Consider the following 222,719-nt stretch of genomic DNA (forward strand, 5'->3'; position numbering starts at 1 on the left):
CGTTCAGCACGAGGACGTCGCCGTCGAAGCCCTCGGGCAGCGCCTCGAGGGCCACCTCGACCGCACGCCCGGTGCCGGGCACCTCGTCCTGGTCGACGATGATCGCGTCGGGCAGCGCGGCGGACACCGCGTCGGCCACCCGGTCGCGCTCGTGGCGGACGACGGCGAGCACGTGCGCGGCGGACAGCTCACGCGCCGTGGCGAGCACGTGCGCGACGATCGGCAGGCCCGCCAGCTTGTGCAGCACCTTCGGAGTCGCCGACTTCATGCGCGTGCCCTGACCTGCGGCGAGGATGACGACGGCGAGACGGGGGTCGGTCACAGGGCTCCCTTGCTTGGTGATGCCGGTAGGGCCGTCCGGCTCGCGCGGCATCCGCACGAGGTCGGCCCCGTTCGAGCGTACTGGGAGCCGGTCGGGGCGGGGCGGGCGGTTTCGGTCAGCCGCCGAGCTCGTGCAGGACGAAGGCGGTGAGGAACCCGACCGTCGCGAACAGCCCGGTGAGCACCTTGTCGCGCTGGAAGGCCTCGGGGATCATCGTGTTCGACACCATCGCCAGGATGCCGCCCGCCGCCACGGTCGTCACGAACGCGATCAGCACGTCCCCCGCGCCCTGCAGCAGGGTGTAGCCGAGCAGGGCCGCGATCGTCGACGCCGCCGCGATCCCGCCCCAGACTCCGAACACGTAGCCGGCGCGGTGGCCGTCGGCCTTCATGCCGGACGTGCTGGACAGCCCCTCGGGAATGTTCGAGATGGCGATCGCGGCGATGATCGGGATGCTGAGGCCGCCGCCGCCCGCCACGCTGAGGCCGAGCACGATCGACTCCGGGATCCCGTCGATGAGCGCCCCGACGGCGATCACGGCGCCGCTCCCGCCGCCCCCGGCCCCCTCCGCGCGCTTCCGATGCCTCCCGCCGGCGCGCGAGAGCAGCCAGTCGGCGGCCACGAAGAGGATCGCGCCCGCCAGGAAGCCGCTGACCGTCGGCACCAGTCCGCCCGCGGTGTTCGCCTCGGCGACCAACTCGTATGCGAGGGCAGAGATGAGCACCCCGGCGCCGAACGCCATGACGGCCGCCACCACGGGCTGCGGGACCCGGACGAGGTATGCGATGCCGGCGCCCAGCAGGAGGGTGCTCGCGGCGATCAGCCCGCTGAGTCCCGCGAGCAGGCCGTCGTCCACGCGCTGCACGCTACCCAGTCCTCCGCGCCCCCGCCGATCGGAACGACGGGGTTGACGGCCGGGGCCGTCGGACCCGCTAGCCTGGCGATCCTGCAAGGGAGCGGAGGACCATGACGAAGTTCGTGCTGCACGTCAGCGCCGCCCTGGCTCTGGTGAGCGACGGGATCGACGTCCCCGCAAGGCACGAGCTGTTCGCCCCTTCGCTGCTCCGCTCGCAGCTGCTCTCCCGCCTCTACGAGGCCGTTCGGAGCGGCGACCTCTCGGCCGACGACGCGCAGAACCGGATGGCGCGGTTCCGGCGACTGCCGATCCGCCTCCTCGGCGACTCGGTGCTGCAGCGCACCGCCTGGCGCATCGCCGACCGACTCGACCTGGATTCCACCTACGACGCCGAGTACCTCGCGCTGACCCAGCTGCAGGGGGACGCTCTCGTCACCCTCGACGCACGGCTCGCCGCGGCGGCCGAGGGGCTGGTCCGGATCGCCGGGATCGACGAGCTGCGCGGCTAGGGACCGCGGCGGCTCGCTGAGCGCGGACCGCCGCTCAGGACCTCTCGTCGTTCCCGCTCGTGCGGGCGATGCGCACGACCGCGACGAGCGAGGCGATGAGGATCAGCGCGCAGAGCACGATGAGCCCGATGACGAGGGGCGACCGGTCCGGAGCCAGCAGCGCGAGCACGAGACCGGCGGCGCTGTAGGCGGCGAACATCCCGGTAACCCAAGCGCGGGCCCAGCCGCGTCTCGGCTCCGTGACGTCGTGATGCCGATCGAGGGCACGTCCCGCCGGCGAGCGGCGGGACAGCCAGAAGCCGAACGCGCCGGCCGGCAGGAGGATCACGCCGGCGACCAGGAAGATGCCGGCGCCGTCCCTCTCCCGGATCAGGGTCGTGAGACTGAGCGTCAGGGCGAGCAGGCCCGCCGTCATGGCGGCCTCCGAAATCCGCCGCAGCGCTCTCATGGGCCGACGCCGACCGACCGGGACCCCGGCCGGCTCACCATGCGATGAACGGCACGCTGAACGTCATCCCCAGCGAGACGGCGTAGATGACCATCGCGGCGCCGATGAGGATCAGCTGCACGCGCAGCTGCCGCGCGACGGCCGCGACGCCGAGCAGGAACAGCGAGATCGCCATCAGCACGGTCGTGAGGGTCAGGGCGTCACCGTGCTTGTCCGCGCGGTCCCCCGCCTGGAACGCGGCCTCGGACTTGTCGTCCTCCGCGGCCCACGCGCCGTAGAGCGTGTTCTGGTACTGCTCCGATTCGAAGGGGCTGACGAACCCGGACGGGTCCGCCGCGTTCTGCTCGGCCGACCAGAGAATCGCGGCGTTGAGGGTCTCCGAGACGGAGGTGAAGAGCAGGGTGTCGTACTTCAGCTGTGACGCGGCGGCCTGCTCCGGGATGTTGTCGATCTCGATCTGCAGCTCCGTCATGCGGTCCCACAGCTGCACGTCGCGGATGTACTGCTGGTTCGCCTCGAGGTAGAGCGACTCCGCCTCCGTCTGCGCGTTCTGGCCCGCGCTGAACTGCTTGGCCGTCTCGCCGTCGTAGAGCGACGCCTGGAAGGAGGCGTAGGCGGTGGTGACCGAGACGACGCCGAGCAGGATCGCGGTGAGGAGCTCCACGTTGCTGAGGAGCCGGCCGAGCCGGGGCTGGTTGCGGCTGCGGCGCGGACGGGCCGGGTCGGGGGCTGCTGCCGGGGCGGGGGTGGTCGTGGCGTCGATCGTCACGGCGGGAACTCCAGGGCTCGGAAGTGGTTGCGGCTCCCTGGCAGCGCGCGCTCCGGGGTCGCGCCAGCGTAGCGACGGACGGCGTGGCGGCACCGGAGGCGGCGCACGGGAGCGCTCCGTGTCGCGCGCCTTGGCCCGGCGCGCTGCTGGATGCGCGAGGGCACCGGCCTCCCCGCCCTACCGCTGGCGCGTCTGCGCCCCTCCGCGGCGACGCGTCAGCTGTCGCACTCGCAGATGAGGTTGTAGGACACGACCCGGTCGCCCTCCTCCGGGCGAGCCCACGCCTCCGCGGCGGCGCGATCGGTGAAGGCGCGCGGCGCTAGGCGGCCGTCCGCCATCAGGACGCCGTACTCGATCTCGTCGCGGGGGTCGGTCCACACCGCCGCTTCCGGCTGTGCCATGCGGCCACTGTACGCGCGCGGGTGCCCGCCCGGGAGGGGCGGACGCGCCTCCTCAGCGGACCGGGACGCGGCCGACGGCGAAGCGGAACGCGTTGACGAGCCGGTACCCGCCGCCCGCGGTGCGGAACGGCTCGGCGGCCGCGACGACCACCGGTGCCGCGGCCGCGAGTCCCGCGTCGTCCTCGCCGAGGAGGATCCCGCGGACGAGGGCGTCCTCGTCGGCGGCCTCCCAGACGGCCGGCACCGTCCCTGATGCGACCACGTCGAGCCCCGCGGCCGTGAGCAGACGCTCGAGCCCGCCGGGCAGCCGCAGCGGGCCATCCGGGGAGGGCTCCTCCTCGTAGGCCTCCGCGACCGCCGCCTCGATGGCGTCCACGTCGTTGCGAGCACCCTCCGCCCAGTTGGCAACAGCGACGACGCCTCCCGGCACGGTCACCCGCATCGCCTCGGCGAGGGCCAGCTCGGGGTCGCCGGTGAGCTCGAGCGCGTTGACCGCCACCACGGCGTCGAAGGAGTCGTACGGCCACGGCAGGTCGAGCGCATCCCCGACGCGCACCTCCGCTGACGGGACGGCGGACCTGGCGATCTCGACCATGCCGGGCGCATCGTCGATGCCGGTCGCGCGGGCGCCCCGCTCCTGCAGCAGCCGCAGGAACTCGCCGCTGCCGCAGCCGACGTCGAGCACCCGTGTGCCGGGTCCGATCGCCGCGGCGGCGACCAGCGCCTCCCGCGCCGGGCCGGCGAATCGGCCCCAGAGCCTCGCCCAGTCGGCGGCGACAGCGGACCAGCGGTCGTCGTCCATGCCGCCCACCCTGCCAGAGGCGGCCGTCGCGAACCCCGTTCGCCGACCGCACGGTGGGACCGGCGGAACTCGATCTCGTGCTCCGCCTCCAGGATTCGAACCTGGTCCTCACAGCTCCAAAGGCTGTCGTGCTGCCGTTACACCAAGGCGGACCGCTCCACGGAGCCCTGCCAGTCTGCCAGACCGCTCCAGCGTCAGGTCCGGCGCCCGGCCTGCTCCTGCCGTCGCTCAACAGGCGGAATCGCCGCCAACAGGCTCCGACGGCCACGGTGAGCCTGTCGACGGGTTTTCTGCCTGTTGAGGGACAGGTCTTGGCCCGAGGGAAGGGGCTGGGATCGCCATAATGGGGGCATGGCGAGCCACGACGAGGTCGACCTCATCGTCGAGGCCTGGGAGCGGGAGAGGCCGGAGCTCGACTTCACGCCCCTCCAGGTGCTCTCGCGCGTCACGCGCCTCGCCCGGCGACTCGAGCGGGCGCGCAAGGCGGCGTTCGCGACGGCCGGGCTCGAGCCGTGGGAGTTCGACGTGCTCTCGCCTCTGCGGCGATCCGGCGCACCCCACCAGCTGAGCCCCAAGACGCTGCTGCAGCTGACCGGCGTCTCGTCCGGCACGATGACCAACCGCATCGACCGCCTCGTCGAGCGCTCCCTCGTCGAGCGGCGGATCGACCCGAAGGACGGCCGCGGCGTGCTCGTCGTCATCACCGCCGAGGGACTCGCCCGCGTCGACAGCGCCATCGAGCGGCTCCTCGCCGCGGAGGTCGAGCTGCTCGAGGGGCTCTCCCGCGGCGATCAGGAGCGCGTGGCCGCCCTGCTGCGGAAGCTCAGCCACTCCTTCGACTCGGCCTGATCGCGGACCTGCAACCATTCGACCGTTCTGCAACGGCACGCGGTTGCGAAACGGTCGTTCGGTTGCAACGGACCGGAGGTCGGCAGCGGCAGGCTCAGCCGAGGAGCTCGCCGAGCTCCAGCCACCGCGTCTCGAGCTCCGACTCGCGATCGTCGAGCTCCTGCAGGCGCGCCTGAAGACGCTGCAGGCCCGCGTAGTCGGACTGGTCGTGCTCGGCGAACGCGGCGTGCACCTCGGTGCGCTCGGCGGAGATCCGCTCCAGCCGGCGGTCGATGGACGCGACCTCCTTCTCGGCGGCACGACGGTCGGAGCCGCTCAGCGCGGAGGCGGCTGCCGCCGCAGGAAGGGGTGAGCCGGTCGCAGCGGCGCGAAGCGCGTTCGCCGCGGCCCGCTCCTGCGCCCGGCGCAGCTCGAGGTACTCCTCGACGCCGCGGGGCAGGTGACGGAGGCGCCCGTCGAGCACCGCGTACTGCTGGTCGGTGACGCGCTCGAGCAGGTACCGGTCGTGCGAGACGACGAGAAGGGTGCCGGGCCACGAGTCGAGCAGGTCCTCCATCGCGGCGAGCATGTCGGTGTCGAGGTCGTTCGTCGGCTCGTCGAGGATGAGCACGTTCGGCTCCTCCATCAGGATCAGCAGCAGCTGCAGCCGCCGCTTCTGGCCGCCCGACAGGTCGCGGACGGGCGTCGAGAGCTGCGCGCTCGTGAAGCCGAGCCGCTCCAGCAGCTGCCCGGGCGTGAGCTCGACGGCCGACGATCCCGAGCCGCTCACGTAGCTCGTCCGCAGCCGGCCGACCACGTCGCTGACGCGGTCGTCGGCGACAGCGTCCAGCTCGTCGAGCTGCTGGGTGAGCTCCGCGATCTTCACCGTCTTGCCGCGCTTGACGCGACCGGCGGTCGGCGTGAGGCTGCCGTCGATGAGGCGGAGCAGGGTGCTCTTGCCGGCGCCGTTCTGGCCCAGGATGCCCGTGCGCTCGCCCGGCGCGATGCGCCACTCGATGTCGCGCAGCACCTCGCGGCCGCCGTCGTCGCCGTCGTAGCGGTAGGCGACCCGCTCGAGGTCGACGACGTCCTTGCCGAGCCGGGCGGTCGCGAGGCGGGAGAGCGACACAGAGTCGCGCACCGGCGGCTCGTTCTCGATCAGCTGGTTGGCGGCGTCGATCCGGAACTTCGGCTTCGAGGTCCGCGCGGGCGCGCCGCGGCGCAGCCAGGCGAGCTCCTTGCGCATCAGGTTCTGCCGCTTCGCCTCGGAGGCGGCGGCCATCCGGTCGCGCTCCACGCGCTGCAGCACGTAGGCCGCGTAGCCGCCCTCGAACGGCTCGACGATGCGGTCGTGCACCTCCCACGTCGCCGTGCACACCTCGTCGAGGAACCACCGGTCGTGGGTGACGACCGCGAGGGCGCCGCTCGACGCCGGCCAGCGGACCTTGAGGTGCTCGGCCAGCCAGGCGACCCCCTCGACGTCGAGGTGGTTGGTGGGCTCGTCGAGGAGCAGGACGTCCCAGTCGCCGACGAGGAGCGCGGCGAGCGAGACGCGACGGCGCTGGCCACCGCTCAGCTCGCCGAGCGCGGCCTCCCAGTCGAGGTCGGCGACGAGGCCCGCGATGACGTCGCGGATGCGCGGGTCGCCCGCCCACTCGTGCTCCGCGGTGTCGCCGACGATCGCCTCGCCGACCGTGCGCGAGGCGCCGAAGTCGTCGCGCTGGGTGAGGACGCCGACACGGAGCCCGCTGCGGCGGGTGACGCGGCCCGAGTCGGGCTCCTGCTCACCGGACAGCATCCGCAGGAGGGAGGACTTGCCGTCGCCGTTGCGGCCGACGATGCCGATGCGGTCCCCGTCGGCGAGCCCGAGGGTGATCTCGTCGAACACGACCCGCGTCGGGAACTCGAGGTGCAGCCGTTCGGCGCCGAGGAGATGTGCCACGTGGCTCAACGGTAGCCGCCCGCGGCCGCCCCTCCTTCCGGTCCCGCTGAGGGCGAACTCGCAACCGTACGACCGTTCTGCAACGGCACGCGGTTGCAAGACGGTCATCCGGTTGCAAAAGCGGGCGCCGCGCCCGCGGACGCGCTAGTCGGCGAGGAGGCGGGCGCCCGAGACCGGGCCCGTGACGCGGGCGACCGTCAGCCGCGCGGCGGAGAGGGCGATCTGCAGGGAGATCGCGGAGTCGAGGTCGGCGGCGAGGAACGCGATCGTCGGGCCCGAGCCGGAGACGATGCCCGCGAGGGCGCCGTTCTGCTCCCCCAGCTCGAGGACCTTCGCGAGATCCGGCGCGAGGTGCAGGGAGGGGGCCTGCAGGTCGTTGTGCAGGCACTCGGCGAGCATGTGCGGGTCGCCCGCCCGGAGTGCCTGCAGGACGCCCGCGTCGACGAACGGCTGCGGGCTCGCCGGGAAGATGTCGAGGGCGTGCCGGTCGCGGTGCCGGTCGAGCTCCTGGTAGACGGCCGGGGTGCTCATCCCGAAGTCGGCGAACGCGAGCACCCAGTGGAAGGTGCCCTTCGCGAGCGCGGGGCTCAGCCGGTCGCCCCGTCCGGTGCCGATCGCGGTGCCGCCCATCAGCGCGAACGGCACGTCGGCGCCGAGGCGTGCCGCGAGCGCGTGCAGCTCCTCGCGGCCGACGTCGGTTCCCCAGAGCGCGTCGCAGGCGAGCAGGGCACCCGCCGCGTCCGCGGAGCCGCCGCCCATGCCGCCGGCGATGGGCACGCGCTTCGTGATCTCAAGCCGGACGCCGCCCCGGAAACCCGTGCGGCGGGCGAGCGCGCGGGCCGCCTTGATTGCGATGTTGGACGCGTCGGTCGCGAGCCCCGAGCTGTCGATGGGCCCGTCGAAGGACACCGAGAAGTCGGACGCGGGGAACGCCCGCACCTCCTCGCACAGCGACACCGCCTGGTACGCGGTGGCCACGTCGTGGTAGCCGTCCTCCTGCAGAGTGCCCACGCGCATGAAGACGTTGATCTTGCCCGGCGCCCGCACGTGCACTGCGGCGGCGGGCGTGGTCATGCCTCCAACCTAACGTCCCGGATCCGACAGCCGCGGGCCCCGGCGAAACGCTGCGACTCGGTTCAGGCGGCCGCGACGCGGGCGATGCGCAGGAAGTCCTCCACGGTCAGGCGTTCTCCCCGGGCCGACGGGTCGACGCCCGCCGCCGCGAGCGCGCCGCCCGCGGCGTCGGCGCCGCCGAGTACGCCCGACAGGGACTGTCGCAGCGTCTTGCGGCGCTGTCCGAAGGCGGCGTCGACGAGCCGGAAGGTCGCGCGGCGCTCCTCGGCCGTGCCCGGCTCCTCGTCGTGCCGGGTGAACCCGACGAGCACCGAGTCGACGTTCGGCACCGGCCAGAACACCTGCCGGCTCACCTGTCCGGCGACGCGGAAGGCTCCGTACCAGGCCGACTTCACGCTCGGCGAGCCGTACACCTTCGAGCCGGGCCGGGCGGCGATCCGCTCCCCCACCTCGGCCTGCACCATCACGACCCCGGACCGGATGCTGTCGAAGTGCTCGAGGAAGTGCAGGAGCACCGGCACCGACACGTTGTAGGGCAGGTTGGCGACGAACCGGACGGGGTCCGGCAGTTCGGTGACGCGGAGCGCGTCGGCGTGCACCACGTCGAGTCGCGCGGCGGCGTCCAAGCCGCCCACCTCCGCCACCGTCAGCGGCAGCTGCTCGGCCAGGCGCCCGTCGATCTCGACCGCGGCCACGCGGGCGCCCGCCTCGAGCAGCCCGAGGGTCAGGGAGCCGAGGCCGGGCCCCACCTCGACGACCGTCTCCCCCGCCTCGACGCCCGCGGTGCGGACGATCCGCCGCACCGTGTTCGGATCGAGAACGAAGTTCTGGCCGAGCTTCTTGGTCGGGTTCACGCCGAGCCGGGCGGCGAGCTCCCGGATCTCGGCGGGCCCGAGCAGCGCCGGCCGCGGATCACTCATGCGAGGGCGGCGGGCGTGACGGCGTCCTCGTCCGGCACGGGCGGGTCGTCCGTCCACAGGCCGTAGACGAGCTCGGTGTTCGAGGAGATCTGCGCCGCCAGCATCGACACGTCGGTGCCGAGGCGCGCCGCCATCGCGCGCAGCGTGTGCGGCAGCAGGTACGGCGCGTTGGGCCGGCCGCGCAGCGGGGTCGGCGTGAGGAACGGCGCGTCGGTCTCGACGAGGAGCAGGGCGCGCGGCATCACGTCGAGCGCCTCGCGGAGGTCCTCGGCGTTCTTGAACGTCACATTGCCGGAGAAAGACGTGTACCAGCCGTTCTCCGCGCACTGCCGGGCGAGCACGACGTCGCCCGAGAAGCAGTGGAACACCGTCTTCTCCGGGGCGCCGACCCGCTTGAGCGTGCGGACGACCTCGTCGTGCGCGTCCCGGTCGTGGATCTGCAGCGCGATCCCCTCGCGCTTCGCGATCTCGATGTGCGCCTCGAAGCTCTCGTACTGGGCGGCGCGGCCCTCCTCGCCGGTGCGGAAGAAGTCGAGGCCTGTCTCGCCGACGGCACGGACGCGGGGCCGCTTCGCGAGCTCGGCGATCTCCGCGATGGCGCTCTGCAGCTGCCCGGCCTCGGCGTAGCGCGGCGCCTCGTTCGGGTGGATCGCGACCGCCGCGAGCATTCGCGGCTCGTTCGCCGCGACCTCCGCCGACCAGCGGCTCGTCTCCAGGTCGCCGCCGACCTGGATGACGCCGCGCACGCCCACGCTCGACGCGCGGTCGAGGTGCTCGAGGTAGCCGATCGGCTCGATGCCGTCCGCGATCTCGAGGTGCGTGTGGTTGTCGTAGACGGGGACGGTGAGCGCCTCCGGCAGCGGCGGATACGTCAGGTCGCGGCTCGTCCCGTTGATCTCCGTCGTGTTCCGCTGGCGGACGTAGTTGGACGGCTCGGCGTTCGACGCGTCGCTCATCGGGCGGCCCCCACCCCGGCCTCCTGCTCGATGCGCGGGAATAGGGCCTCGAGCGGGGACACGGCCGATCCGGCGGGCAGCTGGCCCCAGTCGCCGGCGGTGCGGATGGGCTGGTCGGCGAGCGCGCCGGGTGCGCCGAGCGAGGTCCACAGCTTCGCGGTGGACTTCGGGATAACCGGCGACAGCAGCACGGCGAGCGCGCGGAGCCCCTCGGCCGCCGTGTACAGCACGGTCCCGAGCCGCTCGCGGTTCTCCGGCTGCTTGGCGAGCACCCACGGCTCCTGCTCGGTGATGTAGCCGTTGAGCTCCTCGACGACCGTCCAGATCGCGCCGATCGCCTCGTGGATCGCGAAGCGCTCGATCGCGGCGTCGGCGTCCCGGGCCGCCGCGGCGACCGTCGCGCGGATCGCCTCGTCCGCGGGCTGGAGCGCGCCGGACTGCGGCACGACGCCGTCGAAGTAGCGGGTGATCATCGCGACCACGCGGGAGGCGAGGTTGCCGAAGCCGTTCGCGAGCTCCGCCTGGTAGCGGGCGGAGAGGTCCTCCCAGCTGAACGACCCGTCCTGCCCGAACGTGATGGCGCGCATGAAGTAGTAGCGGAACGCGTCGGAGCCGAAGACGTCGGTGATCTGGTTCGGCGCGATGCCGGTGAGCTTCGACTTCGACATCTTCTCGCCGCCGACGAGCAGCCAGCCGTGCGCGAACACGTGCTTCGGCACGTCGAGGCCGGCGGCCATCAGCATGGCCGGCCAGATCACCGCGTGGAAGCGGAGGATGTCCTTGCCGACGAGCTGGATGCCCGGCCAGCGGCGCTCGAAGTTGGCCTCGTCCTGCCCGTACCCGATCGCGGTGATGTAGTTGAGCAGCGCGTCGAACCACACGTAGACGACGTGCTGCGGGTCCCACGGGATCTGGATGCCCCAGTCGAAGCTGGAGCGCGAGATCGACAGGTCGGCGAGCCCCTGCTTGACGAAGGAGACGACCTCGTTGCGGGCGCTCTCGGGCTGCACGAAGTCGGGCCGCTCCTCGTAGAGGGCGAGGAGCCGCTCCTGGAACTCGCTCATCCGGAAGAAGTAGTTGCGCTCGTGCAGCAGCTCGACCGGCTTCGAGTGGATGGCGCAGACGCGCTCCCCCTCGAACGGACCGACGCCCGCCACCAGCTCGCTCGGCTGCTTGTACTCCTCGCAGCCGACGCAGTAGAAGCCCTCGTAGTCGCCGGTGTAGATGAACCCGGTGTCGTACAGCTTCTGCAGGAACGCCGCGGCGCTCGTCTCGTGCCGCTCCTGGGTGGTGCGGATGAAGTCGTCGTTGGCGATGTCGAGGGTGTCGAGCAGCGGCAGCCAGGAGCTCTCGACGAGGCGGTCCGCCCACTCGCGTGGCGTCATGTCGTTCGCGGACGCGGTGCGCAGCATCTTCTGGCCGTGCTCGTCGGTGCCGGTCAGCAGCCAGGTGTCGTCGCCGGCCTGGCGGTGCCAGCGGGCGAGCACGTCGGCGGCGACCTCCGTGTAGCCGTGGCCGATGTGCGGGACGTCGCTGGGGTAGAAGATCGGCGTGGTGATGTAGAAGGACGCGCCGGAAGACATGCCGACCATCCTATTCGGCGGCCTTCCGCCCCCTCGGCGGCGTTACTTCCGTCGGCGGCGCCTGCAACCGTACGACCGTTTTGCAACGGCACGCGATTGCGAAACGGTCGTTCTGTTGCACGGGCGCGGGCGGTGCTTCAGCGGCGGCGCAGCGCCGCCTCGTACAGCTCGCGGCGGGACAGGCCGGTCGCCTCGGCGACCTCGGCCGAGGCCTCCTTGAGGCGGGTGCCCGATGCGACGAGGGCCAGCACCTGCGCGATGGCGTCCTCCGCCGACACCTCGACAGGGGCGGCGCCCTCGACCACGACCACGATCTCGCCGCGGACCCCGTCTGCCGCCCACGCCGCGAGCTCCGCCGCGGTGCCGCGGACGACCTCCTCGTGCAGCTTGGTCAGCTCGCGGCAGACCGCCACGCGGCGCTCGGCTCCGAACGCGCCCGCGAGGTCGGCGAGGAGGTCGCCGAGCCGCTGCGGGGACTCGAAGAAGACGAGGGTCCGCGGCTCGCGGGCGAGCTCGGCCAGCAGCGCGCGGCGTTCGGCGGGCCGACGGGGCGGGAAGCCTTCGAACGCGAACCGGTCGGTGGGGAGACCGGAGACGGCGAGCGCGGTGGGCACGGCGGACGCGCCCGGGAGCACGGTGACGCGGACGTCCGCCTCGACGGCGGCGGTGACGAGGCGGTAGCCGGGATCGGAGACGGTCGGCATCCCGGCGTCGCTCAGGACGAGCACGTCGGTGTCGGCGGCGATGGCGAGGAGCTCGGCGATCCGCTCCCGCTCGTTGTGCTCGTTGAGGGACACGAGCCGCGGGCGGTTCTCCACCTTGAGGCCGGCGAGCAGACGCTGCGTGACGCGGGTGTCCTCGGCCGCGACGACGGTGGCCGTGCGGAGGGCGTCGACGAGGCGGACGGTCGCGTCGCCCAGGTTCCCGATCGGGGTCGCGGCGAGGACCAGCATGGCTCCAGTCTCCCCCCTCGCGTCCGCGGAGGCGTGCGGAGGGGGCCGGAGGCACGGCGGCCCCACCGGGACAGCCAGCGGGGCGCGGAGGTCGCCCCGCCTATCATGGGGCGGTGCCGAGCCCGATCGCCCTCTCCCGGCGCGCGCTCCGCGACCTGCCCGTCCTCGCCGCCGTGCCCCGTACGCCGCTCGCCCGGGCCCTCGACGATCGGGTGTGGCGATGGCTCGGCCCGCTGATCGTGACGCTGCTCGCGGCCGTCCTCCGCTTCTGGAACCTCGGGCATCCGCCGACGCTCATGTTCGACGAGACGTACTACGTGAAGGACGCGTGGACGATCCTCAACCTGGGCTACGAGGCCACATGGCCGGAGGGCTCGGACGAGCAGTTCAACGCCGGCATCGTGGACGGCTACACCACGACCGGCTCGTACGTCGCGCATCCACCGCTCGGCAAGTGGCTGATCGCCATCGGCCTCGCGATCTTCGGCCCGGAGAGCACGTTCGGCTGGCGGTTCTCGACGGCCCTCGCCGGCACCCTGGCGGTGCTGCTGCTCGTCCTGATCGCGACGACCCTGTTCCGGAGCACCCTCCTCGGCGTGCTCACCGGCGCGCTCTTCGCGGTGGACGGGCAGGCGATCGTGCTCTCGCGCATCTCGCTGCTCGACAACTTCGTGATGCTGTTCGCGCTGCTCGGGTTCGGGGCGGTCCTGTTGGATCGGCGCTCCCGCGACCGGCGGCTCGAGGCGTGGCGGGCCGCGCGGGGGCACGAGCTCGCCGTCGGGTGGGGTCCCGCGCTGGCGATGCGGCCCTGGCTGCTCGCGGCGGGCGTCGCGTTCGGCCTCACCTGCGCGGTGAAGTGGTCGGGCGTGTACTTCCTCGCCGCGTTCGGCATCTACGTCGTCGTGTCGGAGGCGCTCGCACGGCGAAGGGCCGGCGTCGACGGCTGGCTCCTCGCGAGCGTGGTGCGCCAGGCGCCGCTCGCGGCCCTGTGGATGCTGCCCGCCGCCCTCGCCGCCTACCTGGCGAGCTTCACGGGCTGGTTCCTCTCCTCGGGCGGGTGGGGCCGCTCGTGGATCGAGACCGGCGGCGGGGAGCGCTGGACAGGTGCGCTCGCCTGGGTGCCGGACGCCGTGCAGAACCTCTGGCATTGGCACGCCGACATCTACGCGTTCCACACGGGCCTCAGCACGAGCCACCCGTATGCGACGCCCGCGATCCTGTGGCCGCTGCTCGCGCGTCCGACCCAGATCCACTACATCGGCAGCGGGATGGGGGAGAACGGCTGCACGGCGTCGTACTGCTCGGAGATCGTGTGGTCGGTCGCGAACCCGCTGCTCTGGTGGACCGCGATCGCGGCGACGCTCTACCTCGTCTACCGCTTCGTCCGGTATCGGCACGGCCGGGATGCGCTCATCCTCACCGCGGTCGCGGCCGGCTACCTGCCGTGGCTGCTGTACCCGACGCGGACGATGTTCCAGTTCTACACGATCGCCTTCGAGCCCTACCTGCTGCTCGCTCTCGTCGCGGTCCTCGGCGGACTCACCGGACTGATCGGCGATCCGGTGTCGAAGAACCAGCGCATCCTCGCCACGAGGCTGGCCGGCGTTTTCCTCGTCCTGGTCGCCCTGCTCAGCGCGTTCTTCTACCCGCTGTGGGCGGGGATCCAGACGCCGTTCTGGTTCTGGCAGATCCACGTGTGGCTGCCGAGCTGGGTCTGAGCCGCGGCAGCCGGCGGGACGGGGCGATCCGTCACGCGGCCGTCGTCAGCGCCTGGCGCACCTGCTCCGCCTCGTGGGTCGGCAGGCGGCACACGAACCCCTCGCAGAGGTAGGCGGTCGCCCGCCCGTCGTGTGCGGCGCGATCCGCGAAGAGGCCGAAGCCGGCGTCGGCGAAGGCGCGCGCCTGCTCCTCCGTCACCGACACCGCGACGTCGAGCTCGGCCGACTGCACGACGGCCGCGAGGTCCGGGTCCTCGGGGCCGACGACGATCAGCGCGGTCCCGATCTCCTGCAGCCGCGCGAGCGCCTCCAGCGCGCCGCCAAGCGAGATGGGGCGGGACGCGGCGATGGCGGCGAGCGGAGCGAGTGCCAGCTCGGCGGCCTCCCGGTACTCGTCTTCGCCGGTCAGCTCGTTCAGCAGCATCGCCGCGACGGCCATCTCGCTCGTGCCCGACGGGTAGGCGCCCTCGCCCGTGTCGGCGGCGAGCGCCAGTCCCCGCCGAGCCAGCGTCGAGTCGGGGCCACCGGGCGCCGCGAACGCCTGCCCGGGCCCGGCCGCCGAGCGGCAGTCGTCGACGAGCTCCCGGGCCACCTTCGCGTAGTGCACTTCCCCGGACGCGAGAGCCAGCTCGAGCAGCCCGCGGGCCAGCATCCCGTAGTCCTCGAGCGTTGCGGGCGCGGGCGACTGGCGGCCGTCCAGGGTTGCGCGGAGGAGGGACCGGCCGGTGCGCGCGGAGGCGAGCACCGCGTCGGCGGCCTCCTCGGCGAGACGCGTCCACTCGGGCCGGCCGAGACGGCGGGCGGCGGTGGCGAGCGCGCCGATCGCGAGGCCGTTCCAGCCGGTGAGCACCTTGCCGTCGACGGCCGGCGGCGGCTGGTCCGCGCGCCCGGCCGCGTCGAGCGCGTAGTACCCGCCCTCGGTGCGCTCGCCGTTCACGAAGCTCTCCGAGTCCTGGGCGGAGCCGAAGGCGCCGGACGGGCGCCTCAGCACCTCGGTGAGGAAGGACACGATGCCCGCCGCCGTGTCCGCGTCGCCGACCTCGGCGTACGCCCGCAGCAGCTGCGCGTTGTCGTAGAGCATCCGCTCGTAGTGGGGCTCCGTCCAGTCGCGCTTCGTGGCGTACCGGAAGAAGCCGCCCTCGACCGGGTCCCGCAGCCCGGATGCGGCCATCGCGGCGAGGGTGCGGCGGGCGAGGGCGCCGACCTCCGCGGCGCGAGGCTGCGGCAGCACGGGCGAGCGCCCGAGACGCAGCGCGAGGAGCAGGACCGGCGCGACCGGGAACTTCGGCGCCCCGCCGAACCCGCCGTGCTCGTGGTCCTCGTAGGCCAGCAGCTGCTCGGCCACCTCGCCGAAGTCGACCGAGGCCCCCGACTCCGAAGGCATCACCGGCGCCACGAGCGCCTCCGCGAGGGCGCCCGAGACCCGGTCGACCTCCTCGCGCTTGGTGCGCCAGGCCTCGTCGACGGCCTCCAGCACCTGCCGGAAGGACGGATGGCCCGCCATGGGCCGGGGCGGCGAGTACGTGCCGGCGTAGAAGGCGCGCCCGTCCGGCGTCGCGAACACGTTGAGGGGCCAGCCGAGGTTCGGCGTGAACGCGGAGGCGGCCGCCATGTACGTCGAGTCGACGTCCGGATGCTCCTCACGGTCCACCTTGATCGCGACGAAGTGCTCGTTGAGGTAAGCCGCGATCCCCGGATCGGAGAAGCTCTCGCGCGCCATCACGTGACACCAGTGGCAGGTGGCGTAGCCGATCGAGACGAGCACCGGCACATCCCGGCGCTCGGCCTCGTCGAAGGCGTCCTCGCCCCACGGGCGCCAATCGACGGGGTTGTCCGCGTGACTGCGGAGGTAGGGACTGACGGCGCTGTCGAGTCGGTTCATTCCTCCACGCTAGGACGGCGGCGACGGGGCCGTCTGCCCCCTTGACCGCGCAGGGCCCGCACCGCGAGCTGCAGCGCGCTGACCACGAGGAGCACCGCGAACGCGATGGCGGAGACGCGCGCCGGGAGGAGGAACGCTGCCGCGACCCCCGCGAGCGACGTGATCGCCGCGGCTCCGCCGACCAGAAGGCCCGCCCTCAGGTCGACGAGGCGGGCGCGCACGTTCGACACGGTGCCGACCGCACTCGACGCGACGATCACCGTGAGGGAGGTCCCCTTCGCGAGCAGGTCGCCGACGCCGAAGCCGGCGACCAGCACGGGCACGATGATGATGCCGCCGCCCACCCCGAAGAGCCCGGACGCGATTCCGACCAGGAAGCCGATCCCGGCGAGGAGGAGCAGCAGCCACCCGTCGAGCACGCTCTCCGCGCCCCGCGCGGGCACGACGAGCACGAGCCGGAGGGCCACCGCCAGAAGCAGCGCGATGAAGAGCCAGCGGAGCAGGGCGACATGGAGCTTTCGCAGCAGGCGCGTGCCGACGAGGGTGCCGGGGATCGCGCCGACCGCCAGGGCGATGGCCGCGTCGAGCTCCACCTGGCCCTGCACGAGGTAGCCGATCGCCCCGACGATGGAGGCGGGCACGATCGCGGCGAGCGAGAGAGCCGATGCGCGGCGCTGGTCGAACCGGGCGAGTGCGACGAGCAGCGGCACCATCACGACGCCGCCGCCGACCCCGAACAGGCCGGAGAGGAACCCGCCGATCGCGCCGACGGCGAGCAGCGCGAACCAGGGCAGTCGCTCAGCGGTGGTGCCGCTCATGCGTCCGCCAGCCGGCGACCCGGCGGGATCAGCAGGATCGCCGCGGAGACCACCCACACGACGCCGACGAGCACGGTGAGCGTGACGCCGCCGAGCACGCCCAGTGCGCCGAAGACCGCGGCGCCGAGCGCGCCGGCCGTGCCGCGCAGTCCGGCGCCGACCGTGAACACCTGGGAGCGGACCTCGGCCGGGCTCTCGGAGTGCCGGATCAGCTGCATCGCGGAGACGCCCGGCGCCGTGAACAGGCCGGCGACCGCCATCGCGACGAGGGTGAGCGGCAGGCCGGGGAGAAGGCCGGCGGCGATGGTCGCGATTCCGGTGCCGCCGAAGGTGACGAGCATCACGCGGTGCGGCGTCCACCGGCGCACCGGCCGCCACGCGGTCCACAGCGCGCCGATGAGCCCGCCGACGGAGAACGCGGTCACGATCCAGCCGGCGTCGGCCTCCGAGGACGCCCGCTCGGCGGCGAGCGCGACCGCCGCGATCGGCAGGCCGCCGCCGCCGAGCTGGGTGAGCGTGCCGGACAGCGTGGACAGCGCGAGCGGGCGGTGGCCGACCATGTGCCGGGTGCCGCGAGCGACCTCGGTGAGGACGGCCGCCCGCTCCTCCCGCACCGGTCGTGGCGGCAGTGCGAGCAGCAGCACCGCGGCGGCCCCGACGAGCGCGACGGCGGCGAGCAGCTGCAGCGCCACTCGCCCGGAGGCCGACGCCAGGGCGAGGGCGGCGATCGCCGGCCCCGCCACCCCGGCGATGTTGTAGGAGAGGGTGTCGCTCGCGAAGGCCTTCTCGTGGCCGGGGATGACATCCGCGGCGAAGCTGCTGAGACCCCCGCCGAACGCGGGCGTGCAGCAGCCGGCGAGCAGGAGGGCGACCACGACCGCGGCCGTCGGCAGGATCCCGAGCAGGCTGCCGATCGCGAGCGCCGCGGCGACGACGAGCGCGGAGCCGAGCACGAGCGCACGCGGACGCCTCGCGCGGTCGAGGGCGACGCCGGCGAACGGCGCGACGATCACGCTCGGCGCGAGCAGGGCGGCGATGAGCAGGCCGCCGAGCGCGACGCTGCCCGCCTCCTGCACCGCGACGACCGCGAGCGCGACGCGGGCGCCGTCGAGCGCCAGCCGCAGCGGCACCGCGGCGAGCAGGTAGGCCGCGATGCGGCCGCCCGCCGCGGTGCCGGTTGCCGTGGTCAGCGGAAGCTGGCGGTCGCGGGGTCCGCCCCCACCCGCCGGCCCGCGTCGAGGCTGTCGAAGACGGCGAGCTCGTCCGGCGTCAGCGAGAAGTCGAGGATGTCGAAGTTCTCGCGCTGCCGGTCCGGGTTGTTCGACTTCGGGAACACGATCCGCCCCTCGTCGAGGTGCCAGCGCAGCGTGACCTGTGCCGCCGTCTTGCCGTACTTCTCGGCGATCGCGGCGACGTCCTCGCGGTCGACGATCTGTCCGGACGCGAGCGGCGACCACGCCTCGATGGCGATTCCGTGCTGCTTGCAGAACTCGGTCACGTCGCGCTGCTGGAGCTCGGGGTGCAGCTCGATCTGGTTGACCGCCGGCACGATGTCGCTCGCGGCGAACAGGTCCTGCAGGTGGTCGGGCAGGAAGTTGGAGACGCCGATAGTCTTCGCGCGGCCGCTCGCGAGGATCTCCTCCAGCGCCTTCCACGCCTCGACGTACTCCCCGTACATCGGGACCGGCCAGTGGATGAGGTAGAGGTCGACGAAGTCCAGGCCGAGGCGCTCGAGGCTCTGGTCGAACGCGGCGAGCGCCTTGTCGCGCTTGTGGTTCGAGTTCCACAGCTTGGTGGTCACGTAGAGGTCGTCGCGCGCGATGCCGGAGGCGGCGATCGCGGCGCCGACGCCCTCCTCGTTGCCGTAGATCGCGGCCGTGTCGATGTGGCGGTAGCCGACGCCGAGCGCGCTCTCGACCACCTCCTGGGTCTTCTCGGGCTCCACCTGGAATACCCCGAAGCCGAGCTGCGGGATCTCGGTGCCGTTGTTGAGGGTGACCGTTGGGACAGCGGTGTTCGTCGTCATGGCTACCACTCTTCCATCGCATCCCGACTCGGCGGAAAACGCCGGTCGGGGCCTTGACGGCGAGGATCGCGTCGTCCCCTCGCCAGGAGCCTGTCCCTCGAGCAGGAGCACGGACCCCCGGCTGCTGCGAGAGGGACGCCGTGCTGCCGAAGGGACGGGGTCGCTGCCGTCCTTCCGCTGATCGGCGGCGACTTACGATGGAGGGCTCATGTCCCTCGACGCCCCTGCCATCGTCTACCCCGCCGAGCTGCCGGTCTCGGCGGCGAAGGACGAGATCGCGGCCGCCATCCGGGACCACCAGGTCATCGTGCTCGCGGGTGCCACCGGCTCCGGCAAGACCACGCAGCTGCCGAAGATCTGCCTCGAGCTCGGCCGGCAGTCGATCGGGCACACACAGCCCCGGCGCATCGCGGCCCGCACCATCGCGGAGCGCATCGCCGAGGAGCTCGGTGTCGAGCTGGGCGGGCTCGTCGGCTACCAGGTGCGCTTCACGGACAGAGCGAGCGCCGACACGCGCATCAAGCTGATGACGGACGGCATCCTGCTGAACGAGCTCAGCCACGACGGGATGCTCAGCCGCTACGACACGATCATCATCGACGAGGCCCACGAGCGAAGCCTCACGATCGACTTCCTGCTCGGCTACCTCACCCGGCTGCTGCCCCAGCGCCCCGACCTCAAGGTGATCGTCACCTCGGCGACCATCGATCCGGAGAGCTTCGCGCGCCACTTCGCCGCGGCCGACGGCGAGCCCGCGCCGGTGCTCGAGGTGTCCGGCCGCACCTACCCCGTCGAGATCCGCTACCGCCCGCTCGTGGCGGACGACGCGGAGGACGGCGGCTCGCGCGAGGACCGCGACCTCTTCGACGGCATCGTCGCCGCCCTCGACGAGCTGGCCGGCGAGCCGCCCGGCGACGTGCTCGTGTTCCTCTCCGGCGAGAACGAGATCCGCGACGCCGAGGACGCCATCCGGGCGCGCAACCTTCCCGGCACCGAGGTGCTGCCGCTCTACGGCCGCCTCTCCGCCACTGAACAGCACCGCGTGTTCGACACCCGGCGCGCCCCCGGCATCCGGCGCCGCATCGTGCTCGCGACGAACGTCGCCGAGACGAGCATCACCGTGCCGGGCATCAAGTACGTCGTCGACGGCGGCACCGCCCGCATCTCCCGCTACGGCGCGCGCTCGAAGGTGCAGCGCCTGCCAATCGAGCCGATCTCGCAGGCGTCCGCGAACCAGCGCTCGGGCCGCGCGGGCCGCACCAGCGAGGGCATCGCCATCCGGCTCTACTCGGAGGAGGACTTCGAGAAGCGCCCCGAGTTCACCGATCCCGAGATCCTCCGCACCGGCCTGTCCGCGGTCATCCTGCAGATGCTCGACCTCGACCTCGGGGAGATCGAGGACTTCCCGTTCCTCCAGCCGCCCGACAAGCGGGGCGTGCGCGACGGGTTCGAGCTGCTGCGCGAGCTCGGCGCCCTCACCGGGGACGGGCGGCTCAGCCGCACCGGCCGCGACCTCGCGCGGCTGCCCATCGACCCGCGATTCGGCCGCATGGTGCTCGAGTCGAAGCGCAACGGCGTCGTCCGCGAGGTGCTCGCCATCGTCGCGGGGCTGAGCATCCAGGATCCGCGGGAGCGGCCGCTCGAGAAGCGCGAGCAGGCGGACCAGTCGCACGCCCGGTTCGCCGACCCGACGAGCGACTTCCTCTCGATCCTGAACCTCTGGAACCACCTCGAGGAGCGGCAGCGGGAGCTCTCCTCGAGCGCGTTCCGCCGCCTGTGCAAGGCCGAGTTCCTCAACTATCTCCGCGTCCGCGAATGGCAGGACGTCTACCGCCAGCTCGACCGCCTCGCCCGCCGCATCGGCATCCGTGCCGGCGAGCCGAAGGTCGATCCGGACGGCATCGCCCGCTCCCTGCTCTCCGGCCTGCTGTCCCAGATCGGGGTTCTGGATCAGCGCAGCGCGGCCAAGGGCGGCGGCGTCGGCAAGGAGAAGGATCGGGACAAGCGCCGCCGCAGCGCGGAGTTCCTCGGCGCGCGAGGCGTGAAGTTCGCGATCTTCCCGGGGAGTCCGCTCGCCAAGAAGCCCCCGGCAGCCGTGATGGCCGCGGAGCTCGTCGAGACCTCGCGGCTCTTCGCCCGCACCGTCGCCGCGATCGACCCCGCCTGGGCCGAGCGCCTCGCCGGCGACCTCGCCAAGCGGAACCACGCGGAGCCGCACTGGGAGGCGCGGCAGGGCGCCGCCGTGGGCTTCGAGACGGTGACCCTGTTCGGGGTCCCGCTGGTGGTCCGCCGCAAGGTGCAGTGGGCGCGGGTGGATCCGGTCGCCGCGCGCGAGCTCTTCCTCCGGCACGCGCTCGTCGAGCAGGAGTGGCCGCCCCACCTCGACCGGTCGAAGGACCCCGGGTTCGAGTTCGAGCGGCGCAACGCCAAGCTGCTGCGGGAGCTCGGCGAGGTCGAGGAGCGCACCCGCCGCCGCGATATCCTCTCCGGCGACGAGGCGATCTACGAGTTCTACGACGCCCGCGTTCCCGCCGACGTCGCGACCGTGCGTGCCTTCACGGCCTGGTGGGCGGACGCTCGGAAAGAGGCGCCTGCGCTGCTCACGATGACCCGCGCCGACCTCCTCGAGGAGGACGAGGAGAAGCCCGACGCGCAGGGGTTCCCCACCACCTGGCGCACCGGCGACCAGCGCCTCTCGCTCCGCTACCGCTTCGAGCCCGGCGCGGTCGACGACGGCGTCACGGTCGAGGTGCCGCTGCCGCTCCTGCCGCGGCTCGAGCCGGCGGGCTTCGACTGGCAGGTGCCGGGGCTCCGCGAGGAGCTCGTCACCGCGCTGATCCGCACCCTGCCGAAGGCGATCCGGCGCACCGTGGTGCCCGCGGCGGAGTGGGCGGCGCGGCTTGTCGCCGACCTGCCGTCGTCGCCTGACGGCGATCCGCTGACGGCCGCACTCGCGACCGCCATCCGCCGCGCGAACGGCACCGCGGTCGGCGCCGACGACTTCGACGTCGAGCGCCTTCCGCCCCACCTGCGGATGTCGTTCGCGGTCGTCGATGACCGGGGCCGCCGGCTGGGGCTGTCGAAGGACCTCGCCGAGCTGCAGCGGCGGCACGCGGACCGGGCGCGGGAGTCGGTGTCGAAGCTGTTCGACGCCAAGGCCCGCCGCGACGACTCCCCCGCGCCGAGCATCGAGCGGACCGGCCTCACCTCCTGGGACCTCGATGGGCTGCCGCGCGAGCTCGACCTGCGCCGCGGCGGCAGCCGCGTTCACGCCTATCCGGCGCTCGTCGACCGGGGCGAGACGGTCGACATCCGGCTGTTCGGCACGGCGGCGGAGCAGGCGGTCGCCCACCGGCGCGGCGTGCTCCGGCTGCTGCAGCTCGCGACCCCGTCGCCCGTCTCCTACCTCAACGAGCACCTCACCGGGGCCGAGAAGGTGGCACTCGCGACCAGTCCCTACGCGAACGCCCGCGCCCTGTTCGACGATGCGCTCCTCGCGGTGATCGAGGGACGCCTCCGGTCGAGAGCATCCGAGGGACTCCTCTGGACGCGCGCCGAGTTCGAGGCGGTCCGCGCGGACGTCTCCGCCCATGTGGTCGACGACCTCTTCGCCACGGTCGCCCTCGCGGCCCGCACCCTCACGGCCGCACGTGCGGCGGACGCGGCGATCCGGTCGGCGACGAGCCTCGCGCTGCTGCCCGCGCTCACCGACGCGCGCGCACAGCTCGACGCGCTCGTGCACCCCGGCTTCGTCGCGGTGACGGGCGTCGAGCGGCTGCGCCGGGTTCCCGTGTACCTCGACGGCATCCCGGCCCGGATCGCGAAGCTCCGCGAGAACCCGGGGCGCGACCGGGTCTGGCTCAACGAGGTGCAGACGGCCACCGAGCGCTACCTGGCGGCGGGCGGCACCCTGCCCCTGCGCCCGGACGCGGAGCCGAAGCTCGCCGAGGTCCGCTGGATGCTGGAAGAGCTGCGCCTCAGCCTCTTCGCCCAGCAGCTCGGCGCCTCCGGCCCGGTGTCCCTGCAGCGCATCACGAAGGCCCTCGCCGGCTGAGCGGGCGGCTCGCCGAGCCGACGGGCCGGTCCGGCTGATCCGGGCCGCCTAGGTGGCCCGGATCTGCCGAATCGGCCCAGGCTTGGATCGCGCGCGTCGGCCCGCGAGGAGCCGGTCAGCGGCGGAAGCGGATGAGGTAGGCGACCGCGAGGAGCGTGACCAGGGCCGCGCAGCCGAGCGCCAGCAGGAATCCGGCGGTGGGACCGCCCGCCTCGACCGCGGCTCCCGCACCGGCGATGACGAGCGCCTGGCCGACGGTCAGGGCGCTCTGGAGCATCGTGACCACCATCGTGGTTCGCCCGTGCGGCGCCGCAGCGGTACCGAGGCTGAAGAGGGTGACGAGGACGGCGCCGACCCCGCAGCCCGCGAGGAACAGGGAGAGCACCGCCGTACCCACCCCACCGGCGAGGGTGAGCGCGGAGAGCCCGGCGATGGCGACACCGCCGAACGCGAGCCAGCGCCCGGGCAGCGCGAAACGCTGCGGCAGGGCGGCGACGCCGAATGCGACGAGGATCGAGCCGACGCTCATCGCCCCGTAGACGGTGCCCGTCTGCGACTCAGCCCCGCGATCCCCCAGGAAGCCCGTCAAGCCGGTCAGAGTTGCGCCGAACACCCCGCCCACGAGCGCCATCGCCGGGACCAGTAGGAGGACCCGCACCGACAGCACCGAGCCGCGTGGGGCGGCGCCGGGCATCGCCGCGTGCGGCTCGAAGGCACCCGACGGATGGAGGGCGAACGCGACCGGGAAGATCGCGGCGAGCACGGCCGCCACCGCGAAGGGCGCCCACGCCCCACCCAGGGTGGCGAGCACCCCCACGAGAACGGGGCCGAGGACGAACGACGCCTCGTCGGCGATGGACTCGTAGCTCATGACGAGCGACATGGCTCGCCGGCTCTCGCCGCCCGGCACGATCGAGGCATACCGCGCCATCCGTGATCGGGAGAAGGGGCCGACCTGCGGCACCGCGCCGCCGAGCAGCAGTGCGGCGAGCGCGACGGCGCCCACCGGCGCGGAACTGTAGACGAGGGCCAGCAGCAGCACGAGAGCCACTACCGTGACCGCGCTGCAGGCGAGGAGGACGCCGCGCTGGCCCCGCCGGTCCGCCTCGCGGCCGAGCAGGGGACCGGAGACCGCCGTGGCAACGCCCGCCGCCGCAGACGCGAGCCCGGCCTCCGCCACGGAGCCGCGGACCCCCACCACGAGTGCGAGCACGCCGACGGTCGTCATCGCGAAGGGAAGACGGCCGAGGAACGCGATCGGGTAGTAGTCCCAGCGGGCGAGACCCGCGAAGAGACGGAACGGCGTGATCCGAGCGGGCATCGGGACTGCCGGCACGTCGCCTGTCATGGCTTCTCCTTCTGCACGACGAAGGACCGGCCCCGCGGACGACGTCCGCCGGGCCGGTCCTGATGTGCTGCTACTGCTGAGGCGCCGAGGGTGAGTCGACGGTGATCTCCCCCGCGACGATGTCGGCGGTGAGCGCCTCGAGCTCCTCGACGAGTTCGGGAGCGACCTTCGACTCCCAGTCGTGCAGCGGGGCGATGCCGACGCCGTCGTTCTCGAGGGTGCCCACGTAGGGCTCGTTGTCGAACTCCCCGTTCGCGGCCGCCATCGTCACCTCCTTGGTCGCGCTGGTGAGGTTCTTCAGCACGGACGTGAGGTAAAACGCTTTGTACTCCGGCGCGCTCACGTAGGCGTCGTCGTTCACGCCGATGATGGCACCGTCGAGCCCGCGCTCCTTGACCGCCTCGGCCGACGCCTTGAACAGCGTGCCGGCGACGGGCATCAGCACGTCGACACCCTGGTCCAGCAGTCCCTCACTCAGCACCTTGGCCTGCCCCTGGTCGTCGAAGCTGCCGACGAACAGCCCGTCCTGCTTGGCCTTGTCCCAGCCGATCACCCTCACCTCGGTGTCGTGCACCGAGTTGTAGTGCGCGACGCCGTCCACGAACCCGTCCATGAAGATCGTGACGGACGGGAAGGGCATGCCGCCGTAGGTGCCGACCACGCCGGTCTTCGAGGCGCCCGCTGCCGCATAGCCGGCGAGGAACGCCGCCTGCGCGGTGTCGAAGAGGACCGGCTTCACATTGTCGGCCTCGATCGGGTTGAAGTCATCGTCCGTGAGGGTCGAGTCGATGAGGGCGAAGTCGACGTCGGGGTTGTTGGCCGCGGCGTCGCGGGTCGCGGTGGCGAGCGCGAAGCCGACCGTCACGATCAGGTTGCAGCCCTGGTCGACCATCCCGTCGATGTTCCCGGCGTACTGATCCTCGGAGTTGGACTCCGCCGACTTCGGCTCCAGGCCGAGCTCGTCGGCCGCCTCGGTGAGGCCGGCGAAGGTGAGCTCATTGAAGGACTTGTCCTTGAAGCCGGTCAGATCGGAGACCGCACAGGGGATGTAGTCACCTCCGGCCGCTGCCCCGCCCCCCTCGGTCTCCTCGGGCGCAGAGGCGCACGCGCTGATCGCGATGACGGTGGCTGCGATCGCGAGGCCGGCCAGCGACCGCGCGGTGGTGCTTCGTCTCATGTCGTTCTCCGTGATATTCGAGGGATGACCAGCACCCGCGTTGGTGGTATGAAGTTATACCTCCTTCTGAGGCGGAGCAAGCAGGCGGCGCGGGCGCGTCCGGCAGTCGCCGTAGGATGATCGCGCCCGACGATCGAAGGGGTTCCGTGAGCACCACCACCGCGTCCGACTACCTGACGACGCCGCTCCTCACGTCCCCCGGAGTCCCCCTCCGCGTCGCGGTCTACTCGCGCATCGCCGACGGCATCCGGGAAGGGGTCTTCCCCTCGAGCACCGCCCTCCCCCGCGAGACCGAGCTCGGTGTCGCCCTCGGCGTGAGCAGAACCGTCGTCCGCGAGGCGCTCATGCTCCTCCAGGAGGACGGGCTCATCGTGACCAAGCGCGGAGTCGGCCGGTTCGTCGCGGACGCGATCCCCCGGGTCGGACTTGAGGAGCTCCGCGCACTCGACGACGTCCTCGCCGATCCGACCGCCGACATCCGCGTGCGCGGCGGCGGCCTCGAGCGGCAGCCCGGCACCGACTTCGCCACCACCCACCTCGCCCTGGATGCGGACGCCGAGATCTGGTTCCGCGAGTCCATCGTCCTGCGGGACGGCGACCCCGTGGCGATCGTGCAGGAGTATCTGCCGGCCGGCCCAGCTCTGCCCGCGGTGAGCGAGACGCTCGACCGGCTCCTGCCCTCCGCGGCCGGCGAGGACTCGACCCTCCTCAGCGCCCTGACCCGCCGTGCCGGGCAGATCTTCTCGGCGGGCGTGTGCGAGATCGCGGCGAGCGTCGCTGGACCGACGCGGGCCGAGCTCCTCGAGATCGAGGCCGACGCGCCCCTGCTGCTGCTCACGCAGACCGCGCTCATCGACGGCAGGCCCGCCTATCTCGCCAAGTGCGCCGTCTCCTCGACCGTCGGCCACCTGTCGGTGCGCCAGTCGATCCCGAGCTAGGTCCGCTCCAGGGCGCGCGTGAGAGCTTCCCGCGTGCCGGGCTCGAGGAACGCGGCCGCGATGCTGACGCGGTCGAGCTCCGCGAGGTCCGCCTCGGTCCAGCCGAGCGTGCCGGTGAGGACCTCCCGTTCACCACGAAGGTCCGACCCGGTCTGCATCGGGTTGTCGTCACCGAGCACCAGCCGCACACCGGCATCCCGGAAGTCGGGAGCGGGGTGGTCGCGGACGTCCGCGATCGCACCGGTGTACCAGTTCGACGTCGGGCACACCTCGACGACGATCCCCGATTCGGCCGCCCACGCGAGCACCTGCGGATCGTCGAGGATGTGCGCACCGTGCCCGATCCGCGTGGCGCCGAGCAGCTCCGCCGCCTGGCGCGCCGCGAGGGCAGGCCCGGCCTCCGCCGCATGGCAGGTGATGCCGAGCCCCGCCGCGCGCGCGATCGCGAAGGCGGGCTGATGCGGCTCCAGCGCCGGATAGAGCAGCTCGTCGCCAGCGAGGTCGAAGCCGACGACCCCGCGCCCCGCGAACGAGGCGGCGCTGCGCGCCAGCGCCACGTTCACATCCGCGTCGTGGTGTCGCAGGGCGGCGACCACCGCCCCGGAGGGCATGCCGGTGGCCCTCGAGCCGTCGGTCATCCCCTCCGCCACGGCCGCGATCACGTCCTCGACGCGCAGCCCCGCCCGCGCATGCGTGACCGGGCCGAACCGCAGCTCCAGGTAGTCCAACCCCGCTGCTGCGGCGTCCTCGACGGCCTCCCGGGCGATGCGGGCGATGGCGTCGCGGGAGTGGAACAGGGGGTAGGTGGAGGCCACCTTGCGGAGGTAGACCGTCAGGTCCGCGGGCGCGTCGAGTCGGATCGCCTGCCCCCATCCGCCGGCCGGATCCGCGATGCCCGCTGCCCGTGCGAGCTCGGCCGCCGTCTCCGGGCGAACCCGCCCCTCGAGATGGCTGTGCAGATCGACGAGCACGCTAGAGCTCCAGGCGGACGGCGGTCTCGAGCGCCGCTTCGATGCTCATCCGCCACCCGGCCGCCAGTCGCTCCTTGACTCCCGAGTAGAGGCTCGTGCCGTCGAAGAGGTTGCTCGACGCGGCGCAGATCATTCCGGCTCGCACGCCGCGCAGCCGGGAGACCACGTACAGGGCCGAGCTCTCCATCTCGACGTTGAGGATGCCGAGCCTGTTGAGCTGCGCGATCCACTCCGGTCCCTCCGCGTAGAAGGCGTCGTCGCTCACGTTGAGCCCCGAGTGCACCGCGGTGTCGGTGCCTGCGGCGAGCTCTCGTGCGGTCTCCGCCAGCGACATCGCGATGGCGAGATCCGGCACTGCCGGGTAGCCGGGGTGCGCGTAGGCCGCGGTGGTGCCGTCGTTGCGGAGGGTGCCCTCGCTGACGAGGAGGTCACCCGGCTTCACGCCGGCCTGGAGCCCAGCGGACGACCCGACGCGGATGAAGGAGGTGACACCGACGCGGATGAGCTCTTCGACCGCGATGGCCGTGGACGGGCATCCCATCCCGGTCGAGGTGGCTGTGATCCGCCTGCCCTTGTACAGGCCGGTCATGGTCATGTGCTCGCGCTGGTGTGCGACCGTCTTCACGTCGGTGAGGTATTCGGCGATGAGGGGCACCCGGAAGGGATCCCCGGGCAGCAGGGCGACGGTGGACACCTCGCCGGGCGCGATGCCGATGTGGTACTGCCTCTCGCCGATCCCCACGGCATCCTTGTCGACGGCTGCAGTGCTCATCCAGGCCTCCTCGCTTGTGGTCCGATGTTATACCGCAGGCCCGACGATTGGATCAGACGAGCAGGTCGACGAGGTGGGGACCAAGGGGGCGATCGATCTCGAGCACCACGCGGACGGTCGCGCCCTCTTGGTCGAGCGCTCCCCTGCGCTGGCCACGGAGGTCCGCGATCGTCTGCCCTCGGCCGGGGCCATCCGTCGTGTCGACCTCGACGGCCACGGCCGGGGCCCGAGTCGGCACGACCCCACGCGCCGCGACCGCAGCCGCCATCGGGTCGTGCAGCGGGCAGCTGCGCACGCCGTAGAGCGGGAGGTAGAACTCGAAGTAGTGGTCGAGCATCTGCCCGAGAGCGCGCGCGAGCGGCACGGGAGAAGCGAGGAGCCGAGCCCGGTCGCCCTCGTCGAGCGTGTTCTCGAGCGTGATGTCCAGCGGGACGAGCGTCACCTTCCAGCCGGCCTCGATCACGATCTGAGCCGCCTCGGGATCGTTCCAGATGTTCGCCTCGGCCACCGCCGTGACGTTGCCGGGTGCGAGCGCAGCGCCGCCCATGGCCGTGACGGCCGCCACTCGGCCCGCCAGGGCCGGGTCGAGAGCGAGGGCGCGTGCGAGGTTCGTCTGCGGCCCGACCGCGACGACCTCCAGCGCCCCCTCGTACTCGCGGGACAGCCGGAGGAGCAGCTCGGCCGCTGTGCCCTCCTCGGGACGGCGGGAGGCTTCCGGCACCTCGACGCCGCCGATGCCGTTGTGCCCGTGGATGTGGGGCACTCCTCCGTCGAAGCGCCCGCGCAGCGGGTCGTGCGCTCCAACCGCCACGGGCACGTCGCTGCGGCCGGCCAGTTCGAGCAGTGCCAGCGAGTTGCGGGCGGCCTGCGCAGCGCTCGTGTTGCCGCTCACGGTCCCCACGCCCACGAGCTCGACGTCGGGCGACGCGAGGAGATAGGCCAGCGCGAGCGAGTCGTCGATTCCGGTGTCGCAATCCAGGTAGATCGGACGCTTCTCGGCCGCGGCGGTCATGAGGTGCCTTTCCTCGACGAGCCTCCCGAGGCCGTCGTATGACGTCATACCTCTCCACCTTACGACCGCTCCCCGGCCGACCAACCTCCAGCGCCGCCGAGCCGGCGGGCCAGTTCGGCAGATCCGGGCCGCCTAGGTGGCCCGGATCTGCCGAACTGGCCCGGATCCGGAATTGCGGCGGCGGTCAGCCGGCGGCGAGGATCTTCGCGAGGGTGCGGAGGTTGCGCGTGGTCGTGAACTCGGCGCGACGCTTGCCGAGGAGCTTGCCGAAGGGGCTGTCCAGGGTGCTGCCCTTGGCGACCGACCAGTAGAGGACGGCGCCGTCCGCGCGCACCTCGTCCCCGGGCGGCAGGTCGGCGGCCGCGGAGGCGAGAGCGGAAGCGGTCCGGGGCCCGTCGGTGAACACGACATAGGCGTGCTGGTCGTCGAAGCGGTCGAACGGATACGCGGCCGCCACCCGCTCGACCTCCGCGAGCGGCAGCACCAGGATGCGCGCCGAGTAGCCGAACCGCTCCCCGACCAGCTGCTCGAGCCGCGGAGCGACCGACGCCGGATCGTCGTCGGTGTCGAACAGCACGTTGCCGCTCGCGAGGACGGTCGCCACGGCGCCGAACTCCGCGCCCTCGAGGAGGGCACGGAGCTCGGCCATGGGGACCTTGACGCCCCCGACGTTCACGCCGCGCAGCAGCGCCACGCATCTCACGTCGCTGCCCTTCCGCCGTCGCCGAACTCAGTGACCGGCGAAGCTCCCGCGCGGCGCGTCGGCGGGCTTCTTCACGAACAGGACCGCCACGATCAGGCCGAGGGACATGAAGCCCGCCACGGTGAACGCGGCGCGCACGCCGGCGACGGTGGCCGACGGGTCGCTCGACACGTCGCCACCGGCCGCCGCCGCGCCGACCGCCATGACGGTGACGAACAGGGCCGTTCCGGCGGCCGCGGCCACCTGCTGGAAGGTGCTGAGCACGGCGCTGCCGTGTGAGTACAGGTGCGGGCGCACCGACCCGAGGCCGGAGGTCATCAGCGGGGTGAACGTCGCCGCGAGGCCGACGCTCATCGCGATGTTGACGACGACGAGGATCCAGAACGGGGTGTCGAGGCTCACCGTGGTGAGCAGCCACATCGCGCCGCTGATGAGGATGGCGCCGGGGATGAGGAGCAGCTTGGGGCCGCTGCGGTCGTAGATGCGGCCGATGAACGGGCTCGCGATGCCCTGCAGCAGGCCGCCGGGCAGGGTGATCAGACCCGTCTCCAGCGGACCCAATCCGAGCGCGCGCTGGGCGAAGAAGGGCAGCAGGATGAACGCGCCGAACATCGTCATGGTCGCGATCAGCATCGACACCATCGAGACGGAGAAGATCGGCGACGCGAACACGCGCAGGTCGAGCAGCGCGCGCTCCTTCCGCTGCAGCTGAAGCTGCCGGGCGAGGAACAGCGCGAGGAACACCCCGCCGACGGTGAAGAGGACCCAGACCGGGATCGCGGCGCCGCCCTCCGCGGACTCGCCGATGCTGGCGAGGCCGTAGACCAGGCCGCCGAAGCCGAGGGCGGCGAGCGGCACGGAGATCACGTCCATGCGGGTGCGGGAGGTCTCGGACACGCTGACCATCCACTTCGCGCCGAGCGCGAGCGTGACGAGCGCGATCGGGAGCACGACCCCGAAGATCCAGCGCCAGCCCCAGTGCTCGAGGATGAAGCCGGACACGGTGGGCCCGAGTGCCGGCGCGACCGAGATGACGATCGAGATGTTGCCCATCATCATGCCGCGACGCGCCACCGGCACGAGCGTCATGACGGTGGTCATGAGCAGCGGCATCATGATCGCCGTGCCGGACGCCTGGATCACGCGTCCCGCCAGCAGCACCACGAAGGACGGCGCCAGTGCGGCCGCCAGCGTGCCGATCGCGAAGAGGCTCATCGCCGTGACGAACAGCGTGCGCGTGCGGACGCGCTGGATGAGGTACCCCGTGATCGGGATGACGACGGCCATCGTCAGCATGAAGACGGTCGTGAGCCACTGGCCGACGCTCGGCGTGACGTTGAAGTCCTCCTGCAGCACCGGGATCGCGACGCTCATCACCGTCTCGTTGAGGATGACGGTGAACGCGGACACCATGAGCACCGCGATGACCTTGCGGTGGTGTCGCGGCAGCTTGGACGAGCCGTCGGAGGAGCCCGCCTCGGCAGCGGCGGGACGGCCCGCCGCGACGGGAGACGCCTCCGCTACCTCGGGGGTGGAGGGCGGAGTGCCCTCGCTGATGTCGGCGCGTGTCATAGGAGACCTCCCGGAAGGGGTGAGCTGGGATGGCGCCTACGGCAGTGGAAGCGCGAACGAAGTGGACAGCGTCCACATGCGAGAGGACTCTATCGGGTACCTCGGACAACGCACGCGGTTCGCACGTTATGCCCAGGTCGGCCCGGGCGATGCGATTTCAGCCCGGGCCGACGGGCGGTTCAGGAGCGCGCGGTCGCCTGCGCGTTGACCTCGTACGAGGTGTTCGTGGACTCGAAGAAGTTGACGAGCTGCAGCGTGTCGTTCGCCGTCGCCATCCACTTCGCCGGGTTCGAGACGTTGTACTCGGGCTCGAAGCCGAGCTCTTCGAGGCGCCGGTCCGCGAGGTACTTCACGTACTGGTTGATGTAGTTGGCGTTGAGGCCGAGGATGCCGTTCGGGAGCAGGTCGTGGTTGTACTGCTCCTCCATCTCGACGGCGTCGGTGATCATCTTCTTGATCTCCGCCGCGAACTCGGCCGTCTGCAGGTCCGGGTTCTCGTCGAGCACCGTGAGGATCAGGTTGATGCCGAACTTGAGGTGCAGGCTCTCGTCGCGGACGATCCAGTCGACGAGCGAGCCGAAGTTGCGCAGCAGGTTCCGCTGGCGGAACGACAGCGCCACCATGAAGCCCGAGTAGAACCAGATGCCCTCGAGGATGATGTTGTACGCGACCAGGTTGCGGACGAAGTCCTTCTTGCCGGCCGTCGTCGTGATGTCGAGCTGCTGCTCCGTCATGCGGCGGATGAAGCCGACCTCGAACTCCTCCTTGCGAGCCATCGAGGGCACCTCGACGTGGGAGTTGTAGGCCTCGTCACGGTCGATCGGGAACGTCTCGAGGACGTACTCGAACGACATGCAGTGGTTCGCCTCCTCCCACATCTGCTTCGCGAGGTAGAGGTGCGCCTCCGGAGCGTTGATGTAGGGGTAGACGCCGAACGCGAGCGCCTTGTTGACGAGCAGCTCGCTCGGGTTGAAGTAGGACATGAGGAACGTGATCGCGTGGCGCTCCTCGTCCGTCATCCGCTTGAAGTCGGCGATGTCCTCGCCGAGCTGGATCTCGTTCGGGAACCACGTGTTCGCCACGGCCTGCTCGTACAGGTCCATCGCCCACTTGTACCGGACGGGCTTCAGCAGGAGGCCTTCCTGAATGCCTGTGCCGAGGATGCTCATGTCGTGTCCTTGTCTGTATCGGTTGGAATCGGGCGGGGCAGGTGCCGCACCGCCCGATTCCGCAGCCGAAGGAGTTAACGCGTTCCGTCGGCGATTTAGTTCTGCTGAGGGAGGTTTCGTGCGCCTACTGGCAGGAGTCGCACATGAGGAGGTCCATCGGGTCCATCGGGACGAAGTAGGTCTCGCCCGCGGCCGTGAAGACGGTGTCGGTGCCGAACTCGCTCATCAGCTGTCCGCCTTCGGGGCGAGGCCGCCGAAGCCGAAGCCGCGGCGGGCCGGGGCCGGGACGGCCGGCTCGGCGTCCGGGACGGCCGACACGGCGGTCGCCTTCTCCGGGCTGACCGGCTGCGCGGCGCCGAAGCCGCGCTTCTGGCCCTCGCCGATGCCCTCCGACTTGTTGACGCGCACCGTCGACTGCTCGGCGGTGTGCCGCGGCTTCATGTGCAGGTAGTACGTCGTCTTCACGCCGCGCTCCCAGGCCGCGTAGTAGATGTCCATCATCTCGCCGACGTCGCGCGTCTCGAGGTACATGTTGCGGCTGATGGCCTGGTCGATCCACTTCTGGGCACGCGCCGCGACCTCGAGGAAGGCGTACGGCGAGAGCTGGAAGCTCGTCTTGTAGGTCGCCTTCACCTCGTCCGGGATCTCGGCGATGTTCTGGATGTCGCCCTGGCTGCGCAGGATCGACACGCGCACCTTCTCCCAGAGGCCGCGCTTCTGCAGGTCGGCGACCAGGTTGCGGTTCACCTCGAGGAACTTGCCCGAGGACGTCGCGCGGCTGAAGATCTGCGAGAACTGCGGGTCGAGGCCGGGCGTGGTGCCCGCGACGAGGCCGATCGACGCGGTCGGCGCGATGGCCATGAGCGTCGCGTTGCGCATGCCGCCCTTGACCTTCTCGCGGAGCGCGTCCCAGTCGAGGCGGGTCTTGCGGTTCACCTTGATCGGCACGCCGCGGTCGGCCTCGGTGAGGGCGATCGAGTCGAGCGGCACGAGGCCCTGCGACCAGCGCGAGCCGGCGAAGTTGGTGTAGGCGCCGCGGCTCTGGGCCAGGTCGGCCGACTCGTCGATCGCCGCGTAGGAGACGTGCTCCATGATCTCGTCGATCAGGTCGTAGGCCTCCTCGCTCTCGTACGAGAAGCCGAGCTTCTCGACGACGTCGGTGAAGCCCATGACGCCGAGGCCGATCGCGCGGTTCTGCTGGTTCGAGAAGTCGGCCTCGTCGACGCTCGAGAGCGTGATGTCGATGAGGTTGTCGAGCTGGCGCACCGCGAGGCGGGCGCTCTCCTCGACCTGGGCCCAGTCGAAGCCGAGCGTGCCGTCGCCCTGGTCGTGCAGGTGGCGGGACAGGTTGATCGACGCCAGGTTGCAGACGGACACGTTGTCACGGTCCTGCGGGAGGCAGATCTCGGTGCAGAGGTTCGACAGGTGGATCGTGCCCGTGTTGTTGTTGAGGGCGCGGTTGTTGATCGTGTCCTTCCAGGTCAGCCAGGGGTGGCTGGTGGTCTGGAGGGCGATGAGGATCGCCTTGAACTGCTCGCGCGCCTTGATGCGCTTGAACATGCGCAGCCGGCCGGCGTCCGCCTCGGCGACGTAGTGCGCGTAGCGGGCGGAGAACTCCTTCCCGTACAGCTCGTTGAGGTCGGCGACCTCCAGCGGGTCGAAGAGGTACCAGTCCTCGTCGTTCTGCACGCGCTTCATGAACTCGTCGGAGATCCAGACGGCGGTGTTCGCGGTGCGGGTGCGGCGGTACGGGTCGCCGGAGTTCTGGCGCAGGTCGAGGAACTCGGGGAAGTCGAGGTGCCAGTTCTCCATGTAGAAGCAGAGGGCGCCGAACTTCTTGCCGCCGCGGCTGACCGCGCGGAGGATCGAGTCGATCGTGTGCATGAACGGGATCGGGCCGGTCGAGGTCGTGTTGTTCGACCGGATCGGCGAGCCCTGCGCCCGGAGCTTCGTGACCGAGAGGCCGATGCCGCCGGTGCCCTTGGTGAGCCACATGACGTCGCGCGTGGTCTTCGCGATGTGCTCGATGTCGTCCTGCATCTCCATGACGAAGCAGTTGGAGAGCTGCGGGTACTTGGTGCCCGCGTTGACGAGCGTGGAACCGGCCGCGAGGTAGTCGAGCGTCGACATCTTGCGGTAGAAGGCGATGGCGGTCGACGTGGCGTCCTGCTCGTTCAGCGAGAGACCCATCGCGATGCGCATCCAGAAGTACTGGGGGACCTCGAGCGGATCGTTGTTGCGGGCCTTGATGCCGTAGCGGTTGTTCAGCGTCACGACGCCGATGTACTTGAGCTGCTCGTCGCCGGCCGGGTCGATGGCCGCGGCGAGGCGGTCGAGGTCGAAGTGCGTGGCGAGGCGGTCGTCGAGGAGGTCCTCGGCGACGCCGCGCTCGATGTAGGGACGGAAGCCGGAGGCGTGCAGCGACTTCAGCTCCTCGGCGGTCGTGTAGTCGCCGAGCACGCGCTTGTAGATGGTCTTCAGCAGCAGGCGGGCGGCGACGGTGTCGAACGCCGGGTCGTCCTTGACGTTCTGGAGCGCGACCTGGATGACCGCCTCGTCCAGCTGCTGGGTGGTGATCCCGTCGAACAGGGTGAGCTCGAGCTCGGACGCGATCTGGGTGACCCACGTGATGTTCTCGTCGAGACCGGCACTGGCGTGCTCGATCGCGAGGTTGATCTTGTTCGCGTCGTAGGGCTCCCGCTCCCCATTGCGCTTGACGACGGTTATCGACACGATGCCTCCCACAGTCCGGTCGCGCTGCGACCACGAGCGGCTCCTGTACGGAGTCGCGATTCCCCCCAAGCGTCCCGCCGGTTCGGCGGGACGAGAACTGGCTCGTCTCCGGACCCCGGGCCACCCGAAGGCCGGGGTCCGGAGAACGATTCCGAACAGCCGTCCGCCTGGGATTCCAGAGCCACCCGAAGACCTGGAATCCGTGCGGCGAGCCGGCCGGGAATCACTATATATGGGGCGTGGAGCATGGCGGCAACCCTAGATATTGCGGCGTGTCGTGCACACGTTGTGCACAACGAGGGCGAACTTATCCACACGCTAGGCCCGACCCCTGACAGTTGCTGGGCTCTAGGATGTAAGCCCTGTGAGTAGTTACGCCGATCTGTTGCGCACCAGGGGCGTCGCCCGCATCATGTCGGCCCAGCTGCTGGCCAGATTCCCGAGCGGAATGCTCTCGCTCGGCTTCCTGCTGCACATCGAGCGCACCACCGGCTCGTACACCGCGGCGGGCCTCGTGCTCGCCGCGCTCAGCGCGGGGCAGGCCGTGTCCGGACCGCTCACCAGCCGCCTGATGGGGCGGCTCGGGATGCGCCCGGTCCTCATCGTGACCACGGTGCTCTGCGCCCTCGCGATCACGGAGATCGCGCTCGTGCCGCAGGCCGTGCCGTTGTCGATGGCGGTCGCTCTTCTCGCCGGGCTGACGTATCCGCCGATCCAGCCGGCCGTGCGCACCATCTACCCGAAGATCGTCAACTCGCGGCAGCTCACTCCGCTGTTCTCGCTCGACGCGTCCGCCCAGGAGCTGATCTGGGTCGGCGGTCCCGTGATCGTCACCTTCGTCTCGACTCAGATCGGCACCGTCGAGGGCATCCTGCTCTCCGTCGCGATGACGGTGGTCGGCGGCGCCTGGTTCATCTCCTCCCCCGAGCTCGGCCGTGTCCGCATCCCGCGCAGCAAGCGCCGCTTCGGAGCGGTCCTCCGTCGGCCCACTGTGCTGCTCGCCACTGTCGTCGGCTTCCTGCTCGTCGGCTCGTGCGCCGCGGTGGAGGCGGGCGTCGTCGCCGTCTTCGGCGACCACGGCCCGGAGGCGGGCGTCATCCTCGCCATCTGGTCGATAGGGTCGCTCGTCGGCGGCCTGCTGTTCGGTCACGTGCCGATCGGACCGTGGGCGCTCGCGCGGCGCATGCTGCTCGTCACCGCCGGCCTGGGCCTGGCGCTCGCGATGCTCGACTTCTGGTGGCTCGCGATCACGCTCGTGATCTCGGGGCTGGGCCTCGCCCCCGCCCTGGCAGTGCTCTTCGCGATCACCTCGTCGAGCGTCAAATTCAGCGACACCGCGGAGGCGTACGGCTGGATCGGCACAGGCCAGCTGATCGGCGCCGCTCTCGGCTCGGCCGCCGCCGGCTTCTACATCGACACGGCGGGGCCGGCGGGCGCCTTCTGGATCGCCGTCGCCCTGGCCGCGGCCGGCACGATCGCGGCCGTGGCGGGCAAGCGCTGGCACCCGGATCTCCGGCATCGCGACGCGAGCCCGATCCCGGACACCGAGCCGGTCGCGATCCAGCCCAGCTGACCGCGGCGTGCTCGCAACCGAACGACCGTCTCGCAACCGCGTGCCGTTGCAGAACGGTCGTTCCGTTGCAGGCCCGTCGCGGATTCCGGGCCGGGATACTGGCGGCGTGACCTCCGACCGCGTTCCCTCGCTCGAGCTCAACGACGGCCGCACGATCCCGCAGCTCGGGCTCGGCGTCTACAAGGTGCCGGAGAGCGAGGTGGAGTCGGTGATCCGCTCGGCCCTCGAGGTCGGCTACCGGCACATCGACACGGCGACGCTGTACCGCAACGAGCGGGGCGTCGGTCGCGCGGTGCGGGATGCGCCGGTCGCCCGCGAGGACCTCTTCGTCACCACGAAGGTCTGGAACGACGACCACGGCTACGACCGGACGCTGCGCGCGTTCGACGAGAGCATGGCCCGCCTCGGCCTCGACTACGTCGACCTCTACCTCATCCACTGGCCGGTGCCGAGTCGCGACCTCTACGTCGACACCTGGCGGGCGCTGGAGCGCCTCCGGGCCGACGGGCGCGCCCGCTCGATCGGCGTCTCCAACTTCTCGCCCCAGCACCTCGAACGCGTCCTCGCCGAGGGCGAGGTGCCGCCGGCCGTCAACCAGGTGGAGCTGCACCCGTGGCTGCCGCAGGATGAGGTGCGCGCCTTCGACCAGGCGCACGGCATCGTCACGGAGGCGTGGTCGCCGCTCGCACGCGGCCGCGTGCTCGGCAACCCGGTGCTCGACAGGATTGCCGAGAAGCACGGGCGGACGGCCGCGCAGGTCGTGCTGCGCTGGCATGTGCAGCAGGGCACGGTGGTGATCCCCAAGTCGGTGACGCCGGCCCGCATCCGGGAGAACTTCGAGGTGTTCGACTTCGAGCTCGACGCCGACGACATGAGCGCCATCGCGCGCCTCTCGACGGGCGAGCGCACCGGCCGCAATCCGGACCTCGACTGACGTGCGGCTCCCCCGATACACCGACGGCCCGGTCGACGGGCCGTCGACACTGCTCGTGCACGGGCTCTCGAGCATCGCGTCGAGCTGGTGGCGGGTCGCCGCGCACCTCGCCGAGCGGGGCCGACGCGTGACCGCCGTCGACCTCCGCGGACACGGCGAGGCCGACCGTGCCGACTCCTACCGGATCACCGACTACGCGGCCGACCTCCTCGGCGTGCAGCCGGACCGCGGCGGCCCGTGGGACCTCGTGGTCGCCCACTCGTTGGGCGGCACCTCGTCGCTCCGCGCGGCGGCCGAGGACACCTCCTGGACGTCCCGGCTCGTCCTCGTCGATCCGGTGCTCGCTCCCGACGCCCGGGGACTCGCGCGCATCCGCGCGGGCATCCTGCGCGACGTGGAGCACGCGACCGCCGAGAGCGTCCGGGCCGGCCATCCGCGGTGGCACGAGCGCGACGTCGCCGCGAAGATGGCGGCGATGGAGCACGTCGAGGCGGCGACCGTCGTCGCGAGCACCGATGACCTGTCGGAGTGGCAGGTCGCCGACCGGCTCCGCTCGCTACCGCTGCCCACCCTGCTCATCGCCGCCGACCCCGAGCTGGGCGGACTCCTCCCGCCGCAGCTGGCCGAATCCCTCGCGGCGGTGAACCCGCGCGTGGAGGCGGTCACGGTTCCCGGCTCCGGGCACAACATCCACCGCGACGACCCGGAGGCCTTCCTCCGGATCCTCGACGGCTTCCTCCAGACGCCGAACCCACCGGTCGGGCCAGCGACGGGGAGCGGGCCCGACCGAACAGCGGCCGCCGCTCAGCCGACGGGCACGGGCCCGCCCACAACACTCCGCAGCGCACCGAAGTACCCGTCCCGATAGCCCTCGGCTGTCGGATGCAGGAAACCAAGCGTCCCGAAGGCGTGACTGATCCAGGTCGGGTGCGCGTCGAACGCCTCGGTCACGCTCGCGTACCGCACTCCGGTCTTGCCGGCGGAGTTCCGGATGATGCTGTTCAGATCATCGACCGCCTTGTGCAGTCGGTTGGTGAAGTCCGTTCCCGCCGGGAAGAGGTGCGGGTAGCCGAGGGCCACCACTCTCGCGAACGGGAAGGCGCCCCTCACCGCCAGGTAGGTCCCGGTGAGCCGGACGGTGAGGTCCGCGGTTTCCCAGCGGTTGATGTCGAGCAGCTGAGCGCATCCCGGGCTCACCGGCGGGGGAACGACACGAGGGTCGGCCAGCGCCGTCAGCTCCGCCTGGCACTTGACCCCGAGCAGGGGGAAGCCGGCGTCGTTCCCGCCCACCGTGAGGGACACGAGGCCGACCTGCCAGTAAGGCGTGCCGGAGAGCTGACTTCTGAGGAGACCGAGGGTGGTCGTTCCCTGGCAGGCCCGATTCTCGACTTTGTAGCCGAGCTGCGAGACGTGGGACGGGTAGCCGTTCGGGCTGCGGAAGCAGGTCGGGTCCTCGCCCCCCGCGCCCTGCCCGGCGGTGTACGAGTCGCCGAGCGCGACGTACTCGTCCGGAGTGTGGGCGGCGGCGGGCTGAGCGGCCCCTACCAGGAGACCCAGCGAGAGTGGAATGGCCGCGGCGATACCGGCCAGGCGGCCCTTCCGGCCGCGGAGGTTCTGGAACATGGCGCGCACGGTAACGTCCGGTCCTCGACGCCGGACAGGGCGTTTGGACCCAGGGGCGTCACGGGGACGACCACACACGTCAGCCCCCGCGACGGCGCGCTCACCAGCGGGCGTGCACGGCCTCCCGGAAGCGGCGGTCGTAGATGTCGCGGACGCCGCGGCGGAAGTCGTCGCCGAGGTCGGGCACGGAGCCCGCCGCCGCGTTCGCCCGCGCCTGCTCGGGGTTGCGGGCGCCCGGGATGACGGTGCTCACCTCAGGCAGCTGCGCGATCCAGGCGAGCGCCGCCTGGGCGGAGGTGAGGCCGTCCGGCACGAGCTCCGCGAACTCGCGGGCGGCGGTGACGCCGGTCGCGAAGTCGACGCCCGAGAACGTCTCGCCGACGTCGAACGCCTCGCCGCGCCGGTTGTAGGTGCGGTGGTCGTTCTCCGCGAACGTCGTGCTCTCGGTGTACTTGGCGCTGAGCAGGCCGGACGCGAGAGGCACGCGCGCGATGATGCCGACACCGGCGGCCGCCGCGGCGGGCAGCACCTCGTCGAGCGGCTTGAGGCGGAACGCGTTGAGGATGATCTGGACGGTCGCCACGCCAGGCCGCGCGATGGCGGTGAGCGCCTGCGCGGTCTCCTCGACGCTGACGCCGTAGGCGGCGATGGCCTGCTCCTCGACGAGGGTGTCGAGCGCGTCGAAGACCTCCTCGGACTCGTAGACGGCCGTGGGCGGGCAGTGCAGCTGCACCAGGTCGAGGGTCTCGACGCCGAGGTTCTCCCGGGACCGGTCGGTCCACGCGCGGAAGTTGTCGAGGACGTAGTTCTCCGGCACCTGGTCGACGCGGCGCCCCATCTTGGTGCCGACGGTGATGCCCGCGTCCGGGTTCGCGCGGAGGAACTCGCCGAGGAAGCGCTCGCTCCGGCCGTCGCCGTACACGTCGGCGGTGTCGTAGAAGGTGACGCCCTCCGCGAGGGAGGTGTCGAGGACCGCGCGGGCGTCCGCCGGGTCGACGTCGCCCCAGTCGGCCCCGAGCTGCCAGGTCCCGAGTCCGATCACCGAGACCGTCCGTCCGGTCCGTCCGAGCGTGCGCGTCTGCATCCTGTCCTCCGTCCGGGCCGGGTTCCCGGCGACCTCCCTTTTCTACCCGCTCAGGCCTCGAATGCCGAACCGGCGACGGATCCATAACGATCCTCGCCGCCCCCGTCCGACCAGGGACGGCGGAACTAGCGTGTGCGACATGAGGGTCCCTCTGCGAATCGCCGCGGTGGCGGCGCTGGTTCTCACCCTCGCCGGATGCACGGGCACGGCGGGCGGCTCGAGCTCGAGCGGCGGGGACTCCCCCGGAGTCGTCGCACCGGACCAGCCGGTGCGCGAGCCCGCCGTCGGGGAGCCGGCCGTCGGCGAGGATGCCGCCGGTGAGGACGGCGACGCGAGCGACGGCCGGGACGTCGTGGTCACCGGCTACCTCACGCTCGTCTCCCCCCGACCCGCTGGAGGCCGCGGACGAGGCCCGCCGGGTCGTCGAGGCGGCCGGCGGCCGTCTCGACGGCGTCACCAAGGAGCCGCCGAGCGACCGGCAGAAGGCGAGCGCTCAGCTGGTCGCACGCATTCCCGCCGACCGGCTGGATGCGACGCTCGCCGACCTCGAGGAGCTCGGCACGGTGCAATCGCTGTCGACGAGCTCCAACGACGTGACCCAGCAGACCACCGACCTCGACGCGCGGATCGCGAGCCTGCAGGCCTCCGTCGACCGGCTGCGCCAGCTGCTGACGAGCGCGGCGAGCACGGCGGACCTCGTCGCCATCGAGACGGCGCTGAGCGAACGCGAGGCGGAGCTCGAGAGCCTCACCGCGCAGCGCACCTACCTCGCGGACCAGGTCGACTACGCGACCATCACGATCGCGATCAGCACTCCGGCGGCGCTGCCGACCCCGACGCCGACCGACTTCCCGGGCGCCGTGGCGGCGGGATTCGCGGCGCTCGTCGCCGCCCTCGGCTGGACCCTCGTCGCGGTCGGCGCCGCACTGCCGTGGATCGTGTTCCTCGGCCTGGTCGGGCTCATCGTCTTCGCCCTGTTGCGGCTGCGCCGCCGGCGCTCCCGGGGAAGGGGTCCGGAAGCGCCGGAGGCACCGCCCGCCGCCTAGGAGCGACCGGCCTTCGCGAGGTGGCGGGGACGGGCGCGCTTCCGCAGCACGACCGCGGCGACGGCGCAGCCGGCGCTCGCGACGCCCATCGCGACGATGAGGGCGAGCAGGCCGGAGTCGTCCGGCGACGGCATCAGCGACCCCTTCGACGACGTGTTGCCGGCCAGGAGGCGGGTGTTCGGCTCCACCGTGGTGGGCAGCGTCTCGCGGGCCTCCTCGAGCGCGCGCGTCGCGGCCTGCGACTCCACCTGGGTCAGCACGGGGCCCTGCGGCGCCACAGGAACGGCCGGCGCCGCCGTCGTGGTGTCCGGCACGTCCGAGACGGCGGATCCGCTCTTCGCCGCGGACCCGGAGTTCGACGCCGACCCGGACGAGGGGGCCGGGGCTGATCCCGAGGAGCCGGCGGCGGGGGCGGGTGCCGGCGCGGCCGGCGCGGGTGCCGGCCCAGCAGGAGCGGGCACGGCGGGCGCGGGGGCGGCGGGCGCGGGCGCGGGCTGGGTGCCGGCGTTCCCGGGAGCGGTCTGGTTGCCGCCCGTGTTCGCTCCGCCCGAGCCTGCTCCGGCGTCCCCGCCGGTGGAGCCGCTGTCGTCCGGCGGAGGCGTGGACTGATCCGGCTCCGGCTCGGGGTCCTCCTCGACCGGGAGGTCGGGGATGCACGCCTCTGCCATGGGCAGGCTCATGCAGACCTCGGAGTCGGTCTCGTTCGCGAACGCCGCCGTCGCTCCCGCGGCGGTCAGACCGGTGACGAGAGCGAGTGCGGCGGCGACGCGGAACGCGATCGTCGTGCGCATCTGCTTCCCCCCGAGCGTGTCTTGTCCCTCCCCCGAGGGACAAGAACTATCCTGCGCAATCCGAAAGCGACGCGCCAGAGCCTCGGCGAATTCCGAGTCAGAACTCGGCGGAGGCCGTCACGAGCGTCAGCAGAGCCTCCGCGTACGCGTCCGCTGCGCTCTCGGCGCGGTAGGCGCTCTCCTCGCCGCGGAACACGATCCGCACCTCGAAGCCACCCTCGACCGCCGAGAGGGAGCGGAACGTGCCGCCGAGGAGCTCCCGCAGCTGGTCCTCGCGCGGCAGCCACAGCGCGTCCTCGATGGCGACCGAGTCGAGGGCCCACTCCGTGGTGCCGTTGAAGCCGAGGATCGTGCCCGTCGGATAGCTGTGCGCCTCGACGGTCATCTCGCTGACCGTGAAGACGTCCCCCAGCACCTCCGCCCGGTCGATGCTGAACCGGTCGCCCGAGGCGGGCTTCCAACGGAGGCCGGCGGTGTGCAGGGCACGGGCGAGGGGCAGCGAGATCACGCGGCCATTATGCGCGCCCCCGCCCGAGAGCAGGCCGGGGGCGTTCCCAGGGCAGAATCGTCAGCGTGACCCCTCTCTCCGGAACCCAGTTCTCGCTCGCCTCCGGCGAGTACCGTGCCGAGATCGCCAGCGTCGGCGCCACCCTCCGCACGCTCCGCCGCGGCGAGCGCGACCTCATCCTCCCCTTCGACGCGGACGAGCTGCGCCCCCGCTACCTCGGTGCCGCCGCCCTCTTCCCATGGCCCAACCGGGTGGTCGACGGCCGCTACACGTTCGAGGGCGAGGAGCGGCAGCTCGCGATCACCGAGCCGGAGCGCGGTCACGCCCTGCACGGGCTCGCCTCCTGGCTCGACTACACCGCCACCGAGCAGTCGGCGGACGCGGTGACGCTCGAGGCGACCGTCGAGCCGCAGCAGGGCTACCCGCACCGGATCACGACCTTGGTCCGCTTCGCGCTCGGACCGGACGGCCTCACCTGCACCGTGTCCGCGACCAACGCCGGCCCGAGCCGGGCGCCGTTCGGCACGGCGACGCACACCTATCTGGTCGGCGGACCGGGCACGGCCGACGACTGGACGCTGACCCTGCCCACGTCCCGCGTCCTCGAGGTGGACGAGCGCCTCTCCCCGATCCGCGAGGTGGATGTGCCGGCCGAGCTCGACTTCCGGCAGGCCCGCAGCGTCGGCGGCACGCAGATGGACCACGCCTTCACCGGCCTGGCGCGGGGCGGCGACGGGCTCGCGGAGGTGCGTCTCCTCGCCGGCGACGGGCACGGCGTCTCCCTCACCTGGGGCGAGGAGTACCCGTGGGTGCAGGCGTTCACCGCCGACGTGCCCGATCTCGCCCGCGGCGGCATCGCCGTCGAGCCGATGACGTGCGCACCCGACGCCTTCAACACGGGCACCGGGCTGATCGTCCTCGAGCCCGGCGAGAGCTTCTCGGGCTCCTGGACGCTCACCGCCGTCTGACCGCCTCGTCAACACCTTCCGGCCGGGCCCGGGCAGGGCTAGCGTCGCGGGCGAGAGGAAGGAGACGTCCATGGTGAGTCCCATCGAGATCCAGAAGGCGCTCGGCGGCATGGAGTACCCGGCCGACAAGGACGCGATCGTGAAGCACGCCGAGTCGTCCGGTGCGGGCGACGACGTGATGGAGGCGCTGCGCGGCCTGCCGGAGCGCAGCTACGAGCGCCCGACCGACGTCAACGAGGCGATCAGCAACAGCTGACCCGTTCCCGGTGACTGCGGCCCCAGGCCCCACCCCGGTGATCGAGGAGCGGGCCGCAGGCCCGCGTCTCGAGATCGCGTGACCTGCTCCAGACCCGACCGACGCCGCTGGGTTCGAGGACGAGGTCGCCTGATCTCGAGACGGCCGCTGCGCGGCCTCCTCGGTCACCGGGTGGGGAGGCTCCCGAGACGCGTCAACCCGGTTGAGGGGCCGCTGGGGCGGACCTAGCGTGACCCCATGGAGTGGCTGGCGGCGAACGACTCCGAGATCGCCCGGCAGGTGCTGCAGCGCGGCATCGGGGCGGTCTACCTGATCGCCTTCCTCTCCACCCTCGCGCAGTTCCCCGCCCTCCTCGGCGAGCGCGGACTCCTGCCCGTCCCCCGCCTGATCGCCCGGGCCGGAGGCGCGATCGGTCCCACGCTCTTCCGCTGGCGGTACTCCGACGGCCTCCTGCGGGCCGTCGCGATCGTCGGAGCGGTGCTGGCGGCCCTGGTGGTGGTGGGCCTGCCCCAGACCGGGCCGCCGTGGGTGCCGATGCTCGTGTTCCTCGTGATGTGGGCTCTCTACCTGTCGATCGTCAACGTCGGCCAGACCTTCTACGGCTTCGGCTGGGAGTCGCTGCTGCTCGAGGCCGGATTCACGGCCGCGTTCCTCGGCTCGAACGAGGTCGCGCCGCCGACGACGATCATGATCCTGTTCGTCTGGCTCGTCTTCCGGCTCGAGTTCGGAGCCGGGATGATCAAGATGCGCGGCGGCGAGGAGTGGCGCAACCTGACCGCCCTCTACTACCACCACGAGACCCAGCCGATGCCGAACCCGGTCAGCCGCTTCGCACACCTGCTGCCGAAGCCGATCCACCGGCTCGAGGTCATCGGCAACCACATCGCACAGCTCGTCGTCCCGTTCCTGCTGTTCCTTCCGCAGCCGATCGCGACGATCGCCGCGGCGCTCGTCATCGTCACCCAGGGCTGGCTCGTGCTGAGCGGCAACTTCGCCTGGCTGAACTGGATCACCATCGTGCTCGCGTTCGCGGCGGTCGGCGACTCGGCCGTGCACTGGCTGGTCCCGGCGATCCCCGCCGACCTCGGCCAGGACGCCCCGCTCCCTCTCTACTGGACGGCGATCACCCTCGGCGCCACGGTCCTCCTCGTGGTGCTGAGCTTCTGGCCCGCCCGCAACCTGCTCTCCCGCAACCAGCTGATGAATGCGAGCTTCAACCGGCTGCATCTCGTCAACGCGTACGGGGCGTTCGGCAGCGTCACGCGCCGGCGGTACGAGATCGCGGTCGAGGGCACGCTCGACTCCCAGCCGACGGCGGATGCGGACTGGCGGGAGTACCTGTTCAAGGGCAAGCCCACCGAGCCGGGGCGGATGCCGCGGCAGTTCGCGCCGTACCACCTGCGCCTCGACTGGCTGATGTGGTTCCTGCCGCTCGGCGGCGACGACCGCTGGTTCGTCGCGTTCCTCGGGAAGCTCCTCGACGCGGACAAGCAGACGCTGCGGCTCCTGCGGAAGGACCCGTTCGGCGGCGAGCGCCCCCGCTGGGTGCGCGCCCGCCTCTACCTGTACCGGTTCACGACGCGGCAGGAGAAGAAGGAGACGGGCGACTGGTGGGTCCGCGACCCCATCCGCCTCGCCGTGCGCCCCGTGAACCGGGACGACTTCCGCTGACCGGCGCAACGGGTGCCGCACGGCGGCTCCCCTCTATAGCGTCGAGGCACCAGGACGAAGGAGGACGCGTGGCGGAGACGGCACCGACCGAGACCGCGCCGATCGAGGACTACGCGATGATCGGCGACCTGCACACGGCAGCGCTCATCTCGCGGACGGGCAGCATCGACTGGCTCTGCATGCCGCGCTTCGACTCCCCCGCCATGTTCGCGGCGCTCCTCGACACGGACAACGCCGGTCACTGGAGCGTGCGGCCCGCCGGCGAGGTGCTCGAGACCATCCGCGAGTACCTGCCCGGCACCTTCGTGCTGCGCACCCTATGGCGCACGGCGGAGGGCGAGGCGGAGGTCCTCGAGTTCATGCCGCTGCACGACAGACGGGCGAACATCGTCCGGCGGGTGACCGGCCGCTCCGGCAGAGTCCGCTTCGACGAGCACCTGCGCATCCGCTTCGACTACGGCGAGGCCGTGCCGTGGGTCCGGCAGATCCCGGACGAGGGCGGCAACGCGATGCTCGCGACCGCCGGTCCGGACGCCGTCATCCATCGCGGCCCCAAGCTGCGGCCGTCCGGCGGGCTGCGCCACGTCGCCGAGTTCGAGGTGGCCGAAGGCGAGACGGTCGACCTGGTGCTCACCTGGTACCCCTCCTTCCGAGAGCCCCCGTCGCCCATCAACGTGGACCTCGAGCTGCGCCGCACGACCGAGTGGTGGAAGGACTGGGCGGCGCGCAGCAATCCGCCGTCCCCGTTCGACGAGCAGGTGCAGCGGTCGCTGCTCGTGCTGCGCGCCCTCACGCACGAGGACACCGGCGGGATCGTCGCGGCCGCGACGACGAGCCTGCCCGAGGAGCTCGGCGGCATCCGCAACTGGGACTACCGGTACGTGTGGCTGCGCGACGCGGCGCTCACCATCGGTGTGCTGATCACCCACGGCTACCGCGAGGAGGCGCAGGAGTGGCGCGGCTGGCTGCTGCGCGCGATCGCCGGCGACCCCGCCGACGTGCAGATCATGTACGGGATCGGCGGCGAGCGGCGCCTGCCCGAGTACGAACTGCCCCACCTCTCCGGCTACGGCGGCGCGGCCCCGGTGCGGATCGGCAACGCGGCCTACACGCAGCGGCAGTGGGACATCTTCGGCGAGGTGATGGTCGCGCTGCACGGCGCCCGCAAGCTCGGCCTGAAGGAGACGCGTGCGTCCTGGCCCCTGCAGGTGGCGCTGCTGCGCTTCCTCGAGGAGAACTGGCAGCAGCCGGACCGCGGCATCTGGGAGATCCGCGGCGAGGAGAAGCACTTCACCCACTCCCGCGCCATGGTGTGGGCCGCGTTCGACCGCGGCGCACAGGGCATCCGGGAGTTCGGGCTGCCGGGTGACGCGGAGCACTGGGAGGCGCTGCGCGATCGGGTGCGCGACGAGATCCTCGAGCGCGGCTACGACCCGGAGCGGAACACGTTCACCCAGTACTACGGCGGCACCGGCGTCGACGCGGCCCTGCTGCAGCTGCCGCAGATCGGCTTCGTCGCCGCCGACGACCCGCGGATGCTCGGCACGGTAGCCGCCATCGAGGAGGACCTGATGGAGGACGGCCTGCTCCTCCGCTACCGCACCGAGACGGGCGTCGACGGGCTCGCCGGAACCGAGCACCCCTTCCTCGCCTGCTCTTTCTGGCTTGTCGAGCAGTACGCCGCGTCGGGTCGGACCGCGGACGCGCGGAAGCTGATGGAGCGGCTGACCGGACTCGTCAACGACGTCGGACTGCTGAGCGAGGAGTACGACCCCGCCAGCGGCCGGCACATCGGCAACACCCCGCAGGCGCTCTCCCACCTCACCCTCGTGCGGGCGGCGGACGCGATCGCGGCGGCGGAGCGGGGCCGCGAGGACGAGCTGCCGTTCGTCCGCGGCGAGGGCGAGGTGGAGCAGGAGTCGACGGCCCGCCAGGCGAGCTGAGCCGCGGCGCATCGCACCCCCGGTGATCAAGGAGCATCCGCACCCCCGGTGATTGAGGAGCGGGCCGCAGGCCCGCGTCTCGAAATCACGCGACGTGTCTTCGGACTCAGCCACGCGTGGTCGGGCTCTCGAGGCACGTCGGGTGATTTCGAGACGGCCCGCTCCGCGGGCCTCCTCAATCACCGGAGGGTAGACGGCCCGCTCCGCGGGCCTCCTCAATCACCGGAGGGTAGACGGCCCGCTCCGCGTGTCTCCTCAATCACCGGGGGGGGGCGAGACCGCCCGCCGCGCGGGCCTCCTCGAGCACCGGTGGGCGGGACGGCCCTACGCGCTGGTCGGCGCGGTCCAGCCCTCCGGGCCCTGGGACCCCGCCGGGTACTCCTCGAGGGGGACGCGGTCCTCGCGCCACGCCTTGAGGACCGGCTCCACGATTCGCCAGCTCTGCTCCGCGATGTCGCCGCGGACCGACAGGAGCGGGTCGCCGTCGAGGATGCCGCGCAGCACCTGGCCGTAGGGCAGCATCTCCCCCGGGTCCTTCTTCACGCGCAGCACGGTCTGCTCCAGCTCGAAGGGGTCGTCGCTGCCGTTCATGCTGAGGCGGAACTCCACCTCTCCGGTCTTGAGGTCGAGCACGATGCGGTCCGGTTCGGGCGCGCCGGCCATCCCGGGCATGGTCTCCACCGGCTTCATCGTCACGCGGACCTCGGTGACGTACTTGCCGATCGCCTTGCCGGAGCGGAGGGTGAACGGAACACCGCGCCAGCGGGCCGTGTCGACGCCGAAGGTGACCTGCGCGAGCGTCTCCGTCTTCCGTGCGGCGTCGACGCCGGGCTCGTCCGCGTAGGACGGCAGTTGCCTGTCGCCGACTCTGCCGGCCGAGTACCGGGCGCGCTTGCTGGCGGTGACCGGGTCGCCCTGCCACACGCGGGTGCTGCGGAGCACCTGGGCGATGTTCGAGCGGAGCTCCGTCTCGTCGAGGCGCGGGGGCTCCTCCATGGCGATGAGCGCGAGCACCTCGAGGAGGTGGCTCTGCAGCATGTCGACAAGGGCGCCCGCCTTGTCGTAGTAGCCGCCGCGGCCCTCGAGGCCGAGGGTCTCGTCGTAGATGATCTCGACCTTGTCGACCGTGCCCGAGTGCCACACCGGCTCGAGGAACTGGTTCGCGAAGCGCAGGCCCAGGATGTTCAGCACCATCGACATGCCGAGGAAGTGGTCGATCCGGAACACCTGCTCCTCGGGCACCAGGCGCCCGATGAGCCGGTTGAGCTTCCGCGCGCTCGCCTCGTCGACGCCGAACGGCTTCTCCAGGGCCAGGCGAGTGCCCTCGGGCAGATCGATCCGCCGGAGGGCCGCGCACACCTTCGCGGTCACGGCGGGCGGCAGCGCGAAGTAGATGACGGGAGTGCCGTCGCACGCGTCGAGGAGCTTCTGCAGGTCGGCCTCCTGCGTGGCGTCAGCGGTGAGGAAGCGGGCGTCGCGGAGGTACTGCTCGGCGATCGAGGGGTCCTCGACCTTGGCGAAGCTGTCGCGGATCAGCTGCTGCCAGTCCGCGTCGCTGCGCTCGTCGATGCCGGAGCCGATCACCTGCACGTCGTAGGGATGCTTCGCGAGCAGGCTCGCGAGTCCCGGCAGCAGGAGCCTCTTCGTGAGGTCGCCGCCGGCGCCGAGGATGAGCACGCTGACCCGTGGAGTCGCCATGCGTCCGAGGTTAGGCGCGCCCCCGCGGCGCGGGCCAGGGCGGCCCCGGGGCTTGGCGCCGGCCGCTCCGGAGTGCTAGCGGTGTCAACCCCTTACCCGCCCTCGGGGCCGGTGGAACCGTGGAGCCGGAGGTGCCGGATGGCGAGCAGGACGGTGTCGGACGTGATCGTGGAGCGCCTCACGGAGTGGGGCGTCGACCGCGTCTTCGGCTACAGCGGCGACGGGATCAACGGGTTCCTCGCGGCGCTGCAGCGGGCGGGCGAGGGCGGACCGCGTTTCGTGCAGGCGCGGCACGAGGAGACCGCGGCGTTCATGGCGGTGGGGCACGCGAAGTACGGGGGCGGGGTCGGCGTCGTCACCTCCACGCAGGGCCCCGGGGCCATCCACCTGCTCAACGGGCTCTACGACGCGAAGCTCGACGGCGTGCCCGTGGTCGCGATCGTCGGCCAGCAGAGCCGCACCGTGCTGGGATCCGCCTATATGCAGGAGGTGAACCTGCAGACGCTGTTCGCCGACGTGGGCGCCCAGTTCACGCAGCTGGTGTCGGCGCCCGAGCAGGTTCCGCTCGTGATCGACCGGGCGTTCCGCACGGCGCTCGCCACCCGCTCCCCCGCCGTCGTCATCGTCCCTCACGACGTGCAGAAGGCGGAGGCCCCCGAGCTCGAGGCCGAGCACGGCATCGTCGTGACCGCCGCCGAGTACACGCGGCCCATCGTCCGCCCCGCTGACGACGACCTCGACCGGGCGGCCGCGGTGCTGTCCGCCGGGAGCAAGGTGGCGCTGCTCGTGGGTCAGGGCGCCCGGTCGGCGGCGGCCGAGGTCGTCGAGATCGCGGAGCGGCTCGGCGCGGGGATCGCCACGAGCCTCCTCGGCAAGCCTTACGTCGACGAGACGCTGCCCTTCGCGGTCGGCACGATGGGGCACCTCGGCACGACGGCGAGCGCCGCGCTGCTCGGCGAGTGCGACACCCTGCTCCTCGTCGGCACCAACGACCCCTGGACCGAGTTCTACCCGCCGCCCGGCCAGGCGCGGGCGGTGCAGATCGACCTCGATGGCCGCGTCATCGGCAACCGCTACCCGATCGAGGTGGGGCTCGTCGGGGACGCCGCGGAAACCCTCGCCGCCCTCCTCGACCGGTTGGAGCCGGCCGCGGACCGCAGCTGGCGGACGCACATCGAGGAGGAGGTGCGCCGCTGGGAGGGGATCGCGGAGACCCGGTCGCAGGTGCCGGCACGGCCGGTGAATCCGGAGCTGGCCGTCCGCGAGCTCGGCTCGCGGCTGCCGGCGGACGCGTCGATCGCGCTCGACGTCGGCAGCGTCGTCTACTGGTACGCGCGGCAGCTGCGTCTCCCGCCGGGCGTGCCCGCGCACGTGTCCGGCACGCTCGCGTCCATGGGGTGCGGCGTCCCGTACGGCATCGCCGCCAAGCTCGTGGCGCCGGACCGGCCCGTGATCGTGCTCGCCGGTGACGGCGGCATGCAGATGACGGGCGTCGCCGAGCTGATCACCGTCTCCCGCATGTGGCCGGCGTGGGCCGATCCGCGGTTCGTCGTGCTCGTCCTCAACAACGGCGACCTCGCCGAGGTCTCGTGGGAGCAGCGCGAGATGGAGGGGGCGCCGCGGTTCGAGGAGACCCAGGCGCTGCCCGCCTTCCCGTTCGCCGCGTACGCCGACCTGCTCGGCCTCACCGGCATCCGCGTCGACGACCCGGCGCAGATCGGACCCGCCTGGGATGCCGCGCTCGCCGCCGACCGTCCGGTCGTGATCGAGGTGATCGCCGACCCGTCCGTCCCGCTGCTGCCGCCCTTCCCGGCCGGCGAGGCGAAGCTCGAGCAGATGCGCAGCAGCATCGACGCGGAGGGCGAGGGTTCCGAACACACCCGCACCCTCCTCGACACCTACGCCTCGCACGAGGAGGAGTGACGTTCGCCTGCTTTCCCTCAACAGGCGGAAATCCCGGAAACAGGCAGAATCAGCCGTTCTCTGCCTGTTGAAGGGGTTTCCGCCTGTTGAGGGACAGGTGAGGGCGGCGAGCGTCAGACGACGCCGGCCGCCTCGGCGGGTTCCCGGTAGGCGGCGGCGAGCGAGGCAAGGGTCGCGTGGGCGTTGAGGCCGCTCGGGTTCGGCACCACCCACAGCTGCGCCCCGGCCAGGTCCTCCGGCTGCCGTCCTGAGGCGGCGCGAGGGCGGCCGAAGCCGAGCCGGTAGGCGGTGATCCCGGCGACCGCGACGACGGCCGGTCGCCAGGCGGCCACGTTCCGCTCGAGCCGCATCGCCCCCGCGCGGAACTCCTCGGCGCTCAGCTCGTCGGCGCGGTTGGTGGCCCTGGCCACCAGGTTCGTGATGCCGACGCCGCGCTCGACCAGGTGCGCGCGGTCCCCCTCCGTCATGCCGGCGGACGCGTCCACGAGGTGCTCGGTGATGCCGGCTTCGGCGAGCGCCGGCCAGAAGCGGTTGCCGGGCCGGGCGAACGGCGCGCCCGTCGCCGCCGTCCAGAGCCCCGGGTTGATGCCGACGAACAGCAGCCGAACACCGGGCCCGACGAGGTCGGGGATGCTCTTCCCGCGGAAGGACTCGAGGTGCTCGCGCGTCATGGCCACCGCTCCATCCTCCCCGGGTGAAGTGGCAGGCTGAACCCATGTGGATCGGCTGGATCGAGTTCGACCTGCTCCTCGGCGACGTCCACTCCCTCAAGGAGAAGCGCGGCTACGTCCGCCCGCTCGTCGCGGAGCTGGGCCGCCGGTTCTCGGTGTCCGCCGCCGAGGTCGGCGACCAGGACCTGCACCGCCGCGCCCGGATCGGCGCGTCCGTGGTGTCCGCCGACCCGGGACACGTGAACGAGGTGCTCGACGCCATGGATCGCTTCGTCGCCGAGCGCCCCGAGATCGAGCTGCTCGCCAGCCGCCAGCGGCTCGCCAGCTCGGACGACTGACGTCGATTCATCAGGGGGCGGGGAGGGCGCATGGCGACGCTGCTGATCGGCTGCGACGTGGAGCACGTCGTGCCGGACGGGAGGAGCAGCGTCCGCGGAGACCCCGACCTCGTGCGCGTCGACGGCATCCTCGGCCATGCCCGCGCGCTCGGCATGGAGATCGCCACCGACGAGACGGTGCACCCGCGGCTCGCGGACGCCCGCCCGTGACGGCGGCGCGCCTCCTGCCCGGCGCAGCGCTCGCGGCGGCCGCGGCGCTCGCGGCGTGGGCGGCGAGCGCCGCGCTGCCGGCTCTCCCGCTGCTCACCGCCGCCGTCCTGCTCGGCATCGTCGTGGGCCAGTTCCGGCTCCCCGACCGTCTCGCGCCGGGCCTCGCCCTCGCCTCCCGCCGGCTCATGCGCATCGGCGTCGTGCTGCTCGGCCTCAAGCTCAGCCTCGGCGACATCGCCCGCCTCGGCGGCGGCGCGATCGCGACGACCGTCGCCATCACGATCGTCACCTTCGGTGCCACCCTGCTCCTCGGCCGCCTCCTCCGGCTCCCGGGCCGGGAGCCGCTGCTCGTGGCCGCCGGGTTCTCGATCTGCGGCGCGTCCGCGATCGGGGCGGTGAGCGGCGCGGTCCGCGCGAAGGACACCGAGGCCGCCACCCCGGTCGCCCTCGTCACCCTGTGCGGGTCGCTCGCGATCTTCGTGCTGCCCGCGCTGCGTGGACCGCTCGGCCTCGACGAACAGGAGTTCGGCCACTGGGTCGGCGCCGGAGTGCACGACGTCGGCCAGGTCGTCGCGACCGCCTCCACCGCCGGATCCGCCGCGCTCGCCATCGCGCTGGTCGTCAAGCTCACGCGCGTGCTGATGCTCGCGCCCATGGTTGCGGTGACCGCCGCGGTCGAGCGCCGGCGGGATTCGACGGCGTCGACCCGTCCTCCCCTGGTGCCGCTGTTCGTCGCCGGGTTCCTGGCGGCGATCGTCGCCCGGACGCTGCTGCCCATCCCCGACGCCGCGCTCCACGCCGCCGACCTCGCACAGACCGCGCTGCTCGCGATGGCCCTGTTCGCGCTCGGCACCGGCGTCAGGGTGCGCAGCCTCGTCACGACCGGCTGGCGGGCGCTCGTCGTCGGGCTCGCGTCGTGGGCGCTCATCGCCGCGCTCGCGCTTCTCGCGGTGCGGCTGGCCTGACCGGCCGCCCGCCGCCGTACAATCCCGGCATGGAGCGGGCGAACAGCACCACTCTCGTGGTGGTCGGCGGGTCGGCCTCACTGCTCGAGGACCTCGACCGGCTCCCCAACGTGCGCGCCGCGAGCCTCGCCGGCAGGCCCGAGACGGCAGTGAAGTCGTTCGTCGAGGGGGCGCGCACCGCCTACGTCGCGCACGACCGTGACCCGCTCGAGCACGTCGCGGCCGCCTGGGTGGAATTCTTCGACGACCAGGGCACCCTCGGCACGCTCGACGTCGAGGTCGAGGCCACCTCGGGGGCGCTCCGCCGCGGCGAGGCATCCCTGCCCGACTACTACCTCGTGCTCGACCCGGAGGACCTGCCGGTCACCTGGAAGCACTGGTGGCTCGGAGTGCTGCCCGGGGTGGCGCCGATGCGGGTGCTGCCCACCGAGTCCGACTACTACGCCGTCCGGCGGCTGCTGAGGAGGCTTCCGTCGGGGCGCACCTGGCCGGAGTCGGTCGACTGGCTGCGCGGCCTCACGAAGCACGCCCCCGACCGGGTGGGGCTGGAGGACTGACGGCCGCGCCGCCCGCTACCGGCGGGCGGCCGCCCACTGCAGCGCATGGTGCGCCTGCTGCTCGGTGAGGGCCGTCGTGCCGCCGCAGTTGGAGCATTCGACGAAGTGCCGCCGCGACACCGTGAACAGCGGGATGAAGAAGAGCGTGAAGCGGTTGACGCGGCGGTACACCTGCTGGGGCACCGACAGTCCGCAGAATGCGCAGACGAAGGTCACCGTGACGATCGGCTCGAGGAAGGCGCGGGTGCCGAACAGGAGGATCATCCGGTCGAGCGTAGGGGCCCCCGGCGGCGCCCGCTCCGCCTTGACGCGCCCCCGCCTGGTCTGCAAGCCCGCCCCCGCGCGCACGGCCGCTCGCGCGTGCCGGGGTAGTGTGTCGAGGTCTGCGGAACGGGGAGGAACGGCACACTGAGGATCGTCAGCTACAACCTGCGCAAGCACTCGGCGGTCGGCGAGCTCATGGCTCTGTCGGAGGAGAACGACGTCGACGTGCTGTGCCTCCAGGAGGCGGACACCACGGACCTCCCGCCCGGCGTCGGTCATCTCGCGCTCGCGGACGCGACGCGGAGCAACCGCCTGGGCCTCGCGGTCTACACGCGCAGCGACAAGTACATCGTGAAGGCGACGAAGCTCGTCTCGGTGCACAAGTCGCTGCACGACCGTGTGCTCGCCCCGGCGCACGAGCGGCTGCTCGCGGTGCACCTGCTCGACCGGGAGACCGGCCGCGAGGTGCTCGTGGGCGACTTCCACGCCGCGCCGCTGACGGCGTCGAACAAGCTGCGCCGCAAGCAGATCGCGGCCGCGCACGACGGGATGCGCTCGCTCGCGATGCACCTGCCCGCCCTCATGGTGGGCGACTTCAACTACCCGTGGTTCATCAACGGACTCGAGCGGCGCCTCCTCACCTCCGGGTACACGCTGACGCGCACCACCGAGCCGACGTACGTCCGCTACAAGTTCTTCTCGGGCTACTTCGACTTCGTGACCTCCACGGGCTTCACCATCGACCGCGTCGACGTGCTCCCGGCGGGCGCCTCCGACCACCGCCCCATCAGCCTGAAGGCGCACATCACGGAGGAGTGACGCGCCCGCCCTGCGCCGCCCGCTGAGCGCGGCTCCGGATGCCGGGCCCGGGCCGTACGGGGGAGCCATGCTCGGCGGCTCAGCCCGCGCTCGGGGTCAGCGGCCGCGTGCCACTACTGCGGCGGGTTGCCCTCCTCGGCGCCCTGGCCGCCGGCGATGTTGACGAGCCAGCGCACGCCGAAGCGGTCGTTGAGCATGCCGAAGCTGTCGCCCCATGGCGCCTTCTCCAGCGGCTCGACGATGGTCGCGCCCTCCGAGAGCCGGTCCCAGAAGCCGCGCAGCTGCGTCTCGTCCTCGCCGCTGAGGGAGACGGAGATGTCGGTGCCCCGGCTGAACTCCATGCCGTTAGGGGTGTCGGCGCCCATCAGCACCAGGCCGTCCGGGGCCTCGAGCTGGGCGTGCATGATCTTGTCCTGCTCGGCCGGGTCCTCCGACATCCCGAACTCGCCGAAGCTGCTCATGTTGAGCTCGCCGCCGAACACGGACTGGTAGAAGGTCATGGCCTCCCGCGCCTCGTCGCGGAAGTTCAGGTACGGGTTGAGTCGGGTGGGCATCGTCGCTCTCCTTCGTTCGGGTTCGGGTTCCGCCTCGCATTATTCAGGCGGCACCGGGCGCGCCGCCAGAGCCGATCCGGATGCCGCGCCGAGTGCGGGCGGGAACACCGAATGCGCCCCGGGCCCGAGGTGCACTCGGTGCCGCGGGGCGCATTCGGTGCGGTGCTACGAGTCGAGCGAGACCGACTCGAGCACGATGTCGACTCCGGCGAGCGCCTTCGACACCGGGCAGTTCGCCTTCGCGTCCTCGGCGAGCTCCTGGAACTTGCCGGCGTCGAGGCCGGACACCCGGCCGACGACCGTCAGGGCGCTCTTCGTGACGCCGGTGCCGGGCACGAAGCTCACGACCGCGGACACGTCGAGCCGCTCCGGCGGGGTGCCGTTCTGGGCGAGCCCGTTCGAGAACGCCATCGAGAAGCAGGCGGCGTGGGCGGCGGCGAGGAGCTCCTCGGGCGTCGTGGTGCCCCCACCGCCACCGCTCTCAGCGCGTGCCTTCCAGTTGACGTCGAACTCGCCGGCGGACGAGCTGTCGAGCTTGGCCCTGCCGCTGCCCGAGAAGAGGTCCCCCTGCCAGACGGCGGAGGCTTTGCTGTCGACCATGGTGCGGATTCCTTCCCATCGGTACGCAGCGCATCGCTGCACTGCTCATACAAGCACGCGCGCCGGGCGCGGGGGTCAGCCCTGGAAGGGCCGGACCGCGGCACCGCCGACGCCGACCTCGGCGACGAACAGCGCGCCCGCGCCCGGCTCCTGCTCGACGTCGACGCCCTGCTGCGAGGTCGTGATGTAGAGCGTGCGGCTGCCCTCCCCTGCGAAGGCGCACGCGGTCACGTTGGTTGCCCCCACCTCGATGCGCTCGCTGAGGGATCCGTCGGGCGCGTACCGCTGCACCGCGCCGCCGCCCCAGAGGGCCACCCAGAGGCCGCCCTCCTCGTCGATCGCGACCCCGTCGGGCGCTCCGGTCTCGGGGTCGAGCTCGGCGAACGTGCGCCGGTTCTCGAGCGTGCCGCGGTCCGCATCGAAGTCGTAGGCCGAGATGAGCGCGGGCCCCGTGTCGGCGTGGAACACCGTGGCGCCGTCCGGCGACCAGACCAGGCCGTTCGGGATGGTCACCTCGGGCAGCACGACGTGCACGCTGAGGTCCGGGTCCAGGCGGTACAGGGCGCCCGCGCCTTCCGCGGTGTCGTAGCCCATCGACCCGCAGTAGAACCGTCCCTGCGGGTCGCAGCCGCCCTCGTTCATCCGGACGGTGGGGCTGTCGAACACCGGCACCGAGCCGACCTGCCGCCAGTCCTCGTCGAGCAGGGCGAAGCCGCGCTCGACGGCGACGACGTATCCGCCCTCCTCACGCCGGCGCAGGACGGCGGCCACGTCGCCGATGTGCCGCCTCGTGACCGTCCCGGTGGGCAGCAGGGTCACCACGTCGCCGGCGAGCATGTCGACGAAGCGGAGCCGCTGCTCCCCCTCGTCCCAGAAAGGGCCCTCTCCGTGGTACGCAACACTCGCGGTCGCCTGCTCGGCCTTCATCGGCACTCCTCATCGGATCCGGGCTGTAACTTTCGCTTCGCCCCTGGCAATATTTCCTACATCGCGGCGCGGCGCACGGTCGAGCGGCGCAGCCATCCCCCAGCCTGGCGCACGACGGGGACGACGAGGGAGTTCTTGTGGTCGAGCATGCATCCGCCTACCGTCCCGCCGACATCTCGGCAGTGCTGCCCGAGGACCGCGCCGACGCGGTGCTCGTCGGCCGGGTGTGGGATCCCGCCGCCGGCGGCCCGCTCGTCGTCGCGGTGCGCGGGGACGAGTACGTGGACCTCAGCGCGTCGGCCGCCACGATGTCGGAGCTCCTCGAGCGGCCGGATGCCGTCGACGTCGCGGCAGGCGCCACGGCGCCGGTCCGCGGCAGCGTCGCCGACCTCGTCCGCGCCTCCCTCGAGCAGGACGCGGACTCGCCGCGGCTGCTCGCACCGGTGGACCTGCAGGTCGTGAAGGCGTGCGGCGTCACCTTCGCCGAGAGCCTCCTGGAGCGGGTCATCGAGGAGCGCGCCGGCGGCGACCGGGCCGCCGCCGCCCCGGTGCGCGAGCGGGTGCTCGCCGCGCTCGGCGGCCCCATCCACTCTCTGCGCCCGGGCTCCCCCGCAGCCGCCGAGCTGAAGCGAACCCTCATCGAGGAGGGCCTCTGGTCGCAGTACCTCGAGGTGGGCATCGGGCCGGACCCCGAGGTCTTCACCAAGGCGCCCGTGCTCGCCTCCGTCGGCTTCGGCTCCGGCATCGGCGTCCCGTCGACCTCGGAGTGGAACAACCCGGAGCCCGAGCTCGTGCTCGTCGCCGATTCGGCGGGCCGGCTGGTCGGCGCGACGCTCGGCAACGATGTGAACCTGCGCGACGTCGAGGGACGCAGCGCCCTGCTCCTCGGCAAGGCGAAGGACAACAACGCGTCGAGCTCGATCGGCCCCTTCATCCGCCTCTTCGACGGCCGCTTCACGCCGGAGACCGTGCGGCAGGAGGAGATCCTCCTCACCGTCGAGGGGACGGACGGCTACGTGCTGGAGGGGCGCAACAGCGTCGCCCGGATGAGCCGGACCTTCGAGGACCTCGTGCACGCGACGCACGGCCGCCACCACCAGTACCCGGACGGTTTCGCGCTCTACACCGGGACCCTCTTCGCGCCGGTGCAGGACCGGGACGTTCCCGGCGAGGGCTTCACGCACAAGCCGGGCGACGTCGTCTCGATCCGGAGCCGGCACCTGGGCGCGCTCGTCAACACGGTCGGCCGCAGCGAGGAACTGCCCGAGTGGACGTTCGGCATTGCGGCGCTGTTCCGCTACCTGGCAGGACGGCGCGGAAACATTTCGCATTCCCATTGAAAAGTTGTGAGCCCGGGAAGCGGAAAGATAGCCTGACAACTCCGCAAGGGCGGTTTCTCGGACAACGGAAAGCCGGCCCCGCGATGCCGCGGGGACCTCGGCAGAGACGAAAGATGCAATGACCGAACAGCGCAGTTCGCAGTGGTACGCCGGCTCCGATCGGAACGCCTACCTCCATCGGGCGTGGATGCGCCGGGGAGTGCCCAGCAGCGCCTTCGAGGGGCGGCCGCAGATCGCGATCGCCAACACGGCGTCCGACCTCACCCCGTGCAACGCGCACCTGAACGAGGTCGCCGAATCGGTCAAGCACGGCATCTACGAGGCGGGCGGAATCCCGCTCAACCTCCCCGTCGTCTCCCTGGGTGAGACGAATGTGCGCCCCACCGCCATGCTCTGGCGCAACATGGCGGCCATGGCGACGGAGGAGATGCTCCGGGCCAACCCGATCGACGGCGTCGTGCTGCTCGGCGGGTGCGACAAGACGATCCCTTCCCTGCTGATGGCGGCGGCGTCCGTCGACATCCCGGCCCTCGTGGTCCCGGGCGGTCCGATGCTCAACGGCACCTTCCGCGGCGTCCCGCTCGGCTGCGGCACCGACGTGTGGAAGCTCAGCGAGGAGGTGCGGGCCGGCACCCTCTCCGAGAAGCTGTTCCTCAAGTCCGAGTCGTCGATGATCCGCAGCAAGGGCCACTGCAACACCATGGGCACCGCCTCGACCATGGGCCTGCTCGCCGAGGCGCTCGGCACCGTGATCCCCGGCCTCGCCGGCACCCCGGCCCCCGACGCCCGGCTCCTAGAGGCCGCGCACGAGTCGGGCCGGCTCGCGGTCGAGATGGTCGCCGCGGGCCGCACGCCGAGCCAGGTGATCACCAAGGAGTCGTTCCACAACGCGATCGTGGCGCTCGCCGCGATCGGCGGGTCGACGAACGCCGTCGTCCACCTGCTGGCCATCGCGGGCCGGCTCGGCATCGACCTGACCCTCGACGACTTCGATCGCATCGGCGCGGACGTGCCGCTGCTCGTCAACCTGCAGCCCGCCGGCAAGTACCTCATGGAGGACCTGCACCGGGCAGGCGGCTTCCTCGCCGTGCTCCAGCAGGTGAAGGACCTGCTGAACCCGACGGCGATCACCGTGACCGGCGAGCCGCTCGTCTCCTACCTCGAGGACGAGCAGATCTGGGACAGGGACGTCATCCGCGAGCGCGAGCAGCCGCTCATCGACGAGGCCGGCATCGCGGTCCTCTACGGCAATCTCGCCCCGACCGGCGCGATCATCAAGCCGGCCGCCGCGAGCCCGGAGCTGCTCTCGCACCGAGGCAAGGCGGTCGTCTTCGAGTCCGTCGAGGACCTCCACGAGCGCATCGACGACCCGGATCTCGAGGTGGACGCCACCTCGGTGCTGGTCCTCCGCGGCTGCGGACCGAAGGGCTACCCGGGCATGCCCGAGGTCTCCAACATGCCGCTGCCGAAGAAGCTGCTCGAGCAGGGCGTGCGCGACATGGTCCGGGTCTGCGACGGTCGCATGAGCGGCACCGCCTACGGCACGGTGGTCCTGCACGTCACCCCCGAGGCCGCGGCCGGCGGCCTGCTCGGCCTCGTGGAGAACGGCGACGAGATCGTCCTCGACGTCGAGGGCCGCCGCCTCGAGCTGAATGTGCCGGAGGAGGAGCTGCAGCAGCGCCGGGTGCCGGCCTCCACGGCGGACGCCTTCGCGGCGCCGACGCGCGGCTGGGAGAAGCTCTACGTCGAGCACGTGCAGCAGGCGAACAGCGGCGCGGACCTCGACTTCCTCATCGGCGCGTCGGGTCCGGACGTCGCGCGCGAGTCGCACTGAGCGGCAGCCGCGTGACCACCACTCCCCCGCGTCCCCTGCGCACGCAGGGCACGACCATCGTCGACGGCTTCGGCGAGGAGATCCGCCTCCGCGGCGTGTGCGTCGGCGGCTGGCTCAACATGGAGAACTTCATCACGGGGTACTCCGCCAACGAGTCGCTGATGCGCCGCCACGTCCGCGACGCGATCGGCGAGGAGAGGTACGAGCGCTTCTTCGACCGCCTGCTCTCGGTGTTCTTCGCCGAGGACGACGCGCGGTTCCTCGGGGAGGCCGGCCTCAACTCGGTCCGGATCCCCGTCAACTACCGGCACCTCGAGAGCGACGCGAAGCCGTTCGAGATCCGCGAGGAGGGCTTCCGCCACCTCGACCGGGCCATCGAGGAGTGCGGGCGGCACGGCGTCTACACGATGATCGACCTGCACGCCCTGCCCGGGTACCAGAACCACGACTGGCACGCCGACAACCCCACGCACGTCGCCTCGTTCTGGGATCACCCGCACTTCCAGGACCGGGTGGTGAACATCTGGGAGGCGATCGCGACCCGCTACCGGGACAACCCGTGGGTCGGCGGCTACAACCTGATCAACGAGCCGGCGGACGAGTCCCGCCGGGTGGTGGGCCCCTTCTACGAGCGGCTCGTCGCGGCGATCCGCGCCATCGACCCCGACCACATCGTCTTCCTCGACGGCAACACCTACGCGACCCAGTTCGACGTCTTCCCCGACGAGCCCGCCGAGAACGCCGTGTACACCCTGCACGACTACGTCTCCGCCGGCCTCGGCCGCGGCGGCCCGTACCCGGGCACGACGATGGACGGCGTCTGGTTCGACAAGGCGAAGGTCGAGGAGAAGTTCCTCGCCCGCTCCGAGTACGCCCGGCGCACCGGCACGCCGATCTTCGTCGGGGAGTTCAGCCCCATCTACACCGGCGACCCGGAGCTCGACGTGCAGCGCCGGCAGATCCTCGACGACCAGCTCGAGATCTACCGCCGCTACAACGCCGGCTGGGCGTCGTGGATGTACAAGGACCTCGGCCGGCAGGGCCTCGTCAGCGTCCGCCCCGACTCCGCCTACGGGCGGCGGTTCGGCGACTTCCTCGCGAAGAAGGACCGGCTCGGCGCCGACCACTGGGGCAGCACCGGGGAGGGGGTCCGCGAGGTCACCCAGCCCGTGCAGGACCTCATCGCCCGCGAGTTCCCGGACTTCGACCCGTATCCGTGGGGACGCTTCGACTACGTTCGGCGCCTGCTGCTCAACATCCTGGTCGCGCAGCCGCTCTCGCTCGAGTACGCGGACCTGTTCCGCGGGCTCGACGACAGCGAGCTCGACGCCCTCGCCGACTCGTTCGCTTTCGCCAACTGCACCGTCCGGGAGACGCTGCTCGAGCAGATGAAGGAGGGCTGATGCGCGCCGCCGTCCTGCGCACGCCGGGAGAGCCGCTGAGCATCGAGGAGGTCACCCTCGCGCCGCCGAAGCGCGGCGAGATCGTGGTGCGCGTCGAGGCCGCCGGCATCTGCCATAGCGACTACCACTACATGACCGGCGACATCACCTGCCCGCTCCCCGCGGTCCTCGGCCACGAGGGCGCGGGCATCGTGGAGGAGGTCGGGCCGGACAGCTCCGGCCGCGTCTCTGTCGGCGATCGGGTCGCCCTCATGTGGCGGCCCCGCTGCGGCGAATGTCCCGCGTGCATCGCCGGCAACCCGGTGCTCTGCCGCTTCGGTCCGCTGCAGGCGACGACCGGCGGGCTGCCCGACGGCACCTCCCGGCTGAGCGCCGGCGACGAGAAGGTGCACCACTTCCTCGGCGTCTCCTGCTTCGCGGACCGCGTCGTCGTCTCCGAGCGCTCCGTCGTGCCGGTGCCGGACGGTGTGCCCCCGCAGATCGCGGCGATCGCCGGCTGCGCGGTGATCACCGGCGTCGGCGCCGTCTTCAACGCGGTCGGCGAGTGCGCCGGGCGCTCCCTCCTCATCCTCGGCGCCGGCGGCGTCGGGCTCTCCGCCGTCATGGGCGCACGGCTCTCCGGGGCGGATCCCATCGTCGTCGTCGACATCGACCCGGAGAAGCTCGAGCTCGCGCGCCGACTGGGCGCCACGCACACCATCGACGGCCGGAACGGCGACGTGGTCGAGCAGGTGCTCGCCGCGGTCCCCGACGGCGTCGAGTACGCGATCGAGGCGATCGGCCGGCCGCAGACCCTGCAGCAGGCGTTCGAGGCGCTGAAGCCGGCCGGCACGCTCGTCGCAGTCGGGCTCGGCCGGGTCGGCGAGACCTTCTCCGTACCCGTCAACCTGCTCGTGCAGCGCCAGAAGCGGATCATCGGCTCCCTCTACGGATCCGCGAACCCGCTCCTCGACCTGCCGCGCATCTTCCAGCTCTACCTGTCCGGGCGCCTGCCGCTCGACGAGCTGATGGGGGCCACCTATCCGCTCGAATCGGTGAACCAGGCCTACGACGACCTGCGCGGCGCCGTGGGAAGAGGAGTGATCGTCCCGTGACCGACGTCCAGCCGCAGTACGCCATCTACCCGAGCCTCCGCGGTCAGGTCGCCTTCGTGAGCGGCGGCGCGACCGGGCTCGGCGAGGAGTTCGTGAGCTCCCTCGCCGCGCAGGGCGCCCGGGTCGCGTTCGTCGACGTCAACGAGCAGGCGGGCGCCGCGCTGGCGCAGCGGATCGCGGAGCGAGGCGATCCGGAGCCGCTGTTCCTCCCGTGCGATGTCCGCGACATCCCCGCCGTCCAGCAGGCGATCGCGACCGCGGCCGAGCGCCTCGGGCCGATCACCGTCCTCGTCAACAACGCCGCCCGCGACGACCGCCACAAGGTGATGGAGATGGACCTCGCTCGGTGGGACGAGGAGATGGCGGTCAACCTGCGCCACCACTTCTTCACCGCGCAGGCCGTGGTCCCCATGATGCGCGAGGCGGGCCGCGGCTCGATCATCAACCTCGGCTCGATCAGCGCGCACATCGATCTCGTCGACCTGCCCGGTTACATCACCGCGAAGGCCGGCATCGAGGGCCTCACCCGCACGCTCGCCCGCGAGCTCGGCCCCTGGGGCATCCGGGTGAACTGCATCATCCCGGGCTGGATCATGACCGAGAAGCAGCTGCGGGAGTGGGTGACGCCGGAGGCCGAGGAGTCGATCGAGCGCAACCAGTGCCTGCCCCAGAAGCTCTACCCCGACGACGTGGCGCGGATGCTCCTCTGGCTCGCCGCCGACGACTCCCGGTCCTGCACCGCGCAGAACTGGGTCGTCGACGGCGGCTGGATGTGACGACCGCACCCCTTCCTCCTCACCGAACGGAGCACCCATGACGACGACACTCGACGAGCTGCGCCGCCTCACCGCCGCCGCGGCGAAGGCCGCACCGATCGCCGCGGCCGCCTCGGACGCCGAGCGGGCGGGCTGGCTGCGGGCGGTCGCCGACCGCCTCGACGAGCACGCGGACGAGCTGATCGAGATCGCCGACTCGGAGACGCGCCTCGGCTCGACCCGCCTGAAGGGCGAGGTGGCGCGCACCACCGGACAGCTGCGCCTGTTCGCTGACGTCATCACCGAAGGCTCGTACCTCGAGGCGATCATCGACCACGCCGACCCCTCCGCGACGCCGCCGAAGCCCGACCTGCGCCGCGTGCTGCACCCGCTCGGTCCGGTCGCCGTCTTCTCCGCCTCGAACTTCCCGTTCGCGTTCTCGGTGGCGGGCGGCGACACCGCGTCGGCCCTCGCCGTCGGCTGCCCCGTGATCGTCAAGGCGCACTCCGGGCACCTCGCCCTGTCGCTGCGGATGGCCGAGCTCGTCGGCGCCGCCCTCGAGGAGGCCGGCGCGCCTGCGGGCATGTTCGGCCTCGTGACCGGCCGGGAGGCGGGCAACGCCCTCGTCGGCGACCCCGACATCACCGCGGTCGGCTTCACGGGCTCGGTGGCGGGCGGCCGCGCGCTCTTCGACATCGCCGCGTCGCGCCTCGACCCCATCCCGTTCTACGGCGAGCTCGGCAGCATCAACCCCGTCGTCCTCACCGCGGGCGCCGTTGAGCGCCGGTCCGATGAGCTGGCGAAGGGCCTCGTCGGATCCTTCACCCTCGGCGTCGGCCAGTTCTGCACCAAGCCCGGCGTCGTCTTCGTGCCCTCGGGCGCCGGCTTCGAGGACGCCGTGGCGCAGTCCGTGGACGGCGCGGCCGGCGGCCCGCTGCTCACCGACCGGATCGCCGAGGCGTTCCCGGGCGGGATCCGCCGGCTGCTCGACGACGAGGCGGTGCGTCTGGTGTCGGGCGCGGCCGAGCAGGACGCGGTGAACGACGGCGCCACCCCGGTGGTGCTCGCGACGACCGCGGCCGCCGTCCGTGAGCGCCCCGAGACGCTGCTGGAGGAGGTCTTCGGGCCGACGACTCTCCTCATCTCCTACGACTCCGAGGACGAGCTCCTCGCCTCCCTCGCCGTCGTGCCCGGCAGCCTCACCGCGACGGTGCACGCCGAGGACGACGAGGAGGTCGAGGGGATCGTCGACGCGCTGCGGCGCCGCGCGGGCCGCGTGCTCTTCGCGGGCTGGCCGACCGGCGTCGCGGTGAACTGGGCCCAGCACCACGGCGGCCCCTACCCGGCGACGACGTCGCTGTACACGTCGGTCGGCGCCACCGCCGCGCGGCGCTTCCAGCGCCCCGTCGCCTACCAGAGCGCACCCGAGCGGCTGCTGCCCCCGGCGCTCCGCGAGGACAACCCCCTCGGCATCCCGCGCCGCGTGGATGGAATCCTGGTCCTCCCCTGACCGGCGCCCGCCTCTCCCTCTCCTCGACCGAACGGATCGCGATGACCGCTCTTCCCCGCCACCGCCTCGGCCGCACCGGCCTCGAGGTGACCGAGCTCTGCTTCGGCACGAGCCCCCTCGCCAGCATGGCGGGGCTCTACGGCTACGAGGTCGACGACGAGCGGGCGGTCGCCACCGTGCTCGCGGCGTTCGAGAGTCCGGTCCGGTTCCTCGACACCTCGAACGGATACGGCGCCCAGGGCGAGAGCGAGCGCCGGATCGGCGAGGCCATCCGGCGCAACGGCGGCCTGCCCGAGGACTACGTGCTCGCGACCAAGGTCGACCCGGCCCACGGCAGCAGCGACTTCTCCGGCGCCCGCGTGCGCGCCTCCTTCGAGGAGAGCCTCGAGCGCCTCGGCCTGGAGCGGATCCAGCTGCTGCACCTGCACGACCCCGAGCGCATCACCTTCGACGAGGCGATGGCGGAGGACGGCCCCGTCGCGGCCCTCGTGCAGCTCAAGGAGGAGGGCCGCGTCGACCACATCGGCGTCGCCGGCGGACCCGTGCCGCTGCTGCGGCGATTCGTCGACACCGACCTCTTCGACGTCGTGCTGAGCCACAACCGGTACACGCTGCTCGACCGCTCCTTCGAGCCGCTCATCGAGGAGGCGGGACGCCGCGACGTCGGCGTGCTCAACGCCGCGCCCTATGGCGGCGGGATGCTGTCGAAGGGCCCGTCCACCTTCACCAAGTACGCGTACGGGGAGCGCGAGTCCGTTCGCCAGGCCGCGCTCGCGATGGAGGACGCCTGCCGCCGGCACGACGTGCCCCTCGCCGCGGCGGCCCTCCAGTTCTCGACCCGCGACCCCCGCATCGCCTCGACGGTGCTCGGCTTCTCGACGCCGGAGCGGATCGAGCAGTCGCTCGCGCTGCTCGCGCACCAGATCCCGGACGCCCTGTGGGATGAGCTCGACGCCCTGGTCCCGCCGTCCGACACCTGGCTCGACGCCTGAGCGCGCCGGGGGCCGCCACCGCTGCGGTTCAGCAGGTGCCCAGCGCCTTCAGCAGCCACGCCGTGCCTTCAGCAGGCAGAAACAGGGCAGTTCTTCCTGCTGAGGGGGATCGGCACCTGCTGAGGGGGATCGGCACCTGCTGAGGGGGATCGGCACCTGCTCAGGGCGGGTCTGTCCCTGCCGGGCGACACCCGCCGGTCCAGCAGGAGCGCAACCGCTACAGCAGGCAGAACTGCCGCGGATCTTCCTGCTGAAGGGGTTCTGTACCTGCTGGGTCAGTTGCCCGGGTATCACCGCCGGCCCACCAGATGCCAAGCGCCTCCAACGGGCAGAACCAGGGACGGATCTGCTGCTGAAGGCCGACCGCAACCCGCTGAAGCGCCTGGCCGGTCGCACCGGCCGCGCTCAGCAGTTGGCCCAGCGCCCCAGCAGGCACCCAGTGCCTTCAGCAGGCAGAAGCCGGCCTGTTCTGCCTGCTGAGGCCGCTCCGCTCCTGCTGGAGAGACCGAACCGCAACCCCAGAACGCGGAAGGGGCGGCGGTGCGCTCGCACCGCCGCCCCTTCGCGCAGAAGCCCCTACTTCGCGTCGGGCGCGAGGGCCGCGAAGGCCTTGCGCGCCTCGTGGTACCCCTGCGCCAGGCGGTCGATGAAGGCGTCCGTCTCCGGGTTCGGCTTCGTCTCCTCCGGGTGCTCGGCGCGCCACTGCACCATGCCGAGGGCGGCGCGGTGGAACGTCAGCCGCGGCGAGAAGCTCGGCACGTACCGGCGGATCTTGCTGTTGTCGAAGATCGCGCTGTGCGCGAGGTCGCCGAGGATCAGGTCGGACCAGAACCAGTCGGGCGCGGCCACGGGATAGAACTCGGACGGCACGTGCACGAGCTTGGCCTCCACGCCGAGGGCGTCGGCGAGGATCGTGTAGATCTGGTCCCAGGTGTAGACGTCGTCGGACGTGATGTGGAACGCCTCGCCGATCGCCCTCGGGTTGCCGAGCAGGCCGACGAGGCCCTGCGCGAGGTCGTCCGAGTGCGTGAGCGTCCAGAGCGACGTGCCGTCGCCGTGCACGACGATCTCGTCGCCGCGCACGAGCCGGTCGACGATCGTCCAGTCGCCCGGGAGCGGCGGGTTCGCCTCGTCGTACGTGTGCGAGGGCCGCACGATCGTGACGGGGAAGCCGTCCTGCATGTAGCGCTGCATCAGCAGGTCTTCGGCGGCGAGCTTGTCGCGGGCGTACGCCAGGTACGGGTTCTCGCGCAGCGTCGACTCGACGATCGGGGCCTGGAGGATCGGCTTGTGGTAGATCGACGCCGAGCTGATGTAGACGTACTGCTTGGTGCGCGAGCCGAAGATCTCGACCATCTGCTGCGCGTCCTCCGGCCCGTAGGACAGGAAGTTGACGACCGAATCGAAGGTGCGGTCGCCGAGCGCCTCCTCTGTGGAGGCGCGGTCGGTGATGTCCCCGGTCAGCCAGGTGACGCTGTCCGGGAGGTCCCGGCTCTTGGAGTTGTTGCCGCGGTTGAGGACGTACACGTCCATGCCCTCCGCGACGGAGCGGCGGACGCACGAGGCGCTGATCGTGCCGGTGCCTCCGATGTAGAGGACGCTGATGGGGGCGGACCCGGGAGTCATTGGTGCCTTTCGCGAGCGAGCGGAGGGGGTGGTCGGGATCAGAGGGTGCCGGCGTACCAGTCCTCGAAGCCGTTCTCGGCGACGGCGATGAGGATGTCCTCACGGCGGATGCCGAGCGCCTCGAGGCGCGTCACGATCGCGCGGAACAGCTTGCGCTTGGTGTCCACGCTGTACATGTGGACCATGAGGATCTGGATGAGCAGGAGGCTCTGGCGGTCGACCCCGCCGAAGCCGCCGAACTTCAGCTCGCCGGGCTCGTGCGGCCGGAAGACGTGGAAGAGGTCGTCCGGCACGATGCCGAGGGCGTCCACCTGCGCCTGCTGGATCTCGCGGCTGATCGCGTCGCCGTGCGCTTCGTAGACCTCGCGCTCGAGGTCGATCTGGATGAGCGGCATGTTCCTCCTCGTCGAGGCGCCCGAAGGGTTCGACCGCAGCCGCGCCTCTGCGCTGACGGCCGGAGTCAGCCTACGGAGGGCGAAAACCTCCCGCAACTTTCAGGCCTCGGGAGGAAAAACTTTCCACGGTGTGACCGATCCTCCACAGCCGGCTGACCGATAGCACCCATCGGAAGCGTTTCGGCGGGTGTCCTGGCGCTCAACGAACGCGCCCCTCGATCTCAGGTCTCGGAGCGATAACGAAACCTTTCGGGATTCGCCCCAAAATGTTGACGCCCTTTCGGGGGCCGCGTACGTTGTCCCCGACTGCGATGGATTCGAGCCGAAAGCTCGGGTTGGAGACAAAGATGTTGTTCGCCTGACGAACGGTCGGCTGTGCCGGCTCTCCATCGCGGCGACCCCGCCCGGAGACCGGCTCATCCTCCGGACGATGGCGTCCCGTCCTCCCCCATCGCACTCCGCGGCGCAGCAGCGTCGCGGGATGCGGTACCGGTCACGAAGCTGTGCCGGCGACAAGTCAAGGAGAAGGATGTTCACAGCACATCGAGGACGCCGCGGGCTGCGCACCGTCGCCGCCGTCGGCACGACGCTGATGGCGGCCGCCGCGCTCACCGCGTGCGCCGGCGGAGGCAGCGGCGGCAGCGAGGGCTCCGCCGACTCGGGCACGATCGACTGGTGGGGCTGGACCCCCGACGTCAACGTCGCCACGTCCTACATCGAGGCCTTCAACGAGGAATACCCCGACATCAAGGTCAACTACAAGCAGGTCCCGATCGAGGACTGGGAGGCCGCGCTTCGGCCCGCGCTGCAGACCTCGAGCGGCCCCGACATCTTCGGCGTGCAGCCCGGCTCGCGCGTCGACGCGTTCAAGACCTTCGCCGAGGACCTCACCCCGCTCGCCGAGGAGGCTCTCGGCGCGGACTGGCAGGAGAAGGTGTCGCAGATCGGCATCGACGGCCTCACCGCCGACGGCAAGCTCGTCGCGATGTCGGTCGGCGCCGTCTACGCCGGCTCGATGTGGGTGAACCAGGCCCTGTTCGACCAGGTCGGCCTCGAGCACCCCACGACCCTCGACGAGTGGATCGACGCCTGCAACACGTTCCGCGAGAACAACATCGGCTGCTTCGTGCAGGGCGCCTCGCAGGAGGGCTTCGACCAGGACACGCTGCAGGCGATCGCCGAGCGCGTGGAGCCGGGCGCGTGGACCGAGGCCTCGAAGGGCGAGCGGCCGTGGAACGACCCCGCCATCGTCGAGACGTTCGAGATCTGGAAGCGCCTCTTCACCGACGGGATCATGCAGGAGGGCGCGATCGGCTACGCCCAGTACCCCGACGCGAACAACGACTTCATGGCGGGCGAGTACGCGATGATCATGATGGGCTCCTGGTACACCCAGTACGCCCCCGAGGAGGGCATGCTCGCCGCCATCGGCGCGGCCGGCGTCTCCAACCCGGAGCCGTTCCCGCTCGTGCCGATCGAGTTCCCGGACGTCGCGGGCAAGGGCAACCCCGCCGGCTACTTCGGTGACGCGGACTACGGCCTCGCGCTCAGCAACAAGTCCGACAACAAGGCGGCAGCCCGCACGTTCATCACGTGGCTGACCACCAACGAGGACGCGCAGCAGCTCGTCGCGGACAAGCTGAACAACATCCCGGCCCTCAACGGCGCCGTGCCGAACTGGGAGAACATCAAGCTGCCGTTCCCGGACGTGCAGCTCGAGGCGCTCCAGAGCTACACGGAGACCGTCTCGGACACGGAGCTGGCCCGCTTCCTGCACCTCAACACGGACGAGCAGGATGCGATCCTGGCGGCCGCGGTCTCGATCGCGGAAGGCACGGCGACGCCCCAGGAGGCGGCGGACACCATGCAGTCCACCGTCGAGGCGCTCGGCTGATCCCTTCGCACCATCCCCGCCGGTGATCCGGCACCGGGTCGGCCGGCCGCTCGCGGCCGGCCGACCCCCACGACATCCTCCGGCGGAGCCGCCGGAACCCAACGCAAAGGAGCGGGTGTGGTCACCACCGAACCCTTGACCGATGTCGACCCGGCCACGGCGACCGGCGGCACCGTCGCCGCCGCACGTCGAGGCCGGAAGGGACGCCGCGCCCTGCAGCCGCACGGCCTCCCGTGGATCCTGCCGGGCCTCGTGCTCTCGGTGGGCGTCCTCTACTACTGCATCGGCTACACGGCCGTCATCTCCACCTGGGACTGGGACGGCATCAGCCCGAACCCGGAGCAGGTCGGGCTGCGCAACTACACGCAGATGTTCGCGGACCCCATCTTCTGGGGCGCCATCCGCAACACCGTGCTCTTCTTCGTCATCACCTTCACGGTGCAGACCGTGCTCGGGATGCTCTTCGCGGTGCTGCTGCACTCGCGGGTGAAGCTCGCGGTGCTCTACAAGGTGATCATCTTCATCCCGGTCGTGCTCGCGCCGGCGATCATGGCGCCCGTCTTCCGCCAGTTCTTCGGCGCCGACGGCCAGTTCAACTGGATCCTCGAGCACATCGGCCTCGGCGCGATCACGCAGCCGTGGCTCGGCCAGTCGAGCACCGCTCTGTGGGTGCTCATGGCGATCACCGTCTGGCAGTGGACGGGCCTCACCTTCGTGCTCTACTACGCCGCGATGGGCCAGATCGACCAGTCCATCCTCGAGGCCGCGCGCATCGACGGCGCCGGCAACCTCCGGGTCATCTGGAGCATCATCTGGCCCGGCGTCCGCGGCACCACCGTGGCGCTCGCCATGCTGGGGGCGATCGGCGCACTCAAGACCTTCGACTGGCCATGGCTCGTCACCGTGGCGGGCCCCAACCACGCCACCGAGTTCCTCGGCACGATCATCTACCGCCAGACGATCCCCAACTACCACGTCGGCTACGGCGCGGCGGTCTCGATCCTGCTGCTGGTGCTCGCCCTCATCATGGCGATCTTCCTGCAGGTCCGCGGTCGCGAGAAGAACGAGAAGGCGAGCTAGGCATGTTCGAAGTGCGTTCGCTGCCCGGCAAGATCGGGCTCCAGCTGCTCGTCACCCTGCTGACGATCCCGTTCCTTCTCCCCCTGATCGCGATGGTGCAGGGCTCGCTGGCGGGTGCCGGCTTCGCCAACTACGCCGCGGTGCTCAGCGTGGGGAGCATCTGGAACTTCTTCATCAGCTCGACGATCATCGCCGCGGGCGTGATCGTCCTGGTCTACGTGGTGACGATGCTCACCGCGTACGGGTTCGCGAAGTTCCGCATCCCCGGCAAGGAGGTCTACTTCTGGCTGCTCCTCGCCTGCCTGACGCTGCCGGAGGTGGTGCTCCTGGCACCGCTGTTCGCCACCGCGGTGCAGACCGGCCTGTACGACACGTACTGGGCGGTCATCCTGCCCCTCGCCGCGCTGCAGGTGCCGTTCGCGGTGCTCCTGGTCCGCAACTTCATCAACGGGATCCCGGACGAGCTGTTCGAGGCCGCCCGCGTGGACGGCGCGAACTCGTTCCGCGGCTTCCTCTACCTCGTGATCCCGCTGACCCGGCCGATCGCCGCCGCGGTGCTGATCTTCACGCTGATCGGCGCCTGGAACAACTACCTGCTCCCGCTCGTGTTCCTGCAGGACCCGGCGAAGCAGACCATCACCCTGCTGCCCTCCTACTTCATCGGGCAGTTCAGCAACGACCAGACGAAGGTGCTCGCCTCCGCGGTGCTCACCGCGCTCCCGGAGGTCATCGCGTACCTGTCGCTCCAGCGCCTCTTCGAGCGCGGTCTGGCCGCCGGTGCCATCAAGTAGCGCCGTCCCGTCCGCCCTTCTGCTGACGGGCGGACGGGACCCGTTCGTCGACCCCTGGCACCCGTTCGCGGAGACGGCGCCCCGCATCGCGGCGGTGCTCGAGAGCGCGGGGCTCGCCGTCGAGGTCAGCGATCGGGTGGCGGAGCGGCTCGCCGACCTCTCCGGGGTCGACCTGCTCGTCGTCTCGGCGCCCGAGCCGGCCGCACTCGTGCCGGACGGTGTGCGGCAGGCGGCGCGGCGGGGCCTGCAGGCGCACCTCGCGCGCGGCGGGGCCGTGGCGGGCGTGCACATCGGCGCCGTCGGGCTGCTCGGCCTGCCCGAGTGGCGCTCGGCGATCGGCGCCCGCTGGGGCGAGCACACGATGCACCCGCCCCTCGGCCCGGCCGACCTCGACGTGGTGCCCGGTCCGGCGACGGAGGGTATCGAGAGCTGCTCGGTCATCGACGAGCGCTACACGCGGCTCGAGATGGATCCGGGCGCCGAGGTGCTGATCTCGCACCGCCACGACGGCAGGGAGCACCCGCTGCTGTGGCGCCGGGAGCGCGACGGTGTGCGCTCGGTCGGCGACGCCCTCGGACACGACACCCGGTCCTTCGACTCTGGCGAGCACGTCGAGCTGCTGCGCCGCTCGTTCGCATGGGCGGCTCAGGCCGCGGGGGCCTCCGCCGGCTGAAGCGCGGTGGTGCTGTCGCGCACGACGAGGCTCGTCGCGAGGTCGACGCGCAGGGTCTCCGTCTCCTGCCCGTTCCGCAGCTGCAGCGCGAGCCGGGTGGCCTGCTCCGCCATCTCGGTGAGCGGCTGCCGGACGGTCGTGAGCGGCGGGCCCACCCACTGGGCGACCTGGAGGTCGTCGTAGCCGACGACGGAGAGGTCCTCCGGCACCCGGAGGCCCAGCTCCCGCGCGGCCTCGTAGACGCCGAACGCCTGCAGGTCGCTGCCGGCGAAGATCGCGGTGGGCCGGTCCGGGCGGCTGAGCAGGCGCTGGCCGTGCTCGATGCCGTCCTCCCGATGGAAGTCGCCGAATACGACGAGGTCGTCGTCCACCTCGACGCCGGCCTCCTCCATGGCGGAGCGGAAGCCGGAGACCCGTGCGCGCGAGCACATCAGGTCGTCGGGGCCGGAGATCATCGCGATGCGGCGGTGCCCGAGCGAGAGCAGGTGGCGGGTGGCGAGAAGCCCGCCCGACCAGTTGGCCGAGCCCACCGACGGCACGTCGGGCGCGGGGTCGCCGGCGGGGTCGAGGATGACGAACGGGATGTTGCGCGACCGCAGCTGCAGCTTGTGCTGAGGCGACAGGTCCGAGAAGACCAGGATCACTCCCGCCGGCCGCCGCTGCAGCACGCCGTCGATCCACTCCGGGCCCGGCGAGTGCCGGTCCCCGGACTCCGTGACGACGACGCTCATGCCGTTCTCGCGGGCGATGTGCTCGACCCCGCGGAGGATCTCGATCACCCACACACTGACGAGGTCGTTGACCACGAGCTCGATGAGCGGGTTGGGCTGAGCGGCGCCGCGCCGGTTGTAGCCGCTGGCCTGCAGCAGCTCCTCGACGCGAGCGCGCGTCTCAGGGGCTACGCCGGGGCGGCCGTTGAGGACCTTCGACACCGTCGACATCGACACGGACGCCTCGCCGGCGATCCGGGCGAGGGTCGCCCGCGATGCCCGCGTTCCGGGGTAGATCTCGTCGGTCATCTGCTCACCTTAACTTCGAGGCGGCGCCTCGCCGCTCACCAGCTCTCGGGGCGCGCGTCGAGCGGCACGTCGGCGGGGCGGGCGGGCGCGCTCGTCAGCTCGACGACGCGGTGCTCGCGGCCGGCGCGGAGGATCGCGTCCATGATCTCGAGCACGTGGAAGGCGAGCTCGCCGGAGGCGCGGTGGGGCCGGTCCGTCTCGATCGCCCGCGCCATGTCGGCGAGGCCGACACCGCGACCCGCATCGGCGTAGCCGCCGGCAACCGGGGCGACGGTCCACTCCGGCTCGCTGCGGGTCCAGATCTCGACCGGGTCGGAGAACCGGTTCGGGTCGGGCACCGCGATCGTGCCCTCGGTGCCGTACAGCTCGAACAGCGGCGTGCGGGAGGCCCACACCTCGAAGCTGACCGTGATGGTGGAGTAGGTGCCGCCGGCGTGCTCGAGGATCGCCGACACGTGCGTGTCGACGTCCACGGTCAGCGCGGTGCCCTGCAGCGGACCGGTCGCCACCGAGCGCTCCCGCTCCGACCGCACCGCCGCGCCCGAGACGCGGACCACGGGTCCGAGCAGGCTCACGAGCGTCGTCAGGTAGTAGGGACCCATGTCGAAGAGGGGTCCGCCGCCGTCCTGGTAGTAGAACGCCGGCGCCGGGTGCCACAGCTCGTGCCCGGGCGCCGTCCACTGCGCGCTCGCCGACACGGGCGTGCCGATCCGGCCCTCGTCGAGCAGGCGGCGCGCCGTCTGCACGCCCGTGCCGAGCACGGTGTCCGGAGCGGAGCCGACGCGCAGGCCGCGCTCCTCCGCGAGAGCGAGCATCGGGGCCGCCTCGTCGGGGGCGAGGGCGAGCGGCTTCTCGGCGAAGACGTGCTTGCCGTTCTGCAGGGCGCGGGTGCCGACCTCGACGTGCGCGGCGGGGATGGTGAGGTTGAGCACGACGTCGACGTCGGGGCTCGCGAGGAGCTCGTCCACCGTGAGGGCCCGGACGCCCTGCTCCGCGGCGACCTCGCGGGCCCGCTCCTCGTTGAGGTCGGCGACGGCGGTCAGCTCGAGGTTCGGCAGGGTCGGCAGCTGCGCGAAGTACTGCTCGCTGATCTTGCCGACGCCGACGACCCCGACCCTCAGCGGGCCGCCCACAGCAGGCCCCTCTCGATGATGGTGCGGACGTTGGAGTCGCGGACGATCTCGACGCGGTGGCCGGGCGTCGACACGAAGATGCGGCCCTTGCCCCACTGGCGGGTCCAGATCGCCGGCGAGGTGATCGGCCGGTTCCAGGCATCCCAGGGCCGCACCTCCTGGGTCGTCGTCGCGAGCACGTCGAGGTAGTCGTCGTGCAGCACCCAGTACTGCTCGGTCGTGAGCTCGAAGTCGTCGATGCCCTCGGTGATCGGGTGGCTCCGCCCGAGCTCGGTGATCTCGTACCGGTGGGGCAGGTAGTTGTCGGACTGCTCGCCCGTCCGCTCGTCGGGGTGCTTGCCCGGGTGCGCCGCGAACTGGCCGCCCATCATCTGGAGGTAGTCGGAGTTGTTGCGGTACGAGTCAGCGATGCCGCCGTGCCAGCCCGCGTAGCCGGCACCGTTCTCGATCGCGCGGCGCAGGCCCTGGAACTGCTCGTTCTCGATGGTCGACATCGTGTTGGTCTGCACGATCAGGTCGACGGTCGCCATGTACTCGTCGTCGGCGTAGACGGCGGGCGACTCCTCGACCCGCACCTCGAAGCCGCTCTGCTCGAGGAAGGGGATGAACTCCTCCGTGGTCTCGACGGGCTGGTGCCCGTCCCATCCCCCGCGCACCACCAGGGCGCGCTTGGCTCCCGTCTGCTCGACCGTCATCGGCTCATCCTCACCGGCCGCGCACGGCGGCTCCCCGAAGCAGCGGAGGCGGGCGCACGGCTTCCTCGCCCTGCCCGTCTCCGTTGACGCTTTTCCATCTCGCGCCGGAAACATTCCTATCACTTCGGCCGCCGGAAGGGCAGGGGGAAGCGCGCGTCGAGCGGGATGACCGAGCGCTTCTGCGCCGCTCAGGGGCAGTAGAGCGGGCACCCGCCGGGCTCGGCGTGGGAAACATTTCTCCACGTCCGTCCCCGCCGCGGTCGCCGAGGCTGGTGGGGGTCCGTCCGGCGTGGAAGCATCCGGTCATGACGCTGCCCGTCGACAGCCACGTGCACGGCGAGTGGTCGTGGGACGCGCGGCGCGGCTCCCTGGAGCGGACGTGCGCGCGGGCGCTCGAGCTCGGGATGCCCGCGGTCGTGTTCACCGAGCACGTCGACGCGTCCCCCACTGTGCTCGACCCGGAGGAGCTGGACGAGCCGCTCCGTCCGCTGATCGGCGGCGACGGGCTCCTGCGGCCGCCGCCGCTCGATCGGGACGGCTACCTGGCGGCCGTCGAGGGCTGCCGCGGACGGTTCCCAGGACTGACGATCGTCGCCGGCATCGAGCTCGGCGACGGGCACCGCGCCGACTCCGCCGCCACCGCCCAGGCGGAAGGGTTCGGGCGGGTGCTCGGCTCCCTGCACTCGGTTCCGGTCGACGGGCGATTCCTCGAGCCGCCGGAGCTGCTCCGCACTCGCGGACCGGAGCAGATGCTGCGCGACTACCTCACGGAGCTCTGCCGGATGGTCGAGGGCTGCGACCTGTTCGAGGTGCTCGCGCACATCGACTTCCCGCTCCGCTTCTGGCCGGCGGACGCCGCCCCCTTCGACGCCGCCGCCTTCGAGGACGACTTCCGTCCGCCTCTCCGCCTGCTCGCGGGCAGCGGCAGAGCTCTGGAGGTCAACTCGAGCGTCCCGCTGCCCGAGCCGGTGCTGCGCTGGTGGCGCGAGGAGGGCGGACGGGCGGTCACGTTCGGCAGCGACGCCCACGAGCCGGAGAGCCTCGGCCGCGAGCTGGAGGCGGCCGCCGCTCTCGCGCACGAGCAGGGCTTCCGCCCTGCCTCGCGCCCGCAGGATCCCTGGAGGCTTCCGGCCTGACGCAGCCCGCACCCCGCCTCCTGCCCCGGCTCGGGCCGGAACGGAAATCGCGTGACGCAGCGCTACGGACTGTGACGGCGGGGTCGCAACATTCCCGCCGCCCTCCGCGGCCGACGCGAGCATGGAAGTGCGGCGCTCCGCGCGCCGCGAGATTCCAGCAGCACGGAGGCACTCATGTCCGAATCCCCGAACCTCGTCGCGCCGCCGAAGCGGCGCGGCCGCCTGATCGGCATCCTCGTCGCGGTGGTCGCCGTGATCGCCCTCGCGGTCGTCGCCATCGTCGCGACCGTCGGCGCCAACAGCTCGCCCGCGGACGAGGCCGGCAGCGGAGGCGGGGACGGCGCCGCGAGCGGCGCCATCGCCGAGGGCAAGGGCTCCGAGGCGGACCCGGTGAAGATCGGCGTCGTCGGCGCGAGCGACCCCTACTGGGCCGAATATGAGAAGGCCGCGGCCGACGAGGGCATCGCCATCGAGCTCGTCGACTTCACCGACTACGCCCAGCCGAACCCGGCGCTGACCGAGGGCGACCTGGACCTCAACCAGTTCCAGCACATCATCTACCTCGCGCAGTACAACACCTCGGCCGGCGAGGACCTGACCCCGATCGGCTCGACCGCGACGTACCCGCTGTCCCTCTACTCGACCGAGTACGGAAGCGTCGAGGACATCCCGGACGGCGAGACCGTCGCCGTGCCGAACGACGCGAGCAACCTCGCCCGCAGCCTCCTCGTGCTGCAGTCCGTCGGACTCGTCGAGCTCCAGGACGGCGGCAGCCCGTTCTCGACCCTCGACGACGTGCTCCCGTCCTCGCGGGTCGAGGTGACCTCGCTCGAGGCCGCCCTCACGCCCACCTCGCTGCCGGATGTCGCCGCCGCGATCATCAACAACGACTTCGTCGACGACGCCGGCCTCAGCTTCGACGAGGCGATCGCCTCCGACGACCCCGCCGACCCGAGCGCACAGCCCTACATCAACATCTTCGCCGCGCGCGCCGAGGACAAGGACGACGAGCTGTACCAGCGCCTCGTCGAGATCTTCCAGAACACGAAGGCCGTCACCGACGGGCTGCTGGAGGTCTCCGGCGACACCGCCGTGCTGGTGCAGACGCCGGTCGAGGAGCTCGAGGAGTCCCTGGCCGACGTGGAGTCGCAGATCGGGCAGTAGCCGCTTCCATCTCTCTCCGGGGGTCGACGTCGTCGTGACGTCGGCCCCCGGATTCTTCAGTTCCCCGAGGAGTCCCATGCCGCTCATCGCCCTCAGCAACGTGACGAAGGCCTATCCCCCGCGCTCGAAGGGCGCCCCGCCGACCGTGGCCGTCGACGACGTCTCACTCGAGATCGAGGAGGGCGACGTCCACGCGATCATCGGCTACTCGGGAGCGGGCAAGAGCACGCTCGTCCGTCTCATCAACGCGCTCGAGCGGCCGACCGGCGGCCGGGTCACGGTCGCCGGCCGTGATCTCGTCGGGCTCGACGAGCGCGCTCTGCGGCAGGTGCGCCGGGGCATCGGCATGATCTTCCAGCAGTTCAACCTGTTCGAGTCGAAGACGGTGTGGGGCAACGTCGAGTTCCCGCTCAAGGTGGCGGGGATCCCCCGCGCCGAGCACCAGAAGCGCATCTCGGATCTCCTCCACTTCGTCGGCCTCGTCGACCAGGCGCACGCCTACGTCGACCAGCTCTCGGGCGGCCAGAAGCAGCGGGTGGGCATCGCGCGCGCACTCGCCACCAGTCCGCAGATCCTGCTCGCCGACGAGGCGACGAGCGCGCTCGACCCGGAGACGACCCGCGACGTGCTCGGCCTGCTCCGGCGCGTGAACACCGAGTTCGGCGTCACCGTCGTCGTCATCACGCATGAAATGGATGTCGTGCGCTCGATCGCGAACCGAGTGAGCGTCATGGAAGGCGGCCGCATCGTCGAGCAGGGCGAGGTGTTCGACGTGTTCTCGGCGCCGCGCACCGAGGCCGCCCGCCGGTTCGTCGCGGGCGTGGTGCCGACCGTGCCGGATGCGGACACGCTCGCGACGCTGCGATCGCGGCACCCGGGCCGGATCGTGTCGTTCTCGTTCGCGGACGGCGGCACCGATCAGTCCGCCATCTTCCTGGAGCTCAACCGGCGGGGCGTCGGCTTCGAGCTGATCCACGGCGGCATCGAGGACATCCGGGGCCGCACCTTCGGCACGATCACCCTCGCGCTGACGGGCGACGACGCGTCGATCGACGAAGCGCTCGACCGCCTCACCGCGGTCGCCACGATCGTGAAGGCGGCGTGACATGGACCGGCTGATCGAACTCCTGCCCAAGCTCTGGCTGTCCGCCTGGGAGACCGTCTACATGGTGGGCATCGCCATGATCGTCGGCGGCATCCTCGGACTCGTCCTCGGCCTCGCGCTCTACCTGACCCGCCCGGGCAACCTGCTCGAGAACAAGGCGGTGTTCACGGTGCTCAACGTGATCGTGAACACGTTCCGGCCGATCCCGTTCATCATCCTGCTCGCCGCCGTCCAGCCGCTCGCTCGGGTGGTCATCGGGACGGGCATCGGCAACAACGCGGCCATCTTCGGGCTCGTCGTCGGCTCGTTCTTCGCGATCAGCAGGATCGTCGAGCAGAACCTCCTGACCGTGCGCCCCGGCGTCATCGAGGCGGCGCGCTCGGTGGGCGCGAGTCCGCTGCGGATCATCTTCACGGTGCTGATCCCCGAGGCGCTCGGCCCGCTGATCCTCGGCTACACGTTCATTTTCATCGCGGTCACCGACATGTCGGCGGTGGCCGGCCTGATCGGCGGCGGCGGGCTCGGCAACTTCGCAATCCAGTACGGCTACCGGCTCTTCGAGCCCGCCGTCACGTGGGCCGCGGTGATCCTCATCATCGTGCTCGTCCAGTTCGTGCAGTTCATCGGCAACTCCCTGGCCCGCACGGTGCTGCGGCGCTGACTCGAAGTTCACCCCGACCCACGCCGCCGATCCGGCCCGTCATGCGAAGGCGGGCCGGTTCGGCACATCCGGGCCGCCTAGGTGGCCCGTTTCACCCGAACCGGCCCGCATCCCCGGAAACAGAAGAAGGCGCCCCTGGCGGGACGCCTTCTTCTGTCTTCGGTGGACCTGAGGGGATTCGAACCCCTGACCTTCTCATTGCGAACGAGACGCGCTACCAACTGCGCCACAGGCCCCTGAGTGCCCGTCCACACTACCAGGTCGCCGGACCCGCTCGTGACGCGCACGGCTTGAACGGCGACTCCCGATCGTCGAGGTGCGAGCGACGCGAGCCTCGCCGGCACCACCGAGGCGTGCCGTCGAGTGCGCCCTGGAACGCCGAGCGCACCCTGTGCACGGGGCGCTCTCGGTGCTTCGAGGCGCACTCGGTGTTCGCAGGCGCTCGGCGTGTGCCCGTCGTGTCAGACGGCGCGGCGGCGGCGCAGGACGTCGTTGAGGTCCGTGATCCCGGGCGTCGCGTCCTCGAGCACGCCCATGGCGGCGTAGCCGCTCCGCTCGGCGGCGGCGGTGCGCTTGGGCAGCGGAGTGACCTCGGGAGCGGACTGCGCCGCACGGAGGGCCGCCTCGGCCTTCGCGGCGGCCTGGCGCAGCGACTCGTCCACCGTGACCTCGATGCGCCGCGGGGCCACCACCGGCTCCGCCACCTCGCGGCGGGAGAGGTACAGCGGCTTCGGCAGCGGCACCGGCGTCCACGTGGGGCGGGCCGGCTCGGCGCGCTCCCAGTCGACGAAGCTCTGGACGGGCGGCGCGACCGTCACTGTGCGGTCGACCGCCTCCGTCGCCCGGCTGGCGGCGGCGACGGTCGCGATGCGCTGCAGCAGGGCGAGGGCGCCCATCCCGGCGACCGCGCTGACGGCGAGCAGCAGCCAGGCGCCGGAGGCGAAGAACTGGGAGACGCCGACGACGACGCCGAGCCCGGATGCCGCGAGCAGCAGCGTCGAGAGCAGGCGGCCGCGGCGCAGCCGGGACGCGGCGAGCGCAGACACGGCGGCCGCCTTCTGCTTCGGCTCACGGGGCGCGTGCGCGGTCCTCGCGAGCGCCCGCGCGGCGGCGGCCTCGCGGGCGCGAGCGACCGCCTCCGCCTTCTGCGCCGCCTCGCGAAGGGCTCGGTGCTGTTCCGCGACGCTCCGCGCGTGCACCTCGGCGCGGACCTCCGCGGGGACCTCGGCCGTCTCGGCGAGGATGCGCAGCGTCTGCTGGAGCCGGACGGCGTTGCGCTCGGTGGCGAGGTACTGGCGCCGGCGCAGCCAGCTCGGCATCAGATACACGAGCCAGAGCACCGCCGCGAGAGCGACGACGATGCCGCCGCCTGCGCTCTCTCCACCCATGTCGCTCACGGTAGAGCCGTGTGCCGGGTCAGGACCGGATTGCCGGGGCGTGTCCCGCCGTTCTTCCGGGCGTCACCAGGCCGGGAACGAGCGTGCCGCGGCCTCCCGATCCGCGTCCGGGATGAGGGCGGCGTCGACCGGGACGCGGTCCTCCTTCCAGCGGCGCAGGACCCCGTCACGGAGCTCCTCGGCGACGAGGGCGAAGCAGAAGTGGTCGCGCCAGTCGCCGTTGATGTGGATGTACCGGCGGCGCAGCCCCTCGTACCGGAAGCCGAGCTTCTCGACGACCCGCAGCGACTTGGCGTTCTCGGGCCGGATGCAGATCTCCATGCGGTGCAGGCCGAGCTGCTGGAAGCAGTAGTCCGTCGTCAGCGCCACCGCGGTGGGGGTCGCGCCCGCACCGGCGAAGCGCTCCCCGATCCAGTACCCGGTCGAGGCGGACGACGTCGACCCGTAGGCGATGCCGGACACGTTCAGCTGCCCGGCGAGCTCGCCGTCGACCTCGACGATGAAGGGCAGCCCCTGCCCCGACCGGGCGTTGGCCTGCAGGGCCCGGATGCTCGCGCGGGTGTCGAAGCTCATCGGGCCCCGCGGATTGGTGGCCTCCCACTCCCGCAGCCACCCGCGGTTGTCGAGCAGCTCCCGCTCCAGCGGCCGCGCGTCACGGAGCCGGATCGGGCGGACGGTGATCCGCCCGTCGCGCAGGGTCGGGATGATGGCCACGTCAGTTGCGGACTGAGCCGACGAACTCCTGCAGCCACGGCCGCAGGTCGTTGCCGAGATCCTCGCGCTCGCACGCGAGCTGGACGATCGCCTTGATGTAGTCGATCTTGTCGCCGGTGTCGTAGCGGCGGCCGCGGAACACGACGCCGTACACGCCGCCGGCCGAGTCGTCGCTCGCGAGCGTCTGGAGGGCGTCGGTCAGCTGGATCTCGCCACCCTTGCCCGGCTCGGTCTTCTCGAGCACGTCGAACACCTCGGGACGCAGCACGTAGCGGCCGATGATCGCGAGGTTGGACGGCGCCGAGTCGGCCGGGGGCTTCTCGACGAGGCCCGTGATGCGCACCACGTCGTCGTCGTCGGTCTTCTCGACCGCGGCGGCGCCGTAGAGGTGGATCTGGGACGGGTCGACCTCGAGCAGCGCGACGACGGTCGCGTTGCGCTTCGCCTGCTCCTCGATCATGCGGGAGAGCAGGGGGTCGCGCTCGTCGATGAGGTCGTCGCCGAGAAGCACCGCGAACGGCTCGTCGCCGACGTGCATGCGGGCACGGAGCACCGCGTGGCCGAGCCCCTTCGGGTCGCCCTGGCGCACGTAGTGGATGTCGGCGAGGTCCGTGGACTCGTTGACGCGCTGCAGCTTGGCGAGGTCGCCCTTCTTCTCGAGGGTGGCCTCGAGCTCGGCGACGCGGTCGAAGTGGTTCTCGAGAGCGTTCTTGTTGCGCCCGGTGATCATCAGCACATCGCTGAGCCCGGCCGCCACCGCCTCCTCCACGACGTACTGGATGGCGGGCTTGTCCACCACTGGCAGCATCTCCTTCGGCATCGCTTTGGTGGCGGGAAGGAAGCGCGTACCGAGGCCGGCGGCAGGGATGACCGCCTTCGTGATGGGGTTGGGCATACTCAAAGCCTATTGGGCCCGGCCCCCTAAGATCAGAGCATGCCGGGCGACCCAGGGCACCAAAAGAGGGCACTTCGGGCCGAATTGCGGGAGCGCAGGCGCACTCAGACGTCCTCGGAGCGCTCCGCGGCCGCCGAAGGCATCACCCGCAACCTCATCGAGCTGACCCGCTCGACGGGCGCTCGCAGCGTCTCCTGCTACCTCTCCGCCCCCGACGAGCCGGAGACGCGCGACTACCTCAAGTGGACCGTGGAGAACGGGATCAGGGCCCTCCTGCCCATCAGCCGCGACGACGGCCTGCTCGACTGGACCGTCTGGGACGGGTCGGAGGAGGACATCGGACTGTTCGGCCTGCCGGAGCCGGTCGGCGACCTGCTGCCGCCCTACGCCATCAACGACGTGGACCTGATCCTCGTCCCCGCCGCCGCCGTCGACGAGCGGGGCGTGCGGATGGGCTGGGGGCGCGGCTACTTCGACAAGACGCTCGGGTCGATGGAGAACTGCCCTCCGGTGTACGCGGTAGTCTTCGACTCCGAGGTGATCGACGAGGTGCCCCGCGAGCGGCACGATCAGCCGGTGAACGGCGCGGTGACGCCCACGCGGGTCCTCCGCTTCGCCTCCTCGTCCCGATCCTGATCGATCCCGGAGCGCTTCCATGCCCACCTATGCCTACAAGTGCACTGCCTGCGGCACATCCTTCGACGTCGTGCAGTCGTTCAGCGACCCGGCCCTGACCGTCCACGAGGAGTGCGGCGGCGCGCTGCGCAAGCTGTTCAGCCCCGTCGGCGTGACCTTCAACGGTTCCGGCTTCTACCGCACCGACTCGCGCAGCAAGCCGACGTCCGGCTCGTCCGACTCCAGCTCGTCGTCGGGCTCCGGCGGCGGGTCCTCGTCGTCCGGCTCGTCCACCTCCAGCTCGTCGGGCTCGTCGTCGTCCGGCTCGTCGTCGTCCAGCTCCTCGGCACCGGCCTCCACGGGCGCCGCCTCGTGAGCGAGAAGAAGGAGAGCGTCTTCGCGGGCTTCAAGGAGTTCGTGCTGCGCGGCAACGTGCTCGACCTCGCGGTCGCGGTGGTCGTCGGCGCCGCCTTCACCGCGATCGTCAACTCGATCGTCGCGAACCTCTTCAACCCGGCCATCGGCGCGCTCTTCAACGCCGAGAGCCTCAGCGACACCCTGATCTGGCGCATCCCGACGACGAGCGGCGGCACCGCCGACCTCGCCTTCGGAGCGGTGCTCGCCGCGATCCTGCAGTTCCTCATCGTCGCGGCCGTCGTGTACTTCGTGCTCGTCATGCCGCTCAACCGCCTGAAGCGGATCGCGTTCGCGAAGGAGCAGAACGAGGCGACGGAGGAGGACAAGGCTCCCCTGCCGCCGTCGGAGGCGGAGCTGCTCCTGCAGATCCGCGACCTCCTCGCCGCTCAGGCGGACAAGGACGTCGTTCCGACGACGACCGGCAAGCACGCGATCATCCCGCCGGCGAACGGCCAGCACCCCGCCTCCTGACGCGGCCCCCGACCCGGGCTCCCTCCTGCCCTCGACAGGCAGAAATCCCTTCAACAGGCAGAATCGGCCGTTTTCCGCCTGTTGGGGGGATTCCTGCCTGTTGAGGGACAGGTTCTGCGGTTGAGGCACACGGCGGGCCCCGGCCGGGCGCAGAGCGGAAGTGCTCGCTCAGCCCCAGTGGGGCGGGACGTCGGCGCGGAGACGGTCGTCGTTCCCGCTGCTGCGGTCGCCCCACGACTCCTCGGAGTCCTCCCCCGCGCGTACGGCATCGTCGGACGCCTGCGGCGCCGGATCCGACCCGGGCACGGGAGCAGTGGTCACCCGTCGGTGTCTGCGGGGTTCGGGCACGCCGGAACCCTACTCCGCGATGACCGGGATCGCCTCGGTCTGCGGAGCGAGGTGCTTGGCGCCGAGCGCGATGGCGATCCGCAGCGCGACGGCACCCGGGTCGGCGAACAGCTCGAAGCTGTGCACGCGCAGGTAGTGCCAGCCGAGCCGCTTCAGCACCTCGGGCCGGAGGCGCAGCGCCTCGCGGAGGCTCACCCCGGTGACGGTCGCGTCGGTCTCGATCGCGATCGCCCGGCCCTTGTAGCTTGCGACCAGCCCGAGACGTCCCCGGTACCCGAGAGCGGTCTTCAGCCCGAGGGCCTCGAGCCGGCGGGACAGGTCGACCAGCATGGCGTCGCTGTCGTCCGGCAGATGCTGCTCGGCGACGCGGGCTTCCGCCTCGGCGAGCAGCTCGCCGAGTGCGACGACGCCGTGCGACATCCGGTCGGAGGAGATGTCGTCCGGGCGGAAGCAGGACACGATGACGAGCGATCGGCGAGCCCGCGTGACGGCGGAGGCGAGCAGCCGGTCGCCGCCGGGGCGGCCGAGCGGACCGAAGCCGGACAGCATGCGCCCGTGCGGGGTGCGGCCGAAGCCGATCGACAGGATGACCCGGTCCCGGCTGAGCGCGACGGCCTGCTCGAGCGTCACCACCATGAACGGCTCGGCCTGCTCCTTGAGGAAGAAGTCGGTGACCTCGGTCCGCTTGGCGACGGCGCGCAGCACCGCGGCCTGCACGCGCACGGCGTGCTTCTGGCTCGCGGTGACGACGAGGAGCGACTCCTTGGGCCGGTGGATGGCGTGGTCGAGCACCAGCTCGACGACGCGGTTCACCTCGGCGTCGACGCTCTCCACCGAGCCGCTGTCGGCATCCGGCATGCCGAAGCCGTCTTCGACGTAGTCGAGCACGAGACTCGGCCGGCCGAGGAACGTGCCCGCCCACGGCATCGACTGGATCTTGCCGCCGTAGAAGCGGCGGTTGACGAGCTCCGCGAGGTCCTGGCCGCCCGCGCGGTAGCTGCGGGTCAGCTCGAGGGTCGGCAGCAGCTCGCCGAGGCGCGAGAGGGCGGAGTCGGCGTGCCGCGCGTCGAGCTCCTCCTGCGTGTGCTCGACGCCCGGCGCCTCGTTCGTGAGGTCCTGCACGGCGATGCGGAAGTCGGCGGGCGTCTGAGTGACCGGGTCGCCGAAGACGACGACCTGCTTCGCGCGGCGGATGGCGCCGAGGCTCTCGGCGACGCTGACCGATCCGGCGTCGAGCAGGAAGACGGCGTCGAACGGGATCTGGTCGGAGATGCCCCACACGTCGTAGGGCGAGGCGAGCCAGACGGGCGCGACGAGGCGCGACAGGTGCGGCGCGGCCTTATGCAGGGTGGACGCGTCGGCGGCGTTGCCGCGCAGCAGCTCCTTGAGCGCCTCGGCCTCCTCGGGCCAGTCCTGGATGCCGAACTTCCACGCCTCGGCGAGCTCCCAGGCGAGGCGCGCGGCGTTGCCGGCGGCGTGGGCCTCGTCGACGAGGCGGAAGTCGGCCTCGAGCCGGTCGAGCACGCGGGTGTTGGCGCCGAGGAGCGCCTTGTCGTTCGCGAGCATCCGCTCGAGCACGCTCGTCCACCAGGTGAGCTCGAGCTCGATCGCCACGCGGTCCTCGGGCACGTGGCGGCGCGCGAGGTCGTCGAGCAGCGGGTCGAGGTCGAGGGCGCGGAGCGTGGTGACGAGCGCGGTCCGCTCCTGCAGGTTCTGCAGGACCTCGGAGTCCTCGGCGAGGCCGGCGAGCGTGTCGAGCAGCCGGTCGATGGGCAGGTTCGCGTGGGCGCGCGGGGACGCCGTGAGTCCGAGGGGCTCGTCGAGGCTCGCGAGGTCGGCGGCGACGCGCTGATAGGCGACCTGGACGTCGCCGATGCCGACCGGCACCTCGGGGGTGACGCCGGAAGTGACGAAGCGCTGGTAGAGCACCCGCTGCTGCTGGATGCGGATGAGCGAGTCGTGCAGGTCGGCGACGTGCACGCCCGGGCGGACGTACTCCTTCGCCAGCTTGCGCAGCCGGCGGCGGTTCCCGCCGCTCATCGCGGCCGCGTCCCGCCGGGGGCCGGTCGCGGCGATCAGCTCGCCGAGGGAGCGGTCGAAGACGACGGGCAGGAACTTGTCGAGCGTCTCGCGGATGTCGAGCAGCAGGCGCAGGTAGATGCCGAGCTCGGCGATGCTCTCGAACGGGCGGAGCCGGGTCTGGGCGATGAGGTCGTTCGCGCGCTCGAGCAGGCGCGGCACGTCGGTCGACGAGAGGCGCTTCGCGAGCGAGTGGGCGTTCGACGCGGCGGCCGAGGTGGCGAAGGACGCGCCGTACCAGGGCGAGTCGCCGGGGCCGTACCGGAACTCCCCCAGCGTCGCGGCTCGCACCAGCGTCTCGGCGGCGCCGGCACGGTCGGTGGCGAGCGCCTCGATGGCCCGGTCGGTCAGGCGGGAGGTGGTCTGCGGCGGCTCGGGCAGCAGCGAGAGCCGCGCGAGCTCGGAGAGCGCGTCGAGGGCGGAGACGCCGAGCACCGGGTCGCGCCGGGAGAGCGCCTCGCGGTAGTCGAGGAGCACGCTGCGGAGGCGCACGAGGGCCTCGTCGACCTCGGCGTTGTTGCGCTGCACCGCCTTCTCGTTGCGGTTGATCGCCTGGATCACGTCGCGGCGCACCGAGCGCGGCGACACCGCGATGCCCGGCAGGCCCGTCTCGTTGAGCCGCGCGCTGAGCGCGGAGAGGGTGGCGTGGCGCGGGCTCACGACGAGCACGCGGCGGTGCTGGGCGACGAGCGCGCCGAGGGCGTTGACGATCGTCTGCGTCGCGCCCGTGCCCGGGAGGGTCTTCACGACCACCGAGTTGCCGGCCGCGATCTGAGCGACCACCACCTCCTGCTCGGGGTCCGCGTCGAGGACGAGGGTGTCGCTGCCCGGCGGCCGCTCGTCCTGCGAGACGGGGTCGGCGGCCTTGTAGGAGTCGCTGATCGACCAGCGCGCGTTCTTGTTGCCCGCGAGCGCGTCGAGCACCGGGTGGTCGAGGTCGGCGATGTCGGCGAGCATCCGCGGCGCGACGTCGGCGAAGGACGACGCGACGAGGCGGGGGTGCACCGAGAACCAGGCGAGGTGCGAGGTGAGGCCGCGGAGCCGGTCGATCGCCGCCTGCGGCTTGAACGTGTTGCCGGTTCCCGCGAGCGCGACGAAGGACGCCGGGTCGAGCGTGATCTGGAACTGCTCGTGCAGTGCGCGCGCGAGGGCGGGGTTGAGGATCGGCGTCCCCTTGAGGCGCAGCTCGAAGTCGCGGCCGTAGCGGCGCAGCGCGAGCGGCCGGAGCAGCAGCGGCGCGCGGTACTCCTTCTTGTCGTGCTTCCACTCGGCGATGCCGATCGCCAGGTGGATGGAGTCGATGCCGCGGGTGGAGTTGAGCTCGACGCCCTTGGCGGTCATGTTCGATGCGGCGACGCTCGCGGTGCGGAAGGCGAGATCGTCGCGGATGAGGCTCGACAGCAGCGTCGTCTTGCCGGTGATGAACTGGGCGAGGCCGCCGGGGTGCGTGGTCCCGAGCTCGATCCGGGTGCGCGGCGAGTCGATGAAGTGCAGGAGCGGCGAAGGGCCGCCGAGCGCGGCGATCTCCGCGCGCCACTTCTCGCGCTGCGGCTCGGCGATGTTCACCGGAGTCGCACGGGGATCGCCCACGGTGATGTTCTCCGGAGCGACGGCGGCGGGTGCCACTCGTGCCACGACGGATTCGGGGAGGACGATCTCGTCCTCGTTCTTCCTGCCGACCCACGCCACGTCGTAACTGTAAGCGGACCGTTATCCGACACCCGGCTCATCGCGGGAGTTTCGCGAACCCCGGACGGGGGGCGTGTCGGACCCCGCAAGGGCCGCCGGGCTTTGCGATTCGCGCGCGCGGACATGCGCCGGCAGTCAGGCCTCGGCGAGCGCGAGCATCTGACGCGACTCCTCGCGCAGCTGGGCGGCGAACTCCTCGATGGTGGCGGGCCGGCCGTCCCGCACCGTCTCCACCAGCGCGCCCATGACGAGGGTGACGGCGCGGCTCGCGGTGCGCTCCTCCACCCGCTCGGCGACGACTGTCGTGAGCTCCTTCCGCAGGCCTCCGAGCCAGCGCAGCCAGGTCGCCATCAGGTCGGGCTCGCGGCGCACGAGCGCCTTGCGGGCGTCGCGGTCGCTGACGATCCGAGAGGTCGTGGCCACGAGGAGGCAGACCGCGTCGAGGAGGGGTTCCTGGCCGGTGCGGAAGCGCTCCCGGGCCTCGTCGCCCACCGAGGTCGGCGGAAGGCCGAGCGCGGCGGCGCCCTTCGACGGGAAGTAGTTGAAGAAGGTGCGGGGCGAGACATCCGCTGCGGCGCAGATTTCCTCGACCGTCACACCGTCGAGGCCCTGGTCGGAGACGAGCCGGAGCGCGGCGGCATGGATGGCCTGCCAGGTCAGCTGCTTCTTCCGCTCCCGAAGGCCCGTCGACTCGACGGCCTGAGCGGTGTCGCTGGTACTCACGAGGACTCCATTGTGTCGGGGATCGGCCGGGCGGGAGACGCGGGCCCGGCCGAACCCCTTGATTCAGTGCCGGCCGACCGGGATGGGGCCGGTGCGGGTGCCCGGCTCGACGAGCGCGCCGGAGAGGTTGGCCGCCTCGACCGCCTCCGCCTCGAGGTCGTCCACGCTGCCCGCGCGGTCGGCCTGCTCCTGCAGCGCGGACTTCTGGCGCAGCGGCGGCGTCTTGAAGAACCAGGTGAGCACGAACGCGAGCAGCACCACACCGAGTCCGATCCAGAAGATGACGATCGTGGATGCGTTGAAGCCCGCCAGGAATGGCCGGGTCAGCCGGCTGTCGGCGCCGTTGAGGAACGACGTGTCGCTCGCCGAGGACGCGCCGGCGGAGTCCGCCGACTCGAGCTCGTCGAGGATGGTCGGGACCACCCGGTCGACGACCGCGGAGCGCTGGTCCGCGTCGCTGTAGTCGATGGCGAGTCGGCCGTCGATCACCGAGGCGTTCGCCTGCTCGGCTGCGGCCTCGAGCGCCTGCTGCTCGGCGACCGGCGTCGCCGCCGCGACCTGCTGGTCGATCACCGTCTGCGCGGCCGCGGCGGGGATCGCCCCGGCGGCCACCTGCTGCTGCACGGCGGACGTGACCTGCCGGAGGACGGCGTCATCGGCGGCCTGCTTGGCGGTCGCGGCCCCCTCGTCGAGGGCGGACTGGACGTTCTCCTGGACGGGCTCGACGATCGGCGTCCAGATCTGCGCCATGACTCCGGCGTTGGCCGGGTCCTCCGCCACCGAGGGCGTGAGGGCCGCATCGAGGGCCGAGCTCAGGTCATCCTCGTCCTGCATAGCCGTGCTGATGTTCGTCGGCATCAGCGAGAACAGGACCGACAGCAGCACCGCGGTGCCGAGGGTTCCGCCGATCTGCCGGAAGAACGTCGCGGCGCTCGTCGCCACGCCCATGTCGCGCGCCTCGACGGCGCTCTGGCTGGCGAGCGTCAAGGTCTGCATCAGCTGGCCGAGGCCGAAGCCGATGAGGAACATCCCGATCATCAGGAACCAGAGCGGGCTGTCAACCGTGACGAACGTGAGCACGAGGAAGCCGACGGCCGTGAAGGCGGTGCCGGTCACCGGGAAGATCCGGTACTTGCCGGTTCGCGCGACGATCTGGCCGGAGCCGATCGAGGCGATCATCAGCCCGAGGACGAGCGGCAGGGTCGCGAAGCCCGCCTCGGTGGGGTCCAGGCCCGTGACGATCTGCAGGTAGAGCGGGATCGTCAGCATGGCGCCGAACATCGCGAAGCCGACGAGGAAGGACAGGACCGTGGCCATCGAGAACACGCCCGAGCGGAACAGCTTGAGCGGGATGATCGCATCCTCGCCGAGGCGCGACTCGATGATCAGGAAGGCGATCAGCCCGACGGCACCGAGCACGTAGCAGGCGATCGAGCCGGCGGAGCCCCAGCCCCACTCGCGGCCCTGCTCGGCGACGAGCAGCAGCGGCACGAGCGCGACGATGACCGCGGTGGCACCCCACCAGTCGATCCGGGTCGAGCGCTTCTCCCCGACCTTCGGCAGGTGCAGGAACGCGATCACCATGGCGAGCGCGAGGATGCCGATCGGCAGGTTGATGAGGAACACCCAGCGCCAGCCGTCGATCCAGAGGATCTGCTCGGCGCCCGCGAAGAGGCCGCCGATGAGGGGGCCGATCACGGAGGAGATGCCGAAGACGGCGAGGAAGTAGCCCTGGTACTTGGCGCGCTCGCGCGGGGCGAGCATGTCGCCCATGATCGCGAGCGGCAGCGACATCAGCGCGCCGGCGCCGATGCCCTGGAAGGCCCGGAAGGCCGCGAGCATCAGCATCGACGTGGAGAACGTCGACAGCAGCGAGCCGACGATGAAGACCGAGACGCCGAAGATGAACAGCGGCCGGCGTCCGAAGATGTCGGACAGCTTGCCGTAGATCGGGGTCGTGATCGTCGACGTGATCAGGTAGGCGGTCGTGACCCACGCCTGCTGGTCGAGGCCGTGGAGGTCGTCGCCGATGGTGCGGATCGCGGTGCCGAAGACCGTCTGCGCGAGCGCGGACAGGAACATGCCCGCCATCAGCCCGTAGATGACGAGGAGGATCTGCCGGTGGGACATCACCGGAGCGGATCCGGCGGCGACGGGAGAAGCCCCCGACTGCCGCGGAAGTGCGTGTGTGGCCAATGCGATTCCCTGCATGCGAGAAGGAGGAGGCGCTGGGCCGGAAACGGCGGATGCCCCGGCGTCGCCGGAGCGCCGACGCTGGCGAAGCACCTTGCTTACTGCGCAATCTTACATCCACTGCAACTTTGCGTACAGTGCAGGAGCACAAGTTGCTGAACAAGGCTGACTAATGCGTCGAAGCAGGCGTCCGCTCTGAAGAGGGTCGGTCGCCGCCGGCGGACCGCCATGGGCGCGAGCGTGCGAATAGCCGCGATGCTGTCGCGATCGACCGACCCAGGCCGCCCTCCCTCGGGGCGCGGGCAAGGCGTCGGGGACGCCGCGGGCATCGGCCGCCGGGATGCCACCCCGCGGCTGTCCGGCCCACGCGGGATCCGCGATCAGCGGCGAGCGAAGCGGGCCCTGCAGGCGGCCGCTCGAGCGTGGTGCCCCTGGAGGGACTCGAACCCCCAACCGTTTCCTTAGGACGGAACTGCTCTTCCATTGAGCTACAGAGGCTGGCCGCCCCAGTCTAGGCCGGGGCGGTCGACCGGGTCAGTCGCGTTCGCGGTGCCGGCCCGATCCGAGGTCTAGGTCGTCGCCGGCCACCAGGTCGGGGCCCTCGCTCTGCGTGATGTCGACGCCGTCGAAGTCGGCGTCGAGCCCGAGCTCGCGGCGGTGCTCCTGCCGCAGCTTCGCCTGCTCCGCGTCGTTGTCGGCGTGGTCGCGGTCGTCGGGGATGTTCGCGTCCGTCATCGTTCTCCTTCCGTCGGATGCGCAACGCTACTCCCGCCGCCCGCGCCGGCGCCCCGGGTTGCGGGCCGGCTTCCGGACCCGCAACACCGCGTCAAGCCGACGGACGGGAATTGGTGCGCGCCGAGGCGGCGGGCACGATGGTGGAGCGCCGCCGCCTCCCGCGGCCCGTCCACCGATAGAGCGGAGAGCGAGCGACATGAGCGCATCGACGGCCCTCACCCGCGCCGACCGCCTCGACCGGCTGCCGTTCACGCGCCGCCATCTGACCCTGCTCGGCGGGTCCGGCGTCGGCTGGGCCCTCGACGCGCTCGAGGTCGGGCTCATCTCGTTCGTCATCGCCCAGCTCTCGGTCACGTGGAGCACGGACGCCGCCGCCCTCTCGTGGGTCGCCTCGGCGGGCTTCGCCGGGATGGCGATCGGCGCCGCCGTCGGCGGGCTGCTGGCGGACCGGATCGGTCGGCGCAGCGTCTTCGCGCTCACCCTCCTCGTCTACGGGGTCGGCACGGGGCTGTCCGCGCTCGCCTGGTCGGTCGGTGCGCTCATCGTGCTCCGCTTCCTCGTCGGGCTCGGCCTCGGCGCTGAGCTGCCCGTCGCCTCGACGCTCGTCAGCGAGTTCGCGCCGCGGCGGATCCGGGGCCGCGTCGTCGTCGTCCTCGAGGCGTTCTGGGCGGTCGGCTGGACGGGAGCGGCGCTGCTCGGCTACCTCGTCATCCCGTCCAGCGAGGACGGCTGGCGCTGGGCGTTCCTCGTCGGCGCGATCCCGGCCCTCTGGGCGGTGGTGATCCGGTGGCGGCTGCCGGAGTCCGTCCGCTTCCTCGAGTCGAAGGGGCGCCACGCCGACGCCGAACGGGCGGTGCGCTGGTTCGAGGAGAGCGCCGACGTCCCTGCCCCTGCCGCCCCGCCCGAGCGGGGAACGGCCTCCGCGGCCTCCAAGCCCCGGGTCGGCGACCTGTTCTCCCGCGAGCTGCGCCGCCGGACGGGCGCCATCTGGCTCGTCTGGTTCACCGTCAACTTCTCCTACTACGGCGCCTTCATCTGGCTGCCGAGCCTGCTCGTCGCCGCCGGATTCCCGCTCGTGCGCTCGTTCGGCTTCACCCTGCTCATCACGCTCGCTCAGCTGCCCGGTTACGCCGTCTCCGCCTGGCTCGTCGAGCGCTGGGGACGGCGCCCCACCCTCGCGGTGTTCCTGCTCGGCTCCGCGGTCGCGGCGGCCGTCTTCGGCTTCGGCGCGGTGAGCGGATCGGAGGCGTGGATCCTCGGCTCCGGTGCCCTCCTCTCCTTCTTCAACCTGGGCGCGTGGGGCGCCCTCTACGCCGCGACGCCCGAGCTCTACCCGACCCCGCTCCGGGGCACCGGCTCGGGCTGGGCGGCCGGGGTCGGCCGGCTGGCGTCGATCGTTGCACCGCTCTCCGTCCCGCCGCTGCTCGCTCTCGGCGGCACCCCCATCGCTTTCGCGGTGTTCGGCGGCGTGTTCCTCGTCGCCGCCGCAGGAGCCCTCGCCCTGCCCGAGCTGAAGGGCCGCGCCCTCGACTGAGTCAACCCCGTCCGCTCCGCCGCCCGCACTGCGAGGGTGGAGGGAGCGAGAAGGAGGCATCATGTCGGACACCACCAGCGGCAGCGGCGAGGCCACCGAGAAGGCGGACGGCCTCGGCACCGAAGGCACCATCCCCGGCGGCTCGGGCGGCGTCGGGGTCGGCGCCAGCGAGGGCCAGGGGACGACCTTCGAGCCGGAGGAGGACGAGGAGGGCGCGGCGAACCTGCAGGGCGGCAGCGACGGCGGCGACGCCCTCGGCGCCGCCGGGCACGCGTAGTCACCGGCTTCCTGTCGAGCGCCGAGAGGGCGCACCGCTGAGCGCGGCACTTCCTCTCGGCGCTGACATCATCGACGGATGACCTCCGACACGGCCGACTGGTACCTCCGGTTCGCGGACGGGGAGGCGGCCGGACGGTCCGTGATCTACGAGGAGTGGGCGCGCGGCGTGGCCGCCGATCCGGAGGTCCTCGCGCTGCTCGACGGCCTGCCGGAGCAGAAGCGGCAGCCGAACCTCGTGTTCAGCACGGCGCGGCTCCTCGGCGCCCCGTCCGGCATCTGGCCAGTGTTCCGCGAATGGCTGCTCGCGCACTGGGACGCCGTCGCGGAGGAGGCCCGGGTCCGCAGCACCCAGACCAACGAGCCCGGCCGGTGCGCCGCGCTGCTGCCCGCGCTCGCCCTCGTGCCCGGCCCGCTCGCGCTCATCGAGGTGGGCGCTTCCGCCGGGCTGACGCTGATCCCCGACCGCTACGCCTACCGGTACGACGACGACCGGCGAGGGGAGGTGCGCATCGGGGACGGCGACCTCGTGCTCGAGTGCGCGACCGCCGGCGGCGTCCCCCTCCCCTCGGCCCCGCCGGACGTGCGCTGGCGATGCGGCATCGACCTCCATCCGCTGAACCTCTCCGACGGCGACGTGCACTGGCTCGAGACGCTCGTCTGGCCCGAGGCGGAGGACCGGCGGCGGAGGATCCGCGCGGCCGTCGCGATCGCCCGGCGGGATCCGCCGCGCATCGTCCGCGGCGACGTCGTGGACGCCCTGCGCGAGGTGGTCGCGCAGGTGCCCGACGGCCTCACCCCGGTCGTCGTCAGCAGCGGCACGCTCGTGTACGTCCCGGGCCTCCGGCGTGCGGCGTTCCGTCACCTGGTCCGTGAGCTCGGCTGCCGCCTGCTCGCCCTCGAGGGGATGCGCGTGTTCCCGGACCTCACGCCCGAACGCGTTCCGGCCACTCCCGGCACGCCGTTCCTGGTGACACTCGACGAGTCGCCCGTGGCCGTCGCCGACGCGCACGGGCGCTGGCTCACCTGGCTCTGAGCTCGCCGGCGCGCACCCGATGGCAAGACACAGCACGATCGGGCTCTCCAGGCAACCCCGTCGCCCGCCCGTTGTGCCCGCCGGGTTCGCTCCTTACGTTCCCCTCATGACCGAATTCAAGAAGGGCGACAAAGTGTCGTGGAAGTCGCATGGCGGCGAGGCCGTCGGCGAGGTCGAGGAGAAGATCACCGAGGACACCGAAGCGGGTGGCCGCACCGTGCGCGCCTCGAAGGACGACCCGCAGTACCTCGTGAAGAGCGAGAAGAGCGGCGGCGAGGCCGTGCACAAGCCCGGGGCGCTGAAGAAGGAATGAGCGGCGACTCCCCCGACGACACCCGGAAGGCGTTCTCCGACGCCGTCAACATGACGGCGAAGGAGCTCGAGCGCTGGCTCGACTCCGACGAGTCGAAGTCGGTCGGCGTCACCGGCGGCGACAAGAAGGACTCGCCGGGCGGCGGCGAGTCCGTCGGCCATGAGTCCGGCCGCCGCATCGTCCAGCTCCTCAACACGAAGAAGGACGACCTCGGCGACGACGACTACGCCCACATGCGCAAGGTGGTCGGCTACGTCCACCGCCACCTGGCGCAGCGCCCCGGTCACGAGGACATCGAGTCGTCGCGCTGGCGCTACTCCCTCATGAACTGGGGCCACGATCCGCTGAAGGACTGACGACGGCTGCGGGCCTCCGCGCTCACTCGCAACCGTGCGGACAGGTCGCTGCCGGGTACGGGGGCGACCTGCCCGCAGGGTCGCGTCCAGGGACCGGCGCGTCGCGCAGCGGCCGCGCGACCTTGCCTCCCTGCGGCGCGGGCGCAACCCCCTGAGACCGCACAGGTCGCGTTGTTAGCGTGGAACGCGATCTGGAGGAGGCGACGTGAGCACCGAGCACGACCAACTGCCATTGCCCGACTACGACCACCTGCCGGTGGGGAACCTGGCATCCCACATCTCCGCTCTCACGGAGGATCAGGTGGGCCAGCTGCTCGACTACGAGCGCGCACACGGGAACCGGCTGCCGGTCCTGCAGGTGCTGGAGCACCGGCTCGACGCCCTCCGCGGAGGTGCCGAGCCGTCGGGCTCCGTGCCCGACCGGCTCCCGGAGCTCGGCGGCGCGGCGGGCGGATCGCCGGTGTCCCCCGCGACGAGCGGCCCGCCGATCAACCCGCCGTCGCACGGCGACCCGACCAATCCCGCACAGCCGAGGTGAGTGCCATGCCGCTGAACAACTACCTGAAGCTCGCGCAGCGGGCGCTGCAGACCGAGCAGGGCCGCGCGGTCGCCCGCAAGGCCGCCGACGGACTCGCGGGCGCCGGCAACAGGCTGACGCACAACAAGTACGCGGATCCGATCGAGAAGGCCCGCGCGGCGATCAACAAGCAGCTGGGCGGCCCGGACGACAAGGGCAAGGGCTCGAAGCGTCGCCGCTGGCCCGGTCGCTGATCCCGATCGAACGCTGACGCGATCACGGCGCGGCGCGCGGAGCTCTCGTCGCCCCGGGGCGCCCGGTGGCGTCGCCGGGTCACGTCGAACCCTGGTTCAGCAGGTGCAGACGACATCGAGCAGGAGCAGCCGGGCTCGGCGTGCCTGCTGAGCCGCTCCGGTGCCTGGTGAGCATGCCTCGGTGGATGCTGGACCGGATCCTCCCCTCGTGACCGATGGCCGAGAAACGGCGGAACGGCGCGGCCCCCTCCCGGGTCCCGCCCGTTCTGGGGCGTGAACGCGGGGGCGCGAGGCCCTAGGAATGTAGGGAGATCCGCTCGCACCGGATGCGCGGGGGCGCTCGCGGCGGATCCAGGGGGAATCATGTCCGCGACCATCGGCGCGTCCGCACGCGGCAGCGCACTGCCTCCGACACGGCGGTCGCTCGTCCGGCCCGCCCTGGTCGTCGGGGCTGCGCTGTGGCTCTACCTCGGCTTCGCGTCGACGTGGTCGACCGGCGCCGCCGTCCCGATCGCGTGGGCGCTGCTCGGCGCCTACCTCGTGCCGACGGCGGTCGTCGTCGAGTCGGGCCGCCGGCTGTGGCTACGCGACCGGATCACCACCGTCGTCCTGCTGCGCGCCATGCTCTTCGGCAGCCTGCTCGCCGCGCTCACCGCCGCCACCTTCGGGATGTCGGCCCTGCCCGCCGGAGCTCCGGCGGCGCTGCGCGCGCTGGCCCCGATCCTGCCTGCCGTCGCGGAGGCCGCCGCGGTCGCCGCCGCCGTCCGGGTCATCGGCCGGCGCACGCTCGCGACCCCGCGATCCGGGCTGTTCCTCGGCGGCGCGCTCGGCGCGGGCTACGCCGCGTTCGGCTCACTCACCGCCGTGCTGCAGGCCATCAACGCCCTGGCGGGAACGCCGCTGCCGCCCGGGATGCCGCCCGCGACCCTTCTCGAGGGCGCCGTCACCGTCCAGCAGGCACTGCTCGCGCCGATCGCCCACCCGGTCTGGGGTGCGCTCGTCGGCGCCGCCGTCTTCGCCGGCCGCCGCGCGCTGGTGGCAGCCGTCGTCGGCACGCTTGCCGCGCACATCCTCTTCGAGCTCGTCACCGCCGTCACGTCCGGCCTGCTCGGCAGCTCCGCCGCGGCGCTGGTGCTGGAGCTGCTCGCCTGCGCGGCGGTCGCGGCGCCGGCGGCCCTCCTCTGGCGCCGTCGCTCGCGGCGACTGCGCCACCACGGCGCCGGGGACCCGGACGTGGATCAGGCCGGCGGAGCGTAGAGGAACAGCGCGATGTCGGAGCGGTCGAGGATCCGCTGACCGTACTTGTGCTGCATCTTGTGGTTGTACTCCTCGATGAGCACTCGCCCGTCGTCGAGGACCTCCTTGACATACGCCACGTGGTTGCCCGCGAACCAGGCGACCGAGCCGGCCACCGGCTGCTGGCCGGTCTCCCAGCCGTTCGCCTTCCAGTTCATCGCCCACTGCGACGCGTCACCGCCGCGAGGGGTCATCTTCGACCAGGTCCACTTGAACGGTGCCTGCGTCGTTCCGGCGTCGCGGTTGAGCCGCCACGCGACGAAGTCGACGCACTCCCGGTAGTAGTAGCCGAGGGGCGAGAGGCCGCCTCCCTCGTAGTCCGCGGCCTGGTAGAACCACGGGTAGTCGTCGCCCATCTCGAGGGCGCCCGATGCGGCGTAGGCGCTCAGCCGTGCCGCCCGGCGCGGATCGGCGCGACGGGCCTGCATCTCCTCCTCGGAGGTCGCGGTGAGTCCGTCGCGCGCGATTGCGGCGGCGGCCGCCTCGGCGGAGACGACGAAGGACTGGCCGCTCGCTCGAGCGGAAGCGGACTGCACCTCCGGCTCCACCCCCGACGCGTACGCGGGGAGGCCGGCGGTCGCGAAGAGCCCCGGCACGACGAGGACGGTGATGAGGGCGCTCCAGCCGCGGCGCTTCGGGGCGCCCGCGGGAACGAGCGGGGCCGTCGGCCGCGCGGACGGGCGGTGCTCACCGATCGCGCCGGCGCGGCGCTCCCCGAAGGAGCCCGTGCGGCGGTTTCCGGTGGCGCCGCGGCGGGCGCGCGGCACGGAAGCGGGTGCGCGCAGGTCGCGGCGTCGAGGCAGGACAGGGACGACGTCAGTGGAGACAGCAGTGCCGTTTCCCTGCTGGATTCCCGGCTCGATCAATCGCACCCCCGTCTTGCCCACACGATTCCCCCGACGCCGACCCGCGGCCGGCGACTGATCCACCGTACGCGACGATCAGGAATCTGTCACGGAACGGTAACGCGTGTCCCCCGACCGGGAGGCGCAGTGGACAGGTCGTTCCAGCCGCGGGGTCGGGCGCCGCGAACCGCGTCAGGCGGCGGGAGCCAGGAACTCGGACCAGTCCGGCGAGGGGCGCTCGGCACCGCGGACCGCCCACGAGGCGCCGTGCGGCGGGCGCAGCGGAACGCGCAGCCGCCACCCCATCTCGGCCGGCGTGCGGTCTCCCTTCACGTTGTTGCACGCGAGGCAGCAGGCGACGAGGTTCTCCCACGAGTCGGCGCCTCCGCGGGACCGGGGCAGCACGTGGTCGACCGTGGTCGCGGCGCGGCCGCAGTAGCCGCAGCGGGAGCCGTCACGCCGGAGCACTCCGCGGCGCGACACGGGAACCCGGCGGGCTGCCGGGATCCGGACGTACCGCGTGAGAAGGATCACGCTGGGACGATCCCACGCGCCGGAGGAGCCCACGATCGGGTGCTCCTGATCCGACACCACCACTGTCGCCTTGCCGCCCATCACCAGCACGAGGGCGCGCTTGAAGGAGACGACAGCCAGCGGCTCGTACCCCGCGTTCAGCACCAGAGTGCGCATCTGCATCCTCTCGAGACGGCCTGCACGGCTTGCAGGCACCCGATCCGCCGTTCGAGAGGGCGCAGGATGCGAAAAAGGGCACCGTCTAACGACGGCGCCCTTCTTCCCGAGTCGCGGACAGGCCGCAGCTCTGTATCCGGCTGGCGTGCCAGTGTCCCGCGAGCGCGCAGACCCCCATGGTGCGGGGGCTGCGACTCAGGGGCACGGCTGCCGTCCTCTCGGTGACGTGAGGTCAGGGTAGCGCATGCCCGCGCCGAGAAAGCTCAGCGCGGGCCCGGCATCCCCGCGGCGTCAGCCGATGCGGACGTAGAAGACGCTGCTGGTCCAGATCGGCTGCTCGCGCACCGCCGCACCGGGGTACGGGGCGTGCAGGATGTTGCCGTTGCCGGTGTAGATGCCGTCGTGGCTGAGGTCGCTCAGCACCACCAGGTCGCCCGGCTGCGCCTCCGCGGCGGAGATGACCGTGCCGGACACCGACTGGCTGCGCACCGAGTGGGCGAGCGAGATGCCGTGCTGGGCGTAGACGAACATCACGAGGCCCGAGCAGTCGAACCCGGACGGCGTCGAGCCGCCGTACACGTAGGGAACACCGATGTACTGGCGCGCGGTGGCGACGATGCTCCCCAGCGCTCCGCTGGGCGGCGGCGCGGCCTTCGACTGCGCGGCGTACTCCGTCGCGGTGGGGCCCGAGTAGGAGTTGTACTGGGCGGCCAGCTGGGCGCGCAGCTCCTCCGCCTCGCGTGCCGCCTCGGCGGCGGCGCGGGAGGCGAGGATCTCGTCCATGCTCGTGGCGGTGTAGGCGTCACGGGTCACCGCGGTCTGAGCGGCCTCGTCGGAGACCTCGACGGTCTGCGACGAGTCGACCTTGAGCTCCTGCGCCTCGGACGCGGCGAACGCGGGCTGCGACGCGGCGACCGGGTTGAACGCATAGGACGGGATGGCGATCGTCGCCACCAGCCCCATCGCGAAGGTCATCACGACGATGTTGAGGATGCCGCGGGCACGCGCCGCGCGGTGGCGGTGGTGGCCGCTGGTCGCGGGGCGGGACGCCGACGCGCGACGGTTCGCGGGACGGACGGGCCGCACCGAGCGGCGGGTGGGGAGTGCGGCGGCCGGGGTCGAAGACGACCCACGGCGCATCACTGCGGTCGCGGAATCGGGTGTCGGGTCGCTCACGGGAGAGCGGTCACTCGATAGGGCCAAGAGAACCTCCTGCGCCCCATGTCCGGTTCCCCGGACACCCGTCCACACGTTGTCAGCCGTGCACAGGAATACCGCGAGACGGATGGAGAGACGCCGCGATTCCCGGCCCGTCGACCGGCCTGTCTGGTCGTCGGGCGACTAGCAGGCTACGTGAGGAGGGTCGCTATGTCACGTTCACACGCCTGCAGAACAACAAATCGGTAACTTTTTCAGGTCCCGACGAAGATGTGGACGGCCACCTCGACGGGCAGCTCGAGGGCCTGTTCGGCGCCGTCCCCGCGCACCCGCACGTAGTGCCCCGCGGGCTCGACGGTCGCCGTCGCGCCGGGCAGGATACCGGCCTGCTTGAGCCGCAGCAGGAGCTCCGGATCGAACTGCACCGGCTCGCCGAGCCGGCGGACGACGGCCTGCGTCCCGCCCCCCGCGCGGGCGAAGTCGACGATGTTCTGCACCCCGTCGAGGAACGCGAGCGACGGCGACTTGTCGACGTCGTCGAGGCTCGGGATCGGGTTGCCGTACGGGGACTCGGTCGGGTTGCCGAGCATGTCGATCAGCTTCTGCTCGACCTGCTCGCTCATCACGTGCTCCCAGCGGCACGCCTCCTCGTGCACGAACTCCCACTCGAGCCCGATGACGTCGCTGAGCAGCCGCTCGGCGAGGCGGTGCTTGCGCATGACGTGCAGCGCCTTCAGCCGCCCGCCCGGCGTCAGCTCGAGGTGCCGGTCGCCGGACACGACGACGAGGCCGTCGCGCTCCATTCGGGCGACCGTCTGCGACACCGTGGGACCGGAGTGACCGAGCCGCTCGGAGATGCGGGCGCGGAGGGGGACGATGTCCTCCTCCTCCAGATCGAGGATGGTGCGCAGATACATCTCCGTGGTGTCGACGAGATCGGTCACGAAGCCTCCAGTACGCACGCTCGACCTCCGAGTTTAGCCGGGGCGCGGGCTCCCTCCTGGCACCGCCAATAGGCTGGTCGATCATGGTTGCCGTGACGATCCCCGCTGAACTCCTTCCCGCCGACGGCCGCTTCGGCTGCGGCCCGTCCAAGGTGCGCCCCGCCCAGCTCGCGGCGCTCGGCGAGGAGGGCGCGGCACTCCTCGGCACCTCGCACCGGCAGAAGCCGGTCAAGCGGCTGGTGGGCCGCGTGCGCGAGGGACTCGCCGACCTGTTCTCCGTGCCCGAGGGCTACGAGATCGTGCTCGGCAACGGCGGCTCCACCGCCTTCTGGGACGCCGCCGCGTTCTCGCTGCTCGAGCGCCGCAGCCAGAACCTGACGTTCGGCGAGTTCGGCGCGAAGTTCGCGAAGGCGGCCGCGGCCCCCTTCCTCGAGACCCCCGACGTGCGCAAGGCGGAGCCCGGCACCCGCAGCCGGCCGGAGCCGGTGGCGGGCGTCGACGTCTACGCGTGGCCGCACAACGAGACGAGCACGGGCGTGATGGCCCCCGTCCGCCGGGTGTCGGGCGACGAGGGCGCGCTCACCGTCGTCGACGCGACGAGCGCCGCGGGCGGCATCGCGGTCGACGCGAACGAGTACGACGTCTACTACTTCGCCCCGCAGAAGAACTTCGCCTCGGACGGCGGCCTGTGGCTCGCCGTCTTCTCCCCCGCCGCCATCGAGCGTGTGGAGCGCATCGCGGCGAGCGACCGGTGGATCCCCGAGTTCCTTAGCCTGAAGAACGCGGTCGACAACTCCCGGCTCGACCAGACCCTCAACACCCCCGCGGTCGCGACCCTCCTCATGCTCGCCGACCAGGTGGACTGGATCCGCGACAACGGCGGCCTCGCCTGGGCGGACGCGCGCACCCGCGAGTCGTCCGACATCCTCTACGACTGGGCGGACCGCACGGAGACGGCGACCCCGTTCGTCGCGGACCCGGAGGACCGCTCTCAGGTGGTCGTCACCATCGACTTCGACGAGTCGGTGGACGCCGCGGCCCTCGCCAAGACGCTGCGCGAGAACGGCATCGTCGACGTGGAGCCGTACCGGAAGCTCGGCCGCAATCAGCTGCGGGTGGCGACGTTCGTCGCGATCGAGCCGGACGACGTCCGGGCGCTGACGGCGAGCGTCGACTACGTCCTCGAGCGCCTCTGAGCCATGCGCATCTACCTGCGCGACTCCGAGCGCCGGCCCGACCCGGAGCCGGTGACGACGGACGACCGCACGGCCATCCTCACCGGACTCGGACTGTGGATCGCCGGCCTCGCCGGGACGATCCTGGTCCTCGGTCCGAGCGGCGACCCCCTGTGGACGTGCATCACGGGAGTCGTCGTGGGCGTCGCCCTGCTCGCCTACGCCGAGGTGCGGAGCCGGAAGCTCCGACGCGACTGATCCGCCACCGCCGACTCCCCCGCTGAGCCGCGAGGCCCGGGCGGACGGGGTCAGCGGACGCCGTCCTCCTCGGTGTCGTCCTGGTCCGGCCCCTCGCCGGCCTGCCGGAGGTCGCCCTCGTCGCCGAGGTCGTCGCCCTCGTCGTCGAAGTCGTCCTCGAGGTCGTCGTCCTCGTCGTCGTCGAGTTCGTCGTCGTCCTCGTCGTCGAGGTCGTCGAGGTCGGTGTCGTCCTCGTCCTCGTCCTCGAGGTCGGCGTCATCCTCGTCGTCGTCGCCGGCGCCGCCCGCCGCGGCCTCCTCGAAGTCGACCCCGTCGAGCTCGTCCTCCTCGTCGCCGAGCAGGTCCTCCTCCTCGACGAGCTCGTCCTCGGACTCGTCGTCCGACGCGTCGAGCCCCTCGGCGTCCTTCGCCTCCTGGGCGGCGCGGTACTCGGCGAGACGATCCGACCAGGGCACCCACTCGGGCGCGACCAGCGAGTCCTCCCCCGGCAGCAGGCCGAGCTCGAGGACGGACGGATGCTCGACGCCGTCGGCGGTCGACACGGAGACGGACCACGTCCAGCCCGGATAGCCGGGCATCGTGTTCGCGAAGTGGACGTCGATCACGCCATCCGACGGCTCCCCGAGCCCCCGCAGCTCGCCGACCGTGTCCTCGGACGTGGTCTCGAGCAGCGCGGCGCGCGCCGCCTCGACGACCGCGGCGTCGACCGCGGTGGCGTCACGCATCCAGGTCGTCCGCGACCTTGCGCAGCACCGCGGCGATCTTCTTGCCGTGCTGGCCGTCGGGGTAGCGGCCCCGCTTGAGGTTGGCGCCGACGCCGTCGAGGAGCTTCACGAGGTCCTCGACGATGATCGCCATGTCGTCGGCCGGCTTGCGCGCGGCCTTCGCGAGGCTCGGCGGCGCCTGGATGACGCGAGCCGACAGGGCCTGCATGCCCCGCTTGCCGTCGACGACTCCGAACTCGAGCTTGGTCCCGGGCTTCACGGACGTCACTCCCGCGGGCAGGGCCGAGGCGTGCAGGAACACTTCCTGCCCGTCGTCGGAGCTGATGAATCCGAAACCCTTCGCTTCGTCGAAGAATTTCACCTTGCCGGTGGGCATGTCGCTCGCCTTCTCTCGGATGGAACGGCTCCGATTCTACGGCGGTGCCGACTCGGGCCCCACGGGCCGGGAAGCCGGACGCCCATATCCTGGGCATATGTCACGAGCGAGCGGCGAGCGACCGCAGGAGCGGTCAGGAATCTCCCGAGTCGAGCGCGTGCTCGCCGCCATGACGGCGACGGTGGTCGGGGTCTCGGTGGTCGCGTTCGTCGCGGTGCTGATCGGCAACTACGCGGGGGTGGTCGACGGCTCGGGCATCTGGCCCGTCGTGGTCGCGCTGCCCCTCGTCGGCTTCCCGATCGGGTTCCTGCTGATAATCGCGCTCATCGTCCTCAACGCCGTGAAGCGCTCACGACGCGCTCGCGCCGACTCGTAGGGAACGGCTCCACCGGCGCATCGATTCCGCTCCGGAGACTCCCAGGATACCTTCAGCCCATCCGCAGGAGAATGTCCGCATGGCCGATGGTCCCCGCATCCTCATCGTCGACGACGAGCCGAACATCCGCGACCTGCTCACGACGAGCCTGCGCTTCGCCGGGTTCGCCGTCCGGGCGGTCGGGAACGGCGCCGCCGCCATCTCCGCCGTCCTCGAGGAGGAGCCCGACCTCATCATCCTCGACGTGATGCTGCCCGACATGAACGGGTTCGGCGTCACGAAGCGGCTGCGCTCGTCGGGCTACACCTCGCCCATCCTGTTCCTCACCGCCAAGGACGACACCGAGGACAAGATCACCGGCCTCACGGTGGGCGGCGACGACTACGTCACCAAGCCGTTCAGCCTCGACGAGATCGTCGCGCGCATCAAGGCGATCCTCCGCCGCACGATGCACGCGGAGGAGGACGCGATCATCCGCGCCGGCGATCTGACGATGGACCAGGACACGCACGAGGTGACGATCGGCACCCAGTCGGTCGAGCTGAGCCCGACCGAGTTCAAGCTGCTGCGCTACCTGATGCTGAACCCGAACCGGGTGCTGTCGAAGGCGCAGATCCTCGACCACGTCTGGGAGTACGACTTCAACGGCGACGCGGGCATCGTGGAGTCCTACATCTCCTATCTGCGCCGCAAGCTCGACCAGTACTCGTCGGAGCCGATCATCCAGACCAAGCGCGGCTTCGGCTACATGCTCAAGGCCGCCAAGTCCTGAGTCGCACGGCATCCTCCCTGTCGCGCTCCCTACACTCGACCACCGTGCACGAGTCGCTGGTGGAGTGGTGGAACAGCATCTCGCTGCGCACCAAGATCACCGGCGTCACCGTGCTGTTGCTCACGTTCGGGCTGCTCGTCACCGGGCTCGGCACCATGACCGTGATGCGGAATTTCCTCTTCGACGAGGTGGACAGCCAGATCCGGGCCGCGGCGAACGGCCTGCCGGAGACGTTCAGCATCAGCGACGAGTCGACGCTGTGGGGCGGCGGCACCGGCACGCCGACCGACTACGTGCTCGCCGCCGTCGACCGCTCCGGTGAGGTCATCGAGGCCAACGAGCAGTGGCGCGCCGCCGAGGACGCGCCCGACACGTCCGCGATCACGCGCTCGTTCACCCTCGAGAACGCGGGCATCCCCTTCACGGTCCGCAACGAGGACCACACGAGCGAGTGGCGCGTCCTCGCCATCCCCGGCTCGATGCTCGGCAGCAACCAGTACTACTCGCTCATCATCGGGCTCCCCCTCGACAGCACGAACAAGGCGATCGCCCGCATGTTCACGCTGTTCCTGCTGTTCGGGATCGTCGTCGTCGTGCTCGGGGCGGTCCTCACCCGGCTGCTCGTGACGAGCGCGTTCGGGCCCCTGCGGCAGGTGGAGAAGACCGCGGCCGAGATCGCGGACGGCGACTTCAGCCAGCGGCTCGGCGGCGCGACCCCGAACACGGAGGTCGGGCGCCTCAACCGGTCACTCAACACCATGCTCAGCCGCATCGACCGCGCCTTCAGCGACCGCGCACGCACCATCGAGCAGATGCGCCGCTTCGTCGGCGACGCCAGCCACGAGCTGCGGACCCCGCTCGTCTCCCTCCGCGGCTACGCCGAGCTGTACCGGATGGGCGCCCTGCAGAGCCCCGAGGAGGTCGCGCAGGCGATGGACCGCATCGAGCGCGAGGCGATCCGGATGAGCGGGCTCGTGCAGGACCTGCTCGAGCTCGCGCGGCTCGACGAGACCAAGCCTCTGCGCCTCGCGCCGGTCGCCCTGCTCCCCCTGGCGAAGGATGCGGCCCTCGACACGATGGCGTCCTCGCAGGGCCGCGTCGTCACCGTCGTCACCGACCAGGACGGCGCGCCGCCTGCTGACGACGCCGACCTCGAGCCGCCGGGCGACGGCGACGATGAGTCCCTCGACGGGGTGCCGGAGACCGTGCCGAGCGGCGCGGGCGAGAACGGCGAGGGACGCCAGCGGAGCCGGCGGCTCCCCCGGCTCGCGCGCCCCGCCGCGACGACCGGCCCGCTCGCCTTCTCGCGCGCCCAGCTCGCGCGCCTCCGACGCCGCAGCAACGGCGCGATGCCGGTGATCCTCGTCGCCGACGAGAGCCCGACGTCGCGCCCGGGTCCGCCCGCCGTGGTGCTCGGCGAGGAGAACAAGATCCGGCAGGTGCTGACGAACCTGCTCGGCAACGCCACGCGATTTACCGCGCCCGACACCCCGATCGAGATCGTCGTCCGCACCGACGCGGAGACCTCGACGGCGATCGTCGAGATCGTCGACCACGGCGAGGGCATCCCACCGCAGGTGCGGGAGAAGATCTTCCAGCGCTTCTGGCGGGCGGACAGCTCGCGCACCCGCGACACGGGCGGCAGCGGCCTGGGCCTCGCGATCGTGTCCGCCATCGTCGCGGCCCACAAGGGCACCGTGGAGGTCGACGAGACGCCGGGCGGCGGCGCCACCTTCCGCGTGAAGCTGCCGCTCCTCCCCAAGCCGTCGGACGAGGACGACTCCGCCGACGAGGAGTGACCGCGCGGCGGGCCGCGCGGGCGGCCTAGGTTCGGCTCCTCACCACGGGAGGAGCACCATGCCGAGATTCACCGTCGACAGCGAGGCGGTCTTCGCCGCCCAGTCCGCCGTCAGCGCCACCATCCCCCGCGTGCAGGCGGACGTCGCCGCCCTGCTGGCACAGCTGCACGCGCTGCAGGACAGCTGGGGAGGCAGCGCCGCCGTCGCCTTCCAGGGCGTCGTCACCGAGTGGCAGGCCACCCAGCAGCGGGTCGAGGAGTCCCTCGTCGCCATCAACGAGGCGCTGGGCGCCGCGGGCCGCCAGTACCTCGAGGTCGAGGAGTCGAACGCCCGCATGTTCGGCATCCGGTGATGTCGCGTCGAGCGCGCCGTCACCGCATCGAGCGCGCCCTGAGGCACCGAGTGCACCCTGGGCCCAGGGTGCACTCGGTGCCCCAGGGCGCATTCGGCGGATCGGGGGTGCGCTCGGCGTCCCCCGCCCAGCGCGCCACCGCCCAGAAACGCCGAAGGGCGGCCCCGAAACGGGACCGCCCTCGGCGTACTGGAGCTCGGACTCAGAAGTCCATGCCGCCCGTCGGGTCGGCGACCGGGGCCGGGTTCTTCTCCGGCTTGTCGGCGACGACCGCCTCGGTGGTGAGGAACAGGCCGGCGATCGACGCGGCGTTGACGAGCGCGGAGCGCGTCACCTTGGCCGGGTCGATGATGCCCTGGGCGAAGAGGTCGCCGTACTCGCCGGTCGCGGCGTTGAGGCCGTGACCCTGCGGGAGCGAGCGGACCTTCTCGGCCACGACGCCGGGCTCGAGGCCCGCGTTGAAGGCGATCTGCTTGAGCGGAGCGTCGATCGCGACCTTGACGATGTTCGCGCCGGTCGCCTCGTCGCCCGTGAGCTCGAGGGACTCGAACGCCTTCGCGCCGGCCTGGATGAGGGCGACGCCACCACCGGCGACGATGCCCTCCTCGACGGCGGCCTTCGCGTTGCGGACGGCGTCCTCGATGCGGTGCTTGCGCTCCTTCAGCTCGACCTCGGTCGCCGCGCCGGCCTTGATGACGGCGACGCCGCCGGCCAGCTTGGCGAGACGCTCCTGGAGCTTCTCGCGGTCGTAGTCGCTGTCGGTGTTCTCGATCTCGGAGCGGATCTGGGCCACGCGGCCGGCGATCTGCTCGGCGTCGCCGGCACCGTCGACGATGGTCGTCTCGTCCTTCGTGATGACGACCTTGCGGGCCTGGCCGAGCAGGTCGAGGGTGACGTTCTCGAGCTTGAGACCGACCTCCTCGGAGATGACCTGGCCGCCGGTGAGGATCGCGATGTCCTGCAGCTGGGCCTTGCGGCGGTCGCCGAAGCCCGGCGCCTTGACGGCGACGGACTTGAAGATGCCGCGGATCTTGTTGACCACGAGGGTCGCGAGAGCCTCGCCGTCGACGTCCTCCGCGATGATGAGGAGCTGCTTGCCGGTCTGGATGACCTTGTCGACGATCGGGAGCAGGTCCTTGATCGCGGAGATCTTCGAGTTGACGATGAGGATGTACGGGTCCTCGAAGACGGCCTCCTGGCGCTCCGGGTCCGTGACGAAGTACGCCGACAGGTAGCCCTTGTCGAAGCGCATGCCCTCGGTCAGCTCGAGCTCGGTGCCGAAGGTGTTCGACTCCTCGACGGTGACGACGCCCTCCTTGCCGACCTTGTCGATCGCCTCGGCGATGATCGCGCCGATCTCCTTGTCCGCAGCCGAGATGGACGCCGTGGCGGCGATCTCGTCCTTGGTCTCGATCTCCTTGGCGTCGGCGACGAGCGCCTTCGAGACGGCCTCGACGGCCTTCTCGATGCCCTTCTTCAGGGCGATGGGGTCGGCGCCGGCGGCGACGTTGCGGAGGCCCTCGCGGACCAGCGCCTGCGCGAGCACGGTGGCCGTGGTGGTGCCGTCACCCGCGACGTCGTCGGTCTTCTTGGCGACCTCCTTGACGAGCTCCGCGCCGATCTTCTCGTACGGGTCGTCGAGCTCGATCTCCTTGGCGATGGAGACACCGTCGTTCGTGATGGTGGGGGCGCCCCACTTCTTCTCGAGCACGACGTTGCGACCGCGGGGGCCGAGCGTGACCTTGACCGCGTCGGCGAGCGTGTTCAGGCCACGCTCGAGGCCGCGACGGGCGTCCTCATTGAAGGCAATGATCTTTGCCATGTGTTGTCGTCCCTCCCGGACGTACTGGGCGAAATGCTTGGCACTCTCAGAATCCGAGTGCTAATTCATCTTGGCAGTCGACCCCGGCGAGTGCAAGACGACCGGGGCGTCCGGGAGGGACGACGGGAAGGTCAGGCGAGGCGGACGGATTCCGCCTGCGGACCCTTCTGGCCGGCGCCGACCTCGAAGGTCACCGCCTGCCCCTCCTCCAGCGACTTGTAGCCCTGCATGTCGATCGCCGAGTAGTGGACGAACACGTCCTGTCCGCCTTCATCGACAGTGATGAAGCCGAACCCCTTCTCAGCGTTGAACCACTTGACGGTCCCTCGCGCCATCTCTACTCCTGAGGTGCTGTGTTCCGGACCGGCCGGGTGGACGACCCGGGGGAATAGTAACGAGAGGCAACCGTCTGATCGGCGACGTTTCGGCTCGGAACGGGCGTAGAAGCCGTTCCGGAACGGAGATTAAACGAGACGGAAACACTGGAGGCCTCCCGGAGGCCCCGGCGCGGGTCAGGCGGGCGGCGCGTAGTCCGCGCCGAGCACGACCGTGATCCTGCTCTCGCCCTCGACCACGAACTGGTCGGAGAGCTGGATCGGCATGCCGCCGAGCGCCGCGGACAGCCCCCGCGCCGCCCCCTCCTGCGACGCGTCGCCGTAGTAGATCGCCGACGTCTGCACGTCCTGGGTGCTCGCGTTGCTGCGCGCGCCGACCGTCCACCCCTGGCCCTCGAGGGAGTCGCCGACCTGCCCGGCGAGTCCGGAGATCGTGGTGCCGTTCAGGACGATGACGTTCACCGCCGGATCGAGCGTCGGCTCGACCGTCGGCACCGCCGTCGGCTCGGCGGTCACGGAGGGCTGGGGGTCGCCGCCGCCGAAGGGGTTCGAGAACGACACCCGGTCGTTGATGAGGAACATGGCGAAGACGCCCACGCCGATCAGCGCGGCGGTGGCGAGCGCCGCCCACGCGAACGTGAGCCAGCCCCGGCCCGGGCGGGGCGCACGGTGCGCACCGACGCGCTGCAGGTCGGCGGGCGGCCGGTCGAACCGGTCGGGCGGGTACTTGGCCATGGCTCCGGAGGTGCTCGAGGTCAGGGGGTGCGGCGGAGGTTCATCCGCGTGGCGCGGCGGGCGACGCGGGCGTCCCGCAGTCGCTGCAGGCGCTTCACCAGCATGGGATCGTGCGCTAGAGCGGCCGGCGAGTCGATCAGCGCGCCGAGCAGCTGGTAGTACCGGGCGGCGGAGAGGCCGAACTCCTCGCGGATGGCTTCCTCCTTGGCTCCGGCGTGACGCCACCACGTCCGCTCGAACGCGAGGATCGCCACGTCCCGCTCGCCGAGGGCGGCGCCGGGCTGGTCGTTCCGCTCGGAGGGAACCGGCTCCACAGACCCCTCCCCTCCCGGAATACGGTCATCCTAGGGAGGGTTTGCTCCTGCGGACGGGAGCGACAGGCGTGCCCCCGGATCCGAGGAGGACGACATGACCTACAAGGTGACGAAGACCGACGACGAGTGGCGCAAGGAGCTCACCCCGAGCGAGTACAAGGTCCTGCGCGAGGCCGGCACGGAGCGCGCCTGGACCGGTGCGCTGCTCGATGAGAAGCGCGATGGCGTGTTCGTCTGCAAGGCGTGCGGCGCCGACCTGTTCCGCAGCACCACCAAGTTCGAGTCCGGCTCCGGCTGGCCGAGCTTCTTCGAGCCGATCAGCCCCGACGCGGTCGAGCTGCACCGCGACGTGACGTACGGCATGGTCCGCACCGAGATCCGCTGCGCGACCTGCGGCTCGCACCTCGGCCACCTCTTCGACGACGCCCCGCAGACGCCGACCGGCGACCGCTACTGCATGAACTCGCTCTCCCTGGAGTTCGAGCAGAAGGACTGACCTCCCACGAGGCCTCCGCGGTCAGCGCCAGAAGTCGGCGTGGACCGCGGACGCCTCGTCCGCGAGGGCGGGCCCCTGGACGATGACGTCCCGCTGTCCACTGCCGAGCACGACCGCGCTCGGCAGCGACATCGTCGGATTCTCCGGGTCGTCGCCCGTCAGCTCGGCGAGCTGCGACTCGCTCATCGCGTAGACCACGCGTCCGATGCCCGACCAGTAGATCGCACCTGAGCACATCGCGCACGGCTCGCAGCTCGTATAGAGGGAGAAGTCGGCGAGCGCCGCGGCGCCGAACCGCTTCCACGCGAGGCGCACGAGGTTCGTCTCCGCGTGGCCGGTGCAGTCGTCCTCGGTGACGACGGTGTTCTCCGCCTCCAGCACCACGGTGCCGCGGTCGTCGGCCAGCACGGCGCCGAACGGGTGGTTGCCCCGGGCCCGGGCGCGGGCGGATGCGTGGATGGCCGCCCTGAGCAGCGCGCGATCGTCCTCGGTGAGCGTCGGGTCCTCCGTCGGCGTCTCCTGCTCCATCGCTCGATCCTGCCCGCGGTGCGCCTCCCGCGCCAGCCCGGCGCAGCGGACAGGGCGTCCGCGTACCGTGGCGGCCATGTCCACCGCACCGCCCGCCCCCGGCCACGTCGTGCTCCTCGGCGACTCGATCTTCGACAACAAGGTGTACGTCGGGCGAGATCCCGACGTCGTGGCCCAGGTGCGGGAGATCCTGCCGGAGGGCTGGCGGGCGACGCTGCTCGCAGTCGACGGGGACGTCACGTCGGGAGTGCGGCGGCAGCTGCGCGGCCTTCCGGCGGACGCCACGCACCTCGTCGTGAGTGTGGGCGGCAACGACGCCCTGGGGTTCGCGCACGTCCTCGACTCGCCCGCCTCCTCGGTGGCCGAGGGGCTCGTCCTGCTGAAGGGGGCGCAGGACGCCTTCGCCCGCAGCTACGAGGACATGCTCGACGGCGTCACCGCACTCGGGCTTCCCACGGCGGTCTGCACCATCTACGACACCCCGCCGTCATCGCCGAGCCACGCGGTCATCCGCACCGGGCTCGCCGTCTTCAACGACGCGATCACCCGGGCAGCGTTCCGCCGCGGCGTCACGCTCCTCGACCTGCGGCTGCTCTGCACCGAGGACGCCGACTACGCCAACCCGATCGAGCCGTCGGCGCACGGCGGGGCCAAGATCGCGACCGGCATCGCCGAGTGGGTGCTCGGCCGGGGCGAGGCGGAACGATCCCGGGTTGTGGCGCGCCGGCCCTGAGCCGGCCGGCGCGCCGGTCCGCTAGCGGCGCCGAGAGGGCAGCAGCCCCGACACCCGCTCGAGCAGCGGAACCGCGACCGCGGGGCTGGTCCGCCGCTGCTGCTCCCCCTGCTGGGCGGCGAGCACGATCAGCACAGCCGTGAGCGCCGGCGACACCCACTGCACCCACTTCTGCTGCCGCTGTGCGGTGCTCATCTCGGTCGAGGTGGTGCCGAACGGCTCCGTCGGCCCGGCACCGCCTTCGTCCTGGTGCTCGGCCTGCACCTTCCCGAGCGCACCGGAGAAGGCCGACGCGCCCGCTGCTGCCAGCGTGATGGCCGTCTTGATCGCCGCGCTGCGCCGGCCCTCGGGCTGCACGAGCAGTCGCTGCTTGTCGCTGAGGAGCATCCCTACGCTGCCGACCGCGTGCGCGGCCATCGACGCGATCAGCACGGGAGACCACTTCCCCCAGCCTGCGCTCGAGATCCGGGTCCGCTCCTGCGGGTCGCGCGCTGCGGCGGCGCCGCCGTTGAGGCCGATCGCGCCCATGAGGGTGCCGCCGAACCAGGACGCGAGGCCGAGGTCGTGGAGGCTGCGGACGAGGGTGGTGGTGTTGGTGGACATCGCTGAACTCCTGCTTCGGGTGGGCCGAGCCCGGGTCGGCTCGATGGTCCGGAGTGTTCCGCCCTCTGCTCCAAGGGGCCTGGACGCGGGGGCGCCGACGCGCCCGGGGACGCCCCCTGTCCACCTTCGCGGCGCGGTTTGTGCGGTTTCTGCAATGCCGAGCGGCTCGAAGAGGGTCCGCGGTCGCGGTTGTCTCACAAGAAGATGAGGCCATCCGCAGCCCGGGGCTAGCATCCCGCAGACCGAAGCGCAGGGAGGCGTGGTGAGCAACGAGCAGTCCACAGCGGACACGTTCACGACCGAGTTCGAGGAGCCGAGCGGCCTGGAGGCGGCAGCGCCGGAGGTCGCGACCGCCGGTGCGGCGTCACCGGACGTCCCGGACTTCGAGGCCGTCGCGGACCTGCTGCTCGGCAGCTGGAAGGACATCCGGCTCGACGCGCGCCGCCGCATGCTCGACCCCGAGCTGCACTACCGCGAGGAGCTCCCGCTCGCCGAGCGCCGCGCCCTCGTGACGGAGCGGCTGCACGCGCTGCTCCGCTCCGGAGCCCCCCGCCTGCCGTTCCCGTCCGAGCACGGCGGCAGCAACGACGCCGGCGGCAACCTGGTCGCCTTCGAGGAGATCGTCACCGCCGACCCGTCCCTGCAGATCAAGGCCGGAGTGCAGTGGGGCCTGTTCACGGCCGCGATCCTCCACCTCGGCACGGCCACCCACCACGAGCGCTTCCTCGACGACGCCGTCGAGCTGCGCGTGCTCGGCAGCTTCGCGATGACCGAGACCGGCCACGGCTCCGACGTCGCCTCCATCGCCACGACGGCCACCTACGACCCGGACACCGAGGAGTTCGTCCTGCACACCCCGTTCCGGGGAGCGTGGAAGGACTACCTCGGCAACGCCGCGGTCGACGCCAAGGCCGCCGTGGTCTTCGCCCAGCTCGAGACGCGCGGCGAGCGCCACGGAGTGCACGCCTTCTACGTGCCCATCCGCGACGAGGACGGGAACTTCCTCCCGGGCGTCGGCGGTGAGGACGACGGGCCGAAGGCGGGCCTCAACGGCGTCGACAACGGCCGCCTCCACTTCTCGTCGGTCCGCATCCCGCGGACCAACCTCCTCAACCGCTACGGGGACGTCGCGCCCGACGGCACCTACTCGTCCCCGATCGCCAGCCAGGGCCGCCGCTTCTTCACGATGCTCGGCACACTCGTGCAGGGCCGCGTCTCCCTCGCCGGCTCCGCCGTCGCGGGCGCCAAGGTCGCGCTGCAGATCGCGGTCCGGTACGGCGACCAGCGGCGGCAGTTCCCGGGCGCCGGCGGCGAGGAGCAGGTGCTGCTCGACTACCAGCGCCACCAGCGGCGGCTCCTCCCCCGCGTCGCGGCCGCCTACGCGGCCACGTTCACGCAGGACGAGCTGCTGCTCGCCTTCCACGAGGTGTTCAGCGGGGCCCGCGACACCGACGAGACCCGGCAGGACCTGGAGACGTTCGCCGCGGCGGCGAAGGCGGAGGCCACCTGGCTCGCTCTGGACACAGTGCAGGAGTGCCGCGAGGCCTGCGGCGGCGCCGGCTACCTCGCCGAGAACCGCTTCGGCCAGCTGCGCTCGGACCTCGACGTGTACGCCACGTTCGAGGGCGACAACACCGTGCTGCTCCAGCTCGTCGGCAAGCGGCTACTCGCGGACTACGCCAAGAAGTTCAAGGGAGCCTCCCCGGTCACCGTCGCGGGGACGCTGGCGAAGAGCATCGGCGGCGGTGCCCTCGCGGCGGCGGGGCTGACCGCCCTGTCGCAGCGGATCGCCGACCGCGGCGCCACCGGGTCCGCCCGCTCGCTGCGCGATCCCGAGGTCCAGGAGCGCCTGCTCTCGAGCCGGGTCGAGATCGCCGTCGCCGAGCTCGCTGCCCGGCTCCGGCCCGCGGGAAAGCTCGCCCCCGCCGAGGCGGCGGCTCTGGTGGGCCGCAGCCAGCACGAGCTCATCGAGACGGCCCGCGCCTACTCGCGCCTGCGCCAGTGGCAGGCCTTCACCCGCGGCATCGCGGGGGTCGAGCACGAGCCGACCCGCGAGCTGCTCGCGCAGCTCCGCGACGTGTTCGCGCTGGACATGATCGAGCGCGACCTCGCCTGGTACCTCGTCCGCGGCGTTCTCAGCGCGCAGCGCGCACGCGCGGTGACGGCGACGCTCGACGGCCTCCTCGCCGCGCTCCGCCCGTACGCGGTCGGGATCGTCGACGCGTTCGGCTACGAGCAGGGACACCTGCGCGCGCCGATCGCGTCGGACGCGGAGGGACGCCGGCAGGACGAGGCCCGCGCGACGTTCGCCGCCCGCTGAGCCGAGCCGGCGCTGCGCCGTCAGCCGCCCGTCTGCTCCAGGACCGCTTCGGCGACGACGAGGTCCTGCCAGGACATGCCGACGCTCTTGAAGACGAGCGGGCCGCGGTCCGGAAGCGGGACCTCGCCGGTGACGACGTCCCGCATCGCAACGAGGTCGTCGGCGGTCAGCGCGCCCTCGTCGATGGCCAGCACGACGTCCCCCGCTTCCCGAACCGCGGTGGCCACGTCCTCGACGACCACTGTGGCCCGGGCGAGCAGGGCGGAGTCGAGCTCCCGGGCGTCCGGCTCGTGGGAGCCGACGGCGATCACGACCGGGTCGGGCGCCAGCAGCCCCGAGTCGAACAGCGGCGACCGGGCGGAGGTGGCGCACACGACCACGTCGGCGGACCGGAGGGCGTCGTCGGCGGCCGCCGTGCCGAGCGCCACCGAGTGGAGCCGGGTCCGGGCCGGGCCGCGGACGAGGTGCGTCGCCCGCTCGAGCGGCCGCACGGCCGCGAGCGCGGCCACGTGACCGACCGCTTGCGGACCTGCGCCGACGACCGCTACCCGGAGGGCTCGGCCGGGCAGTCGCGGCAGCACCGCGGCGACCGAGACGGCGGGAGTGCGCAGGGCGGTCAGGGCCGTCCCGTCGAGCACGGCGCGGAGCGCGAGGGTCTCCCTGTCGAACAGGAGGTAGGCGGCCTGGATCCGGGGCAGGCCGCGCGCCGGGTTCTGCGGAGCGACGGTCACCACCTTCACCCCGGCGGCGGTGGAGCCCTCGGACGGCATGAGCAGGAACTCGCCGCGGGTCAGCCCGACCGGCACGCGGCGCGGATCGTCCGCGGGGTCGAGTCCGCCTCGCAGTGCGGCGGCGATCGCCGCCACCGCCCGCGCCGGTCCGAGTGCCTCGACCGCCTCCGCGTCGAGGAACCTCACGCGCTCACTGCCCGGGCCTGGTCGATCCCGCTGCACAGCCTGGCGGGAACGGTGGCGGGCGCCACGACGGCGGCTCGGGCGGCTTCCATCAGGCTCCTCCGATAGGGAGCGCCAGCATATTGGCGCCCCCCGCGGAGGGACCAGTCCACGGCCGCAGGCGCCGGACCCGCTGGTGCCCGGCTCCGGTTCGCCGCCCTCGGCGACGGGAAATAGCCTGAGAGGGATGCTCTCCCTCAGCCCCGGCCAGATCGCCTTCGTGACCGAGCGGCACCTCGCCACGCTGACCACCCTGCGGGGCGACGGCACGCCTCACGTCGTCCCCGTCGCGTTCACCTGGGACGCGGCCGCCGGCGTCGCACGCATCACGACGAACCGAGCCTCCGTCAAGGCCGCGAACGCCCGCCGGACCACCTCAGGCGCGGCCTCGCGAGCCGCGGTCTGCCAGGTGGACGGCGCCCGCTGGCTGACGCTGGAGGGCACCATCGAGGTGAGCGAGGACCCGACCGAGATCGAGGACGCCGTCTCCCGCTACGCGGTCCGCTACCGGAAGCTGCAGCCGAACCCGGAGCGCGTGGTGCTCCGAGTGGTCCCCGACCGGGTGATGGGATCCAAGGGGCTGGCCTAGGACGCCCTGCCCGCAGCCGCCCGTCAGCGCGCCCAGGTCAGAGCGAGCGGCTGATGGCGCGCCGCGAGCTCGAGGAGGCCCCTGCGAGTGGCTTCGGGCACCGGGTCGAACGGCGCGCGCGTCCGGTCGCTCGCGATCACTCCCCCGGCGCGCAGGACGACCTTCGCCGCGGCAAGGCCCGCCTGACGGTTCTCGAAGTGGATGAGCGGCAGGACCGTCTCCCATCTCGCAGTCGCCCGGTCGACCTCGCCGGCGAGGAAGAGCCGGACCACGTCGCCGAGGACCTCCGGGACGAGGCAGCTGCTCATGGTGCCGACGGCCCCGGCGTGCAGGTCGGGGATGGCGGTCACCCCCTCCTCACCGTCGAAGACGCCGGGGAGGTGGTCCCCCGCGGACGCGACCAGGTTCCGGATCTTCTGCGCCGCGCGCGGGACCTCGATCTTCGCGTAGCGGATCTGCGGCACCTCGCGCGCGAGCACGGTCAGGGTCTCCACCGAGAGGGGCGTGGTGCTCATCGGCGCGTCCTGGATCATGATGTCGATGGACAGGCCGTCGGCCACCCGCTTGAAGTACTCGAGCAGCGAGGCTTCCGGCACGCGCATGGTCGCGCCGAAGAACGGCGGCATCAGCATGACCATCTGTGCGCCCGCATCCTGTGCCTGCCGCGAGCGCTGAGCGGCGATCCGAGCGCTGTAGTGGCTGGTCGTCACGACGACCGGGATCCGCCCATCGGCCTGCGACACCGTCGCGGCGATGATCTGCGCCCGTTCCTCGTCCGTGAGGGAGAACTGCTCGGAGTAGTTGGCGAGGATGCACACGCCGGAGGCTCGCGCGTCGCTGAGGAAGTCGACGACGCGTCGCTGACCCTCGAGGTCCAGGTCCTCGTCGTCGTGGAAGACCGTGGGCGCCACGGGCAGGACGCCGGTCAGGATGTCGTCGTTCATGAGCGCCTCTCCAGTTGCCGGTTCACCGCGAGCGGGTGCATCCAGGGCGCGTCCTCCGCCCCTTCCGGGCGCGATCCCACGCCGGCACCTCGACCCTAGGCGCATGCGGGTCGAGGTGCCGTGCGCAAGCCGGCCTCAGACCAGGACCGTCGAGGGCGACCACAGCTGCGCACTCGCGCGCCGCGCGCCCTCGGCAAGGCTCTCGAGCTTCGCCCAGGCGATCTGGGGGTGGACCCGGCCGCCGAGGCCGCAGTCGGTGGAGGCGATGACCCGCTCCCGGCCGACCGCGTCGGTGAAGCGGAGGAGGCGCTGGGCGACCAGGTCGGGGTGCTCGACCACGTTGGTGGAGTGGCTGACGACACCGGGGAGGAGGACCTTCCCCTCCGGGAGCGCGACCTCGTTCCAGACGGTCCACTCGTGCTCGTGCCGCACGTTGCCGGCCTCGAACGAGTACGCGCCCGCGTCGATCTCGAGCAGGAGGCCCACGATGTCCTTGAGCTCGATGTCCGTGGTGTGGGGGCCGTGCCAGCTTCCCCAACAGAGGTGGAACCGGATGCGGTCCTGCGGAAGGCCGCGGATCGCGTGGTTCAGCGCTTCCACCCGGATGCGGGTGAAGGCCCGGTAGTCCTCGACGCTCGGCTCCGGGGTGATCTGGTCCCAGTTCTCGGCGATCGACGGGTCGTCGATCTGCAGGATCAGCCCGGCGTCGAGGATCGCGGTGTACTCCTCGCGGAGCACGTCGGCCCACGCCCAGATGTGCTCCTCCTCGGTGGCGTAGTACTCGTTGGCGATGCGCGATGCGCTCCCCGGGGACAGGGCGGTGATGAAGCCGTCGCCGGCTCCGGTCTCAGCGAGGGCGGCGGTGAGGTGCGCGATGTCCCCGGCCACCGCGTCCTGGCCGGTGTACGCCAAGGGTCCCGTGGTCGTCGGGAACGCCGAGGCCTGCTTGCCGGTCGAGATGCCGGAGGTGGGGTCGAGGTAGGCGTCGCGGAAGAGGGTCCAGTCCCGCCGGTCCGGGAACGAGGTGAGCCGGATGTCGCCGGGCGCGGAGACGGCGGTCGGCTGGGAGAAGATGTCGACGTCCGTGAGCGACAGTCCGGCGGTCCGCTGGAACGAGTAGGTCCACCACGCTCCGTAGTCGACAGGGCTCGACATCGTCTTGCCGAACTCGCCGTCGTTCGGCTGGGTGAGGCCCGCCGCGACCTGGCGGGCGACGACATCGGTGACGGCCGAGCCGAGCAGCTCGACGAACTCGGGGGTCTTCTCGAGCGTGAAGCCGTCGTCCCCGAACCGGCGCGCCTCATTGGCGGCGAGGAGCTCGGGGGTCCGCGGGAGGGATCCGGCGTGGGTGGACTGGAGGGAATCGGTGTTCTCGAATGACATCTCTGCTGCCTCGGTGTGACGAGTCGACGAGCGACTCCAGGGAAGGGTGGAATCGCAGGCGATGCGCGGCGTCCCGAGGAGGGCCGAGCCGCGCGGCGAGGCTTCGCGTGGTGCGCTGCGTGGCTCCCACGATGGCAGGCGACAGAGGGCGGAGGCACGGATGTTACGTTCCGTTGAGGATGCCTCGGGTGTCGCTTCTTTGTCGGGGCGGCTGACGTGTCCCGAGGACGGCGAAGCCCCCTCGCGGCGTCCGGGAGGACGGGCGAGGGGGCCGGTGCACGTCGCCGCTCGAGGGCGGTCGGCGATGTCAGCCCGCGACGGGCGCGCGCTGCTCGAGAAGGTCGGGGTGGTGGATGGCCGCGACGTCGGGGTGAGCGCGCAGCCGCGACTTCAGCAGGTTCTCGCCGTAGACGCCGTGGATTACGTTGCCGGGGTCCTGCTCCACGCCGCGGGCCGCGGCGCGGTACTCGGGAGCGATGTCGAGCCGCGGAACGGTGGCGTCCAGTCGGGGGTTGAAGAAGAAGGGGACGGAGATGCGCTCGCTGCCCTCGGCGGGGGCGAGCACGCGGTGCACCGTGGCACGGAGGTAGCCGTCGGTCGCCCACTCGAGGAGCTCCCCGATGTTGACAATCAGGGCGCCCTGCTGGGGCGGGACGTCGTGCCACTCCCCCTGGTACTCGACCTGGAGGCCGCCGGCGCCGGGCTCGATCCACAGGAGCGTGAGCGCGCCGCCGTCCTTATGGCTGCCGACTCCCTGCCGGGACTCGGCCGTCGCCGGCTTGCCCGGATAGCGCGCGACCTTCACATGGATCGACGGCTCCTCGGCGAAGAGGTCGAGGAGCTGCTCCGGGCCCGCTCCCAGCGCGTCCGCCCACGCCACCAGCAGGCGGCGGCCGATGTCGCTCAGGCGCTCCTGCCACTCCTCGATGATCGGGCGCAGCTCGGGGAGGGCGGTCGGCCACTGGTTCGGACCCTCGAGGCGCAGGTAGGCCGGGTCGTCGGGCCCGAGCTCCCGCGCCGGTCGGCCGGGGCCGATGTCGATCTGCTCACGCCAGTCGACCCGGCCCTGCGTCAGCTCCCCGCCGACCCGGGCGTAGCCGCGGAAGAACGGCGACTTCAGGTTCTCGATCTCCAGCTTGTCCTCGTCCGGCAGGGCGAAGAAGGCGCGCGACGCCGCGAGGAGCCGCTCCTGCAGCTCGTCGGGGATGCCGTGCCCGACGAGGGTGAAGAAGCCGACCTCGTGGGTGGCCCGGCGGAGCTCCTCGTGGAACCTGGCGACGGCGGACGGTCCCTGATCCAGCAGCGACAGGTCGAGGACGGGGATGGGCGTATCAGTCATGGCTCGACGCTAACGAGGCGCTTCCGCCCGACCGCGGTTTGTTTCCGAGCATGACGGGCTGGGGCCGGGGCGGTCGTCGAATCCCTACCCTTGAGGCGATGACGAGCCCGCTGATCGATCGCCTCCGCTCTCTGCTGCCGCCCGATGCGGTGGTCACGGAGCCGGATGCCCTGGCGCCCGGTGGGCAGGACATGTCCCGCTCCGCCCCGTCCGGCGTCGCCGCCGTGCTCGTCCGCCCCCGCACGACCGAGCAGGTGGCCGAAGTGCTCAGGACCGCCGACGAGCTTCAAGTGCCCGTGGTGCCGCAGGGCGCTCGGTCCGGACTCGTCGGTGCTGCGGCCGCGATGGAGGGGGCGGTGCTTCTCGACCTCAGCCGCATGGACCGGATCCTCCGGATCGATGCGGTCGACGGCGTCGCGGTCGTCCAGCCGGGCGTGGTGATCGCGGACCTGCAGAGGGCCGCCGCCGCGCAGGGGCTGTTCTACGCGCCGGATCCCGCGTCAGCGGACCGCGCCACGGTCGGCGGGACGATCGCGACCAATGCCGGCGGCATGCGGTGCGTGAAGTATGGCGTGACGCGGGATGCCGTCCGCTCACTGGAGGTGGTGCTCGCCGACGGGACGGTGGTGCGCACGCGCCCCGCGACCGCGAAAGGGGTGGCGGGGCTCGACCTCACGAGCCTGATCGTCGGGTCCGAGGGCGTCCTCGCCGTGGTGACGGAGGCGACGCTCGCTCTGCTCCCCGCTCCGGGACCGAGCAGGGCCGTCGCGGGCACCTTCCGCACCGTCGCCGACGCCATCGCGGCAGCCGGCACGATCGCGGCCGGACCGCGACTCCCGTCCACGCTCGAGTTCCTCGACGGGGTGGCCCTCCGCGGGGTGCGGATCGTGCTGCCCGAGATCCCCCTTCCGGCCGACGCCACGGCGTGGCTCATCGCCGTCACGGACGTGCGGGAGGGCGCGGAGGAGGACCTGGAGTCTTTCGCCGCGGCGTTCCGGGACCACGGGGCGATCACCGTGGCGCGCGCCGAGGATCCGCACGCCGTGGAGGACCTGTTCGCCGCGCGACGGGCCCTGAACCCCGCGCTCACCGCGGTCCGCGGCGGGGCGACCCACGGCGACCTCGCGGTGCCGCGTTCGCAGCTGCCGGCCCTGGTGGAGGGCGCGGCTGAGATCCAGAGCCGGCTCGGCGTCGAGATCAGCCTCGCCGGGCATGTCGGCGACGGGAACCTCCACCCGACGATCGTGTTCGACCCGTCGGATGCCGCCGAGGCGGCCGCCGCTCGTCAGGCCGAAGGCGAGCTGCTCGCCCTCGCTCAGACGCTGGGCGGCACGGTCGCCGGCGAGCACGGCATCGGCACCCTCAAGCTCGACGCGATCGCGGGCGAGCTCGCGCCGAGGATCCTGGAGCTGCAGCACGGCGTCAAGGCGGTGTTCGATCCGAAGGGGATCCTCAACCCCGGGCGGAAGCTCGGCGGGATCTGAGCCTCCGCCGGAGCGGCGTCAGACCCCCACCCGCGCGAACGCGTCGCGGCTGACGCCGAGTTCGAGCACCGACCGCGACCACTCCCGGGCGGAGTGCAGCGAGTGGTCGCGGTAGTTCCCGCACTCCCGCGCCGACACCCCGGGGATGTCCGCCTCGGTCGCCTCCTCGGCGACGAATCGCAGGCTTCCCGAGAGCGCCGCGACCACGTCGGCCGTCTCCGGCTCGCCCCACATCAGCAGGTGGAAGCCGGTCCGGCAGCCGAAGGGCGAGATGTCGATCACGCCGTCGATCCGGTCGCGCAGCAGCCCGGCGAGCATGTGCTCGAGCGTGTGCAGGCCGGCGGTGGGGATCTCCCCCGCGTTGGGCTGCACCAGCCGGACGTCGAAGTTTGTGATGGTGCCGCCGCCCGGGCCGTGCTCCACCGCGATCCGCCGCACGTAGGGCGCGAGCACCGCCGTGTGGTCCAGCGTGAAGCTCTCGATCTCCGCCATTCAGTTCCTCCTCGTGAACGCGTTCACGCGCTCGATCATCTCCTGCAGAGTGGCCTCGTCCTGGACGAGGCCGATCCGGATCCAGCCGCGGCCGCGCGTGCCGAAGCCGTCGCCGGGGGCCACCGCCACGCGCTGCTCCTCCCGGAGCCGGCGGGCGAACTCCACCGCGTTCCCGCCGTCGGGCAGGCGCACCCAGACGAAGAAGGTGCCCTCCGGCGGGCTCACGTCCCACCCGGTCGCGCGGAGTCCGGCGACCACCAGATCGCGGCGGCGTTCGTACACCCTCACCAGCTCGTGGACGACCTCCTGGTCGCCGTCGAGCGCCCGCGCGGCGGCCTCCTGGGTGGCCCCGAAGAGCGCGCTGAAGGCGTGCGACTGGTACCGCCGCATGGCCGCGATGATGGACGCGTTGCCCGCCGCGAAGCCGATCCGCCAGCCGGCCATGCTGTAGGTCTTGGAGAGGGTCTGGACCTCGACCGACACCGAGAGCTCGGGATCCACCGTGAGCGCGGACAGGGGCCGGCGGCCCTCGAAGCCGAGGGACGAGTAGGCGAAGTCGTGCACGAACGCGGCTCCGGACCGCTCCGCGAAGGCGACCGCCTGCTCGAACGTCGCGCGCGTCGCGAGGGCGCCGGTGGGGTTGTTCGGGTAGTTGAGCACGAGGGCACTCGCCCGGTCGACGTGGTCGACCGCGGCGAAGTCCGGCTGGAACGCGGGTGCGTCGAGCGGCAGCGGCACGACGACCCCTCCGGCGAGGTCGACCGCCGAGGTGTAGATCGGATAGCCGGGGTCGGGCAGGAGCACCCGGGTCCCCGGATCGACGAGCGCGAGCAGGGCGGCCATGAAGCCCTCGTGCGAGCCGTGGAAGACGGCGACATGCTCGTCCGGGTCGAGGTCCACTCCGTGATCCGCGCGGTAGCGGCGCACGACCGCCTCGCGGAGCGAGCGCCGTCCCGCGTACGGCGGGTAGCGGTGGTGGACGGGATCGGCCACCTCTCGCTGCATCGCCTCCACGATGTGCGGCGGCGTGGGCAGGTCGGGGTTGCCCTTCGACACGTCGATCATCCGTGCGCCCGGCTGCGCGGACAGGCGCAGGACCTCCCGGTCCATGGCGCCCCAGAAGTTCGGCGGAAGCGCCTGGACGCGCTGCGCCGGGACGAAGTCGACCACTCCTACCGCCTCCGGTAGCGCCGCGCCAGCCGCGTGCCGATGAGCTGGAGACCCTGGACCAGGAGGATGAGCGTCACGACGGTGAGGATCATCGCGAACCCGTCGTACCGCTGATAGCCGTACGACAGGGCGAGGTCACCGATGCCGCCCGCCCCGACGGTCCCCGCCATCGCGGTCGCGTCGAGGAGCCCGACGGAGGCGATCGTCACGGCGAGGATCAGCGACCCGCGCGCCTCCGGCAGCAGGAAGCGCCAGAAGATCTGCATCGGCGATGCCCCCATGGCGCGCGCCGCCTCGATCACCCCGCTCGGGACCTCAAGGAGGGAGTTCTCGACGAGACGGCCGATGTACGGCGCGATCATCACCGTCAGGGGCACGATCGCCGCCCAGACCCCGATGCTCGTCCCCACCAGCAGGCGGGTGAAGGGCAGGATGGCGACGAGCAGGATGATGAACGGCAGCGAGCGCACGATGTTGACCATCGTCGCCAGCACGAGGCTCAGCGGGCGGTTCTCCAGGACGCCGCCCGGCCGGGTGAGCGCGAGGACCGCGCCGATCACGATGCCGAGGAGGGACCCCAGCACGAGGGCGACCCCCAGCATCTGCAGCGTCTCGGCGAGCGCGTCGCCGAACAGGTCGGGAGTGATGAGGGTCCACCGGTCGTCGTTCATGCCGCGACCTCCTCGAGATGCACGACCCGCTCAGCGAGGAAGGCCCGCGCCGCCGCGACCCGGTCGCCGGGGCCGGTGACCTTCACGATCATCTGTCCCACGGTGTGGTCCTGGATCTCCGTCATGTCGGCGTGCAGCATGTTGACGCCGACGCCGATGCGGGTGATGAGGTCCGAGATGAGCGGCTGCGTCACCTCGTCGTCCACCATGAGCAGCCGCCACAGGCCCTCGCCCCCGAGATGGGCCACGACCCGGTCGGGCAGTCCCTGCGGCACGACGGTCGTGACGAAGTCGCGGGCGATCGAGGTCTGCGGACGCAGGAAGGTGTCGAGGACCGGACCCTGCTCGACGACTGCGCCGTCCGCCATGACCGCGACCTCGCGAGCGAGGTCCTTGATGACATCCATCTCGTGGGTGACCACGAGGATGGTGGTCCCGTACTCCCGGTTGACGTTCCGGAGCAGCTCGATGATCTGGGCAGTGGTCGTGGGATCGAGGGCGCTCGTCGCCTCGTCGGCGAGGAGGATCTTCGGGTTCCGGGCGAGGGCGCGCGCGATGCCGACCCGCTGCTTCTGGCCCCCGGAGAGCTCCCCGGGGTAGCTGTCCGCCTTCGCGCCAAGCCCCACGAAGTCGAGCACCTCGTCGGCCCGCGCGCGCGCAGCGGACGCGCCGACCCCGTCGAGCCGCAGCGGCATCGCGACGTTGTCGCGGACCCGGACTGTCTCGAGCAGGTTGAACTGCTGGAAGATCATGCCGGTCCGCTTCTGGGCCTCCCGCAGGCGGGCCCCCCGGAGGGCGGCGATGTCGATGCCGTCGACGATCACCCGTCCGGAGGTGGGCTTCTCGAGGCCGTTGACCATTCGGATCAGGGTGGACTTGCCGGCACCGCTGTACCCGATCACACCGAAGATCGTCCCCGGAGCGATCTCGAGCCGGACATCGCGAAGGGCCGCCGTCGCGGCGGCCCCTCGCTGGAACGACTTCGAGACGCCCTCGAAGAGGATCCGACCCTCGCTCGGAGCGGTCAATTGAACCATTCGGGGAGGTTGTAGCCGTCGTACTGCGAGTCCGACTCGATGTACTCGATGAACTCCGGCGACTGGTACGCCGCCTTGATCGCCTGCGCCCACTCGGAGTCCACGTCCTCCGCGCGCACGGTCACCACGTTGGAGAACTCGATGGGCTGGTCCTCGACCGCGAGCGCGTCCTCGTAGTCGAGGCCGCCCGCGACGATGAAGTTGCCCTGGATGGTCGCGTAGTCGACGTCCTGGAGTGCGGGCACCTGCTGGGCGTTCTCGATGGGAGTGATGTCCAGGTTGTGCGGGTTCGAGGTGATGATCGAGAGGTCCGCGGTGTTCGGGTCGTCGACGTCCTCGAAGTCGATCAGTCCGGCGTCGCGCAGGATGAGCAGACCGCGGTAGAGGTTGCTCGGGGAGTTCGGCACGGTGACGCTGGCGCCGTCCTTCACGTCGTCGAGCGACGTGGACTTTCCCCTGAACAGGGCCATCCGGGGGGTCGGGATCTGGACGAGCGCCTCGTTGTCGATCCCCTCCTGGCTGTTCACGAACTCGAGGTAGACCGGGTGCTGCATGATGTTGGCGTCGATCTCGCCGCTCGCGACGGCGGTGTTGACGACGATGCCGTCCGTGAAGTCCACCGACTCCACGCGGTATCCCTCCTCCTCGAGGATCGGGACGATGCCGCCCTCGAACATCTCGCGGTAGGGACCGGGGTTGAAGCCGACCTTGATGTCGGTCTTCGTGGCCGCGGCGCCCGAGGACGCCTCCGTCTCGGACGCGGACGAGCCGCCGCTGCAGGCGGTGGTGCCGAGAACGAGGGCGGCCGTGACGGCTCCCAGGAGTGCGGCGCGGGCGATCTTCATGCGGGCCTCTTTCGCTGTGGAACTGCTGCTGTGCGTGGACCGGCCATCCCGGCGCCACCTGGAGCAGGCTATTCAGGGGCGCGATGGCAGTCCGAGCGGGCCCGTCACAGGACGCAACACACCGCGGGGCGTCATTCGCCACCGTCGTGGTGTCGGGTGGTCGCGTCGTTGCCGGCATCGATCGGGACGATCTGACCATCCGCCTGACCGAGCCGGTCTCCACGTCCTACCGGTTCGCGTGACCCGCCGCTGCCCCGGTGCCGTCGGTGGATTTCTGAGCCGACTACGGGACTTGAACCCGTAACCGCCCGATTACAAGTCGGGTGCGCTACCAATTGCGCCAAGTCGGCCTGCGGGCTGCGCCCGCGGCACCCATCCTACGAGCGCCCGCCGAGCGACGCCGCGACGGTGGACCCCAGGCGCGGGCGCGAGGGGCGGCCCGGATCCGCCGGCGGCGGTCAGCCGGCGGGGGTCGGCGTCGGGGTCGGGGTCGGCGTCGGAGTCGGGGTGGCCGAGGGGGTCGCCGACTGCTGCAGCACGAAGGACGCGAACTCATCCGGGTCAGCGAGCGAGCCGGTGTACTGGCTGCCGTTGACGAGCACGGTCGGCGTGCCGGTCACCTTCTCCACGTCCGTGTTCGGCAGGGGGCCGTTGAGGGCGCGGTCGGTGGCGTCGGTCACCCACGAGTTGAAGGTCCCGTCGTTGATGCACTCCTCGATGCGGCCCGCCGAGCTGACGTCCGCCTGCGTGGTCAGGTCGATGAGGGTCGCGTCATCGAGGCCGGGGGTGTTCTCCTCCGGCTGGTTCTCGAACAGCAGCGCGTTGAAGGCGAAGAAGCTGTCGGGCGAGTAGTTCGCGACGCAGGCGGCCGCGTTCGCCGCGCGGGTCGAGTAGCGGGTGCCCTGGGAGTTGCTGTTGAGGATGGCGATCGGGTGGTACTCGATGGTCGCGCTGCCCTCGTTCACCCAGCTCTCGATCTGCTCCTGGTTGGTGGCCTCGAACTGGCCGCAGAAGGGGCAGAGGTAGTCGACGTAGACCTGGATGTCGACCACGTTCGCCGGGTTCGCCTCCGACGGCACGGGGTCCGAGTCGGCGGGCAGGGCCGGGGTCTCGACCGCGGCGAGCCCAGTGCCGATCTTGATGCCGTCGCTCGCCATGTTCGCGGGGCCGGGGCCCGCCGGGCGGATCGACGTGAAGATGATGAACGCCACGACCGCGACGATCGCGACCGCCGCGATGCCGATGCTCGAGAAGAGGATCGCCTTGTTGCGCCGCTCCCGCTTCCGCTGCTCCTCGCGCAGCTGGCGCGCCTTCTCACGGGCGGCCTCGCGGCGCTCGTTCTTCGACGGCCGTGCCGAACCTCCGGCGTTGGTCACAGGTGAACTCCTAGTGGTGGGCGCGCGAAACACACGCGAGATGCGCTCAGAATCGTAGGGGCTGACTCCTGGGAATGCTCAGAACGACGCCTGGGCGGCGAGTCCGCAGAGCCCGAGCGAGGGCCGCGAAGGGCCCGGGATGACGGGTCTCCGCAATCAATGCCATACTGGCGGCGGGTCGGCCGATGTTGGTCGACGTTTCCATCACTACGGATCGTCCGGCACGTACCTGCCGGTGAAGGAGAAACAACCATGGCAACTGTCACGTTCGACAACGCCACCCGGCTCTACCCGGGTTCCACCCGCCCCGCTGTCGACGCGCTCAACCTCGACATCGCCGACGGCGAGTTCCTCGTCCTCGTCGGCCCGTCGGGCTGTGGCAAGTCGACCTCGCTCCGCATGCTCGCGGGCCTCGAGGAGGTCAACTCGGGCAGCATCCTCATCGGCGACCGCAACGTCACGGACGTTCCGCCGAAGGACCGCGACATCGCGATGGTCTTCCAGAACTACGCGCTGTACCCGCACATGACGGTCGCCGAGAACATGGGCTTCGCCCTGAAGATCGCGGGCGTCGGCAAGGACGAGCGCGCCTCGCGCGTCCTCGAGGCCGCCAAGCTCCTCGACCTCGAGCCCTACCTGAACCGCAAGCCGAAGGCGCTCTCCGGTGGTCAGCGTCAGCGCGTCGCCATGGGCCGCGCCATCGTGCGCCAGCCGCAGGTGTTCCTCATGGACGAGCCGCTGTCGAACCTCGACGCCAAGCTCCGCGTCCAGACCCGCACGCAGATCGCGTCGCTGCAGCGTCGCCTCGGCGTCACCACGGTCTACGTCACGCACGACCAGACCGAGGCCCTGACGATGGGTGACCGCATCGCGGTCCTCAAGGACGGCGTCCTCCAGCAGGTCGGCACCCCGCGTGACCTGTACGAGATGCCCAACAACGTGTTCGTCGCCGGCTTCATCGGCAGCCCCGCCATGAACCTGTTCCCGGCGGACCTCGTCGAGGGCGGCGTCCGCTTCGGCACCGCACTCGTCCCGCTCGAGCGTGACGAGACGGCCGGCGCGCACGGCAGCCAGGTCACCATCGGTGTCCGCCCCGAGGACCTCGTCGTCACGGGCACCCGCGGTGAGGGCCTCCAGGTGGAGGTCGACCTCGTCGAGGAGCTCGGCGCCGACGGCTACCTCTACGGCCACTCCGAGGTGGAGGGTCGCCGCACGGACATCGTCGCGCGCGTCGACGGCCGCATCCACCCGAACGCCGGCGACATCGTCTACCTGACGCCGCAGCCCCGCCACCTCCACGTCTTCGACGTCGAGACCGGCGACCGGCTCTCGCACCGCGCCGTCGTCAGCTGACGAGACATCACCATCGAAGGGCCCGCTGCTTCTGAGCAGCGGGCCCTTCGCTTAAGCTTGGATACTCATGGCTAACCCCGGTTCCCTCAACATCACAGCGGCCATGGTCGATCCGGCCCTGCTCGACCTCCCCTGGGACCTTCCCCTCGAGGCCTGGCCCGACAAGAACATCGCGGCCCTGCCGAAGGGCATCTCGCGGCACCTCGTCCGCTTCGCGAACCTCTCCGGCTACGTCATCGCGGTCAAGGAGACCTCCGAGGACCTGGCCCGTCGCGAGTACGACATGCTGCGCACGCTGCAGAGGCTCGAGATCCCCTGCGTCGACCCGGTCGCCGTCATCTCCAACCGCACCGACGAGAACGGGCAGCCGCTCGACGCGGTGCTCGTCACGCGGCACCTCAAGTTCTCCCTCCCCTACCGCGCCCTGTTCTCGCAGGCGCTGCGCCCCGACACGGCCACCCGCCTCGTCGACGCGCTCGCACTGCTGCTGGTGCGGCTGCACATCATCGGCTTCTTCTGGGGCGATGTCTCGCTCTCGAACACGCTCTTCCGCCGCGACGCCGGCTCCTTCGCCGCGTACCTGGTCGACGCGGAGACCGGCAAGCTCTATCAGGGCGGACTCAGCAACGGCCAGCGCGAGAACGACCTCGAGGTCGCGCGCGTGAACATCGCCGGCGAGCTGATGGACCTCGAGGCGGGCGGCCGCACCGAGGAGGGCGTCGACCCGGTCGAGGTCAGCGAGCGGATCGTCGGCGTCTACCGGAAGCTCTGGAAGGAGCTCACCGGCTGGGAGGTGTTCCCGCGCGGCGAGCGGTGGCGCATCAACCAGCGCGTCGACCGGCTCAACGAGCTCGGCTTCGACATCGAGGAGCTCGCCATCAAGACGGACGAGACCGGCACGAACGTGCGCATCCAGCCGAAGGTCGTCGACGCGGGCCACCACTCGCGCCGCCTGCTGCGCCTCACCGGGATCGACGCGCAGGAGAACCAGGCCCGGCGCCTGCTCAACGACCTCGACTCCTACCGGGCCACCTTCGGCCGTGATGACCAGGACGAGGAGGCCGCCGCCCACGAGTGGGTGGCTCAGGTCTTCGAGCCCGTCGTGCGCGCAATCCCGAAGGACCTGAAGGGCAAGCTGGAGCCCGCCGAGGTGTTCCACCAGCTGCTCGAGCACCGCTGGTTCATGTCGCAGAAGCAGTCCCGCGACGTGCCCCTCGCCGAGGCCGTCGCCGCCTACATCGACGACATCCTGCGGCACCGCCGAGACGAGGCGACGATGATCAACCCGCCGACCGGCGTCCTCACCCTGCCGATGGCCGAGGCCGCGGAAGAGGAAGACGCCGACGACGACTGGCGCTCCAAGGTCTGATCCCGGGCGCGACCGCTCCGCTGCTCGCCGCGGGTGAAACGCACTCCTCGCGGGTGTCGTATCGCCCGCGGCGAGTGCGTTTCTCCCGCGCCGAGCGGGCGCCGCTGGGTCAGGAGGCGGCGGCGCGCTCCGCTCGGAGCTTCGCGATCTCGTAGAGGGCGACGCTCGCCGCGATGCCCGCGTTGAGCGACTCCGTCGACGCGGTGATCGGGATCGACACGACCGCGTCGCACGTCTCGGTGACGAGGCGGGACAGGCCCTTGCCCTCGCTGCCGACGACGACGACGAGCGGGCCGGAGGCGAGCTCGAGGCCGGGCAGCGAGGTGTCGCCGCCCGCGTCGAGGCCGATCACGAACAGGCCGCGCTCCTTCAGCGACTTGAGCGTCTGCGTGAGGTTCGACGCCATCGCGACGGGGATGCGGGCCGCGGCACCGGCGGACGTCTTCCACGCGGACGCGGTCACCCCGACGGACCGCCGCTGCGGCACCACGACCGCCTGGCCGCCGAACGCGGCGACGGACCGGAGGATCGCCCCCAGGTTGCGCGGATCGGTGATGCCGTCGACGGCCACGATGAGCGGCACCTCGCCGCGGTCCTCGATCTGATCGAGCAGCTCGATCGGGTGGGAGTACTCGTACGGCGGCACCTTGAGGGCGATGCCCTGGTGCACGGCGTCCTCACCGGTCAGCCGCTCGAGCTCGGGCCGGGTGATCTCGAGGAGGGGGATGTTGCGGCGGCCGGCGAGCGCGATCGCCTCGCGCACGCGGTCGTCCATCTCGATGCGCACCGCGACGTACAGGGCGGTCGCCGGGATCTTCGCCCGCAGCGCCTCGACGACCGAGTTGCGGCCGGAGACGACCTCGGACTCGTCGCTCGACTTCGGCTTGCGAGCCGGACGAGCGGTGTTCGGCCGCTGACCGGCGCGGGCGGCGGCCCGCTCGGCGGCCGCCTTGCGCTTGCCGGCGGGGTGGTAGGTGCGGTCCTCCGCCTTCGGCGTCGGCCCCTTGCCCTCGAGCGACTTGCGGCCGTGGCCGCCGGTGCCGACCTTCGGGCCCTTGCTCGTCTTGCGGACGGCGCCCGGCCGTCCCTTGCGCTCAGCCATCGATGCTCCAATGCGTGCCGCCCGGCGCGTCCTCGAGCGCGATGCCCGCCTCGGCCAGTTCGTTGCGAATGAGGTCCGCGCGGGCGAAGTCGCGCGTCGCGCGCGCCTCCTGCCGCTCGGTGAGGAGCCGCTCGACGAGGACGCGCAGCGCCCCCTCGGCGGCCGTGTCCCCTCCTCCGGACCACTGCGGGTCGGAGGGGTCGATGCCGAGGACGCGAACCATGGCCAGCACCTCGGCGCGGCGGTCCGCCGCCGTCTCCAGGCTCCCCTCGTCGAGCAGGGCGTTGCCGGCGCGCACCGTCTCGTGCAGCACCGCGAACGCTTCCGGCGTCGACAGGTCGTCGTCGAGCGCCTCGCCGAACGCCTGCGGCACGACGTCGGCGCGCTCGGCGGCGACTCCCGCCCGCTCGAGCTCGCGGGTGGAGCGCTCGAGGAAGGTGCGGATGCGGTCGTAGGCCGCCTCCGCCTCGCGCAGGGCGCCCTCGTGGTAGTCGAGGGTGGAGCGGTAGTGGGTCGACGAGAGGTAGTAGCGCACGACCACCGGCTCGGACTCGGCGAGGAACTCGGCCGCGTAGATCGAGTTGCCGAGCGACTTCGACATCTTCTGGCCCTCGACCGTGACGAGCCCGTTGTGCACCCAGTACTTGGCGAAGTCGTCGCCGGCGGCGGTGGACTGCGCGAGCTCGTTCTCGTGGTGCGGGAAGCGGAGGTCGAGGCCGCCGCCGTGGATGTCGAAGGCCGAGCCGAGGTAGCGCGCCGACATCGCGGAGCACTCGACGTGCCAGCCGGGCCGGCCCGCACCCCACGGCGACGGCCAGGACGCGGACTCCGGCTCGTCCTCCTTGCGGCCCTTCCAGAGGGCGAAGTCGCGGGGATCGCGCTTGCCGCGCGGATCCGCGTCGGCAGCCGCCACCATGTCGTCGAGCGACTGACGGGTGAGGGCGCCGTAGGCGGGCCAGCTCTTCGTGTCGAAGTAGACGTCACCGGAGCCGTCCGGCGCCGCGTAGGCGTGCCCCTTCTCGATCAGCCGGGCGATGAGGTCGAGCATCTGCTGGATGCTCGCGGTCGCCCGAGGCTCGTAGGTCGGCGGCAGCACGCCGAGGCGGGTGTACGCGGTCGTGAACTCGAGCTCGTACCGGTAGGCGAGCGCCCACCACTGCTCGCCCGCGGCGTCGCCGGGCTTCGCGGCGAACGCGAGGATCTTGTCGTCGATGTCGGTGACGTTGCGGATGAAGGTCACGCGGTGGCCGCGGTAGGTGAGCCAGCGCCGCCAGAGGTCGTACGCCAGCGCGGAGCGGAGGTGGCCGATGTGCGGCGACGACTGCACGGTGGGACCGCAGACGTACATGCCGACCTCGCCGGGGACGAGGGGCTCGAACTTCCGAAGCCGGGCCTCGAGGGAGTCGTAGAGTCGCAGAGCCACGCAGCTAGCTTAGGGATCGCACGGCCGGACGGATGAGGGCGGTCGCGACGGCGGTGATGCCCTCGCCTCGGCCCGTGAAGCCGAGCCCGTCCGTCGTGGTGGCGGAGACGCTGACGGGAGCGCCGACGACGGCGGTGAGCGCGGCCTGCGCCTCCTCCCGGCGGGCGGCGAACCGCGGCCGGTTGCCGACCAGCTGCACCGCGACGTTGACCGGCTCCCAGCCGGCCTCCGCGAGGATCGCGACGGCTCCCTCGAGGAACACGGTGCCGGAGGCGCCGGCATAGCGGGGGTCGTCGGTGCCGAAGCGCCCGCCGATGTCGCCCTGTCCGGCGGCGGAGAGCAGCGCGTCGCAGACGGCGTGCGCCACGGCGTCGCCGTCGCTGTGCCCGGCGAGGCCCTGCTCCCCCGGCCAGTCGAGCAGGGCGAGCCGCAGCGGTCCGTCGCCGCCGAAGGCATGCACGTCGATGCCGATGCCCGTGCGGGGTGCGGCCTCGGCCGCGAGGAGCAGCTCGGCGCGGCGCAGGTCGTTGGCCGTCGTCACCTTGAAGGCGAGCGGCGATCCGGGCACGACGTCGACCGGCAGCCCGGCCGCGGCGTACACGGCGGCGTCATCCGTGTGCTCCTCGGCCACCGAAGCGTACGCGGCCTCGAGCTCGGCGCGGGGGAACCCCTGCGGGGTCTGCACCGCGGCGAGAGCTGCGCGGTCGACCGTCTCCGCGATCGCGCCCGCCGCGTCGACGCGCTTGATGGTGTCGGCGACGGGCATGCCCGGAACGGCACCGCGCCCGCTCGACTCCACGGCCGCGACGACCCGGTCGAGCTGGCTCGACGGGGTGAGCGCGCGGGCCGCGTCGTGCACGAGGATCGTGCGCACGTCGGGATCGACGGCGGCGAGCCCCGCGAGCACCGACTGCTGCCGACTGGCGCCGCCCGCGACGACGGCGGCGCCCGCGAGGTGAGCGACCATCGCCCGCGAGGCATCCAGGTGCGTCGCCGGCGCGACGACGACCACCTGCGGCGCCGAACGCATGCCGCGCAGGCTATCCAGCGCGTGCGCGAGCATCGGCCGCCCCGCGAGCGGGACGAACGCCTTCGGCACGCCGAATCCCAGGCGGCTCCCCGCGCCGGCGGCGACGAGGATGACCGCGACCGAGGTCACGGCCGGGGACTAGGAGGCGAGGACCTCGTCGAGAACCGTGGACGCCTTGTCCTCGTCGGTCTTCTCGGCGAGAGCGAGCTCGGAGATCAGGATCTGACGCGCCTTGGCGAGCATGCGCTTCTCACCCGCCGACAGGCCGCGGTCCTGGTCGCGGCGCCACAGGTCGCGGACGACCTCGGACACCTTGATCACGTCGCCGGAGGCGAGCTTCTCGAGGTTCGCCTTGTAGCGGCGGGACCAGTTGGTGGGCTCCTCGGTGAACGGGGCGCGCAGCACCTCGAACACGCGGTCGAGGCCCTCCTTGCCGATCACGTCACGGACGCCGACGAGGTCGACGTTCTCCGCCGGCACCTCGATCGTCAGGTCGCCTTGAGTGACGTTCAGCTTGAGGTATACCTTCTCCTCACCCTTCACCATCCTCTTTTTGACCTCAGTGATGGTTGCAGCCCCGTGGTGGGGGTAAACGACAGTCTCTCCGACCTCGAAAAGCATGGGTGATGAGTCCTTTCGACCGGCGACAATTGTAGCACGGGGGGCGTTTCGCGGCCCGAGGGTCCTCAGGCGCCGGAAGGCGGTGCAGTAGGCTCGGGATCGCGGAGGACGCCCGGAGGCTGCCTGAGCGAGGCACCGGCACGCCGTCCTGTCCGCGGGAAGGGAAGACTGTGCTCAAGGTCCGCTCGGCGGTTTCCGCCCTGCTGGCGGCTGTGCTGGCTGTCGCGATCGCCGGCTGCTCGTTCACCAACGGCTCGATCATCCTCCCCCGCAAGTACGACCCCAGTGACGGCGTCGGTGCGGACATCGGCAAGCTCGACGTGCGCAACGCGCTCCTCATCAGCGAGGAGGGCGACCGCGGCAACCTCGTCGTCTCGGTGATCAACCCGACCGAGGACGAGCAGCCCCTCACCGTCCAGTACGAGAGCGCCACCGCCGGCCGCTCCACCGTCGACCTCACCATCCCCGCGAACTCGACCGTCACCTACGGCTGGGGCGACAGCGACCAGATCGTCTTCGAGGACATCGACACCATCCCGGGCGCCCTGTTCCCGGTCTACTTCCAGAGCGGCGACTCCGAGGGCGCCGACCTCCAGGTCCCCGTCCTCGACACGACGCTCGCCGAGTACAACAACCTGACGCCGAGCCCGAGCCCCACGCCCACGCCCACGCCGACCGCAGAGCCGGTTCCCGCGCCGACGCCCACCGAGGGCACCATCGACGAGGGCGACAACTCGGGTGAGGGCCAGCCGGGCGACTCCGTCGACACCGCGGAGTAGCCCCTCCTCCCCTCCTCCGGTTTGTGAGGGCGGCCGGTCCGCCCCTCGATCCCGGTGATTGAGGAGCCGGCCGCAGGTCGGCGTCTCGAGATCACGCGCGCCGGTCTTCGGACTCGCCATCGCTGGTTCGGTCCGCAGGTACGTCCTGTGATTTCGAGACGCGCGCTGCCCGCGCTCCTCAATCACCGGGGCGGACGCGCGGGCCGCACGTCGGTCAGACCGGCGGGACGTCCTCGATGCGGTAGCCGAGGCCGCGGACCGTCACGAGGAGCGACGGCTCCGACGGGTTCTGCTCGATCTTCGCCCGCAGGCGCTTGATGTGCACGTCGAGGGTCTTGGTGTCGCCGAAGTAGTCGGCGCCCCAGACACGGTCGATCAGCTGACCCCGGGTGAGCACCCGCCCCGCGTTGCGGAGCAGCAGCTCGAGCAGGTCGAATTCCTTCAGCGGCATGGGCACGGTGCCGCCGTCCACGGCGACGATGTGGCGCTCGACATCCATCTTGACCGGACCGACGTGCAGGACGTTCTGGATGTCCTCCGGCTCCGCCTGGCGGCGCAGGACCGCCCGGATGCGGGCGAGCAGCTCGCGGGTCGAGTAGGGCTTGGTGACGTAGTCGTCCGCCCCCAGCTCCAGCCCCACCACGATGTCCACCTCGGAGTCCTTCGCGGTCAGCATGATGATCGGCACCGACGAGCGGGAGCGGATCTCGCGACAGACCTCGGTGCCGGGGAGGCCCGGCAGCATCAGGTCGAGGAGCACCAGATCGACCCCGCCCGCACCGAACTCGGCGATCGCGGACGGCCCGTCCGCGGCCACCGTCACCTCGTAGCCCTCGCGCTCCAGCAGGAACGCGAGGGGCTCGCTGAGGGCCGGCTCGTCCTCGACGAGAAGGATGCGCGTCACGCTGACTCCAATCCGAGCGCTGCCGCTCGTGCCTCTGATGCCTCGGGGATGCGGATCGTGAACGTCGATCCCCGCCCGGGCTGCGACCACAGTCGCACCTCGCCGCCGTGGTTCTGCACGACGTGCTTGACAATGGCGAGCCCGAGACCGGAGCCCCCCGTGTTCCGCGACCGGGCACGGTCCACCCGGTAGAAGCGCTCGAAGACGCGCTCCCGGTCCTCCTCGGCGATCCCGATGCCCTGGTCGGTCACGGCGATCTCAACGAGTCCGTCCGCGACGCGCACCCCCACGCCGATTCGCCCGTGCTCGGGCGAGTACTGGATCGCGTTCGCGATCAGGTTGTGCACCGCCACGATGAGAAGCGCCTCGTCGCCGTACACCGCCGCGCGCTTCGCCCCGCCGCGCACCAGCTCGATCGAGCGGCCGGCGGCCGGCACCGAGTTCTGGTCGATCGCGCTCGCCACGACGTGGCCGATGTCGACCAGCTCGGGCGACTTCAGCGCATCCGCCGCCTGAAGGCGGGACAGCTCGATGATCTCCTGGGTGATCCGGCTGAGTCGGTGCGCCTCCGTGTCGAGCCGGGCGGCGAAGCGGCGCACGACGCCGGGGTCGTCCGCGGCCGAGTCGAGCGCCTCCGACAGCAGGGTGATCGCCCCGATCGGCGTCTTCAGCTCGTGGCTGATGTTCGCCACGAAGTCGCGCCGCACATCCTCGAGGCGCAGCGCCTCCGACCGGTCCTCCACCATGAGGAGCACGTACCGGACGCCCAGCCGGGCGCCGCGCGCCACCACCGTCAGGTTCGAGTCGCCGAACGGGCCCCGGGGCAGCAGCAGATCGCGCACCACCGGCTCGTCGCTACGGCGCACCTCCTCGACCACCTCGATGAGGGCGGGGTGGAGCAGCGCCCGCTGGTGCAGCAGGCCCAGCGCCGCGGCACCCGGAGAGTGCTTCACCACCGTGTTCGACGGGTCGAGCACCATGGCGGGCGAGCCGAGAGCGTCGAGCATCCCGTCGATACCGTCCGGCACGCTCTCGGACACCGCCTCCGCGGCATGGGAGCCGCGGCGCACCGACAGGGTGACGAGCAGCGTCAGCCCCGAGCCCACGACCAGCCCGAAGAGCATGGCCAGCGGCACCAGCCACGCGGATTGCATGATGCCTAGACTATGAGGGCCCCTCGCCTCCCCAACGCCACTGGGACCGTCCGGACGGCGCTAATTCCGAGAGGGTTCAGCGATACGGCACCTGCTGTTAACCTTCCCGCCGAAGACTGGCCGGTCGACGGCGGCGGGCGCCGGAGTAGGGAATCATGCGCGAAGTCTTCCAGCAGGAGCTCACCGAGGTGCGCGAGCGCCTCGTCACCATCGCCGAGCTCGTGGCCGCGTCCATCGAGCACGCGACCCGGGCCTTCAACGAGTCCGACGTCAGCCTCGCCGAGCAGGTCATCGCCGACGACGACCGCATCGACGAGCTCGCGCTCAGCCTCGACGAGCTGGCCATCAACATCCTGGCCCGCCAGCAGCCGGTCGCCCGCGACCTGCGCATCGTCGTGAGCGCCCTGCGGATCAGCGCCTCCCTCGAGCGGATGGGCGACCTCGCCTCGCACATCGCCCAGCTCGCCCGGTACCGGTTCCCCGACAAGGTCGTCCCGAAGAGCCTCCGCCCCACCTTCGCCGAGATGGGCCGGCTCGACGTCAGCATCGCGCGGAAGCTCGTCGAGCTGCTCCGCAGCCAGGACGTTCGCCTGGCCGAGGAGATCCGCAACGACGACGACAACGTCGACGAGCTGCACCTCGGCGTCTTCGACAAGGTGCTCGGCGAGACCTGGAAGGGCGCGGCCGTCGACACCGTCGACGCCACCCTCGCCTCCCGCTACCACGAGCGCTTCGCCGACCACGCCGTGTCCATCGCCAAGAAGGTCCAGTACCTCGCGACCGGCGATTGGGTGGTCTCGGCGTAGCCCTCGGCTCGCGTGAGCGGCCGTCCTCCGCCTGGCGAGGGCGGCCGCTCTGGGTCTCGGCTCCGGGCGCGTTCGCGTGAGGAGGGGGCGCCACCGCTGCTCAGACAGTTGCGCGCCAAGCATGGCGCGCAAAACTCGCCTCGGCGGCGCCCCCTCCTCACGCTCGCCTTCGGCATCGCTCGGACGGACTTCGCCAAGGCGCATTGGAGTCCGGTGGCTGCTCCCCCGCGGACTGCACCCGGGTGAGTGGCAATGGGTTCAGCAGGTGCGGAAGCGACTCAGCAGGTAGAACGGGCCCTGTTTTGCCTGCTGGAGGCCTTCGGCGCCTGCTGAAGGACTTCGGTTCCGGCTGAAGCGGTCGGCGGTCCCTGTCGGAGCAGGTCATCCCCGCTCCTGAGCGACGCACCCGACCGATGACGGCACCCCTCCGTCAGCCAGCGGACGGCACTGCCACTCCCTTCAGCAGGCACGGAGGCACCTCAGCAGTCAGAACCGGCCCTGTTTTGCCTGCTGAAGGCCTTCGGTTCCTGCTGAAGGACTTCGGTTCCTGCTGAAGCGGTCGGCGGTCCCTACCGGAGCAGGTCATCCCCGCTCCTGAGCGACGCGCCCGACTGATGACGGCACCCCTCCGTCAGCCAGCGGACGGCACTGCCACACCCTTCAGCAGGCACGGAGGCACCTCAGCAGGCAGAACCGGCCCTGTCTTGCCTGCTGGAGGCGCTCGGTGCCTGCTGAACGGCTCGGCTACCTGCTGGAGGGGCACGCCCCGCCGAAGGGCGGACCTACTTCTTGGTGCCCTGGGCCGCGACCGCGGCGGCGCCGGCGGCGGCGGCCTCCGGGTCGAGGTACTCGCCACCCGGGATGGTGGGCTTCAGGTTCTCGTCCAGCTTGTAGACGAGCGGGATGCCGGTCGGCAGGTTGAGATTCGCGATGTCCTCGTCCGAGATGCCGTCGAGGTGCTTCACCAGGGCGCGCAGCGAGTTGCCGTGCGCGGCCACCAGCACGGTGCGGCCGGCGCGCAGCTGCGGCTTGATCTCCACCTCCCAGTACGGGAGGAAGCGTGCGATGACGTCCTTCAGCGACTCCGTCTTCGGGTTGTCCGAGCCGATGTCCGCGTAGCGGGGGTCGTTCGACTGCGAGAACTCGTTGTCGTCCGAGATCTCGGGCGGCGGCACGTCGAACGAGCGGCGCCACGTCATGAACTGCTCCTGGCCGTACTGCTCGAGCGTCGCGGCCTTGTCCTTGCCCTGCAGGTCGCCGTAGTGGCGCTCGTTGAGCCGCCAGCTGCGCTTCGTCTCCAGCCAGAGCAGGTCCGCCTCCGACAGCGCGTAGTTCGCCGTCTGGATGGCCCGCGAGAGCAGGGAGGTGTAGACGACGTCGGGGGCGATGCCGGAGTCGCGCAGCAACTCGCCGGCGCGGATCGCCTCCTTCACCCCCGTCTCGGAGAGCCGGACGTCCACCCAGCCGGTGAAGAGTCCCTTCTCGTTCCACTCGCTGGAACCGTGGCGGAGCAGGACGAGCGTGTAGGGGGCTGCCATGTCCCCTACTTTATTAGTCATGCCGGAGGGCCGGATCACGAGGGGCACGACCGGCACCAACCGGCTCCGCCGCGTCGACCGCTGGATCGCCGCCTCCCCCGCCTTCCTCCGCACGGAGGCGCCTCTGGTCGTCGACCTCGGCTACGGCGCCGCGCACTGGACCGCCGCCGAGCTGCTCGACCGGCTGCGCAAGGTGCGCCCCGACACCCGCGTCGTCGGCATCGAGATCGACCCGGCCCGCGTCGCCGTCGCCGTGCCGCACTCCCGCCCCGGCCTCGAGTTCGTGCTCGGCGGCTTCGAGCTGCCCGTGCCCGGTGGGCGCGCACCCGACGTGGTGAGGGCGATGAACGTGCTCCGGCAGTACGACGAGGGCGAGGTCGCCGAGGTGTGGCGGCGGATGGCGTCCCGGCTCGCCCCCGGCGGCCTCCTCGTCGACGGGACCAGCAACGAGGTGGGGCGCATCGCGAGCTGGGTCGGCGTGACGGCCGCCGGACCGGAGACGCTGACCATCTCCCTGCGGCTCGCCGAGCTCGAGCAGCCCGGCATCGTCGCCGAGCGGCTGCCGAAGGCGCTCATCCACCGCAACGTGCCCGGCGAGCGCATCCACGCGCTGCTCACCGACCTCGACCGCTACTGGGCCCACACCGCCGGCTACGCGGAGTTCGGACCGGTGCAGCGGTGGACGGAGACCGTGGCCCGCCTGGCTGCCGCGGGCTGGACGGTGCGCACCCCGCCAAAGCGCGTCCGCCTCGGCGAGGTCACCGTCCCCTGGCCGGAGGTCGCGCCGACCGGCTTCGCCCGGAGTTAGCAGCCGGTCCCTGCGGTCGCGGTATCGCCGCCAGGAGCGCGCCTATCCGTCGACAACGGGCAGCAGAGCTCGAGCGGAGTCCTCCGGCATGCCGGTAGCAGCCAGCAGATCGACGGCGAGCGGCCGGAGGAGCAGCAGCACCATGACCTCGCTGATGCCCGCGTCGTCGGAGAGTCGATAGGGGTCGAGCCGCGGCACGACCGCGAGGAGGTCACGCCGGGCGACGTCGTAGCGAGCGGGGTCGTCGAGGGCGGTTCGCAGCTGCTGGACGGCGCCGCCGATCTCGTCGAGGAGTTCGGCGAGGCCGGGCCGGGGGCGACCGTCGCGGAGCAGGTAATGCGAGCGGCGGGCGATGATGCGCAGGCTGCGGCTCGCGAGGTCCATGCCGCGGAGCATCCGCTGGTGCTGAGCGAGCGCCGCACGGTGTCGACGCAGGAACGGGGACACGCGTGCGACCGCCCGCGCCGAGTCGAGGGAGACGGCCCACCGGTCGAGCAGCGGCTGCGTGCCCCGGAGGCGCTCGAGGGATGCCTCCGTCGCCGGCACGTCCGCGCGCCGGAGCGCCGTCGCGAGCCCGGTGAGGGCCGCGTCCCACTCGTCGAATAGACGGCCGGCGTCGGCGAGCGCCTGCCGGCGTGGGTCGCGCGGCAGCAGCGCCGTGGCGGCGAGCGCGACGACTCCCCCGACCGCCCCATCCGCCATCCGGCCCAGCTCATCCCCGCCCGTGGCGGGGAAGAGCGCGACCAGCACCGCCTGCACGCCCGCCGCACTGGCGAAGCCGAGCGATGGCGAGAGGAACCGGGACGCCGCGAAGGTGACGACGAGCACGAGGAACAGCTGCCACCAGCCGCGCCCGATGCCGAGCAGGAGGAGGTCGGCGAGAGCGATGCCGAGGACGATGCCGAGGGCGGTCTCGGCGACCCTCACCGGCCGGGCGTCACGGGTCAGGCCAAGGCTCGTGACCGTCACCGTCACGGCGAACAGCGGCAGCGTGTGCCCAAGCCCGTAGCGCGCGACGACGTACGCGAGCGTGGCTGCCGCGCCGAGCTGCAGAACCGCCGGTGTCGACTCCACGACCCTCGCCACGCCCGCCCGTCCGGCCTTCCGGAGGCGCTCCAACGGCCGGACGGGCGGCTGCACGCTCAGCGGCGGGCGGCGGAGCCCAGGCGCGGGAGCTTCGGGAGGTCGAGCGTCGCGCCCGCGTCCGCCGGCACGATGACCTCCTGGGCGGCCGCGACGCGGATGCCCTCCGCCTCGACGGTGAGCGGCGCGGACGGGTCCGAGTTGCGCTTCACCACGGCGAGGGCGATCGGCCCCAGCTCGTAGTGCACGGCCGGGGACGTGACCGCGCCGATCTCCGCCCCCGCGGCGTCGAGCACGGGCGCGCCCGCGGCGATCACCGCGTTGTCGGAGCCGTCGAGGTGCAGCAGCACCAGTCGGCGGGGCGGTCGGCCCAGGTTGTGCACCTTCGCCACCGTCTCCTGGCCGCGGTAGCAGCCCTTCGCGAGGTGGACGGCGCTCCGCAGCCAGTCGAGCTCGTGCGGGATCGAGCGCTCGTCGGTGTCGGCGCCGAGCCGGGGGCGCCAGGCGGCGACACGGAGCGCCTCGACGGCCAGCTCCCCGGCGAGCAGCAGGGTGCCGGCGGCGGCGAGATCGGCGACCGTGTCGAGATCCTTGCGGCGCACGATCGTCTCCGTCCACGTCCACTCGGCCGAGGGGTGCGCCGGGGTGATCGCGTACTGGGCGCCACCCGGGGCTCCGGTCCGCCACGGGTCCTCCCAGCGCGCGAGCGCCCCGACCGGGACCTCCGAGCCGGCGAATCCGCCGAGCACCGCGACCGCGGCGGTGGCATCGGCGACCTCGACGCGGAGCAGGAAGCGCATCCGGTCGAGGAAGGCGGCGAGGGCCGCGGCCTCCGTCCGCTCGACGAGCAGCCACGCGGTCTCGCCGTCGTCCACGACGCGGAGGTCGTGTTCGATGCGGCCGTGCGGGTCGAGCAGCAGCGACTCGGCGGACGCCCCGACGGGAAGCCCGAGCAGGCGCTGGCTGGTCAGGGAGTCGAGCCACGACAGCCGGTCGGGGCCGGTGACGGTCACGACGCCGCGGGCGACCTCGGCGAGCGCGCGGCCCGCCACGAGCTCGCGCTGCTCGGCGAGCGGGTTGCCGTAGTGCGCGGCCACGCCGCCCTCCCCGGCCACCGCGCCGGGGAGCCGCAGGAGCGGGGACTCAGTCGACACGGCTGAGCCTCCCCGACGAGTGGCTGCGCAGGCCCTGGCCGAGCGCGGCCATGTCCCACGCCCACAGCAGGTCGCCCTCGACGAGGCCGTAGATGCGGGTCGCCGCCGCGTACTCCTTGGCTCCCTCGGTGCGCATGACGGCGTCGGTCGCGAGGTCGATGCGAGCCGAGCGGACGAGGCCCAGGTACAGCTCGTTCACCCCGGTCGGGTGGACGAGCGAGACCTGCAGGTCGAAGCCGTCGGCGTCGTTGCGCAGCGTCTCCACCGACTCGGTCGTGGAGTACGGACGCGGGCCGACGCCCGGCAGCATGCCGGGGCCCGGGTCGCCCTCGAGGAAGCCGCGGGCGAGCCGCCAGTAGCCCGTCTCGGCGACGAGCGGGGTGCCGCCGAGCGGGTCGGCGCTGTCGCCGCCCTCCGGGATCCACGTGTGCGACGAGTAGTTGAGGTAGGGCAGCCCGTCATGGCTGAAGCTGACGCGCTGGCCGAACTCCTGCCGGATCTGCCGCTCACCGATGGCGTACTCGACGACGCCGGTGCCCTCCCAGACGCCGATCAGCCACGACAGCGGCACGAGCTCCGAGGGCAGACCGGTCGGCAGGTTGATCATCGGGAACCTCCTCCGCACGTCTTCGAGGATGCGCGCGGCGCGGGAAAGTGCGTGCTAACGCTGGCCCCGGAACAGGCTGTACAGAACGACCACCGAGACCCAGCCGATGGCGAGCGACGCGAGCACCAGAAGTCCGAGATAGAACAGTTCGAGCGCCAGCAGCATGCGCTCAGTCTACCCTCCGCTCCGGGACGGAATCAGGGCACGACGAGCGCGACGACCGACGCGAGCACCAGGATCCCGAGCGCACCGAGCGTGCCGGCCATGAGCCGCAGCACGAAGCCCCTCCGGTCGGCTGTCGCGAGCTGCACGCAGAATGTGAGGACCACCGCTCCGGCGAGCACGAGCGCGAACATTCCGGGCCGGGAATCCGGCTCGACCGCGAGCAGGACCGCGACCGCGCCCACCGCGGCGAGCACCCAGATGGCGGCCGTCGCAGCCCAATGACCTCTCACGGTTCGATTCTGCCCCAGCCGGGGTGGCCGGGTTGCCGGATCGGGGCTGGTCTACTATGGGCTCCCGAGCAACTGGGAGGGTGCGTGGCGCAGCTTTTGGTCCTGACGCCTGCCGTCGACACGGAGGTGCTTCCGGCCCTCGGGCTCCTCAGCCACAAGGTCCGCCAGATCCCCGCGGAGCCGGCCCAGCTGATCAGCGCACCGCCGTGCGACGTCATCCTCGTCGACGCCCGGCAGGATCTCGCGAGCGCCAAGTCGCTCTGCAAGATCCTGCAGACCACCGGCGTGACCGTGCCGATCGTGCTCGTGCTCACCGAGGGCGGGCTCACCGCGGTGTCCGCGGACTGGGGCGCCAACGACGTCATCCTCGAGACCGCCGGCCCTGCCGAGGTCGACGCGCGCGTCCGGCTCGTCGTCGGCCGCATGGCTCAGGAGCAGTCGGCGTCGAAGATCCAGGCGTCCGGAGTCGTCATCGACGAGGCGAGCTACTCCGCGAAGGTGCACGGGCGTCCTCTCGACCTCACCTTCAAGGAGTTCGAGCTCCTCCGCTTCCTCGCGACTCACCCCTCCCGGGTCTTCACCCGCGAGCAGCTGCTCAGCGAGGTGTGGGGCTACGACTACTTCGGCGGCACCCGCACGGTGGATGTCCACGTGCGCCGCCTGCGCGCGAAGCTCGGCGACCTGGAGTCGCTGATCGGCACCGTCCGCAACGTCGGCTACCGCTTCAACGTGTACGAGGACGACGAGGAGCCGAACCTCTCCCCCGCCGGCCGCGGCTGACGAACCGGGTAACGGGGGCGGAAGCCCAGCGGAACCCGTTGCCTCCGGCATGCTCTCCTCGGGCACAATGATGCGATGGAGAGCGACACCGTCCTCGGCGATCCCGCCCTCGCGGCGGCCATGCTCGACGAGTACGACGAGCCGACCCCCTCCGAGGACGCTTCGCTGCCCCTCGACCGGTACCTGGACCGCGAGCTCAGCTGGCTGGCGTTCAACCAGCGGGTGCTCGAGCTCGCCGAGGACCCCCACGTGCCGCTTCTCGAGCGCGCCAACTTCCTCGCCATCTTCGCGAGCAACCTCGACGAGTTCTTCATGGTCCGTGTCGCGGGCCTCAAGCGCCGCATCGCGACCGGCATCGCCGTGCCGACGAACGTCGGCCGCGCGCCCCTCGAGGTCCTGGCCGACATCAGCCGCCTCGCGCACGAGCTGCAGGCCCGGCACGCGGCCGCCTTCCGCAACCTTGTGAAGCCCGCGCTCGACGAGGCGGACATCCACGTGGAGACGTGGAGCGACCTCGCCGAGGCGGACCGCGATCGCGTGCACGAGCTGTTCTCACAGCGGATCTTCCCCGTGCTGATGCCGCTCGCCGTCGACCCCGGGCACCCGTTCCCCTACATCTCGGGGCTCTCGCTCAACCTCTCGGTGCGCGTGCGCAACCCGAAGACGGAGAAGGTGGAGTTCGCGCGGGTGAAGGTGCCCTCGATGCTGCCCCGCTTCGTCCAGCTGCCCGACGACGGGTCGGGCCGCACCCGGTACATCCCGCTCGAGGACCTCATCTCGAACCATCTGGAGGACCTGTTCCCCGGCATGGAGATCCTCGAGCACCACGAGTTCCGCCTCACCCGCAACGAGGACGTCGAGCTCGACGAGGACGAGTCGGAGAGCCTCATCCAGGCGCTCGAGAAGGAGCTGCTCCGCCGCCGCTTCGGCCCCCCGATCCGACTCGAGATCAGCGACGACATGGATCCGGTGACTCTGGACCTGCTGATCCGAGAGCTCGACATCACCGAGCAGGAGGTGTACCGCCTGCCCGCCCCGCTCGACCTTTCCGGCCTGTTCGAGCTCACGAAGCTCGACCGGCCCGGGCTGAAGTACGCGCCGCACCTGCCGACGACGGCCGTGCAGCTGCTCCCCTCCGAGCCGAATGCCGACCCGGACATCTTCGCGGCGATCCGCAAGCAGGACGTGCTGGTGCACCACCCGTACGAATCCTTCGCGACCAGCGTGCAGGCCTTCCTCGACCAGGCTGCGGCCGACCCGCAGGTGCTCGCCATCAAGCAGACGCTGTACCGGACCTCCGGCGACAGCCCCATCGTCGAGGCGCTCATCGCCGCCGCGGAGGCGGGCAAGCAGGTGCTCGCGATCGTCGAGATCAAGGCGCGCTTCGACGAGCAGAACAACATCTCCTGGGCACGGAAGCTCGAGAAGGCGGGCGTCCACGTCGTCTACGGCCTCGTCGGGCTGAAGACGCACGCGAAGATCGCGAGCGTCATCCGGCAGGAGAAGAACGGGGAGCTGCGGCACTACACCCACATCGGCACGGGCAACTACAACCCGAAGACGAGCCGCATCTACGAGGACTTCGGTCTCCTCACCGTCGACGACCAGGTGGGCAAGGAGGTCACCCGGCTCTTCAACGAGCTCTCCGGCTACGCCATCGAGAAGAAGTTCAGCCGGCTGCTCGTCGCCCCGCGCTACCTCCGCAAGGGACTCATCAAGCGCATCGAGACCGAGACGGCGAACGCGCTCAAGGGCCGCCCCGCCCGCATCCAGATCAAGGTCAACTCCATGGTCGACGAGGCGGTCATCGACGCCCTGTACCGCGCGAGCAACGCGGGCGTCCCCGTCGACATCTGGGTGCGCGGCATCTGCGCGCTGCGCCCCGGGGTGCCCGGGCTGAGCGAGAACATCCGGGTGCGGTCCATCCTCGGGCGGTACCTCGAGCACTCGCGGATCTTCACGTTCGCGGGCGACGGCGAGCCCGAGGTGTGGATCGGCAGCGCCGACATGATGCACCGCAACCTCGACCGCCGCATCGAGGTGCTGGTGCGGCTCACCGACCGCCGGCACCAGCGCGAGATGACGAAGCTCTTCGACACCGCCATGTCGGAGCGGACCGCATCCTGGCACCTCGACTCCGACGGAGCCTGGACCCGCCACTCGACGGGCAAGACCGGCGCTCCGCTCTCCGACATGCAGGACGCCGTGATGCGTGAAGTGAGCGCGCGGAGACGCAGCCGGTGAGTCTGGTCGACGCGGGCGCGGTGCTCGCGGCCGGCGCGGTGTGCTGGCGCGAGGGCCGCTCGGGAGAGGTCGAGGTGCTGCTCATCTCCCGCCCCCGGCACGGCGACGTGAGCCTGCCGAAGGGCAAGGTCGACGAGGGCGAGACCATGCCGGTGGCCGCCGTCCGGGAGATCCGGGAGGAGACCGGCTACGCGGTCGCGCTCGGCGCGCCGCTCGGCACCACCGAGTACCTCCTTCCCGGCGGCCGGGACAAGATGGTCCGCTACTGGGCGGCCGAGGTGCCGCACAGCGAGCTGCGCCGGGGCCGCTTCCGGCCCAACGACGAGGTGGACGAGCTCTTCTGGGTGCCCGTCGCGAAGGCCCGGAAGAAGCTCAGCTATCCGCGGGACGTCGAGGTCCTCGAGCGCTTCGCGCGCCTCGTCGAGCGCTCCCACCACCGCACGTTCGCGATCATCGCCCTGCGCCACGCGAAAGCCGAGCCCGAGGGCGAGCACGGTGACGCCTCGCGTCCCCTGTCCGGACGGGGCAAGCGGCAGGCGCAGGCGATCGTCGACACGCTCGGGTCGTGGGAGCCGCGCGTCGTGATCAGCAGCCCCGCGAAGCGCTGCGTCGACACCGTGGCGCCGCTCGCCAAGACGCTCGACGTCGAGGTCCGCACGGCGCCCGCGCTCAGCCAGGACGCGTGGGAGGGCGGCATGGGCGAGCCGCCTCGGAGCGCACTCGATCGGCTCATCGCCAAGCGCATCGCGAAGGGGAAGACGACAGTGCTGTGCAGCCACTCCCCCGTCCTGCCCGAGATCCTCGACGCCGTCGTCCGGCAGGTGGGCGGCGAGCGGGACGGCCGGCTCACCCGCGCCGCCATCCTCACCACCGCGGAGTTCACGGTGCTCCACCTCTCCGCCGATGCGCCGGAGAGCGGACTCGTCGCCATGGAGTCGCACGCCCCGCTCGTCTGAGCGGAAGACCGTTCACCCTGCGTTAACCGTCAGGCACGACTCTCGTCATCCGGGAGGCCTACCGTCCTGAACGAACCGGCACCGACGCCTGCCCGCGCGGTCCACACAGCGCACCGTCGCGAGCATGCCGAAGGGCTACCGGGTCGGCACGGTTCGACTCCTGCATTCAGAATCCCGAAGGGAACCCCTTTGATCTCCAAGCGTTACGCCGGCGTCGCCGGCCTCGCTCTCGTGGGCGCGCTCGCGCTCACCTCCTGCGCCGCCAACGAGACCGCAGCCGAGCCGGCCGCCTCCGGGCGCACGGGCGGCGAGAGCCTCTCCGGCGACCTCGTCGGCGCGGGCGCCTCCTCGCAGGGCTCCGCCCAGGAGGCCTGGATCGCCGCCTTCCAGGGCGCGAACCCGGACGTGACCGTGACCTACGACCCGAGCGGCTCCGGCGCCGGGCGTGAGGCGTTCCTCGAGGGCGGCGTGAACTTCGCCGGCTCCGACCGCGCCTTCAACGACGAGGAGCTCGCCGAGGGCGGCTGGGCCTCCTGCGCCCCCGACACCGACATCGTCGAGCTGCCCCTCTACATCTCCCCCATCGCCGTGATCTTCAACGTCGAGGGCGTCGACTCGCTCAACATGGATGCCGCCACCATCGCGGGCATCTTCGCGGGCACGATCACCAACTGGAACGACCCCGCGATCGCCGCGCTCAACGAGGGCACGACGCTTCCGGACCTCGCCATCACTCCGGTCCACCGCTCGGACGACTCGGGCACCACCGAGAACTTCACCGAGTACCTCGGCGCCGTCGCGCCGGACGTGTGGACCTACGAGGCCGACGGCGTCTGGCCGATCGAGGGCGGCGAGGCCGCCCAGGGCACGACGGGCCTCGTCGACGCGGTGAGCGGCGGCAACGGCACCATCGGCTACGCCGACGCGTCGCGCGCCGGTGACCTCGGCACCGTCGCGGTCAAGGTGGGCGAGGAGTTCGTCTCCTACTCGCCGGAGGCCGCCTCCGCCATCGTCGACGCGTCGCCGCGCGCCGAGGGTCGCGCCGAGGGCGACATCGCCATCGAGATCGACCGCACCAGCGAGGAGGCCGGCGTCTACCCGATCGTCCTCGTCAGCTACCTCATCGGCTGCCAGGAGTACCAGGACGCCGAGGTGGGCTCGCTCGTGAAGGCCTACTTCAGCTATCTCGCCAGCGAGGAGGGTCAGGACGAGTCCGCCTCGAGCGCCGGCTCCGCCCCGATCTCCTCCGACCTCCGCACGGACGTCGAGGCGGCGATCGAGCTGATCAAGTAACCCCTCGAACTCGGACTGCCCCACCCTCCGCCGGACGGCGAGGGGTGGGGCAGACTGAGCGAGGGGCTCGGCCCTCCCGTCCGAGCCGTTCGCTGAGTCTTCATCCCCCTACCGGAAGGCCCCTCGAGCACATGGCGACTGCCGCCGCACCCATCCGGGCCAAGCAGCGTCCCGGCGACCGCATCTTCTCGGGCTCGGCCCTGGCGGCCGGGTCGATCATCCTCATCCTGCTGGCCGCCGTCGCGATCTTCCTCATCGCCCAGGGCATCCCCGGAGTCCTCGCCCAGGCGGGCGACACCGTCATCCTCGGCGAGAAGAACTTCTGGCAGTACGTCGCACCGCTGGCCTTCGGCACCCTCTGGGCCGCCGCGCTCGCGCTGCTGATGGCCACCCCGCTCTCCATCGGGATCGCGCTGTTCATCTCGCACTACGCCCCGCGCCGCCTGGCCCAGACGCTCGGCTACATCATCGACCTGCTCGCCGCGGTCCCGTCGGTCGTGTTCGGGCTGTGGGGCGGGCTGGTGCTCGCGCCGCTCGTCCGGCCGGCGTACGCGTGGCTCGCCGAGAACGCGTCGTGGTTCCCGCTGTTCTCCGGTCAGGCGTCCGCCACCGGGCGGACCATCCTCACGGCCGCGATCGTGCTCGCCGTGATGATCCTGCCGATCATGACCGCGATCTGCCGGGAGGTCTTCCTGCAGACCCCGCGCCTGCACGAGGAGGCGGCGCTCGCGCTCGGCTCCACCCGGTGGGAGATGATCCGCATGGCCGTGCTGCCGTTCGGGCGCGCGGGCATCATCTCCGCCGCGATGCTCGGCCTCGGGCGCGCGCTCGGCGAGACGATGGCCGTCGCGATGGTCCTCTCCCCCGCCGCGGTGATCTCGTTCATCGTGATCGGGTCGACGAACCCCAACACGATCGCGGCGAACATCGCGCTCAGCTTCCCCGAGGCGTTCGGGACCGGCGTGAACGTGCTCATCGCCACGGGTCTCGTCCTCTTCGTCGTCACCTTCGCGGTGAACGCGGTCGCCCGATGGGTGATCAACCGCCGCAAGGAATTCTCGGGAGCTAACTGATGGCCGTCTCGACCACTGCGGGCAACGCCCTGACCACCGGCCGTCTGCCGAGGATGGCCCCGTGGGCCATCCTGCTGGCCTGCTGGCTCGTCGTCGCCGGCGTGTACGCGCTCTTCGCGATGAGCGGCACGCTGCAGGACTTCAGCCTCGTCGGCACCCTGTTCTTCGGCACCGTGCTCTACATCGCCATCATCTACGTGATCTCGCTCTCGGTCGAAGGCCGGCGGCAGGCGGTGGACCGGCTGATCACGGCGCTCGTGTTCGGCGCATTCCTCGTGGCCCTCCTGCCGCTCGTGTCGCTCGTCAGCACGGTCCTCGCCAACGGGCTCGCGCGCTTCGACCTCGACTTCTTCACGATGTCGCAGCGCAACATCGTCGGCGCCGGCGGCGGAGCGCTGCACGCGATCGTCGGCACGCTCGAGATCACCGCGGTCGCCACCCTCATCTCGGTGCCGATCGGCCTGCTGACCGCGGTCTACCTCGTCGAGTACGGGCGCGGTCAGATCGCGCGGTGGATCACCTTCCTCGTCGACGTCATGACGGGCATCCCCTCGATCGTCGCGGGCCTCTTCGCGTACGCGGTCTTCGCCATCGTCTTCGGCCCCGGCGTGCGCATGGGCTTCGCCGGCTCGGTGGCGCTCTCCGTGCTGATGATCCCCGTCGTCGTGCGCGCCTGCGAGGAGATGCTGAAGCTCGTGCCGAACGAGCTCCGCGAGGCCGCGTTCGCGCTCGGCGTGCCGAAGTGGCTCACGATCCTCAAGGTGGTGCTGCCCACCTCGGCGGCCGGCATCACCACCGGAGTGATGCTCTCGATCGCCCGCGTGATCGGTGAGACCGCGCCGCTCCTGCTCGTGGCCGGCTTCACGCAGAGCATGAACTACGACCTCTTCGACGGGCGGATGCAGAGCCTGCCCGTCTTCGTCTTCACCTCGTACGCGAACCAGGGTACCGACGGTGACGCCTACCTCGCCCGCGCCTGGACGGGCGCGCTCACCCTCATCCTCATCGTGATGGCGCTGAACCTGATCGCCCGTCTGATCGCCCGATTCTTCTCGCCCAAGACGGGCCGCTGACCCACAAGAAAAGGAACCCGTGTCCAAGCGCATCCAGGTCAATGACCTCAACGTCTACTACAGCAAGTTCCTCGCTGTGGAGGGCGTCACCCTCTCGATCGAGCCCCGCTCCGTCACCGCCTTCATCGGCCCGTCCGGCTGCGGCAAGTCGACGTTCCTCCGCACCCTCAACCGGATGCACGAGGTGATCCCCGGCGCGCGCGTCGAGGGTGAGGTACTCATCGACGGCGACAACCTCTACGCGCCCGGCGTCGACCCCGTCCTCGTCCGCCGCCAGGTCGGGATGGTGTTCCAGCGGCCGAACCCCTTCCCCACCATGTCGATCCGCGACAACGTGCTCGCCGGCGTGAAGCTCAACAACCGGCGGATGAGCAAGAGCGACTCCGACGACCTCGTCGAGCGGTCGCTGCGGGGCGCGAACCTCTGGAACGAGGTGAAGGACCGGCTCAATCTGCCCGGCTCCGGCCTGTCGGGCGGCCAGCAGCAGCGCCTCTGCATCGCGCGGGCCATTGCGGTGCAGCCCGAGGTGATCCTCATGGACGAGCCGTGCTCGGCGCTCGACCCCATCTCGACCCTCGCGATCGAGGACCTCATCGAGGAGCTCAAGAAGGACTACACGATCGTCATCGTGACCCACAACATGCAGCAGGCGAGCCGCGTCTCCGACCGGACGGCGTTCTTCAACATCGCGGGCACGGGCAAGCCGGGCAAGCTCATCGAGTACGACGACACATCGCTGATCTTCTCGCGGCCGACCGTCAAGGCCACCGAGGACTACGTCTCCGGTCGCTTCGGCTGATCCGTCGCTCGAACGGTCACCGCCCTCGTGCTCCTCGGAGACGGGAGCGGAGTCGTCTCAGAACCCGCTCAGGACAGGACCATCGGATCGGTGGTCGGCGCGGCGGATCCGCCGTCCGGCTCGACCGTCATGGCGATCGGCTCGCCGTCGTAGTCGCCCTCGAGCATCCGGTAGACGCTCGAGCCGGCCGGCTCGACGGTGCCGGCGCTCTCCGGCCCGTCCTCGCCGACGTACCAGAGCTGGAACGTCTTCCCCTCCGGCAGGTCCGCAGCGTCGTTGAGGACGACGGCGGACATGCCGAGCTCCTCGGAGGCGACGACCGATGCGCTGCCTCCCTCGGGCAGCGGCGTGCTGAAGCGCACGACGTCCGCGGCGGCGTTGAGCGCGGCGAACTGGTCGGCGGTCCGCTGATCCGAGACGGCGCGGAGGATCCCGGCGGACAGCGCGCCACCCGCGAACAGCACGACGGCGGCGGCCACCGCGGCCACAGCGACGAGTGCGCGGCGGCGACGGGCCCGGCGCGGGGCGAGGTGCGCGCGTCGGGTGGACCGCTCCCCCGCCGGCGCGGCGGCCGATGCGGCCTCCGCCGCGGGATGGGCCGCGAGATCGGCCGCCGTGCGGCGTGCGGGAGCAGGCGGGGCGGCCTCCGGGGCCACCTGCGGCGTCGCGTCGAGGGCGGCGAGGAGGCTCTGCTTCAGGTCCGCAGGCGGCGCCACGGGCGTCGCGGCGAGCCCGAGGAGCGCGGCGGTGTCGGCGAGTCCGGTCACCTCGGCACGGAGCTCCTCCGACTCGGCGAGCGCCGCCTCGAACTCGGCGGCCTCCGCCGGGCTCAGCGCGCCGAGCACGTAGGCGCCGGAGGTCACGGAGCGGTCGTAGCAGTCGCTCATGACGCCACTCCCATCTCGTCCCTCAGCCGGATCATGCCGTCCCTCAATCGTGTCTTCACCGTGCCGAGCGGGATCGAGAGGCGTTCCGCGATCTCGCTCTGGGTGAGGCCCTCGTAGTACGCGAGGCTGATGGCCTGGCGCTGCAGCTCCGTCAGTCTCTGCATCGCCACCCTCACCCGATCGTTCTCCAGGCGGATCTCCGCCTGCTCGGCGACGTCGTCGATGGCCGCGGTGAAGTCCCGGACGCCGACGCGGAGGTCCCGGTCCCGACCCGCCTGTGAGGAACGGATGCGGTCCACCGCGCGGCGGTGGGCCATCGTGAGGATCCACGTCGTCGCTGACCCTCTATTCGGTTCATACCGCCCCGCGGATTGCCACACCTCGAGGAAGACCTCCTGCGCGACCTCCTCGGACTGTGCCGGATCGACGAGGACGCGGCGGATGAGCCCCAGGACGCGGGAGGCGGTGGCGTCGTACAGGTCCGCGAACGCGGTCCGATCGCCGCGGGCGATGCGGCCGAGGAGATCCTCGACGGCGACGCCGATCGGAGTCGAGCTGCCGCGAGCCGAGTCGTCCTGCACGTTCCCAGCATGGCGCATCCCTGAGGACGTCTCGTCATCCGCGCCGCTGCGGCCGACGATCACGAGAAGGACCGAACCGCAGTTAACGCCTCTCGGCGCGGAGCCGCTCGAAGCGGCGAATTTTGGAGCCCGGGGTTACTGCGGTCCGGCCGAGTCAGTCTAACCCCCCGCTCCGCCAGAGCTTTGATGAGGCACTCAGGTCGGCCGCGATGGTGCTGAGGCGGGAGGCCCGGGTGGTGAGGTCGGTGGCGCGGCCGGGTTCGGCGGCATCGGCGTCGTCGGCGAGGCTCGCGCAGCCCGCCGCCTCAACCCGCGCGAAGGCCGCCGCGCGCTCGAGTGCGATGGCGAGGTCGCCGGTGAAGATGCCGCGCAGGATCTCGTCGGCGAGCGCGAGCACCTCGTCCGGTCCCGCCGGATCGGGGGCACCGGCGATCACCGGGTCGATGGTGCGTGCCACCGCGATGCCGCGCTGGTAGTAGAGGGCGATGCCGGCGGCGTCGCTGCGGATCATGGCGCGCAGGAGATAGATGCGCCAGAGCGCGCCCGGCAGGCTGTGCGCGGTGGCGCGCGACCACAGCTCGGCGATCGCGTCGATGCCGTGCTCGTCCGTGAAGGTGACGAGGCGCTCGACGACCTCCGGGTCGCGCTCGGCACGGACCCGCGCGACGAGGGCGGCCGCCGTCTCGTGGGCGAGTCGGCTGACCGTGGCCGGGTCCTCCCCGCCCTGGAATCCTTCGAACTGGTAGCCGGCGAACTTGACCGGCTTAGAGAACCTCTCCGTCACCCGCGACACACTACGCCGGGGCCGCTGAGGGTCCGGCTCCGGTGGGGCGGGGCGGGTGCCGCGGGTCGTGCGGATCTCCATACCCCGTAGACGTCGCGAGTCGTCCTCACGATCCGAGCGAGGTGCGCGGCACTCGTCCGCTCCCGGGCGGGGGCGCGAGGGTACGCTGTGCAGCATGTGGCTGCTCGTCGCGCTCCTCGTCATCTGGGTGATCCTCGCGATCATCGGGCTGGCGATCGACGCGATCCAGTGGCTCCTCTGGACCGCGCTCATCCTGATCGCGGTCACTCTGGTCTTCGGTGCGCTCATGCGGTTCATCCGAGGCCAGTCCCGCCGATTCTGACCAGGCCCTCGCGGAGGGAGCAACTCCCATGTCCATCCTGCTCGTCGTGCTCGCGGTGATCGCGATCATCCTGCTGATCGTCGGCGGTGTGGTGGAGACCCTCCAGTTCCTCCTCTGGGTCGGCCTCGTCCTGCTGATCCTCTCCGCGATCGCGTTCCTGCTGCGCGTCATCACCGGTCGCCGCGTCTGAGGCGCGTCGGCGCTGAGCGCCTGTCGCGTCGAGTGCACCTCTGAACACCGAGTGCCCCCGGTGCACCATGCGCACTCGGCGCCCCGGGGCGCACTCGGCGGACACCGCACCGCGCTCGGCGGGGCGTATGCGGCGTTAGATTGGTGCGCGGGCCTCTAGCTCAGTCGGTAGAGCAGCGGACTTTTAATCCGCGGGTCGTGGGTTCGAGCCCCACGGGGCCCACCACACCGCATCGGCGGCCGCGCCCCGACTCCCCTTCTGCACGTGCCGTCGGCCCCGCGCAGGCGCCGGGCGCGATTCTCGGGGGGCATCCGCGGCGGGCGCAAGGCCCTGACACGGCCCTTGCGCGCGGCGTAGCGTCCGTAAGCGGGCGGCATCACGCCCGCCGATTCCGTCGATGCGAAGGAGAGCCATGACGAAGGTCGAACACAGGATCCTCGTGAACGTCCCAGTCAGCGTTGCCTACAACCAGTGGACGCAGTTCGAGGACTTCCCGCACTTCATGAACGGCATCAAGAAGGTCACGCAGCTGAGCGACGACCGCCTCGAGTGGGTCGCCGAGATCGCCGGGGTCCGGCGCCAGTGGGAGGCGAAGATCCTCGAGCAGATCCCCGACAAGAAGGTCTCCTGGGCCGCGACCGAGGGTGCGACCAACGCCGGGGAGGTCCGCTTCGAGGACCTCGGCGGAGGTCAGACCTCCGTTCAGCTCACGCTCGAGTACGAGCCCGAGGGCCTCGTCGAGAAGGTCGGCGACAAGCTCAACGTCGTCGAGCGTCAGACCGAGCACGACCTCGAGCGGTTCAAGGCGCTGATCGAGGCCGAAGGCTATGCCTCCGGAGCGTGGCGGGGAACCGTCACGGACGTCCCCGGCACGCCGGGGATCGAGGATGCGGACGCCTCGCGCGGCGACTCCGGCAAGGCCGGCGTCTCGGGCAAGGTCGTCGCCGCGGGTGTGGCGGCCGCCGCGGCGGCGGTCGGCGTCGCAGCGGCGACCAAGAAGAAGGACACGCCCGACCTCGAGGTCGTCGACGCCGACGTGGAGACGGTCACCCCCGTCGAGACGGTCCCGGCGGCCGACGACTACGCCACGACCGGCACGACCGGCACAACCGGCACGACGGGCACGACCGACGCCCCGGTCATGACCGACGTGACCGACCCGACGGTCGACCCCACGATCCGGGGCGAGAGCCCCGACCGCTAGGAGAGGCGGCCTCCTCGGCCACTCGACAGCGCCACGACAGACGAAGGCCCCTCACGCCGTTGGGGGGCCTTCGTCGGCATGTGCGCGCGGCACACGCGAGCACGCGCCGATTCGCGCCCCAGTCCGTCACCGCATTCAGGGGCGACGCGGGGCCTGGTACGTTGGCCGCACCTCCACACGCAGCGGTGTCGAAGGAGTCCGGATGGCGACACACGAAGGCGCTCCCGCCGCAGCCCCCGCGCGCGAGCAGTGGAGCGGCCAGGTCGGGTTCATCCTCTCGGCGATCGGGTCCGCGGTCGGGCTCGGCAACATCTGGCGGTTCCCGGGGGTCGCCTACGAGAACGGCGGCGGGGCTTTCCTCATCCCGTACATCGTGGCGCTGCTCTCGGCGGGGATCCCCATCCTGTTCCTCGACTACGCCATCGGGCACCGCTTCCGGGGCTCGGCGCCGCTGAGCCTGCGCCGGCTCGGCGGCCGGCCGCTCGAGGCGCTCGGGTGGTTCCAGGTCGCGATCGCGTTCGTGATCTCGCTGTACTACACCGCCGTCATCGCATGGGCCCTCAGCTACTTCATCTTCTCGTTCGACCTCCGCTGGGGGGACGACCCGGCGGGCTTCCTGCAGGGCGATTACCTGCAGGTGAGCGACCCGGGCGTCAGCCTCCAGTTCGTGCCCGGAGTGCTGATCCCGCTCGCACTCGTCTGGATCGCGACGCTCCTGGTCCTCGGCGCGGGCGTGGCGAAGGGACTCGAGCGGGCGAACGTGATCTTCCTGCCGCTCCTCGTGGTCGGCTTCCTGGTGCTCGTCGTCCGCGCCCTCTTCCTCGAGGGGGCGGATGTCGGACTGAACGCGCTGTTCACGCCCGACTTCGCGGCGCTGGCGGACCCGAACGTGTGGATCGCGGCCTACAGCCAGATCTTCTTCTCACTGTCGATCGCTTTCGGCATCATGATCACCTACGCCTCCTACCGGCGACGGCGGGCCAACCTGACGGCTCCCGGCCTCGTCGTCGCGTTCGCGAACTCGTCGTTCGAGATCCTCGCCGGCATCGGCGTGTTCGCGACCCTCGGCTTCTTCGCCGTCCAGCAGGGCGTGGCCGTCGGCGAGCTCGAGGGCCTCACCGGCGTCGGCCTGTCGTTCGTCACGTTCCCCGCGATCGTGTCGCAGATGCCGGGCGGCCCCTTGTTCGGCGCCCTGTTCTTCGGATCCCTCACGCTCGCCGGGTTCACCTCGCTCATCTCCGTGCTGCAGGTCGTCTCGGCGGGGGTCCAGGAGAAGTTCGGTCTCAGCCGCTGGCAGGCGACGCTGGGCATCGGGGGCACGGCGGCGATCCTCTCGGTGCTGCTCTTCTCGACCACCACGGGGCTGCTCGCCCTCGACGTGGTCGACAACTGGGCGAACAACGTCGGCATCGTCGGGTCCGCGGTGCTCACGACGATCCTCGTGATCTGGGTGCTGCGGAAGGGCCCGGAGCTCCAACACCACCTCAACACGGTCTCCACCTTCCGGGTGGGGCGCGTGTGGATCGTCCTCGTCGGCGGACTCGTGCCGGTGCTGCTCGGCTACATGCTCCTGTCGCGCATCATCACCCTCCTCGTCGAGGGGTACGCCGGCTACCCGACCTCCTACCTGGGCGTGTTCGGCTGGGGCACGATCGGCCTGATCGTCGTCGCCGCGGCGGTGCTCACCGTGCTGCCGTGGCGGGCGAACCGGGAGCCCTTCACCGCATGGCCGCCGTACTCGGCGCGGTCCACCTCCTCGTCACGGACACCGCTTCAGGGAGGACGGCGATGACGCCTCTCGCGATCACGTTCCTCATCGTCGCGATCCTCGTGATCTGGGGCGGACTCGCCGCGAGCGCGGTCTACCTCACGCGCCGGCCGGAACTCGAGGACTACCCGACGGGCGGCATCGACGACCACCGGGAGGACGACGCGCCGGCCATCCGGGACACCTGACCCCTCTCCGCGCCGGGGGGGGCTCGCACCGGCGTCCGCCGGACGCAATTCCCGGGCGCACGTCCACCCGGACGCCCTACCATTCGAGCACCACCGCAACTCGTCCGTGGGGAGCGTCATCATGGTCCAGGTCCGCGTCGTCGGAGTCGCTCTCGATTCGGGCGCCCAGCACCTCATCCTGCTGAAGCCGCTCGACGAGGAGCCCGGTCCGGGCAGGATCCTGCCCATCTGGATCGGGCCGCAGGAGGCCACCTCGATCGTCATCGCGGTCGAGGGAGCCGAGGCGCCGCGGCCCCTCGCGCACGACCTGATGAAGAGCCTGCTCGAGACGGTCGGCGCGACCGTCGAGCGGGTCGAGGTGACGAAAATCGAGGACGGAACCTTCTACGCCGAGATCACGCTGCGCACGCGCGAGGGCCGACGCCTCCTCGACGCCCGGCCCTCGGATGCGATCGCGCTGGCCGCGCGCGTCGACGCCCCCATCTGGGTCGCGGACGCCGTGCTCGACGAGGCCGGCATCATCGAGGAGGTCGACGAGGGTCCGAGCGAGGAGGCGAAGCTCGCCGAGTTCAAGCGCTTCCTCGACGAGGTCGACCCGGAGGACTTCCAGGGCTGAGGGGCCCTCTCCCGAACGAAACATTTCCATGTCGCGGTAGGGACTTTCGTTCCGATTACACTCCCGAGGAGGGGCCGCGCTCGCGCGCACCCCCGTGTTCCGTACCTCGAGGAGGAGATACCTTTGACTGCCCCCGTTCCCCCGACCGATCCGAGCATGAGGCACCGCATCGCGGACGCCACCGTCACCGTCCTCGGCCCCGACGGTCGCCCGCTCGCCGACACGGAGGTCACGGTTGAGCAGACCCGGCACGCCTTCGCGTTCGGCAACATCGGCTTCGACTTCATCCCCCTCGCCAACGGCGAGACCGACGCCGACGCGGTGGCCGAGGAGGTCGAGACCTTCGGCGGTGCCGCGCTCGACCAGCTCGAGCACCTGTCGGGCCTGTGGCTCGAGCTCTTCAACACCGCGACGCTGCCGTTCTACTGGGGCCGCTTCGAGCCGCAGCGCGGCAAGCCGGACACCGAGCGCCTCCGCAAGACCGCGCAGTGGTTCGCCGACCGCGGCGTGACCGTGAAGGGCCACCCACTCGTCTGGCACACCGTGACCGCGCCCTGGCTGCTCGACCTGCCCCTCGACGAGATCGAGCAGGCGCAGCGCGCCCGCATCCAGCGCGACGTGAGCGACTTCGCGGGCCTCATCGACATCTGGGACGCGATCAACGAGTCCGTCATCATGCCGGTCTTCACGAACGGCGACAACGGCATCACGAAGCTCGCCTACGACCGCGGCCGCCTGCACATGATCCGCATGGCGTTCGAGGAGGCCCGCGCGGCGAACCCCGACGTCACGCTGCTCATCAACGACTTCGACCTGTCGTCCGCCTACGAGTGCCTCATCGAGGGCGTGCTCGAGGCCGGCATCCAGATCGACGCGATCGGCCTGCAGACCCACATGCACCAGGGCTACTGGGGCGAGGAGAAGATGCTCGCCATGGTCGACCGCTTCGCGCGGTACGGCCTCCCCCTGCACATGACCGAGTCGACGATCCTCTCCGGACACATCATGCCGGCGGAGATCGAGGACCTGAACGACTACCGGATCCCCGAGTGGCCGTCGACGCCCGAGGGCGAGGAGCGGCAGGCGGACGAGCTCGTGCGGCACTACCGCTCGCTCGTCTCGCACCCGTCGATCCAGGCGATCAACTACTGGGGCATCACCGACAACGGCTCCTGGCTCGGCGCCCCGGTCGGTCTCGTCCGCGGCGACGGCAGCCTGAAGCCGTCGTTCGGCGCGATGCGCGACCTCATCAAGGGCGAGTGGTGGCTCGCGCCCACTCCGCTGCGCACCGACGCGGATGGCCGCGTGCCGGTGAGCGGCTTCCTCGGCGACTACGCGGTGATCGCAGGCGGCGACACGGCGGCGTTCACGCTGACGACCGCCGGGGAGACGACCGCCGAGGCACGCCTGGGCGCCGGCCGATAGCGGTCTCGGCGCGGGTGATAGGTCCTCGCCGCGGGTGTCGTTCCCCCGCGGCGAGGACGCCTCCGGCGCGCCGAGCGGCATCCGCCCTACGCGAGCCGCTCCTTGAGGAACGCGAGCGCGCCCAGCTCGTCCTCGATGGCGCCGCCCTCGTGGCCGTTGAACGGCCACACGGTGATCGACTTGGGCCCCGCGTACTCGTGGAACGCGCCGAACACCGTGGAGGGCGGGCAGATCCGGTCCTCGAGCGCGGCCGAGAACAGCGCCGGCGCGGTCGCCCGGCGTGAGAAGTTGACGCCGTCGATGTAGCGCAGAGTGGCCATCGCCCGATCCACCTGATCGCGGTGGATGCGCAGGTAGGCCGCGACCTCGCCGTAGGGGTATGCGTCGGTCACCGCAAGCGCCCGCGGGAAGTCGCAGAGGAAGGGCACGAACGCCACGACGGCGGCGAGGTCGTCGCGGAGCCCCGCGACCGCGAGCGCGATGCCGCCGCCCTGGCTTCCGCCCTGCACGGCGATGCGGTCCACATCTACCACGTCGAGCGTGCGCACGGCGTCGACCGCGAGCACCGCGTCTGTGAAGAGGCGGCGGTAGTAGTAGTCGGCGGGCGAGCCGATGCCGCGGGTCATGACGCCGGGCACCTGGGCGCCGGTCGCCCCGAAATCGGACGTCTCGCCGCGGCTCCATCCGGAGCCCTGGCCGCGGGTGTCCATCTGCAGGTGGGCGAAGCCCGCGGAGGCGAGGAGCAGGTTCTCCGCGGGGTTGCCGCGCCCGCCGCCGTAGCCGACGTACTGCACGACGGTCCGCAGCGGCCCGGTGGCGCCGCGGGGCACCCGGAGCCAGGCGCGGATCGGCTGGCCGCCGAAGCCGGGGAACGTGACGTCGAACACGTCGAGGGTCTGCAGGCCGGCGTCGACCCGCTCGAGCACGACCTTCCCGCCGGCGGCCCGCGACTCGGCGAGCGTCTCCTGCCAGAACGCGTCGAAGTCGTCCGGCGCGGTCTGCTCGCTGCGGTACTCGCGGAGGGCGGCTTCGGGCAGGTCGACGATCACGGAGTCTCCTTGACGACGAGGGGGCGCGGCGAATCGGCGGGCGAGGTCACGCGAGCGCCACGGCGGTCCAGGAGACCGGGGGCAGCGTCAACTCGAGCACGCCGTCGGCGAGCGTCGCCGACGGGTTCTCGCGGAGGCCCACACGGGTGGGCTCCTCGGTGGTGTTCGCCGCATGCGGGTCGGAGTCGGCGAGCGTGAGGGCCTCGCCGATCGTCGTCACGTCGAGGCCCGCGAGCTCGATCGTCACCCGGACCTCCTCGCGCTCCGAGCGGTTGACGAGGAACACCGCGCCGGTCCCGGCCTCGGCGTCGAACGAGGCGGCGGCGTCGACAACCCCCACCCGGCCGTGCTCCTGCGTGTCGTACTCGGGCGTGTCGAGATCGACCTTCAGCGAGGTGCCCCGCGCAAGTCGCGACGTGACGGAGAACGGGAAGAAGGTGGACTTCCGCCAGGCCGGGCCTCCCGGCTCGGCGGCGATCGGGGCGATCACGTTGACCACCTGCGCGATCGAGGCGCTCGTGACGCGGTCGGCGTGACGCAGCAGCGACATGAGCAGGCTGCCCACCACCACGCCGTCGGCGACCGTGTAGGGCTCCTCGCTGAGGGGCGGGTTGAGCGGCCAGTCGTCAAGCCCCTTCGCGAGGTCCTGCGGCACGCGCGAGAGGTACCAGACGTTCCACTCGTCGAAGGAGATGGCGATCGTGCGCTCGCTCTTGCGCACCGACTTGACGTGGTCGGCGGTGGCGACGACGGACTCGATGAAGCCGTCCATGTCCACCGCGGAGGCGAGGAACGAGCCGAGATCGCCGTTCTTCTCCTCGTAGTAGGCATGGCAGGAGATGTAGTCGACGTCGTCGTACGTGTGCGAGAGCACGGTCCGCTCCCACTCGCCGAAGGTCGGCATCCCGGCTCCCGACGACCCGCAGGCGACCAGCTCGACGGTCGGGTCGACCTGACGCATGGCCTTGGCCGTCTGGGAGGCGATCTTGCCGTAGTCGTCGGCCGAGCGGTGGCCGAGCTGCCACGGCCCGTCCATCTCGTTGCCGAGGCACCACATCCTCACGTCGAACGGCGCCGGGCGGCCGTTCGCGATCCGCTGCTCGGCCAGCGTCGTGCCGGCGGGCACGTTGACGTACTCGAGCAGGTCCAGCGCCTCGAGCGGACCCCGGGTGCCGAGGTTGAGCGCGAGCATCAGCTCGCCGTCCACCTTCTCGAGCCACGAGGCGAACTCGTGCAGCCCGAACTCGTTGGTCTCCTTGCTGTGCCAGGCGAGGTTGAGGCGGGTGGGGCGCTGCTCGCGCGGGCCCACACTGTCCTCCCACCGGTAGCCGGAGACGAAGTTGCCGCCCGGGTAGCGGAACGTGCTGATGCCCATCTCGCGCACCAGCTCGATCACGTCGCGCCGGAAGCCCTCCTCGTCGGCGGTCGGGTGGCCGGGCTCGTAGATGCCGCCGTAGACGCCGCGGCCCATGTGCTCGACGAACCCGCCGAAGAGGCGGCGGTTGATGGGACCGACCGCCGAGCGGGGGTCGAGTTTGAGGCGGGCGCTGAGCATGGGTCTCCTTCGATCGGACAGCGTGTGGACGGGCTGGGACGGGCGCAGCAGGGGCGGCGCCGCGTCGTCAGCGAGCGGACGGTGGAGGGGCAGTGGTCGCGCGGCGCACGAGGCGGGTGGGGAGCCGGAGGTGGGTCTCCTCGGGCTGCTCGCCCTCGAGCAGGGACAGCAGGAGCTTCGCCGCCGTGGCACCGAGGGTCTGCATCGGCTGGCGGATGGTGCTGAGCGGCGGATTCGCGCGCGATGCCTCCGGCACGTCGTCGAAGCCGATGACGGACAGGTCCTGCGGGACGCTGAGGCCCATCGAGTTCGCCACCTCGATGATCGCGAGCGCCGACAGGTCGTTCGCGGCGAAGATGGCGGTCGGCCGGTCCTGCAGGGATAGGAGCGCCAGCGCCGGCTCGCGCGCCGTCTCCTGCAGATAGCGGCCGACGCCGACGAGCGAGGGGTCGAACGGGATGCCGGCCTCGCTGAGGGCCCGGCGGTAGCCGTCGTGACGGCGGATCGAGGACCGCAGGTCGGGCCGGCCGGCGAGGAACGCGATGCGCCGATGACCGAGCTCGATGAGGTGCCGGGTCGCCTGACGGGCGCCGGAGAAGTTGTCGGACTCGACCGTCGGCAGGTCGGCGGGTCCGGTGTGCGGGTCGATCGCCACCATCGGCATCTCCGCGGGAACGGTGACGATGGAGGGGGTGACCATGATCGCGCCGTCGATCAGGGTTCCGCTCAGCCGGCTGAGCGATTTCCGCTCCCACCCGTCGCTGCCGCCGAGATGCGTGCCGCTGTAGGCGAGGAGATCGTAGGAGGAGTCGCGGACCGCCGCGCCGACACCCTTGAGGATCTCCGCGCTGAACGGCTCGAAGTCGGCGACGAGCACGCCGATGACCCCCGTCCGCCGGGAGCGCATGCTGCTCGCGACGAGGCTGGACTCGTAGCCCATCTCCTGCACGAGGTCGAGGATCCTGCGCGCGGTCTCGGGCGCGATGCCGTACCGCCCGTTGACCGCCTTCGAGACCGTCGCCACCGATACGCCCGCCGCGGCGGCCACATCGTTGATGGTCGGTCGTCGTTGCACAGCCACATAGTAGGGCCTGGAAAAGGTTTTCGAAAACGTTTGACGACGTTGGAGGCGCTTGCGAGACTCGTCCGGACCGAGAGCCTGCAGGGCCGGTAGGGGAACTTCGAAACACGAGCGATGGCGCTGAGAACGGCGTCTCGCCCGCGAGCAGAGACTCCGCCGGTCGAGGATTCCCGGCGGCACGGCAGCGGCGAGGCCCGTTCCCGTGCGACTCCCATACGGGGCATCGCGGCTTCCCGCGGTGCCACTCAACGAAGAGAACAGGTTGAACCACATGAAGGCTAGATTCCTCGCCGGTTCCACAGCCCTGGTCTTGGGTGCCGTCGCGCTCGCTGGTTGCAGCGCCGGCGGCTCCGGAGACTCAGGCGGCGACGGGAACGTCAGCATGACCCTCTGGCAGAACTCCACGACCGGCCCCGGCCAGGAGTTCTGGAAGAACGCGGCGGCCGCGTTCGAGGAGGAGAACCCCGGCGTCACCATCGAGGTGCAGTCGATCCAGAACGAGGACCTCGACGGCAAGCTGCAGACCGCCCTCAACTCGGGCGACGCGCCGGACATCTTCCTCCAGCGCGGCGGCGGCAAGATGGCCGCGATGGTCGCTGCGGGCCAGCTCATGGACCTCACCGACAAGATCGACTCCGACATCGCGTCCGAGCTCGGCGAGGCCGCCCTCGGCGCCGAGTCGATCGACGGCAAGACCTACGCGATGCCCCTCACGATCCAGCCCGGCGGCATGTTCTACAGCCAGGACCTCTTCGCCCAGGCCGGTATCACCGAGACCCCGAAGACCATCGACGAGCTCGAGGCGGCTGTCGAGAAGCTGAAGGGCGCCGGGGTCTCCCCCATCGCCCTGGGTGGCAAGGACGCCTGGCCGGCGGCGCACTGGTACTACTTCTTCGCGCTGCGGGAGTGCAGCCCGGAGACGCTGGAGAAGGCGACCACCGACAAGGACTTCACCGACGAGTGCTGGATCAAGGCCGGTGAGGACCTCGAGTCCTTCGCCGCGACCGAGCCCTTCAACGAGGGCTTCCTGACCACCGCCGCCCAGCAGGGCGCGGGCAGCTCGGCCGGTCTCCTCGCCAACCACAAGGCGGGCATGGAGCTCATGGGCGCCTGGAACGCCGGCGTCATCGCGTCGCTGACCCCGGACGCCAAGCCGCTGCCGGACCTCGGCTGGTTCCCCTTCCCGGAGATCTCGGGCGGTGAGGGCGAGCCCGGCTCGATCCTCGGCGGCATCGACGGGTACTCGTGCTCCGTCAACGCCCCGGAGGAGTGCGTCGACTTCCTCAACTTCGTCGCGACCGCCGAGCAGCAGAGCCTGTACTACAAGGCGTTCAACACCCTGCCGGTGAACACCACGGCTCAGGAGGCCGTGACGGAGCCCTACCTGGTGTCCATCCGCGACGCCTACAACGCGGCCCCCTTCGTGTCCCAGTGGCTCGACACCCTCTACGGCCAGAACGTCGGCAACGCGCTCAACGTGGGCGTGGTCGACATGCTCGCCGGCAAGGGCGACCCGGAGTCGATCGTCAAGTCGGTCGAGGACGCCGCCAAGAAGGCGTAACCCGCCCTCTCTCAACACAGGAAGAAGAAGAAGAGATGACAGTACGCGAGAGCGCCGTCCCACGGCCTCCGCAGTCTGATCTCCTCGCGGCCGGGGGCAGCGCAGCGACGCTGCCCCCGTCCCCGCGGAAGGCCCGCGCCGACTGGCGCGGCCGCCTCGAGATCGCCCTCATGGTGGGGCCTGCCATGGCGATGTTCCTCGCCTTCGTGATCTTCCCGGTCGTGATGGCCGCCTACTACGGCTTCTTCAGCTGGCAGGGCTTCGGCATCCCGACCCAGTTCGTCGGCTTCCGGAACTACATCACGATCCTGCAGGACCCGACGTTCCAGGAGGCGCTGGCGCACAACGGGATCATCGTGGTGCTCTCCCTGCTGCTGCAGGGGCCGGCCGCGATCCTCCTCGCGCTCCTGCTCAACCGGAAGCTGCGGGGCCAGTCGCTCATCCGGGTGCTCATCTTCGTGCCCTACGTGATCTCCGAGGTCGTCGTCGGCACCGGCTGGACCCTGATCCTCTCCACCAACGGCGGCCTCAACGGCTTCCTGGAGAAGATCGGCCTCGGGGCGTTCACCCAGGACTGGCTCGCCGATCCCAGCATCGCCATCTGGACCCTGATGCTCATCATCACGTGGAAGTACGTCGGCTTCGCCGTGATCCTCTTCCTCGCGGGCCTGCAGGGCATCCCCGAGGAGCTGTCCGAGGCCGCGGCGATCGACGGCGCCTCGTGGTGGCAGATCCAGCGGCGGATCACCCTGCCGCTGCTCGGACCCACCCTGCGCATCTGGGCGTTCCTGTCGATCATCGGGTCGCTGCAGCTGTTCGACCTCGTCTACATCATCTGGGGCCAGTACGTCTCCTCGACGGCCGGCACCTCGACCATGGCGATCTACATGGTGACCAACGGCCGCAACGCCGGGAACTACGGCTACGGCAACGCCGTCGCGGTCGTGCTGTTCCTCATCTCGCTCGTCGTCGCGCTCATCTACCAGCGGTTCGTGCTCCGCCGCGACACCGAGGGCGCTCTCACCGGGGAAGGAAAGAGCCGATGACCGCGACGACCGCGGGCAAGCGCGAGGCCGTGGAGGCCCGCAACCCGATCCAGTGGGGCAACCCGGTGGCGTACGTGGTCGCCGCGATCACGATCGTCCTGATGCTCGCCCCCGTGGCGTTCATCATCCTGAGCGGCTTCCGCACCAATTCGCAGATCACGACGGACCCGGCCGGGCTGCCCGGCCCGTGGGAGATCGGCAACTACCTCGCCGTGCTCACCGGGGACATCTTCTGGCGCGAGGTGGGCAACTCGCTCATCGCCGCCGTCGCGACCACGGCCGGCGTCGTGATCCTGGGCCTGATGGCGAGCTACGTCCTCGCCCGCTACAAGTTCAAGGGCCGCGGCGCGCTGTACGCGCTGTTCGCCGCGGGACTCATGTTCCCGATGACCGTCGCGATCACCCCGCTCTACATCGTGGTGAAGAACCTCGGCCTGATGAACTCGCTCGTGGGCGTCATCCTGCCGCAGATCGCCTTCGCGCTGCCCACGACGATCATCATCCTGGTGCCGTTCCTGCGGGCCATTCCGGACGAGATCCAGGAGGCCGCGTTCATGGACGGCGCGAGCCGCCTCGGCTTCTTCTGGCGGATGGTGCTGCCGCTGTCCCTGCCCGGAGTCATCACGACCGGCATCCTGGCGTTCATCGGCAGCTGGAACAGCTACCTGCTGCCGCTGTTCATCCTCAACGACGAGTCGACGTTCACGCTCCCCCTGGGAGTGCAGGCGTTCTCCTCGCAGTACTCGGTGGACACGGCGCGCGTACTGGCCTTCACGGCGCTGTCCATGATCCCCGCGCTGATCTTCTTCAGCGTCTTCGAGCGCCGCATCGTCGGCGGCCTCACCGGGGCGGTCAAGGGCTAGTCCCTCCTCCCCTCGTTCGACCGGCGACCGCCGTCCACCCTCTTCACGAAGGAATACCGCTGTGACCACTCCGGAACTGCCCCCGGTGTCCGAGCGCGTCCGGAGCCTCCACGCCCGGATGACGCTCGAGGAGAAGCTCGCTCAGATCGTCGGCTACTGGGTCGACCAGGGCGGCGAGGTCGTCGCGCCCATGCAGGGTGAGATGGCGGTGTCCGGCCGCTACGAGGAGGCCACCGAGCACGGCCTCGGCCACCTCACCCGGGTCTACGGGACGCGTCCGGTCGACCCGGTGGAGCGCGCCGCCTGGCTGTGGGGCGAGCAGCGCCGCCTGAAGACGGAGACGCGGCTCGGGATCCCGGCGCTCGTGCACGAGGAGTGCCTCACCGGCCTCGCCGCCTGGCAGGCGGCGACCTTCCCGACGCCGCTCGCCTGGGGCGCGGCCTTCGATCCGGAGCTGGTCGAGCGGATGGGCGGCGTGATCGGAGCGTCGATGCGCGAGCTCGGCATCCACCAGGGCCTCGCCCCGGTGCTCGACGTCATCCGCGACCCGCGGTGGGGCCGCGTCGACGAGTGCATCGCCGAGGACCCCTACGTCGTCGGCACGATCGGCACCGCGTACGTCCGCGGGCTGCAGGGCGCCGGGGTGCACGCCACCCTCAAGCACTTCGTGGGCTACTCCGCGTCGAGGGCGGGCCGCAACCATGCGCCGGTCCATGCCGGCCCGCGCGAGATCGCGGACACGCTGCTGCCGCCGTTCGAGATGGCGGTGTTCGAGGGCGGCGTCCGGTCCGTCATGAACTCCTACGCGGAGATCGACGGCGCACCGGTCGCCGCGACGCCCGAGTACCTCACCGGCATCCTCCGGGACCGGTGGGGCTTCGACGGCGTCGTCGTCTCCGACTACTTCTCCGTCGCCTTCCTGAACAACATGCACGCGGTCGCCGCGGACAAGGGCGAGGCCGCGGAGCTGGCCCTCGCGGCCGGCATCGACGTGGAGCTGCCGACGGGCGACGCATTCCTCGCGCCCCTCGCGGAGCGGATCCGCGCCGGGCTGACGGACGAAGCACTGGTCGACCGCGCGGTGCTGCGGCTGCTCTCCGAGAAGGAGGAGCTCGGCCTGCTCGACGAGACGTTCGAGAACCCGCCGACCGAGATCGACCTCGACACCCCCGAGCACCGGACCATCGCGCGGCAGCTCGCGGAGGAGTCGCTCGTCCTGCTGACGAACGACGGGGTGCTGCCGCTCACCGGGACCCCGGCCGTGGAGCGCATCGCCCTCATCGGGCCCAACGGCGACTCGGCCGAGGCCCTCATGGGCTGCTACTCGTTCGCCAACCACGTGCTGGCGCACCACCCGGGCACCCCGATCGGGTTCGAGATCCCGACCCTGCTCGAGGCGCTGAAGGGCGAGCTGCCGTCTAGCGCGGTCACCTACACCGAGGGCTCCGACGTCGAGGGCGACGACCGGTCGCGCATCCCCGCCGCCGTCGAGGCAGCACGCGACGCCTCGGTCGCCGTCGTGGTGGTCGGCGACCGGGCAGGCCTGTTCGGTCGCGGCACCGTGGGTGAGGGCAACGACGTGGAGAGCCTCGACCTCCCCGGCGTCCAGCGCGAGCTGGTCGAGGCGGTCGTCGCCACCGGCACGCCCGTCGTCATGGTCGTCCTGTCCGGGCGGCCCTATGCGCTCGACTGGGCGGTGAGCGGCCCCACCGCTCCCGCCGCCGTGCTGCAGGCCTTCTTCCCCGGCGAGGAGGGTGCGCCGGCGATCGCCGCGGTCCTCTCCGGCGCGGTCGCACCCTCCGGGCACCTGCCCGTCTCGATGCCGCGGTCGGCGGGCGCCCAGCCGTACAGCTACCTGCACCCGATCCTCGGCGGCTCGTCGGAGATCACGAGCGCGGACAGCACCCCGGTCCTGCCCTTCGGCCACGGACTCGGCTACACGACGTTCGAGCGCAGCCGCCTCGAGAGCGACGCGCACGTCGCGGCCGGGGACTCCTTCACGGCGAGCGTCCGGGTGCGGAACACGGGCTCCCGCGCCGGCACCGACCTCGTCCAGCTCTACGCGCGCGACCTCTACGCGAGCATCACCCGTCCCGTCGCCCAGCTCCTCGCCTACCGGCGCGTGACGCTCGAGCCGGGCGAGGAGGCGACGGTCACCTTCTCGGTGCCCACCACCCGGCTCGCCTTCAGCGACTCGGCCTACCGCCGCATCGTCGAGCCCGGCGAGGTGGAGCTGTGGGTCGGAGGGTCGTGCGCGGACAAGGAGACGACCGGCGGCGTCACCATCCTCGGCCCCGTGCACGAGGTCGGCCTCGGCGACCGGCGCATCGCGACCAGCGAGGTGCGTCTCAGCCAGGCGGACGCGGAGCTGTCGGCAGCCGGCTCCAACTGAGACGGGCCGGACCGGCGGATGCGCGGGCCACGGGAGGCGCGGCGGGGAGACCCGGCCGCGGCGCCCGTGGCCCGCGCCGTCTCCGCAAGTAGGCTCCTCGGGTGACAGATGCCGCGCGAACGGACCGGGTGACCTTGAGCGCGGTCGCCGCTGAGGCCGGCGTCTCCCTGTCCACGATCTCCAAGGTGCTGAACGGGCGGGCCGACGTGTCCCCCGGCACCCGGGCGAAGGTCGAGCAGCTCATCGAGCAGCACGGCTACACCCGCCGCGGCGCCGCGACGCAGCGCTCCACGCTCGTCGAGATCGTCTTCCACGAGCTGGAGAGCCCGTGGGCTCTCGAGCTCATCCAGGGCGCTGGCACCGCCGCCCGGGAACGCGGCATGAGCCTCGTCCTCACCGAGAGCGGCGACCGGCACTCCCCGGGTGCCGGCTGGATCGACGGCGTCCTGCAGCGCCGGCCGGCGGGCGTGATCCTCGTCGTCTCCGACCTCGCCGCCTCGCACAAGGAGCAGCTGCGCTCGCGCGGCATCCCCTTCGTCCTCATCGATCCCGCCGGTGACCCCTCCCCCGACGTGCCGTCGGTCGGGTCCGCGAACTGGTCGGGCGGCCTCGCGGCGACCCGCCACCTCATCGAGCTCGGCCATCGGCGCATCGCCGCCATCACCGGGCCGGAGGACATGATGGCCTCGCGCGCGCGGCTCGACGGCTTCCGCACTGCGATGCACGCGGCGAACCTCGAGATCGACCCGGCTCTGCTGGCGTTCGGCAACTTCAACGTCGACGGCGGGCGCGACGCGGCTCTGCGGATGCTGGCCTCCGACGATCCGCCGACCGCGGTCTTCGCCGGCAGCGACCTGCAGGCCTTCGGCGTCCTCGACGCGGCGCGGACGCTCGGCCTGCACGTGCCGAAGGACCTCTCGGTGGTCGGCTACGACGACCTGCCCCAGGCGAGCTACTCGATCCCGCGCCTGACGACGATCCACCAGCCGCTGCGCGACATGGCGGAGATCGCGATCCGCCTGGTGCTCGAGCCGGAGGAGGACGGTCCGCCGGCGCGACTCGACCTCGCCACGCACCTCGTCGTGCGGGACAGCACCGCACCCCTCCCCGGGTGACCCCCGCCCCCCGCGTCTCCGGGCGCACGGTCGGCGTCGCGACGCAGCTCGGCACCGAGGTGAGCATCAACTTCGGGTCGTCCCTCGCGGGAGTCGTCATCCCCCTCGTCGGCTCGCCGGTCGTCGTGGCCGTGCGACAGCTGGTCACCGTGCTCACCATCGGGCCGTTCTACCGGCCCCGCCGGGGAGATCTCCGCTGGCGCCGGCTCTGGCCCGCGGTGCTGCTCGGGATCGACGTCGCGGTGATGAACCTCGCGTTCTACGAGTCCGTGCACCTGCTCGGCCTCGGCATCGCCGCCACGATCGAGTTCCTGGGGCCGCTCGCGGTCGCGCTCGTCACCTCGCGGCGGTGGCTCGACGTCCTCTGCGCGCTCGTCGCTGCCGTCGGCGTGGTGCTCCTCACCGGACTCGACGGCCGCATCGACCCGTGGGGCGTCGTGCTCGCCCTGAACGCCGCAGCGGCGTGGGCGGGCTACATCCTGCTCACGCGCAAGGTGGCGCTCACCCTGCCGGGTCTCGAGGGCCTCACGGTGGGGAGCATCGTCAGCCTGGCGCTGCTCGTCCCGCTCGCCGTCGCGACGCTCACGCTCGAGCGGCTGTCCCTGCCGGTGCTCGCCCTGCTCGCCGCGATCGGGGTGCTCTCGTCCGCGCTGCCCTACAGCCTCGACACGTTCATCCTGCGGCGCCTCACAGCGCGGCTGTATGCAGTCATCACGTCGTTCGGCCCCGTGATCGCCGCGGTGTTCGGCGCCCTCGTGCTGGGCGAGCGCTTCACGGCGGTCGAGGTCGCCGCGATCGCCCTGGTCTGCGGCGCCGCCGGCACCGCGATGGCGACCCAGCGCGACCAGCCGGCGAGCGACCTGGAGCGGACGGCGGAGGCCGTCGCGTAGAGCTCCGCAGGCGGCTCTACCGCACGGGCGGAACAGCTCGCAACCCTCTGGCCGGAACGTTTCGACCCTGGTTGCATTGCTCTTGCGCCGGTCTCCGCGACCGGGAGCCACCCGAAACCCCACCCGATGCGAAGTCCCCGGGATCCGCTCGCTCGAGCAGATCCCGGGGACTCTCGTCTGCAGGACGACACCGCTGATGCGGGAAGAGGGAGGCCCCGAGCCACCCGAAGACCGGGGCCTCCTGAAGTGCGCCCCGTTGGCACCCACCATCAGGCACGCGACCTTGATCCTAGGGCCTCCGGGTAAGTCGCTTCGACCCCCAAATCCCGGCCCCGGGATGCCGCCGAGCACCGACGTAGGGTGGAACACCGTGATGCGCTTCTTCTACGGTGGGCGGAACTTCCTCGCCGGTCAGGACGCCGTGACACTCCTGCTCGACTACTCGGCGGCCCTGGCGAGAGCGCGCAGCGCCGACGTGGTGCAGCTGCGCACGGTCGACCCGGACGGCACGGTCGAAGAGGTCTCCCTCGTGGTCGGCGCCGGCATCCCGATCGTGGGCGAGACGTCCCACGCAGTGGGTCCCGGCCCCGCGAACGCCCTCGTCATCGACTACATGACGCGCGAGCTCGAGCGCCTGCGCCGGCAGCAGCCGCCCACCGACTGACACTCGAGCGGAGGCCGGCCCCGCTTCCCCCCGGGACCGGCCTGCTCGAGACGGCGTCCCTAGCGGAGGAACACCAGGTCGCAGCTCCGGCAGCTCGCGTAGGAGGAGGCGCGCTCACCCTCCCGCACCAGCTCGGAGCCGCAGTTCGGGCAGGCGACCGCTTCGCCGAAGACGAGCTCCCCCTCGTCGTTCTCGGCCGCGAGCGTCCGCTCAGGGGCCTCCGCCTGCTCGACGCACGCGGTCACCGCGAGAGCGACGCGGTCGAACGGGCCGAGGCGCGGGAAGCCGGACACGCACGGATACGCGTAGAGCCCCCCGGCCTCGCGCAGCACGACGCCCAGCGTCCGCTCACCTCGGGAGACCAGCAGGTCCCCGTTCTCCGTCGGAGCGGCGACGACCGTGATCCCCGACTCGATTCCCCCCGGAATGTGCTCTGCGCTCATGACCCTCGCGGCGCCGGCTTCTGTGACGGCCGCCGCATCCCCCTTCCACCCGACCGGGAGAGGTTACGCCGAAGCGCCACGGGAATCAAATGTCTTGGAGGTCGAGTTTCTCGACCCCGACGCTGAAACCGGTTTACAGTGGAAGGGCGGCAGCCGGCCGCGCAGGGGAGGCGGACGCACGTGAACGACCAGGACGACCGCCTGAGCGCCGTCGCCGAGGCCCGCCCGGAGGTCCGCGACGCCGTGGAGGCCGTGTCCTCCCTCGTGCGCAGCTCCGACGGGTTCCGCCATCGCGCCGCGGAAGAAGCCCAGGTGGGCCTCACCGAGCTGCGCGCGCTCGGCCGCATCATGGTGGCGGGGAGCCTCAGCCCGAAGCAGCTGGCCGAGGCCCTCGACCTCACCACCGGCACGGTGACCGCCCTGCTCGATCGTCTCGAGCGCGCCGGCCTCGTCGCACGGACCCCGCACCCGCGGGACCGCCGGATGCTGCAGATCTCGCTCACTCCGCTGGGTCACGACCGGTACAGCGGCGTCCTCGCCAACTGGGACCGCCAGGTGATCGCGGCCGCCGAGGCGATGCCCCCCGAGGCCCTGCTGGCGACGGTGAAGTTCCTGCGGCGACTCGAGGGGCTCATCACGCACGAGCACAGCCTGTGGGGCACCGGCGGGGCGTCCGCCTGACCACCTCACCGGTCGAAGCGGAGGACGGCAGGACCGCGGCGCTGCGCCGCACCGTCCTGCTGGTCGCCCTGCTGAATCTCGCGTACTTCGGCGTCGAGGCGGCGGTCGCGGGCCTGATCGGCTCGGTATCGCTGCTCGCCGACAGCATCGACTTCCTCGAGGACACGAGCATCAACCTGCTCGTCTTCGTCGCGTCGGCGTGGTCCCTGCGCAACCGGTCGCGAGCCGGCACCGTGCTCGCCGCGCTCATCCTCGTCCCCACGGTGACCACGCTGTGGACGGCGGGAGCGAAGATCCTCGATCCCGCTCCGCCCGACGCGGCGCCGCTCACGCTGACGGCGGCCGGAGCGCTCGCCGTCAACCTCCTCTGCGCCGTCCTGCTCGCCCGGCACCGGCGCCAGGCCGGCAGCCTCGCCCGCGGCGCTTGGCTGTCCGCCCGAAACGACGCTCTCGCGAACATCGCCATGATCGGCGCCGGCCTGCTCACGATCCCCCTCGCGTCCGCCTGGCCGGACATCGCGGCTGGCCTCGGCATCGGTCTGCTCAATGCCGGCGCGGCCTGGGAGGTGCGCCGGGCGGCTCGCGCCGAGCGGTCGGAGGCGCCCCGCGCGTGACCTCAGCGCGCCGCGGAGAGCTGGGGGTCGCTCGTCGTCTCCCCGTGTGCCGCCCGAGCGCCGTCCCGCCGGCCCGGCCACCAGAACCGGTCGCCGGTGAGGAAGACGAGCGCCGGCACGAGCACCGTCCGCACCACGAGGGTGTCGAGGAGCACGCCGATGCAGACGATCACGCCGATCTGGGTGAGCGCGACCACGGGGAGCACGCCGAGCACCGCGAACACGGCGGCGAGCAGGACTCCCGCGCTCGTGATCACCGCTCCCGTCGCTCCGAGGGCACGGATCATGCCGTCCCTCGTGCCGTGGCCCGCACGCTCCTCCTTGGCGCGGCTCGTGAGGAAGATGTTGTAGTCCACCCCGAGCGCCACGAGGAAGAGGAAGGCGAACAGCGTCACGCTCGTGTCGAGCGCCGGGAAGCCGAGCAGGTGCTGGAACAGCCAGACCGACGCGCCGAGGCTCGCGAAGAACGTTGCGAGCACCGTGATCAGCAGCAGGATCGGCGCGACGAGCGACCGGAGCAGCAGCAGGAGCACCAGGAAGACGATCGCGAGGATCATCGGCGCGACGAGGAGCAGATCCCGCTGGGCGCTCTCGCGGGCGTCGAGGGCGGTCGCATCGCTGCCGCCCACGAGGGTCTGCGCGACGTCCCCGCTCTCGGCCGCGAAGCGGTCGCGCAGAGCGGTCACCGCCGCGAACGCCTCCTCGCTCTGCGGCTCCCCGTCGAGCGCCGCGTCGATGCGGGTGCGACCGTCCGAGCTCTCGCCGGGCGTCGCGCTCTGCACGCCCGGCGTCGCCTCGGCGAGCGCGACCGCGTCGTCGACACCGTCCGTGGGAGCGAGGAGGACCGCTCCGGCGGTGCCCGCGTCGGGGAACGCCTCGGCGAGCGCCTCCTGTGCGGTCACCGACTCCGGGGCGCCGAGGAGCTGGTCGGTCTGGGAGAGCCCGACCCGGTAGCCGCCGAGCCCGAGGGCAAGGACGCCGACGCCCACGAGCGACACCGCCGCGACGGTCGCGGGCCGGCGCGCGACGGCTGTGCCGACCCGACCCCAGACGCTGTCGCGCGGCGGCCTGCCGTGCGGTGAGGGAACGAAGGGCCAGAAGACGCCCCGACCGCAGACGACGAGGGCGGCCGGCAGCACGAGCAGGGCGAAGGCCATCGCGAGCACGATGCCGACCGCGCACGCGATGCCCAGGGCGCGGTTGCCCGCCAGCTCGGCGAACAGGAGGGTGAGCAGGCTGAGCGCGACGGTGCCGCCGCTCGCGAGGATCGCGGGTCCCGCGGCGCTCACGGCGCGCACCATGGCGTCGTCGCGGCGCTCGGTGCTGCGGAGCTCCTCGCGGTAGCGGGCGACGAGCAGCAGCGCGTAGTTGGTGCCCGCGCCGAACACGAGGACCGAGAGGATGCCCGAGATCGACGCGTCGACCGGGATGGCGAACGCCTCGGCCAGCGCGGTCACGACGAAGCGCGCGAGGCCGTCGGCCGCGCCGACTACCAGCAGCGGCACGAGCCAGAGGATCGGGCTCCGGTAGGTGAGGAGCAGTAGCACGGCCACGACCGACACGGTGACGAGGAGCAGTCGCAGGTCGGCGCCGGCGAACGCGTTGCGGATGTCGGCCTGGAAGCCGACGGGGCCCGTCAGCCGCGCGTCGAGCCTGTCCGGGAGGTCGTCCGACGCCGTCCCGCGGAGCTCGGCGGCGAGTGCGTCGACGTCGTCGGCGGCCGCCGCATCGAGCGGCACCGCGACGAGGGCGGCCGCGCCGTCCGCGCTGAACCGGGGCCGGACCGCCTGAGGCACGGGAGAGAGCTCGGCGAGCTCCGCCGCACGCGCCTGCACGGCCGCTCGGTCGCCGTCCGTCAGTGTCCCTCCGTCCTCGCGAGTCCAGAGGAGAAGGCCCGCGGTGCTATCGGCGGAGGGGAAGTCGTCGAGGAGCGCGTCGACCTGTGCGGCTTCGCTGCTTCCCGGGAGCCCCGCCTCGGGCGAGGCGTCACTCGCGGTCTTCGGCAGGAGCGCGAACAGCACGCCGACCGCGACGAGAGCCAGCACCAGGGTGCTCCATGCGCGGCGAGGTCGGGACACGAGTGCGGCGAGGGGTCGCATGGCTTCGTCAACCTTCCTAATTGCTAGGTTGCTTAGCAACTCGGCACCTAGTATTGCTCCCATGACGGAGAAGCGCAACGACGGCGGGCGTCCCGCCTTCTCGGGCTTCCCGCAGCGCTCGCCGATCCTCGAGGATCTGCGCGAGATCGTCCGCCTGTCCGGCCGGTTCGAGCGGCACCTCGGCCGGGTGCTCGCGGTGAACCCCACGGACCTGACCGCCATGCAGCACCTCATCGAGTCCGGCCCGCTCAGCCCGTCGGAACTCGCCCGCCGGCTGGGGATCTCGACGGCCGCCACCACGCTGGTGGTCGACCGGCTCGAGGCGTCGGGGCACGCCCGCCGCCATCGGCACGAGGACGACCGCCGCAAGATCGTCGTGGTGCCCGACGAGGGCTCGACGAGGCGCACCGCCGAGGAGCTGCTGCCCATCGTGCGCGGCATCGCCGATCTGCTGACCGACCTGCCGCCGGAGGAGACCGCGGTCATCGAGCGCTTCCTCGACCGGGTCGTCGCCGTCTACCGCGACGTCGTCGACGAGGCGACCGCGGGATCGGCATGAGTGCGGCGGCGGGACGACCTCGCCGCAGTCACCGCCCCGGGAGCCGGGAGGCCAGCAGCTGGGCGAGGTGCAGGCCCCGCCTGCCCGCCAGCTGCTCCGCCTGGGTGCGGCAGGAGAACCCGTCCGCGAGGAAGACGACGGACTCGGGCGCCGCTCGCAGGGCCGGCAGCATTCCGTGCTCCGCGATCGCCACCGAGACGTCGTAGTGCCCTTTCTCCATGCCGAAGTTGCCGGCGAGGCCGCAGCAGCCGGCGATGCGGGTGACGCTCGCCCCCGCGGTGGTCAGCAGGGCCTCGTCGATCCGCCATCCCATGACGGAGTGCTGGTGGCAGTGCGGCTGCGCGACCACGTCGACGCCGTCGAGTCGCGGCGGCGCCCACCGGCCCGCGTGCGGCGCGCGCGGGGCCGTGAGGAACTCGGCGAGGGTGAACGTGTTCTTCGCGAGCCGCCGGGCGCGGGGGTCGTCCGGGAGCAGGTCCGCCAGGTCGGACCGCAGGACGGCGGTGCACGACGGCTCGAGCCCGACGACCGGGGTCCCCTCGGCGGCGAAGGGCGAGAGGACGTCGACGGCCGCCCGGAGACGCCGGCGCGCGGCGGACAGCTGGCCCGTCGTGATCCAGGTGAGGCCGCAGCAGACGGCCCGATCCGGCACGATCACCGAGTACCCCGCGTCCTCGAGCAGGGCGGCCGCGGCGTGCGCGATCTGTGTGTCGAGGCCGTCGGTGAAGGTGTCGGCCCACAGCACGACACGAGCCGGCCGGCCCCGGGTCGGCGACGCCAGCCCCGCCGGAAGGTGTGCGCAGGCAGCGTCGGAACGCCCCGGCGCGGATCGGCGCCCGCCAGCCGCAGCCCGAGGCGCCGGAGGGGCGCGACGCGCGCCAGGGCGTTGACGATGCCGGGCGCCCATGACGCGATCCTCAGCCAGACGGGCAGTCGGCCGAAGCTGTAGTGCGCGATCGGTCGCAGCCGGCCCCGGTAGCGGTTCGCGAGCATCTCGGCCTTCAGCGCCGCCATGTCGACCCCGGCGGGGCAGTCCGAGGAGCATGCCTTGCACGACAGGCACAGCTCGAGCGACTCCGCCACCTCGGGCGAGCGCCACCCGCCGGTCACGAGCGTGCCGTTGACCATCTCCTGCAGGGTCCGCGCCCGGCCCCGCGTGGAGTCCCGCTCGTCCCGGGTGGCCAGGTAGGAGGGGCACATGACTCCGCCCGCAGCGCCGTCGTCGGCGCGGCACTTGCCCACGCCGACGCAGCGGTGCACGGCGCGCGACACGTCGCCGCCGTCGGCGAGCAGGGCGACGCCCCTCGCGCGGAGCGGCCGGGCGGCGGGCAGCCGGAGGTCGGCGTCGACGGGCGCAGGGCGGACCACGATGCCGGGGTTCAGGATGCCGTCGGGGTCGAAGACGTCCTTGAGGTCCGCCATGGCGGCGAGGGCCTGCGGCGAGTAGAGGCGGGTCAGCAGCTCGCCGCGCGCGCGGCCGTCGCCGTGCTCGCCGGACAGCGACCCGCCGTGCCGGGCGACGAGATCCGCAGCGTCCTCGAGGAAGCGCCGGAACCGCTCCGGCGCGGATTCGAGCGGGAAGTCGAGCCGCGTGTGCAGGCAGCCGTCGCCCAGGTGGCCGTAGGTGAGGCCCGCCACCCCGTGACGGGCCTTCAGCTCCTCGAAGTCGCGGAGGTAGGTGCCGAGCGCGGCGGGCGGCACCGCGGCGTCCTCCCAGCCCGGCCACGCGGGACGGCCGTCGGGGGTGCGGCCGGCGAGGCCCACACCGTCCTCGCGGATCCGCCACAGCGCCCGCGACTCCTCGCCGGGGGGCAGCACGCGGGACGCGCCCGCCGCCGCCGACGCGACCACCGCGTGGGCCGCCGCGACCGCCTCGTCGGGCGTCGCGCCCGACGTCTCGACGAAGAGCCAGGCGCCGCCGGCCGGGAGGTCCGGCACGCCGCCGCCGCCCGCGGCCACGACGTCGACGAGATAGGAGTCCATGCTCTCCAGCGCGAGCGGCCGGTGCGGGAGCAGCGCGAGCACGTCGTCCGCGGCGGCGGGGGTGTCCGGATAGCCGAGAACCGCCAGCGCGGTCGCCTGCGGGATGTCGACGAGCCGCAGGGTCGCCTCGAGCACCACCGCGCAGGTGCCCTCGGTGCCGACCAGGGCCTTCGCCAGGTCCCGTCCGCGCTCCGGCAGCAGGTGCTCGAGGGGGTAGCCCGAGGCCTGCCGCCCGAACCGCCCGAACTCGGTGCGGATCGTCGCGAGGTGGCGGCGCACGAGGTCCTCGAGCTCGGGGTGCGGCGCGAAGCCGGCGCCCAGCTCGTGCACCGCCCCGGTGCCGTCCACGACGGTGAGACCGAGGACGTTGTCGACCGTGCGCCCCCAGGCGGCCGCTCGCGGACCGCACGCGTTGTTGCCGATCATCCCGCCGATGGTGCAGCGGGAGGCCGTTGACGGGTCGGGTCCGAACCGCAGCCCGTGCTCGCGGGCGGCGGCCTGCAGGTCGGCGAGCACGACGCCGGGCTCGACGCGCGCCGTGCGGGCAACCGGGTCGATCTCCAGGATGCGGGTGAGGAAGCGGCTCGTGTCGACGACCCAGCCCGCGCCCACCGCATTGCCCGCGACCGACGTGCCGGCGCCGCGCACGGTGAGCGGCGTGCCGGACGCCCGCGCGGCGCGGACGACGTCGACCAGCTCGTCGCGGGTGCGGGGGAAGAGGACCGCCTCGGGCACCACGCGGTAGTTGGACCCATCGGAGGAGTACTCCGCCCGGCGACGCGAGCCGTCGTCCACGAGGCCCGGACGCCGGGCACGCAGCTCCTCGAGCGCGGGCGCTGCCGACGCGGTCATCGCTGCTCCCTCCGGCGCATCCCCGCGTCTCCCGCGCTCAGCCGTGGGCGACGACCCGCTGGCGGGTCACGCCGAGCCCGTCGATGCCCTGCTCCATCACGTCGCCGACGGCGAGGAAGGGGAACCGGCCCGACATGGCGACGCCCTCCGGCGTGCCCGTGTTGAGCAGGTCGCCGGGCTCCAGCACCGCGTACTGGGAGAGGTGATGGACGAGCTCGGCGACGCTGAACACCATGTCGCGGGTGCTCGAGTCCTGCCGGGGCTCCCCGTTCACGCGGCTCCACAGGCGCAGGCCCTGCGGATCCGGCACCTCGTCCGCGGGCACCAGCCACGGGCCCACCGGGTTGAAGGTCGCCGCGATCTTCCCCTTCGACCACTGGCCGCCGGACTCCTGCTTCTGCCACACCCGCTCGGAGACGTCGTTGCTGACGACGTAGCCGGCGACGGCGGCGAGAGCCTCCTCCGGGCCGGGGAGGTAGCTCGCGCGGCGCCCGATGACGACGCCGAGCTCGACCTCCCAGTCCAGCTCGGTGGCGCGGGGCGGCAGCACGACGTCGTCGTAGGCGCCGACGACCGTGTTCGGGTGCTTGAAGAAGAGGATCGGGACGGTGGGTGCGGGCGATCCCGACTCCGCAGCGTGCGCCGCATAGTTCTGGCCGATGCAGAGCACAGCGGTCGGACGGGCGATCGGCGCGCCGATGCGCAGGGAGTCCGCGTCGGGAAGCACGGGCAGCGTGCCCGCGGCGGCCGCCTCGCGGGCCCGCGCCAGCCCGTCCGCGGCGAGGAAGGCACCGTCGAGGTCGCGGGTGAGCGGCCGGAGGTCGTACACCGTGCCGTCCAGCTCGACGGCGGGGATCTCCTGCCCGAGCGGGCCCAGTCGGCGGAACGTCGTCACCTGCATCCTCCCGCGCCGGCACCTCCCGGCTGCTCCGTCAGGCTACCGCTGCAGGTCCCCGCGGGTCGTGCGGACAACTCGCGACGGTCTGCGGCTGCGAGTTGTCCGGGCGACCCGCGCTACCCGGTCGGCAGGGCCGGCGGTCAGGGCGTGGTGGCGATGTACTTCTCCTCGAGGAACTCGAGGATGCCCTCCGAGCTGCCCTCCCGGCCGATGCCGCTCTGCTTCATCCCGCCGAACGGGGCGGCCGGGTCGCTCAGCACGCCCCGGTTCACCGCGACCATGCCGGCGTCGATGCGCTGGGCGACCGCGAGGGCATGCTGCGGCTCGCCGAACACGTAGCCGATGAGGCCGAAGATGGTGTCGTTCGCCATCCGGACGGCGTCGTCGACGTCGTCGAAGGGGACGAGCGGCGAGACCGGGCCGAAGATCTCGGTCTGGTTGATCGCGCTGCCGTGCTTGACGTCGACGAGCACGGTCGGCTCGTAGAAGGCGCCACCGGGCAGCTTGCCGCCGCCGAGGGTCACCTTCGCGCCGTCCTGGACGGCGGCGTCGACGAGGTCAGCGACCTTGTCGCGCTCCTTGATCGACACGAGCGCGCCCAGCTTGTTGGCGCGGTCGAGGCCTGGACCGACGGTGAACTCGCGCAGCTTCTCCGCGAGCTTGCCCGCGAACTCGTCGTAGACCGAGGTGTGCACGTAGAAGCGGTTGGCGGCGGTGCAGGCGGCGCCGCCGTTGCGCATCTTCGCGACGAGGGCGCCCTCGACGGCGGCGTCGACGTCCGAACCCGGCAGGACCACGAACGGCGCGTTGCCGCCGAGCTCCATCGACGTGCTGATGATCGTCTCCGCCGCCTGCTTCAGCAGGACGCGGCCGACCTCGGTCGACCCGGTGAAGGACAGCTTCCGCACGGCGGGGTGCTTCATCATCCGCTCGACGGACGGACCGACGCGGTCCGGGGTGATGAGGTTGACCACACCGGCCGGCACGCCGGCCCGGGTGAGGACCTCGACGATGTACGCGGCGGTCAGCGGCGTCTCGGACGCGGGCTTCAGCACGACGGTGCAGCCGGCGGCGAGCGCCGGCGCGAGCTTGCGCGTGGCCATCGCGGCGGGGAAGTTCCACGGCGTGATGAGCAGCGAGACGCCGATCGGCTGGTGCGTGGTGATGATGCGCTTGTCGCCGTTCGGCGAGAGGCGGAACTCGCCCGGGATGCGCACGGCCTCCTCGGCGAACCAGCGGAAGAACTCGGTGGCGTAGTCCGCCTCGCCGAGGGCGTCGGCGAAGGCCTTGCCGTTCTCGCGGACCATGATCTCGGCGAGGTGCTCGCGCTCGGAGCGCAGGATCTCGAACGCGGTGCGCAGGATCTCCGACCGCTGTCGTGGCGGCGTCGCCGCCCACGACGGGAAGGCCCGCGCGGCGGCGTCGACGGCCTCGACGCAGTCGTCCTCGGTGGCGATGGCGAACTGCGCGATCTCGCTGTTGTCGGCCGGATCGATCACCGGGAATGTGCGGCCCTCGGCGCCGCTGCGCCAGGCCCCGTCGATGAACAGCTCGGACCGGTAGTCCGTGCTCGTGCGCTCGGTCGTCTGCTCGAGGGTCATGCTCCGCCTTCCCTTCCGCACCCGCTCGGGGACGTGGCCACCGGGCGGGCTTCGCGGGTCCCTCCGATCGTATCCCCGCAGCCGGGCGGACGCGTCAGAGGAGGGTGTCGACGCAGGCGCGCTCGCCCACCACGGTGCGCACCCAGCCGGCCGCCTCGACGTGCGCCGGATGCACCTGGTACGCCTCGACCGCTTCGGCGTCGTCGTGCTCGGAGACGAGGACGACGTCCCAGTTGCCGTCCGCCCAGCCCGTGTCGGCGCCGACGGCGAGCGACCGGAGGCCGGGGACGAGCCCGACGAGCGGCTCGAGGCGCTCGCGCAAGCCCTCGACGTCACGGAGCTTCTGCTCCTGGTCGGTCGCGGCCAGCTTCCACAGGACGACGTGGCGGATCATCCGTGCTCCTTCCGAGGGAATGCCCCGAGGCTATCGGGCTTCGGCGGGCTGCTCCTGCTGCCGGTGCCCCGGCATGAAGGCGACGGCGACGAGGAGCGCCGCGGCGATCCCCGCCATGCCGAGGAAGACGACGTGCAGGGCGGGCATCAGGGCGCCCGCGGAGGGGGTGCCCTCCCCCGGTCCGGAGAGCGAGTTCACCACGGCGCCGAAGACCGCGACGCCGACGGCGGACCCGATGGACCGGGCGAACAGGTTCGTCGAGGTGACGACCCCGCGCTCGCTCCAGTCGACGCTCGACTGCGCGGCGACAAGGGTGGGCGCGGTGACCCAGCCCATGCCGAGCCCGACCACGACGCAGTAGAGGGCGATCTGCCAGAGCTCGGACGACCGGCCGAGGGTGAGGGTGAGCGACGTGCCGGCCAGCACGAAGACGGCACCCACCACCGCGGTCGAGCGGAACCCCCAGCGGAGGTAGAGGGCGCCGGCGAGAGACGCGGCGATCGGCCAGCCGATTGTCAGGGCGGCGAGCGCGAAGCCCGCGAGGATCGCCGAGGCACCCAGCACCACCTGCCCGTAGGTCGGCACGTAGGAGGAGAGGCCGAGCACGATCGCGCCGGCGAGCAGGGAGGCGATGCTGCTCGCGAGCAGCACGCGCCGGCGGAGCACCCACAGCGGCAGGATCGGGTGCTCGACGCGGCGCTCCACGAGCACGAAGACGACGAGCAGCACCAGCGCGGCGCCGAACACGGCGATGCTCGGCGCGGAGATCCAGCTCCACGCCTGTCCGCCCTCGAGCAGGCCGAGGATCAGCAGCGCGGTGCCGGTCGCGAGCAGCCCGGCGCCGAGGTAGTCGATCTTCTGCCGGGAGCGCACCGGCTCCTCGGTGAAGTTGCGGAGCAGCAGCGCGGCGGCGATCAGGCACAGCGGGATGTTGAGGAAGAAGATCCAGCGCCAGGAGACGAGGTCGGAGAAGACGCCGCCGAGGGCGGGCCCGACGACGGAGGAGATGCCCCAGACGCTCGCGAGGTAGCCCTGCACCTTCGCGCGCTCGCGGACCGTGTAGATGTCGCCCGCGATGGTGATGCTGATCGGCTGGATCGCCCCCGCGCCGAGCCCCTGGATGGCACGGAACACGATCAGGGCGGGCATGCTCCAGGCGAAGCCGCAGAGGATCGAGCCGAGGAGGAAGAGGGCGATGCCGATCATCATCAGCGGCTTCCGGCCGAGGATGTCGGCGAGCCTGCCGTAGATCGGCGTCGAGGCGGCCTGCGCGAGGACGTAGATCGAGAAGAGCCAGGGGAACTGGGCGAAGCCGCCGAGGTCGCCGACGACCGCGGGCACCGCGGTCGCGATGATGGTCGAGTCGAGCGCGACGAGCGAGGTGCTGAGCATGAGCGAGAGCAGGATCGGACCGCGCTCCGAGCGCAGGCCGATGCTCGACCGGGAGACCTGGCTGCTGTCCGCTGTGCCCGTCATTTGATTAGCCACGGGTAACTAGAAGAGCTGGACCGCGCTCGGGTATTCCCCTTCCGCGCAGTCCCCCGTGAGCATCCGTTCCCGGGGATAGGGTGCGGGAGGGAGGACAGATGGGTTCCACACCGGACTTCGACGCGATCACGGTCGACCGCCTCCGCGAGATCGGCGGCCTCAAGTGGTCGGCGTTCCCGGGAACGATCGGCGCTTTCGTCGCCGAGGCCGACTACGGCGTCGCTCCCCCGATCGCGCGGGCACTGCACGATGCGGTCGATCGCGGGCTGTTCGGCTACCTGCCGGCCGCGCTCGGCGCGGAGCTCGCCGAGGCGACCGCGGAGTGGCAGCGCAGCGCCTACGGCTGGTCCGTCCCCGCCGAGCGGGTGCATCCGCTGGGCGATGTGGTCGCCGGGCTGCGGGCCGCGATCGAGTTCTTCTCCGAGCCGGGCGCCCCGGTGATCCTGCCCACCCCCGCCTACATGCCGTTCCTCACCGTGCCGGCCACGCTGGGCCGGGAAACGATCGAGGTGCCCCTGCTCGACGGTGCCGCCGGCTACGCGTTCGACCTGGAAGGCATCGACCGGGCGTTCCGGGCCGGCGCCCGGCTGCTCATCCTCTGCAACCCGTACAACCCCGTCGGCCGGGTGTTCCGGCGCGAGGAGCTCGAGGCGCTGGCCGAGGTGGTCGAGCGCAACGGCGGCCGCGTGTTCTCGGACGAGATCCACGCGCCGTTCGTCTACCCGGGCGGGCGGCACATCCCGTACGCATCGCTCTCCGCCGCGACGGCCGCGCACACCGTCACGGCGACCTCCGCGTCGAAGGCGTGGAACCTGCCCGGCCTCAAGTGCGCGCAGCTGATCCTCAGCAACGAGGGCGACGAGGAGCTGTGGGAGCGCGAGGGCGGGTTCCTCGAGCACGGGGCGAGCAACCTCGGCGTCGTCGCCAACATCGCCGCCTACCGCGAGGGCCGGGAGTGGCTCGACGCCGCGATCGCCTACACGGACCGGAACCGCCACGCGCTCGGCGAGCTGCTCGCGGAGGCCGCACCGGGCATGCGCTACCGGCCGCCGGAGGGCACGTACATCGCCTGGCTGGACGCGCGGGAGCTCGGGCTCGACGGCTCGACCGCGGACTTCTTCCGCGAGGAGGCGGGCGTCACCATGACGGACGGCGCGGCCTGCGGGCAGCCCGGACGCGGGTTCCTGCGCTTCGTGATCGCGACGCCGCGTCCGATCCTCGAGGATGCGGTGACGCGGATGGGGCGGGCGCTGCGGCGTCGAGCGGCCTGACCTACTCGTGGCCCTCGCGGGGACCGACCAGCAGCGCGCGGGCCTCCCGCAGCGACATCACCCGGCGGGCGTCGGCGGGACGCTCGAGCTCGAGGACCTCGTAGGAGCCGCCGATGCGCTGCACGAAGCCGAGCAGACCGGCGGGATCGGCGCGGTCGACGCTCTTGTTCACGAGGCGCCACTGGCCCTCGCCGACGAACTGCGCCCCGACCTCTGCCAGCTCACGCGGGTATGCCACCTTCAGCACGCTGAACCTCCTCGTTCGGCCCTGTTGGCCCAACGACTCTATGCGTGCCGGTATTCCCGTGCCGGGACCCGGGAAACACTTCGCAACCTCGCCGTGCCGCGTCGGTGTCAGGCGGGCAGGTACCGCACGCCCCACCGCGCGATCCAGTGCTCGCCGGGCTCGAGCCAGCGGAGGCTCTCGCCCGTCGCGAGCGCGTTGGCAGGCGCGGTCATGGGCTCCATCGCGACCGCGAACTCCTCGCCGGTGTGGCCGGTGAAGGCGGGCTGGGTGAACACCTGGACGTAGGCGAAGTCGTCGTCGCCCCACAGCTCGGTGGCCTCGCCGCTCGGGGCGGTGAGGCGGTGCCGGTGCGCGCCGTCGATCAGCTCGAGGTCGGTGTACGCGGTGTTGAGGGATGCCTCCTTCAGAGCCTTGCCGGCGCGGAGGTCGACGTCGGTGCCCTCGACGCTCTCGCGGCCCGTGGGGATCATGGCGTCGTCGAGCGGGTACCAGGTGGAGCCCGCGACCGTGACGGTGAGCTCGTCCGACGGGGTGTCGCCGACCCGGAAGTACGGATGCGTGCCGATCGCGACCGGGGCCGTGTCCGTGCCGGCGTTCACGATGCCGTGGGTCACCTCGAGGCCGTCGTCGGTGAGCTCGTACCGGACCGAGGTCTCGAGCAGGAACTGATAGCCGTGCTGCGGGAAGACCGTCGCGGCGAGGGTCACGGCCGCCTCGGAGCGGTCGGTGACCCGGTAGCCGGTGTTGCGGAGGAGGCCGTGCGTCGCGTTGCCGGTGGACGGCTCCGTGATGTCGAGCCTCTGCTCCGTGCCGTTCAGGGTCCATCGGCCCCCGCGCACCCGATTCGGCCAGGGCACCAGCACGATGCCCGCGCCGTAGGGCGGGGTGAGGTGGTCCGGGTACTCGTGCACGAGGGCGACTCCGCCGACCCGCAGCGAGCGCAGCGACGCCGCGAGCTCGGTGACCGTTGCGGTGACGCGGCCGAGCGCGCCGTCGTGGCTGAGCAGGAACTGTTCTCCGGTCGGCAGCATGAGCCGACTCTAGCCCCGGCGCTCGACCCGGCGTCCGGCCCGCCGTGCGGTCCCCCGTCAGCAGGACTTTCCGCCATCGGCAGGAGAATCCGGGGCCGGAAGTCCTGCCGAGTGCGGAAAGTCCTGCCGAGTGGGCCTACTGCTCGGCGACCACCGGGTCGCAGCCGTGCTCGCGCGCGAGGGCGGCGAGCTCCGGCGCGCCCGCTCCCCCGGTAACGAGGACGTCGAAGTCGTCGAGCGCGCCGATCGCGCCGAGGTGGCTCTGCCGGAACTTGGATGCGTCCGCCACGAGGAGGCGCCGGGTCGCGCGGTGCAGCACGACGCGCTTCAGCTCCGCCTCCGGGAGGTTGAGGTTCGACACCCGGCCCGACTCCTCGATGCCGTTGCAACTCAGCACGGCCAGGTCGACGTGCAGGTCCTCGAGCGCCCGGGAGGCGAGCGGATCGACGAGCGAGTGCTGCAGCGGCCGGAGCGTTCCGCCCGTCAGCACCACCGTCAGGCGGGGGATGGCCGGCTCCAGCGCGAGCGCCGTGCTGAGCCCGTTGGTGACGACGACCACGTCGGCGAGCTCGTGGCGGGGAACGAGGGCCTGCGCCACGGCGAGCGCCGTCGAGCCGACGTCGAGGAACACCGCCGTCCCCGACCGCACCTGCGCGGCAGCCGCCTCGCCGAGCGCCTGCTTGAGTGCCGCGTCGCGGCGAGCGCTCGCCTCGACCGGCGCCTCTCGCACCTGACGCGCGACCGCTCCCCCGCGCACCCGGCGGAGCACTCCGGCCGCCTCGAGCGTGCCGAGGTCGCTGCGGATGGTCACCTCCGTCACCCCGAGGCGCCGCGCCGCGTCCGGCACGCCGAGGAAGCCGGACTGGAGCACCATCGCCTCGAGTCGGGCGCGCCGCACGTCGCCGGGAAGAGCGTCCACCCAGCACCCCTTCGGTTCTTTTCGGAAACGCAAGTGCTGTTTACGTTACCGTAAGCGAGTGAGCACCGACCACGGCATCGCCGTCCGCCGCAGCACGCTCGCCGACGGCCGCGAGCTGATCTACTTCGACGACGCGGACAGCACGCTTCCGCCCGAGCGGGCGATCGACGCCCGCACACTCGACCCGCGGCCCCCGACGGCCACCATGCGCCAGGACGTGCTCACCGGAGAGTGGGTCTCGATCGCCGCCGCCCGTCAGAACCGCGCCTTCCTGCCGCCCGCCGAGCTCGACCCGCTCGCGCCGCAGTCGCCGACCAACCCGTCGGAGGTGCCCTCGAACTACGACGTCGCCGTGTTCGAGAACCGGTCGCCCTCCTTCGGCCCCGAGCTCGAGGGCGAGAACGCGCCGCGCGGGCTCGACGACCTGAGCGAGATCGGCTTCGGGCGCACCCGCACCTCGGTCGGGCGCACCGAGGTCGTCTGCTTCAGCCCGGAGCACCTCGGCTCCTTCGCGGACCTCACCGAGAGCCGCGCGCGCACCGTCATCGAGGCGTGGGCGCACCGCACCGCCGAGCTGTCCGCGCTGCCCGGCATCCAGCAGGTCTTCCCGTTCGAGAACCGCGGCGAGGCGATCGGCGTCACGCTGCTCCACCCCCACGGGCAGATCTACGCGTACCCGTACATCCCTCCGCGGACGACCCGGCTGCTCCAGTCGATCGAGCAGGTCGGCCCGGACCTCTTCGCGCGCATCCTCGACTTCGAGCGCGACTCCGAGCGGGTGCTGCTCTCCGGCGAGCACTGGACGGCGTTCGTGCCGTTCGCGGCGCGCTGGCCGCTCGAGGTGCACATGCTGCCCCACCGCCACGTCCCCGACTTCGCCGAGACGAGCGGAGAGGAGCGGGACGAGCTGGCCCGCCTCTACCTCCGGCTGCTGCGTGGGATCGACGCGCTCTACCCCACGCCGACCCCCTACATCGCCGCCTGGCACCAGGCGCCCGTGCACGCGCACCGCGACGACGTGCGCCTCATGCTGCAGATCACCTCCCCGCGCCGCGCCGCCGACAAGCTCAAGTACCTGGCCGGCTCCGAGGCGGCCATGGGAGCGTGGATCGGTGACATCCCGCCCGAGAAGGCGGCCGAATTCCTCCGAGAAGGGCTCTCCCGCGCATGACCGACCTCCGCACCGAGACCCTCCAGGCGTTCTCCGCCGTCTACGGCGGCGCCGCCGCGTCGCTGTGGTCCGCACCCGGACGCGTCAACCTCATCGGTGAGCACACCGACTACAACGAGGGCTTCGTCTTCCCGTTCGCCATCGACCGGCGCACCTTCGCCGCGATCGCGCCCCGCACGGACGGCATGGCGCGCGTCGCGTCGTCCTTCGCCGATGAGGCGCTCGAGATCCCGCTCGCCGACCTCGCGCCGGAGCGGCTCTCCGGCTGGTCGGCGTACCCGCTCGGCGTCGCCTGGGCGCTCCGCGAGACGACCCGCGGCCGGGCCGCCGAGACCGGGTTCGACCTGTTCATCCACTCCGACGTCCCGGTGGGGGCGGGACTGTCGTCGTCCGCGGCCATCGAGTCGGCGGTCGCCGTCGCCCTGGACGACCTCTGGGACGCGGGCCTCGACCGGCGGACCCTCGCGCGGGTCGGCCAGCTGGCCGAGAACAAGGCGGTGGGCGCCCCCACCGGGATCATGGACCAGTCCGCCTCCCTGCTCGGCGAGGCCGACGCGGGCGTCTTCCTCGACTGCCGGACGCTCGACGCCGAGGTCATCCCGCTCGGCTTCGACGCCGCCGACCTCGTGCTGCTCGTGATGGACACCGGCGTCTCGCACTCCCACGCGACCGGCGGCTACTCCGCCCGTCGCGCCTCGTGCGAGGCGGGCGCGAAGGCGCTCGGGGTCGAAGCGCTCCGCGACCTCGGCGTCGAGGACCTGGCGCGCGCCCGCGAGGCGCTCGACGACGAGACGTTCCGCCGAGTCCGCCACGTCGTGACCGAGGACCAGCGGGTGCTCGACACCGTCCGCACCCTCCGCGAATCGGGCCCCCTCGCGATCGGCGACCTGCTCGATGCGTCGCATCGGTCCATGCGGGACGACTTCGAGATCTCGGTGCCCGAGCTCGACCTCGCCGTCGAGACCGCGCTGTCGGCCGGCGCGCTCGGCGCCCGGATGACCGGTGGCGGCTTCGGCGGCGCTGCGATCGCGCTCACCCCGCGCGATCTCGTCAGCCGGGTCGAGTTCGCGGTCGACGGCGCCTTCCTCGAGCACGGGTACACGGCCCCGACCACGTTCCCGGTCCGCGCCTCGGAGGGCGCCCGCCGCGAGCAGTAGGGCCGCGGCTAGGCTGACGCCGTGGCCACGGTAGACCTCAACTGCGACCTCGGCGAGGGATTCGACGACGCCGCGCTCTTCCCGCTGGTGACGAGCGCGAACATCGCCTGTGGCGTGCACGCGGGCGACGACGCGACCATGGAGGCCGCGTGCCGACTGGCGGTGCGGCACCGCGTGGCGATCGGCGCGCACCCCTCGTATCCCGACCGGGAGGGCTTCGGCCGGCGCGACATGGATCTCGGCACGGCCGAGCTGCGCAGCCTGGTGCTGGATCAGGTGGCCGCCCTCCGCCGCGCCGCCGACCGCGCCGGCGGGGCCGTCCGCTACCTCAAGCCCCACGGCGCCCTCTACAACCGCATCGCCCGGGACCCGGGGCCCGCCGGCGCCGTCGCCGCCGCGGCCGCCGAGGCGCAGCTCCCTCTCCTCGGCCCGGCCTCGTCCGCCATCGCGGACGCGGCCGATCGGCACGGCGTCCCCTTCTTCCGCGAGGCGTTCCCGGACCGCGGGTACACCGCGGACGGCCGTCTCGCCCCGCGCGGCACCACCGGCTCCGTCATCGAGAGCCCCGACGACGTCGCGGAGCGCGCGCTCGCGCTGGCGCTCACCGGCCGCGTGCGGAGCGTGGACGGCGGAGAGCTGGCCCTCGAGGTCGACTCGCTCTGTCTGCACGGCGACAGCCCCGGCGCACCCGCCGCCGCACGGGCTGTCCGCGACCGCCTCTCCGCCGCCGGGGTCCGGCTCGGCTCCTTCGCCTGAGGCACGGCCATGCGGATCCTGCCCTTCGGCGACTCCGCGGTGCTCGCCGAGTTCTCGTCGCTCGACGAGGTGCGTGGCGCGGCCCGCGCGCTGACGTCCGCTCCACCGCCGGGGGTCCTCGACGTCGTGCCCGCCGCCCGCACAGTGCTCGTGCGGATCCGGCCCGCCGAGCTTCCGCTCGCCGCCGCCGAGAGGTGGATCCGGGAGGTGGCGCAGGCGCCTCCGCCGGACGATGCCGCGGGTGAGGTCGTGGTCCTCCCGGTCCGCTACGACGGGCCGGACCTCGCCGACACCGCTCGGCTGCTCGGCATCGAGGCGGGCGAGCTGGTGCGGCGGCACACCGCGGCGGAGTGGGAGTGCGCGTTCTCGGGCTTCGCGCCCGGCTTCGCCTACCTCGTGTCGCCCGGCCTCGACCTCGCGGTTCCGCGGCTGCCGACCTCGCGCCCGCGCGTGCCCGCCGGCGCCGTCGCGGTCGCCGGGGAGTTCAGCGGTGTCTACCCGCGCGAGTCCCCGGGCGGCTGGCGCCTCCTCGGCACGACCGACGCCGTGCTCTGGGACGAGACGCGCACGGCCCCCGCCCTCCTGCCGCCGGGCGCCCGGGTGCGGTTCGAGGCGCTGCCGTGAGCGCCGTCCGCGTCCTCTCCCCCGGCGCGCTCGCGCTCGTCGAGGACGAAGGCCGGCCCGGCTGGGCGGCGCTCGGCGTCGGCCCGGCCGGCGCCTTCGACCGCGGGGCGCTGCGGCTCGCGAACCGGCTCGTCGGCAACGCGGAGTCCGCGGCCGGGCTGGAGCTCCTGCTCGGCGGGGCGGTGCTCGTGCCCGACGCCGACGTCTGGATCGCCGTGACCGGCGCCTGGGGAGCCGTCCGGGCGGGCGGCGCGCCGGTCGAGCCGCACACGGCGACCCTGCTCCCCGCCCGCTCGGCGCTCGAGTTCGCGGCGCCCGAGCATGGCCTGCGCTACTGCCTGGCCCTCCGCGGCGGCATCGCCGTGCCGCCGGTGCTCGGCTCCCGGTCGCGGGACACGCTCGCCGGCCTCGGTCCTGCGCCGCTCGCGGCGGGCGACGTCCTGCCGCTCGGCCCGGAGCCCGCGACGGCCGTGCCGGCCGCCGACCTCGTTCCGGTGGACCCGCCGGCCGACGGGCCGGTGCGGCTCGACGTGCTCCCCGGCCCCCGCCGGGACTGGTTCACGGACTCGGCGTGGCAGGCGCTCACGACCGCGACGTGGCACGTCTCTCCGCGCTCGGATCGCACCGGTGTGCGGCTCGAGGGACCGGCGCTGCGCCGCACGCGGGAGGGCGAGCTGCCGAGCGAGGGCATGGTGCCCGGGGCGATCCAGGTGTCGCCGGACGGGTCGCCGACGATCCTCGGCGCCGACGCACCGGTGACGGGCGGCTACCCCGTGCTCGGCGTGATCGCGTCGGCGTCGTTCGACCGGCTGGCCCAGCTGAGGCCGGGCCAGCCGGTGCTGCTCACGCCACGCGCGCTGCGGCCCTGACGACGGCCCGCTCCGCGGCCTGGACGACGTTCGCGACGAGCATCGCCCGGGTCATCGGGCCGACGCCGCCGGGGTTCGGGGACAGCCAGCCGGCCACCTCGGCGACGCCCGGGGCGATGTCGCCGGTCAGCTTCGCCTTGCCCGTCTCGTGGTCGATCACGCGCGTGACGCCCACGTCGAGCACGGCGGCGCCCGGCTTGATCCACTCGGGCTGCACGAGGTGCGGCATCCCGACCGCCGCCACCACGACGTCGGCGCGGCGAACCTCGGCCGCGAGATCCGGCGTGCGCGAGTGGGTCAGTGTGACGGTCGCGTCGATGCCCTTGCGCGTCAGCAGCAGCCCGAGCGGCCGCCCGACAGTCAGGCCGCGCCCGATCACCGTGACGTGCTTGCCCGGCAGCTCGACGCCGTGCCGGTGCAGCAACTCGACGATGCCGTGCGGCGTGCAGGGCAGGGGCGAGGTCAGCTCGCCCTGGACCCCGAGCACCAGCCGGCCGAGGTTGGTCGGATGCAGGCCGTCCGCATCCTTCGCCGGATCGATCAGCTCGAGCGCGGCGTTCTCGTCCATGCCGCCCGGCAGCGGCAGCTGCACGATGTAGCCGGTGACAGCGGGATCGGCGTTGAGGCGGGCGATCGCCTCGTGGACCTCCGCCTCGGTCGCGTCGACGGGCAGGTCGGCGCGGATTGACTCCACCCCGACCTCGGCGCAGTCGCGGTGCTTCCCCGCGACGTACGCCTGCGATGCCGGGTCGTCGCCGACGAGCAGGGTGCCGAGGCCCGGGGTGATGCCGCGGGCCTTGAGCGCGTCGACCCGCTCGCGGAGCTCCGCCTTGATGGCGGCGGCGGTCGCGGTGCCGTCGAGCCGTACCGCGGTCATCGGGCCACCGAGGACGGGAGCTCGTCGTGCGCGAGCGGCTGGCCGCTCGGGTTCAGCCCGGCGTAGAGCGGGAATCGCCCGGCGAGGTCGTGCACCCGGCGGCGGAGGCCGTCGACGTCGGCGCCGCCCGTGAGCGCGAGGGCGATCACGTCGGCCACCTCCTCGAACTCGGCGTCCCCGAAGCCGCGGGTGGCGAGCGCGGGCGTGCCGATCCGGACGCCCGAGGTGACCATCGGCGGGCGCGGGTCGAAGGGCACGGCGTTGCGGTTCACGGTGATCCCCACCGCGTGGAGGGCGTCCTCGGCCTGCTTGCCGTCGAGCTCGGCGGCGCGGAGGTCGACGAGCACGAGGTGCACGTCGGTGCCGCCGGTGAGGACGTCGACACCGGCGGCGCGGGCGTCGCCCGCCGTGAGGCGCTCGGCGAGGATGTGCGCGCCCCGCAGGGTGCGCTCCTGCCGGTCGCGGAACTCCTGCTCGCCCGCCAGCTTGAAGGCGGTCGCCTTGGCCGCGATGACGTGCATGAGCGGACCGCCCTGCTGACCGGGGAAGACGGCGGAGTTGAGCTTCTTGTAGAGGTCCTCCTGGTTGCTGAGGAGGAAGCCGGAGCGCGGGCCGCCGATCGTCTTGTGCACCGTCGAGGAGACCACATGCGCGTGCGGCACCGGGTTGGGGTGCAGGCCGGCGGCGACGAGGCCGGCGAAGTGCGCCATGTCGACCCAGAGCCGGGCGCCCACCTCGTCGGCGATGGCCCGGAAGGCGGCGAAGTCGAGCTGACGGGGGTACGCCGACCACCCCGCGATGATCACGGCGGGGCGGTGCTCGAGGGCCTTCTGGCGGACCACGTCCATGTCGATGCGGAACGTCTGCGGGTCGACGCCGTAGGCGACGGCGTCGTAGAGCCGCCCCGAGAAGTTGAGCTTCATGCCGTGGGTGAGGTGGCCGCCGTGCGCCAGCTCGAGGCCGAGGATGGTGTCGCCGGGCGTCGCGATCGCGTGCAGCACCGCGGCGTTGGCGCTCGCGCCCGAGTGGGGCTGCACGTTCGCGTACCCGGCACCGAACAGCGCCTTCGCGCGGGTGATGGCGAGCTCCTCGGCGATGTCGACGAATTCGCAGCCGCCGTAGTAGCGGCGCCCCGGGTAGCCCTCGGCGTACTTGTTGGTGAGGACTGACCCCTGTGCCTCGAGCACCGCGCGCGGCACGAAGTTCTCGCTCGCGATCATCTCGAGCGTCGACTGCTGGCGGTCGAGCTCGCGGGCGAGGACGTCGGCGATCTCGGGGTCGACGGCGGTGAGCGGCGCGAGGAAGGAGGATTCGGACTCGGACAGGAACATGGCACTCCTTGACTGACGGTGGGTGGAGTCGTGGCCCAGGCGTACGGCCCCGTCCGTGTCAGTCGTTCCCCGGTGGTGATCCACCCTGGAGAGCCGAGGGCTCCCTCACGCCAGTCGCGACCCGCACAGCTTAGCAACCCGCTCCGGACCGCACGCCCCTAGTGCGGCACCTCCGCCGCGCGTGGGGCTCGCTGTGCGGCGGCGAGGCGCACGAACAGGGACCGGGGTGCGAGTGCGGCGCGTGCCCGGTCCCGTCGCCGGCTGCCGGACCGCAGCCAGGCGAGCAGCGACTGCACCTCGGCGGGATCCGCTCCCTCGGCCGCGGTTCCCGGTCGAGCGAAGCGCTCCCGCTCGACCAGGACGAGCAGGCGGCGCAGGGCGTCCCGATGCCGATCCGACGGGCGCAGTCCGCCCTCCAGCCGGTCGGCGAGGGTGCGCGGCGTGAGCACCGCGGAGTCGACGAGGCCGAGGTCGAGGGCGGTGTCCTGCACCTCGTCCCAGGCAGGACCGACGCGCGCTGCGCGCAGCGCGGCCAGCCGGCGGCGCCGGCGGAGGATGCGCGCGCCGGCGGGCATCAGGAGGGCGAGGACGACGCCCGCGCCGAGCGCGATGCCGCCGATCGGCGGGCCACCGCCGGCGGCGCCGCCCGAGGCGGTCACGTCCTGGTCGGTGCGATCGTCGCGGGCACCCGTCGACGCGGACGGCGTGGGCGCCGCCGACGGGCCGTCGGTGGCCCCGGTCTCCTCGGTGCTGAACCGGGGCACATCGCCGCGGCCGGGTGTCGGCTCGAAGCGGACCCACCCCGCGCCCTCGAAGTAGAGCTCCGGCCAGGCGTGCAGGTCGTGCGAGGTGACCTCGAAGACGCCGGGCTCGCTGATGCGCCGCTCGCCCGGCTGGTAGCCGACCCCGATGCGGGCGGGGATGCCGAGCTGCCGGGCCATGACGGTCATCGCGGAGGCGAAGTGGGTGCAGTAGCCGCGCTTCTCCTCGAGGAACGCGGCGAGGACGTCCATGCTGTCGCCGTCGCCGTCGGCCACCTGCGGGGTGTCCTCGTCATAGGTGAAGTCGCGGCCGCGAAGCCAGTCCTGCAGGGCGATCGCCTGGTCGTACGCTGTCGTCGCCTCCGCGGTGACCTCCCGGGCGGTCTCCGCGATGATCGCCGGGGCGGTGTCGGGCACCGTGAGGTACCGGCCGAGGCGGTCTCGGTCCGGGGACGGCGCCGAGCGCAGCTGCTGCACGGTGGGGTCGGGGTCGAGGCTGTGCACCGTGTACTCGCCCACCGGGCGCACTCGGCCGACGGCCTGCACGGTGAGCGACTCGGGCTCCCACGCCCAGTCGCCGACGAGGCCCTCCACCGAGGTTGCGGGATACGGGGCGGCGACCCAGGTGCGCTGCGGGTAGGACTCCGAGATGTCGGTCGTCACCTCCTCGCGCGCTACGGCGTCGCTCAGCCCGGGGGGCGCCGGGAAGGTGCGGACCTGCCGGTTCTCCGGGTCGTCCTCCGACGTCGTCGGTGTCCACTCGTCGCCCGTCAGGTCGTCGATCGTGACCACCCGCATGTACACCGGTCGGTCGGCGTCGGTGCGGTAGGTGAGCACCGTGACGTCGGCGCCGCGGCGCAGCTGGTCGCCGAGCCGGACGAGGGGGTCGGCGCCGGGCGTGAACACGGGTCGCAGCGGTCCCGCCGACGCGGGTGCGGGGGCGATGAGCGTCGGCACGAGGGACTGGAGCACGAGTGCGCCGGCGACCGCGACCGCGCCGAGGGCGGCGGCGCTCGAGGCGCGGGGCCGGGACTGGTCGCGGCGCCGGTCCAGCCACACGAGGAGGAGGAACGCGGCGACCGTCGCCGTGACGCCCGGGAGGTCGTCGCCGATGCCGACGGCCCGCGCGGGCACGATCGCGAGGAGCAGGAGGGGGAGCCCCGCCAGCCACGGCAGCCGCAGCTCGGCGACGAGCGCGTCGATCAGCAACGCGAGCACGGCGATCCCGAAGGCGACCATGAGGATGAGGCCCGGCGTGGCCGTCGCGGGTGGCGAGTCGAGGTAGATCTGCCGGACGGCGGCGCGGAGCACCTCGCCGAGGGCGGGCAGGGTGCGCTCCGTGGGCAGGATGCCCCAGGTGAGGGTGTCCGGCAGCCACAGCAGGGGTACGAGGAGCGCCGCGACGGCGACGCCCGCGAGCGGGGCGACGGGGCGCAGCTGGCGGACGGTGCGCACGGCCGCAGCCGCGGTCACCGCGAGCGCGCCGACGAGGAGCGCCGCCCACCACCAGCCGTCGCCCTGGATGAGCTGGCGCAGGGAACCGGCGGCGACGAGCGTCGCGAGGAGGGAGGCGCCGGTGATGCCCCAGGTGGACGCATGCGGGGCGGGCGCCGGCGCGCTCACGACCGCGCTCCCTGGGCGGAGGTGCGCTGCCAGACCTCGGCGACGTCGTCGGACGGCGACGCGGACGCCGAGCGCCAGCCCGCGAACCAGATCTCCTCCGGCGGCATGCGGTCCCCGTCGCCGACGAGCACGACCGAGGCGCTGCTCGCGCGCGCCTTCTGGGGCGCCAGCTCCCGCAGCTCCTGATCCGTCACCGCGCAGCCGAGCACCGCGTGCACCGGCGCGGGGTCGGCGGCGAGGAACGCGCCGAGCCGCGGGAGGTAGGCGGAGCCCCGGACGGTGCGCCGCTCGACGGTCGCGAGGTCGAGCAGCGCCTCTCGCGGCGTCCGGTTGACGTCGAGCACTCCCTCGTCCGTGGGCACCGTCTCCATGAGGGCGACGCCCACACCGGTGTCGCCGAGGTGGACGAGGAGGGAGGCCGCGTACTCGACCGCCCACTCGAACGCGGCGGAGGACGGGTAGCTCTCGCGGCGGATGTCGAGCAGCACGAGGGCGCGCGCCTCGTCCTGGCTCTGCTCCTGGCGCACCATCAGCTCGCCGCGGTGGGCCGTGGCGCGCCAGTGCACGTGCCGGAGCGCATCCCCCGCCCGGTAGTCGCGCGCGATGACGTCATCGTGGCCGTGGCCGGTCTTCCAGGCCGGCACCGCGGTGTCGGCGATGCTCGTGCGCCCGGGGACGGCCCCGTCGAGCGGTGTGATCCGCGGCAGCACGGTCAGCGGGGCGGGCTCGCCAACGACGCGCTCGTGCAACGTCAGGCCGAACGGGTCGCTGCGCTCCACCACCAGCGGGCCGATCGAGACGATCCCGCGCTCCCGCGCCTCCAGCTGGTAGTCGAGCCGGCGGCGGGCGGCCGCGTCCCCGCGAGCGCCGAGCGAGGGCAGCACCTCGAAGGGCCGGAACTCGAAGCCGCGCGGGGTGTGGTCCCGCCAGAGCTGAGGGGACGAGCGGAGCCACGCGTTGTTCGAGACCTGGATCTGCACGTGCGTCCGGTCCCCGACCGAGACGACGTCCGGGCTGTTCCGGCGGACCGCGGACAGCGAGGCGACGCGGGCCCGGACGGACAGGGCGGAGACGAGGACGAGCGCGGCGAGCACGCAGCCGACGTAGAGGAGGTCGCGCCAGCCGACCGAGAAGGCGACGATCACCGCGATGGCGGCGGCGGCGAGCACGGCCCAGCCGCGACGGGTGAGCCGCGGCATCCCGAGGTCGAGCCGCCGCAGTCGGCGGCGGACGCCGGGGTGCGGAATCGCGGTCATGGTCGCCGTCTCACGCGCGCGGCACCGCCGTGGCGGCGAGGATCCCGCGGACGATCTCGGCCGCCGCCTCCCACTCGGTGCCGCCGGAGCGGCCGAGCGCCTGACGCGTCGGCAGCAGGCGGTGGGCGAGGACGGACACGGCGAGCGCCGACAGGTCGTCGGGGAGCACGAAGTCGCGGCCCTCGAGCAGGGCCCGGGCCTTCGCCACGCGGGCGAGCTGCAGGGTCGCGCGGGGGCTGGCGCCGAGGCGGAGGTCGGCGTGCGAGCGGGTCGCGGTGACGATCGCGAGCAGGTACTGCTCCACCGCGGGCGACAGGTAGATGGTGCGCGCGGCGGTGATCATCGCCTGCAGCTCCTCGAGCGTGACGACGGGCCGCACGTCGTCGATCGGGCTGCGGGCCTCCCGCGAGCGCAGCATCGCGAGCTCGGCGCGCGGGTCGGGATAGCCCATCGAGACGGACGCCGTGAACCGGTCGCGCTGCGCCTCCGGCAGAGCGTAGGTGCCGTCCATCTCGACCGGGTTCTGGGTGGCGACCACCATGAAGGGCCGGGGCAGCTGCCAGCTGCGGCCGTCGACGGTGACCTGGCCCTCCTCCATGCACTCCAGCAGGGCGGACTGCGTCTTCGGGGAGGCGCGGTTGATCTCGTCGCCGATCACGAGGTTCGCGAAGACCGAGCCCGGCTTGAACTCGAACTGGCCGCTGCCCTGGTCGAAGACGGAGACCCCCGTGACGTCGGACGGCAGCAGGTCGGGCGTGAACTGGATGCGGCTCACCGTGCCGCCCACCGACCGGGCGAGCGCCTTGGCGAGCATCGTCTTGCCGACACCGGGCACGTCCTCGATGAGGAGGTGCCCCTCGGCGAGGAGGACCGTGAGCGCCACCGCGGTGACCTCGGGCTTGCCGTCGATGACGGTCTCCACGGACCGGAGGACGCGCGTCGCGGCCTCCCGGACGTCGACGTCGAGCGCTGTCATCGCGTGCCTCTCTCGGAGCGGAGGATGTGCAGGAACAGGGTGGCGACCGCGGTCGCGACCCCGAGCACGACCAGCTGCGGAGCCACGGCGACCGCGAGCTGGGCCGCGAGGACCTGCTCGACGGAGCGGCCGTCCGCGAAGCGGAGCGTGCCGTCCTGGGTGAAGACGGACCAGTCGGTGCCGTACCCGGTGGCGGCCGACGTGAAGTGCAGGAGCACGCCGCCGACGACGAGGAGGGCGCTCACGAGCCAGAGCGGTCCGGTGCGGAGGCGACGGGGCTCCTGCGGCGGCGCCTGCTCCTCCGCGGGCCGCTGCTGGTCCGGCTGCCCCGCCAGGGGCGGCGCGGCATCCGCAGGGAAAGGGGGCGCGGAAGAGGCGGCGGTGGGAGCCGGAGGGAGCGTCTTCGGAGTCGGCGGGTTTCCGGCGGAGAGGGGTGCGGAGGCCGGCACGGGCGCCTGCGGGCGCGCATCCGCGCGGCGCTCGCCCGAGGGGTCGGCGTAGCCGCGCTGGAAGACGGGGTCGTACCGCGGATCGAGCGACGGCGAGGTGCGGTCAGCCGGCGGAACCGTTGCCATGCGTCCTCACAGGGGTTTTGGGTGGGCTACACCATAACCGACCGTGCTGACCCTTTCCTCCGGCTGTTCAGGCCGCTGATCACCACGAGAGCGAGTCCGGAGGCCATGATGACGGCGGCCGTCCAGGGCAGCGAGGCGACCCCCACGAGGGGGAGCAGCAGCGCCCCCACGAGGGCGCCGCCGCCGATGCCGGTGTTGAACGCCGTCGTGATCCAGGCCGAGGCCATGTCCCGCAGCCGCGGCGACGCCAGCACCATGTTCCGCGTGTGCAGCAGCGGCGGCAGCGCGCCGAAGGCGACGCCCCACGCGACGATCGCGACGACGACCAGCCAGGGCACTCCCGGGAAGGCCCCGAGGAGGAGGATGCACCCGATCCCGACGGCCGACGCGACGACGACGGAGCCGACCGGGTAGCGGCCGCCGGCGATGCCCGCGAGCAGCAGCCCGACCGCTCCGGCGCCGCCGTAGAGGAAGAGCATCGGCCCGACGGCGTCCGCCCCGAAGCCCGCGGCATCCGCCAGATACGGCGCGATGTAGGTGTAGAAGGTGTTCTGGCCGACGATGAGCACCGCGACCGTGAGGGAGAGGAAGAGCACGGCGGGCAGGGTCGGGTCCCGCCGAGTGGGCAGCGGGATCTCGCCCGTGGTGACGGGCACGCTGTGGTCGACGGGCGGCAGCAGCCGCAGCACGAGCACCGCGAGCAGCAGCATGGCGGCGGCGATCGCGGCGAAGCCGAGGCGCCAGCCGAGCGCGTGCCCGAGCGCGGTGCCGACCGGCACGCCCAGCACGAAGGCGGCCGAGCCGCCGGCGTTGGTGATCGCGATCGCGCGCGCCAGCTGCCCGGGCGCGACGAGGTGCGCCGCGTAGGAGCCGACGACCGCCCAGAACAGTCCGTGCGCGAGGCCGGCGAGCACCCGGGCCCCGAGCAGGATCTCGTACGTCGGCGCGATGGCCGCGAGCACCGTGGCCACGGCGTTCACGATGAGCACCCAGAACACGAGCGTCTTGCGGGAGACGTCCCTCGTCAGCAGAGCGAGCGGCGTCGTGGCGAGCACCACGGTCGCCGCGAAGACGGTCACGAGGATTCCCGCCTGCGACACCGTGACGTCGAGGCCGCGCGCCATGTCGGGGAGCAGGCCGGCGGGCAGGAACTCGCCCGTGATCGAGACGAAGACGGCGCCGGCGAGGGTCAGCAGCCCGAGCGTCGGGAAGCGCTCGTCCGGGGCCTGCATGTCCGTCTCATCCTAGGGGCGCGCCGAGGTCGCACTACGCTGGGGGACCGTGGCCAGCGACCCCCTCTCCCCTGCCGACGTCCCGGACCGTGCCGGCCATTGGGTGCTCTCGCTCGTCTGCCGCGACGAGCCCGGGATCGTGCATGCCATCAGCGGCGCGATCGTGGCCGCCCGCGGCAACATCACCGAGTCCCAGCAGTTCTCGAGCGCCGACACGGGCCGCTTCTTCATGCGCCTCCAGGTGGAGACGGACGCGACCCGCGAGGAGTTCGCCGCCCTGCTCGAGCCGGTGATCTCCCGGTTCTCGATGTCCTGGCAGCTCGATCAGGAGGGGCGACACAAGCGGACCCTGGTGCTCGTCTCGACCGCCGGCCACTGCCTCAACGACCTGCTCTTCCGTCGCCGCTCCGGGCAGCTGCCCGTCGACATCCCGCTCGTGCTCAGCAACCACCCGGTCCTCCGGGAGCTGGCCGAGTTCTACGGCGTCCCCTTCGAGTCGCGGCCGATCGTCGACGCGGAGTCGAAGGCCGCGTTCGAGCGGCGCATCCTCGAGGTGGTGGACGAGCACGACATCGAGCTCGTCGTCCTCGCCCGGTACATGCAGATCCTCTCGCCCGAGCTGTGCGAGAAGCTCGCCGGACGGGCGATCAACATCCACCACTCGTTCCTCCCCGGCTTCGCGGGCGCGAACCCGTACCGGCAGGCGCACGCCCGCGGCGTGAAGCTGATCGGCGCGACGGCGCACTTCGTGACGAGCGAGCTCGACGAGGGCCCGATCATCGAGCAGAACGTCGTGCGGGTGGACCACACGCGCACCCCCGCGGAGCTGGTCGGCATCGGCCAGGACGAGGAGAGCCGCACACTGCGCCAGGCGGTGACCTGGTTCGCCCAGGACCGCGTGCTCCTCGACGGCGCGCGGACGATCATCTTCCGCTGACCGGCTCCAGCACCCGCTCGGTCCGCCAGTCGGCGTCGAGGATCAGCAGCCGCGCGTCCTGGCCGACGCCGATCCGGCCCCTGTCGGCGAGCCCGAGCAGGCCGGCGGGGGTCGCAGTGAGCGCGGCCACCGCCGCCGCCGGATCCTCGCCGAGCTCCTCGACGGCGTACCGGAGGGCGGCGTCCTGGGTGAGCGTCGAGCCGGCCAGCGTCGCCGTCCCCGCGAGGTGGGCCCCGCCGTCCCGCACCTCGACGTCGAGCGGGCCGAGCCGGTAGTCGCCGTCGCCGCCCCCCGCGGCGGCCATCGCGTCGGTGACGAGCGCGACGCGGCCGGGCGCCAGGGCGAACAGCATCCGCGCCGAGGAGGGATGCACGTGCCGCCCGTCGAGGATGAGCTCGAGCACGACCCGGCCGTCGTCGATCGCCGCGCCGATCGGGCCCGGCGCTCGGGAGCCGATGCCGGGCATCGCGTTGAACGCGTGGGTGAGGAGGCGCGCGCCCCGGTCGAACGCGGCGCGTGCGGTGTCGTAGTCCGCGTCGGTGTGGCCGACGGCGACCACCACGCCGGCCGCCGAGAAGCGCTCGACCGCGTCGAGGGCGCCGGGCAGCTCGGGAGCGATGGTCACCGAGCGCAGGTTCCCGGCGGCCGCCTCGAGCAGCCGATCCACGGTCGAGGAGTCGGGGGCGATCAGCCGCGCCGGGTCGTGGGCACCTCGCCGGGACGGGGCGAGGAAGGGCCCCTCCAGGTGGACGCCGAGGATCCCCGGTTCGACCGCGCGCAGCGCGGCCACGAGACGCAGCCGCTCCTCGAGCAGGCCGACGCTCGCGGCGACGAGGCTCAGCACGGCGCCGGTGGTGCCGTGCCTGCGGTGCAGCGCCACGCCCGCCAGGATCTCGGACGAGGTGCCGGTGTCGTAGGAGAAGCCGCCCCCGCCGTGGCCGTGCAGATCGAGGAAGCCCGGCACCACCCGGCGGCCGCCCGCGTCGATCACGTCCGCGCCCGAAGGGAGGCGGCGCCACCCGTCGCCGTCGCCGACCGCCGTGATCCGGCCGCCCTCGCTGCGCACCCACCCCGACGGGCGCACCCCGTCGGCGTCGGTCAGCGTCGCGGAGTGGACGATCCTCGCCGTCACCGCGGCTGCCAGTACGGCTTGTTGGCGTGGACGTAGCGGTAGTAGTCCGCGTGCTCGAGGCGCGCGGCCGCCGCCTCGTCGACGAGCACGGTGACCCGGGGGTGCAGCTGGATCGCGGACCCCGGGTGGTTCGCCGTGACCGGACCCTCGACCGCCGCGGCCACCGCCTCGGCCTTCCGCTCCCCGAACGCGAGCAGGAGCAGGCGCCGGGCACGGAGGATCGTGCCGAGGCCCTGCGTGATGCAGTGGATGGGCACGTCGTCCACGGAGTCGAAGAACCGGGCGTTGTCGCGCCGGGTCTGCTCGGTCAGCGTCTTGACGCGGGTGAGCGAGGCGAGGGACGAGCCGGGCTCGTTGAAGCCGATGTGGCCGTCGGTGCCGAGCCCGAGCAGCTGCAGGTCGACGCCGCCCGCCTCGGTGAGCGCGTGCTCGTAGACGTCGCCGGCGTGCTCGATCGGGCCCTCGCCGGGCACGTGGACCCTCGCCGGGTCGAGCCCGAGAGGGCCGGTGACCTCGCGCGCGATCACCGAGTGGTAGCTCTGGGGGTGGTCCAGGGCGAGGCCGACGTACTCGTCGAGCGCGAACGCCCGGAGCCGGGAGAGGTCGAGGCGACGGGCGGCCAGCGCCTGGTACACCGGCAGCGGCGTCGATCCGGTGGCGACGCCGAGCACGGCATCCGGCCGCGCTTGGACGAGATCGCCGATGATGTCGGCGGCCAGCTCCCCCGCCGCGGCGGCGTCGGGCAGGATCACGACCTCGGCCATCAGGGCGCATCTCCCGTCGCCGCGCCGACCAGGGCGGCGCCGACCGCGGCGGCGGGGAAGCCGGCCGGCACGAGTTCGACCCGCTCCCGCAGCCCGAGCGAGGCGAGGAACGGGGACGCCGCGGCCCAGCCGTCGAGCGTGTCACGGACGCCGCCGAGCAGCGGGTCGCCGAGGGAGCTGATGCCGCCGCCGATCACGACGCGGTCGACGTCGACGGTGAGCACGAGCAGCCGCACCGCCGAGGCGACATCGCCGAGGAGCCGGTCCCAGACGGCCTCGGCCGCCGCGTCGCCGGCGCTCGCCGCCTCGAAGAGCTCCTGCACGGGGCGCGGGTGATCCGTCGGCCACTGGCGGCTCACCGCGGAGCCGGAGGCGAGGGTCTCGAGGCAGCCCCGCTGGCCGCAGGGGCACAGCGGCCCCGTCGGGTCGATCGGGATGTGGCCGATCTCCCCCGCGTTGCCGCGGGAGCCGCGCCAGAGGCGGCCGCCGAGCACGAGGCCCGCGGCGAGCCCGGTGCCGAGGTTGAGGTAGGCCATCGACGAGATCGTGCGGTCGGCCGACGAGAGCCGCGAGTAGACGCCGAGCGCGGCGGCGTTGACGTCGTTCTCGACGCGGGCGTCGACGCCGAGCCGGGAGGTGAGCTCCGCGCCGAGGTCGAGTCCCTCGAGCCCCAGGTTGACGGCGTGCGCGACGCGGCCGCTCCCGCTGTCCACCGAGCCGGGGATGCCGACGCCGAGCGACGAGAACTCGCGAGGCTCCACCCGCAGCTGGGACGCGAGCGAGCTCACCGCCTCGACGGTGGTCGCGACGACGGCCTCCGCGCCGAATCCGGTGGGCACGCGCAGCTCGCCGAGCACGGCTCCGCCGCCGTCGACCGCGACCGCGTCGGTCTTGGTGCCGCCGATATCGACGCCGACCCGCACCGCGGACCGGGCGCGCGCCTCGTCCACGCTTGCGTCGCCGCCGTCGTCCCGACCCCCGGGGCGGGCTCCGTTCCCGGTCATCGGGCCGTCCCTTCGAGCCAGGCGAGCAGCGCCTGTCCGGCCTGCCGGGAGGCGCCGAACGTCGCGACATCAGCGTACCGGCGGTCCTCTCCGGGCCACCCCATGTCGACGACGAGCGCCGACGGGAAGCGGTCGCGGACCGCGTCGATGCAGTCCCGCACCCACGGATGACGGTGGTTGTCCTTGCCGACGAGCACCGGCTGGGCGGAATCCGTCAGCTCGGGCCGCCGGCCCTCCCTCGCCTGGACGGCGGCGGCACCCGCCGCCGCTGGGCCCCATGGCACGACGCCGACCGCGATGTTGGGCTCCGTCTCCAGCATCACGAGGGTCCGCTCGGCGGACACCCGCACGCCAGGGCGGACGTCGAACGCGCGGATGACCGCGTCGAGGTCCGGGCCGCTCGCGTCAGCCGGCGCCGCTGCGGGGGTGGGCAGGACGTTCAGCTCGCGGACGCGCCGCTGTGCGTCGGCGAGCCGCTCGGCGGTCAGAGCACCTGAATCGAGCGCGGCGGCGAGCGCCTCCTCGGCCTCGCGGAGCCGGCGCTCCCCCGTCTCAGTCCCGAGGCAGAGCAGATCGCAGCCCGCGACGAGCGCGCGGACTGCGGCGGCGGGGATCCCGTCGCGCCCGCCCGCCCCGACCATGTCGAGGGCGTCCGAGATCACGGCTCCCTCGAAGCCGAGCTCCCCGCGGAGGAGGCCCGAGAGGATGGTCGCCGAGAACGTCGCCGGCTGCTCCGGGTCCACCTGCGGCAGCAGGATGTGGGACGACATGACGGCTCGAGCGCCGGCGGCAACGGCCGCCCGGAACGGCACCAGCTCCCGGGCGCGCAGCTCGTCGAGCGGCAGGTCGACCAGGGGGACCGCGAGGTGCGAGTCCTGCACCGTGTCGCCGTGACCGGGGAAGTGCTTCACGGTCGCGGCGACGCCCGCGGACTGCAGGCCGCGGACCCACGCGGCCGTGTGCCGGGCGACGAGCTCGGCGTCGGCCCCGAAGCTGCGCACCCCGATGACGGGATTCAGCGGCGTCGAGTTCACGTCGGCGTCGGGGGCGAGGTCGAGAGTGACGCCGGCCTCGCGCAGCTCCCGGCCGACGGCTGAGGCCACGGCCTCGGTCATAGCCGGATCGTCGAGGCGGCCGAGGATGGCGTTGCCGGGATAGGGCGATCCGGTCCGCGCGTGCAGCCGGGTGACGTCGCCGCCCTCCTCGTCAACCGCGATCACGGCCTCGGGGTTCGCCTCCCGGACCTCGTCGGTCAGGCGGCGCAGCTGGTCCGCCGAGGCGACGTTGCCGCCGAACAGGCACACGCCGGCGAGGCCGTGCTCGAGCCGGGAGCGGAGCCAGGACGGCAGGGCCTCTCCGGCGAATCCGGGCAGCAGGACGGCGGCCGGGTTCATCCCTTCACCGCCCCACTGACGAGGCCGCTCGTCATCCGCCCCTGCACGATGAGGAAGAACACGATCACCGGGACCGCGACGAGCGTCGAGGCGGCCATCACCTGCCCCCAGTCGGTGGCCCGGCTGGCGCTCGCCTGCACGAACCCGCGCAGCCAGAGCGGCAGCGTTCTGGCCGACTCGTCCTGCAGCACGACGAGGGCGATCGTGAACTCGTTCCACGACTGCAGGAAGGCGTAGACGCCCGCCGCGACGAGGCCCGGCGCGAGCAGCGGGAAGGTGATGCGGAGGAACGCCTGGGTGCGGCTGAGGCCGTCGACCATGGCGGCCTCCTCGAGGTCGGCCGGGATCCCCGCGACGAAGCCGCGAAGCATCCAGATCGTGAACGGGACGACCGCCGCGATGTAGAGGACGCTGAGGCCGAGCGCCGTGTTGAGCAGTCCCGCCGAGGACATGAGCTTGTACTGGGCGATGAAGAGCCCCTCGGCGGGCAGCATCTGCACGAACAGCACCGCGAGCACGAACGACTTCCGTCCCCGGAAGCGGAACCGGCTGATCGCGAGCGCCGCGAGGAACGCGAAGAAGAGCGAGAACGCGACGACGGCGACCGCGACGAGCACGCTCATGCCGAGGGCGGGCAGGAAGGTGCCGCCGCTCATCACGGCCGTGAAGTTGTCCCACGATCCGCCGAACGGCAGGAAGGTCGGGCGGGCGGACTGCAGCACGGCGTCCGGGAGCAGGGCCGAGTTGATCATCCAGTAGACGGGGAAGATCCAGATCAGGGCGACGAGCACCCCGACGAGGCCGAGTCCGGCGCGGCCGGCGCGGCGGGTGCCGGGTGTCATGACTCGTCCTCCTTGAGCATTCCGCGGACGTAGAAGGCGCTGAGCGCCACCGTGAGCACGAGCACGAAGATCGAGACCGCCGATGCGGTGCCGAAGTCGCTCGCACCCGTGCCGAGCTGATAGATGTACGTGCCGAGCAGGTTGGTCTCGCTCGCGATGGAGCCCGCGTCCTGCAGGAGCTTGATCTGCGTGAACACCCGGAGGTCCCAGATCAGCTGCAGGAGCAGCACGATCGCGAGCACCGGCCGGATGATCGGGACGGTGATCCGCCAGAGCCGCTGAACGGGAGAGGCGCCGTCCATCTGGGCCGCCTCGAGCACCTCGTCGGGCACCTGGGTCAGCCCGGCGTAGACCGAGAACGCGACGAACGGCACGCTCATCCAGACCACGATGAGCGCGGCCACGGCGAAGAACGACAGCGGCTCCTGCAGCCAGTTGTGGTCCCGGAAGTCGAGCCCGGCACTCGTGAGGAGCCAGTTCACGACGCCGCGGCGCCAGTCGAACAGCCATCGCCACACCGTCATGGCGGCCACCGCGGGCATCGCCCAGGCGAGCAGCAGCGCGACCTGCAGCAGGATGCGGACAGGCGAGGGCAGCACCCGCATCAGCAGGGCCACCGCGACCCCCACCACCATGGTGGCGCCCGCTGCCACCAAGCAGAACGCGATGCTCCGGCCGACGACCGTCCAGAGGTACGGGTCGCTCACGAGGCGGGCGTAGTTCTCGAGTCCCACGAAGGGCGCCGGCTGCCCGAACTGCTGCGCGAGCCCGAACTCCTGCGTCGAGCTGATCAGCTGCCAGACGAGGGGGTAGCCCATCGCCGCGACGAGCACCGCGACCGCGGGAAGAACGAGGAAGTAGGGCGCGACGCTCCGGCGGCGGCGCGGGGACCGGGATCGCGGCTCGGCCGCCGCTGACGTCATGGCAGCGACGCCGGCCGAGGGGGTCGACGACATGGGCTCCTCCAGGCGGGAAGGGGTGCGCGGCCGCCGGCCGGGAGACCGGCGGCCGCGGGTGCTGACCAGGATGGCCCGATCAGGGGGTGTCAGTGACCGGGCCCGTCACTTCGCGTTCAGCATCGGGGTGATCTTGGCGTCGTACTCCTTCGCCAGGGCCTCGAGGTCGGAGGCGCCCTCGATCTTGCTGAAGAACTCCTCGAGCACGCTCGCCGCCTCGACGCTCGCCCAGCCCGGCGCTGCCGGGGTCAGCTTCGAGTTCGACGCCGAGGCGATGAGCGCCTGCGCGAACTGGTCGTCGCCGAGCGAGGACGTGTACTGCGAGTTCGCCGGGCCGAGCCCGTTCTCGCCGAGCATCTGCTGGTACTCGGCGGAGAAGATGATCCGCAGCAGCTCCTTGGCGAGGTCGGGGTTCTTGCTCGTGGCCGAGATCCCGATGTTGGAGCCGCCCGCGAACACCGGGGCCGGCTCCCCGTCGTTGCCCGGCAGCGGGAAGACGCCGAAGATGCTGTCATCCCAGGTGCGGGTGACCTTGCCGTCCTCCTCGCCCTTCACGCCGATGGACCAGTGCGCCCAGCCGGGGGCCATGATCGTCGCCGCGGACAGCGAGACGGGCGTCGACGGGTCGTCCTCGGTCGCGCCGGGGATCGCGTCGTCGTCGTTGAGGTAGATGTACTGGTTGCTGTCCTTCGCGTCGTTCGGCGCGTTGGAGGCTGTCCGGTACAGCTCCTGCAGCTGCTGCAGCCCCTTCAGCGAGTTCGGGTCGGAGAGGGTCGAGACCCACTCGCCGTCCTGCTCCTTCGCCAGGTCGCCGCCGTTCGCGAAGATCCAGGAGATGCCGTCGCGCCAGTCCTGCCCGCCCAGGTAGAAGCCGGAGAAGTTGTCGATGCCCGCCGGGTTCTTCTCGGCGATGGTCGCCACCGCGGCGTTGAACTCGTCGAGCGTCGTCGGCACCTGCACGCCGGCCTGCTGCCAGATGTCCTTGCGGTAGAACACGTACCGCGACCCGAAGTAGTACGGGAGCGTGTAGTTCTTGCCGTCGACGACGCCCGCGTCGACGAACGACTGCAGCAGGTCGTCACCGCCGAGCTCCTCGTACATGTCCGAGATGTCGAGGAACGCCCCGACGTTGGTGAAGGTCGGCGACTGCGTGTTGCCGATCTCGGTCACGTCCGGCGTGTTGCTCGCATCCGGCAGCGCCGTCGTGAGCTTCGGGATCAGGTCGCCCCAGTCCTGCTGCTCGATCTTGAGGTTCGCGCCGGTCTGCTTCTGGAACTCGTCCTTGAGGTACTCGCGCAGGGTGTCGGGGGTGTCCGCTCCGGCGAGCCAGAGGGTGATCGTCTGGTCGGAGGCGTCGCCTCCGCCGCTGCCTCCGCCGCTCGTGTCGCCGGCCGAGCAGCCGGCGAGGAGCAGCGCCGAGGTGGCCGCGACGGCGACAGTGCTCGTCCACGTCCTTCTCATGGTGGGTCCTTTCGGTGTGGTGTGGGGATGGGTGATCGCTGTTGTGCTGACGGGGTCAGGACACCCCGAGTCGTCCGGAGAGGACGAGGACGGCCGCGCCGAGGAGGACGATGTCCTCGCCGAGCGTGGTCATCCGCAGGAGGAGGTCGCCCGACGAGTCGGGCATGGTCCTCCGGCGGATCGTCTCGAGCGCCGCCTCGGCGAGGGGGCCGTCGAGAAGCTGGGGCGGGCCGCTGAGCACGACCTCGCCGAGATTGAGCGCGCCGACGACCGGCGCCAGGGCGACGCCGAGGCGCTGCCCGGCGCGGCGCAGCACCTCGTCGCGCGGCTCCCCGTCGCGCAGGCGCGCCTCGAGGGACGACACCGACAGCCAGGCCTCCACCGTCTTGGACCGGTCGTACTCGACGTCGAGCCCGCCGTCGGTGCCGACCATCACCTGGCCGATCTCACCGGCGGCGAAGCGGCGGCCGTGCAGGAGGGCGCCGCCGACGATGAGACCGGAGCCGACGCCGTGGCCGATGCGGATGAGCATGAGGTCGCCGATCGCGTCCCCGAAGCCGTGCTCGGCGAGCGCCGCCGCGTTCGCGTCGTTGGAGACGATGACGGGCACCCCGAGGACGCGCTCGAGGTGCGTCTGCAGGGGCACGCGCGTCCAGCCGAGGTTCGGTGCGGTCTGCACGGTCCCGTCGAGATCGACGACACCCGGCGACCCGACGCCGACGCCGAGGACGGGCGCGGTGGTCGCGGCGACCGCTCGCCGCGCGAGCTCGGTGGCGCGATCGAGCGCCTCCTCTCCCGTCCGGCCGTCGAGAGGGACCTCGACGCGTGTCAGGATGACGCCGTTGAGGTCGAGCACCGCCGCGCGCAGCACGGCATGGTCACTCATGTCGAGGCCGACCATCTGATGCCCGGCGCGGTCGATGTCGACCAGGGTCGCGGGCTTGCCGGGACGCGCGTCCTCGCGCTGACCCAGCTCGCGGACGAGCCGCTCCGCGAGGAGTTCGGCGACGAGGTCGGAGATGGTCGCTCGGGTGAGCCCCGTCTCCCGGGCGAGGTCGGCTCGGGAGAGCCCGTCGGTGCGGAGGAGTGTCTGCAGCACCAGGGCGCGGTTGTGCTGCCGGGCGTGCCCGGGGAGCACCTTCGCCGAGGGCCGCAGGCCGCCGTGGGCGACCGGAAGAGCCGTTGTCACGTTTGTCAGTATGGTTTACAAACTTACTGGCAGGCAAGAGGAACCGGCCCGGTCGCGACCTCGAGAAGATCTGGCACTCGACCCCGTCGAGTGCTAATCTGAAGCTACTTGAGCCGAAGCGGCTCAACCCCTGAACCCGCCGCATCCGCGGCCCGACGAAAGGAACCTGTCATGGCCATGAACTTCGACCCGTTCCGCGAGCTCGACCGCCTCGCCGGCTCCGTGTTCGAGACTCGGGGCCCGAAGCTGATGCCGATGGACCTGTACCGGGACGGCGACCACTACGTGCTGAGCGCCGACCTCCCCGGCATCGACCCGGGCTCGGTCGACATCGACGTCGACGGGCAGCTGCTGACGATCCGCGCCGAGCGCACCCTGACGAGCGGCCAGGGCGTGAAGTGGCTCGCCCGCGAGCGGCAGAGCGGCTCGTTCCTGCGCCAGCTGAACCTCGGCCAGGGCATCGACACCGAGCGGATCGCCGCCTCCTACGAGAACGGTGTGCTCAGCGTCACGATCCCGGTCAGCGAGCGAATGAAGCCCCGCAAGATCGAGGTCCAGGGCGGTGCCGGCGGCAACACCCTGACCGTCGGCAGCAGCAGCGGCAGCAGCACCGAGCAGTCGGGCACGTCCTCGGAGTCCTGACCTCTGATCCGGAAGCGCCCGCTGCCCTCACCGGGGGCGGGCGCTTCCGCGTTCCGGTCGAGCTCCGGCGGCCACGGCGGGCCCTCAGCGGGAATCGCCCCCCTTCAGCAGGCACGGCGGGCCCTCAGCAGGCAGAACCGGGCCAGTTCTTCCTGCTGAGCATCTTGTTCACCTGCTGAGCCTCGCGGTCCCGCTCCTGAGGGGGCACCACGAAGCCCTCAGCAGGAACCGCTTCATCCTCAGCAGGCACCGCACGTCCTCAGCAAGCACCGGCCCTACCTCAGCAAGCACCGCACGTCCTCAGCAGGCACCGCTCCAACCTCAGCAGGCACCGCACACCTTCAGCAGGCAGAACCGCGCCCGTTCTTCCTGCTGAGCACCACTTCCTCCTGCTGGACCACAGCCGACGGCCCACCCACCGACCCCCCCGCGGACCACTGACCGACCACCGACGGCCCACCCACCGACCCCCTCACCCGGAGACAGCGGAAGCGCCCGCCCCCATAGGGGACGGGCGCTTCCGTCGACGAAGCAGGTCAGCCGTTGATGCGGGCCTGGAGGTTCTTGTCGAGGGTGTCGAGGAACTCGTCCGTCGTCTGCCAGGCCTGGTCGGGGCCGACGAGGAGGGCGAGATCCTTCGTCATCGCGCCGGACTCGACGGTCGTGATGACGACGTCCTCGAGGGTGTTCGCGAAGTCGATGAGCGCCTGGTTGCCGTCGAGCTTGCCGCGGTGCGCGAGGCCGCGCGTCCAGGCGTAGATCGAGGCGATCGGGTTCGTCGAGGTCGGCTTGCCCTGCTGGTACTGGCGGTAGTGCCGCGTGACGGTGCCGTGCGCGGCCTCGGCCTCGACGATCCGGCCGTCCGGGGTTGTCAGCACGCTGGTCATGAGGCCGAGCGAGCCGAAGCCCTGCGCGACCGTGTCGCTCTGCACGTCGCCGTCGTAGTTCTTGCAGGCCCAGACGTAGCCGCCCTCCCACTTGAGGGACGCGGCGACCATGTCGTCGATGAGCCGGTGCTCGTAGGTGAGGCCGGCGGCGTCGAACTTCTCCTTGAACTCGGCCTCGAACACCTCCTGGAAGATGTCCTTGAACCGGCCGTCGTAGGCCTTGAGGATCGTGTTCTTCGTCGACAGGTACACCGGGTAGTTGCGGGCGAGGCCGTAGTTGAGGCTCGCGCGGGCGAAGTCGCGGATCGAGTCGTCGAGGTTGTACATCGCCATCGCGACGCCGCTGCCCGGCGCCTGGAACACCTCGAACGACTGGGCCTCGCCGCCGTCCTGCGGCTGGAAGCTCACGGTCAGGGTGCCCGGGCCGTCGAAGCGGAAGTCGGTGGCGCGGTACTGGTCGCCGAACGCGTGGCGGCCGACGATGATCGGCTTGTTCCAGCCGGGGACGAGCCGCGGGATGTTCGAGATGATGATCGGCTCGCGGAAGATGACGCCGCCGAGGATGTTGCGGATCGTGCCGTTCGGGCTGCGCCACATCTTCTTGAGGCCGAACTCCTCGACGCGCGCCTCGTCGGGCGTGATCGTCGCGCACTTCACGCCGACGCCGTGCTTCTGGATCGCCTTCGCGGAGTCGATCGTGACCTGGTCGTCCGTGGCGTCGCGGTTCTCGATGCCGAGGTCGTAGTACTCGAGGTTCACGTCGAGGTACGGGTGGATCAGGCTGTCCTTGATCTTCTGCCAGATGATCCGCGTCATCTCGTCACCGTCGAGCTCGACGACGGTGCCCTCGACCTTGATCTTCTCGCCTGCTGCCACTGTGCTCGCTCCTCGGCTCGTTGTGCGGCCCGGCCGGGGCCGCGCTCCAGCTTACCCGGCGGGCAGGATGTCTCGACGTCGAGATATCTCCGCCCTGCGCGGCGACCGGCCTGCCACTAGCCTGTGCGCATGGCCACGCTCGTCCTCGAGGAACTCAACGCGCGCAACATCGCGGCCGCCAACTCGCTCTCGCTCAAGCAGGGGCAGGAGCGGTTCGTGGCGCCGCTGTCGTACGCCATGGCGGAGCCCTTCGTGAACCAGTCGACCACCTGGCCCCGCGTGGTGCTCGAGGACGGCAAGGTCGTCGGCTTCATCATGGGCAACTTCGACCCGGACGCGACGCGGGAGGAGTTCCGCTGCTGCATCTGGCGGATCAACGTGGCCGCCGACGCGCAGGGGCACGGTGTCGGCCGCTTCGCGGTGGAGCAGCTCGCCGACGAGGCCCGGCGCCGCGGCTTCGAGCGCGTGACCGTGATCTGGGAGTCGGGCGAGCTCGGCCCGGAGGAGTTCTTCCTGCGCCTCGGCTTCACGCCGATCGGCGAGACGGAGTACGGCGAGGTCGTCGGCGCGCTGCCGCTCTGATGGCGGTCTTCGATCGTCCGGGCGACTACACCGAGCAGGTGCTCGACCTCGTCGCACAGATCCCCGCGGGCCGCGTGATGACGTACGGCGACGTCGCGTGGACCTTCGGCCGCCCGGGCGCCCGCGCCGTGGGCATGGTGATGCGCTACCACGGCTCGTCGGTCCCCTGGTGGCGCGTGATCCGCGCCGGCGGGCATCCGCCCACCTGCCATGAGGCGACCGCCCGCGAGCACTACGAGGAGGAGGGCACTCCCCTGCTCCCGGCACCGACGGACGCGGGCTACCGCGTCGACCTCACCGCCGCCCGCTGGGCGCCCGAGTAGCCTGCGCGGGTCGCGCGGACGACTCGCGACGGTCTACCGGCGCAGGTTGTCCGCACGACCCGCGCGACTCACACGAGGGAGTCGCGCCAGGCGGCGTGCAGGGTCGCGAAGCGGCCGCTGCCCGCGATGAGCTGCTCGGGCGTTCCGTCCTCGATGATGCGGCCGCGGTCCATCACGAGCACCCGGTCGGCGATCGCGACCGTCGAGAGGCGGTGCGCGATGATGACCGCCGTCCGGTCGGCGAGCAGAGTCTGCAGCGCGTCCTGCACCGCCCGCTCGCTCGGGATGTCGAGCGACGCCGTCGCCTCGTCGAGGATGAGCACCGACGGGTCGGCGAGGAAGGCGCGCGCGAACGACAGCAGCTGCCGCTGCCCGGCCGAGACGCGGCCGCCCCGCTTGTTGACGTCGGTGTCGTACCCGTGCGGCAGGTCAGAGATGAACTCGTGCGCGCCGACCGCCTTCGCGGCGTCGACGATCTGCTGCCGCGTCGCGTCCGGCCTGCCGAGCGCGATGTTCTCGGCGACCGAGCCGGAGAACAGGTACGCCTCCTGCGTCACCATGACGATCGCCCGGCGCAGGTCCTTCGGGTGAAGCTGCCGCAGGTCGATCCCGTCCAGCCGGACGGATCCGGCGGTGGGGTCGTAGAATCGGGAGATGAGCTTCGCGAGCGTCGACTTCCCCGCGCCCGTCGACCCGACGAGCGCGATCGTCTGGCCGGCGGGGATGTCGAGGTCGAACCGCGGCAGGATCACCGCGCCGTCGCGGTAGCCGAACTCGACCTCGTCGAACTCGACGGCGCCCCGCGCCGCGCGCAGGTCGACCGGGCGCGCCGGGTCGGCGACGCTCGGGCGCTCCTCGAGCACGCCCGAGATCTTCTCGAGCGCGGCCGACGCGGACTGGTAGCCGTTGTAGAACATCGCCAGCTCCTCCATCGGGTCGAAGAACCGGCGGACGTAGAGCAGCACGGCGAGCAGGACGCCGATCGCGAGCTCGCCGGCGGCGACTCGCATTCCGCCCGTCAGGAGCACCCCGGCGACCGTCAGGTTGCCGATGAGCACGAGGCCCGGATCGAAGGTGCCGAACAGGCGGAACACCTTCGCGTTCGCGCCGCGGTAGTCCTCCACGAGCTCGCCGAACTTCTGCTGGTTGCGCCCCTCCTTGCGGAAGGCCTTCACCGCGCGGATGCCCGTCATCGTCTCGACGAACTGCACGATCATGCGCGCCGAGGCGACGCGAGTCGCCCGGAAGAGCCGCTGCGACCGCTTCTGGAACCAGCGGACCAGGAACCACAGCGGGATCAGCGCGACGGCGAGCACGAGGCCGCTCGGGGCGTCGAGCAGCACGAGCGCCACCGCCGTGAACACGGTGTAGAAGGCGCCCGAGACGAGGTTGCCGATGCCCTCGTCGAGCAGCTCGCGGATCGAGTCGAGGTCGCTCGTCTGCCTCGAGATGATCCGCCCCGACGTGTAGCTCTCGTGGAAGTCGAGGCTCAGCCGCTGGGTGTGCTGGAACACCCGCCGGCGCAGGTCGAAGAGCACCGCCTGGCTGATCCGCGCCTGCAGGATGCGGTACCAGCCGATCAGCACGGCGCCGACGGCACTCGAGGCGAGGAACCCGGCTCCGGCGAGCGCGAGCGGCAGGACGTCGCCGTCGATGAGCGCGGGCACGCCGCGGTCGATCCCGAACGCGATGAGCGCAGGACCCGCCACCTGAGCGAGCGTCGCGAACACCACGACCACGAGGGTGAGGATGATGGAGCGGCGGAGGGGTCGCAGCAGCTCGAGCAGCAGGCGGCGCGACCGGAGCCGCATCGACCGGCTCTCCTGACGGGAGAGGTCGTCGCGGTCCTCGCCGGCGACGCCCGACATGGTGGTGCTCATGCCCGCACCTCCGTCCTCTCATCGGCGATCCGGGGATCCTCGTCGCCGCGCGGCTGCCCGTCCTCGGGCCCGTCGAGCGGGCCGTCCCCGTCCCGCGGCTCGTCCCGCGTATCCTCGTCGTCCAGGCTGGAGATGACGAAGCGGTAGTGCTCGTTCTCGGCGAGCAGGTCGGAGTGCCGCCCGACGGCGGTGATCCGGCCCTCCTCCAGCACGGCGACCCGGTCCGCCAGCATGACGGTCGACGGCCGGTGGGCGACGACGAGCGCCGTCGTCGAGGAGAGCACGCGGCGGAGCGCCGCCTCGACGAGCTCCTCGGTCTCGACGTCGAGCGCGGAGAGCGGATCGTCGAGCACGAGCACGGTCGGCTTCGCGGCCACAGCTCGCGCGAGCGCCAGCCGCTGCCGCTGCCCGCCGGACAGGCTGAGGCCCTCCTCGCCGATGACGGTGTCGACGCCGTCGGGCAGGTCGTCGACGAACTGCGCCTGCGCCACTGCGAGCGCCTCCCGCATCGTCTCGTCGCTGCCGTCGCGGCTGCCGAGCAGCACGTTCTCGCGAACCGTGTCCGAGAACAGCGTCGCGTCCTCGAACGCCATCGCGATGTGCCGGCGCAGCTCGCCCAGCCGGAGGTCGCGCACGTCGACGCCGTCGAGCAGCACCGATCCGCCCGTCACCTCGTAGAGGCGGGTGGGCAGCGCGGTCAGGGTCGACTTGCCGGAGCCGGTGAGGCCGACGAGCGCCATAGTCTCCCCCGGCTCGAGCACGAGGTCGATGCCATCGAGGAGGTCCGGCGCGCCGTCGGGCGCGTCCGGGTAGCGGAAATGCACGTCCCGGAACTCGAGGCGCCCGGCGGGCTTCTCGATCGTCGCCGGGGAGGCGGGGTCGCCGATGAGCACCGGCTCGTCGATCACCTCGAAGAAGCGGTCCGTCGCGTTGCGGGCGTCGAGCGTGAAGGACAGCAGGAAGCCGATGGACTCGAGCGGGAAGCGCAGCACGGTCGCAGTCGCGAAGAACGCGACGAGCGATCCGGCGGTCACCTGGCCCTGTGCGGCGAGCGCGACGCCGATCACCAGGCACACCGCGAGGGTGGCGTCCGGGATCAGCGTCAGCCAGCGCCAGATGAACGCGATCGCGCGCGCCTTCTCCATCTCGGTGCCGCGCAGCTCCTCGGCCTGGCGCTCGAACTTCTTGAGCGCGTGCGGTCCCCGGCCGAAGGCCTTCAGCACGCGGATGCCGTGGACCGACTCCTCGACCGCGGTCGCGAGGTCGCCGGCCTGGTCCTGGCTGCGGCGCGCCGCGCGGCTGTACCGCTTCTCGAAGCGCATCGCGACGATCCAGATCGGCAGGGCGCTGACGAGGAAGACCCCGCCGAGCAGCGGGTCGATGGCGAGCAGCAGCGCCGCGCCGACGACGACGGTGACCCCGTTGACGACGAGCAGCACGAGGCCGAACGCGAGCCAGCGGCGGATGAGGTTGAGGTCGTGCACCGCTCGGGAGAGCAGCTGACCGCTCGGCCACCGGTCGTGGAAGGCGACGGGCAGCTCCTGCAGGTGCTCGTACAGCGCGTTGCGCATGCTCGCCTCGACCTTGGTGTTCGGCGTGAGCACGAGCCAGCGGCGGACGAGGATCGCGGCGGCTTCGAGCACGCCGAGGCCGACGATGACGAGGGTCGCGGGCAGCACGGCGCTCGCGTCGCCCTGCTGCAGCGCGGAGTCGACGAGAACCTGCAGGACCTGCGGGATGGCGAGCGCGACGAGCCCGGCGATGAGGCCCGCCGCCATGCCGGCGAGCAGACGCGGCAGGGCGGGGCGGACGAACGGGAGGAGGCGCCGGAGGGCGCGGGGCGTGGACGGCCGGTCGGCGTCGACAGACATGGGGATCCCTAGAGGCCCTTCGTGGGGGCCGGAGAGAAGGCGGAACGGGGAGTGGAGAGTGGGGAAGCGTCAGTTCCGCGGCGTGACGGCCGCCGCGAGGCGCGGGCCGAAGCCCGTCGGCACGGCGCCCGTGGATGCGCGCAGGACGGTGCCGCTCGAGACAGTGTCCATGTCGTCCTCCCGGTTCGCTCCGTGCCAGCCCCAGCGGCGGGCGAGCCTCCCAGGCTAGCGGCGCACGCCCGACTGCGGCAAGGGCCGGAGCCGGACCGACAGGCAGGTGACGCTGCCCTCCACCTTCGCGAACTCGGACAGGTCGACCGCGACCACTCGGTAGCCCAGGGAGCGGACCAGCTCCGCGGTCCGGGGCGCCGCCGACGACATGAGCACGGTGTCGGGACCGAGCACCACGATGTTCGCGCCGTCCGCCTCCGGCACCTCGAGGTAGCGGCCGAAGACGCGCGGGTCGTCGACCGCATCCGGGTGGCCGAGGACGGTGCCGTCCGGCAGCGCCGTCGCCGCGGTCTTGAGGTGGAGGGCACGCGTCATCGGGACGGCGACGACGCTGAGCCCGCGCGGCGCGAGGAGCGCGCGCAGCTGGCGGATGCCCTCCGCGTTGGTGCGGCCTCCGCGGCCGACGTACACGGTCTCACCGACGATGAGCACGTCGCCGCCGTCGAGCGTGCCGGGCTCCTCGATGCGGGCGACCGGCAGCCGGAGCCGGCGGACCGTCTGCTCGGTGCCGTCGAGCTCGGCGAGCCGGTGCTCGGCGCCCGGCCGGGTCAGCACGGCGAGACCCGCTGCCACGACGACCGTGTCCTCGACGAAGACGGAGTCGGCCATCCCCTCGGCGGCCGGCACCTCCACCACGTCCCAGCCCTCCTCGCGGAAGGCGTCGACATAGGCCGCCCACTGCTCGTCGGCGCGGGCGGAGTCGAGCGGCTCGCGGTCGCGGAAGGTGACGGCGCCCTCGGCGAGGTTCGCCGACGGGAGGCGGACCAGGGCGGTGGCGACGCTGCCGCGCAGCACGGCGGGCCGGGAGCCGGCGATGCCCCGGTACACGGCGGGCGCGATGGTGAGCGCGGCGAGGACCACCATGATCACGAAGGCGAGGTTGACGTCGAGCAGGCTCGCGAGCACGCCGGACAGGAGCGTCGACGACAGCCCGACGCCGGAGAGGACGGCGCCGAGGGCGGTGCCGAGCAGCGCGCCGCCGAGCGCGGCGACCACCGCGGCGAGCGCGGTCCACCGGAAGCGCTCGAACGCCCCGAGCAACCCCGCGACGGCGAGCAGCACGAAGACGAGGACCGTGGCGAACCCGAAGTAGCCGTTCGCGACCGGGATCAGCTCCGCGGTGAAGCCGTTCGCGACGAAGAGGAGGAACACGGTCGCGGCGTGGGCTGCGAGAGCCGCGGCCGCCGCGGCGACGAGCGCCGGGAGCAGCCGCCGGCTGGGCGGGGTCGAAAGCACCCGTCAACCCTAGTCGGGGCGCCGATGACCCCCGGCTCCACGCGTCGCACCCACCCGGTGATCGAGGAGCGAGCCGCAGGCGCACCAGCCCCGGTGATCGAGGAGCGGGCCGCAGGCGCACCAACCCCGGTGATCGAGGAGCGAGCCGCAGGCTCGCGTCTCGAAATCACGCGACGTCCGCTGAAACCCCGCACTCGAGTGACTGGGTCGAAGACACCTCGTGTGATGTCGAGACGCCGCCTGCGGCGGCAAGTGGCTCAGTGGTAGAAGTGGCGCTCGCCCGTGAAGTACATGGGGACGCCCGCGCGGCGGGCGGCCTCGATGACCTCGTCGTCGCGGACGGAGCCGCCCGGCTGCACGACGGCGCGGACGCCCGCCTGCAGGAGCACGTCGAGTCCGTCGGCGAACGGGAAGAACGCGTCCGACGCCGCCACGGCGCCCTGGGCTCGTGCGCCGGCGCGATTCACCGCGAGGTGGCAGGAGTCGACGCGGTTGACCTGCCCCATGCCGACGCCGACCGAGGCGCCCGCGTCCGCGAGGAGGATGGCGTTCGACTTGACCGCACGGCAGGCCCGCCAGGCGAACTCCAGGTCGGCGCGGGTCGCCGCGTCGACCTCCTCGCCCGAGACGAGGCGCCAGGCGGAGGAGTCGGACTGCGCGGAGTTCACGCCCTGGTCGAAGCTGTCCGCGGTCTGCAGCAGCACTCCCCCGCTGATCTGGCGGAACTCGCGGATCTCGCGGCGGTAGTCGGCGGGCAGCCGCAGGATGCGGAGGTTCTTCTTGCGGCGCAGCACGGCGAGGGCGTCGTCCTCGAAGTCGGGCGCGACGAGCACCTCGGTGAAGACGTCCGCGACCTGCTCCGCCATGCCGAGCGTGACCGTGCGATTGGCGGCGATGACGCCGCCGAACGCGGACACGGGGTCGCACTCGTGGGCGCGGATGTGCGCGGACGCGATCGGGTCGACGGCCTTGGCCGAGGCGACCGCGATGCCGCACGGGTTCGCGTGCTTGATGATCGCGACTGCAGGCCGCTCGAAGTCGTAGGCGGCGCGCACGGCGGCGTCCGCGTCGACGTAGTTGTTGTAGCTCATCTCCTTGCCGGAGAGCTGCTCGGCCTGGGCGATGCCGCGGCCCTCGGCGAAGGTGTAGAGCGCGGCCCGCTGGTGCGAGTTCTCGCCGTACCGGAGGGGGGCGGAGAGCGTCGCCTCGACACGGAGCACGCGGTCCGCCTGGCCGGTCTCGCCCGCCATCCAGTCGGCGACCTGCCGGTCGTAGGCGGCGGTGTGGGCGAAGGCGGCGGCCGCGAGACGGCGGCGCTGCTCGAGGGTGGTCCCGCCGGAGGCGAGTGCGTCGCGGATCTCGCCGTAGCCGTCGGGGGACACGACGATCGCGACGTTCGCGTGGTTCTTCGCGGCGGCGCGCACCATGGCGGGCCCGCCGATGTCGATCTGCTCGATCACTTCGCCGGCGGGCGCACCGGCGGCGACGGTCTGCGCGAACGGGTAGAGGTTGACGATCGCGAGCTCGAACGGGCGGATGCCGAGGTCGTCGAGCTGGCGCTCGTGGTCCTCGAGCCGCAGGTCGGCGAGCAGGCCGCCATGCACGGACGGGTGCAGGGTCTTCACGCGCCCGTCGAGGGACTCCGGGAAGCCGGTGACGGCCGCGACCTCGGTGACCGGCACGCCTGCCTCGAGGAGCTGGGCGGCGGTGGAGCCGGTGGAGACGATCTCGACCCCGGCGTCCGCGAGCGCGCGCCCGAGCTCGAGGAGCCCGGTCTTATCGCTCACCGAGAGCAGGGCCCGGCGGATGGGGACGACGTCCCGCTCCCGGTAGAGGCTGGGGTCGATGCGGGGGCCACTCATCGGGCGTACTCCTCGAGTCGGATGGTTCCGTCGGCGATCCGGCGGATGACGTCGGCCAGCAGTCGCCGCTCGACGACCTTGATGCGCTCGTGCAGCTCGTCCTCGCCGTCGCCCGGCAGGACGGGGATCCGCTCCTGGGCCAGGATCGGTCCGGTGTCGACGCCCTCGTCGACGATGATGACGCTCGCTCCGGTCTGGGCGACGCCCGCCTGCATCGCATCGCGAACCGCGTGGGCGCCCGGGAACTCCGGAAGGTACGCCGGGTGCGTGTTGAGAAGGCGCGGAGCGAGCGCGCGGACCACCTCGGCGGGGAGGAGCCGCATGAATCCGCTGAGGATCACGAGGTCGGGGCGCCACTGCTCGATCTGCCGGAGCAGCTCCCGGCCCCACTCCTCGCGCGTCTCGAAGGACGACAGCGGCACCGTGAACGACGGGATCTCGTGCTGCTCGGCGAACAGCAGGCCGTCCGCGTCGCGGTCGGCGCCGACGGCGACGATGCGCGCGGGGTAGGAGGCATGCTCGGCCTCGGCGATCAGGGCGGCCAGATTGGAACCGCCGCCCGAGATGAGCACGACGAGCGACAGCACCCGGAAAGCCTACCGGCGCAGCTCGTGCTCCAGCGATGTCGCGGGGAGCGGCTCGGTCGAGCGACGGCGGCTCGACAGGAGCCCGAGCGTCACGGCGACGGCGAACTCCAGCGCGGCGACGAGACCGACGAGCAGCGGCGACGCCCCGACCTCCGAGAGGCGGCCCGGGCCCGCCGAGCCGGACGCCGCCCAGGTGAGGAGCCCGAGCACGAGACCGCCCGTGGCGCCCGCGGCGGCGCCGGCGGCGGCGCATTCGACGGGAGAGGCGGGAAGCCCGAGCGCCCGGTCGAGGCGCGGGCGGAGCAGCGCCGCGCAGACGAAGGCGGGCACGAGCGGAACGAGCAGGCCGAGGAAGCCCCAGCTGAGGTCGCCCGCCGGCAGCGCGCCGAGGATCGGCAGTCCCGGCACCGGGCCGAGGACGGTGCCGAGCGGCGACACGGAGGAGCCGGCGCCGATCGCGAAGCCCGGCCCGACGAGCCAGGCGGCCGCCCAGAGCACGAGATTGGGCAGGATAGCGAGCTGACCGAGGGTCAGGGCGGCCCCGCCGAGGACGTCGCCCTGCAGCGACTCGTACATCGTGACGACCTGGGCGTAGCCGAACGCGAGCAGCACGGCGACGAGCACCGCGGACGCGGCGAGGAGCGACGCCACGGCGGCGGCGCCGGCGCGGGCGCCCTCCCGCAGCAGGGCGGCGCGGTCGCCGCGGATCCCGGCCCGGGCGAGCAGGCTGCCCGGCTCGCCCCGGGTGCGGAGCCGCCAGCCGACCGCGAGTCCTGCGACGAACACGGCCGTCGGCAGCAGCACCCCCTGCCAGCGGGAAGGCTGGGCGGCGGGAGTGCCGGCGGTGAAGACGAGCACGGCGGACAGCAGGGCGAAGACCACGACGGCGACCGTGAGCGCCAGCCGCGGGTGGTCCGTGTGCTGGAGCCGGCTGCCGGTGCGCGCGGCGAGCAGGGCCGTGGCCAGGGCGAGGCCGAGGGCGCCGATCGTCACCGTGAAGGCGTCCGCCGCGCCGGCGAGGCCGAGGGCGGACGCGAGCGCTGGGTCGAGCGCGAAGCGCACATCCACTCCGTGCCCGAGCAGCCACGTGTCGGCGGCAGCCCGGTAGAACACGCCCCAGTCGACGCCGAGCTCGTACTGGAACGCCCACAGCGCGGTGAGCGGGACGAGGAGCGCCCCGAAGCCGATGCCGACGACGAGAAGGGACTCGAGCCCGGCCAGGAGCGCGGTGAGTGGGCGGTTCATGCGATCGCGAGCCTAACCGCGCATCCGCGCCCCGGCCGGGTGAAACCCCGTCAGACGGACGCGAAGACCTCGCGCATGAGGGCGGCGGTCTCGCTCGGCGTCTTGCCGACCTTGACCCCCGCGGCCTCGAGGGCCTCCTTCTTCGCCTGCGCGGTGCCCGACGAGCCGGAGACGATGGCGCCGGCGTGGCCCATCGTCTTGCCCTCGGGGGCGGTGAAGCCCGCCACGTAGGCGACGACCGGCTTGGTCACGTTCGCCTTGATGAAGTCGGCAGCGCGCTCCTCGGCGTCGCCGCCGATCTCGCCGATCATGACGATCGCCTTCGTCTCCGGGTCCGCCTCGAACGCGGCGAGCGCGTCGATGTGGGTGGTGCCGATGATCGGGTCGCCGCCGATGCCGACCGCGGTCGAGATGCCGATGTCGCGCAGCTCGAACATCATCTGGTAGGTCAGGGTGCCCGACTTCGACACGAGGCCGATGGGGCCCGCCTCGGTGATGGTCGCCGGGATGATGCCCGCGTTCGACTTGCCGGGGCTGATGATGCCCGGGCAGTTCGGGCCGATGATGCGCGTCGCGCCGCCCTTCTGCTTCGCGTAGGCCCAGAACTCCGCGGAGTCCTTCACCGGGATGCCCTCGGTGATGACGACGACGAGGGGGATCTCGGCGTCGATCGCCTCGATCACCGCCGACTTCGCGAACGCGGGCGGCACGAACACGACGGACACGTTCGCCCCGGTCCCGTTGATCGCCTCGGTCACGCTGCCGAAGATCGGCAGGGACCGGCCCTCGATCTCGACCTGCGTGCCGGCCTTGCGCGGGTTCACACCGCCGACGATCTGCGAGCCGGACTGCAGCATCCGGCCGGCGTGCTTGGTGCCCTCCGAGCCGGTGAGGCCCTGGACGATGATCTTCGAGTTCTCGTCGAGAAGAATCGACATGTTCCTTGTT

The 222,719-nt window shown here is 71.9% G+C and carries 216 protein-coding genes, 5 tRNA genes, 1 pseudogene and 1 riboswitch (1 of these 223 cut by a window edge); of the genes and pseudogenes, 96 read left to right on the forward strand and 126 right to left on the reverse strand.

Features of this window, described 5'->3' with window-relative positions; all coding sequences use genetic code 11:
* On the reverse strand, window positions 1-322 hold the beginning of the coding sequence (gene glmU, locus J3P36_RS08040; protein WP_307807000.1) for a bifunctional UDP-N-acetylglucosamine diphosphorylase/glucosamine-1-phosphate N-acetyltransferase GlmU. It extends 1,106 nt beyond the left edge of the window; the window shows 322 of its 1,428 coding nt (coding positions 1-322); it begins with the start codon at window positions 320-322; its stop codon lies beyond the left edge, outside the window.
* A 115-nt stretch (window positions 323-437) separates the two neighbouring features.
* On the reverse strand, window positions 438-1,178 hold the full coding sequence (locus J3P36_RS08045) for a ZIP family metal transporter (RefSeq protein ID WP_210506997.1): 741 nt from the start codon (window positions 1,176-1,178) through the stop codon (window positions 438-440).
* Window positions 1,179-1,288: 110 nt separating this feature from the next.
* Between J3P36_RS08045 and J3P36_RS08050 the strand changes: the two genes are divergently transcribed.
* Complete coding sequence (locus tag J3P36_RS08050; RefSeq protein WP_210506999.1) at window positions 1,289-1,687, forward strand: type II toxin-antitoxin system VapC family toxin; 399 nt, start codon at window positions 1,289-1,291, stop codon at window positions 1,685-1,687.
* Between the two features lie 34 nt (window positions 1,688-1,721).
* Here the strand turns inward: J3P36_RS08050 and J3P36_RS08055 are convergent, their stop codons facing one another.
* The 5 genes from J3P36_RS08055 to J3P36_RS08075 form a co-directional block, all read right to left on the reverse strand.
* Complete coding sequence (locus J3P36_RS08055) at window positions 1,722-2,102, reverse strand: hypothetical protein (RefSeq protein WP_210507001.1); 381 nt, start codon at window positions 2,100-2,102, stop codon at window positions 1,722-1,724.
* 67 nt (window positions 2,103-2,169) lie between these two features.
* The gene (locus J3P36_RS08060) at window positions 2,170-2,904 is read right to left on the reverse strand and encodes a hypothetical protein (RefSeq protein ID WP_210507003.1); all 735 of its coding nucleotides are present in this window, start codon (window positions 2,902-2,904) and stop codon (window positions 2,170-2,172) included.
* A 215-nt stretch (window positions 2,905-3,119) separates the two neighbouring features.
* On the reverse strand, window positions 3,120-3,305 hold the full coding sequence (locus tag J3P36_RS08065) for a hypothetical protein (protein ID WP_210507005.1): 186 nt from the start codon (window positions 3,303-3,305) through the stop codon (window positions 3,120-3,122).
* Window positions 3,306-3,357: 52 nt separating this feature from the next.
* Window positions 3,358-4,107 (reverse strand): class I SAM-dependent methyltransferase, encoded by a 750-nt coding sequence (locus J3P36_RS08070; RefSeq protein ID WP_210507007.1) that lies wholly within the window; start codon window positions 4,105-4,107, stop codon window positions 3,358-3,360.
* 80 nt (window positions 4,108-4,187) lie between these two features.
* Window positions 4,188-4,259, reverse strand: a tRNA-Gln gene (locus tag J3P36_RS08075).
* Between the two features lie 199 nt (window positions 4,260-4,458).
* Between J3P36_RS08075 and J3P36_RS08080 the strand changes: the two genes are divergently transcribed.
* Window positions 4,459-4,956 (forward strand): MarR family winged helix-turn-helix transcriptional regulator, encoded by a 498-nt coding sequence (locus J3P36_RS08080; RefSeq protein WP_210507008.1) that lies wholly within the window; start codon window positions 4,459-4,461, stop codon window positions 4,954-4,956.
* Window positions 4,957-5,050: 94 nt separating this feature from the next.
* Here the strand turns inward: J3P36_RS08080 and J3P36_RS08085 are convergent, their stop codons facing one another.
* The 6 genes from J3P36_RS08085 to rsmI all read right to left on the reverse strand — a co-directional run bounded on the left by J3P36_RS08085 (window position 5,051) and on the right by rsmI (window position 12,363).
* Window positions 5,051-6,877 carry an ABC-F family ATP-binding cassette domain-containing protein gene (locus J3P36_RS08085; RefSeq protein WP_210507010.1) on the reverse strand — a complete coding sequence of 609 codons (1,827 nt, stop codon included), beginning with the start codon at window positions 6,875-6,877 and terminating at the stop codon, window positions 5,051-5,053.
* Window positions 6,878-7,021: 144 nt separating this feature from the next.
* The gene (locus J3P36_RS08090) at window positions 7,022-7,951 is read right to left on the reverse strand and encodes a 4-(cytidine 5'-diphospho)-2-C-methyl-D-erythritol kinase (protein WP_210507012.1); all 930 of its coding nucleotides are present in this window, start codon (window positions 7,949-7,951) and stop codon (window positions 7,022-7,024) included.
* A gap of 62 nt (window positions 7,952-8,013) precedes the next feature.
* Complete coding sequence (gene rsmA / locus J3P36_RS08095; protein ID WP_210507015.1) at window positions 8,014-8,871, reverse strand: 16S rRNA (adenine(1518)-N(6)/adenine(1519)-N(6))-dimethyltransferase RsmA; 858 nt, start codon at window positions 8,869-8,871, stop codon at window positions 8,014-8,016.
* Complete coding sequence (locus J3P36_RS08100) at window positions 8,868-9,827, reverse strand: TatD family hydrolase (protein ID WP_210507017.1); 960 nt, start codon at window positions 9,825-9,827, stop codon at window positions 8,868-8,870. The genes rsmA and J3P36_RS08100 overlap by 4 nt, the downstream gene beginning before the upstream one ends.
* Window positions 9,824-11,410, reverse strand: a complete 1,587-nt coding sequence (gene metG, locus J3P36_RS08105) for a methionine--tRNA ligase (protein ID WP_210507019.1) — start codon at window positions 11,408-11,410, stop codon at window positions 9,824-9,826. The genes J3P36_RS08100 and metG overlap by 4 nt, the downstream gene beginning before the upstream one ends.
* Window positions 11,411-11,547: 137 nt before the next feature.
* A complete protein-coding gene (rsmI, locus tag J3P36_RS08110; protein WP_210507021.1) occupies window positions 11,548-12,363 on the reverse strand; it encodes a 16S rRNA (cytidine(1402)-2'-O)-methyltransferase in 816 nt (271 codons plus the stop codon).
* Window positions 12,364-12,476: 113 nt separating this feature from the next.
* On the opposite strand from rsmI, the gene J3P36_RS08115 reads away from it, so the two are divergent.
* The gene (locus tag J3P36_RS08115; protein WP_307807001.1) at window positions 12,477-14,081 is read left to right on the forward strand and encodes a phospholipid carrier-dependent glycosyltransferase; all 1,605 of its coding nucleotides are present in this window, start codon (window positions 12,477-12,479) and stop codon (window positions 14,079-14,081) included.
* A 31-nt stretch (window positions 14,082-14,112) separates the two neighbouring features.
* On the opposite strand, the gene J3P36_RS08120 is transcribed toward J3P36_RS08115, so the two are convergent.
* Genes J3P36_RS08120 through J3P36_RS08135 form a run of 4 tightly spaced genes read right to left on the reverse strand, consistent with a single transcriptional unit; the run spans window position 14,113 to window position 18,807 of the window.
* Window positions 14,113-15,963: a thioredoxin domain-containing protein gene (locus tag J3P36_RS08120; protein WP_210507023.1), complete on the reverse strand. Its 1,851-nt coding sequence runs from the start codon at window positions 15,961-15,963 to the stop codon at window positions 14,113-14,115.
* Window positions 15,960-16,781 carry a sulfite exporter TauE/SafE family protein gene (locus J3P36_RS08125; RefSeq protein WP_210507025.1) on the reverse strand — a complete coding sequence of 274 codons (822 nt, stop codon included), beginning with the start codon at window positions 16,779-16,781 and terminating at the stop codon, window positions 15,960-15,962. The genes J3P36_RS08120 and J3P36_RS08125 overlap by 4 nt, the downstream gene beginning before the upstream one ends.
* Window positions 16,778-17,911, reverse strand: a complete 1,134-nt coding sequence (locus J3P36_RS08130; RefSeq protein ID WP_210507027.1) for an MFS transporter — start codon at window positions 17,909-17,911, stop codon at window positions 16,778-16,780. The genes J3P36_RS08125 and J3P36_RS08130 overlap by 4 nt, the downstream gene beginning before the upstream one ends.
* Window positions 17,912-17,967: 56 nt before the next feature.
* On the reverse strand, window positions 17,968-18,807 hold the full coding sequence (locus J3P36_RS08135) for an aldo/keto reductase (protein WP_210507029.1): 840 nt from the start codon (window positions 18,805-18,807) through the stop codon (window positions 17,968-17,970).
* Between the two features lie 208 nt (window positions 18,808-19,015).
* Between J3P36_RS08135 and hrpA the strand changes: the two genes are divergently transcribed.
* The gene (gene hrpA / locus J3P36_RS08140; protein WP_210507031.1) at window positions 19,016-22,861 is read left to right on the forward strand and encodes an ATP-dependent RNA helicase HrpA; all 3,846 of its coding nucleotides are present in this window, start codon (window positions 19,016-19,018) and stop codon (window positions 22,859-22,861) included.
* A gap of 115 nt (window positions 22,862-22,976) precedes the next feature.
* Here hrpA and J3P36_RS08145 read toward each other — a convergent pair whose 3' ends face one another.
* The gene (locus tag J3P36_RS08145; RefSeq protein ID WP_210507033.1) at window positions 22,977-24,209 is read right to left on the reverse strand and encodes an MFS transporter; all 1,233 of its coding nucleotides are present in this window, start codon (window positions 24,207-24,209) and stop codon (window positions 22,977-22,979) included.
* Window positions 24,210-24,279: 70 nt separating this feature from the next.
* Complete coding sequence (locus tag J3P36_RS08150) at window positions 24,280-25,386, reverse strand: BMP family protein (RefSeq protein ID WP_210507035.1); 1,107 nt, start codon at window positions 25,384-25,386, stop codon at window positions 24,280-24,282.
* A 146-nt stretch (window positions 25,387-25,532) separates the two neighbouring features.
* Between J3P36_RS08150 and J3P36_RS08155 the strand changes: the two genes are divergently transcribed.
* Entirely contained in the window at window positions 25,533-26,324 is a 792-nt protein-coding gene (locus J3P36_RS08155) for a GntR family transcriptional regulator (protein ID WP_210507037.1), read from the forward strand.
* Here the strand turns inward: J3P36_RS08155 and add are convergent.
* The 7 genes from add to J3P36_RS08190 all read right to left on the reverse strand — a co-directional run bounded on the left by add (window position 26,321) and on the right by J3P36_RS08190 (window position 35,256).
* Window positions 26,321-27,295, reverse strand: coding sequence for an adenosine deaminase (gene add, locus J3P36_RS08160; protein WP_210507039.1), 975 nt, complete (start codon window positions 27,293-27,295; stop codon window positions 26,321-26,323). The genes J3P36_RS08155 and add overlap by 4 nt on opposite strands.
* 1 nt (window position 27,296) lies before the next feature.
* Entirely contained in the window at window positions 27,297-28,067 is a 771-nt protein-coding gene (locus J3P36_RS08165) for a nucleoside phosphorylase (protein WP_210507041.1), read from the reverse strand.
* Window positions 28,068-28,119: 52 nt separating this feature from the next.
* Window positions 28,120-29,127: a nucleoside hydrolase gene (locus J3P36_RS08170; RefSeq protein ID WP_307807002.1), complete on the reverse strand. Its 1,008-nt coding sequence runs from the start codon at window positions 29,125-29,127 to the stop codon at window positions 28,120-28,122.
* 136 nt (window positions 29,128-29,263) lie between these two features.
* Window positions 29,264-29,773, reverse strand: a complete 510-nt coding sequence (locus J3P36_RS08175) for a DUF1697 domain-containing protein (protein WP_307807003.1) — start codon at window positions 29,771-29,773, stop codon at window positions 29,264-29,266.
* A gap of 36 nt (window positions 29,774-29,809) precedes the next feature.
* Entirely contained in the window at window positions 29,810-31,354 is a 1,545-nt protein-coding gene (locus J3P36_RS08180; RefSeq protein WP_210507045.1) for an MDR family MFS transporter, read from the reverse strand.
* A 179-nt stretch (window positions 31,355-31,533) separates the two neighbouring features.
* Entirely contained in the window at window positions 31,534-32,523 is a 990-nt protein-coding gene (locus J3P36_RS08185) for a ribonucleotide-diphosphate reductase subunit beta (protein WP_210507047.1), read from the reverse strand.
* Window positions 32,524-32,748: 225 nt separating this feature from the next.
* A complete protein-coding gene (locus tag J3P36_RS08190; protein ID WP_210507049.1) occupies window positions 32,749-35,256 on the reverse strand; it encodes a ribonucleoside-diphosphate reductase subunit alpha in 2,508 nt (835 codons plus the stop codon).
* Between the two features lie 364 nt (window positions 35,257-35,620).
* Between J3P36_RS08190 and J3P36_RS08195 the strand changes: the two genes are divergently transcribed.
* From J3P36_RS08195 to J3P36_RS08205, 3 genes are all read left to right on the forward strand, one after another.
* Window positions 35,621-36,829: an MFS transporter gene (locus J3P36_RS08195; protein ID WP_210507051.1), complete on the forward strand. Its 1,209-nt coding sequence runs from the start codon at window positions 35,621-35,623 to the stop codon at window positions 36,827-36,829.
* 106 nt (window positions 36,830-36,935) lie between these two features.
* Entirely contained in the window at window positions 36,936-37,763 is an 828-nt protein-coding gene (locus J3P36_RS08200) for an aldo/keto reductase (protein ID WP_210507053.1), read from the forward strand.
* 1 nt (window position 37,764) lies between these two features.
* Window positions 37,765-38,631: an alpha/beta fold hydrolase gene (locus J3P36_RS08205; protein WP_210507055.1), complete on the forward strand. Its 867-nt coding sequence runs from the start codon at window positions 37,765-37,767 to the stop codon at window positions 38,629-38,631.
* Here the strand turns inward: J3P36_RS08205 and J3P36_RS08210 are convergent.
* Both J3P36_RS08210 and J3P36_RS08215 read right to left on the reverse strand, forming a co-directional pair.
* Window positions 38,568-39,386 (reverse strand): SGNH/GDSL hydrolase family protein, encoded by an 819-nt coding sequence (locus tag J3P36_RS08210; RefSeq protein ID WP_210507057.1) that lies wholly within the window; start codon window positions 39,384-39,386, stop codon window positions 38,568-38,570. The two genes, J3P36_RS08205 and J3P36_RS08210, sit on opposite strands and share 64 nt — an antisense overlap.
* 100 nt (window positions 39,387-39,486) lie before the next feature.
* A complete protein-coding gene (locus J3P36_RS08215) occupies window positions 39,487-40,470 on the reverse strand; it encodes an aldo/keto reductase (protein WP_210507059.1) in 984 nt (327 codons plus the stop codon).
* A gap of 317 nt (window positions 40,471-40,787) precedes the next feature.
* On the opposite strand from J3P36_RS08215, the gene J3P36_RS08220 reads away from it, so the two are divergent.
* Window positions 40,788-41,516 carry a DUF4349 domain-containing protein gene (locus tag J3P36_RS08220; RefSeq protein WP_210507060.1) on the forward strand — a complete coding sequence of 243 codons (729 nt, stop codon included), beginning with the start codon at window positions 40,788-40,790 and terminating at the stop codon, window positions 41,514-41,516.
* On the opposite strand, the gene J3P36_RS08225 is transcribed toward J3P36_RS08220, so the two are convergent.
* Both J3P36_RS08225 and J3P36_RS08230 read right to left on the reverse strand, forming a co-directional pair.
* The gene (locus J3P36_RS08225) at window positions 41,513-42,307 is read right to left on the reverse strand and encodes a hypothetical protein (RefSeq protein ID WP_210507061.1); all 795 of its coding nucleotides are present in this window, start codon (window positions 42,305-42,307) and stop codon (window positions 41,513-41,515) included. The genes J3P36_RS08220 and J3P36_RS08225 overlap by 4 nt on opposite strands.
* A gap of 97 nt (window positions 42,308-42,404) precedes the next feature.
* Entirely contained in the window at window positions 42,405-42,815 is a 411-nt protein-coding gene (locus J3P36_RS08230; RefSeq protein ID WP_210507062.1) for a hypothetical protein, read from the reverse strand.
* A 65-nt stretch (window positions 42,816-42,880) separates the two neighbouring features.
* Between J3P36_RS08230 and J3P36_RS08235 the strand changes: the two genes are divergently transcribed.
* The 4 genes from J3P36_RS08235 (at window position 42,881) to J3P36_RS08250 (ending at window position 47,653) form a co-directional block, all read left to right on the forward strand.
* Complete coding sequence (locus J3P36_RS08235; protein ID WP_307807004.1) at window positions 42,881-43,783, forward strand: aldose 1-epimerase family protein; 903 nt, start codon at window positions 42,881-42,883, stop codon at window positions 43,781-43,783.
* A gap of 70 nt (window positions 43,784-43,853) precedes the next feature.
* Window positions 43,854-44,039, forward strand: coding sequence for a DUF2795 domain-containing protein (locus J3P36_RS08240; RefSeq protein ID WP_210507064.1), 186 nt, complete (start codon window positions 43,854-43,856; stop codon window positions 44,037-44,039).
* A gap of 237 nt (window positions 44,040-44,276) precedes the next feature.
* Entirely contained in the window at window positions 44,277-45,710 is a 1,434-nt protein-coding gene (locus J3P36_RS08245; RefSeq protein WP_210507066.1) for a lipase maturation factor family protein, read from the forward strand.
* Window positions 45,711-45,778: 68 nt separating this feature from the next.
* Complete coding sequence (locus tag J3P36_RS08250; RefSeq protein ID WP_307807005.1) at window positions 45,779-47,653, forward strand: glycoside hydrolase family 15 protein; 1,875 nt, start codon at window positions 45,779-45,781, stop codon at window positions 47,651-47,653.
* Window positions 47,654-47,977: 324 nt separating this feature from the next.
* On the opposite strand, the gene J3P36_RS08255 is transcribed toward J3P36_RS08250, so the two are convergent.
* Entirely contained in the window at window positions 47,978-49,351 is a 1,374-nt protein-coding gene (locus J3P36_RS08255; protein ID WP_210507068.1) for a glucose-6-phosphate dehydrogenase, read from the reverse strand.
* Between the two features lie 138 nt (window positions 49,352-49,489).
* On the opposite strand from J3P36_RS08255, the gene J3P36_RS08260 reads away from it, so the two are divergent.
* Window positions 49,490-51,274: a thiamine pyrophosphate-requiring protein gene (locus tag J3P36_RS08260; RefSeq protein WP_210507070.1), complete on the forward strand. Its 1,785-nt coding sequence runs from the start codon at window positions 49,490-49,492 to the stop codon at window positions 51,272-51,274.
* A gap of 113 nt (window positions 51,275-51,387) precedes the next feature.
* Here the strand turns inward: J3P36_RS08260 and J3P36_RS08265 are convergent, their stop codons facing one another.
* On the reverse strand, window positions 51,388-51,951 hold the full coding sequence (locus J3P36_RS08265; protein WP_210507072.1) for a mismatch-specific DNA-glycosylase: 564 nt from the start codon (window positions 51,949-51,951) through the stop codon (window positions 51,388-51,390).
* Window positions 51,952-51,989: 38 nt separating this feature from the next.
* Here J3P36_RS08265 and J3P36_RS08270 point away from each other — a divergent pair, with 38 nt between their 5' ends.
* Genes J3P36_RS08270 through J3P36_RS08285 form a run of 4 tightly spaced genes read left to right on the forward strand, consistent with a single transcriptional unit; the run spans window position 51,990 to window position 54,015 of the window.
* Entirely contained in the window at window positions 51,990-52,283 is a 294-nt protein-coding gene (locus J3P36_RS08270; protein ID WP_210507836.1) for a DUF503 domain-containing protein, read from the forward strand.
* 30 nt (window positions 52,284-52,313) lie between these two features.
* The gene (locus J3P36_RS08275; RefSeq protein ID WP_210507074.1) at window positions 52,314-52,493 is read left to right on the forward strand and encodes a hypothetical protein; all 180 of its coding nucleotides are present in this window, start codon (window positions 52,314-52,316) and stop codon (window positions 52,491-52,493) included.
* A complete protein-coding gene (locus tag J3P36_RS08280) occupies window positions 52,490-53,458 on the forward strand; it encodes a YeiH family protein (protein WP_210507076.1) in 969 nt (322 codons plus the stop codon). Before J3P36_RS08275 ends, J3P36_RS08280 begins: the two co-directional genes overlap by 4 nt.
* Before the next feature lie 29 nt (window positions 53,459-53,487).
* The gene (locus J3P36_RS08285; RefSeq protein WP_210507078.1) at window positions 53,488-54,015 is read left to right on the forward strand and encodes a hypothetical protein; all 528 of its coding nucleotides are present in this window, start codon (window positions 53,488-53,490) and stop codon (window positions 54,013-54,015) included.
* A gap of 15 nt (window positions 54,016-54,030) precedes the next feature.
* Here the strand turns inward: J3P36_RS08285 and J3P36_RS08290 are convergent, their stop codons facing one another.
* Window positions 54,031-54,279: a zinc-ribbon domain-containing protein gene (locus J3P36_RS08290; protein ID WP_210507080.1), complete on the reverse strand. Its 249-nt coding sequence runs from the start codon at window positions 54,277-54,279 to the stop codon at window positions 54,031-54,033.
* 144 nt (window positions 54,280-54,423) lie between these two features.
* Between J3P36_RS08290 and J3P36_RS08295 the strand changes: the two genes are divergently transcribed.
* Entirely contained in the window at window positions 54,424-55,098 is a 675-nt protein-coding gene (locus J3P36_RS08295; RefSeq protein ID WP_210507838.1) for an endonuclease/exonuclease/phosphatase family protein, read from the forward strand.
* Window positions 55,099-55,211: 113 nt separating this feature from the next.
* Here the strand turns inward: J3P36_RS08295 and J3P36_RS08300 are convergent, their stop codons facing one another.
* The 3 genes from J3P36_RS08300 to J3P36_RS08310 form a co-directional block, all read right to left on the reverse strand.
* Window positions 55,212-55,652, reverse strand: a complete 441-nt coding sequence (locus tag J3P36_RS08300) for a VOC family protein (protein ID WP_210507082.1) — start codon at window positions 55,650-55,652, stop codon at window positions 55,212-55,214.
* A 165-nt stretch (window positions 55,653-55,817) separates the two neighbouring features.
* Window positions 55,818-56,252 carry an OsmC family peroxiredoxin gene (locus J3P36_RS08305; RefSeq protein ID WP_210507084.1) on the reverse strand — a complete coding sequence of 145 codons (435 nt, stop codon included), beginning with the start codon at window positions 56,250-56,252 and terminating at the stop codon, window positions 55,818-55,820.
* Window positions 56,253-56,327: 75 nt separating this feature from the next.
* Window positions 56,328-57,179 carry an SMP-30/gluconolactonase/LRE family protein gene (locus J3P36_RS08310; RefSeq protein ID WP_210507086.1) on the reverse strand — a complete coding sequence of 284 codons (852 nt, stop codon included), beginning with the start codon at window positions 57,177-57,179 and terminating at the stop codon, window positions 56,328-56,330.
* Between the two features lie 137 nt (window positions 57,180-57,316).
* Between J3P36_RS08310 and J3P36_RS08315 the strand changes: the two genes are divergently transcribed.
* The 7 genes from J3P36_RS08315 (at window position 57,317) to J3P36_RS08345 (ending at window position 66,107) form a co-directional block, all read left to right on the forward strand.
* On the forward strand, window positions 57,317-58,519 hold the full coding sequence (locus J3P36_RS08315) for a fumarylacetoacetate hydrolase family protein (RefSeq protein WP_307807006.1): 1,203 nt from the start codon (window positions 57,317-57,319) through the stop codon (window positions 58,517-58,519).
* 118 nt (window positions 58,520-58,637) lie between these two features.
* Window positions 58,638-60,353: an IlvD/Edd family dehydratase gene (locus J3P36_RS08320; protein ID WP_210507087.1), complete on the forward strand. Its 1,716-nt coding sequence runs from the start codon at window positions 58,638-58,640 to the stop codon at window positions 60,351-60,353.
* Window positions 60,354-60,364: 11 nt separating this feature from the next.
* Window positions 60,365-61,756, forward strand: coding sequence for a glycoside hydrolase family 5 protein (locus J3P36_RS08325; protein WP_210507089.1), 1,392 nt, complete (start codon window positions 60,365-60,367; stop codon window positions 61,754-61,756).
* A complete protein-coding gene (locus J3P36_RS08330; protein WP_210507091.1) occupies window positions 61,756-62,850 on the forward strand; it encodes a zinc-binding dehydrogenase in 1,095 nt (364 codons plus the stop codon). Before J3P36_RS08325 ends, J3P36_RS08330 begins: the two co-directional genes overlap by 1 nt.
* Entirely contained in the window at window positions 62,847-63,626 is a 780-nt protein-coding gene (locus tag J3P36_RS08335; protein ID WP_210507092.1) for an SDR family NAD(P)-dependent oxidoreductase, read from the forward strand. The genes J3P36_RS08330 and J3P36_RS08335 overlap by 4 nt, the downstream gene beginning before the upstream one ends.
* Window positions 63,627-63,663: 37 nt before the next feature.
* Window positions 63,664-65,115 carry an aldehyde dehydrogenase (NADP(+)) gene (locus J3P36_RS08340; protein ID WP_210507093.1) on the forward strand — a complete coding sequence of 484 codons (1,452 nt, stop codon included), beginning with the start codon at window positions 63,664-63,666 and terminating at the stop codon, window positions 65,113-65,115.
* A gap of 41 nt (window positions 65,116-65,156) precedes the next feature.
* A complete protein-coding gene (locus J3P36_RS08345; protein ID WP_210507094.1) occupies window positions 65,157-66,107 on the forward strand; it encodes an aldo/keto reductase in 951 nt (316 codons plus the stop codon).
* 576 nt (window positions 66,108-66,683) lie between these two features.
* On the opposite strand, the gene J3P36_RS08350 is transcribed toward J3P36_RS08345, so the two are convergent.
* Window positions 66,684-67,733: an SDR family oxidoreductase gene (locus J3P36_RS08350; RefSeq protein ID WP_210507095.1), complete on the reverse strand. Its 1,050-nt coding sequence runs from the start codon at window positions 67,731-67,733 to the stop codon at window positions 66,684-66,686.
* Between the two features lie 38 nt (window positions 67,734-67,771).
* Window positions 67,772-68,128, reverse strand: a complete 357-nt coding sequence (locus J3P36_RS08355; RefSeq protein ID WP_210507096.1) for a tautomerase family protein — start codon at window positions 68,126-68,128, stop codon at window positions 67,772-67,774.
* Between the two features lie 529 nt (window positions 68,129-68,657).
* Here J3P36_RS08355 and J3P36_RS08360 point away from each other — a divergent pair.
* The 4 genes from J3P36_RS08360 (at window position 68,658) to J3P36_RS08375 (ending at window position 72,566) form a co-directional block, all read left to right on the forward strand.
* A complete protein-coding gene (locus J3P36_RS08360; RefSeq protein ID WP_210507097.1) occupies window positions 68,658-70,022 on the forward strand; it encodes an ABC transporter substrate-binding protein in 1,365 nt (454 codons plus the stop codon).
* Window positions 70,023-70,139: 117 nt separating this feature from the next.
* Window positions 70,140-71,102, forward strand: a complete 963-nt coding sequence (locus J3P36_RS16775) for a carbohydrate ABC transporter permease (protein ID WP_210507098.1) — start codon at window positions 70,140-70,142, stop codon at window positions 71,100-71,102.
* A 2-nt stretch (window positions 71,103-71,104) separates the two neighbouring features.
* On the forward strand, window positions 71,105-71,893 hold the full coding sequence (locus J3P36_RS08370; protein WP_210507099.1) for a carbohydrate ABC transporter permease: 789 nt from the start codon (window positions 71,105-71,107) through the stop codon (window positions 71,891-71,893).
* Entirely contained in the window at window positions 71,880-72,566 is a 687-nt protein-coding gene (locus J3P36_RS08375) for a ThuA domain-containing protein (RefSeq protein ID WP_210507100.1), read from the forward strand. Before J3P36_RS08370 ends, J3P36_RS08375 begins: the two co-directional genes overlap by 14 nt.
* Here the strand turns inward: J3P36_RS08375 and J3P36_RS08380 are convergent.
* Genes J3P36_RS08380 through J3P36_RS08390 form a run of 3 tightly spaced genes read right to left on the reverse strand, consistent with a single transcriptional unit; the run spans window position 72,539 to window position 75,413 of the window.
* Complete coding sequence (locus J3P36_RS08380) at window positions 72,539-73,585, reverse strand: LacI family DNA-binding transcriptional regulator (protein WP_210507101.1); 1,047 nt, start codon at window positions 73,583-73,585, stop codon at window positions 72,539-72,541. The two genes, J3P36_RS08375 and J3P36_RS08380, sit on opposite strands and share 28 nt — an antisense overlap.
* A 35-nt stretch (window positions 73,586-73,620) precedes the next feature.
* A complete protein-coding gene (locus J3P36_RS08385; protein ID WP_210507102.1) occupies window positions 73,621-74,718 on the reverse strand; it encodes a Gfo/Idh/MocA family protein in 1,098 nt (365 codons plus the stop codon).
* A complete protein-coding gene (locus J3P36_RS08390) occupies window positions 74,703-75,413 on the reverse strand; it encodes a ThuA domain-containing protein (protein WP_210507103.1) in 711 nt (236 codons plus the stop codon). Before J3P36_RS08390 ends, J3P36_RS08385 begins: the two co-directional genes overlap by 16 nt.
* A gap of 305 nt (window positions 75,414-75,718) precedes the next feature.
* Here J3P36_RS08390 and J3P36_RS08395 point away from each other — a divergent pair, with 305 nt between their 5' ends.
* The 4 genes from J3P36_RS08395 to J3P36_RS08410 all read left to right on the forward strand — a co-directional run bounded on the left by J3P36_RS08395 (window position 75,719) and on the right by J3P36_RS08410 (window position 79,479).
* Window positions 75,719-76,549 carry a PHP domain-containing protein gene (locus tag J3P36_RS08395; RefSeq protein WP_210507104.1) on the forward strand — a complete coding sequence of 277 codons (831 nt, stop codon included), beginning with the start codon at window positions 75,719-75,721 and terminating at the stop codon, window positions 76,547-76,549.
* Between the two features lie 174 nt (window positions 76,550-76,723).
* Window positions 76,724-77,713: a MetQ/NlpA family ABC transporter substrate-binding protein gene (locus J3P36_RS08400; RefSeq protein WP_210507105.1), complete on the forward strand. Its 990-nt coding sequence runs from the start codon at window positions 76,724-76,726 to the stop codon at window positions 77,711-77,713.
* Between the two features lie 76 nt (window positions 77,714-77,789).
* A complete protein-coding gene (locus tag J3P36_RS08405) occupies window positions 77,790-78,818 on the forward strand; it encodes a methionine ABC transporter ATP-binding protein (RefSeq protein ID WP_210507106.1) in 1,029 nt (342 codons plus the stop codon).
* A 1-nt stretch (window position 78,819) separates the two neighbouring features.
* A complete protein-coding gene (locus J3P36_RS08410; protein WP_210507107.1) occupies window positions 78,820-79,479 on the forward strand; it encodes a methionine ABC transporter permease in 660 nt (219 codons plus the stop codon).
* A 163-nt stretch (window positions 79,480-79,642) separates the two neighbouring features.
* On the opposite strand, the gene J3P36_RS08415 is transcribed toward J3P36_RS08410, so the two are convergent.
* From J3P36_RS08415 to galU, 4 genes are all read right to left on the reverse strand, one after another.
* A tRNA-Ala gene (locus J3P36_RS08415) sits at window positions 79,643-79,715 on the reverse strand.
* 225 nt (window positions 79,716-79,940) lie between these two features.
* Window positions 79,941-80,867: a hypothetical protein gene (locus tag J3P36_RS08420; protein ID WP_210507109.1), complete on the reverse strand. Its 927-nt coding sequence runs from the start codon at window positions 80,865-80,867 to the stop codon at window positions 79,941-79,943.
* A 72-nt stretch (window positions 80,868-80,939) separates the two neighbouring features.
* Window positions 80,940-81,590, reverse strand: coding sequence for a GNAT family N-acetyltransferase (locus J3P36_RS08425; RefSeq protein WP_210507111.1), 651 nt, complete (start codon window positions 81,588-81,590; stop codon window positions 80,940-80,942).
* A gap of 1 nt (window position 81,591) precedes the next feature.
* Window positions 81,592-82,485, reverse strand: coding sequence for a UTP--glucose-1-phosphate uridylyltransferase GalU (galU, locus tag J3P36_RS08430; RefSeq protein ID WP_210507113.1), 894 nt, complete (start codon window positions 82,483-82,485; stop codon window positions 81,592-81,594).
* Window positions 82,486-82,524: 39 nt separating this feature from the next.
* On the opposite strand from galU, the gene J3P36_RS08435 reads away from it, so the two are divergent.
* Complete coding sequence (locus J3P36_RS08435; RefSeq protein ID WP_210507115.1) at window positions 82,525-83,121, forward strand: 5-formyltetrahydrofolate cyclo-ligase; 597 nt, start codon at window positions 82,525-82,527, stop codon at window positions 83,119-83,121.
* A 19-nt stretch (window positions 83,122-83,140) separates the two neighbouring features.
* Window positions 83,141-83,281 (forward strand): annotated as a pseudogene (locus J3P36_RS16780) (FmdB family zinc ribbon protein); the annotation flags it as partial.
* A 14-nt stretch (window positions 83,282-83,295) separates the two neighbouring features.
* Here J3P36_RS16780 and J3P36_RS16785 read toward each other — a convergent pair.
* Window positions 83,296-83,460, reverse strand: coding sequence for a hypothetical protein (locus J3P36_RS16785; protein ID WP_307807045.1), 165 nt, complete (start codon window positions 83,458-83,460; stop codon window positions 83,296-83,298).
* 12 nt (window positions 83,461-83,472) lie between these two features.
* Between J3P36_RS16785 and mscL the strand changes: the two genes are divergently transcribed.
* Window positions 83,473-83,988: a large conductance mechanosensitive channel protein MscL gene (gene mscL, locus J3P36_RS08445; protein WP_210507119.1), complete on the forward strand. Its 516-nt coding sequence runs from the start codon at window positions 83,473-83,475 to the stop codon at window positions 83,986-83,988.
* 168 nt (window positions 83,989-84,156) lie between these two features.
* Here the strand turns inward: mscL and J3P36_RS08450 are convergent, their stop codons facing one another.
* From J3P36_RS08450 to J3P36_RS08475, 6 genes are all read right to left on the reverse strand, one after another.
* Window positions 84,157-84,309 carry a hypothetical protein gene (locus J3P36_RS08450; protein WP_210507121.1) on the reverse strand — a complete coding sequence of 51 codons (153 nt, stop codon included), beginning with the start codon at window positions 84,307-84,309 and terminating at the stop codon, window positions 84,157-84,159.
* 36 nt (window positions 84,310-84,345) lie between these two features.
* Window positions 84,346-88,050 carry a DUF4011 domain-containing protein gene (locus tag J3P36_RS08455; RefSeq protein ID WP_374100717.1) on the reverse strand — a complete coding sequence of 1,235 codons (3,705 nt, stop codon included), beginning with the start codon at window positions 88,048-88,050 and terminating at the stop codon, window positions 84,346-84,348.
* 189 nt (window positions 88,051-88,239) lie between these two features.
* Entirely contained in the window at window positions 88,240-88,827 is a 588-nt protein-coding gene (locus J3P36_RS08460; protein WP_210507125.1) for a TetR/AcrR family transcriptional regulator, read from the reverse strand.
* Between the two features lie 63 nt (window positions 88,828-88,890).
* Window positions 88,891-90,957, reverse strand: coding sequence for an MDR family MFS transporter (locus J3P36_RS08465; protein ID WP_210507127.1), 2,067 nt, complete (start codon window positions 90,955-90,957; stop codon window positions 88,891-88,893).
* A gap of 486 nt (window positions 90,958-91,443) precedes the next feature.
* Window positions 91,444-91,518 (reverse strand) — tRNA-Arg (locus tag J3P36_RS08470).
* A gap of 36 nt (window positions 91,519-91,554) precedes the next feature.
* On the reverse strand, window positions 91,555-91,755 hold the full coding sequence (locus J3P36_RS08475) for a hypothetical protein (RefSeq protein WP_210507129.1): 201 nt from the start codon (window positions 91,753-91,755) through the stop codon (window positions 91,555-91,557).
* A gap of 196 nt (window positions 91,756-91,951) precedes the next feature.
* On the opposite strand from J3P36_RS08475, the gene J3P36_RS08480 reads away from it, so the two are divergent.
* The 8 genes from J3P36_RS08480 (at window position 91,952) to J3P36_RS08515 (ending at window position 97,298) form a co-directional block, all read left to right on the forward strand.
* Window positions 91,952-93,289, forward strand: a complete 1,338-nt coding sequence (locus J3P36_RS08480; RefSeq protein WP_210507131.1) for an MFS transporter — start codon at window positions 91,952-91,954, stop codon at window positions 93,287-93,289.
* Window positions 93,290-93,350: 61 nt separating this feature from the next.
* On the forward strand, window positions 93,351-93,566 hold the full coding sequence (locus J3P36_RS08485) for a hypothetical protein (protein WP_210507133.1): 216 nt from the start codon (window positions 93,351-93,353) through the stop codon (window positions 93,564-93,566).
* Window positions 93,567-93,644: 78 nt separating this feature from the next.
* Complete coding sequence (locus J3P36_RS08490) at window positions 93,645-94,601, forward strand: DUF2332 domain-containing protein (protein ID WP_210507135.1); 957 nt, start codon at window positions 93,645-93,647, stop codon at window positions 94,599-94,601.
* A gap of 106 nt (window positions 94,602-94,707) precedes the next feature.
* Entirely contained in the window at window positions 94,708-94,914 is a 207-nt protein-coding gene (locus tag J3P36_RS08495) for a DUF2945 domain-containing protein (RefSeq protein ID WP_210507137.1), read from the forward strand.
* A complete protein-coding gene (locus tag J3P36_RS08500; protein ID WP_210507139.1) occupies window positions 94,911-95,270 on the forward strand; it encodes a DUF3140 domain-containing protein in 360 nt (119 codons plus the stop codon). The genes J3P36_RS08495 and J3P36_RS08500 overlap by 4 nt, the downstream gene beginning before the upstream one ends.
* 205 nt (window positions 95,271-95,475) lie before the next feature.
* On the forward strand, window positions 95,476-95,808 hold the full coding sequence (locus tag J3P36_RS08505; protein ID WP_210507140.1) for a hypothetical protein: 333 nt from the start codon (window positions 95,476-95,478) through the stop codon (window positions 95,806-95,808).
* 5 nt (window positions 95,809-95,813) lie between these two features.
* Complete coding sequence (locus tag J3P36_RS08510; RefSeq protein WP_210507141.1) at window positions 95,814-96,041, forward strand: hypothetical protein; 228 nt, start codon at window positions 95,814-95,816, stop codon at window positions 96,039-96,041.
* Window positions 96,042-96,404: 363 nt separating this feature from the next.
* Window positions 96,405-97,298, forward strand: coding sequence for a hypothetical protein (locus J3P36_RS08515; RefSeq protein WP_210507142.1), 894 nt, complete (start codon window positions 96,405-96,407; stop codon window positions 97,296-97,298).
* Here J3P36_RS08515 and J3P36_RS16790 read toward each other — a convergent pair.
* The 4 genes from J3P36_RS16790 to J3P36_RS08535 form a co-directional block, all read right to left on the reverse strand.
* The gene (locus J3P36_RS16790) at window positions 97,280-98,104 is read right to left on the reverse strand and encodes a CHAP domain-containing protein (RefSeq protein WP_210507143.1); all 825 of its coding nucleotides are present in this window, start codon (window positions 98,102-98,104) and stop codon (window positions 97,280-97,282) included. The genes J3P36_RS08515 and J3P36_RS16790 overlap by 19 nt on opposite strands.
* Window positions 98,105-98,374: 270 nt before the next feature.
* Window positions 98,375-98,872, reverse strand: coding sequence for an HNH endonuclease (locus J3P36_RS08525; RefSeq protein ID WP_210507144.1), 498 nt, complete (start codon window positions 98,870-98,872; stop codon window positions 98,375-98,377).
* Between the two features lie 291 nt (window positions 98,873-99,163).
* Entirely contained in the window at window positions 99,164-100,048 is an 885-nt protein-coding gene (locus tag J3P36_RS16795) for a C40 family peptidase (protein ID WP_210507145.1), read from the reverse strand.
* A 236-nt stretch (window positions 100,049-100,284) separates the two neighbouring features.
* Window positions 100,285-100,974: a metal-dependent transcriptional regulator gene (locus J3P36_RS08535; RefSeq protein WP_210507146.1), complete on the reverse strand. Its 690-nt coding sequence runs from the start codon at window positions 100,972-100,974 to the stop codon at window positions 100,285-100,287.
* Window positions 100,975-101,057: 83 nt separating this feature from the next.
* On the opposite strand from J3P36_RS08535, the gene serC reads away from it, so the two are divergent.
* Together serC and J3P36_RS08545 are read left to right on the forward strand one after the other, a co-directional pair.
* Entirely contained in the window at window positions 101,058-102,170 is a 1,113-nt protein-coding gene (gene serC / locus J3P36_RS08540; protein ID WP_210507147.1) for a phosphoserine transaminase, read from the forward strand.
* 3 nt (window positions 102,171-102,173) lie between these two features.
* The gene (locus J3P36_RS08545) at window positions 102,174-102,407 is read left to right on the forward strand and encodes a DUF2530 domain-containing protein (protein WP_210507148.1); all 234 of its coding nucleotides are present in this window, start codon (window positions 102,174-102,176) and stop codon (window positions 102,405-102,407) included.
* Window positions 102,408-102,457: 50 nt separating this feature from the next.
* On the opposite strand, the gene J3P36_RS08550 is transcribed toward J3P36_RS08545, so the two are convergent.
* Both J3P36_RS08550 and J3P36_RS08555 read right to left on the reverse strand, forming a co-directional pair.
* Window positions 102,458-103,132 (reverse strand): DUF3027 domain-containing protein, encoded by a 675-nt coding sequence (locus J3P36_RS08550; RefSeq protein ID WP_210507149.1) that lies wholly within the window; start codon window positions 103,130-103,132, stop codon window positions 102,458-102,460.
* Window positions 103,125-103,508 (reverse strand): cold-shock protein, encoded by a 384-nt coding sequence (locus tag J3P36_RS08555; RefSeq protein ID WP_210507150.1) that lies wholly within the window; start codon window positions 103,506-103,508, stop codon window positions 103,125-103,127. Before J3P36_RS08555 ends, J3P36_RS08550 begins: the two co-directional genes overlap by 8 nt.
* A 97-nt stretch (window positions 103,509-103,605) precedes the next feature.
* Here J3P36_RS08555 and J3P36_RS08560 point away from each other — a divergent pair, with 97 nt between their 5' ends.
* The 4 genes from J3P36_RS08560 (at window position 103,606) to J3P36_RS08575 (ending at window position 106,807) form a co-directional block, all read left to right on the forward strand.
* Complete coding sequence (locus J3P36_RS08560) at window positions 103,606-103,884, forward strand: hypothetical protein (protein WP_210507151.1); 279 nt, start codon at window positions 103,606-103,608, stop codon at window positions 103,882-103,884.
* A gap of 79 nt (window positions 103,885-103,963) precedes the next feature.
* Window positions 103,964-104,656 (forward strand): response regulator transcription factor, encoded by a 693-nt coding sequence (locus J3P36_RS08565; RefSeq protein WP_210507153.1) that lies wholly within the window; start codon window positions 103,964-103,966, stop codon window positions 104,654-104,656.
* A gap of 44 nt (window positions 104,657-104,700) precedes the next feature.
* Entirely contained in the window at window positions 104,701-106,455 is a 1,755-nt protein-coding gene (locus J3P36_RS08570; RefSeq protein ID WP_210507155.1) for a HAMP domain-containing sensor histidine kinase, read from the forward strand.
* A gap of 58 nt (window positions 106,456-106,513) precedes the next feature.
* Window positions 106,514-106,807 (forward strand): WXG100 family type VII secretion target, encoded by a 294-nt coding sequence (locus tag J3P36_RS08575; protein ID WP_210507157.1) that lies wholly within the window; start codon window positions 106,514-106,516, stop codon window positions 106,805-106,807.
* A gap of 202 nt (window positions 106,808-107,009) precedes the next feature.
* On the opposite strand, the gene groL is transcribed toward J3P36_RS08575, so the two are convergent.
* From groL to J3P36_RS08595, 4 genes are all read right to left on the reverse strand, one after another.
* Window positions 107,010-108,629, reverse strand: coding sequence for a chaperonin GroEL (gene groL, locus J3P36_RS08580; protein ID WP_210507159.1), 1,620 nt, complete (start codon window positions 108,627-108,629; stop codon window positions 107,010-107,012).
* A 131-nt stretch (window positions 108,630-108,760) separates the two neighbouring features.
* Window positions 108,761-108,964 (reverse strand): cold-shock protein, encoded by a 204-nt coding sequence (locus J3P36_RS08585; RefSeq protein ID WP_210507162.1) that lies wholly within the window; start codon window positions 108,962-108,964, stop codon window positions 108,761-108,763.
* A 177-nt stretch (window positions 108,965-109,141) separates the two neighbouring features.
* The gene (locus J3P36_RS08590; RefSeq protein WP_210507164.1) at window positions 109,142-109,699 is read right to left on the reverse strand and encodes a LytR C-terminal domain-containing protein; all 558 of its coding nucleotides are present in this window, start codon (window positions 109,697-109,699) and stop codon (window positions 109,142-109,144) included.
* A gap of 20 nt (window positions 109,700-109,719) precedes the next feature.
* Window positions 109,720-110,013 (reverse strand): DUF3263 domain-containing protein, encoded by a 294-nt coding sequence (locus tag J3P36_RS08595; protein ID WP_307807007.1) that lies wholly within the window; start codon window positions 110,011-110,013, stop codon window positions 109,720-109,722.
* A 94-nt stretch (window positions 110,014-110,107) separates the two neighbouring features.
* Between J3P36_RS08595 and msrB the strand changes: the two genes are divergently transcribed.
* Window positions 110,108-110,509, forward strand: coding sequence for a peptide-methionine (R)-S-oxide reductase MsrB (gene msrB, locus J3P36_RS08600; protein ID WP_210507165.1), 402 nt, complete (start codon window positions 110,108-110,110; stop codon window positions 110,507-110,509).
* A gap of 21 nt (window positions 110,510-110,530) precedes the next feature.
* Here the strand turns inward: msrB and J3P36_RS08605 are convergent, their stop codons facing one another.
* Window positions 110,531-111,037: a nucleoside deaminase gene (locus tag J3P36_RS08605; RefSeq protein ID WP_210507166.1), complete on the reverse strand. Its 507-nt coding sequence runs from the start codon at window positions 111,035-111,037 to the stop codon at window positions 110,531-110,533.
* Between the two features lie 76 nt (window positions 111,038-111,113).
* On the opposite strand from J3P36_RS08605, the gene J3P36_RS08610 reads away from it, so the two are divergent.
* Window positions 111,114-111,770: an SGNH/GDSL hydrolase family protein gene (locus J3P36_RS08610; protein ID WP_210507167.1), complete on the forward strand. Its 657-nt coding sequence runs from the start codon at window positions 111,114-111,116 to the stop codon at window positions 111,768-111,770.
* Window positions 111,771-111,791: 21 nt separating this feature from the next.
* On the opposite strand, the gene J3P36_RS08615 is transcribed toward J3P36_RS08610, so the two are convergent.
* On the reverse strand, window positions 111,792-112,373 hold the full coding sequence (locus J3P36_RS08615) for a hypothetical protein (RefSeq protein ID WP_210507168.1): 582 nt from the start codon (window positions 112,371-112,373) through the stop codon (window positions 111,792-111,794).
* Window positions 112,374-112,635: 262 nt separating this feature from the next.
* Here J3P36_RS08615 and J3P36_RS08620 point away from each other — a divergent pair, with 262 nt between their 5' ends.
* Window positions 112,636-114,693, forward strand: a complete 2,058-nt coding sequence (locus J3P36_RS08620) for an acyl-CoA dehydrogenase (protein ID WP_307807008.1) — start codon at window positions 112,636-112,638, stop codon at window positions 114,691-114,693.
* 20 nt (window positions 114,694-114,713) lie between these two features.
* On the opposite strand, the gene J3P36_RS08625 is transcribed toward J3P36_RS08620, so the two are convergent.
* A complete protein-coding gene (locus J3P36_RS08625; protein ID WP_307807009.1) occupies window positions 114,714-115,610 on the reverse strand; it encodes an ornithine cyclodeaminase family protein in 897 nt (298 codons plus the stop codon).
* 223 nt (window positions 115,611-115,833) lie between these two features.
* Here J3P36_RS08625 and J3P36_RS08630 point away from each other — a divergent pair, with 223 nt between their 5' ends.
* On the forward strand, window positions 115,834-116,235 hold the full coding sequence (locus tag J3P36_RS08630) for a pyridoxamine 5'-phosphate oxidase family protein (RefSeq protein ID WP_210507171.1): 402 nt from the start codon (window positions 115,834-115,836) through the stop codon (window positions 116,233-116,235).
* 23 nt (window positions 116,236-116,258) lie between these two features.
* Here J3P36_RS08630 and J3P36_RS08635 read toward each other — a convergent pair whose 3' ends face one another.
* The 3 genes from J3P36_RS08635 to J3P36_RS08645 form a co-directional block, all read right to left on the reverse strand.
* Window positions 116,259-117,179: a dihydrodipicolinate synthase family protein gene (locus J3P36_RS08635; protein ID WP_210507173.1), complete on the reverse strand. Its 921-nt coding sequence runs from the start codon at window positions 117,177-117,179 to the stop codon at window positions 116,259-116,261.
* Window positions 117,180-117,314: 135 nt separating this feature from the next.
* Complete coding sequence (locus J3P36_RS08640) at window positions 117,315-118,562, reverse strand: cobalamin-independent methionine synthase II family protein (RefSeq protein ID WP_210507175.1); 1,248 nt, start codon at window positions 118,560-118,562, stop codon at window positions 117,315-117,317.
* Window positions 118,563-118,869: 307 nt separating this feature from the next.
* Complete coding sequence (locus J3P36_RS08645) at window positions 118,870-119,901, reverse strand: isopenicillin N synthase family oxygenase (RefSeq protein WP_210507177.1); 1,032 nt, start codon at window positions 119,899-119,901, stop codon at window positions 118,870-118,872.
* Window positions 119,902-119,999: 98 nt separating this feature from the next.
* Here J3P36_RS08645 and J3P36_RS08650 point away from each other — a divergent pair, with 98 nt between their 5' ends.
* The gene (locus J3P36_RS08650; RefSeq protein WP_210507179.1) at window positions 120,000-121,385 is read left to right on the forward strand and encodes an FAD-binding oxidoreductase; all 1,386 of its coding nucleotides are present in this window, start codon (window positions 120,000-120,002) and stop codon (window positions 121,383-121,385) included.
* Window positions 121,386-121,403: 18 nt separating this feature from the next.
* Here J3P36_RS08650 and J3P36_RS08655 read toward each other — a convergent pair whose 3' ends face one another.
* The 7 genes from J3P36_RS08655 to J3P36_RS08685 all read right to left on the reverse strand — a co-directional run bounded on the left by J3P36_RS08655 (window position 121,404) and on the right by J3P36_RS08685 (window position 126,976).
* A complete protein-coding gene (locus tag J3P36_RS08655; protein ID WP_210507181.1) occupies window positions 121,404-121,877 on the reverse strand; it encodes an S-ribosylhomocysteine lyase in 474 nt (157 codons plus the stop codon).
* A complete protein-coding gene (locus J3P36_RS08660) occupies window positions 121,878-123,047 on the reverse strand; it encodes a pyridoxal phosphate-dependent aminotransferase (protein ID WP_210507183.1) in 1,170 nt (389 codons plus the stop codon).
* A 2-nt stretch (window positions 123,048-123,049) separates the two neighbouring features.
* Window positions 123,050-123,718, reverse strand: coding sequence for a methionine ABC transporter permease (locus tag J3P36_RS08665; protein ID WP_210507185.1), 669 nt, complete (start codon window positions 123,716-123,718; stop codon window positions 123,050-123,052).
* A complete protein-coding gene (locus J3P36_RS08670; RefSeq protein ID WP_246854476.1) occupies window positions 123,715-124,746 on the reverse strand; it encodes a methionine ABC transporter ATP-binding protein in 1,032 nt (343 codons plus the stop codon). Before J3P36_RS08670 ends, J3P36_RS08665 begins: the two co-directional genes overlap by 4 nt.
* Entirely contained in the window at window positions 124,743-125,600 is an 858-nt protein-coding gene (locus J3P36_RS08675; RefSeq protein WP_210507189.1) for a MetQ/NlpA family ABC transporter substrate-binding protein, read from the reverse strand. Before J3P36_RS08675 ends, J3P36_RS08670 begins: the two co-directional genes overlap by 4 nt.
* A 277-nt stretch (window positions 125,601-125,877) precedes the next feature.
* Window positions 125,878-125,950 (reverse strand) — tRNA-Thr (locus tag J3P36_RS08680).
* Between the two features lie 108 nt (window positions 125,951-126,058).
* A complete protein-coding gene (locus tag J3P36_RS08685) occupies window positions 126,059-126,976 on the reverse strand; it encodes a thioredoxin domain-containing protein (RefSeq protein WP_210507191.1) in 918 nt (305 codons plus the stop codon).
* Between the two features lie 252 nt (window positions 126,977-127,228).
* Here J3P36_RS08685 and J3P36_RS08690 point away from each other — a divergent pair, with 252 nt between their 5' ends.
* Both J3P36_RS08690 and J3P36_RS08695 read left to right on the forward strand, forming a co-directional pair.
* Window positions 127,229-128,329, forward strand: coding sequence for an ABC transporter ATP-binding protein (locus J3P36_RS08690; RefSeq protein ID WP_210507193.1), 1,101 nt, complete (start codon window positions 127,229-127,231; stop codon window positions 128,327-128,329).
* Window positions 128,330-128,396: 67 nt separating this feature from the next.
* Window positions 128,397-129,698: a DUF4032 domain-containing protein gene (locus J3P36_RS08695; protein WP_210507195.1), complete on the forward strand. Its 1,302-nt coding sequence runs from the start codon at window positions 128,397-128,399 to the stop codon at window positions 129,696-129,698.
* Window positions 129,699-129,807: 109 nt separating this feature from the next.
* Here the strand turns inward: J3P36_RS08695 and rlmB are convergent, their stop codons facing one another.
* The 4 genes from rlmB to J3P36_RS08715 are packed head-to-tail and all read right to left on the reverse strand — an operon-like array spanning window position 129,808 to window position 133,874.
* Window positions 129,808-130,800 carry a 23S rRNA (guanosine(2251)-2'-O)-methyltransferase RlmB gene (gene rlmB, locus J3P36_RS08700; protein ID WP_210507197.1) on the reverse strand — a complete coding sequence of 331 codons (993 nt, stop codon included), beginning with the start codon at window positions 130,798-130,800 and terminating at the stop codon, window positions 129,808-129,810.
* Window positions 130,793-132,223 carry a cysteine--tRNA ligase gene (gene cysS, locus J3P36_RS08705; RefSeq protein WP_210507199.1) on the reverse strand — a complete coding sequence of 477 codons (1,431 nt, stop codon included), beginning with the start codon at window positions 132,221-132,223 and terminating at the stop codon, window positions 130,793-130,795. The genes rlmB and cysS overlap by 8 nt, the downstream gene beginning before the upstream one ends.
* Window positions 132,224-132,227: 4 nt before the next feature.
* Window positions 132,228-133,382: a 2-C-methyl-D-erythritol 4-phosphate cytidylyltransferase gene (gene ispD, locus J3P36_RS08710; protein ID WP_307807010.1), complete on the reverse strand. Its 1,155-nt coding sequence runs from the start codon at window positions 133,380-133,382 to the stop codon at window positions 132,228-132,230.
* Between the two features lie 9 nt (window positions 133,383-133,391).
* Complete coding sequence (locus J3P36_RS08715; protein WP_210507201.1) at window positions 133,392-133,874, reverse strand: CarD family transcriptional regulator; 483 nt, start codon at window positions 133,872-133,874, stop codon at window positions 133,392-133,394.
* A gap of 170 nt (window positions 133,875-134,044) precedes the next feature.
* Here J3P36_RS08715 and J3P36_RS08720 point away from each other — a divergent pair, with 170 nt between their 5' ends.
* Complete coding sequence (locus J3P36_RS08720; protein ID WP_210507203.1) at window positions 134,045-134,653, forward strand: DNA modification methylase; 609 nt, start codon at window positions 134,045-134,047, stop codon at window positions 134,651-134,653.
* Window positions 134,654-134,867: 214 nt separating this feature from the next.
* Here the strand turns inward: J3P36_RS08720 and J3P36_RS08725 are convergent, their stop codons facing one another.
* Both J3P36_RS08725 and J3P36_RS08730 read right to left on the reverse strand, forming a co-directional pair.
* Window positions 134,868-135,557, reverse strand: coding sequence for a response regulator transcription factor (locus J3P36_RS08725; RefSeq protein ID WP_210507205.1), 690 nt, complete (start codon window positions 135,555-135,557; stop codon window positions 134,868-134,870).
* Window positions 135,554-136,711, reverse strand: a complete 1,158-nt coding sequence (locus J3P36_RS08730; protein WP_210507206.1) for a cell wall metabolism sensor histidine kinase WalK — start codon at window positions 136,709-136,711, stop codon at window positions 135,554-135,556. The genes J3P36_RS08725 and J3P36_RS08730 overlap by 4 nt, the downstream gene beginning before the upstream one ends.
* Before the next feature lie 155 nt (window positions 136,712-136,866).
* Here J3P36_RS08730 and phoU point away from each other — a divergent pair, with 155 nt between their 5' ends.
* Complete coding sequence (phoU, locus tag J3P36_RS08735) at window positions 136,867-137,517, forward strand: phosphate signaling complex protein PhoU (RefSeq protein ID WP_210507208.1); 651 nt, start codon at window positions 136,867-136,869, stop codon at window positions 137,515-137,517.
* Between the two features lie 782 nt (window positions 137,518-138,299).
* Here the strand turns inward: phoU and J3P36_RS08740 are convergent.
* Window positions 138,300-139,055 carry a phosphoglyceromutase gene (locus tag J3P36_RS08740; protein WP_210507210.1) on the reverse strand — a complete coding sequence of 252 codons (756 nt, stop codon included), beginning with the start codon at window positions 139,053-139,055 and terminating at the stop codon, window positions 138,300-138,302.
* Window positions 139,056-139,074: 19 nt separating this feature from the next.
* Here J3P36_RS08740 and J3P36_RS08745 point away from each other — a divergent pair, with 19 nt between their 5' ends.
* Window positions 139,075-139,863 (forward strand): trans-aconitate 2-methyltransferase, encoded by a 789-nt coding sequence (locus J3P36_RS08745; RefSeq protein WP_210507212.1) that lies wholly within the window; start codon window positions 139,075-139,077, stop codon window positions 139,861-139,863.
* 42 nt (window positions 139,864-139,905) lie between these two features.
* Here the strand turns inward: J3P36_RS08745 and J3P36_RS08750 are convergent, their stop codons facing one another.
* The 4 genes from J3P36_RS08750 to J3P36_RS08765 all read right to left on the reverse strand — a co-directional run bounded on the left by J3P36_RS08750 (window position 139,906) and on the right by J3P36_RS08765 (window position 143,162).
* On the reverse strand, window positions 139,906-140,937 hold the full coding sequence (locus J3P36_RS08750; RefSeq protein ID WP_307807011.1) for an FUSC family protein: 1,032 nt from the start codon (window positions 140,935-140,937) through the stop codon (window positions 139,906-139,908).
* A gap of 68 nt (window positions 140,938-141,005) precedes the next feature.
* Window positions 141,006-142,100, reverse strand: a complete 1,095-nt coding sequence (locus J3P36_RS08755) for a folate-binding protein YgfZ (protein ID WP_210507214.1) — start codon at window positions 142,098-142,100, stop codon at window positions 141,006-141,008.
* Window positions 142,090-142,707, reverse strand: coding sequence for an FABP family protein (locus tag J3P36_RS08760; RefSeq protein WP_210507216.1), 618 nt, complete (start codon window positions 142,705-142,707; stop codon window positions 142,090-142,092). Before J3P36_RS08760 ends, J3P36_RS08755 begins: the two co-directional genes overlap by 11 nt.
* A gap of 197 nt (window positions 142,708-142,904) precedes the next feature.
* Entirely contained in the window at window positions 142,905-143,162 is a 258-nt protein-coding gene (locus tag J3P36_RS08765; protein ID WP_210507218.1) for a hypothetical protein, read from the reverse strand.
* 84 nt (window positions 143,163-143,246) lie between these two features.
* Between J3P36_RS08765 and J3P36_RS08770 the strand changes: the two genes are divergently transcribed.
* The 7 genes from J3P36_RS08770 to pstB all read left to right on the forward strand — a co-directional run bounded on the left by J3P36_RS08770 (window position 143,247) and on the right by pstB (window position 151,380).
* Entirely contained in the window at window positions 143,247-143,942 is a 696-nt protein-coding gene (locus J3P36_RS08770) for a winged helix-turn-helix domain-containing protein (protein ID WP_210507219.1), read from the forward strand.
* A 75-nt stretch (window positions 143,943-144,017) separates the two neighbouring features.
* A complete protein-coding gene (locus J3P36_RS08775; RefSeq protein WP_210507220.1) occupies window positions 144,018-146,186 on the forward strand; it encodes an RNA degradosome polyphosphate kinase in 2,169 nt (722 codons plus the stop codon).
* Window positions 146,183-147,142, forward strand: coding sequence for an NUDIX hydrolase (locus J3P36_RS16580; protein ID WP_210507221.1), 960 nt, complete (start codon window positions 146,183-146,185; stop codon window positions 147,140-147,142). The genes J3P36_RS08775 and J3P36_RS16580 overlap by 4 nt, the downstream gene beginning before the upstream one ends.
* Before the next feature lie 189 nt (window positions 147,143-147,331).
* Window positions 147,332-148,435: a phosphate ABC transporter substrate-binding protein PstS gene (locus tag J3P36_RS08785; protein ID WP_210507222.1), complete on the forward strand. Its 1,104-nt coding sequence runs from the start codon at window positions 147,332-147,334 to the stop codon at window positions 148,433-148,435.
* A gap of 131 nt (window positions 148,436-148,566) precedes the next feature.
* Complete coding sequence (gene pstC / locus J3P36_RS08790) at window positions 148,567-149,508, forward strand: phosphate ABC transporter permease subunit PstC (RefSeq protein WP_210507223.1); 942 nt, start codon at window positions 148,567-148,569, stop codon at window positions 149,506-149,508.
* Complete coding sequence (pstA, locus tag J3P36_RS08795; RefSeq protein WP_210507224.1) at window positions 149,508-150,581, forward strand: phosphate ABC transporter permease PstA; 1,074 nt, start codon at window positions 149,508-149,510, stop codon at window positions 150,579-150,581. Before pstC ends, pstA begins: the two co-directional genes overlap by 1 nt.
* A 19-nt stretch (window positions 150,582-150,600) precedes the next feature.
* The gene (pstB, locus tag J3P36_RS08800; RefSeq protein ID WP_210507225.1) at window positions 150,601-151,380 is read left to right on the forward strand and encodes a phosphate ABC transporter ATP-binding protein PstB; all 780 of its coding nucleotides are present in this window, start codon (window positions 150,601-150,603) and stop codon (window positions 151,378-151,380) included.
* A gap of 68 nt (window positions 151,381-151,448) precedes the next feature.
* Here the strand turns inward: pstB and J3P36_RS08805 are convergent, their stop codons facing one another.
* From J3P36_RS08805 to J3P36_RS08815, 3 genes are all read right to left on the reverse strand, one after another.
* On the reverse strand, window positions 151,449-152,267 hold the full coding sequence (locus J3P36_RS08805; protein ID WP_210507227.1) for an anti-sigma factor: 819 nt from the start codon (window positions 152,265-152,267) through the stop codon (window positions 151,449-151,451).
* On the reverse strand, window positions 152,264-152,848 hold the full coding sequence (gene sigK, locus J3P36_RS08810) for an ECF RNA polymerase sigma factor SigK (protein ID WP_307807012.1): 585 nt from the start codon (window positions 152,846-152,848) through the stop codon (window positions 152,264-152,266). The genes J3P36_RS08805 and sigK overlap by 4 nt, the downstream gene beginning before the upstream one ends.
* A 154-nt stretch (window positions 152,849-153,002) precedes the next feature.
* On the reverse strand, window positions 153,003-153,632 hold the full coding sequence (locus J3P36_RS08815) for a DNA-directed RNA polymerase subunit beta (RefSeq protein WP_210507231.1): 630 nt from the start codon (window positions 153,630-153,632) through the stop codon (window positions 153,003-153,005).
* A 175-nt stretch (window positions 153,633-153,807) separates the two neighbouring features.
* On the opposite strand from J3P36_RS08815, the gene J3P36_RS08820 reads away from it, so the two are divergent.
* The 8 genes from J3P36_RS08820 to J3P36_RS08855 all read left to right on the forward strand — a co-directional run bounded on the left by J3P36_RS08820 (window position 153,808) and on the right by J3P36_RS08855 (window position 159,366).
* Window positions 153,808-153,975: a hypothetical protein gene (locus tag J3P36_RS08820; protein ID WP_210507233.1), complete on the forward strand. Its 168-nt coding sequence runs from the start codon at window positions 153,808-153,810 to the stop codon at window positions 153,973-153,975.
* Window positions 153,976-154,003: 28 nt separating this feature from the next.
* A complete protein-coding gene (locus J3P36_RS08825; protein WP_210507235.1) occupies window positions 154,004-154,165 on the forward strand; it encodes a hypothetical protein in 162 nt (53 codons plus the stop codon).
* Window positions 154,166-154,314: 149 nt separating this feature from the next.
* Window positions 154,315-154,390, forward strand: a tRNA-Lys gene (locus J3P36_RS08830).
* Between the two features lie 187 nt (window positions 154,391-154,577).
* A complete protein-coding gene (locus J3P36_RS08835; protein ID WP_210507237.1) occupies window positions 154,578-155,369 on the forward strand; it encodes an SRPBCC family protein in 792 nt (263 codons plus the stop codon).
* Window positions 155,370-155,571: 202 nt separating this feature from the next.
* Window positions 155,572-157,161, forward strand: coding sequence for a sodium-dependent transporter (locus tag J3P36_RS08840; RefSeq protein WP_210507238.1), 1,590 nt, complete (start codon window positions 155,572-155,574; stop codon window positions 157,159-157,161).
* Window positions 157,158-157,325: a methionine/alanine import family NSS transporter small subunit gene (locus J3P36_RS08845; protein WP_210507239.1), complete on the forward strand. Its 168-nt coding sequence runs from the start codon at window positions 157,158-157,160 to the stop codon at window positions 157,323-157,325. The genes J3P36_RS08840 and J3P36_RS08845 overlap by 4 nt, the downstream gene beginning before the upstream one ends.
* A gap of 121 nt (window positions 157,326-157,446) precedes the next feature.
* A complete protein-coding gene (locus J3P36_RS08850; protein ID WP_210507240.1) occupies window positions 157,447-157,941 on the forward strand; it encodes a bifunctional nuclease family protein in 495 nt (164 codons plus the stop codon).
* Window positions 157,942-158,097: 156 nt separating this feature from the next.
* Window positions 158,098-159,366, forward strand: a complete 1,269-nt coding sequence (locus tag J3P36_RS08855) for an endo-1,4-beta-xylanase (RefSeq protein WP_210507241.1) — start codon at window positions 158,098-158,100, stop codon at window positions 159,364-159,366.
* A gap of 86 nt (window positions 159,367-159,452) precedes the next feature.
* Here J3P36_RS08855 and J3P36_RS08860 read toward each other — a convergent pair whose 3' ends face one another.
* The 3 genes from J3P36_RS08860 to J3P36_RS08870 all read right to left on the reverse strand — a co-directional run bounded on the left by J3P36_RS08860 (window position 159,453) and on the right by J3P36_RS08870 (window position 163,045).
* Window positions 159,453-160,415, reverse strand: coding sequence for an acetylxylan esterase (locus J3P36_RS08860; RefSeq protein WP_307807013.1), 963 nt, complete (start codon window positions 160,413-160,415; stop codon window positions 159,453-159,455).
* 46 nt (window positions 160,416-160,461) lie between these two features.
* Window positions 160,462-161,970, reverse strand: a complete 1,509-nt coding sequence (locus tag J3P36_RS08865) for an alpha-N-arabinofuranosidase (protein WP_210507242.1) — start codon at window positions 161,968-161,970, stop codon at window positions 160,462-160,464.
* A gap of 67 nt (window positions 161,971-162,037) precedes the next feature.
* Window positions 162,038-163,045: a LacI family DNA-binding transcriptional regulator gene (locus tag J3P36_RS08870; RefSeq protein ID WP_210507243.1), complete on the reverse strand. Its 1,008-nt coding sequence runs from the start codon at window positions 163,043-163,045 to the stop codon at window positions 162,038-162,040.
* 277 nt (window positions 163,046-163,322) lie between these two features.
* On the opposite strand from J3P36_RS08870, the gene J3P36_RS08875 reads away from it, so the two are divergent.
* The 7 genes from J3P36_RS08875 to J3P36_RS08905 all read left to right on the forward strand — a co-directional run bounded on the left by J3P36_RS08875 (window position 163,323) and on the right by J3P36_RS08905 (window position 171,582).
* On the forward strand, window positions 163,323-164,612 hold the full coding sequence (locus J3P36_RS08875; protein WP_210507244.1) for an ABC transporter substrate-binding protein: 1,290 nt from the start codon (window positions 163,323-163,325) through the stop codon (window positions 164,610-164,612).
* A 35-nt stretch (window positions 164,613-164,647) separates the two neighbouring features.
* Entirely contained in the window at window positions 164,648-165,658 is a 1,011-nt protein-coding gene (locus J3P36_RS08880) for a carbohydrate ABC transporter permease (protein ID WP_210507245.1), read from the forward strand.
* On the forward strand, window positions 165,655-166,521 hold the full coding sequence (locus J3P36_RS08885) for a carbohydrate ABC transporter permease (protein WP_210507246.1): 867 nt from the start codon (window positions 165,655-165,657) through the stop codon (window positions 166,519-166,521). The genes J3P36_RS08880 and J3P36_RS08885 overlap by 4 nt, the downstream gene beginning before the upstream one ends.
* 118 nt (window positions 166,522-166,639) lie before the next feature.
* Window positions 166,640-168,913, forward strand: a complete 2,274-nt coding sequence (locus J3P36_RS08890) for a glycoside hydrolase family 3 N-terminal domain-containing protein (protein ID WP_210507850.1) — start codon at window positions 166,640-166,642, stop codon at window positions 168,911-168,913.
* Between the two features lie 101 nt (window positions 168,914-169,014).
* Entirely contained in the window at window positions 169,015-170,028 is a 1,014-nt protein-coding gene (locus J3P36_RS08895) for a LacI family DNA-binding transcriptional regulator (RefSeq protein WP_210507247.1), read from the forward strand.
* Entirely contained in the window at window positions 170,025-170,918 is an 894-nt protein-coding gene (locus J3P36_RS08900; RefSeq protein ID WP_210507248.1) for a DMT family transporter, read from the forward strand. The genes J3P36_RS08895 and J3P36_RS08900 overlap by 4 nt, the downstream gene beginning before the upstream one ends.
* Before the next feature lie 370 nt (window positions 170,919-171,288).
* Window positions 171,289-171,582, forward strand: a complete 294-nt coding sequence (locus tag J3P36_RS08905; protein WP_210507249.1) for a hypothetical protein — start codon at window positions 171,289-171,291, stop codon at window positions 171,580-171,582.
* 59 nt (window positions 171,583-171,641) lie between these two features.
* Here J3P36_RS08905 and J3P36_RS08910 read toward each other — a convergent pair whose 3' ends face one another.
* Window positions 171,642-172,025, reverse strand: coding sequence for a hypothetical protein (locus J3P36_RS08910; RefSeq protein ID WP_210507250.1), 384 nt, complete (start codon window positions 172,023-172,025; stop codon window positions 171,642-171,644).
* A gap of 180 nt (window positions 172,026-172,205) precedes the next feature.
* Here J3P36_RS08910 and J3P36_RS08915 point away from each other — a divergent pair, with 180 nt between their 5' ends.
* Together J3P36_RS08915 and J3P36_RS08920 are read left to right on the forward strand one after the other, a co-directional pair.
* Complete coding sequence (locus tag J3P36_RS08915) at window positions 172,206-172,706, forward strand: MarR family transcriptional regulator (protein WP_210507251.1); 501 nt, start codon at window positions 172,206-172,208, stop codon at window positions 172,704-172,706.
* Window positions 172,679-173,320, forward strand: coding sequence for a cation transporter (locus J3P36_RS08920; protein ID WP_307807014.1), 642 nt, complete (start codon window positions 172,679-172,681; stop codon window positions 173,318-173,320). The genes J3P36_RS08915 and J3P36_RS08920 overlap by 28 nt, the downstream gene beginning before the upstream one ends.
* Before the next feature lie 2 nt (window positions 173,321-173,322).
* Here the strand turns inward: J3P36_RS08920 and J3P36_RS08925 are convergent, their stop codons facing one another.
* Window positions 173,323-175,419, reverse strand: a complete 2,097-nt coding sequence (locus J3P36_RS08925) for an MMPL family transporter (protein WP_210507252.1) — start codon at window positions 175,417-175,419, stop codon at window positions 173,323-173,325.
* A gap of 61 nt (window positions 175,420-175,480) precedes the next feature.
* Between J3P36_RS08925 and J3P36_RS08930 the strand changes: the two genes are divergently transcribed.
* Window positions 175,481-175,978: a MarR family winged helix-turn-helix transcriptional regulator gene (locus J3P36_RS08930; protein ID WP_246854478.1), complete on the forward strand. Its 498-nt coding sequence runs from the start codon at window positions 175,481-175,483 to the stop codon at window positions 175,976-175,978.
* Between the two features lie 28 nt (window positions 175,979-176,006).
* Here J3P36_RS08930 and J3P36_RS16800 read toward each other — a convergent pair whose 3' ends face one another.
* The 6 genes from J3P36_RS16800 to J3P36_RS08955 all read right to left on the reverse strand — a co-directional run bounded on the left by J3P36_RS16800 (window position 176,007) and on the right by J3P36_RS08955 (window position 183,182).
* On the reverse strand, window positions 176,007-176,723 hold the full coding sequence (locus J3P36_RS16800) for a (Fe-S)-binding protein (RefSeq protein ID WP_307807015.1): 717 nt from the start codon (window positions 176,721-176,723) through the stop codon (window positions 176,007-176,009).
* Complete coding sequence (locus J3P36_RS08935) at window positions 176,633-178,813, reverse strand: FAD-linked oxidase C-terminal domain-containing protein (protein ID WP_307807016.1); 2,181 nt, start codon at window positions 178,811-178,813, stop codon at window positions 176,633-176,635. The genes J3P36_RS16800 and J3P36_RS08935 overlap by 91 nt, the downstream gene beginning before the upstream one ends.
* A 37-nt stretch (window positions 178,814-178,850) precedes the next feature.
* A complete protein-coding gene (locus J3P36_RS08940) occupies window positions 178,851-179,708 on the reverse strand; it encodes a fumarylacetoacetate hydrolase family protein (RefSeq protein ID WP_374100712.1) in 858 nt (285 codons plus the stop codon).
* Between the two features lie 143 nt (window positions 179,709-179,851).
* The gene (locus tag J3P36_RS08945; protein ID WP_210507256.1) at window positions 179,852-181,312 is read right to left on the reverse strand and encodes an NAD-dependent succinate-semialdehyde dehydrogenase; all 1,461 of its coding nucleotides are present in this window, start codon (window positions 181,310-181,312) and stop codon (window positions 179,852-179,854) included.
* Window positions 181,313-181,406: 94 nt separating this feature from the next.
* On the reverse strand, window positions 181,407-181,706 hold the full coding sequence (locus tag J3P36_RS08950) for a Dabb family protein (RefSeq protein ID WP_210507257.1): 300 nt from the start codon (window positions 181,704-181,706) through the stop codon (window positions 181,407-181,409).
* Window positions 181,707-181,736: 30 nt separating this feature from the next.
* A complete protein-coding gene (locus tag J3P36_RS08955) occupies window positions 181,737-183,182 on the reverse strand; it encodes an MDR family MFS transporter (RefSeq protein ID WP_210507258.1) in 1,446 nt (481 codons plus the stop codon).
* A 110-nt stretch (window positions 183,183-183,292) separates the two neighbouring features.
* Here J3P36_RS08955 and J3P36_RS08960 point away from each other — a divergent pair, with 110 nt between their 5' ends.
* A complete protein-coding gene (locus J3P36_RS08960; RefSeq protein ID WP_210507259.1) occupies window positions 183,293-184,465 on the forward strand; it encodes a MalY/PatB family protein in 1,173 nt (390 codons plus the stop codon).
* A gap of 1 nt (window position 184,466) precedes the next feature.
* Here the strand turns inward: J3P36_RS08960 and J3P36_RS08965 are convergent, their stop codons facing one another.
* The 3 genes from J3P36_RS08965 to J3P36_RS08975 form a co-directional block, all read right to left on the reverse strand.
* Entirely contained in the window at window positions 184,467-184,712 is a 246-nt protein-coding gene (locus J3P36_RS08965; protein ID WP_210507260.1) for a hypothetical protein, read from the reverse strand.
* Window positions 184,713-184,819: 107 nt separating this feature from the next.
* Window positions 184,820-185,743, reverse strand: coding sequence for an aldose 1-epimerase family protein (locus J3P36_RS08970; RefSeq protein ID WP_210507261.1), 924 nt, complete (start codon window positions 185,741-185,743; stop codon window positions 184,820-184,822).
* Between the two features lie 136 nt (window positions 185,744-185,879).
* Window positions 185,880-186,662, reverse strand: coding sequence for a DeoR/GlpR family DNA-binding transcription regulator (locus J3P36_RS08975; protein ID WP_307807017.1), 783 nt, complete (start codon window positions 186,660-186,662; stop codon window positions 185,880-185,882).
* 58 nt (window positions 186,663-186,720) lie between these two features.
* Between J3P36_RS08975 and galT the strand changes: the two genes are divergently transcribed.
* From galT to J3P36_RS09000, 5 genes are read left to right on the forward strand one after another with little or no spacing between them, the layout of a single operon-like run.
* Window positions 186,721-187,833, forward strand: coding sequence for a galactose-1-phosphate uridylyltransferase (gene galT, locus J3P36_RS08980; RefSeq protein ID WP_307807018.1), 1,113 nt, complete (start codon window positions 186,721-186,723; stop codon window positions 187,831-187,833).
* On the forward strand, window positions 187,830-188,990 hold the full coding sequence (gene galK, locus J3P36_RS08985) for a galactokinase (protein ID WP_210507265.1): 1,161 nt from the start codon (window positions 187,830-187,832) through the stop codon (window positions 188,988-188,990). The genes galT and galK overlap by 4 nt, the downstream gene beginning before the upstream one ends.
* 21 nt (window positions 188,991-189,011) lie before the next feature.
* Window positions 189,012-189,746 (forward strand): LamB/YcsF family protein, encoded by a 735-nt coding sequence (locus J3P36_RS08990; protein WP_210507267.1) that lies wholly within the window; start codon window positions 189,012-189,014, stop codon window positions 189,744-189,746.
* 9 nt (window positions 189,747-189,755) lie between these two features.
* Window positions 189,756-190,370, forward strand: coding sequence for an allophanate hydrolase subunit 1 (locus tag J3P36_RS08995; RefSeq protein ID WP_210507269.1), 615 nt, complete (start codon window positions 189,756-189,758; stop codon window positions 190,368-190,370).
* Window positions 190,367-191,239, forward strand: a complete 873-nt coding sequence (locus tag J3P36_RS09000; RefSeq protein ID WP_210507271.1) for a biotin-dependent carboxyltransferase family protein — start codon at window positions 190,367-190,369, stop codon at window positions 191,237-191,239. Before J3P36_RS08995 ends, J3P36_RS09000 begins: the two co-directional genes overlap by 4 nt.
* Here J3P36_RS09000 and J3P36_RS09005 read toward each other — a convergent pair.
* From J3P36_RS09005 to J3P36_RS09035, 7 genes are all read right to left on the reverse strand, one after another.
* Complete coding sequence (locus J3P36_RS09005) at window positions 191,214-192,116, reverse strand: bifunctional methylenetetrahydrofolate dehydrogenase/methenyltetrahydrofolate cyclohydrolase (RefSeq protein WP_210507273.1); 903 nt, start codon at window positions 192,114-192,116, stop codon at window positions 191,214-191,216. The two genes, J3P36_RS09000 and J3P36_RS09005, sit on opposite strands and share 26 nt — an antisense overlap.
* Entirely contained in the window at window positions 192,113-193,447 is a 1,335-nt protein-coding gene (gene glyA, locus J3P36_RS09010) for a serine hydroxymethyltransferase (RefSeq protein WP_210507276.1), read from the reverse strand. The genes J3P36_RS09005 and glyA overlap by 4 nt, the downstream gene beginning before the upstream one ends.
* 26 nt (window positions 193,448-193,473) lie before the next feature.
* Window positions 193,474-193,575: riboswitch (ZMP/ZTP riboswitch) on the reverse strand.
* Between the two features lie 30 nt (window positions 193,576-193,605).
* Complete coding sequence (locus J3P36_RS09015) at window positions 193,606-195,831, reverse strand: DUF3488 and transglutaminase-like domain-containing protein (RefSeq protein ID WP_210507278.1); 2,226 nt, start codon at window positions 195,829-195,831, stop codon at window positions 193,606-193,608.
* Window positions 195,828-197,087, reverse strand: a complete 1,260-nt coding sequence (locus tag J3P36_RS09020; RefSeq protein ID WP_210507280.1) for a DUF58 domain-containing protein — start codon at window positions 197,085-197,087, stop codon at window positions 195,828-195,830. Before J3P36_RS09020 ends, J3P36_RS09015 begins: the two co-directional genes overlap by 4 nt.
* 10 nt (window positions 197,088-197,097) lie before the next feature.
* Complete coding sequence (locus J3P36_RS09025) at window positions 197,098-198,063, reverse strand: MoxR family ATPase (protein ID WP_210507282.1); 966 nt, start codon at window positions 198,061-198,063, stop codon at window positions 197,098-197,100.
* Complete coding sequence (locus J3P36_RS09030) at window positions 198,060-198,638, reverse strand: hypothetical protein (RefSeq protein ID WP_210507284.1); 579 nt, start codon at window positions 198,636-198,638, stop codon at window positions 198,060-198,062. Before J3P36_RS09030 ends, J3P36_RS09025 begins: the two co-directional genes overlap by 4 nt.
* A gap of 26 nt (window positions 198,639-198,664) precedes the next feature.
* Window positions 198,665-199,870, reverse strand: coding sequence for an MFS transporter (locus J3P36_RS09035; protein ID WP_210507286.1), 1,206 nt, complete (start codon window positions 199,868-199,870; stop codon window positions 198,665-198,667).
* A 49-nt stretch (window positions 199,871-199,919) separates the two neighbouring features.
* Here J3P36_RS09035 and purU point away from each other — a divergent pair, with 49 nt between their 5' ends.
* Entirely contained in the window at window positions 199,920-200,807 is an 888-nt protein-coding gene (gene purU / locus J3P36_RS09040; protein WP_210507287.1) for a formyltetrahydrofolate deformylase, read from the forward strand.
* Here the strand turns inward: purU and nagA are convergent.
* The 8 genes from nagA to J3P36_RS09080 all read right to left on the reverse strand — a co-directional run bounded on the left by nagA (window position 200,794) and on the right by J3P36_RS09080 (window position 209,549).
* A complete protein-coding gene (nagA, locus tag J3P36_RS09045) occupies window positions 200,794-201,939 on the reverse strand; it encodes an N-acetylglucosamine-6-phosphate deacetylase (RefSeq protein WP_210507288.1) in 1,146 nt (381 codons plus the stop codon). The two genes, purU and nagA, sit on opposite strands and share 14 nt — an antisense overlap.
* Window positions 201,936-202,703: a glucosamine-6-phosphate deaminase gene (locus J3P36_RS09050; RefSeq protein ID WP_210507290.1), complete on the reverse strand. Its 768-nt coding sequence runs from the start codon at window positions 202,701-202,703 to the stop codon at window positions 201,936-201,938. Before J3P36_RS09050 ends, nagA begins: the two co-directional genes overlap by 4 nt.
* Window positions 202,703-203,707 carry an ROK family protein gene (locus J3P36_RS09055; RefSeq protein WP_246854479.1) on the reverse strand — a complete coding sequence of 335 codons (1,005 nt, stop codon included), beginning with the start codon at window positions 203,705-203,707 and terminating at the stop codon, window positions 202,703-202,705. The genes J3P36_RS09050 and J3P36_RS09055 overlap by 1 nt, the downstream gene beginning before the upstream one ends.
* A complete protein-coding gene (locus J3P36_RS09060) occupies window positions 203,704-205,101 on the reverse strand; it encodes a glycoside hydrolase family 3 protein (protein ID WP_210507292.1) in 1,398 nt (465 codons plus the stop codon). Before J3P36_RS09060 ends, J3P36_RS09055 begins: the two co-directional genes overlap by 4 nt.
* The gene (locus J3P36_RS09065) at window positions 205,098-205,943 is read right to left on the reverse strand and encodes a carbohydrate ABC transporter permease (protein ID WP_210507294.1); all 846 of its coding nucleotides are present in this window, start codon (window positions 205,941-205,943) and stop codon (window positions 205,098-205,100) included. Before J3P36_RS09065 ends, J3P36_RS09060 begins: the two co-directional genes overlap by 4 nt.
* Window positions 205,940-206,866 (reverse strand): carbohydrate ABC transporter permease, encoded by a 927-nt coding sequence (locus tag J3P36_RS09070; RefSeq protein WP_210507858.1) that lies wholly within the window; start codon window positions 206,864-206,866, stop codon window positions 205,940-205,942. The genes J3P36_RS09065 and J3P36_RS09070 overlap by 4 nt, the downstream gene beginning before the upstream one ends.
* A 138-nt stretch (window positions 206,867-207,004) precedes the next feature.
* Window positions 207,005-208,360, reverse strand: a complete 1,356-nt coding sequence (locus J3P36_RS09075) for an extracellular solute-binding protein (RefSeq protein WP_210507296.1) — start codon at window positions 208,358-208,360, stop codon at window positions 207,005-207,007.
* A gap of 55 nt (window positions 208,361-208,415) precedes the next feature.
* On the reverse strand, window positions 208,416-209,549 hold the full coding sequence (locus tag J3P36_RS09080; RefSeq protein WP_307807020.1) for an ROK family transcriptional regulator: 1,134 nt from the start codon (window positions 209,547-209,549) through the stop codon (window positions 208,416-208,418).
* Between the two features lie 171 nt (window positions 209,550-209,720).
* On the opposite strand from J3P36_RS09080, the gene J3P36_RS09085 reads away from it, so the two are divergent.
* The gene (locus J3P36_RS09085) at window positions 209,721-210,191 is read left to right on the forward strand and encodes an Hsp20/alpha crystallin family protein (protein ID WP_210507298.1); all 471 of its coding nucleotides are present in this window, start codon (window positions 209,721-209,723) and stop codon (window positions 210,189-210,191) included.
* Window positions 210,192-210,727: 536 nt separating this feature from the next.
* On the opposite strand, the gene J3P36_RS09090 is transcribed toward J3P36_RS09085, so the two are convergent.
* The gene (locus J3P36_RS09090; protein WP_210507299.1) at window positions 210,728-211,954 is read right to left on the reverse strand and encodes an NADP-dependent isocitrate dehydrogenase; all 1,227 of its coding nucleotides are present in this window, start codon (window positions 211,952-211,954) and stop codon (window positions 210,728-210,730) included.
* Between the two features lie 129 nt (window positions 211,955-212,083).
* On the opposite strand from J3P36_RS09090, the gene J3P36_RS09095 reads away from it, so the two are divergent.
* On the forward strand, window positions 212,084-212,536 hold the full coding sequence (locus J3P36_RS09095; protein ID WP_210507300.1) for a GNAT family N-acetyltransferase: 453 nt from the start codon (window positions 212,084-212,086) through the stop codon (window positions 212,534-212,536).
* Window positions 212,536-212,859, forward strand: coding sequence for an MGMT family protein (locus tag J3P36_RS09100; RefSeq protein ID WP_210507301.1), 324 nt, complete (start codon window positions 212,536-212,538; stop codon window positions 212,857-212,859). Before J3P36_RS09095 ends, J3P36_RS09100 begins: the two co-directional genes overlap by 1 nt.
* A 68-nt stretch (window positions 212,860-212,927) precedes the next feature.
* Here J3P36_RS09100 and J3P36_RS09105 read toward each other — a convergent pair whose 3' ends face one another.
* The 7 genes from J3P36_RS09105 to sucD all read right to left on the reverse strand — a co-directional run bounded on the left by J3P36_RS09105 (window position 212,928) and on the right by sucD (window position 222,709).
* The gene (locus J3P36_RS09105) at window positions 212,928-214,739 is read right to left on the reverse strand and encodes an ABC transporter ATP-binding protein (RefSeq protein ID WP_210507302.1); all 1,812 of its coding nucleotides are present in this window, start codon (window positions 214,737-214,739) and stop codon (window positions 212,928-212,930) included.
* Entirely contained in the window at window positions 214,736-216,610 is a 1,875-nt protein-coding gene (locus tag J3P36_RS09110; RefSeq protein ID WP_210507303.1) for an ABC transporter ATP-binding protein, read from the reverse strand. Before J3P36_RS09110 ends, J3P36_RS09105 begins: the two co-directional genes overlap by 4 nt.
* Window positions 216,611-216,835: 225 nt before the next feature.
* On the reverse strand, window positions 216,836-218,077 hold the full coding sequence (gene ddaH / locus J3P36_RS09115) for a dimethylargininase (protein ID WP_307807021.1): 1,242 nt from the start codon (window positions 218,075-218,077) through the stop codon (window positions 216,836-216,838).
* A 257-nt stretch (window positions 218,078-218,334) separates the two neighbouring features.
* A complete protein-coding gene (purH, locus tag J3P36_RS09120; protein WP_210507305.1) occupies window positions 218,335-219,939 on the reverse strand; it encodes a bifunctional phosphoribosylaminoimidazolecarboxamide formyltransferase/IMP cyclohydrolase in 1,605 nt (534 codons plus the stop codon).
* A complete protein-coding gene (gene purN, locus J3P36_RS09125) occupies window positions 219,936-220,526 on the reverse strand; it encodes a phosphoribosylglycinamide formyltransferase (protein ID WP_210507307.1) in 591 nt (196 codons plus the stop codon). Before purN ends, purH begins: the two co-directional genes overlap by 4 nt.
* A gap of 9 nt (window positions 220,527-220,535) precedes the next feature.
* Window positions 220,536-221,771 carry a DUF6350 family protein gene (locus J3P36_RS09130; protein WP_210507309.1) on the reverse strand — a complete coding sequence of 412 codons (1,236 nt, stop codon included), beginning with the start codon at window positions 221,769-221,771 and terminating at the stop codon, window positions 220,536-220,538.
* Between the two features lie 50 nt (window positions 221,772-221,821).
* A complete protein-coding gene (gene sucD, locus J3P36_RS09135; protein WP_210507311.1) occupies window positions 221,822-222,709 on the reverse strand; it encodes a succinate--CoA ligase subunit alpha in 888 nt (295 codons plus the stop codon).
* Between the last annotated feature and the right edge of the window lie 10 nt (window positions 222,710-222,719).

It is taken from the genome of Naasia sp. SYSU D00057, from assembly GCF_017916505.1.
Classification (GTDB): Bacteria; Actinomycetota; Actinomycetes; order Actinomycetales; family Microbacteriaceae; genus Naasia.

What these genes read in the sequence shown, in the direction of transcription:
- J3P36_RS08465 (WP_210507127.1), bottom strand. Translation starts at nt 90,957, where the DNA reads ATGTCCCACCGGCAGATCCTCCTCGTCATCTACGGGCTGATGGCGGGC.
- J3P36_RS08890 (WP_210507850.1), top strand. Translation starts at nt 166,640, where the DNA reads ATGACGCTCGAGGAGAAGCTCGCTCAGATCGTCGGCTACTGGGTCGAC.
- J3P36_RS08165 (WP_210507041.1), bottom strand. Translation starts at nt 28,067, where the DNA reads ATGAGCACTGCAGCCGTCGACAAGGATGCCGTGGGGATCGGCGAGAGG.
- J3P36_RS08285 (WP_210507078.1), top strand. Translation starts at nt 53,488, where the DNA reads ATGGAGCGGGCGAACAGCACCACTCTCGTGGTGGTCGGCGGGTCGGCC.
- J3P36_RS09100 (WP_210507301.1), top strand. Translation starts at nt 212,536, where the DNA reads ATGGCGGTCTTCGATCGTCCGGGCGACTACACCGAGCAGGTGCTCGAC.
- J3P36_RS08395 (WP_210507104.1), top strand. Translation starts at nt 75,719, where the DNA reads ATGACGCTGCCCGTCGACAGCCACGTGCACGGCGAGTGGTCGTGGGAC.
- J3P36_RS08610 (WP_210507167.1), top strand. Translation starts at nt 111,114, where the DNA reads ATGTCCACCGCACCGCCCGCCCCCGGCCACGTCGTGCTCCTCGGCGAC.
- J3P36_RS08775 (WP_210507220.1), top strand. Translation starts at nt 144,018, where the DNA reads ATGGAGAGCGACACCGTCCTCGGCGATCCCGCCCTCGCGGCGGCCATG.
- J3P36_RS08640 (WP_210507175.1), bottom strand. Translation starts at nt 118,562, where the DNA reads ATGTCATTCGAGAACACCGATTCCCTCCAGTCCACCCACGCCGGATCC.
- J3P36_RS08260 (WP_210507070.1), top strand. Translation starts at nt 49,490, where the DNA reads ATGGCGAGCAGGACGGTGTCGGACGTGATCGTGGAGCGCCTCACGGAG.
- J3P36_RS08615 (WP_210507168.1), bottom strand. Translation starts at nt 112,373, where the DNA reads ATGTCCACCAACACCACCACCCTCGTCCGCAGCCTCCACGACCTCGGC.
- J3P36_RS08525 (WP_210507144.1), bottom strand. Translation starts at nt 98,872, where the DNA reads ATGCGCACTCTGGTGCTGAACGCGGGGTACGAGCCGCTGGCTGTCGTC.
- J3P36_RS08340 (WP_210507093.1), top strand. Translation starts at nt 63,664, where the DNA reads ATGACGACGACACTCGACGAGCTGCGCCGCCTCACCGCCGCCGCGGCG.
- J3P36_RS08935 (WP_307807016.1), bottom strand. Translation starts at nt 178,813, where the DNA reads ATGACCGCGTCGGCAGCGCCCGCGCTCGAGGAGCTGCGTGCCCGGCGT.
- J3P36_RS09130 (WP_210507309.1), bottom strand. Translation starts at nt 221,771, where the DNA reads ATGAACCGCCCACTCACCGCGCTCCTGGCCGGGCTCGAGTCCCTTCTC.
- J3P36_RS08485 (WP_210507133.1), top strand. Translation starts at nt 93,351, where the DNA reads ATGTCGGACACCACCAGCGGCAGCGGCGAGGCCACCGAGAAGGCGGAC.
- J3P36_RS08925 (WP_210507252.1), bottom strand. Translation starts at nt 175,419, where the DNA reads ATGCGACCCCTCGCCGCACTCGTGTCCCGACCTCGCCGCGCATGGAGC.
- J3P36_RS08345 (WP_210507094.1), top strand. Translation starts at nt 65,157, where the DNA reads ATGACCGCTCTTCCCCGCCACCGCCTCGGCCGCACCGGCCTCGAGGTG.
- J3P36_RS09055 (WP_246854479.1), bottom strand. Translation starts at nt 203,707, where the DNA reads ATGACCGGGAACGGAGCCCGCCCCGGGGGTCGGGACGACGGCGGCGAC.
- J3P36_RS08090 (WP_210507012.1), bottom strand. Translation starts at nt 7,951, where the DNA reads ATGACCACGCCCGCCGCCGCAGTGCACGTGCGGGCGCCGGGCAAGATC.
- J3P36_RS08675 (WP_210507189.1), bottom strand. Translation starts at nt 125,600, where the DNA reads ATGAAGATCGCCCGCGCCGCACTCCTGGGAGCCGTCACGGCCGCCCTC.
- glyA (WP_210507276.1), bottom strand. Translation starts at nt 193,447, where the DNA reads ATGTTCCTGTCCGAGTCCGAATCCTCCTTCCTCGCGCCGCTCACCGCC.
- J3P36_RS08240 (WP_210507064.1), top strand. Translation starts at nt 43,854, where the DNA reads ATGGTGAGTCCCATCGAGATCCAGAAGGCGCTCGGCGGCATGGAGTAC.
- serC (WP_210507147.1), top strand. Translation starts at nt 101,058, where the DNA reads ATGGTTGCCGTGACGATCCCCGCTGAACTCCTTCCCGCCGACGGCCGC.
- J3P36_RS08410 (WP_210507107.1), top strand. Translation starts at nt 78,820, where the DNA reads ATGGACCGGCTGATCGAACTCCTGCCCAAGCTCTGGCTGTCCGCCTGG.
- J3P36_RS08380 (WP_210507101.1), bottom strand. Translation starts at nt 73,585, where the DNA reads ATGACCGACGAGATCTACCCCGGAACGCGGGCATCGCGGGCGACCCTC.
- J3P36_RS08835 (WP_210507237.1), top strand. Translation starts at nt 154,578, where the DNA reads ATGACGAAGGTCGAACACAGGATCCTCGTGAACGTCCCAGTCAGCGTT.
- J3P36_RS08945 (WP_210507256.1), bottom strand. Translation starts at nt 181,312, where the DNA reads ATGACCCTCGAGCAGACGACCGAGCGCACGAGCACGGACTACCGGTCC.
- J3P36_RS08655 (WP_210507181.1), bottom strand. Translation starts at nt 121,877, where the DNA reads ATGGCGGAGATCGAGAGCTTCACGCTGGACCACACGGCGGTGCTCGCG.
- J3P36_RS08500 (WP_210507139.1), top strand. Translation starts at nt 94,911, where the DNA reads ATGAGCGGCGACTCCCCCGACGACACCCGGAAGGCGTTCTCCGACGCC.
- J3P36_RS08585 (WP_210507162.1), bottom strand. Translation starts at nt 108,964, where the DNA reads ATGGCGCGAGGGACCGTCAAGTGGTTCAACGCTGAGAAGGGGTTCGGC.
- J3P36_RS08930 (WP_246854478.1), top strand. Translation starts at nt 175,481, where the DNA reads ATGACGGAGAAGCGCAACGACGGCGGGCGTCCCGCCTTCTCGGGCTTC.
- J3P36_RS08330 (WP_210507091.1), top strand. Translation starts at nt 61,756, where the DNA reads ATGCGCGCCGCCGTCCTGCGCACGCCGGGAGAGCCGCTGAGCATCGAG.
- J3P36_RS08245 (WP_210507066.1), top strand. Translation starts at nt 44,277, where the DNA reads ATGGAGTGGCTGGCGGCGAACGACTCCGAGATCGCCCGGCAGGTGCTG.
- J3P36_RS08605 (WP_210507166.1), bottom strand. Translation starts at nt 111,037, where the DNA reads ATGGAGCAGGAGACGCCGACGGAGGACCCGACGCTCACCGAGGACGAT.
- metG (WP_210507019.1), bottom strand. Translation starts at nt 11,410, where the DNA reads ATGTCTTCCGGCGCGTCCTTCTACATCACCACGCCGATCTTCTACCCC.
- J3P36_RS09095 (WP_210507300.1), top strand. Translation starts at nt 212,084, where the DNA reads ATGGCCACGCTCGTCCTCGAGGAACTCAACGCGCGCAACATCGCGGCC.
- sucD (WP_210507311.1), bottom strand. Translation starts at nt 222,709, where the DNA reads ATGTCGATTCTTCTCGACGAGAACTCGAAGATCATCGTCCAGGGCCTC.
- J3P36_RS08350 (WP_210507095.1), bottom strand. Translation starts at nt 67,733, where the DNA reads ATGACTCCCGGGTCCGCCCCCATCAGCGTCCTCTACATCGGAGGCACC.
- J3P36_RS09105 (WP_210507302.1), bottom strand. Translation starts at nt 214,739, where the DNA reads ATGAGCACCACCATGTCGGGCGTCGCCGGCGAGGACCGCGACGACCTC.
- J3P36_RS09005 (WP_210507273.1), bottom strand. Translation starts at nt 192,116, where the DNA reads ATGACCGCGGTACGGCTCGACGGCACCGCGACCGCCGCCGCCATCAAG.
- J3P36_RS08080 (WP_210507008.1), top strand. Translation starts at nt 4,459, where the DNA reads ATGGCGAGCCACGACGAGGTCGACCTCATCGTCGAGGCCTGGGAGCGG.
- J3P36_RS08515 (WP_210507142.1), top strand. Translation starts at nt 96,405, where the DNA reads ATGTCCGCGACCATCGGCGCGTCCGCACGCGGCAGCGCACTGCCTCCG.
- J3P36_RS08545 (WP_210507148.1), top strand. Translation starts at nt 102,174, where the DNA reads ATGCGCATCTACCTGCGCGACTCCGAGCGCCGGCCCGACCCGGAGCCG.
- phoU (WP_210507208.1), top strand. Translation starts at nt 136,867, where the DNA reads ATGCGCGAAGTCTTCCAGCAGGAGCTCACCGAGGTGCGCGAGCGCCTC.
- J3P36_RS08840 (WP_210507238.1), top strand. Translation starts at nt 155,572, where the DNA reads ATGGCGACACACGAAGGCGCTCCCGCCGCAGCCCCCGCGCGCGAGCAG.
- J3P36_RS08875 (WP_210507244.1), top strand. Translation starts at nt 163,323, where the DNA reads ATGAAGGCTAGATTCCTCGCCGGTTCCACAGCCCTGGTCTTGGGTGCC.
- J3P36_RS08215 (WP_210507059.1), bottom strand. Translation starts at nt 40,470, where the DNA reads ATGCAGACGCGCACGCTCGGACGGACCGGACGGACGGTCTCGGTGATC.
- J3P36_RS08550 (WP_210507149.1), bottom strand. Translation starts at nt 103,132, where the DNA reads ATGCGTGACGCCACCGCGGTCGACGCCGCGGTCGTCGAGGCGGCGCGC.
- J3P36_RS08225 (WP_210507061.1), bottom strand. Translation starts at nt 42,307, where the DNA reads ATGCGCACGACGATCGCGTTCCGCGTCGCCGCCGCACTCGCTCTCGTC.
- galK (WP_210507265.1), top strand. Translation starts at nt 187,830, where the DNA reads ATGACCGACCTCCGCACCGAGACCCTCCAGGCGTTCTCCGCCGTCTAC.
- J3P36_RS08645 (WP_210507177.1), bottom strand. Translation starts at nt 119,901, where the DNA reads ATGACTGATACGCCCATCCCCGTCCTCGACCTGTCGCTGCTGGATCAG.
- J3P36_RS08310 (WP_210507086.1), bottom strand. Translation starts at nt 57,179, where the DNA reads ATGAAGGCCGAGCAGGCGACCGCGAGTGTTGCGTACCACGGAGAGGGC.
- J3P36_RS08480 (WP_210507131.1), top strand. Translation starts at nt 91,952, where the DNA reads ATGAGCGCATCGACGGCCCTCACCCGCGCCGACCGCCTCGACCGGCTG.
- J3P36_RS08885 (WP_210507246.1), top strand. Translation starts at nt 165,655, where the DNA reads ATGACCGCGACGACCGCGGGCAAGCGCGAGGCCGTGGAGGCCCGCAAC.
- J3P36_RS08590 (WP_210507164.1), bottom strand. Translation starts at nt 109,699, where the DNA reads ATGGCCAAGTACCCGCCCGACCGGTTCGACCGGCCGCCCGCCGACCTG.
- J3P36_RS08845 (WP_210507239.1), top strand. Translation starts at nt 157,158, where the DNA reads ATGACGCCTCTCGCGATCACGTTCCTCATCGTCGCGATCCTCGTGATC.
- J3P36_RS08180 (WP_210507045.1), bottom strand. Translation starts at nt 31,354, where the DNA reads ATGACACGCGCCGACATCAGCGAGGGCACTCCGCCCTCCACCCCCGAG.
- J3P36_RS09020 (WP_210507280.1), bottom strand. Translation starts at nt 197,087, where the DNA reads ATGACCGCGATTCCGCACCCCGGCGTCCGCCGCCGACTGCGGCGGCTC.
- J3P36_RS09070 (WP_210507858.1), bottom strand. Translation starts at nt 206,866, where the DNA reads ATGACGTCAGCGGCGGCCGAGCCGCGATCCCGGTCCCCGCGCCGCCGC.
- J3P36_RS08400 (WP_210507105.1), top strand. Translation starts at nt 76,724, where the DNA reads ATGTCCGAATCCCCGAACCTCGTCGCGCCGCCGAAGCGGCGCGGCCGC.
- msrB (WP_210507165.1), top strand. Translation starts at nt 110,108, where the DNA reads ATGACCTACAAGGTGACGAAGACCGACGACGAGTGGCGCAAGGAGCTC.
- J3P36_RS08695 (WP_210507195.1), top strand. Translation starts at nt 128,397, where the DNA reads ATGGCTAACCCCGGTTCCCTCAACATCACAGCGGCCATGGTCGATCCG.
- J3P36_RS08320 (WP_210507087.1), top strand. Translation starts at nt 58,638, where the DNA reads ATGACCGAACAGCGCAGTTCGCAGTGGTACGCCGGCTCCGATCGGAAC.
- J3P36_RS09050 (WP_210507290.1), bottom strand. Translation starts at nt 202,703, where the DNA reads ATGGCCGAGGTCGTGATCCTGCCCGACGCCGCCGCGGCGGGGGAGCTG.
- J3P36_RS08955 (WP_210507258.1), bottom strand. Translation starts at nt 183,182, where the DNA reads ATGACGGGCACAGCGGACAGCAGCCAGGTCTCCCGGTCGAGCATCGGC.
- J3P36_RS08125 (WP_210507025.1), bottom strand. Translation starts at nt 16,781, where the DNA reads ATGAGCGGCACCACCGCTGAGCGACTGCCCTGGTTCGCGCTGCTCGCC.
- J3P36_RS08820 (WP_210507233.1), top strand. Translation starts at nt 153,808, where the DNA reads ATGTGGCTGCTCGTCGCGCTCCTCGTCATCTGGGTGATCCTCGCGATC.
- J3P36_RS08635 (WP_210507173.1), bottom strand. Translation starts at nt 117,179, where the DNA reads ATGAACGACGACATCCTGACCGGCGTCCTGCCCGTGGCGCCCACGGTC.
- J3P36_RS08050 (WP_210506999.1), top strand. Translation starts at nt 1,289, where the DNA reads ATGACGAAGTTCGTGCTGCACGTCAGCGCCGCCCTGGCTCTGGTGAGC.
- J3P36_RS08305 (WP_210507084.1), bottom strand. Translation starts at nt 56,252, where the DNA reads ATGGTCGACAGCAAAGCCTCCGCCGTCTGGCAGGGGGACCTCTTCTCG.
- J3P36_RS08575 (WP_210507157.1), top strand. Translation starts at nt 106,514, where the DNA reads ATGCCGAGATTCACCGTCGACAGCGAGGCGGTCTTCGCCGCCCAGTCC.
- J3P36_RS08690 (WP_210507193.1), top strand. Translation starts at nt 127,229, where the DNA reads ATGGCAACTGTCACGTTCGACAACGCCACCCGGCTCTACCCGGGTTCC.
- J3P36_RS08405 (WP_210507106.1), top strand. Translation starts at nt 77,790, where the DNA reads ATGCCGCTCATCGCCCTCAGCAACGTGACGAAGGCCTATCCCCCGCGC.
- J3P36_RS08960 (WP_210507259.1), top strand. Translation starts at nt 183,293, where the DNA reads ATGGGTTCCACACCGGACTTCGACGCGATCACGGTCGACCGCCTCCGC.
- J3P36_RS09035 (WP_210507286.1), bottom strand. Translation starts at nt 199,870, where the DNA reads ATGCAGGCCCCGGACGAGCGCTTCCCGACGCTCGGGCTGCTGACCCTC.
- J3P36_RS08910 (WP_210507250.1), bottom strand. Translation starts at nt 172,025, where the DNA reads ATGAGCGCAGAGCACATTCCGGGGGGAATCGAGTCGGGGATCACGGTC.
- J3P36_RS08730 (WP_210507206.1), bottom strand. Translation starts at nt 136,711, where the DNA reads ATGCAATCCGCGTGGCTGGTGCCGCTGGCCATGCTCTTCGGGCTGGTC.
- J3P36_RS08560 (WP_210507151.1), top strand. Translation starts at nt 103,606, where the DNA reads ATGTCACGAGCGAGCGGCGAGCGACCGCAGGAGCGGTCAGGAATCTCC.
- purH (WP_210507305.1), bottom strand. Translation starts at nt 219,939, where the DNA reads ATGAGTGGCCCCCGCATCGACCCCAGCCTCTACCGGGAGCGGGACGTC.
- J3P36_RS08555 (WP_210507150.1), bottom strand. Translation starts at nt 103,508, where the DNA reads ATGCCCACCGGCAAGGTGAAATTCTTCGACGAAGCGAAGGGTTTCGGA.
- J3P36_RS08210 (WP_210507057.1), bottom strand. Translation starts at nt 39,386, where the DNA reads ATGTTCCAGAACCTCCGCGGCCGGAAGGGCCGCCTGGCCGGTATCGCC.
- J3P36_RS08850 (WP_210507240.1), top strand. Translation starts at nt 157,447, where the DNA reads ATGGTCCAGGTCCGCGTCGTCGGAGTCGCTCTCGATTCGGGCGCCCAG.
- J3P36_RS08355 (WP_210507096.1), bottom strand. Translation starts at nt 68,128, where the DNA reads ATGCCGCTCATCCAGATCGACCTCGAGCGCGAGGTCTACGAAGCGCAC.
- J3P36_RS08275 (WP_210507074.1), top strand. Translation starts at nt 52,314, where the DNA reads ATGGCGACGCTGCTGATCGGCTGCGACGTGGAGCACGTCGTGCCGGAC.
- J3P36_RS08150 (WP_210507035.1), bottom strand. Translation starts at nt 25,386, where the DNA reads ATGAGACGAAGCACCACCGCGCGGTCGCTGGCCGGCCTCGCGATCGCA.
- J3P36_RS08745 (WP_210507212.1), top strand. Translation starts at nt 139,075, where the DNA reads ATGCCGGAGGGCCGGATCACGAGGGGCACGACCGGCACCAACCGGCTC.
- J3P36_RS08135 (WP_210507029.1), bottom strand. Translation starts at nt 18,807, where the DNA reads ATGACGACGAACACCGCTGTCCCAACGGTCACCCTCAACAACGGCACC.
- J3P36_RS08475 (WP_210507129.1), bottom strand. Translation starts at nt 91,755, where the DNA reads ATGACGGACGCGAACATCCCCGACGACCGCGACCACGCCGACAACGAC.
- J3P36_RS09110 (WP_210507303.1), bottom strand. Translation starts at nt 216,610, where the DNA reads ATGTCTGTCGACGCCGACCGGCCGTCCACGCCCCGCGCCCTCCGGCGC.
- J3P36_RS08270 (WP_210507836.1), top strand. Translation starts at nt 51,990, where the DNA reads ATGTGGATCGGCTGGATCGAGTTCGACCTGCTCCTCGGCGACGTCCAC.
- J3P36_RS08255 (WP_210507068.1), bottom strand. Translation starts at nt 49,351, where the DNA reads ATGGCGACTCCACGGGTCAGCGTGCTCATCCTCGGCGCCGGCGGCGAC.
- J3P36_RS08300 (WP_210507082.1), bottom strand. Translation starts at nt 55,652, where the DNA reads ATGCCCACCCGACTCAACCCGTACCTGAACTTCCGCGACGAGGCGCGG.
- J3P36_RS08970 (WP_210507261.1), bottom strand. Translation starts at nt 185,743, where the DNA reads ATGCTGCCGACCGGAGAACAGTTCCTGCTCAGCCACGACGGCGCGCTC.
- J3P36_RS08370 (WP_210507099.1), top strand. Translation starts at nt 71,105, where the DNA reads ATGTTCGAAGTGCGTTCGCTGCCCGGCAAGATCGGGCTCCAGCTGCTC.
- J3P36_RS08715 (WP_210507201.1), bottom strand. Translation starts at nt 133,874, where the DNA reads ATGCTTTTCGAGGTCGGAGAGACTGTCGTTTACCCCCACCACGGGGCT.
- J3P36_RS09065 (WP_210507294.1), bottom strand. Translation starts at nt 205,943, where the DNA reads ATGACACCCGGCACCCGCCGCGCCGGCCGCGCCGGACTCGGCCTCGTC.
- pstA (WP_210507224.1), top strand. Translation starts at nt 149,508, where the DNA reads ATGGCCGTCTCGACCACTGCGGGCAACGCCCTGACCACCGGCCGTCTG.
- J3P36_RS08565 (WP_210507153.1), top strand. Translation starts at nt 103,964, where the DNA reads ATGGCCGATGGTCCCCGCATCCTCATCGTCGACGACGAGCCGAACATC.
- J3P36_RS08070 (WP_210507007.1), bottom strand. Translation starts at nt 4,107, where the DNA reads ATGGACGACGACCGCTGGTCCGCTGTCGCCGCCGACTGGGCGAGGCTC.
- J3P36_RS08100 (WP_210507017.1), bottom strand. Translation starts at nt 9,827, where the DNA reads ATGAGCGACGCGTCGAACGCCGAGCCGTCCAACTACGTCCGCCAGCGG.
- J3P36_RS08055 (WP_210507001.1), bottom strand. Translation starts at nt 2,102, where the DNA reads ATGACGGCGGGCCTGCTCGCCCTGACGCTCAGTCTCACGACCCTGATC.
- J3P36_RS08290 (WP_210507080.1), bottom strand. Translation starts at nt 54,279, where the DNA reads ATGATCCTCCTGTTCGGCACCCGCGCCTTCCTCGAGCCGATCGTCACG.
- J3P36_RS08880 (WP_210507245.1), top strand. Translation starts at nt 164,648, where the DNA reads ATGACAGTACGCGAGAGCGCCGTCCCACGGCCTCCGCAGTCTGATCTC.
- J3P36_RS08435 (WP_210507115.1), top strand. Translation starts at nt 82,525, where the DNA reads ATGCCGGGCGACCCAGGGCACCAAAAGAGGGCACTTCGGGCCGAATTG.
- pstC (WP_210507223.1), top strand. Translation starts at nt 148,567, where the DNA reads ATGGCGACTGCCGCCGCACCCATCCGGGCCAAGCAGCGTCCCGGCGAC.
- J3P36_RS08865 (WP_210507242.1), bottom strand. Translation starts at nt 161,970, where the DNA reads ATGCTCAGCGCCCGCCTCAAACTCGACCCCCGCTCGGCGGTCGGTCCC.
- J3P36_RS08185 (WP_210507047.1), bottom strand. Translation starts at nt 32,523, where the DNA reads ATGAGCATCCTCGGCACAGGCATTCAGGAAGGCCTCCTGCTGAAGCCC.
- J3P36_RS09085 (WP_210507298.1), top strand. Translation starts at nt 209,721, where the DNA reads ATGGCCATGAACTTCGACCCGTTCCGCGAGCTCGACCGCCTCGCCGGC.
- J3P36_RS08825 (WP_210507235.1), top strand. Translation starts at nt 154,004, where the DNA reads ATGTCCATCCTGCTCGTCGTGCTCGCGGTGATCGCGATCATCCTGCTG.
- groL (WP_210507159.1), bottom strand. Translation starts at nt 108,629, where the DNA reads ATGGCAAAGATCATTGCCTTCAATGAGGACGCCCGTCGCGGCCTCGAG.
- J3P36_RS08490 (WP_210507135.1), top strand. Translation starts at nt 93,645, where the DNA reads ATGACCTCCGACACGGCCGACTGGTACCTCCGGTTCGCGGACGGGGAG.
- J3P36_RS09030 (WP_210507284.1), bottom strand. Translation starts at nt 198,638, where the DNA reads ATGGCAACGGTTCCGCCGGCTGACCGCACCTCGCCGTCGCTCGATCCG.
- J3P36_RS08360 (WP_210507097.1), top strand. Translation starts at nt 68,658, where the DNA reads ATGTTCACAGCACATCGAGGACGCCGCGGGCTGCGCACCGTCGCCGCC.
- rsmA (WP_210507015.1), bottom strand. Translation starts at nt 8,871, where the DNA reads ATGAGTGATCCGCGGCCGGCGCTGCTCGGGCCCGCCGAGATCCGGGAG.
- J3P36_RS09060 (WP_210507292.1), bottom strand. Translation starts at nt 205,101, where the DNA reads ATGAACCCGGCCGCCGTCCTGCTGCCCGGATTCGCCGGAGAGGCCCTG.
- rsmI (WP_210507021.1), bottom strand. Translation starts at nt 12,363, where the DNA reads ATGCTGGTCCTCGCCGCGACCCCGATCGGGAACCTGGGCGACGCGACC.
- J3P36_RS09025 (WP_210507282.1), bottom strand. Translation starts at nt 198,063, where the DNA reads ATGACAGCGCTCGACGTCGACGTCCGGGAGGCCGCGACGCGCGTCCTC.
- J3P36_RS08650 (WP_210507179.1), top strand. Translation starts at nt 120,000, where the DNA reads ATGACGAGCCCGCTGATCGATCGCCTCCGCTCTCTGCTGCCGCCCGAT.
- hrpA (WP_210507031.1), top strand. Translation starts at nt 19,016, where the DNA reads ATGTCCCTCGACGCCCCTGCCATCGTCTACCCCGCCGAGCTGCCGGTC.
- J3P36_RS08805 (WP_210507227.1), bottom strand. Translation starts at nt 152,267, where the DNA reads ATGAGCGACTGCTACGACCGCTCCGTGACCTCCGGCGCCTACGTGCTC.
- J3P36_RS08995 (WP_210507269.1), top strand. Translation starts at nt 189,756, where the DNA reads ATGCGGATCCTGCCCTTCGGCGACTCCGCGGTGCTCGCCGAGTTCTCG.
- J3P36_RS08760 (WP_210507216.1), bottom strand. Translation starts at nt 142,707, where the DNA reads ATGATCAACCTGCCGACCGGTCTGCCCTCGGAGCTCGTGCCGCTGTCG.
- J3P36_RS08170 (WP_307807002.1), bottom strand. Translation starts at nt 29,127, where the DNA reads ATGACGTCATACGACGGCCTCGGGAGGCTCGTCGAGGAAAGGCACCTC.
- J3P36_RS08390 (WP_210507103.1), bottom strand. Translation starts at nt 75,413, where the DNA reads ATGACGGTCGAGCAGACGGGAGCCAAGCGCGCCCTGGTGGTGCGCGGG.
- J3P36_RS08950 (WP_210507257.1), bottom strand. Translation starts at nt 181,706, where the DNA reads ATGATCCGCCACGTCGTCCTGTGGAAGCTGGCCGCGACCGACCAGGAG.
- J3P36_RS08065 (WP_210507005.1), bottom strand. Translation starts at nt 3,305, where the DNA reads ATGGCACAGCCGGAAGCGGCGGTGTGGACCGACCCCCGCGACGAGATC.
- galU (WP_210507113.1), bottom strand. Translation starts at nt 82,485, where the DNA reads ATGCCCAACCCCATCACGAAGGCGGTCATCCCTGCCGCCGGCCTCGGT.
- J3P36_RS08665 (WP_210507185.1), bottom strand. Translation starts at nt 123,718, where the DNA reads ATGAACGACGACCGGTGGACCCTCATCACTCCCGACCTGTTCGGCGAC.
- J3P36_RS08630 (WP_210507171.1), top strand. Translation starts at nt 115,834, where the DNA reads ATGCTCTCCCTCAGCCCCGGCCAGATCGCCTTCGTGACCGAGCGGCAC.
- J3P36_RS08510 (WP_210507141.1), top strand. Translation starts at nt 95,814, where the DNA reads ATGCCGCTGAACAACTACCTGAAGCTCGCGCAGCGGGCGCTGCAGACC.
- J3P36_RS08740 (WP_210507210.1), bottom strand. Translation starts at nt 139,055, where the DNA reads ATGGCAGCCCCCTACACGCTCGTCCTGCTCCGCCACGGTTCCAGCGAG.
- J3P36_RS08120 (WP_210507023.1), bottom strand. Translation starts at nt 15,963, where the DNA reads ATGAACCGACTCGACAGCGCCGTCAGTCCCTACCTCCGCAGTCACGCG.
- J3P36_RS08145 (WP_210507033.1), bottom strand. Translation starts at nt 24,209, where the DNA reads ATGACAGGCGACGTGCCGGCAGTCCCGATGCCCGCTCGGATCACGCCG.
- J3P36_RS08495 (WP_210507137.1), top strand. Translation starts at nt 94,708, where the DNA reads ATGACCGAATTCAAGAAGGGCGACAAAGTGTCGTGGAAGTCGCATGGC.
- J3P36_RS08855 (WP_210507241.1), top strand. Translation starts at nt 158,098, where the DNA reads ATGAGGCACCGCATCGCGGACGCCACCGTCACCGTCCTCGGCCCCGAC.
- J3P36_RS08420 (WP_210507109.1), bottom strand. Translation starts at nt 80,867, where the DNA reads ATGGGTGGAGAGAGCGCAGGCGGCGGCATCGTCGTCGCTCTCGCGGCG.
- rlmB (WP_210507197.1), bottom strand. Translation starts at nt 130,800, where the DNA reads ATGGCTGAGCGCAAGGGACGGCCGGGCGCCGTCCGCAAGACGAGCAAG.
- J3P36_RS09075 (WP_210507296.1), bottom strand. Translation starts at nt 208,360, where the DNA reads ATGAGAAGGACGTGGACGAGCACTGTCGCCGTCGCGGCCACCTCGGCG.